A 226794-nucleotide genomic window follows, 5' to 3' on the forward strand; every position below is an offset into this window, starting at 1 on the left:
TGGCGCAAGCCGGCAACGCCGGCTTCGAGGAAACGGCGTCGCCACAACATGATGGTGGGCGCGGTTGTGCGCAATTGCAGGGCGATTTCCTTACTGGGAACGCCTTCGGCGGTCATGAGGATGATGCGGGCGCGCAGCGCCTGCTTTTGTGGTGTCGAGCCGCGGCGAACCCAGGTTGTCAATTCTTGGAGATCGGCCTCGGAGAGTGAAAGGGTCATTGGTCGTCGCATGTAAACAATGACCTAATAAGTAAAGATTTGTTCCGCCCTATGCACTAGCAGAGGCGCACCGGCACTGTCATTGGCATGACATGGTCCATCAGATAGCGCTTGTATTGGTCTGGCCGGCTTTCTATCCTGACATTTCGTGACTGTCGGCGCGCTGCGCGCATCAGGCAGGCAAGACCTTCGCGGTCTCAAGACAATATCAGGAGGATCCATGCGCCCCCTTTCCGCCACCGTTCTGCACGTTCTGGCGCTGGCCTGCGGCACGACGGGCCTGCTGCTGCTCGCCAGCGGCCCGCTGGCTTGGCTGCTGGCACTGGCCTGCGCCGGCACCGGCGTCGCCGCCCTGCTGTTCGACCGCCGCCCCGCCGCTGCCCCTGAGCTGAGCTTCGCTCCACCGCCCGAACAGGCGCCAGCGGCGCAGGCCGATCTGCTCGTCAGCAAGGTGCTGCCCTTGTGGGACCACAATGTCACGCTGGCCCGCCAGCAAACCGAACAGGCCGCCGACGATCTGGTCACCCGTTTCGGCAACATCATGGCGCAGCTGAAAATGGCGCTGAGCGGCGACCAGCTGGGCTCCAACCAGGTCATCGACGTGATTGCCGGCAGCGAGCAGCAGCTGCAGCAAATCCTCACCACCCTTGAACAGGCCGCGCAGGAACGCCAGCACTTCCAGCAGGAAATCGCCAGCCTGGCCTCGTTCACCGAAGAACTGAAACGCATGGCCAGCGATGTGGCGCACATTGCCGGGCAGACCAATCTGCTGGCGCTGAATGCTGCCATCGAAGCCGCACGTGCCGGCGAGGCCGGGCGCGGCTTTGCCGTCGTGGCCGATGAGGTGCGCAAGCTCTCGACGCTGTCGGGCGAAACCGGCAAGCACATCAGCGCCAAGGTCGAGTCGGTCAATGGCGCCATGCAATCCATGCTGGAGCTGACGCGCAACTATTCCGCGCGCGACCAGCAGACCATCGATGAAACCGGCAGCACGATACGTTCGGTGATCGCCGCCATCGAGCAGGCGGCCGAAACGCTGGGCCGGGACATGGAAGAACTGGTGAGCACCAATCAGTCCATCGAGCGCGACATCAGCGAAGTGATGGTCAACCTGCAATTCCAGGATCGGGTCAGCCAGATCCTCTCGCACATCAGCACCGACATGCAGCGCCTGGGTGATGTGGCCAGCCGTCAGCAGCTGGCGCAACAGAATCCGCAGGAATGGGCCGACCAGCTCAGCAAGAGCTACACCACCCTGGAGCAGCACATCACCGACCGCAGCAAGAGCGCGCTGCCGGCGGAATCCACCATCACCTTCTTCTGATCTGCCGACACGGGGACAACACATGAGCAAAACCATTCTGATCGTTGACGACTCCTCCAGCCTGCGCACCGTCGTCGGCCTCGCGCTCAAGGGCGCCGGCTATGACGTCATCGAGGGTTGCGACGGCAAGGACGCACTGAGCAAGCTCGACGGCCGCAAGATTCATCTGGTGATTTCCGATGTCAACATGCCGAACATGGACGGGATCACCTTCGTCAAGCAGATGAAAACCCTGCCTGCCTACAAATTCACCCCGGTGATCATGCTGACGACCGAAGCGGGCGAAGCCAAGAAGAACGAGGGCAAGGATGCCGGTGTGAAAGCCTGGGTGGTCAAGCCCTTCCAGCCGCAGCAGATGCTGATGGCCGTGCAAAAGCTCGTGTTACCTTGAGACGGCGCAGCAAACCCTTGCCGCTGATCTTTTGAACCTCTGCACCTTGCCAAGCCGGAGCCGCCATGAGCCCCCTGCCGCTGGATAGCGAACAGACGATCTACCAGGTCGCCACCACCCACGAGCAACTGTCGGCCGCCCTGCTCGCCGGGCAGCCGCTGGTGCTGGATTTGTCGACCATCGAGGAATGCGATACGTCCTTCGTGCAGCTGCTGCTGTGGCTGCAGGCCAAGTGCCGGGAAAAGCAGCAGCCGCTGGCGCTGGGCGACCCCTCCCCCCGGCTGGCGGCGCTGCTGGCGCAACTGGGGCTTGCCGATGCCCTGACCTTCGGCCGCGCGGAGTAATGCCATGAATCTCGACCAAGCCATGCAGGCCTTTTTCGACGAGGCCTTCGAACTGCTGCAGCAGATGGAAGCCATCCTGCTGGATGCCGAAAGCACGCAATCCGACCCCGAACTGCTCAACGCGCTGTTTCGTACCATTCATACCATCAAGGGTTCGGCCGGGCTGTTCGCACTGGATGACATCGTCGGCTTTACCCACCAGGTCGAGAACGTGCTCGACCGCCTGCGCGGCGGCGAACTGGCACTGACCGAGACACTGACCAGTCTGCTGCTGCGCTGCCACGATCATGTCAAGGCCATGCTGCAGGCGCTGGCGAGCCATGGCACCGCGCCGGATGCCACCCTTGGCCACGCCCTGCTGGCCGAGCTGGCGGGGCTGTCCGGCCAGGCCGGTGCAGCGACGCCCGGCGAGCCCTCTGCGGAAGCCACCGCTGCGGCGGCTCATCAGGACTGGCTGCTGTATCTGGGCTTCGGGCCCGATGTGCTGCGCCATGGTCTCGACCCGGCCAGCTTTCTGAGTTATCTCGCCACGCTGGGCCACATCGAGCAGGTCATCCCGCTCTACTCCGGACTGAACGCCGTCAGCGATTACGATCCGGAACAGAACTACCTGCAGCTGGCGCTGCGCTTTGCCGGCCATTGCGACCTCGCCACGCTGCACGATGTCTTTGAATTTGCCCGTGAAGACAGCCATATCCTCATCGCCCCCCTGGCCGACGCCGCGCGGCAACTGGCCGATGCCGGCGGCGCGCTGCCCGAAGCCGAACTGCAGCAGGCCCGCCAGAGCTGGCTGGCGCTGGGGATGATGGAAGGTGGCAAAGTAGCGCATGCCGCAGACCAGGGGATGGCTGCGAAAATCGAAACAGTTGCCGGAACGCCGCCGCCGGGCACCGGCGACCCGGCCGCCAGTCCCGTTGCCGCAAGCAAAAAGGTGAAAGCCAATGAGCGCGCAGGCGAAAGCCGCTTTCTGCGGGTCGAGGCCGAAAAGCTCGACAATCTGATCAATCTGATCGGCGAGCTGGTCATCGCCGGCGCGGCCGGCAATCTGCTGGCACAGCAAACCGGCAGTACCGCCCTGCAGGAATGGAACCAGGGTGTCAGCGGGCTGATCGAACAGATCCGCACCGGCGCACTATCCATGCGCATGGTGCAGGTAGGCGAGATTTTCAATCGCTTCCCGCGCGTGGTGCGCGATGTGTCCAAAGAATTGGGCAAGGAGATCGAGCTGAAGATTTCCGGCGCCGATGCCGAACTGGACAAAACCATGGTCGAAAAGCTTGGTGACCCGCTGATGCATATCGTGCGCAATGCGATGGATCACGGCATTGAAGGCACCGAGCTGCGCCGGCTGCGCGGCAAGCCGGCGCAAGGCACGGTGCGGCTCAATGCCTACCACGAGTCCGGCAGCATCGTGATCGAAATCAGTGACGACGGCGGCGGACTGAATCGGGAGAAAATCCTGAAGAAAGCCATAGACCGCAGCCTGATTGCGCCGGATGCCCAGCTGGCGGATCAGGAAATCTACGCACTGATTTTCGAGCCGGGCTTTTCCACGGCCGATCAGATTACCAACATTTCCGGACGCGGCGTCGGCATGGACGTAGTGCGGCGTAGCATCGAAGCCTTGCGCGGCATCATCAGCATCGATTCGGAGCTGGAGGTCGGCACGGTATTCCGCATCCGCCTGCCACTGACCCTGGCAATCATTGATGGCTTCATGGTTCAGGCAGGCGACGCCATCTTCATAGTACCGCTGGAAAGCATTGTCGAGTGCGTCGAATTGCCCGAAGAGCAAAGCGGCAACAACAGTTGCGATCACCTCAATCTGCGCAACGAACTGCTGCCCCTGCTGCGTCTGGCCACGTTTTTCGAGCTGCCACACCCCACCCCGCCACGGCAGAACGTTGTCATCCTGCAACTGGGTGATCGCAAGGCCGGGCTGGTAGTAGACCGCTTGCTCGGCGAATTCCAGACCGTCATCAAACCACTGGGCAGCATGTTCCGCAGTCTGAAACCGATCGGCGGATCGACCATTCTTGGCAATGGCCAGGTGGCGCTGATTCTGGACGTCAATGAACTCGTCACCCATGTCATCAACCGCGACGCCGTCAAATACAGCCTGGCGGCGGATCAGGCTCATTTGGGCAGCGCCCAGGCCAAGCCACAGCACATGCGCCAGTAATTCAACCTTCCGCCTGAATCTGCAAGCACATAACAGCAACAACAAGGAGCATCACGATGAGCGCACTGCTAAGCGGTTTGAAAACCAAGTTTGTTTTTCTCGCGATTCTGGTCGCCGCCATCGTCAGCCTGATGGGCTGGCGTGGTTATGAAAACGTCAAGCAGATCGAAACGCAGGCGAAGGCGAATGCTGAAAAAAGCCTGAAGATCGCCTCCGGCATCAGCGACTTGCAAAGCGCCAACTCGGACTTCAAAACCCAGGTTCAGGAATGGAAAAACATCCTGCTGCGCGGCGACACACCAGAAGATTATGAAAAATACCTTAAAGCCTTCAAAAAAGGGCAGGACACGGTACAAAACGATCTGAAAGAGGTCAGGAAGCACTTTGCCGAGCTGGGGGTGGCGACCGCTGATATCGACCAGTTGCTCAAGGAGCATGAACGACTGTACGGCCAGTATCTGGCCGCGCTCAAACTCTTCGAGGAGAAAAAACCGAATGCCGGCAAGCTGGTCGACAAGGCCGTGCGCGGCCTGGATCGCGCAACCGCACAAGGCATGGAGAAACTGGCCGAATCATTGCAAAAGCAGGCCACCGAAATGGTACGGGCCGATGAAAAAGCCATGGAAACGCGCATCGCCGACAGCGCCAATACCGTGATCCTGCTCGGGGCAGGCGCAGTTGCCGTGCTGATGGCACTGCTCTTCATGGTGGCCTTCAGCGTGCTGCGCCAGCTCGGCGGAGAACCGCAACGGGTAATGCTCGTCATGAATCAGCTGGCCGCTGGCAACCTTGCAGTTTCGCTGCCAGTCCGCGCCAGTGACCGCAGCAGCCTGGCGTTCGCCATCAACGTCTTGATCGAAAAGCTCAAGAGCATCATTGCTGATGTGAAAGTCAATGCCGACAACCTGTCGGGCGCGGCGCAGCAGTTGTCCTCAACCTCGCAAAATCTCTCGCAAATGGCGAGTGAATCAGCCGCCAGCATCGAAGAAACCTGTGCCTCCATTGAAGAAATGAGTTCTTCGATCAACCAGACCAACGATAACGCCAAGGTTACCGAAACCATTGCCGCGAAAGCCATGCGCGAAGCCAGCGAGGGCGGCAGCGCGGTGAGTGAAACGGTCAAGGCAATGCGCCAGATCGCCGAAAAGATCCGCATTATCGATGACATCGCCTACAAGACCAATTTGCTGGCGCTCAATGCCGCCATCGAAGCGGCCCGCGCCGGCGAGCATGGCAAGGGCTTTGCAGTGGTGGCTGCCGAAGTGCGCAAACTGGCCGAACGCAGCCAGATCGCCGCACAGGAAATCACCGGCGTAGCAACCAGCAGCGTTGCTCTGGCAGAACGCGCAGGCAGCCTGCTGGAAGAAATCGTGCGCTCCAGCACCAAAACCGCCGATCTGGTGCAGGAAATCGCCGCAGCTTCGAATGAACAGGCCAGCGGCGTCAACCAGATCAATAGCGCCGTGCAACAGATCAACAGTTCGACGCAGCAAAATGCCTCCAGCAGTGAAGAGCTGGCAGGTACGGCCGAGGAAGTTAGCGGCCAGGCTGCGGCTTTGCAGGACATCATGGGCTTTTTCACCCTGGGACAGGACTCACAGCGTGATAGCGAAACCGCCCGCTTCCCCCTGCCTGCCGCAAGCAAGAAGCACAACCGCGCCGTACCCGCCGCGCCGGATGAGCATGATTTCGTGCGCTTCTGAAAGGAGAAACCATGACAGCCCTGACCTTGCAGCGCAGCCAGCATGGCCGGTCTGCGGCAACCGACGAGCATGAACCCGATGCAGGGCAGTTTCTTACCTTCCAGCTGGGTAACGAGACCTTTGCCATCGACATTCTGTGCATCCGGGAGATTCTGGAATATGAGTATCTGACCGAAGTGCCGCTGATGCCGGACTTCATTCGCGGCGTAATGAATCTGCGCGGCGCAGTCGTGCCGGTAATCGACTTGGCGCTGCGCTTTCACCGCCCGCGTACCGAACTGGGAAGGCGCAGCTGTGTCGTCATTATCGAGGTGCACGATGAGGACGAAGACCGCCTGCAACTGATCGGCATTCTGGTGGATGCAGTAAATGAAGTACTCGCCATCAATTCGGCCGACATCGAGGCTGCGCCGCAATTTGGCAGCAAACTGCGCACGGATTTCATTGCAGGCATGGCGCGTCTTGATCAGCGTTTCATCGTGCTGCTGAACGTGCCCAGAGTACTGTCCATTGAAGAAATCACCCTGCTTTCGCGCCTGGATGAGGGTGGCGACAGCATTGCGGCAGGCGGTTGCGATGATGGAATTGAGTGACGCAGCCTTTCGGCGCTTCAGCACCTGGATGCGCGAGCAAGCCGGCATTCATCTGCCGGCCGAGAAAAAGCCGCTGCTGCAACAGCGGCTGCTCAAACGCCTGCGCGCGCGCCAGCTCACCAGTTATGAAGCTTACTTTCAGCTGCTGTTACAACCCGCCGAACAAGCGGAACGGGTGCTGGCCGTTGATCTGCTGACCACCCATGAAACCTATTTTTTCCGCGAACCCGAACATTTCAACTGGCTGCGGCGCTATCTGCAGCAGCACCCGCCCAGCCAGGCGCTGCGAATCTGGAGCGCAGCCTGCTCCAGTGGCGAAGAGGTCTGGAGCCTGGCCATGCTGCTGGCGGATGAGCGCGGCCTAGCGTCTGACTGGCACATCACCGGCAGCGACATCAGCCAGCCAATGCTGGAGCGCGCCCGTGCGGCGCATTACCCGATGCAGCGCATCGACAGCATCCCCCCCGCCTACCTGCAGCAATGGTGTCTCAAGGGCGTGGGGACGCAGGATGGCACATTGCTGATCGATCCCGTTCTGCGTCCCAAAACCACATTCACGCATGTCAATCTGGCGCAGGATCTGCCACACATGCACGCTTTTCATATTGTATTTCTGCGCAATGTGCTGATTTATTTTGATCAGGCCGGCAAAGCAGCCATTTTGCAGCGCATTCTGCACCGCTTAGCCCCGCAGGGTTACCTGGTTGTGTCGCACTCGGAAAGTCTGCAAGGCCTGAACGTCAATTTGCGCTCGATCCAACCGGGCGTCTATCGCAAGAGCGAGTAATCGCGCCCGGGCATTTTGCTCTTCTGCATTCCTTGGACGGGGCGAGCGCTGGGCTTACTCGCCAGAAAACCGCATTAATCTGGTTGAACTTGCCCGAATGTCTGGGCAGCAGACAGGAAGACCTTCGCATGATCAAGGTTCTTGTAGTTGATGATTCCGCCGTGATTCGCCAAGTCGTGACCGACATTCTGGGTGCGGCCCCCGGCATCAAGGTGATCGCCACCGCCAGCGACCCGCTATACGCGCGCGCGCGCATGGACAAAGAGTGGCCGGATGTCATTGTGCTGGATGTGGAAATGCCGCGCATGGATGGCATTAGTTTTCTGAGGCAGCTAATGGGTGAGCGGCCCACACCAGTCGTCATCTTGTCCACACTGACCACCAAGGGTTCGGCCACCGCGATTGAAGCGTTGCGGGCCGGAGCGGTACAGGTGCTTGCCAAGCCATCGCTGGCAGTCAAACAGCAGTTGCAAGATGAATCAGCCTCGCTGGTGCAGGCGGTGCGGGCTGCGGCGGGAGCACGAGTCGGGCTGCTAAAGCCTCCAGCAAGCGCAAGTCAGGCAGGCGCGGCAATCGCGCCTGGCCCGCAGTCCGAGGCCTTGCTGAACTCTCGCCCCAAATTGTCCGCCGATGCCGTGATCGCCCCCCCCGCACTCGGCGCCATGATCCAGACCACCGAGCGCATCGTGCTGATCGGTACATCGACCGGCGGTACACAGGCGCTGGAGTTGATCCTCACCCAACTGAGCCGCACCTGCCCGCCCATCGCCATAGTGCAACACATGCCCGAAGCCTTTACCGCTTCATTCGCCAGGCGCTTGAACGAGTTGTGCCAGATTGAAGTCCGAGAAGCCGCATCGGGTGACCGCTTGCGCAGCGGTCTGGCACTCATCGCACCGGGAGGCAAGCATTTGATGATCAAGCGCAGCGGCGCGCAATACCTGGCCGACGTCGTCGACGGCCCACTGGTCAGCCGCCACCGCCCCTCGGTGGATGTGCTGTTCCGCTCCGGCGCGAAATTCGCCGGCCGCAATGCGGTCGGCATCATCCTGACCGGCATGGGCGATGATGGCGCGCGCGGGCTCAAGGAAATGCACGATGCCGGCGCGCGCACCTATGCCCAGGACGAGGACAGCTGCGTGGTGTTCGGCATGCCGAAGGAAGCCATCAAGCTGGGCGCCGCCGACGAAGTCGTCAGCCTCGCGCGCGTGCCGCAGCTCATCGAACAGGTCGGCAGGGGCTGAACATGCTGCCCGAACACCTGCGCTACCCGGTCTACATCGTTGACGACTCGGCGGTGCAGCGCAACCACGCCGCCAATCTGTGTCGCGAGCTGGGCATGACGCAGATCACACAGGCCCATGATGGGCTGGAAGCACTGCTGGCCTTGAAAAACGGGCAGGTCACGGCCGACTTGATGCTGCTTGACCTGGAAATGCCGGGACTGGATGGTATCGCCCTGCTGCAGGAATTACAGCGCCTGAAGCTGGCACTGCGCGTTATCGTCATGAGCACCCGTGAAGCATCGCTGCTTGCAACGCTCGAACACTTGCACCAGGATGCCGGCGTGAAGGTGCTGGCTGCGCTGCAAAAACCAATCAACGTGGAGCAATTGCGCGCAGCACTGCTAACGCAGGACAGTCCTCCCGCCAGCACCACCGCCTTACCGGCGTTTGCTCCTGCCGAACTGGAGACTGCGTTTGGCAGGAATGAAATCCAATTGCTGTATCGGCCCTGCATTCGGCTCGGCAGCGGACTGATTCAAAGCGTCATCGTTACGCCTTGCTGGCAGCATGACCAGTTTGGCCAGCTCTGCAGTGAGGAACTGCTGCAGCACATCCCACCACGGCTTGATGATGAAACTCTGTACCGGCAACTGCTTGATGACGCCTTGCTCCGCGCACAACACTGGCTTCAGCGCGGCCTTAAGCTCTCCGTGCAAGTCAGCCTTCCGCACCGTTTGCTTGAACAGCGCATGTCCGCCAAACTGCTTGAGCAGCGCCTGCTGCAATTCGGCCTGCAGCCCGGAATGCTGGTCATCAAGATTGCAGACTGGGATGGTGCGCGTGACAGCGCAAGCATCGCGGCCAACCTGGGGCAATTGCGGCTGATGGGTTTCGGCATCGCCATTGCCGACCGCGGCAACGGCTTTGCCTGGCTGGAACAGCTGGGCAGCATTCCCTTCAACGAATTCCATCTGGACGCCGGCTTTGTACAGCGCGCCAGCGAGCGCGAACTGACACGCATCATTCTGGAAAGCATGATTCAACTGGCCCACCGGCTTGAACTGAAAACGGTGGCGCCGGGGCTGGACAAGGCGGAAACCTGGCAGCTGCTGCAGGGACTGGGCTGCGACTTCGCCACCGGGCCGCTGATCAGCGGCCTGCTCGGCGGTGAGGATGTGATTGGCTGGATCAGGGAAAACAGCGAACGCTTGCGGCAGCAGGCCAGGCAGGCGCTGCCGGCGCATCCGGGCACATGAGGGGTGTCGCGGAAGTCCGGCTTTCAGCGGGAATCCAGCGCCGGGCAGAACCGGCAGGCCGGCCTTGCAAGCGCTGACCGATAAACCTGCATCGGGGTATCAGGCCGCAGCCCTTTCACAAAAAGGGCCGCATTGCCATACCCGGATGAGTAGATCGGGTTTTTCTTCAGTGGCGGCTCGCCGCAATATAGGCATTGCGGTGATAGTTGGCGCTGCTGATGCCCATCGGGCTGCGGAAGGTCACCTGAATCTGGCGACCTGTCGTCTGGATGGCGATGACTTCAAAACGGACAGTCTGGCCATCCAGGTGTTGGGCGAAGCAGTCGCCCGGCTGTAAATCGCGAATGATCAATTGGTTTACCTGTTAAACGAACTTCAGCGGCGACGCGGCGTAAACGCCCCGCCACCCACCGGAGCAGTGGCGTAACGGAAAGTGATCCGCCCCTTGCTCAGGTCATAGGGCGACATTTCCACTTTCACTTTGTCGCCTTCCAGCACGCGAATCCGGTTGGTCTTCATCTTGCCCGAAGCGTAGGCGAGGATTTCCACGCCATTGTCCAGGGTTACGCGGAAACGCGACTCCGGCAGAACTTCGTTGACGGTACCTTCAAATTCAATGCCTTCTTCTTTGGCCATGGTGGTTCTCCGCTGGCGCTGCCGGCCACACGGCGACAGCGCAGAATTGAAATAAATTGCGCAACCTGGCCGAGCCGCCGGAAAACACCGGCGCAAAACGGGCAAGGAACGCAGCAAGGCCTGCGCGACAGCAACTCTGGATCAGGGGAAGGCCAGATGGCGACAAGCTCAATGGCAACAAGAGGGGCGCTTCCGGATGCACACGAAAGGCGGGCCACAGGGGCTGGCGGGCTTGCAAACTGTATGTTCAGGCTCGGCCAGCTTTGCTTACTCTGCTGACCAGAAGCCGCACTATACCCGAAACCGCGATGGTGTCAGCAACATTTTTTTGCCTTCCCGACCAGCGGATGCGGCGCGGCACCGGTTTCGGTCACGAATTGCGCCTGCCGCAGGCAATGAAGACAGCAACTGCGGGCGGACAGGCTGACCACCGCTGCGCAGCAGTTTACAATGGGCGTTTGCTGCGGCCAGGCCGCAGTTGCCGGGCAATTGCCCATCCCGATTTCACTGGAGTAGCGTCATGAGCCGTACCATTCACTGCGTCAAGCTGGGCCGCGAAGCCGAAGGCCTGGATTTTCCGCCCCTGCCGGGCGAACTGGGCAAAAAGCTGTTCGACAGTGTTTCCAAGGAAGCCTGGCAGGCCTGGGTCAAGCACCAGACCATGCTGATCAATGAAAACCGCCTGAATCTGGCCGACCCGCGTGCGCGCCAGTACCTGCAGCAACAGCTGGAGAATTACTTCTTCGGCGCCGGCGCCGATGCCGTGGCCGGCTATGTGCCGCCACAAGGCTGATTTGTAACACGCCGGTGGCATGATACAGCGCCCCGCAGCGGGCCCGGGCGGACTGGTTGAGAAACCGGTCCGCCCATGGCCGCACCAGCCCATCGATTAATGCAGGATGACGAGAAGAGCGATGCCAATGACTTACAAACCCGCCGACAACCAGTTGATGCTCAACCGCGAGCTGGGTCTGCTCGAATTCAACCGCCGGGTGCTGGCGCAGGCCGAAGACGACAGCAATCCGCTGCTGGAGCGCCTCAAGTTCATCTGCATCGTGTCGAGCAACCTCGACGAATTCTTCGAAGTGCGCGTGGCCTGGCTGAAGGAAAGCATGCGCCACAACCCGACCCGGCTGTTGCCCGAAGGCATGACCACGCCGCAGGTGCTCGATCTGGTCGCGCGCGAGGCGCACGATCTGGTCGAACGCCAGTACCGGCTGCTGCGCGAGGTGATCTTCCCGGCGCTGGCCGCCGAGGGCATCCATTTCTTCCGCCGCAGCGTCTGGAACGATGCGCAGCGCGAATGGGTGCGCGATTTCTTCTTCCGCGAGCTGATGCCCATCCTCACGCCGATCGGACTCGACCCTTCGCACCCTTTCCCGCGTCTGCTGAACAAATCGCTGAACTTCATCGTCGAGCTGGAAGGCCGTGATGCGTTTGGCCGCAATTCCGGCATCGCCATCGTGCAGGCGCCGCGCGTACTGCCGCGCTTCGTGAAAATGCCCAAGGAAGTCAGCGGTGTCGACAATGGCTTCGTGTTCCTGTCGTCCATCCTGCACGCGCACGTCGATGAGCTCTTCATGGGCATGAACGCGCTGGGCTGCTACCAGTTCCGCCTGACGCGCGACTCCGATCTGTCGGTCGATGACGACGAGGTGAAAGACCTGCGTGCGGCACTGGAAGGCGAACTGTCGCAACGCCCCTTTGGCGACGCGGTGCGCCTGGAAGTCGCCGACAATTGCCCGAAACACCTGCAGGATTTCCTGCGCGAGCAGTTCGGCCTGGATGACTCGGACATTTACCGCGTCAACGGCCCGGTCAATCTGGTGCGTCTGATGCAGGTGCCCGACCAGGTCGACCGCCCCGACCTGAAATTTCCACCCTTCTTCCCCGGCCTGCCGCCGGAGCTGAAAAAGCAGACCGACCTGTTTGCCGCCATCCGTCACGGCGATGTGCTGCTGCATCACCCCTACCAGAGCTTCACGCCGGTGGTGGACCTGCTGCTGCAGGCCGCGCGCGACCCGCATGTGGTGGCCATCAAGATGACCGTGTATCGCACCGGCAGCGAATCAGCGCTGATGGATGCGCTGCAGGAAGCTGCCGCGCGCGGCAAGGAAGTGACAGTGGTGGTCGAGCTGATGGCGCGCTTTGACGAAGAAGCCAACATCAACTGGGCCGCCAAGCTCGAGCGCGCCGGCGCGCACGTCGTCTATGGCGTCTACGGCTACAAGACGCACGCCAAGATGCTGCTGATCGTGCGCCGCGAGGAAGGCCGCCTGCGCCGCTATGCGCATGTGGGCACCGGCAACTATCATCCGCGCACCGCCAAGCTCTACACCGACTTCGGGCTCATGACAATCGACGAGGACATCACCAACGATGTCAACGACGTGTTCATGCAGCTCACCGGCCTGGGCCAGGCGGGCGATCATCAGGCGCTTTGGCAGGCCCCGTTCACGCTGCAGCCGAATCTGGTGCGCGCCATCGAGCAGGAAATCGAGCACGCCAAGGCCGGCCGCAAGGCCGTGATCATCGCCAAGATGAATGCCCTGCTGGAGCCGTCGATCATTGATCGCCTGTATGAGGCCTCCAGCGCCGGCGTGACCATCCACCTGATCGTGCGTGGCGTCTGCGCCTTGCGCCCGGGCCTGCCCGGCATCTCGGAAAACATCAAGGTGCGCTCCATCATCGGCCGCTTCCTGGAGCACCATCGCATATTTTACTTCTTCAACGATGGCGCCGAAGACGTCTACCTGTCCAGCGCCGACTGGATGGGCCGCAATCTGTTCCGCCGCATCGAAATCGCCTTCCCGGTGAAAAATGCCAAGATCAAGCGCCGCGTGATCCGCGAATCGCTGCGCCCCTTCCTGGTCGACAACACGCAGGCCTGGGAAATGCTCAGCGATGGCCGCTATCGCCGCAAGGCCGTGCGCGGCAGCAAGGCCCGCAGCGCCCAGCAGATGATGCTGGCCGAGCTGGGCTCGCAGATGATTCCGGTATGAGCGACACGGGCGATATGGACCTGATTCTCTGGCGACACGCCGAAGCCGAAGACGCGGCAGTGACCGACCTTGCCCGGGCGCTCACGCCCAAGGGCAAAAAGCAGGCCGCGCGCATGGCGAAATGGCTGAAAACCCAGCTTGCCGGCCGCGAGGCCGACATCAGCGTGCTGGCCAGCCAGGCACGGCGCAGTCAGGAAACCGCCGCGGCGCTGCCCTGGCCGGTGCGCATCGACGAGCGCCTGAATCCCGACTTCAGCTCGGCCGCACGCATTCTGGAAGTCAGCGGCTGGCCACAGGCAGCGGGCAAGGTCGTCATCATTGCCGGCCACCAGCCCATGCTGGGGCGCGCCGCCAGTCTGCTGCTGTGCGGTGTCGAGCAGGAAACCAGCGTGAAGAAGGCCGGCGTCTGGTGGCTGCAGCGCCGCGAACGCGACGGCAAGATCGACTTCCTGCTGCGCGCCATGATCACCCCCGAGCTGCTTGCCGGCATGGAAGAGTAATATCCATCATACAGCAACAGGTATCGACCTGTAGCCATTCAAGTAAAAAGGCCATGGACATATACCCATGGCCTTTTTGCTGCCTGCCAGAGCACCCGCAAGACATCGAAGACATCAGTAATGCGGCGGAATCTCTTGCTGGCTGGCCGCGCGCGGGCCCAGTTCCAGCTGCGAAATATGCCCCTGCATTTCCGCGAACAATTGCTGCAGGCGCGCCAGCTGCATCTGCTGCTGGGCCACCGTGTTGTTCAGCGATTCGAGCAGCTCGTCCTGCAGGGCCAGCCGGATTTCCAGCTCGGTGATGCGCTCTTCCATACATTCCTCCGGATTCACTTGTCCTGATCTGCTCGCAAGGATACCGTGTTCGCACGGGCAAACCCGAAAAACAACACGCATTCCGCCTCCAGCGAGGACGGAAGGGAGAAGGAGCAATGCGACAACAACCATGGTGGCTGGCCACGCTCGCCGCGCTATGCGCAGGCAGTGCCTGCGCGGCGGTCGACTCCGTCAGCATCACGCCCTGGCGCGGCAATGCCAGGGGCGCGCACACGATCGCGCACGACGATTACTGCAGCGCCAATACCAGCGGCATCGACAAGCACGCGCTGCCGATCCTGGAGGCACGCGGGCTGAAGGCCGCGCTCGGCGTCATCGCCAAGGAGTGCAAACCGGCCGACTGGGTAAGGCTGAAAGCGCTGATCGACAAAGGCCATGAGCCCTTCAATCACACGCTGACCCACAGCGGCGAGCTGGAAGCCGGCTCGCTGGCCCCGATCAAGGGCTGGGATGCCCAGCGCGAAATCCTCGATGCACACGCGCTGATGAAAGCGCAGACCGGCTACACCTTCACCTTCATCGGCTACCCCTTCGACCTCGCCACGCCAGACACGCGCAAGCTGGTCAAAGCGCTTCCCGACTACCTTGGCGCGCGCGCGGCCAAGCACATCTATGACGGCAGCGTTGCCGGCCTCAATGGCAGTGATGACGACCCCTGGTTTGTGCGCTGGGACGGCTACTGGCGCGATGGCAAATGGTCACTGTACAAGCCCGGCGCCGCCGGCAGCATCCTGATACAGCACGCCGACGCAGCACTGCAAAGCGGTCGCTGGAGTTTTCGCACCATGCACGGCGTGGCCGACAGCAGCTGGGAAGCCGTACCGCTGGCCGAATACACCGCCTACGCCGACTACCTGAAGCAGCAGGTCGACGCCGGCAAACTGTGGGTCGCCACGCCGACGGAAATCAACCGCTATCGTGCTACCCGCATGTATTGCCCTGCAAGCCTTGCGGGCAAAGCGATACGCTTCGATACCTCGGCGCCCGACTGCAAGCGCCATGCCAGCAGCGTGACACTGGCGCTCACCGCCAGCAGCACGCCCAGGGTCAGCCAGAACGGCAAGGCGCTGGTGGTGAAGGCGGCGGGCGAGCAGCGCTGGCTGGTCGACGCCAACCCGCTCGACGGCGCGCTGACGCTCGACTGAAGCGCCACGACCTGCCGCCAGCGCCCATCCCGCAAGGGAGCAATGCTCCCTTGCGCCCCCCCAGCTCCGCCGATTGGGCTTTGCTTCCCCGCGCATGATTGATTACCATGGGCGCCGGGCTGCCAGGACGCCCGCCTCGCGAAAGCGCCAGCACCTGCGATTGCCCCGCAAGCCCCCGCTTGCATACCCTCCGTGACCCAGAGCGAGACTGGTCACCCTTTTTGGAGCCGGTATGCTGCCTGACCTTCCCTCGCCCTTCGAACCTCCTGCGGTGCAGTTTTTCCTGCGCCAGGCCCGCCGCCTGCAGCGCGCCGCCAGATCCGCGTCACCTTCCACCGCCTTGCCCGTGCTGCGCCGCCTGATCAAGGCGGGCGCCATCGGCGAAACCGCGCTCACCGTGCTGTTCCGCAACCGCGAGCAACTGCAGCGCAAGCATTTCCTGCGCATGCTGGCGCTCGAAAAGGGCTTCGCCAGCTGGGAGGCATTCCGCCCGGCGCTGGCGCAGATGAACGCAACCGAGCTGGCCGCACAGCAGTTTCTCGCTAGCGGCGCCGCGCAGCTGAAACTGTGGTTCCCCACCACCGCGGCCGCACAGCAATACGCCTGCGAACACGGGGGCCTTGTCATCAGCGCCGGCACACAAGCTGTCGTCATTCCCGACTGAAGCACTGCCTGCGGCAAGGAACACCCATGACCCTCCATTTCATCTCCGGCCCGCAAGGCGCCGGCAAATCGACGTATGCGCTGCAACTCGTCCAGGCCAGGCACGGCCTGTATTTCTCGATCGACGCCTGGATGCAGGCGTTGTATGGCGCGGACCTGCCACAGCCACTGGACCCGGCCTGGATCATGGTGCGCGTGCAACGCTGTGAAAACCTCATCTGGTCACTGGCGCGCCACCATGTCCAGCTGGGCGGAACCGCGGTGCTCGACCTCGGCCTGCAGAAACAGGCCGATCGTTTGCACTTTCAGCAACTGGCCGACGCAAGCGGCTTGCCGGTGCAATGGCATTTTGTCGATGCGCCGCTGGCCACGCGCCGCCAGCGCGTGATGGCCCGGAATACCGGCCACAGCGAAACCTTTGCCTTTGTGGTGACCGCGCCGATGTTCGATTACATGGAAAAGCAGTTCGAAAGGCCAACGGCCGACGAACTGGCGCACGCCATCCGGATTGCGAACTGAGGCACTCGGGCGCGACGTGCCAACCCTGCACAAATGACCAAGCAGGGCTGCTGCCGCAAAAGCCGATTCCCGCACTAAGCCAGCACGGCGCCGTGCACGGAAAAAACCCCGCCATTGCGGCGGGGTTCTGGATTGCGCGGCCAGCGCCATCAGGCGTTCACGCGATAACGGGCAACGTCATTGCGCAGGCGGTCAGCCAGTTGATCAAGATCGTGCGCAGTCCGGGCAACGGTGCCGGTACTGCGCGAATTGTCGTCGACCATCTGCACGATGTGCTCGACCCGGTTCGCCAGCATCTGACTGGCCGCCGATTGTTCGCGCAGCGAATTGTTCAGCTCTTCGATCATGTGCACCACCGCTCCAGCGCTGCCCGTAATGGTGTTGATGGCATCACCGGCATGCTGGGTGACCTGCATTCCCGCTTCCACGCTATCGACTGAGCGGCGCATCTGCGCAGCCATGTTTTTGGCGTTTTGCTGAATGCTGCTGATCATGCTCGCAATTTCCTGCGCCGACTGGCCGGTTTTTTCCGCGAGTTTGCGCACCTCATCGGCAACCACGGCAAAACCGCGCCCTTGTTCACCGGCTCGCGCAGCCTCGATGGCGGCATTCAGCGCGAGCAGGTTGGTTTGATCGGCAACATCCTTGATCACCGCAGTAATTCCGGAAATGCGGTCGGAAGACGCGTCGAGTTCCTCCGCCGATTGTGCAGCCAGCTGGATGGCATCCGCGATATTGCGGATATCGGCCACCATGGTATTGATCTGGCGTGAGCCTTCTTCGGCAGCATGTCCGGATTCGATCGAGCGGTTGCGGGCATCATCACTCAAACAGGAAATATGGGTGATGCTGGTGGAAATCTGCTCAAGGGCCGCAGCCATGGAGGTGCTTTCATCGGCTTGCTGTTCGGATCCGCGCCTCACCTGCTCGGATGCCAGTGACAACTGTTGCGCCGACGTTTTCAGTTCCAATGCTTGCTGCTGCAGCGCTTGCATCGTGCCGGCCAGTGTACCGATCAGCCGATTGCACGCCACAGCCATGGCGCCGATTTCGTCCTTGCCCTGATAACGGATGCGATGACTGAGGTCATTGTCGCGGTCGATTCGCGTGATGTCCTCGCTCATGCTCTGGATGGGGCGGATGATTGAACGGGCAATCAGCCAGGCCGAGATAGCCGCAATCAAGATGGCAAGCGCGCTCAATACCCAGAGCTGTTTGACGATCAGGCTGGATTCCGCCTCCAGCTCCTCCGCGCGCGTCTGCGTGCGCGCAGCAGACTGCTTGGCGATTTCGTTGACCGTTGCATTCAGCTCATAGATGGGTTTCTTGAAGGGCTTGAGTGCCTCATCGGCCTGGAATGCCGTGGCAATCGTGCCGGCCTGAATCTGCTGGTAAATGCTCTCCAGTGCCTCGCGGTAGATTTTGACCTGTGCCGGCATCTGATCGGCTTTGCCGGCCAGTTCCCTATCCAGGGGCAGTTGCCTGAAGCCGCCAACGGCTTCATCCAGTCTGGTCAGTATTTCATCAAGCTCGGCCTTATTGGCCGGCGGGTTATCATCCGTCGTGCTGCCAATCGAAATGAACAGGCTTTTTTCCTTTTGCCGCGCCCGCGTCAGCGCATAACGGATACCCTGTGCCGCATCGCCGATGACCACTTCCGTAGCGAGAATATGCCGGGTGTTGTCACGCAGGCTGTTGACACTAAACAGGCCCACCCCGGCAATACCGAGGAGAAAGAACAAGAGCAGCGAAAACCCGGCAATCAGCCGGGCAGAAATGGTTCCAGTCATGATGTGTTACTCCCCTAGCAAAGGCCCCAAGCAGCACGGGCAATCGTCTCAACCCGGGGGCATAGTCAGAGCCTAGCATAGCCTTGTTATACCGGGGAATGCGCGGTGTCAGTATATCGGAAAGCCTGTTCGTGACAGTCGTTGCGGTTACAGAAAAATGACATTCAACAAACCCGGATGGACACACAGCAATGCTTGCTTCTGTGGCCGGCGTCTTCAAAGTGCCGGCGCAACTTCAGGCATACTGCCGCCATCCTCCTTCAGGCCATCCACATGCACATCTGGGTCGACGCCGACGCCTGCCCGCGCGTCATCAAGGACATTCTCTTTCGCGCGGCGGAGCGCACCGCCACGCCGCTGACGCTGGTCGCCAACCAGTTGCTCGGTGTGCCGCCGTCGCACTACATCCGCGCGCTGCAGGTCGAAAAGGGCTTTGACGTTGCCGATGCCGAAATCGTGCGCCGCGTGACAGCCGGCGATCTGGTCATCAGTGCCGACATTCCGCTGGCAGCGCTGGTGATCGAAAAGGGCGCGCGCGTGCTTGATCCGCGCGGCGAGCTGCTGACGCTCGCCAATGTGCGCGAGCGGCTGTCGATGCGCGATTTCATGCAGGGCCTGCGTGACGCCGGGGTGGAAACCGGCGGCCCGGCTGGATTTTCGGCGGCGGACAGCCGCAATTTTGCCGCCGCGCTCGATCGCATTCTGGCGCGCAAACCGGCCTCCTGAGCGCGCAGCCGCCGCCCATTCATCGCAGCGGTGTTTGTTCGGCGCAACAAAATCGCCACATCATCGTCATGCAGCATTCAAGCGCCAGACTGGGGCCAATCGAAGCCAGACGGGCAGTGTCGCCCGCGGCCAGCAAGGAGCGCTCCATGTATGCCAGCAAGGACCGACTGGTCATATTTGATGCCGATGGCACGCTGATCGACGCTTTTGACGCCATCGCCACCACGTTTGCCGCGCACGGCATGGACATCGGCGATCTCGACCGCTTCCAGAAACGCCGGCACCTGTTCAAATACCTGGGCGGACTGAAGGAGTTTCCCAAGAATCTGGTGCGCCAGAGTACGGCGCAACAGCGCCGCGCGCTGCTGGGTACGCTGACGGAGGTCTATCGCGAGTCCGCCAAGCTCTATCCGGGCATCGTCGAACTGATCGGCCGGTTGCAAGCCACACCGGGGCTGCGCATCGGCATGGTCACGCGCAACATCACCGAAGAACCACTGCACACGCTGTCCGCCCTGTTTGCCCGCCACGGGCTTGATCTCGCGCGCTTTGATTTTCTGGCCTGCGTGCCGCTGAAAGCCGAAAAAACCGCGCACTTTCGCCAGGCACGCGAGCAGCTGGGCATCAACCCGGCGCGCGCCTTTGCCTGCGGCGACGAGCACAAGGATTATCTGGCCAGCCTGCTGGCAGGGTTTTATCCGCTGATCGTGTCTTACGGCTTCGAAGATTACCGGCGTCTGACCGGCAAATTCGGTGTCCCGGATGAGGTGATTTCGCGCAGCCCCGGCGAGTTGTGCGCGCGACTCGTACATGCCCTGGATCTGCCCGAATAGGCGCGCCTTCCGGCTCGCCGATTTGACCGGGGCTGCGAGGGGGCGTATGGTTGCGCCCCCTTCCGTTTTCCCGGCGCGCCCATGACCAGCTCCCTGTTGACCGCCTGCGGCATCGATTTCGGCACGTCCAACTCCACCGCCGCCATTCACGACGGCCGGCGCGCGCGGCTCTTGCCGCTGGAAGACGGCAAGGCCACGCTGCCTTCGGCCATCTTTTTCAATCTGGATGAAGACAGCCACAGCTTTGGCCGCGCGGCGATGGCCGAATATCTGGAAGGCTACGAAGGGCGACTGATGCGCTCGATGAAAAGCCTCTTGGGCAGCTCGCTGATGGATGCCGGCACCGAAATCGGCGGCCGCTATCTGTCCTTTCGCGAGCTGCTGGGGCGCTTCATCGGTGAAATCAAGCTGCGCGCGGAAGATGCGACGCAGCAGACGCTGCAGCAAGTGGTGCTGGGCCGGCCCGTGCGTTTTGTCGATGACGACGATGCCGCCGACCGCCAGGCCGAAACCACGCTGGGCGACATCGCCCGCCAGTGCGGCTTTCGCGACATCAGTTTCCAGTACGAACCGCTGGCCGCCGCGCACGACTACGAGCAGGACATCGGCCGTGAAGAGCTGGTGCTGGTCATCGACATCGGCGGCGGCACCTCGGATTTTTCGCTGGTCCGCCTCTCGCCCGAACGCCGCGGCAAGGCCGACCGCAATGCCGACCTGCTGGGCCATGGCGGCGTACACATCGGCGGCACCGACTTCGACCGCCAGCTGTCGCTGGCCGCGCTGATGCCGGAACTGGGCCTGGGCGCCGCACTCAAGGACGGCAAGCCCTTCCCGAGCAGTGTGTTCTTCCAGCTGGCCACCTGGCACACCATTCACCTCGCCTACACGCGCAAGGCCTGGAGCGAGCTGCAGGGCATGGCGCGCAACATCGCCGACCACCGCCGCTACGACCGCCTGGCGCGCGTCGTGCAGCAGCAGCGTGCCCATGAACTGGCGCTGGCCGTCGAACAGGCGAAAATCGCGCTGTCGGCGGACGACCGGATCCGCATCGGGCTGGATGCGCTGGAGAACGGTTTCAGTCTGGACATCCTGCGCTGCACGCTGGACGAGGCCATCGCCCAGGACATCGCCCGCATCGGCGCCACGGCCCAGGCCACCCTGCGCCAGGCCGGCGTGGAGGCCGGGCAGCTCGACACGCTGTTCTTCACCGGCGGCGCCTCCGCCGTGCCCGCGCTGCGCCAGTCGCTCGCCGCCCTCTTCCCGCAGGCGCGGGCCGTCGAGGGTGACGCCTATGGCAGTGTCGGCAGCGGACTCGCGGTCACTGCACGCCAGCGCTACGGCAACTGAAGATCGGCAGCATACCTGCCTGACTCCTACGCGCGGGTTCTGCCGCACAGTCCATTGGCATCTCGCAGGCAGGCAAGGCTCAGTCAGCGGATTGTTTTGGCCAGTTCGGCTGCCACAGCAAGGAAATTGGCGATCAGCATCGTCCCGCACCTTTCCCGCAGGCAGATGACATGCACATGGGTATGCATCTGCATGCCCGTTATCGCCAATGGGACCAGCCTTGCATCAGGTACAAAGGCCGTCTCGGCAACCACCCCCAGCCCCAGCCCTTGTGCTACCGCTTCCCGCACCGCCTCGCGGCTACCCATTTCAACCGAGCAGCGAATTTTGACGCCAGCAGCAATGAGGCCGGATTCAAAAATCTGTCGGGTACGCGACCCGTCTTCGCGCAGTACAAATTCCTGGCCTTCCAGATCGCTCAGCTGCAAGGCAGCTCTGTTTTGCCGCCTTGCCAGTGCATGCTCGACCGGCGCAAAAACCAGCAGCTTCTGCTGACGGTAAGGCAGGCAGTGAACCCGCTCATCATTGACCTCATGCAGGACCACACCCAGGTCGTCCTTGCAGTCCAATTGCCTGGCAAGCACCTGGCGTGAATCACCCTGCGACATCCTGATCTGAACAGCCGGATTGCGCTGGCGGAAGTGCTTGATGATCGACGTCACATTGTATGGGCCCACGGCGCCAATGCGCAGAATGCCCTCATAGCCACTGCGGGCGCTCATCAGCAGAGTGGCAGCCTGCTCTTCGCCACGGTAGATACGATGCGTAATCTCGTGCAGCAGTCGGCCAAAGCCGGTCAGTTCAATACGCCGGCCATGGCGATGAAACAGCTCCACCCCGAAGTTTTCCTCAAGGCTGGCGATATGCGCGGAGATGGTGGGTTGCCGGATGCCAAGAAGGCGGGCAGCCGCTGACATGCTGCCACAGCGTGCAGCCGCATCAAAAGCCCGCAACTCGGCGGAGGAGGAGAGATTCATAGGCATGGCCTATATGCTGATCGCTGGTGATGACGCCTTTGTTAATGGCCTCGTCACCGCGGATCCCGATACTCAATGCACATTAGCGCGAAGGGGCTCCGATGGATTCGCTACAGCCTGCATCCACCTTGGATGCACAAATTGAACCGGTACTGCGCACCGATGCGCTGGAAGTGCTTTATCCCTGTGGAACAAGGGCGCTGCACCCCAGCTCGTGCGCCTTTGCCGATGGTGAATTCACGGTCTTGTTGGGCGCTTCGGGAGCAGGCAAGTCGACATTGCTGCGCTCACTCAATGGCCTGGTGAAGCCCAGTGCCGGTCGGGTACTGAGCCGCAGCAGCGGTAATATCGCCGAGCCCGGCAATCTGCATCGACACCTGCAGCACACCGGCATGGTGTTTCAGCAGCATCATCTGATTGGCCGCCTATCGGTACTCGCCAATGTACTGATAGGACGACTGGGCTACCACAATGCGCTGCGCACGCTGCTGCCCTGGTCCCGTGACGAGAAAGAACTGGCACTCGCTGCCATTGAACGGGTTGGCCTGATTGATCACGCCCTCAAGCGGGCCGATCAGCTGTCCGGTGGCCAGCAGCAGCGTGTCGGCATGGCACGGGCACTGGTGCAGAAGCCACGCATTCTGCTGGCAGACGAACCCATCGCCAGCCTCGACCCCGCCACGGCAGAACGGCTGCTGTCCCTGATGCACGGCATCTGCAAGAGCGATGGCTTGACTGCGATAGTCAGCCTGCACCAGGTCGATTTTGCCCGCCAGTTCGCTGACCGGATCATTGGCCTGGCCGCCGGCAAGATCGTTTTCGACGGCACCCCGCCCCAACTCACCGCTGACGTCGTCGAGCGCCTGTACGACGCCCCATCGCTGCAGCAGCGTAGCACGCACACACCCGCAAACCATCCCGCCAATTGCAAACCGAAGGAGCCCTGCCATGAAGCGCCGTAATTTCCTTACCGCCCTCGCCACGCTTGCCGCCACTGCGTTCACTGTCCCGCTAATTGCCAGCGCTGAAGGGCGTGACCCGGCCAAGCTGCGGGTTGCCCTGCTGCCCGATGAGAATGCCAGCACGCTGATTCAGAACGCTCAGCCACTCAAGGCCTACCTGGAAAACAGGCTCAAAAAGGACATCGAGCTGGTGGTCACCACGGATTACTCGTCGATGATCGAAGCCATGCGCTTCGGCCGTATCGAAGTTGCCTACTTCGGGCCGTTTTCCTATGTGCTGGCCAAATCGCGCGCCCCGGAAATCGAAGCATTTGCCGTCGGCGTGGAAAAAGGGGCCGCGACTTACAACTCGATCCTGATTGCCAATGCCGCAGGCCCGGTCAAGACCGTTGCCGACATCCGTGGCAAGCCTTTTGCTTTTGGTGACCAGGCTTCAACTTCCAGTCATCTGGTGCCGCGCGCCCATCTGCTGAAAAAGGGCCTCGAAGGTGACAAGGATTACAAGGTCGTGCATCTGGGCACGCATGACGCCATTGCCCGCGCCGTGCAGGCCGGCCAGGTTCCTGCTGGAGCCCTGTCCGAACAGATCTATCGCAGCCTGATCGAGCGCAAGGTGATTGATCCGAACAAGCTGATCCAGCTCGAGCTGACTGCACCGATCCCGAACTACCCGCTGACCATGCAGGGCAATTTGTCGCCTCAGTTGAAACAGGCCATTCGCAGCGCCTTCCTGGAGCTCAAGGACAAGGAGGTTCTCAAATCCTTCCGTGTGGAAGCGTTCGCACCGACCAACGACAAGGCCTATGACGTGCTGCGTGATACCGCGACGATTCTGAAACTTGATCTCGGGAAAATGAAATGAGCGAGGAGACCTCCCGATATGACGCCATTCTCGACATTGCCCGTCGGGAGTCATGGCGCCATGTGCAACTGGTGGGAGTCATCGTCACCGTCTGCCTGATCGCCCTGCTGATTGTCGGTTTTTTTGACCCGACCCGCTTCCTGGAGGGGGCGCCCGCCATTGCCCAGCTGGTATCCGAAATGGTGCCGCCTGATTTCACGCGCTGGCAGCACTGGCTGCGCCCCTTGCTGGACACCCTGGCCATGTCGGTTGCCGGTACAGCGCTAGCAATGCTGCTGTCGCTCCCACTGGCGCTGCTGGCTGCACCGAATACGGCACCGAACTGGATGATCAGCCGGTTGGTGCGGACGGTGCTTGCGGCACTGCGCTCGGTACCCGAGATCATTCTCGGCATTCTCTTTGTGGCTGCGGTCGGTTTCGGTGCGCTGCCCGGCGTGCTGGCGCTAGCCCTGCATTCGGTGGGCATGGTTGCGAAGTTTTATGCCGAAGCCATTGAGCATGTCGACCCCAAACCCCTGGAAGCGGCCAAGGCGGCCGGCGCCACACGCTTGCAGACCATCAGCCATGCCGTGCTGCCCCAGGTGCTGCCCCAGCTTGCCGACATCACGATTTATCGCTGGGAATATCACTTCCGCGCCTCTGCAGTGCTGGGCATTGTGGGGGCCGGCGGTATCGGCTTCGAACTGATGGCGGCCCTGCGCCTAATCAAGTACGACGAAGTTGCCGCCATCCTGCTCACCATCCTCGCCTGCGTGGTTGTCGTTGATGGCCTTGGCGCAGCCCTGAGAAAGAAACTGAAATGAACACTCTCCCCAAACACCCGAACATCGTCGTCACCAATCCGATTCATCCCGAAGTACTGGCACGCCTTGAGGCTGTCGGGCGGGTCACAATCAATCGCGCGAGCGAACCCTGGACACCGGAGGAACTGCATGCGCGCATGGCGGATGCCCATGCCATGATGGGCTTCATGACCGATTGCGTTGATGCCTTGCTGCTTGCCCATGCCCGGCAGCTGCGCATCATCGCCTGCGCACTCAAGGGTTTCGACAATTACGATATCGATGCCTGTACGAGGGCGGGCGTCTGGGTCAGTATTGTTCCGGACCTGCTGACTGCGCCGACTGCCGAACTCGCACTGGGCCTGGCCATCGCACTGGCCCGGAATATCCGCCCGGGTGACACGCTGGTGCGCAGCGGGCAATTCAAGGGCTGGAGGCCGTGCTTGTATGGTACGGGTCTGGCTGGTGCCACGGTTGCGGTGCTCGGCCTGGGGCAGGTTGGCCAGGCCATCATTCACCGTCTGGCAGGCTTTGGATGTGCACGCATCGTCGGTGTTGATCCTGCAAATGCCATGGCAGAAGTCGATGTGCTGCCGCTTACGGAAGCGCTGGCACAGGCGGATTTCATTTTTCTGGCTGCGCCCCTCACGGCAAGCTCATTGCGGCTGATCAATGCCGAGACCTTGCGCCACTGTCGTCCCGGCACGTTCATGATCAATGTCGGACGGGGCTCGGTGGTTGATGAAGACGCGCTTGCCGATGCACTCGAGCAGGGTGTGCTGGCCGGCTACGCGGCGGATGTCTTTGCCTGCGAGGACTGGGGGCTGACCGGACGCCCGCTGCAGGTGTGCGAACGCTTGCGCCTGTCCGACAAGACGCTGCTGACACCGCATCTGGGTTCTGCCGTTCATGCGGTGCGCCTGGCCATCGAGCACCGGGCGGCCGACAACCTCATCGCCGCACTGCAGGGAAAGACGCCGCCGGATGCCGTGAATCAGCCTGAGATTGCCTTGCCAGAGCACGTGCTGAGATGACTCGGTGCCTAACAGGTCCGGATCACGCGGCGTTCCGATCATCAGCGAGCGCTGCTGAAGATTCACCGCGGCTGAGGCCTGTTGGCCACGTTGTTGAGGATTCTGTGATCTGCAAGGTTTTCAGCAGTCATTGTTCAAAGGGTATATTGTTGCAGCCTTTACATCAAAAGGGCTTCAGCAATATACCTTTTGAAATTTAAAAAGCTTGCCTTGCTCGATCCGCTTTGGCGAAGATGCGGCTTTCCATCTTCCCGCTCAGCTCATGGCCTTCGGACTGTTTCTTGCCTTTGACCCTCCCTTCATCACCCCCGGCCCGCGCGCGGACAGCCAGTTGCTGGCGGCGCTGGCCATGCTCGAAGACATCTGCAGCGAATGGGGCGTGCGCCCGCTGAGCAGCTATCTGGACCAGGGTGGCCGCCCGGAGGGCCAGCCGCGCAGCGACTGGCATGCCATCGAGACTGGCCTGCAGACCATGGCCACGCTCGCCCACCATCCGGTGTGTGCGGAGGGCGAGCTGCAGGCCGAGTTGCTGGTCTGGCTCAGGCAACTGGAATACGCCCGGGAACAGGGCATCGCCGCCTTCCGCATCGAGGCAGGGCACGGCCCGGACTGAACGGCGCGACTTGGGCCAGCAGGCCGATGTCGATTACAGTAAAAGCCATGACCACCACGGAGCATGGCCATGCCCAGCCTGCGTTCGCTCTCGCTGCAAGCCAAACTGCAGCTTGCCTTTCTGCTGGTTTCGCTGCTGACGGTCAGCGTCTTCACCGCACAGGCCCTCTTCACCGCCCGCGCCCAGGCGCTGGCCACCATCGATGCACGACTCGAGAGCGCCGCGCGCAGCTTCGTGCTGCTGCTGGGAACGACCTATCACGACAGCCTGCCGCCACGCGAACAGGCCGACCTGGCGCAGAAACGCGCCGAAGCCATCCGGCTGACGCGCGCCACCGAGTTTCTGGATGTCGCCTACCTGTACAGCTATGTCGTGCGTGACGGCAAGGTGTTCTACACGCAGGCTTCGCTGTCACCCGAGCAGGAAAGGGCTGGCGATGTCGAGTTTTACCTGAAGCCCAGCGACACGCCGGAAAACGACCCGAATGTCCTGAAGGCCGTGCAGGCCGGGCAGGCGGTCTTTTCCGAAACCGAGAACGAACAGTACGGCCACCTGCGCTCCATCATCCTGCCGCTCAGGAACAGCCGGGGTGAATACTATGTGAGCTGTGCGGATGTGAATGCCGATCTGGTGGCCCGCGAGGTACGCCATGCCATGCTGATGGCGCTGCCGACCGGCGTGCTGCTCCTGCTGGTGTCGGTCGGCGTCTCGCTGCTGCTCGGCCGCCTGATCGCCAGGCCGCTGCAGCGTCTGCGCGACATGATGCAGGCGCTGACCACCGGCAGCGGCGATCTGACCGTGCGCCTGGACGTCGCGTCACGCGACGAGATCGGCGACATCGCCGGCCATTTCAACACCTTCATGGCCCAGCTGCGGGCGATGTTCCTGCGCGTGCGCGACGACATCGTCAAGCTCACGAGCGGCGTGCGGCAACTGGGCGAAATGACCGAGCAGCTGGCAACCGACGCGCGCCAGCAGGCCGGCACCGCAGCGCGCACGGCGGCAACCATCCAGCAGCTGACCGCCAGCATCGGCCTGATCGCCGACAACACGCAGGAAGCCGGCCAGAATGCCGCAGCCACCAGTCGCCTCTCCGAAAGCAGCGCCACCGTGGTCAGCGCGGTGGCACGCGAGGTGAAGCAGGCGGCCGGTTCGGTCACCGGACTGTCGGACGTGCTACAGCAGCTGGACGAAAGTTCGCAGCAGATCAGTTCGATTGCCCGCGTGATCAAGGATATTGCCGAGCAGACCAATCTGCTGGCGCTGAACGCCGCCATCGAGGCGGCGCGCGCGGGCGAACAGGGCCGCGGCTTTGCCGTGGTTGCCGACGAGGTGCGCAAGCTCGCCGAACGCACCGGCGCGGCGACGGTGGAAATCGCCGGCATGACCGGCGGCATGCGCACGCTGTCGGCAAACGCCCTGGCACACATGGCGGACACCCACCAGTCAGTAACGCAAAGCGTTGCACAGGCCGAAGAGGCCGCCGCGCAGATTCTCGCGATGGGCGAGCAGATCGGCGCAGTGGTGCAGCGCGTGCGCGATATTGCCCATGCCACCGGTGAACAGTCCGCCGCCACCGGCGAGATCGCCCATGCGGCCGAGAGCATCAGCGCGATGGCGCAGGATGGCGACCGTTCGGTGCAAACGGCAAGGCAGGTGGCCGACGAGCTGGGCCAGCTGGCCGCCAGCCTGCAGGACATGGTCGGCCGCTTCCGGCTGTGAACATACACCCAACCCCATGACCTGCCAGGCCATGCATTCATTGGGTCCCAAGGCCATGCCCCTGCGCAATTTCGGCAGAGGGGTGGCACTCCACCGCCAGTCCGACCCTCAGCCGGCCACCAGCTGCGCGCTGGTTTCTTCCAGGCGGTTGACCAGCATGCGCAGGAAACGGTGTTCGAAGCGGTATTGCAGCGCCGGCGGCGCGGTTTCCACCGAACGGCGGCGGATCTTGACCACCAGTGAGGGCTGCGTGGTGACCACGGTGGCGCGGCGCAGCGGTTTTTCCGGCGTGATGTAGGCCATCTCGCCCATGCACTCGCCGGGCTGCAGCCGCGCCAGTTCGGTCTGCCCGCTGTAGACCGCCGCTTCGCCGTCGAGCAGCACCGAGAACGAGCTGCCCGGGCGCCCCTCCTTCATCAGCGCGCGGCCGGCGTCGATGCGGTGCCAGGTCGCCAGGCGCAGCACCTGCCAGATTTCCGGATCGGTGAATTCGCTGAAAAAGGGATTGCGGCGCAGGGCGAGGAATTTCTCGCGGTCGGAAAGCTCCTGCTTGGGCGGGCTGACGGTCTGGTCAATCGCCGAGAGGTGATCGGCAAAGGCCTGCCAGGACGGAAAGCGCGCATCCGGATCCTTCTGCAGCGCGATTTCCAGCAGCACCTCCAGTGCCAGCGGCAGATCGGGGCGGCGGCTGCGCAAGGGCGCGTGCACGGCGTGACTGATCTGGTAGAGCGTGCCCATGACGTTGTCGGCCTGGAAGGGCCGTGTACCGGTCAGCAGCTCGTAGAGCACGACGCCCAGCGAGAACATGTCGGCGCGGCTGTCGACCGCGTCACCGGCAAGCATTTCCGGCGCCATGTAATAGGGCGTGCCGACCAGGCCGGTCAGCGCGGTGTGTTCAGCACCGGCAATGTCGCTGGCGCCGAAATCGGTGATCTTGATGTCGCCGTTCTTGCCCAGCAGCAGATTGTCGGGCTTGAGGTCGCGGTGCACGAGGCCGTGCTGCTCGGCGTAGCGCATCGCCAGACAGCACTGGAAGCCGATCTGCAGCACGCGCTCCAGCGGCAGCAGGCTGCCGGCGCGACAATGTGCCGACAGCGGCTGGCCGGCGATGTATTCCATCACCACATAGGCCTGCGTCTCGTTCTGCACCGCGTCGAGCGTGCTGACAATATTGGGATGGTGCAGCTCGCGCACCAGCCGCGCCTCGTTGAGGAACATGTGCCGCACGCGGCGCGCGGTTTCGGCGTCGCTGAGCAGGTCGGCGCGAAACACCTTTACCGCCACCTCGGTGCGCAGGAAGGGATCCCAGGCCAGATAGACATCGGCGGTGGCGCCGCCGCCCAGTCGCTGGCGTATCTGGTATTTGCCGATCTGCATGGCCTGTCCCACCCCGTGCTGTCATGAGGCGTCCATCATAACAAGGCGACGGGGCAGGACTGAACGGCTATCGTTATGAGCCAGCTCACACCAGCTTACAAATCAACAGGTATATGCAAGAAACCCATTCATATAAAAGGCTTCAGGCATATACATAAGCATGTATCAAGTGTCTTGCGCAGCAGCAAACGCCAGTGCGTGCATGCCCAGCACGCCAAACGTCACGCTGTCATGCCAGACCTCGACGCCGGCCTGCACGCCCGCCGCGCCGCGCGCCACCAGCAGTGGCAGAAAGTGTTCGATGGACGGGTGCGCGCGCCGCGCATGCGGCGCCTGCTGCAGCCAGTCGGCAAGCCGCCCCGGCAGCGGCTCGGCGCTGGCGGCGATCACCCAGTCGTTGAATTCGCGCACATAGCCTTCGGCCGGGTCGGCCATGCCGTGGCTGAACACCTCGCGCAGATTGTGCGTGCTGCTGCCGGACGCCAGCAACAGCACATCGTCGGGCAGCACGCGCCCCAGCGCGGCGCCCAGCGCCAGATGTCCGGCACTGTCGAGCCCGGCGGACAGCGCCAGCGTCACCACCGGCACATCGGCCGCGGGCCAGGCCAGCTTCAGCGGCACCCAGGCGCCATGATCGAGCCGCCCGTCCTCTTCCAGCTGCGCCGCAAACCCCTGCTCGCGCAAGCCCCGGGCCAGCGCGGCCGCCAGCGCCGGGTCACCGGGCGGCCGGTAGTGTTCGCGGTACAGCGCGTCGGGAAAGCCGCCGAAATCATGCCACTCCTGCCAGCTGGCGCTGGCGCCCAGCGTCACCGGGTCGCGGACATGGTGCGCGGACACGACGACGATGGCGCGCGGGCGCGGCAGGCGCTGCGGCAGGGCCTGCAGAAACGCCCGCGCCGGGACATCGTCGTGCAAGAGCGTGGGGGCGCCATGACTGACAAAGAGCGCTTTCATGCCAACTCCTTCGATTTTTTGCAATTGATGAAGCAATGCTAATCAATATCCAGGCGCTGCTGGTTGCAAAAGACGCAGGAAACAATTCAGTTATTTCGAACAAACCAGGCGCTGTTGAGGTTTGATTATTTTTTCCTGATTATGTCTTTCATTCAGGAAGCAAGGTTTTCAGCGCCTGCGGCGCGGTATTTCCATGCCGGGGGTGCCCGGCGGCACGTCGGGGGGCTTGTCTTGCCAAGCCCCCCGACACCCCCAAGGCGCGCCCGGTCAGCCGCCCCGCTGCGCGGGGTACCTTGCGATGCTCGTTTTTCCGGGGCCCCGGGACAACTCGGGCTGCGCCCTCAAACACGTCCCGCGCCTGATCCCGGAAAACCTGCGCTTCTCAGCGGCTTTCAGGGCAAAGCGTACTAATCAACGCCTTTGTTGCTCAGGCTTCCTGAAGCAGAGACATAATCAGGTTTTTTTTTGCCGGGATGCTTTGTCGCCAATGTTCGTCAATCCTCGTATTGACTTGCGCTTGGCTTCGCGCAGGCTACGTTGGCGGGCTGCGTAAAAACCAGTCAAACCGCAACAGAGCCTAGACTGGCAGCGCCCGGCCGGCCCGCCCATAATGGGATGGTTGCCAAACGGGAGCCGCGCATGATCAAGGTAATGGTGGTCGACGATTCGGCCGTGGTCCGGCAGGTGGTGAGCGAATGCCTGCGCCCGGCCAGTGACCTGCGCGTGATCGGCAGCGCTCCCGATCCCATCCAGGCGCGCGAGCTGATGAACCGCAACTGGCCCGATGTCGTCATTCTCGATATCGACATGCCGCGCATGGACGGCATCACCTTTCTCAAGCAGCTGATGGCCGAGCGGCCGACCGCCGTCATCATTCTGTCCTCGCTGACCCAGCAGGGCTCGCTGAAAGCCATCGAGGCACTGCGCGCCGGCGCGGTGCATGTGCTGGCGAAAAGCACGCTGGGCGACCCGCAGCGCCAGTTGGCCCAGGACGTGAGCAACCTCGCCAGCCTGGTGCGCGAGGCGGCCAAGGCCAGACTGAAGCCCATCCGCGCCGCCAGCAGCCCGGTCGCGCCACTGGACCGGCCGGTGCTCGCCGCCGATGTCATCCTGCCGCCGCCCACCGCCAACGCCCGTGTCGCCGCCAGCGAGCGCATCGTGCTGATCGGCGCGTCGACCGGCGGCACGCAGGCGCTGGAAGCCATCCTGACGCGGCTCACCGCCCGTTGCCCGGCCATCGCCATCGTCCAGCACATGCCGGAAAACCTCACCGCGTCGCTGGCGCGCCGGCTGGATCAGCTCTGCCAGATCAGCGTCAAGGAAGCCGCGCACGGCGACCGCCTGCGCGCCGGGCAGGCGCTGATCTCACCCGGTGGCAAGCACCTGATCATCAAGCGTCAGGGCAATGCCTATCTGGCCGATGTGGTCAGCGGGCCGGCGGTCAGCCGGCACTGCCCGTCGGTGGACGTGCTGTTCCGCTCGGGCGCGCGCAGCGCCGGGCGCAACGCCACCGGCCTGCTGCTGACCGGCATCGGCGACGATGGCGCCAAGGGGCTGAAGGAAATGCGCGAGGCCGGCGCGCATACGGTCGCGCAGGATGCCGCCAGCTGCGTGGTGTTCGGCATGCCCAAGGAAGCGATCCGCATCGACGCCGCCGTGGAAATCCTGCCGCTGGATGCCATGGCCCGCGTGATCGAAGCGCAGTTGCGCTGAGGGGTGAGCAGGCCATCCACACGCATCATTCTGGCGACAACTCTGCTTCGCCGGAACAGCAACACCCAGGGCCCGCCTTTATACCCACACCCCCATAAGGCTACAGCCAAATCTCGAAAATGGCTGCAACCCAATACCTCAATCAAGCCCGCATTGCATCGGCCTGGATGGCGGTCAGTGCGATGGTGAAGACGATGTCGTCGACCAGCGCGCCGCGCGACAGATCGTTCACCGGCTTGCGCAGGCCCTGCAGCATGGGGCCAACGCTGACCACGTTGGCGCTGCGCTGCACCGCCTTGTAGGTGGTGTTGCCGGTGTTCAGATCCGGGAAGACAAACACGGTGGCCTGGCCGGCGACCGGACTGTTCGGCGCCTTCTGCGCGGCGACGTCCTTCACCGACGCGGCGTCGTACTGCAGCGGGCCGTCGATCAGCAGGTCGGGGCGGCGGCTTTTCGCCAGCGTGGTGGCCTCGCGCACCTTTTCCACCTCGGCCCCGGCGCCCGACTGGCCGGTGGAATAACTGATCATCGCTACCTTGGGCTCGACACCGAAGGCGCGCGCGCTGTCGGCGCTTTGCAGCGCGATGTCGGCCAGTTCGGTCGCCGACGGGCTGGGATTGATGGCGCAATCGCCATACACCAGCACCTGGTCGGGCATCAGCATGAAAAACACCGAGGACACGATCGACTGGCCGGGGGCGGTCTTGATGAGCTGCAGCGCCGGGCGCACGGTATTGGCCGTGGTATGCACGGCGCCGGAAACCAGGCCGTCGACGCGGTCGGTCGCCAGCATCATCGTGCCCAGCACCACCGTGTCGGAGAGCTGGTCACGCGCCTGCCCGGCAGTCAGGCCCTTGCTCTTGCGCAGTTCGACCATGGGGGCGACATAGTCCTCGCGGATGGCGTCCGGGTCGAGGATTTCCAGCGCCGGCGGCAGGGTGACACCCTGCGCGGCGGCCACCGCCTCGATGGCCTCGCGCTTGCCCAGCAGCACGCACTGGGCGATGCCCTTTTCCTGGCAGATGACGGCGGCACGCACGGTGCGCGGCTCGTCGCCTTCCGGCAGCACGATGCGCTTTTTCGCCGCGCGGGCCTTCTGGATCAACTGGTAGCGGAAGGCCGGCGGTGACAGGTGGGTGGTGGCCGGCATGCGCACGCTGGCGTTCAGCGCTTCCACGCTGAGCTGCTCGGCGATGGTGTCGATCACCGAGTTCATGCGCTCGTGGTCATCCGCCGGCACGGCGGACGGCAGGCGGCTGACATTGAGCGCGGTGTGAAAGCTGTCGGTATCGACGCGCAGCACCGGCAAGCCGGTCTCGAAGGCCTTGCGCGTGAGGTTGAACACGCGCTTGTCGGCCACGCTGTCATGCGTGAGCAAGAGGCCGGCAAGCTGCACGCCATTGCTGGCTGCCAGCGCGGTGGCCAGCATGATGTCATCGCGATCACCCGAGCTGATGATCAGCGCGCCGGGCTGCAGGCGCTCGATGACTTCGGCAACCGAGCGGCCGGCGACCACCGTTTCGCGCATGCGCCGGCGCGAGATTTCGCCCTTGTTGATGATTTCGGCGTCCAGATGGCGCGCGACATCGAGCGTGCGCGGCGCCAGCAGTTCGGGCTTGAAGCGCACCACACCCCAGACCGGAATGTCCAGCTCGCTGCGCGCCTTTTCCTCGTCGAATTCGGCACAGGCCTTGTTGAAAATCACCCCGGCGATCGTGCAGCCTTCCTGGCGCAACTCGCTGGCCGCCACCTTGACTTCATTGATCGAGCCGGACAGTTCGGAGCTGGCCACCAGGATCATGTCGGCATGCAGCGAACGCGCAATGTCGGCATTGAGCCGCGCGGTAAACGGGTGGCTGGCATCCAGGTGCAGGCCTTCGACCACCAGCACGTCCACGCGCAGGCCGCTCTCATCGGTACCCGCCTGCATGCACAGGCTGACGATATCTTCGAGCAGTTCGTCATTCTGATCGGCCGTCACGCGCGTCATGACTTCCTTGGTGGTCAGCGCGGCGGGGCTGTCAATCTGGCAAATGCGCTTGGCAAACAGCTGGGAGCGGTCATTGTCGGTGTAATCCTGGGCAACCGGCTTCACGAAGCCGACGCGCAGACCCTGGCGTTGCAGCGCGCGCACGACACCAAGGGAGACCGAAGTGAGGCCGACTTCCTGCCGGGTGGGGGTAATCAAGAGCATTTGCATGGCGGTTTATCCTGGGCAGCCTCGTGAGCCGCACGATAACAATGATGGGGCGATGATAGTCCTCTAGCCCGCTGCGGACGAAGACCCATTCACACTACGTAACAATATTTCCTTGATTTTTACCGTGTATTGTTCCAGCGCAGACTTGCTGCAGAAAAAAACGCCCCGGGCCGGCCGCCGCGTGCGGGCTCGGCCAGGACGTTCTATATTGACCAGCAAACTGTCCGGATACGCAGCAGCAGGCAGCCACAAGGGAAGGTCGATGGGAAACACGCGCGCTTGGCATACGGTAAGCAGGAATATCGCCGCCGGTCTGCTGGCCGGTTTGCTGGCCACGGCGGCACAGGCAGCACAAACCCTGCGGGTGCTGGCCTGGCCAGGTTATGCCGAACCGGAGCAGGTCCAGCTGTTCGAGAAAAAATACGGTGTCAGCGTCAGCGTGTCCTATGTCAGCTCGGACGACGAACTCTGGCAGCGCGCCAGTCGCAACGATGGCGAGAATTTCGACGTGCTCGCCGTCAATACCGCCGAATTGCAGCGCCTGATCGACCGGCAGCTGGTCATGCCGATTCGCGTCGCCAATATCCCCAACCTGAAAAAGCAGCTGCCGCGTTACCGGAATATCGCCGCACTGAATCGCGACGGCAAACGCTACGCGGTCCCGTATACACACGGCGAGATGGGTCTGATCTACAACCGCAAGCTGGTCAAGACGCCGCCCGCCTCGATTGCCGAACTGTGGAACCCGAAATACAAGGGCAAGGTGCTGGCCTTTGACGGCAGCGCCCACAACTTCAGCATCGCCGCCCAGGAAATGGGCCTGGCCGACCCCTTCAACCTCAACCGCCAGGACATGATGCGCGCGGTCAACCGGCTGATCGCGCTGCGCCGCAACGTCTACACCTTTTACAAAACACCGGAAGAGGCCGCCGACCTGTTCCGCGAAACGCCGATTGCCCTGGTTTACGCCAATTACGGCGAACAGCAGGTGGCGCTGCTGAAAAAGGCCGGCGCCGACATTGGCTATGTTGTTCCCAAGGAAGGCGCGCTGGCCTGGCTGGATTGCTGGGCCATCCTGCGCGGCGCGAAAGACCCGGCGCTGGCCGAAGCCTGGATCAATTTCACGCTGGACCGGGAGATGAGCGAACAGCTGATCAGCGGCCAGGGGCTGGCCAACACGCTGCAGGAATCCGGCAGCGTAGAGCCCAGCGACAAGCTGATCTGGCTGGAGCCGGTCGAAGATCCCGGTGAGCGCGCCCTGCTCTGGAGCCGCATCCTGTCCGGGCACCGCAAGCCGCACTGATTTCGCGGCCTTGCCCATCGGTGCACGCACGGCGCAGCAACGCCCGAGGCTGGCCAGCCTGCATCGTCAGCGGGTGTGGCAAAGCACCACCAGCACATCATGCTGACAGCATGACCTGCAGATACTTCGTATATAGTCGTGCAAGATTGCCATCAGTCTTACGCACTACTATTCATCTGCAAGGACCTTCCCATGAGCCAACACGATCCCTCCTTCAACAACCCGTATGCGGCATCGCAGGTTTCGCTGGAACAGCACCGCGAACTGGACAGCAACTTCATCCCCGATGGCCAGCATGTCGGCGCGGGTTCCGCGACTCGCTGGTTTGGGCTGGGCTGGGATATGTTCAAGCAGGCACCAGGGCCTTGGGTCCTGATCACCATTACCTACTTCGCCATCATGCTGCTGCTGGGCGTGGTGTCGATGATTCCCATCCTTGGCATGTTCACCAGCCTGATCCAGTACCTCGGCATGCCGGTATTGCTGGGGGGCATCTTTCTGGGTTGCCATGCGCTCGACCAGGGTGATGAGCTGACGGTAGGCCATTTGTTTGCCGGCTTTCAGGACAAGCTGGGTCAGCTGATCGTCATCGGCGCACTCTTTCTCGGTCTGATAATCGCACTCGGCATTCTTGTCGCGATCATCGTCTTTGTTGGCATCGGGACCGCCGGGCTCGGCGGCATGATGGGAGGCGATGATGCGGCCATGCTGACCGCCCTGGCTGGCATGGGCGGCATCTTCATCATCCTGATGCTGATCTTTGTGCCCTTGATTCTGCTGGTAAGCATGGTGTTCTACATCGCCCCGGCGCTGGTGGTATTGCAAGGCCTCAGCGGTCTGGATGCGCTGAAATCGGCATGGCGCGGCTGGACCAAGAATCTGGGCGCGCTGCTGGTCTATATGCTGCTCAGCATTTTGCTTGCAATTGTTGCCATGATCCCTTGTGGTCTTGGCTTCCTGATCGCCATTCCCATGTATTTCATTGCGCTCTATGCCGCCTACCGCGACATCTTCCTGGCCTATTAACCCGGCTTGCGATACTGATGCCGCAGTGCAACAAATCGGTTGACGCCACGCAAAAACACCGGGCATGATGAAAACATGAACGCTGCAACCCTCCTCCATTCCGCCAAAGCCATTATTGCGATTCGCCGAGCACCGGCGAAGCGTGGCGCGTTGCCGGAAAAAACGCGGGGAGTGGTGGCTTAGCAAAGCAGTCCAGATTTCCTCCCGGTTTTTTCAGACAACGGGCCACGGTTAACACCGTGGCCCGTTTGTTTTTTCTCCCGCCAGCACAAGGAAACGCAGCATGACGACCAGCCAGATCCAGACCCGCCATCACCTGATGAACACCGCGCACCGCCCGGCGCAGATTTTCATTCGTGGCGAAGGCGCCTGGCTGATCGATGCCGACGAACGTCGTTATCTCGACTGGATGCAGGGCTGGGCGGTCAATGCGCTGGGGCATGCGCCCGCGGCGGTGGCGGCCGCGCTGGCCAGCCAGGCGGCGACGCTGCTCACCCCCAGTCCGGCGCTGCACAATGCGCCGGCGCTGCGGCTGGCCGAGAAGCTCTGTGCGCTGAGCGTCTTCGACCAGGTGTTCTTCGCCAATTCCGGCGCCGAGGCCAATGAGGGCGCGATCAAGCTGGCGCGCAAATGGGGGCGCATCCACAAGAATGGCGCCTTCCAGATCATCACTTTTGGCCGGGCCTTTCACGGCCGCACGCTGGCCGCCATGGCCGCCAGCGGCAAACCGGGCTGGGATGCGCTGTTTCCGCCGGTGATGCCGGGCTTTGCCCGTGCGGAATTCAACAATCTGGCCTCGGTGACCAGGCTGATCGGCCCGCAAACCGTTGCCATCATGCTGGAGCCGGTACAGGGCGAGGCCGGCGTGATCCCGGCCAGTGCCGACTTCATGCAGGGCCTGCGCGCGCTGTGCGACCGGCACGGCCTGCTGCTGATCGTCGACGAGGTGCAGACCGGCTGCGGACGCACCGGACCGCTGTTCGCCTACGAGCAATACGGCATCCGCCCGGACATCATGGTACTGGGCAAGGGGCTGGGGGGCGGCGTGCCGATCTCGGCGCTGCTTGCCACCGACGCGGTCAGCTGTTTCGAGCCGGGCGACCAGGGCGGCACCTATTGCGGCAACCCGCTGGTGTGCGCGGCCGGGCTGGCGGTGCTCGACACGCTGACAGCGCCCGGTTTTCTCGAACACAGCCGGGCACGTGGCGCGCAGCTGGCCGATGGCCTGCGCCGCATCGCGCACGAGCACGGGCTGGGCGAGGTACGCGGCAGCGGCATGCTGTGGGCGCTGGTGCTTGATCGCGCCCAGGCACCACTGATCGCCACTGCGGCGATGGATGCGGGCCTGCTCGTCAACGCGCCCAACCCGCAATGCCTGCGCTTCATGCCGCCACTCAACAGCAGCGCAGCCGAAATCGCGCACGGCCTGCAGGTACTGGCCGAAGTCATGACTACCTTCCGGAGGACACACACATGCTGATTCGCACCTATCAAGCCACCGATCTGGCCGCCGTGCTGGCAGTCTGGGAAGACTGCCACCTGCTGCGCAGCTGGAGCAATCCGGAATACGACATCGCCGTAAAGCTGGCCTTCCAGCCCGAGCTGCTGCTGGTCGCCGCATGCGACGGCCGGGTGGTCGGCACGGTGATGGCCGGTTATGAGGGCCATCGCGGCTGGATCAATTACCTGGGCGTGCTGCCGGCCTATCGCCGGCGCGGCATCGCGAGCGCGCTGATGGCCGAAGCGGAACGCCGGCTGCTGCGCCTGGGCGCACCGAAGATCAATCTGCAAATCCGTCGCGACAATCTGGACGTACAGGTGTTCTACGCCAGCCAGGGCTATAGCGATGATGAAGTCATCGGCTGGGGCAAGCGGCTTGCTCCGGAGCAGCGACAGGGTATGAGTGCATAGCCTTTCATTTAAAAAGGCTACAGGCTAATACCCATCATTAGTATGGCAGAATGCCTTGCAACGGTGCGCGACCGGCCAGCTTGGCGGGTCGCCACCGGGAAGGCTGGCGCGCATTCGGCAAATACGGGTAAAGACCGATTTGCTATACCGGTTGAAGCCCGTGCACAATCGCTTGCCCGCCTTTTCGGCGCGCTGCCCAAGCCGGGCAACACCGTCAGCCACAGGCCCCCGGAACCGCAGGGCAAGGATGCGCCGCATGCTGGATTTCGCCACCGTCACGCTGGAAGACCTGCCGCTTGCCTGTCAGCAGCTGGAAGAGCAGTTCCTGTTCGACATCAATATCGCGCTGCAGCACAGCACCTTGCTCGTCGAGCGCTGCCGTGCGCTGGGCGCGACCAGCATGGCCCGGCCCTGGCTGCTGCATGCACGGATGCAATGGGGCGCCGGCCAGTACGGGCTGGCGCTGAAAACCAGCGACATCGCCGGTCAGGCCATCCGCCAGGAGCAGGCCACCGACTTGCTGGCCGACTATCACCTGCTGCGCGGCCTGATCCAGATGAGCCTCAAGCGCAATGGCCTGGCCGCCGAGGAATACGCCACCGCCATTGAAATTGCGCTGAACCAGGGGCAGATCAGCATCGCCATCGAGGCCTTCATCAGCATTTCGCAATCCTATGGGCTGATCGGCATGGACGAGGAAGCCGAACACCTGCTCGAACTGGGCCACCGGCTGGCCGTGTCGATCAACGACCACAAGCAGATCGGCAAGAGCGCCATCTTTCTGGCCGGCAACCTGATCAACCGGCAACGCTATGCCGAGGCGTTGCGCCTCTTGCAGCAAGCCGAACCCAGCATCCTGCGCCACGGCGATACCACCTGGATCGTCGAATGCGGCAATTACATGGGCGTGTGTTACCTGCAGCTGCAGCAGCGCGAAACCGCCGGCATCTTTTTCGAAAGCATGCTGGCCATGGCCAAGGCCATGAATGCGCTGTGGGGCATGGCCATCACCTCGATCAATTACGCGCGTTATCTGCTCGACGAAAACCAGCCGGACGCAGCGCTGCGCGTGCTGGCCAGCGCGCGCGAAAGCGGCAAGCAGTTCGATATGGGCTTTCTGCAGCGCGAATCGCTGCAGCTGCTCAGCCGGGCGTGCAAGCAGCGCGGCGATTACGGCCAGGCGCTGCAGCACCTGCGCGACTACGAACAGCTGATGCTCTCGCTGGTGCAGGTCGGCACCGCGCAGGATGGCAGCCACAGCCCGCTGCAGCGACAAAGGCTGGAGCGCATCCGCCGGCGGATCAGCGACGTGATGCGCGAATTCGAATACATGTTCAATCTGTTCGCCCCCGGCGAAGCCAGCGTGCGCGGCCAGCAGTTGCGCAACCGCTGCCTGCGCGCGCCGGCCACGCAACAGCTGGTGCGGCTGAGCCTGTACGCCGATCCGCGCAGCCCGGAGCTGGCCGAGCAGAAGATCAGCGGCATCCTGCGACTGACGCTGGCGCTGGACGACCTCTGGCTGCGGCTCGGCCAGGGCAGCTACCTCATCTATCCCGGCCGGGCCGCCACCGGCGCGGTCGGGCAGCTTTGCCGGGAACTCGAGGCGGCACTGAACCGTTTTCCCTGGAGCTGGCACCTGCTGGCTGAGCCCGAAGCCTGCGCCACACCGATCAGCCCGGCCGCCGCGCTGGAGTTATTGCAGGAGATGCGTGGTGCCTACCTGCACTGAAGCCGCCACCGACTATCCCGCCCTGCTCGCCCGCATCGAGCAGGCGCGCGACAGCGAGCAGTTTCCGCCCCCGGGCGTCTCGCTGCCGGAGCTGGTCAGCGCCATGCAGCGCCTGCGCCATCCGGATACCGGCCGGGCGCGCCTGCTGCACGGGATTCATCTGAACAACCGCGCCCAGTATCTCGAAGCCAGCCGCGAGCTCAAGCGGGCCTGCCACGCACTGAGCCTCAACCAGGATCACGACGGCCTGGTCCAGGCGCGGATGTGGCTGGCGGCCAGCCTGCTGCAGCGCGGCATGCTGCGTGACGCCATCCGCCAGGCCGTTGGCGCCATCGAGCTGGCCATCGACCTCGCCAACTACGAAATCGCCATCGAAAGCTATCTGTGTGCCGGGCAGATTTTCCTCGCCCACGGCACCGCCACGGAAAGCGAAACCCTCTATGGCACCGGGCTGGAACTGGCCAACTGGGTCAACCACACCCGGCTGATCGCCAAGAGCAGCGTGCTGCTGGCCGATGTACAGCTCAAGGCCGGCAAAGCGGCGCAGGCCGAGCGCATCCTGCTGCAGGCCGATGCGGCCATCGTGCGGCATGGCAACAACACCTGGCGCGTCGAACAGCTGTGCTTTCTTGCCCGCTGTGCCGCCCTGCAAGGTGGCGAGCCCGAACGCTGCCGGGCGCTGTTTGACGCGGCGGGCGACCTGGCCCGCGAGCGCAAGCGCAACTGGGGGCTGGCCATCACCATGCTGCACCATGCCGAATTCTGCCTGCAGCAGGGCGATGCCCCCGCCGCGCTGGCGAAGCTGGGCGCGGCCGAGCCCTTTTGCTGGGAGCTGGGCGATACGCTGGCCTCGTCGTATTGCGAATGCCACTACCGCATCCGCCGCAGCCTGGGCCAGCCTGACGAAGCGCTGGGCTGGCTCAAGCGCTACGAAGCCGCCATGCTGCGCCAGCTTGCCGACCAGACCCCGCAGCTGCAGCGCATGAGCCAGCGCCAGCAGCAGGCCATCAGCAATCGCCTGCTGCGCCTGCGCATCCAGCTGGAAAAACACGTCGGCTGGCTGGAAGCCAGCGCCCATCACCGCCAGAAACGCCAGCTGCTTGCCCAGCTGCAACAGGCCCGTGCGGGCCAGCAGGTGCTGGAACTGGAATGCCGCCCGGTACCGCCTCCCCATGTACGCGACACGCTGTGTCACCTGATCGACAATCATTGTTCAGCCCGCGATCAGTGGCTAGAGTATGGCGAACGACGTTTCCTCATCCTGCCCGGGCGCCAGGATGCGGCACTTGAAGCATTCTGCCAGGCCATGCTGGACGCCCTCACCCACTACCGCTGGGAGCGGCACGGCCTGACCAACCCCGAATTCCGCCTGTTGCGCCGGCATGACCTTGATCGGGTCGCCCGGCAGCTGGCCACGGAGATCGCCCATGAATGAGCTGGCAGCCGGATTGCTGCAAGGGCTGGACAAGCTGCTGCATGGCGAGGCGCGCGAATACCCGCAGGCGCTGGTGCTGGCGGAACAGCTCGAGAACGCCGCCGACACGCGCGAGCTCAAGGCGCGCGCGCTCTACCACCAAGGCGAAGCATTGGAGAACATGGGGCGCTTCCAGGAAGCGGAAGAGCGCCTGAATCGCGCGATGACGCTGGCCGAACGCGCCCGCGACAACGCCACGCAGCTGCTGATCGCCGATGTGCTGGGCAAGGTGAATTACACGCTGGGGCAGACCAATGCCGCCTTGCGCTGCTGGAGCCGCGGACTCGAACTGGCGCTGGATGAAGGCTCGCTGGCGGCCTACATCAATTTTTATGTCGGCATCGGCGGCATCTACATGCTCTACGGCATGCACGAGGAATCGCTGCACCATCACCTGAGCGCGCTGGAGTACTCGCAGGAACTCGACGACCCGCGCCTGCGCCTGAAGCTGCACATCTGGCTGGCCAGCGACTACAACCAGCTGGGCCGGCACGCGGAAGCGCTGCAGCAGCTCGGCCACAGCCGCGAGATCGCCGCCGGGCTGCCGGCCGGCAGCGAACGTACCGAAATCGGGCTGCACAGCGGCAATGCCTGGTGGGGACTGCGCAATCTGGAACATGCCGCCCAGTCCTACCAGGACACCATCCTGCTGGCGCACCGCTACAGCAGCATGTGGTGCCTGAGCCCCTGTCTTTTGGGGCTGGCGCGCATCCGCCGCGAACAGGGGCAAAGCGATGTCGCGCTGAAACTGGCGCGCGAGGCGCTGCAGGCCGCCGAGCAGAACGCCGCCCCTTTCCAGGAACAGCAAAGCCTGGCGCTGCTGTCGAGCATCGAAGAGGAACTCGGTCTGGGCGAGGATGCGCTGGCGCATTATGAAGCGCATACCGAACTGAACCTGCGCATGGCGCGCGACCGCAATCTCAACCAGCTCGAAAGCAGCACGCTGCGCAAGATCCGGCGCATGGAAACACGCATGCAGCTGCTGAAAACCGAGCAGGAGCGGCAAAAACTGCAGGAAGAAAGCATACGCCAGCAGGCGGCGCACCTGGCCGAGAAGCAGTCGCTGCTGGCCATCAACCAGGCCAAGAGCGACTTTCTGGCAATGATCAGCCATGAGATCCGCACACCGCTGACCGGCGTGATCGGCATGCTGCGTCTGGCGCTCAAGCAGCCCGAGCTGGCCGCCACCACGCGCGGCCAGCTCGATACCGGGCTGGAAAGCGCCGAGCTGCTGCTCGACATCATCAACGACATCCTCGACACCTCGAAAATCGAAGCCGGCAAGCTGGTGCTTGAAGACATCCCCTTCGACCTGCACCGGCTGATCGGCCAGGTCACCGGCCTGCTGCACGGCCGCGCCCGCGGCAAGGGTCTGGATTTCCGTGTCGAAATCCGCCACCTGCCGCAGCAAACCTATCTGGGCGACCCGACCCGGCTGCGGCAGATTCTCTTCAACCTGATCGGCAACGCCATCAAATTCACCGATCAGGGGCATGTCACGCTGACCGTCTGGTACGAAGCGCCGCTGCTGAAATTCACCGTTGCCGACAGCGGCATCGGCATGGATGCCGATACACGCTCGCGCCTGTTCCGCAAATTCGAGCAGGCCGACTCCTCGACCACGCGCCGCTTTGGCGGCACGGGCCTGGGCCTGGCGATCTGCCACGGCCTGGTGCAGCTGATGCAGGGCGGCATTGCCGTGACCAGCGCGCCGGGCGAAGGCACCACCTTCCGCGTCGATATTCCGCTGGCCATCATCGATACCGCACCGGACGAAGCGCAGCATGGCGAAGCGCCACAGCAGCTCAGCCACCAGCTGAAGGTGCTGTATGCCGAAGATGTGCCCACCAACCAGCAGCTGGTGCAGGCCCTGCTCAATGAAATGGGCATGGACATCGTGCTGGTGGACGATGGCCAGCAGGCGCTCGAGGCGCTGGCGCGCGAAGACTACGATGTGGCGCTGATGGACTGGCGCATGCCGGTGATGGACGGCATGACCGCCATCCGCCACCTGCGCCGCGGCGGCCTGCCCGACGTGCGCGTGCGTGACCCCGACCTGTACGTGATCGCACTGACGGCCAATGCCTCGGAACGCGAACAGGAAGCCGGCGCACACGCCGGGCTGAACGAATACCTGCTCAAACCCATCGACCCGCAGGCATTGCAAAGCGCGCTGCAGCGCGCCATCCGCTACCAGCTGGCCCGCGGCAAGACACTGCCGCCGCTGATCCGGCATTCACCGGCGCTGACCGGCAAGAGCGAGCAGGCGCCCTGGCTGATGCATCTGGCCGATGCCGGCGTCGACATCGCCGCCGCCCTGCCCCGGCTGAATTTCAACAATGCGCGCCTGAACAACTGGCTGCGGCAATTCTTCCGCGAGCAGCAGGCGCTGATGGACCGGCTGGCCGCCGGCGAGCCGCCCGGCCAGCCCCTGCTGGAACGCGTGCACGCCATGCGCGGCGTTGCCGGCACGCTGGGCCTCAACGAGCTCTTCCACCTCGCCACCGGGCTTGAGCAGGCGCTGCGCCGGCAGGATGCCGACATCGACTATCACCCGCTGCTGGCCGCCTTTGCCGGCCTGCGCGAACGCGTGCTGGCGGCCCTGCCCGACAGCAGCCCGGCGGCCCGGCCACCGGCGCGCGGCCGGCAGCTGCAGCGTTTGCCGGACGCGCTGGCCGACGAGGTGGCGGCGCTGCAGCAGGCGCTGGACAACAACAGCCTGCGCGCCCGGCGTCTGCTGGAAACGCTGCTGCTGCACGCCCCCGAAACACGCAACCTGCTTGCGCCACTCGACCAGGCGCTGGCCCGGCTTGACTACCCGGCCGCCCGCGCCGCCCTGGCCGCACTGACCAGCCCCGAGGAGAACCGGCCATGAACCCTGCCGGCAGCTATATCCTGGTCGTTGATGACCAGATGCAGAACATCGAATTGCTCGACAGCCTGCTGGGCGAGGAATTCGAAATCCGTTTTGCGCTCGACGGTGAAGCCGGGCTGCGGCTGGTGCAGCAGCAGGCCCCCGAGCTGATCCTGCTCGACGTGCTGATGCCCGGCATGGATGGTTACACCCTGTGCGCCCTGCTGAAGGACAACCCGGTTACGCGCGACATTCCGGTGATCTTTCTCACCGCGCTGGCCTCGCCCGAGGAGGAAACGCGGGGGCTGGACGCGGGCGCCGCCGACTACATCACCAAACCCTTCACTCCGGCCGTGGTGCGCGCGCGCGTGCGCAACCACATCGAACTGAAGCGCGCGCGCGACATCCTGCTGAGCCTCTCGCAAACCGATGGCCTGACCGGGCTGGCCAACCGCCGCTTCCTCTTCGACCGGCTGGCCAGCCTGCTGCCGCAGCCGGAAGCCGCCAGCCACAGCCTGGGGCTGATTCTTGCCGACGTCGACGATTTCAAGCGCTACAACGACCAGTTCGGCCATCCCGCCGGAGACCTCTGCCTGCAGCGCGTGGCCGGCGTACTGCGCGCGGCGCTGCGTGGCCAGGGCGACCTCGCGGCGCGCTATGGCGGCGAGGAATTCTGCTGCCTGCTGCCCGACGCCACGCTGGACACGACACTGGCCATTGCCGAACGCATCCGCCACGACATCGAGGCGCTGGCCATGCCGCATTGTCAGCAGGCCCATCACCCGGTGGTCACGCTCAGCCTGGGCGCCACCTTCAAGCCGGCAGGCCGGAATCAGTCGCTCGACGAGCTGCTGAGCCAGGCCGACCAGGCCCTGTATCAGGCCAAGGCCGCCGGCCGCAACCGCGTTTCGGCAGCACTCGGCCCGCAATAAGCCTGCGACCGACATCGAGGCTATCGTGCGCCAGGTATTTGCAGGACCATGGGAATCACCGGCATTCATCATGGGTATATCGTTACAGCCATTCAGGAGCAATGGCTACAGCGACATACCCAATCGACCAACCTGATTATGTCTCTCTTTCAGAAACCCTTTTTTCGTCATGCCCGCGAAGGCGGGCATCCAGAGCAAAGCTTGATTTCACACGCTCATCTGGATTCCCGCGTACGCGGGAATGACGATTCTGAAGCAGAGACATAATCAGGTTGATTAATCACCTGATTGACCACTTCGGCTGCTGCTGCGCCAGCACGAGGCCGGGTACGCACAGGTTTGCGCTAGGCCCTCTGGCCGTGTGCCAGCAGTACTCCGGCACGTGCCGCCCGGCGCGGCCATCAATCCGGGCCGGGGACATGCTCCGGGCACCGACCCGGCTCGGCCAGCCCGGCAAGGATGGGGCAGTCCGGACGCTGGTCACCCGCGCAGCTGCCCACCAGTGCGGCCAGCGCCGCCCGCATGGCCTGCAGGCTGGCGATGCGCTCATCCAGCTCGGCCATGTGGCTGGCCGCCAGCCGTTTGACATCGGCACTGCTGCGCTCCTGGTCCTGCCACAGCGACAGCAGCGTGCGGATCTGCTCCAGCGAAAACCCGAGCACGCGCGCCTGGCGGATGAAGCGCAAGGCATGCAGGTCACGCTCGGCATACAATCGGTAGCCCGCTGCCGAACGCGCGCCGGGACGGATCAGACCCAAACCTTCGTAATGCCGGATCATCTTGGCCGAAACGCCGCTCGCGGCAGCGGCCTGCCCGATATTCATCATGCCCTTTCCTCCCTTGCGCCGGCAGCGGCGCGCCAGCGGCGCAGCAGCAATGCATTGCCCACCACGCTGACGCTGGATAGCGCCATCGCGCCACCGGCCACCATGGGATTGAGCAGGCCCAGGGCCGCCAGCGGTATGCCGACCAGATTGAAAATGAAGGCCCAGAACAGATTCTGGCGGATTTTGCGGTAAGTATGGCGCGAAATGTCGAGCGCGGCGGCAACCAGCCGCGGATCGCTGCGCAACAGTGTCAGCCCGGCAGCCTGCATGGCCACATCGGTTCCCGAGCCCATCGCGATGCCGACATCGGCGGCAGCCAGCGCCGGGGCATCGTTGATGCCGTCACCGACCATCGCCACCACACGGCCATCGGCGCGCAATTCGGCCATGGCGGCGGCCTTGCCGTCGGGCAGCACGCCGGCGACGATGCGCTGCAGGCCCAGCTCGCGGCCGATGCGTTCAGCGGCCCCCTGGCTGTCGCCGGACAGCATCACCGTGGCCACACCCAGCTCATGCAGACGCGCCACCGCGGCGCGTGCACCGGGACGGGCCTCATCGCCAAAGCACAAGAGGCCAAGCAGACGCCGGCTGTCCGCTTCCGCCAGCCAGGCCAGGCTTTGTCCGGCGGCATGCGCGGCGGCCTCCTGCTGCTGCAGCGCAGCCAGGGCAATGCCGTGTTCCTGCATCAGGCGGGTATTGCCCAGCAGGTAGCGGACGCCGGCAACGTCGCCCTGCATGCCCCGGCCCGGCAAGGCGCGTACTGCGGCGGCCGCGCTGACCGGCAGACCGGCTGCGCTGGCCGCAACGGTCACCGCATGGGCCAGGGGATGGGTACTGCCGCGCTGCAGCGCGGCGGCCAGCGCCAGCACGGCGCCGGTATCGCCACCGAGCGCATGGCTGGCCTGCAGGCGGGGCTTGCCGGCCGTCAACGTACCGGTCTTGTCAAAGGCGACGACGCGCACGCGATGCGCCAGCTCCAGCGCTTCGGCGTCCTTGATCAGGATGCCCTGGCGCGCGGCGACGCCGGTTCCCGCCATGATCGCCGCCGGTGTGGCCAGGCCCAGCGCGCACGGGCAGGCAATCACCAGCACGGCCACGGCGTTGAGAATGGCGGTCTCGATATCGCCCGTCCACCACCACCAGCCCGCCAGCGTCAGCAGGGCAATCAGCAGCACCACCGGGACAAATACGGCGCTGATGCGATCCACCAGCCGCTGCACCGGCGCCTTGGCCGCCTGGGCGGCCTCGACCATGCGGATCATGCGCGCCAGCATGCTTTCGGCGGCCACCGCGCTGGCCGTGACCAGCAACAGCCCATCCAGATTGAGGGCGCCGGCACTGACGCGCGCCCCCGGCCCCCTGCTCACCGGCAGGCTCTCACCACTGAGCAGGGCCTCATCGAGCTGGCTTTCGCCTTCGCTGATCACGCCATCGACCGGCACCTGCTCGCCGGGACGCACCACCAGCAGATCGCCCGGCTGCACGGCCTCGACGGCGAGGTCGGTGTCCACCCCGGCGCGGCGCACGCGCGCCGAACCCGGGCGCAACGCCTGCAGGGCGCGAATCGCCGCGCTGGTCTGGCGGCGGGCTCGCGCTTCCAGCCATTTGCCCAGCAGCACCAGCGTGATCACTACCGCCGAGGTCTCAAAATACAGGTGCGCACCGGCATGTCCGGCATGCAGCCACCACTGGTAGAGCGACAGGCCATAGGCGGCCGAGGTGCCCAGCGCCACCAGCTGATCCATATTCCCCGCACCGGCCAGCAGGGCCCGCCAGCCGGCGCGGTAAAAGCGTGCGCCAAGCCAGAACTGCACCGGCGTTGCCAGCAGGAACTGCCAGAGGGCCGGCATTGACCAGTGCTCGCCCCAGAACGCCGCCAGCATCGGCACGACCAGCGGCAGGGTCAGCAGTGCGGCCAGCACCACCGGCCAGCCCTCGCGCGCTTCCCGGGATACAGCGGCCGTCTGCTCTGCCGGGCTGGCCCGATAACCGGCTGCGGCCACGGCAGCGACCAGGGTTTCCACCGCCACTGGCGGCAACACCTCCACCGTCGCCACTTCCGCAGCGAGATTGACACTGGCCGACACCACGCCATCCACGCCGTGCAAGGCCTTCTCGATCCGGCCGGCACAGCTGGCGCAGCTCATGCCGCCAATCGCCAGCCGGACCGAGCGGGTGCGCAGCGCATAGCCTGCCCGGGTGACGGCATCGGCCAGGCTTGCCGCCGGCAGGCCGGCATCGACCTCCAGCGTGGCCGTCTCGCTGGCCAGATTGACGCTGACCGCGCGCACGCCGGCCAGACGGCCCAGCGCACTTTCGATACGGGATACGCAACTGGCGCAACTCATGCCGCTGATGCCGAACTGGATGCGCCCGGTGGCGGCGGAAGAAACAAGCGGACCGTTCATGGTATCGACTCCTGTCTGGGTGAGGGTGATGCCAGCATCGGCCTTGCCACAATGGGAAGGTCAAGCGGCAGGGCCGCCGTTTTCCCACCATCCGTCCGCCAGACATGACAACGCCCCTGCACGCAGGGGCGTTGGTGGTGCGCGCCGGGCGCTCAGCTGCGCGGCCGGGCGGGATAGCCGATTGCGGCCAGCGTGGCGCAGACACCAGGCTCTGTTGATGTTTGATTACTTTTTACGCAGCCCCGCCAGCTTGCCGGGGCGCGAAACCAAGCGCAAGCAAGTACGGGTACTTGCGAGCATTGGTGACAAAGCATCCGGCAAGAATGGCGGGGCTGCCCGAAGGGCGATGGGCTCTTTTGCCTCATTGCGGCGTTATTCGCCGCTGACAGTACCGGTACTGCGGCGCGGCGAATGCCTTGCACTGAGGCAAAATAGCCCATCGCGTAAAAATCAATCAAACATCAACAGAGCCTAGCCTCTGTTTCAGCAGTCTCCACGGTCAACAGCCGGGCCGCGCGATCCAGAGCGATGCGGGCATCGGTATCCAGCTCCAGCAGTGCGCGGCGGATCTTGCCTTCGCAGCTGGCGCAGCCAATATTGGCGACTTCGAGGGTGTACATGGTGCTCTCCTGAAAATAACGGTCAACAGCGACCGTGAGCCCAGCATCGACCTTGCCACCGTGGCAAGGTCAAGCCCCCTCGGATGCCGCGCCGCCGCGCGCCATGACACTGGGAGGCACACCGAAGTGCTGGCGAAAACGCCGTGAGAAGCTGGCCAGCTCGCAATAGCCGACCCGTGTCGCCACCGCATGCACCGGATGGCCGTCCTGCAAGAGTTCGCGCGCGCGCTGCATGCGCAAGCCAAACACCAGCTGGCCGGGCGCCTGCCCCAGATGCAGACGGCACAGGCGATGCAGATGGGCCGGCGTGATGTGCAGTTTGGCGGCAAGGCGCTCATTGCTCCAGTCATCGGCGGGCTCGCGCAGCACGGCATTGAGCAGCAGCTGCAGCTCATGCAGCCGCCCGTCCTGCGGCTGATGGTCAGCCAGCGCCCGCTTGAGCTGCTGCCCGAGCAGATCCAGCGCGGGAATCATCAGAGCGCCGGGCTGGCCGGCATTGGCCAGGCTGGCCTCGCGCTGGAACAGCGACACGGCATCCCACAGGACGTGGCCTTGCGCCGACTCGCCCACCCAGCACGACGGCTGATCGAGAAAGGCCCAGCGCGCATCGTCGCAAAGCAGAAACCACACATGCGGCATCACCGCCGCGCCGCTGCGCCGAAAGCCGCGCCGCCCGCCGCGCGGCAGCACCCCGAACTGGCCCGGACCCACCCGCCAGCGCTGCTCGCCCTCAAACAGCTCGGCCTCGCCATCCAGGACAAAGAGCAGTACATGAAAGGGTGCATCGATGCGCTCGACCTCGCACAGGCCATCGGGGGCACCAATGCCGCACATATAGAGGCCACGCGCGCGCATCGGCGGGCAGGACGCGTCATGAAACACATGCGCCCCGACCAGCCGGCCGACCGGTTTGTCCTCAAGTTCAAAGCGTTCGTAATAGATCGTCGCCATGGCGGTGCGGCACGTGATGATTGGACAAATTGCCAACAAGAATCCGACATTCCACTGGGCATGACAAGGGTATAGATTGTCTTCGCACTGTCTCTGTTCGTAGGTTCTGTTGACGTTTTGTTTGCGCTGCCCGTTTGTGCTGTTTTTGGCCTGAAACAAGGCGCGAAGCCCGATGCATGGCATTCCATGTGAGGGCTTTGCAACGCAGGGTCAGGCCAAAAACAGCCAAACCCGGCGGGCTGGGCGCTTTTTGTGCCGACTCTGCGTTGTTGCATCGCTGACATAACCGGTTATGCGGCGCTCGCAACGCCTTGATTCGGCACAAAAAGCGCGCCAGCGGGAACGCAAACAAAACGTCAACAGAACCTCATACGGCACACTTGGGCAACACCGAAGGATGCACGCAGCCACAAACAGGGTATATGCACACAACCTAATATATAAGCAGGCCGCAAGCGCATACCCCTACCATTGGTAGTGGAGGTGCAGCAAGGTCAGCACAGAAAATACGGCCACGCCCGCAATATGCAGGGCGAATCCGGCCAAGGCCCGGCACAGGGTCGCAAACCAGATGGATGGATGGAAACGAACATGGCAGAACACAGGCAGCAAGGGCACGCTCCCCCCGACCGGCGCCACCAGGCCAAAGTCTGGCGCGGCGCCGGGCACCTGGCCGGCGCGCTGGCCCTCCTGCTGGCACAGGGACTGGCATTCGCAGCAGACTGGCAGTCCGGCAACACTTACAACCGCGGCGATGTGGTCAGTCACCAGGGGCAGGGCTGGCAAGCCCAATGGTGGAGCAAGGGTGATACCCCCGGTGGCGCCAGCGGCGCCTGGCTGAAGGTGCAGACCGCCGGCGAGCAGGGCTGGCAAACCGGCCAGGCCTATCAGGGTGGTGCGAAGGTCAGTCACAATGGCCAGCACTATCAGGCCCGCTGGTGGACACTGGGCGAGGAGCCCGGCAAGCGCGAGGTCTGGGCGCGGCTCGGCCCCGGGCACAAGGTGGTCGGGTATTACATTTCCTGGGGGCAGTACAAAACCTTTGGCAATTACGATCCGCTGAAGATCCGCGGCCACCTCTATACCCATATCAACTACGCCTTTGCCGGCGTCGACGCCAGCGGCCGGGTCCACCTGTCCGACGAAGGCGCATGGGATGGCAGCCGGGGCTGGGGCGACCGCGCCAATTTCGCCAAACTGCCCGAGTTGCGAAAGCAGTATCCGCACCTGAAGCTGCTGATCGCCATCGGTGGTGGCGGCAAGGGCTCGAAGCATTTCTCCAGCGCCGCACGCTCACCCGAAAGCCGCCAGCACTTTGCCGACAGCGCGGTGGCCTTCATGCGCCAGTGGGGCTTTGACGGGCTGGACATCGATTGGGAATTCCCCACCTTCGCGGTGCATGCCGAGAACGAATGGTCAGCGGACGACATCAATAACTTCCCGCTGCTGTTCAAGACGCTGCGCACCACGCTGGATGCCGCCAGCAAGGCCGATGGCAAGCAGTATCTGCTGACGATGGCTTCGGAAGCCAACCCGGCCAATCTGGTGAAATACGACTGGAAAACGGTCGCCACCAGCGTGGACTGGATCAACGTCATGAGCTACCAGTACGCCGGGCCATGGTCACTGGAATCCGGCCACATCGCGCCGCTGTACGCCGACCCGCTTTCGGGCAAACCGACCAGGTACAACGCCGACGGCACCATCCAGACCTATCTGCAGCAGGGCGTGCCGCGCGAGAAGCTGATCATGGGGCTGGAGTACAACGGCCATATCTGGACCGGTTGTCCTTCGGAAAACCAGGGCCGCTATGTGCGCTGTACCGGCATCGGCAAGAGCACCTGGGACTACCCGACCGAGGGCGCGCTCGATTACCAGGACATCAAGCACAACTACGTGAACAAGCATGGCTATGTTCGCTACTGGTCTGATGCCGCCAAGATGCCCTGGTTGTTCAACCCGGACAGCGGCAGCTTCATCGCCTATGAAGACCCGGCGTCGATCGGCGAGAAACTGCAGTACCTCAAGCAAAACCGGCTGGCTGGCGCAATGGTCTGGGAAGTCACGGCTGACCGCGAGGACGATCTGGCCAGACAGGTGGCCGGGGCACTGCTGGGCCAATGAATCCGCCCGCAAGCGGTTCCCGGCCACACCATCACAGGACGCATTCACATGAAAACCGTATACACCGTACTGGCCATGACGCTGGCCGCTCTGTCCGCCGGCGCGCTCGCCGACGACGCCATGGCGCAACTCAGCCTCAATTGCAGCAACAACCCCAAGGCGCTCAAGCATGCGCTGGAACGCAAGGCACGCGATGCGGACAAGGTGCGCTTTGTCATCAGCGGCGAATGCCATGGTCCGCTGACCATCGAGCGCAGCGGTGTTGAAATCATCGGGGACAACCGTCAGCCCGCCACGCTGCGCGTGCTGCAGGCCGCAGGTGAAAGCGCAGCAATTCTCGTGCAATCAGCCAGTGTGAAACTGGGCAATTTCACGATTGCGGTTCCGGCCGGCATGGGCGCGGTCAAGGCCCAGGCGAATGCCACGGTGAGCATCGACCGCATCACCACCAACGCACAAAGCGACTGGAGTGCTCCGCGCGCCCAGTATGTCGTTACCGACAGCAGCAGCCTGTTCCTGGCCAACCAGACCGGCGCCGACGTGCTGGTGATTGGTGCCTCGTCGGCCGATTTTGCAGCCGGCAATAGCGGCGTGGTGCTGGACGTGCGCGATACCTCGGCGGCGAAATCCAGCGGCAGCGGCAACCATTTCCAGCGCGTGCAGCTGTCGGCCAGCGGCTATCTGCTGGCTGACAACAAGGCACGCATCGATGCGCTGGCGATCTGGGGCAAGTCTGCCGCCGAAATCACCCGCGAAAGCGCGGTCGGCCAGCTGGACATGGGCGGGCAAACCCTGTTTGCCGCCTATGGCAATTCCTCGGTTTCCGGCCCCTACGGCATTTACGGCAATGTGGTGCTGGAGCTGAGCGACTCGACGGCCACCTGCTGGAAGGCGCTGGACAAGCCGCATTCGATCTTTGTCGGCAACAACGCCAGGGTGAATGGCACCGTCTACCCGGGCTGGACCTGGGCCGGCCAGGACGGCAACGCCACCGATTGCTCTGCTAGCCGCTAACAGGCTGGTGAACACAGCTTGTGGCCCGTTTTTTTTCGGCTATGTACCAAAACCGTGTTGTGGTCTTGAATTCGTCATTCCGGCGCAGGCCGGAATCCAGTGGTTCCGGTTAAAAATGCAGTCTGGATACCGGCTTTCGCCGGTATGACGAAGTGGTTTCTCATGCTTCTGTGACACAACATGGTTCTGGGACAGAACTTTTTTACGGCGAAGCCGTAAAAAACGCATGATAACCAGAAAGCAAGGCATTGATTTTCAAGGAAGTGATCCGCACCGGGCTTTGTCCGGTGCTTGCTGCCGGCCAAAAATCCGACTTTTTCAATCCCCAGCCAAAGGCGAGGTCGAAGGCGGGCGTACTCCAGGCCCGCCTTCGTTTTTTCTCATCCCTTTGTTGCACTGGGCGCAAGGCGGCCTGAACGCCCTGCAGCCGCTCTCTGCACTTCGCTGGGCGACACACCAAAGTGCTGGCGAAAACGGCGCGAAAAACTGCCCGCCTCCTGATAGCCGATCGCCTGCGCCACACTGGCCACCGTGCGGCCTTCGCGCAAGCCGTCGCGTGCCAGCTCCATGCGCCGGGCAAACACCAGCTGGCCGGGCGCCAGCCCATAGCATTGCCGGCAGATCCGGTGCAGGTGCGCGGCGGTGATGTGCAGTTCGTGGCTGATCCGCTCGATGCTCCAGTCTTCCGCCGGCCGGCGCGCCACTTCGGCCAGCAGCGCATGCAAGGCAGCCGCCCAGCCGCTGCGGGCCTGGCGCATGCCCAGCGCGCGCTCGAGCTGCTGGCTGAGCAGGTCCAGCGCCGGCAGCATCAGCGCGTCGGCGGCGCCGGCATTGTGCCGCTGTGCCTCGCGCTGAAAGGTTGAAACGGCATCCCACAGCAGCGGCCCGTCCTCCGAAGCCGTCGTCCACGGCGTGCTGCGGGCGAGAAAATCCCAGCGCGGGTCGTCGCGCAGCAGGAACCAGACATGCGGCAGCGCCGCGTCGCCAACGCGCCGGAAGCCGCGCTGCCCGCCGCGCGGCAACACCCCGAGCTCGCCAGGCTGCACACGCCAGGTCTGCTCCCCCTCGAACAGCTCGGCGGTGCCGCCCAGTACGAAAACCAGCACATGAAACGGTGCATCGATGCGTTCGATTTCGCAAAGACCCGCCGGCGCGGCGATGCCGCACATGAAAATGCCGCGCGAACGCATCGGCGGGCACGAGGCCTTGTGATAGACGTGCGCGCCGACCAGGCGGCCACCTTCCTCGATGTCAAAGCGCTCGTAGTAAATCGTCGCCAAGGGTGAAATCCATGAGATTTTTGAACAGGCGGGACGGGAGAATCTGCCATTCCGCAGTGATGAACAAGTGTATTAAATTGTCCCGGTTCTTTCTTTTCCGGTAATGCTCATGCTGATTCGTGCCGAACAACTCAATCGCGTTTACCGCAGTCCCCTGTCGGGCCAGAGCTGGGGTGAACGCTTTGCCCGCCTGCTGCGCCCGGTATGGAGCGAAACGCATTCGGTACGCGACGTGAGTTTCGGCATCGCGCGCGGCGAATGCGTGGCGCTGGTCGGGCCGAACGGCGCGGGCAAGTCGACCACCATCAAGATGCTCACCGGCATTCTCGCACCCAGCTCAGGCAGTGTATCGGTCGCTGGCTTCGACCCGCAAAGGGATAGGCGCGCATACGTCAAGCACATTGGCGTGGTCTTCGGCCAGCGCAGCCAGCTGTGGTGGGATTTGCCGGTGCAGGACTCGTTCCGCATCCTGCAGGCGCTGTTTGCGGTTCCGGAAGCCACTTACCAGCAGCAATTGAGCCTGTTCCGCCGCGAGGGCGGGCTGGATGAATTCTGGCTGCGCCCGGTGCGCACGCTGAGCCTCGGCCAGCGCATGCTGTGCGAAATCGCCGCCAGTTTTCTGCATGCACCGGAAGTCGTGTTTCTGGACGAGCCAACGATTGGCCTCGATCTGGAAATGAAGGCGCGCATGCGCGAGCTGATCCGCCAGATCAACCGCGATGCCGGAACGACGGTGCTGATCACCTCGCACGACGTTGGCGACATCGAAAAACTCAGCCAGCGCCTCTTGCTGATCGACCACGGCCAGCTCAAGTTCGACGGTAGCCTCGCGCACTTTCGCCAGAGCGCCGGTGACGGCCACTGGTGGGCGGCAAAACTGGGCGGCGACCGCGACGCCGCACAGGCACTGCTGGCCGGTCATCCGGCCGGGCTGGCGGTGCGCCACAACGGCGACTGGCTGGAAGTGGTGCGCGACGAGCGCCTGCCGCTGCCCGAACTGCTGCAGCTGCTCGCCCCGTTTGCCATTCACGACATCAAGCCGGTCGAGCAAAGCCTGGAAGATCTGCTGCACGGCTTCTATCTGGCCGGCAAGGTCGGCGCGCGGGAGGCCGCATGAGCATGCTGCGCGCCTGCTATCAGTTGGCGCTGGCCAATGGCCGCGTCACCGCCACCGACCGCAAGGGCCGGCTGATCATCTGCGTCGGCTATCTGCTGGGCATGTGGCTGCTGTACTGGCTGTGGCGCGGGCTGTATCTGAACGACCCGAGCCGCGCCGGGCTGGATTTCGCCACCGCGCTGACGCACGTCGCCACCGCGCAGACACTGTTTGCCATCATCACCACGCCGGCTGACTGGCGGCTGGCGCGCGAGATTCGTTCCGGCGAAGTCGCCAGCCAGCTCACTCAGCCGATGAATCTGGCGCTGCGCCACGGCGCGATGGCGCTGGGGGCGGTGGCGGCCAAGGCGCTGTACATGCTGCCGGCGTTTGCGCTGTTTCTGTGGTGGGCGGGGCTGAATCTGGCGCCGTCCAGCTGGCCGCTGGCGCTGGCGTCGCTGGCCTGCAGCTTTGTGCTGCTGTTCTGCCTTGCCTTTATCGTCGGCCTGGCCGGCTTTCTGGCGACCGACCTGTGGGGCATCATTGCCAGCAAGGACGCGGTGGTGCAGTTTCTGGGCGGCGCGCTGATCCCGCTGGCCTTCTTTCCGCCAACGGCTCAAACACTGCTACACGTGCTGCCCTTCGCGCACTTCTTCAATACCCCAGTCGCCTACCTCACCGGCCAGCTGCACGGGCCGGAATCGCTGCTCATTCAAGCGTGCTGGGCGCTGGCCTTCATGCTGTTTGCCCATCTGGCCAGCCTGCAGGTACAGCGCAAGCTGGTGGTGTTCGGAGCCTGATGATGAACGATGTCGAATTCTCCTTTGACCTGGAATTTTGCTTTGACTTGGCACGGGTCGACTGGGAGCGCGTCACCGGCTGGCTGGCCGGCAGCTACTGGTCGCCGGGCATCACGCGCGCCCATGTCGAGCAGGGCGCGCAGGCCTCGACCGTCGTCATCGCCGCGTTTCTCGGCGGCGAGCAGGTCGGCTACGCACGCGTGCTCAGCGACACGGTGCGTTTTGCCTATCTGGCGGACGTGTATGTCGCCGAAGCGCAGCGTGGGCAGGGGCTTGCACGGCACATGATTGCCGCGCTGCTGGCGCATCCGCGCATCGCCGGCGTGGCGCACTGCTACCTGCTCACCGGCACGCCGGCGGTCTACCACTCGCTGGGCTTTGCCACCTATCCCGCACCCGACCGCTTCATGGTGCGCAGCAACCCCGATGCACTCGACTTCACCAAGGAGCCTTGAGGTATTGCCTCACAGGTCAACACTGAAAAAGGCTGGCGCCTTATACACTCAGGAGTAATGCAATGAGCCACAATCCCTTCCTCGGCACCTGGCAGCTGCGCAGCGGCGAATTCGGCGAGCACGGCCAGCCGGTCACCGCCTATGACATGACGCGACTGGCATCTCGCAAGGTGATCTCGCAGCAGGGCTTCAGCTTCCTCACGCTGCAGGACGGCAAGTTCTACTCCGCCGCCAGCGGCAGCTACCGCTTCGATGACGCCGACTACGTCGAAACCCCGGCCATGACCACCTGGCCAGTGCCGGAAGGCCAGCAATACACCTTCCGCTACGAATTCATCGACGGCCTCTGGCACAACAAGCGTTCTGAGAACGGCGTGCAGGTCGAGCATGAGATCTGGGAAAAGGTGGCGGACTGAGCATGACTGCCTTTCTCACCGCCTGGTGGCGCATGGCCGTGGCCGACTGCAAGGTCAAGCTGGAAAACCGCGCCGATTTCGGCCTGATCATCGCCGGGATGTTCTTCACCTCAGCAGCCAGCGGGGCGACGCTGTACCTGATGCTGGGGCAAGGCGGCAGCATTGCCGGTTATTCGCGCTACGAGCTGCTGTTCATGCAGGGCTTCATGTTTCTCGCCTATGTGTTCGAGAGCAGCTGCTGCAATGCGATGTACATGCTGGAAACCTGGCTGAAGAACGGCAACTTCATCCGCTATTACCTGCGGCCGGTGCACCCGCTGCAGATGCTGGTGCTGGAACGCTTCCACCCGCAGGGCGTGGTGGTGGCGGCGACCGGGCTTTCCTTCTGCGGCTTTGCGCTGGCCAATCTACCGGGCGTTTTCGATGTCGCCTTCGTGCTGCAAATGGCGCTATTGCTGCCCCTGGCGGCCATCGTCCTGAACGCGATCAACCAGATGGCGATTGCCAGCAGCTTCTTTCTCGGCGAGTACTTCCCGGTGTTTCACACCGTGGGCAAGCTGACCGACATGTCGCGCTACCCCTTCGAACTGTTCCCGCGCATCGCGCGTGGCGCCTTCATGCTGCTGCCGCTGGCCGGCATCGTCTGGTGGCCGTGTCAGGTGCTGCTGAAAGGCCAGCCGCTGCTGCCGGTGCTGGGGGTGATGACGCTGATCGCCGGCGGCAGCGTGCTGCTCTTGATGTGGCTGTGGCGGGCGGGGATGCGGCGCTATGCGGGGGCAGGCGGTTAGCAGGTATCGACTCATGGCCTTTCATTTTGAAAGGCCATACGCTTATACACTGCAATGTATCTGTCTGCGATGCAGCGAAAATGCGCCAGGCACTCCGGCCGCAGCATGATGAATGCTGCCGCACTTAAAACAGAACAATAGAAAGCATGGAAACAGTAAGTGGTAAGCAAATGGCGATCTGATTAGAATGCCAGCTCTCCTCCTGCCAGCCCGATTACCCATGCCGAGTGACCCGAATACCCTTGCCGTTCCCTTGTCCAGTCGCTGTCTGGCAGGGAGTGGTGAGCTGCTGGCTTCCATGCTCTGCGGCGTAGCGCTTTTGTACATGCTCGAATCACATTCGGCCCAGGCGCTATGGCTGCTGCTGGCGCCAGCCTTGCTGTGGAACAGCATCAGCCTCTGCCTGCGCGGACAATTGCTGCTGCCGGGCTTGCTGGGCTGGGCCTGGCAGCAACAGCAAGGCGTGCCCGTGCGCGGCTGGCAGCAACTGTTGCGCTGGATGCTGCTGACCGGGTTCAGTCCTGCACTCGCGATCTTGCTGATCGACCAGTTAGGCTTCACCGGCTTAGGCGTGCTGGCCTTGCTGTGGCAAGCCGCACTGCTCTGTTTTCGCCCCCTGCCATGCCCGCTGCGCTGGCAGCTGGTCTATCTCTCTGCCACCCCGCGCCGGATCGGGCTGGGCCAGAAGCTGCTGGTCGGCGTGCTGCTGCCTGTGGCTTTGCTACTCCTGCTGACTCAGGCCTACCCAATTTTCCGGCAACAAAGCAACCAGCAGCTTGCCAGCTGGGCCCATATGCAAACCACGGAGCACAGCCTGCCCAGACTGGCTCAGTACCGGAGCAAGAACGGCCACTGGCCCGCCAATCTGGCCCAAGCCGGGCTGGGCAGCGAGATCACAAGGCCAGGCGTGCTCGGCTCCGACGTCGTCCGCCTGCACTGGCAGCCGCAAACACCCCAGCTGACCCTGCACTTCACCGGTGATCTGCAGCGCTTTCGGCTGGTTTATCGCGCCTACGACGATGGCGACGCGATCATTTGGAAATGCCAGCAGCAGCAGGATCGCAGCCGGGCTTATCCCCTGCTGAAACCGGACTGTTTTCCACCTCGCTGGGACTAGCCAGAGCGATCACAGGTTGCCAGTACACCGCGCTTACCGCAGTGCACTGGCAAGCCTGCCTGATCAGGCCGCGAGCGCCGCTGCCGTGATGCGCCGCGCCAGCTCCGACTTCCTCTCCTCCAGAAAACGCACTAGCTGCTCCGCATAATCGCTCGCCACGGCGGCGGCCACCGATTCGCGCGCGGCCAGCGCTTGCGCCCAGGCGCGGATCCTGGCGAATTCCGGCGGGATCGCATAAACGCCCAGTCGTTCGAACACGCTGAAATAGCGGAAAACCGGGCCGAAGGCGGCGTCGACCAGCGAGAATGCCGCGCCGGCAAAGTAAGGCCCGTCGCCGAGCGCTTGTTCGAGCCTGGCGAGACGCTGGTCCAGATCGCTGGCCGCGGCCTGCAGGGCGGCCTCGTCCGGTGCGCTGTAATAGGCGGCGATGGCATTGAGCAGGGCCGACGAATACTCGATCCAGCCGCGATGCTGCGCACGCCGCAGCGGGTCGGCCGGATGCAGCGCGTCCTCCGTCGTTTCCTCGAGGTATTCGCAGATCACCGCCGATTCGAACAGCGGCTCGTCGCCGACCAGCAGCACCGGCGTCTTGCCCAGCGGCGAGACGGCAAGAAACCAGTCCGGCTTGTTGGCGAGATCGATGTCGCGGCGCGTGTAGGCGACGCCTTTTTCTTCGAGAGCGATGACGGCGCGCTGCACGAAGGGGCACAGGCGGTGGCTGATCAGGGTGAGGTTGGTGTTCATGATGGTCTCCTGTTTGCTGGCGACGAAACGGTCAGGCGGGCACGAAACGCGAGCTGCGGCGCAGGGCCAGCGCCCCGTCGCCGGCCAGCCACAGCACGATCAGGCTGATGCTGAGAAACACCGGGTACTCCCAGCCGCCACCGGGGCTGGTGTGCACCCAGGCATTGCCCAGATGCGCGACGGCGGCGCCGAGCATGACCGGCAGCAGCATCAGCGCGGCCTGCCGCGCATAAACCCCGAGCAGCAGGGCAATGCCGCCGAGCAGCTCCAGTGCGAATACCGGGTAGGCCAGCCAGCCTGGCAGGCCGACGTTGGCGAAATACTGCGCCGTTCCCGGCAGGGTAAACACCAGCAGCTTCAGCAGTGCGTGGGCGATCCACATGATGCCGAGGCTGGCGCGCAACAGGGTCAGCCCCCAGGACTGGCCGGGCGAGAGGGGCGTGGCGGACATCGGAAATTCCTGGCTTGAGTGATTGGAGCGGCCAGTCTATTCTTGCGATCACGCAACAAAAATGCGCACGAAGGCAAATCATGATTGCAGAACTGCAATACAAACTGGGGGCAAGCGAGCTTGAGCTGATTCTGGCGCTGGTGCGTACCGGCAAGCTGGCCGATGCGGGCGAACGCCTCGGCGTCGATGCATCCACCGTGTTTCGCAGCCTGCAGCGCATCGAGCGCGGACTGGGCCAGGCCCTGTTCGCGCGCAGCCGGCGCGGCTATCAGCCCGGCGAACTGGCGCTGGCGCTCGCCGCCCAGGCCGAACAGATCGAGGCCGCGCTCGATACGGCCAGGCTGGCGCTGCGCCAGCAACCCGGCCAGGTGGCCGGCAGCGTGCGCATCACCAGCACCGACACCATCCTGCATGCGCTGATCGCACCGGCGCTGGCCGCCCTGCGCCGCGAACATCCGCTGCTGGAATTCGACCTGCACACCGGCAACGAGCTGGCGAGCCTGACGCGCCGCGACGCCGATCTGGCCGTACGCGCCACGCGCTCGCCGCCACCGCACCTGATCGGCCGCCGCCTGGGTGTCATCCGCGCCGCGCTGTACGCCGCACGCGACAGCCGCTGGCAGGCCGACGCGCTGGCGCAGGCCGACTGGATCGCGCCCGACGAGGCACTGCCCGAGCATCCGTCGGTGCTGTGGCGCAAGAAGCATTACCCGAAGCTGCACCCGGCCTACCGCGTCAGCAGCATCCAGAGCGTGCTGGAGCTGGTCGTTCGCGACCTGGGCGTGGGCGTGCTGCCGCAATTCCTGGCCGACGCGCATCCGGGCCTGCAGCGGCTGAGCGAGGAACTGCCGGAATGCCGCACCGAGCTGTGGCTGCTCACCCATCCCGAGGCGCGCCACCTGCGCCGCATCAACACCGTCTACCAGCATCTGGCCGACACGGTGCGCCTGCCGGAATGAACGCCAGGACAGGCCAGTACTGTGCCAATCCAGAAGACAGCGCCAATCATCAAGGGTATAGACCGCGAAGCCAACGTCTTGAATGCCTGCAGCGTCATATATGGCACCGTATCCAGTCTGTATGGCCGGCCAGATGCCGGCACACCGGCTGGCGCCACCGCACGGCGGAATTGTAAGCAAACGCCCGATCAATTCTGACAAGCGCGGTGCCGCGCTCTACACTGCAACAATCCCTTCACGACACTGCCGCCATGACGCCCGATTCCGCGCCCGCTGTCTGGCTGCCCCGCCTGCTGTTCTGGGGCTGGCTGTTGTATGCACTCGCCCTGCTGCTGCTGCTGAACTGGCAAGCTGTGCAGCGCTTCGGGCTGCGCCTGTGCGGTGCGTGAAGCGCCTCCCCGTTTTCCCTCATTGCCGGAGCAAGCCATGAGCGCATCCATCATGTCCATCCAGCAGCGCGTCGGCCTGCTGCGCGGTGCGGCCGACCAGGTGCTGATCATTGCACTGTGGATCCTGCTGCTGCTGAGTACCGGGCTGGCCGGCTGGTACGGCAGCTGGCTGGAGCTGGTGCTGGTCGGGCTGCCGGCCGCTCTGGTGCCAACGCTGTTGCAGCGCATGTCGCCGCCCGGTGCACTGACGACGCGGCTGGCCGTCGCGGTGTCTCTGATGATGTTTGCGGCGCTGATGATCCACCAGGCGCGCGGGATGCTGGAATTCCATTTCGCGATCTTCTGCTTTCTGGCTTTCCTGCTGTACTACCGCGACTGGAAACCGATTGTGCTGGCGGCCGCGGTGATTGCCGTGCATCACGTCAGCTTCTACTTTTTGCAGCTCAACCAGCTGCCGGTGTTTGCCTACCCGTCCACCGGCAATTTCTGGATCGTGCTGATCCACGCCGCCTTTGTCGTCGCCGAAACGGGCGTGCTGGTGCTGTTCGCACGGCGCATGCGCAACGAGAGCATCGAAGCGGCGGCGGTGGCGATGCTGGCGGAAACCATCGGCAAGGGCGATCTGGCCACCCGCATCGAGTTGCCCAATGAAGAACACAGCCCGCTCTTCGATGCGGTGGTCGAGATGCAGCAGTCGCTGGCAACCCTGATTGGCACCGTCGCACGCGAGACGACGGCAATTCGCGCACGCTGCGGCGAGTTGTCCAGCCTGTCGCAAACGGTGAAACAGCACTCCGCGCGCCAGAGCCGCACGGCGGTGCAGATGGCCGAGCGTGCGCAGGGCCTGGTGCAAAGCGTGGCAGTCAGCAGCGACAATGCCCAGCATGCCGACCGGATCACCACGGCCACCGAACACATGGCCAGCGAAGGCCAGCAGGAAATCCAGGCCACGATGGCCGAAATGGCGGCGATGTCTGCCGTCATCGGTGACACGGTGACGCGCATTGAAGCACTGGGTGCGGCCACCGACAAGGTAGCCGGCATCGTCAGCGTGATCCAGGGCATCGCCGCGCAAACCAATCTGCTGGCGCTCAATGCCGCCATTGAGGCCGCGCGCGCGGGCGAGCAGGGACGCGGCTTCGCCGTGGTCGCCGACGAGGTTCGGCAACTGGCCGAACGCACGGGCCAGGCGACGACGGAAATCCAGGGGGTGATCCAGGGCATCCAGGACAGCAAGGCAATGGCCGTAGCCAGCATGGGCAGCATGGTGGACTCGGTGGAGCGCGGCGTCACGCTGGCCGGCCAGGCCGGCGCGGCGGTCAATACCATTGCCGGCTCGGCGCAGGAAGCCGTCAGCGTGGTTTCGAGCATTGCCAACGGTCTGGCCAGCGAGGCCGATGCGGCGCAGGACATCGGCACGCAAGTGGGTGATGTGGCCGCTGCAGCGCGCGAGAACGACGAACTGGTCGGCCGTGTGGCCAGCCTGGCGCTGGACATTGAAAGCACCGTCGACCGCATCCAGCAGGGCATAGGCCGGCTGCGGGTCTGAGCGGAACAACACCGTCACTGCCCGGCAAGCAACAGCCGCCCGGGTGTGCCGGCCCGATGCGGCCTTGCTTGCGCTAAGCGGCCACGGCAAAGAAGGCGCTGGGCGTCGCGCCAAACTGGCGGCGGAACATCGCGGTAAAGGCGCTGGGGCTGGCGTAGCCGGCGTCGAGCGCCACGTCGAGCACGCGGCGGCCGGCGGCGAGCTGCTGCAGCGCGAACAGCAGCCGCGCCTGGCGCCGCCATTCGCCAAAGCTCATTCCGGTCGCCTTCTGAAAACGCCGCTGCAGCGTGCGGGTGTCGATGCCCAGCCGCGCGGCCCAGTCCGCCGTCGTGCGCGCATCGTCGGGCGCGGCGCGCAGCGCCTCGCACAGCGGTCGCAGCAGCGGGTCGTCGGGAACGGGCAGCGCCAGCGGCACGGTAGGCAGCACCTGCAATTCATCCAGCAGCACATGGATCAGCCGCTCGGCCCGGCTGCCCGGCGCGTGCGGTGGCTGCAGCTGCACGGCGACGAGCAGCAGCTCGCGCAATAGCGGCGTCACCGCCAGCACCGCGCATTCGCCCGGCATCGCCTGCACCGCGTCGGAACGCACATAGACGCTGCGCACCTGCACGCGGCTGAGCATGTGCACCTCGTGCCACTCGCCCGGCGGAATCCAGATCGCGCGGCTCGGCGGCGCCACCCACTGGCCGGCGGGGGTTTCCACCTTCATCACGCCCTCGATGGCAAACAGCAGCTGCGCCACCGGATGCGTGTGGCGAATGGTCGCGGTGCCGGCCGGGTAGGTTTCCGACTTGCCGATCAGGAGACCATCGGCCATGGCCGGGGGCGGACCAATGTCGGCAATCGGCGCCATGGGGGAATTCTGGGCTTGGCTCATGCCGCTTTCTCGATAGTTGACGCCACAATCCGGCAAGACAGGCATGAGCATACCATTTAGCCTGTGTTCACAAGCGATATGTCCCTGCGCAGGCCCGCTTCCTTTTCCCGTTCATTGCACGGAGCACCGCCATCATGAGCAGCAACAGCGCCACCCTGCCAGCGGCATCCGGTCGCGGCGACACCCGCTACCGGGTGCTGACGGCTATCAGCCTCGCCCACTTTCTCAACGACATGATGCAGTCGCTGATCCTGGCGCTGTATCCCATCCTGAAGGGCAATTACCACCTGAGCTTTGCCGAAATCGGCCTGCTGACCTTCACCTACCAGTGCACGGCCTCGCTGCAGCAGCCGCTGGTGGGCCTGGTGACCGACCGCAGGCCGATGCCGCGTGCGCTGCCGCTCGCCATGGGGGCAACGCTGCTGGGCCTCTTGCTGCTGTCGCAGGCGACGACACTGCCGCTGCTGCTGCTGGCCGCCGCGCTGGTGGGCACCGGCTCGGCCATCTTTCACCCGGAATCGTCGCGCGTGGCGCGCCTGGCCTCGGGCGGGCGCCACGGCTTCGCGCAGTCGCTGTTCCAGCTCGGCGGCAATGGCGGCACGGCGGCCGGGCCGCTGCTCGCGGCGCTGATCATCCTGCCCGGGGGCCAGCACAGCGTGGCCTGGTTCGCGCTGGCGGCGCTGCTGGCCATCGTCGTGCTCTGGCAGGTCGGCAACTGGTATCGCGCCCACCTGGCCGCGCCGGCGCCGCGCTCGGCACGCCCGAGCACACCACCGCTGTCGCCGGCCAACACCCGGCTCGCGCTGGCCGTGCTGATCGGCCTGGTGATCGGCAAGTACACCTATCTGGCCAGCCTGCACAGCTACTTCACCTTCTACCTGATGCAGCATTTTGCGCTCGACGCGCGCAATGCGCAGCTCTACCTGTTCGGCTTCCTGTTCGCCGTGGCAGCCGGAACGCTGCTGGGCGGGCCGCTGGGCGACCGCATCGGCCGGCGCAGCGTGATCTGGCTGTCCGTACTGGGCGCCATTCCCTTCGCGCTGCTGCTGCCCCATGCGGGGCTCACCGGCACACTGCTGCTGAGCATGGCGGTCGGCTTCATCCTGTCGTCGGCGTTCTCGGCAATTCTGGTTTTCGCGCAGGAGCTGGTGCCGGGCAAGGTCGGCACGATTTCGGGGCTGTTCTTCGGGCTGGCCTTTGGCATCGCCGGGCTGGCGGCCGCGCTGCTGGGCTGGCTGGCCGACCGCTGGGGCATCGTCGGCATTTACCAGCTGTGCGCCTGGCTGCCGCTTAGCGGGCTGATCGCGCTGGCGCTGCCGGATACGCGCCACCGGTGAAGCGCACTCAACGCCCGGCGTCTGCAGCCTGCTGCGCCTGTTCGTGCAGCAAGGCTGCAAAACGCGCGGGCGACAGCGGGCGGGAGTAGAGAAAACCCTGCACATACTCGCAGGCCACAGCCTGCAGGATCGCTGCCTGCTCCGGCGTTTCCACGCCTTCGGCGACCACCTGCAGGCCCAGCTTGTGCGCCATGACGACGATGGCCTCGCACAGGGCATGGTCCTTGTTGTTCTGGGCGATCTGGCGCAGGAAGGATTGGTCGATCTTCAGATAGTCCAGCTCGTAATTCTTCAAATAGGAAAGCGCCGAGTAACCGGTACCGAAATCGTCCAGTGCAATGGCCAGGCCCTGCGCGTGATAGCGCTGCAGGGCCTGCTGCACATCACTGTCGGCATCCAGCAGCAGGCCTTCGGTGATTTCCAGCACCAGCGCCCCGGCCCCGAGCCCGGCGGCGGCGATCTGCGCCAGCCAGCGCTCATGGTTGCGCGGGTCGCGAAAATGCACGGCGGAGACATTGATGCTGATCTGCAGCTGCGGCAGCAGCTCGTGCCGCCAGCGGGCAAGGTCGCTGAGTACCTGGCCCAGCACCCAGTCGCTGATGCGGCCGATCAGCCCGCATTCCTCGGCAATCGGAATAAAGGCTGCCGGGCTGATGCTGCCATGCTCGGGGTGCTGCCAGCGCAGCAGCGCTTCGGCCTTGTGCACGTGCCCGCTGGCCAGATCGACGATGGGCTGGTATTCCAGACAGAACTGCTCGCGCTCGAGCGCTTCGTGCAGGCCGCTGGAAATGCGCAGCCGGGTTTCGGCGGCCTTTTGCATGAAGGGTGCGTAGAAACAGTAACTGTTGCGGCCGGAATGCTTGGCGCCGTACATGGCCTGGTCGGCATTGCGCAGCAGCGCATCCACCTCCATGCCATCGGTCGGGGCCATGGCGATGCCGATGCTGCCGGTCACATAACAGGTCATGCGCGCCAGTGTGACGGGCTCGGCCAGCCGCGCGAGAATGGTGCGCGCCACCTGGTCCACATCGCCCAGCGCGGCGATGTCGCCCAGCACGATGCAGAATTCGTCGCCGCCCAGCCGCGCCACGGTATCGCTGGCGCGCACGCAGCCCTGCAGGCGCACGGCAATGGTCATGAGCAGCTGATCGCCATTGCCGTGACCCAGCGTGTCATTGATGGTCTTGAAGTGGTCGAGGTCGATCAGCAGCACGGCGACCATCTTGCGCCGGCGCAGGGCCTGCGCCAGTTCGTACTCCAGCCGGTCATGCAGCATGCGCCGGTTGCACAGGCTGGTCAGCGGATCATGTTTGGCAAGAAAATCAAGCTGCTCCTGCACGGCAACGACGGCGCTGATGTCGGAAAACACCAGCACATGATTGCTGAGCTGCCCATCGGGATTCTGCACGGCGCTGATGCTTTCCCAGACATTGATCAGCGACTGGTTCTTGTGGCGGTAGCAGACATTCCCCTGCCATTGCTCGCGGCCCTGCTTTTGCAGCTGCTCGATGAATTGCGGGCTGTGCGGCTGCTGGTAGAGCACATCGACCGTGGGCCAGCTTTCGGCCTCCTCGGCCGTATAGCCGGTGAGCTGGGTGAACGCCGGATTCACCGATACGACGCGGCGCGCCGCGTCGAGTATGGCAATGCCTTCGGCGGTCGACTCGAACACGGTAACGGCCTGGCGCAGGCGCTCTTCGGTCAGCCGCCGTTCGGTGATGTCCTGCATCACGCCGATGATGCGATCGCAGCTGCCGCCATTCTCGAAGCGCTTGCCGTGGGCCTCCATCCAGCGCTGCTGCGTGTCCTGGCCACGCACGCGAAAGACGACATTGAAGCTGCCGCCCTCGACGCGGGTCTGCTCGATCGCGCGGGCGACGTCATCGACATCACGCTCGTCAACCAGCGCCAGAAAGCGCCGGATGGGCTCGCTCAGCGGAGACACCAGGCTGGCGGCATGCCCGTCGTTCAGCGGATAGACCTGCAGCTGGTCGATTTCGACGCGCCACTCCCACACTTCCAGTTGCGCCGCCTGCATGGCCTTGCAGAAACGCTCGACCTGCTCGTCGGCCTGGCGCTGGATATTGAAGCGCACCATGGCCATCTGCAGCGTGGCGTGCAGCTCGCGCGGCGATACCGGCTTGACCAGATAGCCGTAGGGCAAGGCCTCTTCGGCACGCTGCAGCGTGGCGTCTTCGGCATAGGCGCTCAGAAAGATGATGGGGATTTTCAGCTGCTGGTGAATGGTGCGCGCGGCCTCGACGCCATCCATCGCGCCTTCGAGGTGGATGTCCATCAGCACCAGATCGGGCATGGTGCTGGCCGCCGTGTCGATGGCCTGCTGGCCGCTGGGCACGACGGCGCACACGGTATAGCCCAGCGCCTGCAGCTGCAGCTTCAGGTCCATGGCGATGATGCGTTCGTCTTCGACGATCAGGACGCGGATGTTCTGCATGGTCATTCTCCGGCGCCATAAATCGGAAAACGGGCTTCGACATGCACGCCGGGCCGGTTGTCGCTGAGCGTGAGCTCGGCACCCATCTGCTCCGCGAGCAGCGGCAGCAATTGCAGTCCCAGTGATTTCGCCCCGCCCGACAGATCGGGCCGCAGACCCACGCCGTGGTCGGCGACCACCAGGCTGGCATGGGTGTCGTCCAGCAGGGTCAGCGTGATCCAGATCGTGCCGTCCGAATCCGGATAGGCGTGCTTGAAGGCATTGGTCAGCAGTTCGTTGATCAAGAGGCCGCAGGGCGTGGCGCGCTGCAGCTCGATGCAGACGAGACCCACCGGCGCATCGAGCTCGAAATGGATATTGCGCGCCAGCGAGCCGTAGCTGCTCAGCAGCAGCTGGCTGAAGCGCTGCAGGTATTCGCCCAGATCGACCTTGGAAAAATCGTGGCGCTCGTAGAGCAGCTGGTGAATCAGCGCCATCGAGCGGACACGCGCCTGGCTGTCCTGCAGCACGTGGCGCGTGCTTTCCTCTTCGACGAAATGCGTCTGCATGTTCAGGAGGCTGATGATGACCTGCAGATTGTTTTTCACCCGGTGGTGCACTTCGTTGAGCAGCGTGGTCTTTTCCTGCAGCGCCATCTCCAGCTGGTGCTGGGCCTGCTTGCGCGAGGTGATGTCGACGATGCCGGCGAGCACCATGGGACCTTCTTCCGTATCGATGGGATTCAGGCCGATTTCGATGGGAAATTCGCTGCCATCCTTTCTGAGCCCGAAGAGGTCACGCCCGACGCCCATGGGTCGCGCCTCCGGGTGGTGCAGGAAGTTCTGCCGCAGGGCGCCATGCTGCTGGCGAAAACGCTCGGGCACCAGCCTTTCCATGGGCAGTCCCAGCAGTTCGTCGGGCCGATAGCCAAACAGCGATTCGGCCAGCCGGTTGAACAGCGTGATGGCCCCTCTGGCGTTCACCATGATCATCGCGTTCGGCGCTTCCTGCACCACCTGGTGAAAACGCTCTTCCAGCCGCTTGCGCGTGCTGATGTCGCGCGTGACCTTGGCATAGCCGCGCAGCTCGCCGGCCTCGTCACGCAAGGGGGTCAGCACGATGTCGGCCAGAAAGCGGCTGCCATCCTTGCGGATGCGCCAGTCTTCACAGGCAAAGCGGCCGGCGGCACGGGCCATCGCCAGCTCCTGCATGGCGCGGGCCTGTGCATCGCCATCCGGCGGGTAGAACAGCGAAAAATGCCGGCCAATGATTTCGTCGGCACTGTAGCCCTTGAGCCGCTCCGCGCCACCATTCCAGCTGCACACGCAGCCTTCCGGATCGAGCATGTAGATCGCGTAGTCTTCCACGCAATTCACCAGCAGGCGAAAGCAGACCTCGCTTTCACTGATGCCGGGCAGCGCGGCAGTGGCGGCAGGCGGCATGGCGATCTCCGGCAGGCATCCCGGCCACAGGCGTGGCCGGAAGGAATGATTTCAACTGACTTTCGGGTGATTGTCTGCAGACACAATCAATAAGCAGAGTCATTTGCACTTAAGTGAAGAATGCCGCAAGAAACAACCATATTATTGGCAGGGTTTTTCCTCGCAGGCCGCGCCTTGCTGCCAGAAATCACCTTGCATGCCCTGCCCATGGCGGGAACACATCGCCTGCCCGTCTTATCGAGGAATCAAGCCGTATACATGGCAAAGTAATAGCCAGCAAGCAATTCAGCACAATGGTTGCAAGGCTATACCCTGCATCATGCTGCTCGGTCATGCCGATGGGGTGAGCGCGGTTTCACGTGGAACGGCCAGCTGCCGCCCGGCAGGAGCGGCCATTCATCGGTCGCCGGTCGTCGCCCGCGCCAGCCAGCCCAGCGCAAGCTGCCGGCTGGCACGCACATTGGCATCAATCACCGGCAGGGACTGTCCCCCGACACATTCCAGATAGCAGGGGCCGGCAAAACCGTGCTGCACCAGATCGCCCAGCACGCGCGGAAAATCGACCAGCCCTTCGCCCGGCGTGATCATGACATCCGGCCCGGCCGCCGTGAGCGTGCAATCCTTGATGATGGCGCTGCTGCAATACGGCGCCAGCTGCGCCGCGCACGTCTCGGGGCGGATGGCGCCCTGGCTGTAATAGAGGAAATTGCCGGGATCAAAGCACAGGCTGAAAGCCGGATGCGCGATGGCCGCGTGCAGCGCGAGCAAGTCAGCAGGCCCCAGGGCAATGCCGCCATGCGGCTTGAGGGTGATGCCGATACCGGCCTGTGCCGCATGCGGCAGCACCGCCTGCATCAGCACGATGTAGTCGGCGCGCAGTGCCGGCTCGTCACAACCGCAGTCAAGCAGCCAGCGCACGCCCAGGGCCGCCGCCACATCGATGAGCCGGCAGTAGTCGCTGATGGCTGCCGGCAAGCCGGCCTCCGGATGCCAGCCCCCCAGCAGCATGGAGGGGCGCAAACCGGCATCGGCGGCCACCGCGCGCACCTGCGCGACTTCCGACTGCGTGCTGCCGGAATGCAGCACAATCGCGTCCGGCCCGCCGGGCCGGGCGCTGTAATACACCGCCAGCTCACTGATCCCGGCTGCGGCAATGGCGGCACAGGCGGCGGGAAACGCCAGCTGCTGATATGGCCGCGTCGTACAGCCCAGAATGCCAGTCATCTGCCCCCTCCTGCGTCCTGACTTTCACCGTTATAGCCGGCCCGGGCGCAGAAACTTTTCCTGGCTGGCGGTTTTGCTCATCAGCCCGGGCAAAACAGTACCTGATTATGTCTCTGCTTCAGAATCGTCATTCCCGCGTACGCGGGAATCCAGATGACGGTGTGAAATCAAGCGTTGCTCTGGATGCCCGCCTTCGCGGGCATGACGAAAAAAGGGTTTCTGCAGGAGAGACACAATCAGGAAACAGTAAGAATATGGACAGCACTTCAAGGGCAAGGCACACTGCCAGCACCGTTCCCAGCCACCACGCCGAGCATGCCGCGCCGTCTGCTTCCGCTCCTGTTTGCCCCTTTGCTGCTGTCGCCAGCCGCGCACGCCACCGCACTGGCCGAATGTCTCGGTTACGAGGCTGGGGCGCGACTGATAACGGTGAACGCCGATGATCTGGGCATGCACCCGGATCTTGATCGCGCCGCGCTGGCGCTGCTCGATGCGCGGCAGATCCAGTCGGTATCCATCATGCCACCCGCCCCCAATTTCGCGGCAACGGCGCGGGCCCTGGCCGAACGCAAGCAGGCCGTCGGCGTCCATCTGACGCTGACCAACGAGTGGCAGGCCGCACAGGGCTGGGGCGGCGTGCTGCCGGCAAGCGCAGTGCCTTCGCTGTACAACGCACAAGGCCGGCTGTGGGCAACGACCGAGGAAGTCGGCAAGCACGCGAAGCTGGATGACGTGAAACAGGAAATCCGTGCGCAAATCGCCAGGGTCAAGGCCGCCGGGCTGCGCATCAGCCATCTCGACGCGCACATGCTGTTCTGGGCGGCACGCCCGGATCTGCTGGACTTCTACTTCAGCCTGCCCCGGGAAACCGGCTACCCGGTGATCACGCAAATCCACCGCGAAGCGCTGGCCGGGCAGCAGAAGATCACGGCGCAATTGCAGCGTGAGGGTGTGCTGACGCCGGATACCTATTCGATGCATTACAACCCGGCGCAGCGCGTGCGCGGCGAGCCCTATCCGGGCTATGCACGCCTGCTGGCCGAGCTGCCGGCAGGGCTGAACCACATTGCCATCCACCCGGCCGAGCACAGCCCTGCCGCCGAGCGGGCAATTGCCGACCTCACGCTGCGCCTGTCCGATTACGATGCATGGCGCAACCCGGCCATACAGGAACTGCTCCGCAAGGAGAAGCTGCAGCCGGTCGATCTGCAAGGGCTGCAGGCGCTGCAAGACAAGGCCAAGACCGGCGCGCTGCCCTGCCTGACGCGCCCGTGAAGGCTGGCGCCCGCTTTTCCCTGCGGGGCCGGGATTGAGATCGCGGGCGTTCGCCCCCATGCTGGTGTTTCCCTCCCCGAACGCCGGTGCCGCATGCCCATCACGATCCGCCCCATTACCGCCACCGACTGGCCCGCTGTCTGGCCCATCCTGCAGCAGACCTTTGCCAGCGGCGACAGCTATCCCTTCCCGCCTGACAGCAGCGAAGCAGACATTCGCCATGCCTGGCTGGATGTGCCGCAACAAACCTTTGTCGCCTGCGCTGAAGACGGCGCGATTGTCGGCACGTATTACATCAAGCCCAACCAGACCGGCCTTGGCAGCCATGTCTGCAACTGCGGCTATGTGGTGGCGCCGGCGGCCAGCGGGCGCGGCATTGCCACGACGATGTGCGTGCATTCGCAGGCGACGGCGCTGGCGTTGGGCTTTCGCGCGATGCAGTTCAATCTGGTCGTCGCGACCAACACCCGCGCGGTGCGACTGTGGCGGCATCTGGGTTTCGAGCAGGTCGGCGTACTGCCCGGCGCCTTCCGCCATGCGCGACTGGGTTATGTCGACGCACTGGTACTGTTCAAAACCCTTAGCCCCCAAGAAGTCAAGGTATAGGCCTACACGCTTTTATCAAAAAGGGCTGCAGCCCTATACCATCAAAGTCATGACATTCAGTGGCCCGCCTCCGGCCACAAAAAACCCCGCCGCAGCGGGGTTTTTTTCAGGGCAGCAATGCCAATCAGGCGGCAACCTTGGCCTGCGCACGGCGATGCGCAACGGCGTCGGCCAGCTCGTTCAGCAGTTTTTCGGTGTCGTCCCAGCCGATGCAGGCGTCGGTGATGGACTGGCCGTAGCACAGCTCCTTGCCGGCGCCATCGTCCTGACGACCTTCGACCAGATGGCTTTCGACCATCACACCGAAGATGGCGTCGTTGCCATCGCGCAGCTGGGCGGAAATGTCGCTGCAGACTTCCATCTGGCGGCGGAAATCCTTGCGGCTGTTGGCGTGGCTGAAGTCGACCATGATTTTCTGCGGCAGACCGGCGGCGGCCAGGTCGGCAGCGGCGGCGCGCACGTGGTTGGCGTCGTAGTTCGGCTCCTTGCCGCCACGCAGGATGATGTGGCAATCCTTGTTGCCGCCGGTGGCGACAATCGCGGAGTGGCCGTATTTGGTTACCGACAGGAAATGGTGCGGCTGGCCGGCGGACTTGATCGCATCGATGGCGATCTTCAGGTTGCCGTCGGTGCCGTTCTTGAAACCGACCGGGCAGGACAGGCCGGACGACAGCTCGCGGTGCACCTGCGATTCGGTCGTGCGCGCGCCGATGGCGCCCCAGCTCATCAGGTCCGCCACGTATTGCGGGGTGATCATGTCGAGGAATTCACCAGCAGTGGGCAGGCCCATGCTGTTCAGATCGACCAGCAGCTTGCGCGCGATGCGCAGGCCGTCGTTGATCGCGAAGCTGCCGTTCAGGTACGGGTCGTTGATCAGGCCCTTCCAGCCAACCGTGGTACGCGGCTTTTCGAAATACACGCGCATCACGATTTCGAGGCGGTCTTTCAGCTTCTCGCGCAAGGGCAGCAGGCGCTCGCCATATTCCAGCGCGGATTTCACATCGTGGATCGAACAGGGGCCGATGATGACCAGCAGGCGGTCGTCGTCGCCGGCCAGAATGTTGTGGATGGCATTGCGGGCATTGAAGACGGTGGTGGAGCCCAGCTCGCTGACCGGAAACTTCTCGATCACGGCCACGGGCGGGAGAAGTTCCTTGATTTCGCGGATGCGTACGTCGTCGGTCTGGTAGTGCATGCTGGTCTCTCTGCGGCTGGGTGCCGGGTACGGGTTAATGCCAATCGCGCCAACCCGGCAAGCTTGTTCTTCAAAGCAACGAGATTAGCGTTTTCGGCCTGAGCCGTCCAGTTTGCACGGGCAATCGGTGTGATAGGCCATCTTGATCGGCGCAGCCGCCGCGATCAGCGCCGGCAATCGGCGCAGGCGCCCTTGATGGTGATTTCGATCTGCTCGGCAACAAAGCCGCTGGGCAGCACCACCGGCAGCTCGGTGCTGATCTGATCCAGACAGTAGAAACGGCCGCAGTGCTGGCAGTGGAAATGGGCGTGATGATGGGGCGTGCTGTGAGCGGCGGCGAAACGCCAGACACGGTCATCACCGGCCAGCTTGTGTGCGAGGCCGGCATCGGTGAGCCAGTCAAGCACGCGGTAGACGGTGACGCGGTCGACCCCCTCGCCCAGCGCGGCCAGCACGTCGAGGTGCGACAGCGGGTGGGGCGTGGCAAGCAGGATGGCCAGCACATTGACGCGCATGGCGGTGGTGCGGCCGGCAACGGCGGCAACGAGGCGATGCGCCTCTTCCTGCCGGTCCGGCACGGATTGCGGCATCGGAATGCCTTAGTCGGCGAACTGCTTTTTCAGGCGTTCGCGGCGTTCCTGGGCTTCCAGCGACAGCGAGGCGGTCGGGCGGGCCAAGAGGCGCGCCAGCCCGATGGGCTCGCCGGTGTCCTCGCAGAAGCCATACTCGCCGGAGTCGATCTTGCGCACGGTGGAGTCGATCTTCTGCAGCAGTTTGCGCTCGCGGTCACGCGTGCGCAGCTCGAGGGCATACTCTTCTTCGAGGGTGGCGCGGTCGGCCGGGTCGGGAGTGGCTTCCTGCTCCTGCAGGTGCTGGCTGGTCTGCGTGGCATTGGCCAGCAGCTCGGCTTTCATCTGCAGCAGGCGTTCACGGAAGAACTCCAGATGATCGGCGTTCATGTAATCGTCTTCGGGGCCGTTCCAGGAGAGGATATCTTGTTCCGTCAGTTTGGCCATGGATCGTTCTCGCGCGTGAAAAGCTTGGAAATCGCCGGCATTCCTTACACGGTCTGCCAAGCTCTAAATGGGCAGGGAGCTTAATCAAGTCGCCACCCGATTGCAATAAGGGTAAACAGGACTTTTGCCATTTGTCGGACTTATACCACGGCCTGACTACAAGCGGTCAGCCGGTCTTGGCCGGCGTGCCAGCTGTGCTACACTCGCCCGTTATTCTGGCGGATTGGCAAGACGGGGTATGGATCGCTCGCAACGTATCATGGTGGCTGCAGTGCTGCTTTCTGCAGTGGTGCATGCGTTGCCGGTGCTAGGCATCGAGATGCTGCGCGGTCTGGGCCTGGAGGGCCGCAAGCGCCCCAAGGCCACCGAATCGCTGGAAGTCGTGCTGGTCAACCAGCGCACCGATACCGCCCCGGCCAAGGCCGAAGTGCTCGCCCAGAGCAATCTCGACGGTGGCGGCAATACCGACGCCAAGCATCGCGCCACCTCGCCGCTGCCGGCCAAGGACGCCCCACCGGCCACCGAGCTCGAGCAAAAGCAGCAGGAGCAGAAACAGCTTGAGCAAAAGGCCGCCGAGCTGATGCGGCGGATCAAATCCGAACACCACGCTCCCGCCCAGGACAACAAGACACAACAGGCGCAGCCGGAAGGCAGCGGTATCGATCAGGAAACGCTGAAGCAGCAGGCGCGCGACCTTGCCGGCATGGCCGCGCAGATCGACAAGAATTACAACGCCTACCAGCAAAAGCCGCGCAAGGCCTTTGTCGGCGTGCGCGCCCAGCAGACCAGCGTCGCCATGTATGTCGACAACTGGCGCCAGAAGATCGAGCGCGTCGGTACGCTGACCTACCCGACCGACAGCCGCGGCCAGAAGCTGGCCGGCACGCTGCGCATCACGGTGGAAATCGCCGCCGACGGCAGCATCGCGTCCTCCAGCGTCGAAAAGTCTTCCGGCAATCCGGAGCTGGATGCGCAGGCACTGCGCATTCTGAAGCTGTCTTCGCCCTTCCCGCCGCTGCCGCCCGATATCAAGGCGACCGATTCGTCCGGCATGCCCGCGCAGTACCTGGTCATCACCCGCACCTGGACCTTCGCCAAGGGCGGCGGCTTCGATACGCAATGAGGGCAGGGCCTGTCCCGGCAGCAGCCAGCGCCCTTGTTCTGGACACGCAATCGTGACCCCCGCCCCGCCCACCCGCATCCTCGGCATCGACCCCGGCTCGCGCATCACCGGTTTTGGCGTCATCGACGTCGCCGGCAGCCAGCAGGTGTATGTCGCTTCCGGCTGCATCCGCACGCAGGGCGGCAGCCTGCCCGAACGCGTGAAAATCCTGCTCGACGGCATACGCCAGGTCGTTGACACCTATCGCCCCGACATCGCCGCGGTGGAAATCGTCTTCGTCAACGTCAACCCGCAATCGACGCTGATGCTGGGGCAGGCGCGCGGCGCCGTCGTCGCCGGCCTGGTCGCGGCCAGTTTGCCGGTGGCGGAATACACCGCGCTGCAGGTCAAGCAGGCGGTGGTCGGCAACGGCCACGCCGACAAGGACCAGGTCGCGCACATGGTGCAGCGCCTGCTGCGCCTCACCGGCCGCCCGCAGGCCGATGCCGCCGATGCGCTGGGCGTGGCGCTGACGCATGCGCAGCACAGCGGCGGTGCCGCCAGGCAATTGGCCGGCCACCGGCAGCTGAGCATGAAGCGCGGCCGCATGGCCTGATCGCGCCGCCGTTTGCCGGGCGCTGTCAGCATCGCGGCCGAAAACGGCTAGGCTGCAGCCATCCACAGGAGAAATCCGCGATGCGCCTGCTTCCTTCCTGCCTCGCCCTGCTGTGCTGGCTGCCGGCTCTGGCTGCCGATCCGCTTGCCCTGGCAACCCACGGCCGCCATACGCCGCCGTTTTATGAAATCGGCAGCGACGGCAAGGCACGCGGCGCCTGTCCGGAATTGCTGCAGGCCATGAGCGATGCCAGACCGGGCCTGGTGTTCACTGGCACCGAAACGCTGATGTCACTGAGCCTGATCGAGAAAGCACTGGCCCAGCGCCGCATTGATGTGGTGTGCAGCCTCGGGCGTACCGCCCAGCGCGAGGCCATCGCCGACTTCCTCATTCCCGTCTGGCAAACACAGCACAAGGTCATGGTGCGCCGCGACGATCCGGTCAGCATCGCCAGCCTTGAGGAGCTGGCAGCCCATTCGCGCGAGCAGCCGGTCATCGTCAAGCGCAGCAGCGTGTACGCCGATCGCCTGCGCCTGGCCGGCGTGCTCATCGACGACAGCAGCAGCGACAACGACGGCATGCTGCGCAAGCTGCTCGGCCAGCGCGGGCGTTTCATTTACACCGACCAGCAGCAGCTGGCCGTGCTGCAGCGCGAGCCGGGCATGGCGGAGCGGCTGCGCATTCTGCCCGCCCGCCTGCACAGCGAAACACTCTATCTGGTGGTCGACAAGGCCCTGCCGGCGACGGCGCGGCAAACACTGCAAGGTGCTTTCGAGGCAGTGCGCGCTTCGGGCAGACTCCGGGCCATCCAGCTGAAATACGCCCTGGACCCTGGTGACAAGCAGGACGAATAATGCAGGGTATATGCCATGAACTCAAAAAGGCGTTGATCTGCAAGAAAATACCAGTCACCGTATACAACACGAGCCGGCTTGCCGCAGCAAGCTGACGCGTCGCGGGCCGCGTCAGCTTATACTGACGGAATGATTTCCGGAGCGCCGCTCATGCGTTGTGCCAGTTTCGTGCTGCTTTGTCTTGCCCTCACCAGCGTGGCGCACGCCGAAAACTGGACGCTGCGCACCGCCGCCCGCGATACCCCGCCTTATTACTCGCTCGATGCCCAGCACCAGGCACATGGCGCCTGCCCGGAGCTGCTGAGCGCGCTGGAGCGCAAGCTGCCGGGCCTGAATGTCATCGGCAAGGAACGGCCGCTGTCGCTGGCGCTGCATGATGTCGAGCTGCAGCAAGGCAGCCTGGACATACTTTGCGGGGTTGGCGCCACCGATGCGCGCCGGGCCGCCGCCGACCTGCTGCATCCGCTGTGGGAAAGCCGGCACCGGCTGCTGGTGCGCAAGGACGATCCGGGCAACGTGAGCAGTCTCGAAGAGCTGCGCACGGCAGCCAGTGCCAGCCCGGTGCTGGCGCGCCGCATGTCCACCTTTGCCGACAAGCTGAAAAGCCAGGGCATCGCCGTCGATGACAACAGCAACGAGAACGAGGTCATGCTGCGCAAGCTGCTCGCCCAGCGCGGGCGCTATCTTTATGGCGATGAATTGCTGCTGCAGGCGCTGATCCGGCAAGACGGGCTCGACAGGCGGCTGCGCATGCTGCCCACGGTATTCCACCGGCAAGCGCTGTATTTCCTCGCCGCCAAGCGGCTGGATGCCAGCAAGCGGCAACAGCTGCAAACGGCTTTGCAGACCATGGAGCAGGACGGCACACTGCCGGCCATCCGCAAGAAATACGGGCTGGCCGGGATCAGCCCGCAGTAAATCAACCATTGATCCGGCCCTTTGATGTTTCATGCGCAGGAGCGAGCTTGCTGGCGATAAGCAACGCTTCGCGAGCAAGCTCGCTCCTGCGAAAATTCAAACCTCGGAAGGCCGGATCAATAAGCGCCGGATTTCCAGCTGATCTCAAGCACCAGGCCTAGCCCGGTACCCATCATCGTCAGCAGCACGTTTTACGTTCATGCCGTTTTCCCGGCTTCGCCTTGAAAATGACGTATCAACGCAGGCGCAGCGCCCAGGCTTGCAGCGCCTGCAACTGCTGCACGATCAAGCCCTGGATTTTCTCGTCCACCAGCTCGCCCGACTCGCTGAAACTGGCGCTGAAGGCATTGGCAAATACTTCCGGACGGTTCAGCGGATGCAGGTCAAGGAAAACGCAAGTCTGCCGCAGATGATATTGCGCACGCGAAGTCCCCATGCCGCCACCGGCGCCCATGATGGCCACGGCCTTGCCGGCCAGCGGACTTTCCGCCTCGCGCGACGCCCAGTCCAGCGCATTCTTCAGCGCCGGCGCCATCGAGTAGTTGTATTCCGGGCAGGCAATCACCAGTGCATCGGCACCGCGCAACTGCTCGACCAGCCGCTGCACCGCCGCCGGCTTCTCGGTGATGTCGCCGTTGTAGAAGGGCAGATCGCCGATCTCGGCAACTTCGAACAGTACGCCTTCGGGCACATGGCTGCCGGCATAGCGCAGCAGACCGGCATTGCGGGACGCCTTGCGCAGACTGCCGCACAGGCCGACGAATTTCAGGGGCTTGCTCATGGATACACCTCCGTTAAGGCCACGCGCAGGGGTGGCGGGTGCAGCCATTATGGTCGAGAGACAAGCCACCTGCCTTGCAATGAAGTGAACGACTTCTGCGGAAATTCTGCACAAACCGCTGTGCAGGCAGCCTGGCACAAACACCCGTTCTAGCTGCTTGTGCCCCGCCCCAGCATCGCCTGCACATCGCGCACCAGCTGCAGCGAGGCTTCGATTTCGTCCTTGCGGATCGCGACGCTTTCCACATTGCAGCCTATGGGTATCAGCTTGGATGCCGCGTAATCAATCAGCTCTGCGAAGATACTGCGGCAGGCATGCAGTGAATCGCCAAGAATGTCGACCGAGTGGCTGAGGTCGTTTTCCAGCCATTTCGGGATGCTGATCCCCAGCCATTTCATGAATTGCAGCGTTTTCACCGAGCCACACGGCGTGATGGTGAAAATGATCGGCACCATGTCGATGCCATGCTCGCGGCAGTGGTAGTAGTAATCCGAGAGGAAGGTTTTGGCCGCCTCGACGTTGTACACGCACTGGGTAATGAAATAGCTGCAGCCCTGCGCCATCTTGGCGGCAACGCGCAGATGCTCGTCCTGCTTCACCAGATGCCGCTCGGGGATGGCGACGCCGCCCAGCAGCAGATCGGGATTGAATTGCTGGCGCAGCGCGTAGGCGTCGTTCATGGTCAGCGTCACGCGCTGCTGGCGCGAGGCGGCGCCGACAAACACCGCCAGCCCCTGCTGCTGTTCCTCCAGATAAGCGGTGAAGCTCGCGGGCGAGTATTTGGCGGTACAGCGATAGCTAATCTTCGGCAGCTCAAGACTGGCGAGGTGTTCAGCCGCATACCTTACAGGGTCGAGCGTTTCGATAAACGGAAACGGTCGTGCTTCGCTGGTGCGGTCGGCCTCGTCCTGGATGTCGTAGAGCACCAGTCCGTCAACGCCAAGGCTGCGGATGCGCTCGACCTGCGTCGCGGCGATCTCGGCGATTTTTTCCGGCGTGTTCTGCGCCTTGGGCGGGGTGATGCCGTACAGCACGATGCCATTAGTTCGTTGGCGGATCAGGTCTTGCAGCATGGTTTTCTCAAAACGTTGAACCACAGAGGCACAGAGGGGCACTGAGAAAATCTGTTCTCACGTCCTGATTAGGTAGCCAGCTCAGCAACTCGTCATACCGGCGTCCCACGTTTTTCCTCTGTGTGCTCTGTGCCTCTGTGGTGGATGGCTTTTAACTGAGCTTTTGCAGAACGGCTTTCGCCGCCGCCACGGTCGCGGCGATGTCGGCATCGCTATGCGCGGCAGACACAAAGCCCGCCTCGAAGGCCGACGGCGCCAGGTACACGCCTTCGCCGAGCATGGCGTGGAAGAAGGCGTTGAAACGCGCGCGGTCGCTGGCCATCACATCGGCATACGATTGCGGCGCAGTGGCGCTCATGTACACACCGAACATGCCACCGACGCTGTGCGCGGTAAACGCCGTATTCAGCTCCTGGCCGACTGCGTTGAAGCCGGCCGCCAGTTGCGCGGTGCGCGCCGTCAGTGCGTCGAAAAAGCCCGGCTGGCGGATCAGGTTCAGCGTGGTCAGACCTGCAGCGACGGCCAGCGGGTTGCCCGACAGCGTGCCGGCCTGATACACCGGCCCGAGTGGCGCGAGCTTGGCCATGATGTCGGCCCGGCCGCCGAAGGCCGCCAGCGGCATGCCGCCGCCGACCACCTTGCCCAGACAAGTCAGGTCGGGGGTAATGCCGTGCAGCCCCTGCGCGCAGCCGAGGCCAACGCGAAACCCGGTCATCACTTCGTCGTAGATCAGCACCGCGCCGTGGTCTTGCGTGAGTTTGCGCATCGCGGCGACAAACTCGGGCGTTGCCGGCACGAGGTTCATATTGCCGGCCACCGGCTCGACGATCAGCGCGGCAATCTGGCTGCCCTGCTCGGCAAACAGCGCTTCCAGCGCGGCGACGTCGTTGTACGGCAGCACGAGGGTGTCGGCCGCCACGGCGGCCGGCACACCGGCGGAGGACGGATTGCCGAAGGTCAAGAGACCGGAGCCAGCCTTCACCAGCAGGCTGTCGGCGTGGCCGTGGTAGCAGCCTTCGAACTTCACCAGCTTGTCACGGCCGGTGTAGCCACGCGCCAGACGGATCGCGCTCATGGTCGCCTCGGTGCCGCTGGACACGAGACGAACCTGTTCAATCGATGGCAGCAGCTCGCACAAGAGGTCGGCGAGATCGATTTCGGCGGCGGTCGGCGCGCCGAAGCTCATGCCGTTGCGCGCGGCCTTTTCCACTGCCTCGATCACCTGCGGGTGGCAGTGGCCGAGAATCAGCGGGCCCCAGGAGCCGACGTAATCGATGTAGCGCTGGCCGTCCGCATCCCACACGTAAGCCCCTTCGCCCTTGGCGAAAAAGCGCGGCGTGCCGCCCACCGAGCCGAAGGCCCGCACCGGCGAATTCACGCCGCCGGGAATATGGCGCTGCGCGGCAGCAAACAGTTCTTCGTTACGTGACATGTGCAACTCCTGAAAATCTCAACGCAGAGGCGCAAAGACGCAGAGAAAAAAATCCGGTTTCCTGGAAAGCACCTTGCTGGATGAGCCAGAACGGCCTTCCCAAACCGATCGCATTTCTCTGCGCCTCTGCGCCTCTGCGTTGGGTGTTAAATGAAACTCACCACTGCGAGTAAGGCTTCAAGGTCAGCTGGCTATTGTAATAGCGCTTGTCGCCGGTGACCTCTGCCCCCAGCCAGCCCGGCTGCGGCACCGGGGCATCGACGCTGGGCAATTCGATTTCGGCAACGATCAGCCCGGCATTCTCGCCATGGAATTCGTCGATTTCCCAGACCAGACCATTGCCAGCGTCAAGCAGATGGCGGGTTTTGTCGAGCACGCTGGGGCACAGCGCCAGCATCGCTTCGGCGTCAGCCAGTGGCACAGAGTATTCGAATTCGGCGCGGCTCATGCCATCGAGGCTGGCGCCCTTGATGGTCAGAAAACCGCCATCGCCCTTGATGCGCACGCGCACGGTGCGGCCCGGCTCGGTGCTTAGATAGCCCTGCGCGATGCGCGTGGACTGGGTGACATCTGCCCGCCAGGCGTCGCTGGCCAGCAGGTATTTGCGTTCGATTTCGGTTGCCATGCTGTCTCGAGTGAGCAAACGAGTTCGCGCAAGGCGCAAAGCCGAAGACAGTACCCAGAGTACGGCAAGGCGAAGCAACGCAGCGCGGGAACGTTTGCTTTACTGATTTTCGTCGCGCCAAAGAAAACGGCGCACCAGGGCTGCATTTTACCCGTGTGCGCCGCGCCGTGCGGGGATTTGCTAGGCGGAAAGGACGGTATCACCACCAGAATTGTCACCGCTGTCAGAGGCATCCTGCGACTTTACAGGCAGGCTTATCTACTATGAGCCAACCTCAACTCAGATTGAAGAACTTCAACATCAAAACCACTTTCAAGCTCAACAATAAATTTAGGCTCCGGCAATAGCTCAAGCACCATGACCAATGAACCCAATTTACCGGCATGTACACCATTGACTATCAAAACATAGTCATTGTGCTCGAACTCAAGACCCTCGATGGGGTCATGGTTCAAAAATGCTTGCATGAAGTCCGTTTGCATCACTGTTCTATCAAACGCGAGAGTTAGAGTTGAGTGACCGAAAATTCGCAAATCTGTACTAGCACTCAGAACGGCTTCACCACCACCAGTATCGTCACCGCAATCAGGATCAACACCGGCACTTCGTTGAAGAAGCGGTACCAGACATGGCTGCGGGTGTTTTTGTCGGCGGCAAAGTCGCGGTAAATCTTCCAGCACCAGCCGTGATACGCGGCGAGCAGCGCCACCAGCAAGAGCTTGGCGTGCATCCAGCGCCAGCCTTCGCCCATGTAAAAGCCGTAAAAGCCCCACATCCAGATGCCGCTCGCCAGCGCCAGCACGCCGATCGGCGTCATGAAGCGGTAGAGCTTACGCTCCATCAGCTTCAGGCGCGCGATCTCGGCAGGCTCGCTCGCCATCGCGTGATTGACGAAGAGCCGCGGCAGGTAGAACAGGCCGGCAAACCAGCTGACGACCATGATGATGTGCAAGGCTTTTACCCACGGCATTTATTTGGCCTTTTTCTTGCTCTTGGTGGTGGCTTTCTGCGGCGCCGGCTTGCTCTTGTTCTGGGCAATCGCGGCTTCGTAGAGCGGCTGCACCTTGGCGATCTGCGCGGTCAGGTCGGCAATGCGCGACTCGGCCGACGGGTGGGTGGAGGTGAATTCCGGCGGCTGGCTGCCGGTGGCCTGCTGCATCTTGCGCCAGACATTCACGGCAGCTTCCGGCTTGTAGCCGGCGCGCGCGGCCAGCTCGACCCCGATGCGGTCAGCCTCGGCTTCGTGCTCGCGGCTGTTGGGCAGAGTCCAGAAATACTTGGTGCCTTCCTGCGCCAGGCCGATGGCATTGTCGTACTTGCCGCCAGTCAGAATCGAGGTGGTCTGGAACAGCAGGTTCTGGGTGGCGGCGTCCGATGCGCGTTCGCGGCTGTGTTCGCGCAGCGCGTGGGCCATTTCGTGGCCCATGATGGCAGCGATTTCGTCATCGGTGAGTTTCAGCGTATCGATGATGCCGGTGTAGAACATGATCTTGCCGCCAGCCGCACACCACGCGTTCAGCTCCTTGCTGGTCATGAGGTTGACTTCCCACTTCCAGTTCTGGATGTCGTCGCGGAACACCTTGGTTTGCGGGATCAGGCGATTGGCAATCGCGCGGATGCGCGCCGTCTGCTTGGCATCACGGTTCAGAATGCCGCGCGCCTGCGCATCGGCAAGAATCTGCTGGTAGGTCTGGTTGGCCTGCGCTTCGACTTCGGCGCTGCTGACCAGCATGCTCATGTTTTGTGAGCGCTCGGCGCCCACCGCACCACCCTTGGTGGTCTTGACGGACTGGCAGCCGCTCAGGGCAAGGCCGCACAGGACGGCGAGCAATACTTTATTGATTTTCATGGTTTGTTTTCATCCGATAAGGGGTAAAGCTGACGCGGATTTTAAGTGATAATCCGCGTCCGGACCATTTCAGATTTCCACCATCTCGAAATCGTCCTTGCGCGCGCCACAGTCCGGACAGGTCCAGTTCGGCGGCACGTCATCCCAGCGGGTACCCGGCACGATGCCGTCTTCGGGGCGACCGGCTTCCTCGTCATAGATGAAGCCACAAATCAGGCACATATACTTCTTCATACGTTTCCCCTTGCAATGTGCGATACCATGCAATTTTACCCCAACCTTCCAGCCCAGCCATGAATCCTACACCCCCCGTGGTGCTTGTCTTCACAGCCAACGACCCGTCCGGCGGCGCCGGCGTGGTGGCCGATGTGCTGACGCTGTCGTCACTTGGCTGCCACGTGCTGCCGGTCATTACCGCCATCACCGTACAGGACACCAATGGCGTGCAGGAGTTTCACGCCATCGACCCGGAACAGGTCGAGGAACAGGCACGCTTCATCCTGGAAGACATCCGCATCGATGCCATCAAGGTCGGCATGGTCGGCAGTGTGGAAAACCTCACCGTCATCGCCGAAATCGCCGCCGATTATCCCGAAGTGCCGCTGGTGCTGGATGCCCAGCTGATGGTGCAGGACCAGGACGACATGGAGTCCGAAGAAATCGCTGCGGCAATGCGCGACCTGCTGCTGCCGCACTCGACCATCTGCACGCCGGACGTGCGCTCGGCGCGCATGCTGGCGAGCGACGATCCGGATGAACAAACCGAGCTGCCGCTGGATGTCGCCGCGCAGCGCCTGATTTCCCTTGGCTGCGAATTCGTGCTGATCACCGGCTCGCAGGATACGTCGAGCAAGACCGGCAACAGCCTCTACAGCAGCCTGGGGCGCATGCGCAATGACAGCTGGACTCGCCTGCCCGGCCGTTTTCACGGCGCCGGCGCCACGCTGTCTGCGGCGCTGGTCGGCGCGCTCGCCAATGGCGCCGACATCAATGTCGCCGTACAGGAAGCCCAGGAATACACGCAGCAAACCCTCACGCACGCCTACCGCCCCGGCATGGGCCTGCTGGTCCCCGACCGGCTGTTCTGGGCACGTCCGCCCGAAGACGAAGCAGACACCGCCGCCAAGCCGCAGTGAGTTTCACGTGAAACAGCAAATCCTGCTGCTGAATGCCGGCGAGACCCCATTGCGCCAGCGCCTCCTGCAGGCGCTGCAGCCCGCGCTGCCCCAGCTGCTGGTGTTTTCCACCGACCTGCTGGCCGGCACGGGCAATGCTGACGCCGCCTGCCGGCAACGCGCCATGCATTACTGCCTGCCTGCCCTGCTGCAGGCCGGCATGCAGGTGCTGGTCGTGCATGATTGGCTAACGCGCGCGGCCAAGCGGGAAGTGCTGACCGAACTGGCCGGCTACGATGTCCTGCTGTTCGGCCTCTGTCAGGACGACGATGCACCGGAGCTGCATGCCGGGTGGACGTATGACGGGGAATGGCGGCTGACCGCCGGGAGTGATTTGCCGCAGCTTGCCGCCCAGATGGTGCAATTCTTGCCGCAGGCCAGTGGCAGCGCGGCCTGGAGCAGCCTGCAGGAACTGAGCATCTAGCCTATTGATCCACCCCTCTGATGATTTGACTCGTAGGAGCGAACTTGTTCGCGATCAGCAAGGCTTCGCGAGCAAGCTCGCTCCTACGGAAATTCAAACTTCTGAAGTCCGGATCAAGAGTGTCACGAGCCGCTCGCTAAATTCGCCGCCATGCCTTGCCAGATAGGGCCTTGAGCTGCCCCGCACCTGGAGCCAAGTGCACCAGGCACACATCAATTAACAGGGTATTGCCATGCAACCCAATTGGTTAAAAGGCTGCAATCAGATACCCCCGCCACCACAATCCGGATTATCTTTGTTGTCATTGCCCGCCGCCTGCAGCAAGGCTTCGCGTGCATCTTCGATCATGTCCAGCGAAGCCGAACTGGCCAGCTCGCGTTCGCCCTGCGGGCCAACGACATACAGGCCATAGCGAATCTGCTGGGGATGATGGGTCGTAACCCAGACCGGGTGAATGGCATAACGCATGATGGTTCTCCCGCGTACTGCATGAAGGGGTCTTCGTACCGGAAGAAGCAATCATTGAGCCAGAGCGACGAACGGTCGGCTTGCACCAGGCTCTGTTGCTGTTTGATTGTTTTTACGCAGCCGCCCAGCGTAGCCTGCGCGAAACTCCGCTACAGCAAGTACCAGTACTTGCGAGCCTGGGTGACAAAGTCTCTGGCAGGCGTGGCGGGGCTGCCCTGCGGGCGATAGGCAGCCGCGTGTCACACCTGCCCGACACGCCGCTGCGTGCCGGGCAGTACGGCTGCAAGCCGATCAGAAACCGGGGAACTTGAAGCCGGCGTTGATGGGCTTGCCCTTGCGCGCGCGCTTGCCGATATAGGGCGCCATTTCGTTGGCATCCAGCACCCACTCGACCGGCTTGCCTGCACGCCCCGTGCCATTGAGTTTCAGCGAATCACCAGCGCTGATGGTGATGGCGGCCAGGCTGTCCTTGTCGTCCAGCGCCATGGTGATCACGCCACGCCCGCCGCCTGCCAGCTGCTTGAACTCGGCATAGGGGAAGAGATGCAGCTTGCCGCCGGCAGAAAGACAGGCCACGACGGAAGTTTCACGTGGAACAAAACGGCTGACCTTCAGCAGCATTTCCCCCGTTTCCAGCGAAATGAAGCTCTTGCCGGCCTTCTGCCGGCTGAGCAGGTTTTCAAACTGGCAGGCGAAGCCATAGCCGGCGCTGTTGGCAATCACCAGCCAGTCCTGCGCCGCTGCGGTGAGCATCTGCATGATGCGTGTCTTGGCGGCCAGCTCGACCAGCGTTGTCACCGGTACGCCGTCGCCGCGTCCGCCCGGGATGACCGAGGCCGCCACCGTATAGACGCGCCCGTCGCTGCCGAACAGCGCCAGATTGTCCACCGTGCGGCATTCCAGCGCTGCCAGCAGCGCATCGCCATCCTTGAAGCTGAGATTCTGCAGATCGAGCCCGTGACCCTGGCGTGCGCGCAGCCAGCCCTTCTCGGACAGGATGATCGTGACCGGCTCATCGACCACGGCCACTTCCAGCGTGGCTTTTTCGGCTTCTTCGATCAGCGTGCGGCGCGGATCGGCAAACTTTTTGCGATCGGCTTCGATTTCCTTGATGACCTGGCGCTGCATGCTCTGCGGATTGGACAGCAGCTCTTCGAGCTCGTCCTTCTCGGTTTTGAGCGCGGCCAGTTCCTGCTCGATCTTGATGCCTTCCAGACGCGCCAGCTGACGCAGGCGGATTTCGAGAATATCCTCGGCCTGCCGCTCGGACAGCCGGAAAGCCGCCATCAATGCGGTCTTGGGTTCGTCCGCTTCGCGGATGATGCGGATCACCTCGTCGATATTCAGGAAGACGATCATCCGCCCTTCCAGAATATGAATGCGGTCGTTCACCTGCCCGAGCCGGTGTTCGCAACGGCGCGTCACCGTCACAAAACGGAAATCGATCCATTCTTCCAGAATGGTCTTCAGGTTCTTCTGCGCCGGGCGGCCATCGCGGCCGATCATCACCAGATTGAGCGACAGGCTGGTTTCCAGACTGGTATGCGCCAGCAGCACATTCATCAGCTCATCGGGATTCTGCCGCGAGGATTTCGGCTCCAGCACCAGTCGCACCGCAAAATCCTTGCCGGATTCGTCGCGCACGCGATCGAGCATCGACAGGATCAGCTGCTTGGTCTGGGTCTGCTCCTGGGTCAGCGCCTTCTTGCCCTTCTTGATCTTGGGATTGGTCAACTCCTCGATTTCTTCCAGTACCTTCTGCGTCGAAGTGCCGTGTGGCAGCTCGGTGACGATCAGCTGCCACTGGCCGCGCGCCAGGTCTTCCTTTTCCCAGCGGGCGCGCACCTTCAGGCTGCCGCGACCGGTTTCATAGGCCGCCTGCAGATCTCGCGCCGGTGAAATGATCTGGCCTCCGCCGGGCAGATCGGGGCCGGGAATGTAGCCCAGCAGATCGGCGACCGCGAGCTGCGGCTTGCGAATCAGCGCTACCGCGGCTTCTGCGACCTCGCCCAGGTTATGCGAAGGAATCTCGGTGGCCATGCCGACGGCAATCCCCGAGGCACCATTGAGCAGCAGCATGGGCAGCCGCGCCGGCAGCAGCTCGGGTTCTTCGAACGCCCCATCGTAGTTGGGGATGAAATCGGTTGTGCCCTTGTCGAGTTCGCCGAGCAGCAGCTCGGCGATGGGCGTCAGGCGTGCTTCCGTGTAGCGGTAGGCCGCAGCGCCGTCGCCATCACGCGAACCAAAATTGCCGTGGCCATCGATCAGCGGGTAGCGCAGCGAGAAATCCTGCGCGATGCGCACCAGCGCGTCATAGGCCGACTGGTCACCATGCGGATGATATTTACCCAGCACATCCCCGACGATGCGCGCCGATTTGATCGGCTTGGCCGTGGCGGTCAGGCCCAGCTCGTGCATGGTGTAGAGAATGCGGCGCTGCACCGGCTTCTGCCCGTCCTCGACCTGCGGCAAGGCGCGGCTTTTCACCACGCTCATTGCGTATTCGAGGTAGCTTTTTTCGGCATACAGGCCAAGCTGGACGGATTCGCCATCGTCGACGGCCAGCTGCGAGGTCTGGGCCGACACGAACTTGCCCCCGCCCCCCGCTGCCGGTACGACGTCCTGTTCTTCTGCCCGGGTAATCAGATCGTCAGACATAGCGCTCTTTCAATGGAGGAATTGCGCGCATTGTAAAAGACGGGCCGGCAAAAACCTATCTGATTAACCAGACTCTTCTGCAAAACCCGAATCCACCACAGAGGCACAGAGAGCACAGAGAAAAGCGGGAGCACGTCATCGGCATTTCTAAGGGTTTCGTGACTATGTCTTTCCTTCAGGAAGCAAGATTTTCAGGGCCTTTGTACTCAGACCTCCTGAAGTCAAGATGAAAGCAGGAAGCCTTTTCCACCTCAGAGACACAGAGGATACAAACCCCTGAGAAGTGCCCTCCCGCTTTTCTCTGTGCTCTCTGTGCCTCTGTGGTGGATTCGGTTTTTACTGGCAAATCTTGCTAATCTGGCAGTTCATGCTGTTTTACTGTTTCACGTGAAACACAGATCGCGGGCCATGTCCTGCAGCGCCTCTTCCGGCTCGCCGGCGTAGCTGATGCCCGCCAGGGACTCCCAGAGCATGAGATTCAGCGGTGCGCCGAAATCTTCCACATACAGGCCATCCGGCGCCACCGGCGGCTGGCCGGCCACGCCCGGGATGCGTTGCGTCATCACCTGCCCCGGCGTGCAATCGGGCAGCCAGCCCCATACCGGCTTGCCCAGGGCATGGGCAAATCCCACCTCCCAGGCCGTGCCGGAATCCGGCTCGCAGGCGCTGCGAAAGGCGCGCAGATCGGCAAACACCGCATCGGCATCGCGGATCAACTGGCAATTGATGCGGTAAATCCAGCCACGCAGTGCAATGGCGTCAAGGCCCGGCGGGGCGGCCTGATCGAGCGGATAGAGACCTTCCATGCCGGCCTGATCGCAGGCCACGATGAGCCGCCTCCCCCACCCCGCCGGGTCGGGGAAAAACACGCCGGGGCCAGCCAGATAAATGCGTTGTTTGCGCGCCATTGCCTTTGCCTTTTCACAAGATGGAAATTCAGTAAATGGTTATACTCCTTGGCTTACGCCTGAACCGCTAGGAGTCGTCATGTTCGGAAATGGTAAACGGATTGCTGAGCTGGAAGCACGCATCCGCAAACTGGAAGATGAAAAACAACAGCTCGGCCAGCAGAACAATCAGCTGCAGAATCAGGTGCGCCAGCTGGAGGGCGAGCTGTCGCGCAGTCGCGCCGATAGCCAGGCCAGCCTGAACGTGCAGTCGGCCGTGCGCGATTTCGGCGAGCAGTTCAGCAATGCACTGGCGGGCCTCGGCGAGCTGGTGGGCAAATTCAAGGAAGAGCGCCGCTGCGCCGCCGCAGTGACCCGCGTGTCCAGCGACAACAGCCAGACCATCACCAATATCGCCGACAATCTGCAATCGCTGTCGCAAACCGCCGCGCAATCGGTTTCACAGGTTGACCGGCTGGATACGCAATCGGAACAGATCAGCGGCATCGTGCAGCTGATCAAGGAAATCGCCGACCAGACCAATCTGCTGGCGCTCAATGCCGCCATCGAGGCCGCGCGCGCCGGCGAGCAGGGTCGCGGCTTTGCCGTCGTGGCCGACGAGGTGCGCAAGCTGGCCGAGCGCACCAGCTCGGCAACCAAGGACATCAGCAATCTGGTCGGGGCGATTCGCAGCGAAACGCAGGCGGTCAAGGGCGATATGGAGCTGCTGGCGCAGCAGACGCTGGAATACAGCGAAAAGGGCAATACCGCCGCCAGCGATATGGGCTTGCTGATCGAAGTCTCGCAGGAGATGGAAGAACTCATCAGCAACAACGCCGGCATGGGCGAGCACGAGCTGCAGCGCTTCGAAGCCTTGCGGCAACGCCTGCACCAGCTGTCCTGATCCGCATTCATGCCAACAAAAAAGCCTGCTGCATGCAGGCTTTTTTGTTGGGTATTGCCCTGCTGCCAAACACGCTGAAGGGCTGCAGAGCCATACCCTTAAAGGTCGGCTTCCACCTCGTTGCCGCGCGCTTCCAGCCAGGCGCGCCGGCTGCTGGCCTCGCCCTTGCCCATCAGCATGTGCATCAGCTCGCGGGTGTTTTCCGATACATCGTCCGGCACGCCCACGCGCAGCACGCGGCGGGTGTCGGGGTTCATGGTGGTGTCGAACAATTGCTCGGCGTTCATCTCGCCCAGACCCTTGAAGCGGGAAATGCTCCACGCGCCTTCGCGCACCTTCTCGGCGCGCAGCTTGTCGAGAATCGCCGTCAGCTCGCCCTCGTCGAGTGCATAGAACTTGCGCGGCGGCTTGTTCTTGCCGCTGCCGGCCACGTCGACGCGATACAGCGGCGGCTGCGCCACATACACATGGCCGGCGGCAACCAGCCCCGGGAAATGGCGGTAGAACAGCGTCAGCAACAGCACCTGGATGTGCGAGCCATCCACGTCCGCATCGGACATGATGATGATCTTGCCGTAGCGCAGGCCGCTGAGGTCGGCCGTGTCGCCCGGCCGGTGCGGGTCGACGCCGATGGCCACCGCGATGTCGTGCACCTCGTTGTTGGCAAAAATCTGGTCCTTGTCGACTTCCCAGGTGTTCAGCACCTTGCCGCGCAGCGGCAGGATCGCCTGGAAATCTTTATCCCTACCCAATTTCGCCGAACCGCCCGCCGAATCGCCCTCGACGAGGAACAGCTCGCAGCGCGCACTCTCCTCGCTTGCGCAATCGGTGAGCTTGCCCGGCAGCACGGCGACGCCGCCGGATTTCTTCTTCTCGACCTTCTGCGCGGACTTCTGCCGCGCCTGCGCCGCCTTGATCGCCAGCTCGGCCAGCTTCTTGCCCAGTTCGACGTGCTCGTTCAGCCACAGCTCGAAGGGCGACTTCACCATCTGCGAACACAGCTTCAGGCCGTCGCGGCTGGTGAGCTTGTCCTTGGTCTGGCCCTGGAATTGCGGATCAAGCACCTTGGCCGACAGCACAAAGGTACAGCGGCTGAACAGATCTTCCGGCAGCAGCTTCACGCCCTTGGGCAAGAGGCTGTGGAATTCGATAAAGGTCTTCACCGCCTGGAACACGCCGTCGCGCAGGCCCGATTCGTGCGTGCCGCCGGCCGGCGTCGGAATCAGGTTCACATACGACTCGCGGCTGACCAGGCCGTCTTCGGTCCAGGTCAGCGCCCAGGCGCAGCCTTCGCCTGGCGAGAACGTGTCATCCTCGCCCTCAATGTATTTCTGCCCCTGGAAAATCGGGATCAGCATGGTGTAGCCGGCGACCTGCTCGTTCAGATAGCCGGTCAGGCCATCAGGGTAGCACCAGCTTTTCTGCTGGAATTCGCCGCTGGCGAGCTCCACGTTCAGGTTCACCACCAAGCCGGGCAACAGCACCGCCTTGGATTTCAGCAGATGTTCCAGCTCGGATTGCGGGATATTCGGCGAATCAAAATACTGCGCATCGGGCGCAACAAACACCGTCGTGCCGGTGTCCTTCTTCGCCACCTTGCCGGTCACCAGCAGCGGCTCGATCACCTCGCCGCCGGAGAACACGAGACGATTGATTTCGCCGTCGCGCTTCACCTCGACTTCGAGGCGCGTTGCCAGCGCGTTGGTCACCGACACACCTACGCCGTGCAGACCACCGGAAAACGCGTAGGCGCCGCCGGATTTCTTGTCGAACTTGCCGCCGGCGTGCAACTGGGTAAACACCACCTGCACGGTGGGCACGCCCTCTTCCGGGTGGATGCCGACCGGAATGCCGCGGCCGTTATCCGAAACGCGCATGGTCTGGTTGCGGTACAGCGTGACATCGATCTGCGTGGCATGACCACCCAGCGCCTCATCGGCGGCGTTGTCGATCACTTCCTGGCAGATGTGCAGCGGATTGTCGGTGCGGGTATACATGCCGGGCCGGTGCCGGACCGGGTCCAGACCCTTGAGCACCTTGACCGAGGATTCGTCGTACTGGGTTTTCGCAACCATGGCGTTTCACGTGGAACATCAGATGCCGCGCAGTCTAGCAGATGGGCCGGCAGCCGGCAGCGTCACGAACATCCCTCGACCAGCTCGATAGCATCGCTGCCGCCGTGCATCGCTGTAACCTTGCCGCCGGTGATTTCATAGCGCACGCCACGGCCATCCTTGCGCCACCAGGTCAGGTACACGTCATGCACGCCGTCGCCATAGGCGTGCAGGCTGCGCTGCGGCGGCGTGGCGTAGGCGCGCAGCACGACCGCTTCGCTGTCGCCGATGCGGATGCCGTGATCGCTGCGCATCGGCCCTTCGTCACCGTAATTGCTCACGCGCACCACGCGGTTTTTCTGCAGCATGATGGCCAGCGCCACCGGGCCGCGCGCCGGCTGCACGTGGTAGCAATCGGCATTGCGTCCCTCGCCGCCGACAAGCAGCGGCACGCCCAGCGCGCGGGCCGCCTGGCGCTCGCTCATGCCTATCCTGAGCTTGCCAAAGCCGTCCGGGCCGATCACCGGCTCGCTTGCCACGGCCGCGCCGGCCAGCAGGCATCCCGCCAGAATCATCCGCATCGCACACTCCCCGGGCTATGAACTGACTGCAGTATGGGCCAGCCGGCGCGCGTTTACCCCGGCCGGCGATCTGGCAGAAAATGATTGGTTATTGGCATTTCTGCCATAAGCAGCTTCTGCCACACTGCAGCAACACCACCACAAGGCGCATGCCATGACCATCCCGCTTCCCGCCTCCGTGCGCGTTCTGGCGCTGTGCCAGGCGCTCTACACCGTCGGCATCTCGATCCAGCTGACACTCACCGGGCTCGCCGGCCTGCAGCTGGCCAGCGACAAGGCCTGGGCGACGCTGCCCTTTTCGCTGATCATCCTCACCGCCGCGATCACCACGCTGTTCGCCGCGCACTGGCTGCAGCGCGTGGGCCGGCGCAGCGGTTTCCTGATTGGCGCGACGCTGGGCGCAGTGGGCGGTGCGCTGGCCTTTGTCGCCATGCAGCGGCAGAGCTTTGGCCTGCTCTGTGCGGCGGCGTTGTTCACCGGCGGCTTCCAGGCCTTCGCGCAGTATTACCGGCTGGCCGCCGCCGACAGCGTCGGCGCGGACGCCAAGGGCCGCGCGATCGCCACCGTGCTCACCGGCGGCGTGCTCGCCGCGCTGTTCGGGCCGTGGCTGGCGAAAAGCGCCCAGGGCTGGCTGCCCGGCGTGCTGTTCGGCGGTGCCTACCTGCTGGCCAGTGCGATGGGTATAGCCACAGCAGCATTGATCTACTTTGGCTACAGGACAACACCCATGACTGTATCCGAGGCGCAGGATCACGCCCCTGCCCGCCCGCTGCGCGAGATCGTCGGCCAGCCGGTATTCCTGGCCGCGCTGGCCAACAGCGCCATCGCCTATGTACTGATGGCCGGGCTGATGACGGCAACGCCGCTGGCCATGGTTGCCTGCGGCTTCACGCTGGCCGACGGCGCCGGCGTGATCCAGTGGCATATGCTCGGCATGTTCGCCCCGGCGCTGGCTGCAGGCTGGCTGGTGCAAAGGCTGGGTGCGCCGGTGCTGGCGCTGCTGGGCAGCGCGCTGCTTTTCGCCGCCGCGCTGCTCGCCAGCCAGTCGAGCAGCCTGCCGGCGTTCTATGTGGCGCTGCTGCTGCTCGGCGTGGGCTGGAATTTCATGTTCGTCGCCGGATCGACACTGCTGGCGCTGAGCTACCGCCCCAGCGAGCGCGGCAAGACGCAGGCGAGCAGCGAATTCGGCACCAGCCTGCTCGCCGCCGCCGCCTCGCTGGCCGCCGCGCCGCTGCTGCAGGCACTGGGCTGGGAAAGGCTCAATGCCGTCGCGCCCTGGCTGCTGCTGTTGCCGGTGGCGCTGACGCTCAATCACCTGTGGCGGTTGCGCGCGCGGGAGGTGGCCCTTGGCTGAGCCGCGCCGCATCGTCTTCCTGCTTTACGAGCAGGTGAACGTGCTCGACGTCGCCGGGCCGCTGGAAGTGTTTTCCCAGCCCAACCGCAACGGTTTCGCGCCGTTCGCCACGCCCTACGACATCGTGCTCGCCTCGCTCGCCGGCGGGCCGGTCGCCACCTCGGCCGGCGCGGTGTTCATGACCGTGGCGCTGGCGGACGTCGCCCGCCCCATCGACACACTGATCGTCCCCGGCGGGCAGCCCAGCGCACCGGCGCTCACCCCCGTGCTGCAGGCGCTGGCCGGCAGCGTGCGCCGGCTGTGCAGCGTGTGCACCGGCGCGCTGATCCTCGCCGAAGCCGGCCTGCTCGCCGGCCGCCGCGCCACCACGCACTGGGATTACACCGCCCGGCTGGCCGCGCTGGGCGGGCGGATCGACGTCGTTCCCGACGCGCTGTATGTGCGCGACGGCGCCGTCTGGACCGCCGCCGGCATCAGCGCCGGCATCGACCTGGCGCTGGCGCTGGTCGAGGACGACTTCGGCCACGCGGTGGCGATGCGCATCGCGCGGCAGATGGTGGTGTTTCTCAAGCGCCCAGGCGGGCAATCGCAATTCAGCCAGCCGCTGGCGATCCAGAGCCGCGACGCGCGCTTTGCCGGCCTGCACGCCTGGATCAGGGCCAATCTGCACCGCAGGCTGGACGTCGGCACGCTGGCCGCACAGATGGCGATGAGCCCGCGCAGCTTCGCCCGGCATTACCTGGCCGCCACCGGCCAGACGCCGGCGCGGGCGATTGCCGCGCTGCGGCTCGAAGCCGCCGGCAGCCAGCTGCTCGCCGGCGACAGCCTGAAGCGGATCGCCCAGCAGTGCGGCTTCGGCGACGAGCAGGCACTGCGCCGCGCCTTCCTGCGCGAATACGGCGTCACGCCGCAGGATTACCGGCAGCGGTTTGGGTAGATAAGTCCGGCCCCATCTTCATCATGGCGGCGCCTGATCAGCAAGATCCAAATCAACCACAGAGACACAGAGAGCACAGAGAAAGACGGGAGCAGATCATAGGCATTTCTCAGGGTTTTGCTTCCTCTGTGTCTCTGTGTCTCTGTGTCTCTGTGGTTCAATGGGTTTTTTTGCTGAGAAGGGTTTCCAATCGGGTGGCGGCGTGCTTTTCCATGCCGACTACATATTGCACGGCGACGCCAGCGGCGGCGTGGTCGCCGGTACCGTGTCGCGGTAGGCGACGCCCGACTTCCTGAGCGCGGCCACCTCGGCGAGCACCGCGTCGTGGTCGAGGATGCGGCCCTGCGCATGCCAGGCCCAGTCGATGTCCTGTTCCCACACGCGCAACGCATTGCCGGGCTGGATGCCCTCGCGGGTGAACCAGAGGTTGAAATTCAGCGACATCGGCACGCGCGGGTAGACCTTGCCGTCGTGCGTGCCGAGCAGCTCGCGGTCGAGGTAGTAATCGATCTTGCCGTCGGCCACCTGGATCAGCAGCACATGCCAGCCGGCGAGCGAGCCGGGGCGGCGCGCGAACTGGTTGTAGGCCTTCCACGGGTAGAGGCGCACCGTTTCCCACGAGGTGTTGAAGTGCGTAGCCCCGTGCGCGCCCCAGCCGCCGTTGGGCAGGTATTCGTGGTCCAGCTCGCTGTAGTTCGGGTCGAGGTCCTTCTCCAGCGGGCTGATCGTGTAGAAGGTCTGCACGACCTCGTCGCCGTTCGGGCCGCTGACCGGCGCATCGGTGAAGCGCACGCGCGCGGCGTAGGTGCCGGCCAGGTATTTGCGCGCGTGGCACAGCTGCGACTGGCGCGTTCCCGCCGCCGTGCCGTCGGTTTGCGATGTCATGCGCAGCAGGCGGTTGCCGGATGCGTCCGGGTCGTCGTGCAGGCTGAACGAGACCTCGCCCCAGCCGGCGTTTTCCACGCCGGGCCAGCCGCGCGCGCTGCGGATGATCCAGCCGTGCGGCGCGAGTTCGCCGGTCTTGGCATAACTGAAGTCGTCGAACAGCACGCCGCCGCCCGTCCCGGTTTTCACCTGCGGCGGCGCATCGCCCTGGCAGGCGGCGAGCACAAGCAGCGGAATGACGAGCAGGCAGCGTGGCATGGCGGTTCTCCCGGTAGCGGATAAAGTCAGCATGGCCGCAGACGCAGACCGGGATTTGTCAGGGCTTGCGGATTTGCTGAAGCAGCACATACCCGGCAATGGGTACCGGCGAAGCCTTTTATTTGCATAGGCTACAAGGCAATACCTTATGTTATTGCTGACGACACGAACCGCATCAGCCTGAGCGGGTGCTGGCGCCAGCCGGACTCGGGCCGCCGTGACTTGCCAGCCGGGCTGGCGTATCGCACGCCCTGTTGCTGCAGCGCCGCAGCGGCCCGGGTGGCGACGGACAGGACGATGGCGCGGCGCTACACTGACTATCTCCGACAGTTCTGCACACACGCGATGACCATCACCTGCCCGAAATGCCGTTACCAGCGCCAGGCGACCGACAGCGCTCCCGACTGGCAATGCCCGTCCTGCGGCGTTGCCTACGCAAAAGTCGGCGCAGCACCCGCGCCCACACCGGCCGCGCGCCCCCAGTCTGCGCACACGGCCAGCACGGCAAGCGCGGAGTTGCCCGAAGGCCTGATGGTTTACAACGACGAGCAGGCGCGGCACGTCCGCCGGCAGGAGCGCAGAATTTCACCGCGCAAGTTTGCCGTACTGTTCATGGGCGGCTTTGCGCTGATCGCCAGCCTGACACTGGTTTACTACAAGCAGAAATGGCGCGCCGAGCGCGAAGCGGAATTCGGCCAGACGCAGGCTGTGGCGCCAGCCGGCGAAGGCAGGCAGGGCAACTTTGTCACCACCGCTGAAGAGTTGAAACAGGATCGCCAGCTCGCCGCCGAGGCGCGCGCACTGCTGGATCGCGGCCAGACCGCAAAAGCGCGCACGCTGCTGGAAGCCCGGGCGGGTGGCAAGGACGGCTACTTCAACGAGTCGCGGCTGGTGCTGGCGCACATGTATCTGGATGGCGAAGGCGTGCCGGTCAATCGCGAACGCGCGCTGGAAATCCTCACCGCAGCGGCGGGACGCGGTTCAACGGCGGCGGCCAATGAAATCGGCTTCATTTACGAATTCGCCACCGACCTGCCCCGCCACATGCAGCGGGCACTGTCCTGGTACGATCAGACGGCGCAACGCGGCAGCTGCTTCGGCCAATACAGCATCGGCGTGATCTACGCCAGCGCCGACAGCTCGCCTGAGCTGCGCGACAGCGGCTTTGCCTATGCCAACAAATCCACCGCCTATGCCTACCTGAAAATGGCCGCCGCAGGTTACGAAGAAAACGCCCGGGTCAACCGCAGCGAGCTGCACTGCCGCGACGAAGTCAGCCTCAATCTGGGCGAAGGCAGCGGCAGCACGCCGGCCACCATCCACCGCGTGCGCAGCGCGGCCTACGCGCGGGCCGATCTCGACAGCCTGACCAGCGCGCTGCCGGCCGACGAGGTGAGAAAGGGCGAGGAGATGTTCGACTACTGGCACAGCGCCCGCAAAACACCGCTGCAAATCCGGCGTGCCGAATGAGGTGCAGGGATGGATGTTTCACATGAAACATCCAGGCATCGGCGCAGGCATCGTCCCGGCCAAGCGCAGAGCAAGCGCATGATCGCAGCTGGAGCAGTTGTCAGGCACTGCAATGGATAAGGATGTATCGCCACGCAGCCTTTTATTCAAAAGGGCTGCCAGTCAATACCCATGGACTATGGTGCAGTTGCCAGCTGCTGCTGCAACTGCCGCTGCATCGCCGCGTACTGGCCATTGGCACGCAGCGTCGCCAGGCCCTTGTCGAGCAGCTCGGCGTAACGGCGCGAGGACGGATGCTGCGGTGCGAACCCGACATAGAACTGCGCGACATTCACCTGGCCGACCTCATGCACTTGCGTGAGGAAGTCGCGATTGGAAAAAAGCAGCAAGCGCGCCGGATGCGCATTGATGATGGCGAAGTCGACACGTCCGGCCAGCAGCTTGCGCAACTGCTGCTCGTCGGTGCGCGCGTAATCCTTCACCAGCCCCGGCTGGTTCAGCAGGCTGGACGGATAGGTGTAATCACGCGTCAGCGCCACACGCCGTCCGGCCAGATCGTCAGCCGTCAAGCGGCGCTTGTACGGTGTCCGCGCAAAGATGGCCAGCGGCTCTTCAAGCAGCGGCGTGGCATGCCAGTGAAACTGCTGCGCGTTGTAGCCGGTTTTCTCGATATTGAAACAGGCCAGCGCCTGATTGGCCTGCACCTCGCGCAGACAGCGCGTGAACGGCACCGCGCGAAACTGCACGGTGATGCCCTGGCTGGCAAAGGCCGCACGCACCACATCCACGGCAAAGCCCTGCGGCGCGCCGTTTTTGCGATCAAGACTGGAAAACGGCGCCCAGTCGTCCTCGGCATTGATGATGATGGTTTCCGCCTGCGCACAGGTGCTGACCAGCACCATCAGCAAGGTAAACAGCCATTGCGCCATGAATATGCGCCTCCTGCATCAGCGGATTTCATTTATACCAGCTCTGGCCACCCCCTTGTAAGGGATGACGACGATCAGCGGATTACCGGCGATATGCCGTCTTTATTGCAGTTCAGCCGATTGTGGCCGCAATCGGCAATGCGGATCGGCAACCCAAGGGACATCTCGTCGCGAGGCATTGCCAGGCCGGATGTGGTAGCCGTCGGCCTGCCATGACACGCTGCCGTGCAGCACCGGACTGCGCCAGTGCTCACGACAGCGCTGCAGGTCAAAGGCCGTCAGCCATTGCGTGCTGCCGGAATAGTTCACCACCAGCAGATAGCGTGAATTGGCCAGCGCCAGCGGGCCGCGAAACAGATCGCTGTCGATCACGCAGCTTCCTGCGCGGATCGGGCCAAGCCAGGACGGATTGTCGGCATCGTGATCCGCCCCCTCTAGCCGCAGCGCACCGGCGACGGTCGATACCTCCGGCGCAGTGGCTGAGACGGGTTCAAGTGTGCAGCCTGCGTGCAGCGGTGCAGACAGGCCCAGCACACCAGCCAGAACGGGCCACAGCCATTGCGGCCATTTGGGAGAATGAGAGAAATTCGGCATGCCATGATGATGCACCATCGCCAGTGCCAGGGCAAACTGGCTGCACCTACATGTATAGCGATGCAGCCTTTCATCTGCCTCGATGGTGGAGGCATACCTGCAAGCCTTTCTGCCGCCATGAGTACGGCCTCGCTCCTTGCCGGGATGCTTGCGGCAGCAATGCCGGTATGGCGCGCCCGCCGTGTTTCACGGTGAAACATGAATCCCGAATGGCGTAAATGCGGCCATTGCACGCGCGGGCATTTAGCGGGACGGAGATTCGATACGCTCTTCGTATTCGCCCAGCTTGGCCATCACCTGCCGGTTGGCCCGGTATTTTGATTTCAGGCGGGCCAGTTTTTTGTCCGTTCCCGTGCAGAGTTGCTGCAGTTGTTCGGCGAGAAACTTGCCGCGCTCCGCATCGTAGGCCTCTTCACCGCGAAAGTGATCACAACCGTCGCGCTGCTCGATGAATTGCGCGACATCCTTCGGGTAGCTGTCTGTCGCCACGGTGCCACTAGCCATGGCCGCAGACAGCAGAATGAATACACAGGTCTGCATAACACCTCGCTCGCTGATTGCAGGAAAGCGCCGGCATGGCGCGCCGATCGCCTGCCGGCTTTCCATTATTGGCCAGTAAATAGGCAATGTATGGGCAAGGTTTCATGTGAAACAACAACGCCACCTCGACGGGTGGCGTTGTTGTTTTCAGATGGCGTAAAGACTTACTGCCACACCACCAGCGCGTAGTTCTTCTTGCCGCGCTTGAGCATCGTGTAGCGGCCGAACAGGCGCTCGGTGTCCGCAAACACGTGTTCCAGGCTGTCGACCTTGGCGCCGTTCACCGTTACCGCGCCACTCTGGATGAAGGTGCGCGCCTCGCTCTTGGATTTGGCGAGGCCAGCAGCGGCCAGCGCGTCGATCAGGCCGGCCACGTCGCGGCCAAGCTGCACGCTCGGCATGCCGTCCTGCGCCAGCTGTTCGAAGTCGTTTTCGGTCAGTGCCGCCAGCGATTCGCTGAACAGGTGCTTGGAAATGCGCTGTGCCGCTTCCACTGCCGCTTCGCCGTGCACGGTGCGGGTGACGTTTTCCGCCAGGATGCGCTGCGCTTCCGGCTTGGTGCCGCTGGCCTTGTCGGCCGCTTCGATCGCGTCGATCTCGGCCGGCGACAGGAAGGAGAAGTACTTCAGGAACTTGTACACGTCGGCATCCGCCGTGTTCAGCCAGAACTGGTAGAAGGCGTAGGGCGAGGTCTTTTTCGCATCCAGCCAGATGGTGCCGGTCTCGGTCTTGCCGAATTTGGTGCCGTCGGATTTGGTCACCAGCGGCAGCGTCAAACCGAAGACGTGGGTCTGGTTGAGCCGCCGGGTGAGGTCGGTGCCGGCGGTGATGTTGCCCCACTGGTCCGAGCCGCCGATCTGCAGCTTGCAGCCGTGGCGGCGGTTCAGCTCGGTGAAGTCGTAGCCCTGCAGCAGGCTGTAGGAAAATTCGGTGTAGGAAATGCCCTGGTCTTCGCGGGCAATGCGCTGCTGCACGGCTTCCTTCTTGATCATGGCATTGACCGAGAAATACTTGCCGATGTCGCGCAGGAATTCCAGCGCGCCCATGCCGCCGAACCAGTCGTAGTTATTGGCCATGATGGCGGCGTTGTCGCCGTCAAAACTCAGGAAGGGCGACACCTGCGCGCGGATCTTGTCAACCCAGCTGGCGATCACGTCCGGCGTGTTCAGCTTGCGCTCGGTCGCCTTGAAGCTCGGGTCGCCGATCATGCCGGTGGCGCCGCCCACCAGCGCAATCGGCTTGTGGCCGGCCAGCTGGAAGCGCTTGAGCACCAGAATCGGCACCAGCGAACCGATGTGCAGGCTGTCGGCGGTCGGGTCGAAGCCGCAATACAGCGTCACACTTTCCTTGGCCAGCAATTCGTCAAGCGCGGCAAGGTCGGTGGTCTGCGCGATCAGGCCGCGATCGTGCAGATCCTGGATCAGGGTGGACTGGTGCATGAAGCTTCTCCGGGTTGGGGCGAGCGGGAAGGATTTTCCCGACAGGAAAACCGCTGATTTTACGGTGCGCAGGCCCACTTCGCCAAACCCCGGAGCAGGGACGCTCTGCGCGCGCAGTGTGCATTTCGTCACTTGCCCTGCACGTGCCGGTTCTCCGGCGGGCAAATCCTGTTTACTGTTATGTGATCACCCATGTGCTCCCGTTGGCCTTGCCTGGCACGCGAACGGGAACTGGACCAGACCGCCTCCGCCATGACCAGCCCGGCCCGCATTACCGCCCTGCAGCGCCCCTACTTCCTGCTCTTGCTGAGCATGGCACTGGTGCTGTCTGCCGCCGTGGCGCTGCTCAATGTGCAGCTGCGCGGCAAGCTGCATGCCGACCAGCTGGCGACACTGAAGCTGGCCGCCATCCAGACGGAAAAAATGCTGGAACAAAAGGTCGAGCTGGCCACCTATCACGTCGCGGCCATGCAGCAGACCGTGAATCGCGCACTTGCCCAGCCGCAGCTGGCCGATCCGGGTTTGCTGCAGCGCCTGCCGGGCGTGCTGCCGGCGGACAGCGTATTCGAAAGCCTGCCGGCCGGGCTTGCCGGCCAGCTCGGCAGCTTTTATGTGCGGCGGGATTTCTGGCCGCAAAACCGCCCGGCCCTGGCTGCCGCGCTGCCGCAGGCCGAACGCCAGCGCCTGGCGGCCAGCCTTGCCATTCTGCCAGTTGCCGCGCACGCCCACCGCAGCCATCGCGATCTGCAATGGAGCTATTACTACGACGCCGCCGGCCGCTACAGCCTGCTCTACCCCGGGCTGAGCCGCAAGGAGGTGCTGGGCGCCACCGACAGCCGCGACATGGACAGCGCGCTGGGCATCATCTTCGATGCCGGCGGTACGCTGCCGGTGCAGCTGGCCGGCCCGCAGCGCAATCCGCTGCGCCAGAAGCAATGGACCACCCCCTATATGGACAGTGGCGGCAAGGGCATGATGGTGTCGCTGCTGGCTCCGGTGTATCGGGGCGGCGAATACATCGGAGCGGTCGGCGCCGACCTCACCCTGTCCATGCTCGACCGCGCGCTGCAGGATTCCGCCACACCGCTGCTGAACACCCTGATCATCGACAATTCCGGCCAGGTCATCGCCGACAGCCAGGGCGCGCTGCAGGGACGCAGCCATGCCCTGCAGGCTGCCGAGCGGCTCGACCACTGGCTGGCCATCAAGGCCTTGCCGCAGCAGGGCGGCTTTACCCGCATCGGCGAGCGCTACTGGCTCAGCCTGCCGATCGCCGGCACGCCGTGGGAGCTGCTCGGTCATGTCGAAGACCGCGAGCTCACTGCCGCGACCAGCGCCGTGCTCGACAATTATCTGCGACTGTCACTGCTGGTGATGGGCATGCTGATCCTGCTGGTATGGCTGCTGCACCGCTACTACACCCGTCCCGCGCTGCAGCTGGCCGACTATGTGTTTGCCGTGAACGAGCAGGCCGGCAGCGACATGCCGCCGGTACCGGCACGATGGACGCCCTGGTTCCGGCAGGTGGCGCAAACGGCCGAAGAGCGCGCCAGCTATCTGGCGCGCATGCAGGAACACGCCGAGCAGCTGGAAGAGCGCGTCGCCGAACGCACGCACTCGCTGCAATCGGTCAACGCCGAGCTGGCCCGGGCGCTGCAGGAGCTGGGCAATACGCAGGAACGCATGGTCGAAGGCCGCAAGATGGCGGCGCTGGGCCGGCTGACATCCGGCATGGCCCATGAGCTCAACACGCCGCTCGGCGTCGTGCTCACGGCGGTCAGCAGCCTGCTGGAAGATCAATCCCGACTGAGCACCGCGCTGGCCGACAACCGCATCGGCAAGGCCGCCGTGCTGCGCGAACTGGAACAAAGCCAGGAAACGAACACGCTGATCCTGCGCAATGTGCAGCGCGCCATCGGCCTGATCCAGAACCTGCGCCAGCTGGGCCAGGCCCAGGACAACGAGCTGCCGCAGCGCGTGCGGCTGGCTGGCCTGCTGGCCGAACTGGCACAGGCCTACCGCGCCCGCTTCGATGCGGCGGGGCACCGTCTGCAGATCCAGTGCCCGCCAGACCTCGAGCTGCTCACCTACCAGCATGTGCTCAGCCAGACACTGGGCCTGCTGCTCGACAATGCGCTGCTGCACGGCCTGCGCGAGCGTGCGGATGGCCTGGTCGACATCACCGTGCGCAGCGACGGCAGCGAAGTCGTCATCACGCTGGCCGACAATGGCCGCGGCCTCGACGGGCCCGGACTGCAGCGTCTCTTCGACCCCTTCTACACCAGCCAGTTCGGCCAGCACCACGGGCTTGGCACCTTCATGGCCTACAGCTTTGTCACCGGCCTGCTGCAAGGCCGCATCCAGCCCGCCAGCCAGCCCGGCGCCGGGCTGAGCTATCACATCGAGCTGCCGCTGACGCTGTCACTGTAAAACCGGCAATACACCAACCCCCATTGCCACACAAGCCATCGACAGCGAAGGCTGCATCCACATACCCAAGGATTGCACGGGATGTTTGCTCAGCCCGGCACGCACAGCCACTGGCCCTCCCCCGCTTACTCCAGCCCGCGCCGGTAACGGATCGCCTCGGCAATGTGGCCGCTGGCGATCGCCGTGTCGCCGGCCAGATCGGCGATGGTGCGCGCCACGCGCAGGATGCGGTGATAGGCGCGGGCGGAGAGCTGCAGGCGCTGCATCGCGCCAGCCAGCAGGGTGCGCGCCTCGTCGCCCAGCCCGCAATGGGCGTCGAGCACATTGACCGCCAGCGCGGCATTGCTGCTCCCCTGGCGCTGCTGCTGCAGGGCAAGGGCGCGCGCCACCCGGTCGGCGACCTCGGCGCTTGCTTCACCGGCGCCGGCGGCGCTGAGCGTGGCCTGGGGCACGGCGGGCACCTCGACCACCATGTCGATGCGATCCAGCAGCGGCCCGGAAATCCGTCCGCGATAGCGGGCAATCTGCTCCGGCGTGCAGCGGCAGGCCTTGTGCGGGTGGCCCTGATAGCCGCAGGGGCAGGGATTCATGGCGGCAATCAGCTGGAAGCGCGCCGGAAACTCGGCCTGCCGGCCGGCACGCGAAATATGGATGCGGCCATTTTCCAGCGGCTCGCGCAGCACTTCCAGCACCTTGCGGTCGAATTCGGGCAGTTCGTCCAGAAAGAGCACGCCATGATGCGCCAGCGAAATCTCGCCCGGCTGCGGCACGCTGCCGCCACCGACCAGTGCCACGCTGCTGGCAGTGTGGTGCGGCGCACGAAAGGGCCGGGCGCCAAACTGCTCGGGGCGCAGGCCGCTGCTGCCCAGCGATTGCAGGGCGGCGCTTTCCAGCGCTTCGGGCAGCGCCAGCCGGGGCAACAGGCCGGGCAGGCGCTGGGCCAGCATGGATTTGCCGGTACCCGGCGGGCCGATCAGCAGCAGGGAATGCCCGCCGGCCGCCGCCACTTCCAGCGCCCGCTTGGCAGCCTGCTGGCCCTTGACGTCGGCCAGATCCGGATAAGAGGGTATTGCCTCAGAGCCCTTTCTGGGAAAAGGCTCAATACTGGATACCCCACCAAGATGCCGGCAGACATCCAGCACATGCCCGGCCGGAAAGACCGTGGATTCGGGCACCAGCGCCGCTTCATCGGCATTGGCAGCGGAAATGAACAGGCTGCGCCCGTGCTGACGGGCCGCGACACTGAGCGCCAGCGCACCGCGTACCGGCCGCAATTCGCCGGTCAGCGCCAGCTCGCCGGCAAATTCGTAGGCGTCCAGCCCGGCCAGCGGCAACTGGCCACTGGCGGCCAGAATGCCGATGGCGATGGGCAGGTCAAAATGGCCCGCGGCCTTGGGCAGATCGGCCGGCGCCAGATTGATGGTGATGCGGCGCGCCGGAAACTCGAAACCCGCCACCGTCAGCGCCGCACGCACCCGGTCACGCGCTTCGCGCACTTCGGCTTCCGGCAGGCCTACAATGGTGCAGGCAGGCAGGCCATTGGCCAGATGCACTTCAACACTGACCGGCGCGGCATGCCAGCCCGAGAGGCCACGGGATTGCACCACAGCAAGAGACATCCGCTACTCCGGCCAGCCAAGAAAATATCAATGTAAGCCATAAGCCATTAAAGGGTAAGCATGAATGAGCGCATCCCGGCGCAATTGCCGGATTTCAGCAATCTGGGGGTGGTCTTGCGCGCGCTGGTGCTGGTGCACCTGGGCGCCATGCTCGGCGTCCTGGCCAGCATCGAACGCTGGAGCGAATGGCACAGCCAGCTCGCCACCGCGCTGCTGTGGGTCGAGCCGGTGCTGCTGCCCATGCTGGGTCTGCTGGCGCTGCTGCAACCGCGCCTGCAGCAGCTCAGCTATCGCACTGGCGTGCTGCTGGTGCTGGCGCTGGTGATGCTGCTGGTATTCCTGATTCACCGTGCCCTGCTCGGGCTGGGCGCGGACATGCCCAGCCTCTTTCTGCGCTACGAATTGCTGGCGGTATGCAGCACGCTGCTGCTGCTCGGTTATTTCCGCCTGTGGCTGCGCGCGCTGTCGCCGCGGCTTTCCGAAGCGCGGCTCGCGGCGCTGCAGGCGCGCATCCGGCCGCACTTCTTTTTCAACAGCCTCAACGCCGTGCTGTCGCTGATCCGCAGCGACCCGAAAAAGGCCGAAGTGCTGCTGATCAACCTTTCCGACCTGTTCCGCGTCGCCATGGGCAATCAGGAGCGCCTCTCCACGCTGGAGCGCGAGGTGGAGCTGGCGCGCGGCTATCTGGACATCGAAAAAGTGCGGCTCGGCGAACGCCTGCAGGTCGAGTGGCACATTGCCAACATGCCGGGCAAGGCGCAGATCCCGCCACTGATCCTGCAGCCACTTCTCGAAAACGCCGTCTATCATGGTATCGAGCCCAGGGTGGAAGCGGGCGTGGTGCAGATCAACGTGTTCCGCGTAAAAAACGACGTGCACATCGACATCCGCAACCCCGTCTTCCCCGGCGGCCGCCCCGTGCATCGCGGCAACGGCATGGCGCTGGACAATGTCAGCGAACGCCTGCTGCTGTATTTCGATGCCGAGGCCAGCCTGAGCACAAAAGCGAACACCGACTATTATCAAGTACATATCGTGTTGCCCTACCAGGAGTCACCTGATGAGCAATCCGCTGCGCATCTTTCTCGTCGATGACGAGCTGCCGGCACTGAACCGACTGCAGGATATTCTGGCCGACTGCCAGCATGAATTTCCGCATGTCGTGGTGGGTACCGCCACCAATGGCATGACCACGCTGAGCCAGCTGGTCGAACACCCTGCCGATGTCATCATTCTCGACATCCAGATGCCGCAAATGAGCGGCATCGAGGTGGCCCGCAAGCTGCTGGAACTGCCCCACCCGCCGGCGGTGATCTTTGCCACGGCCTTCGAAGACTACGGCGTGGCCGCCTTTGACGTGCGGGCCGTCGATTACCTGCTCAAGCCCATCCGCCACGACCGGCTGCTGGTTGCCCTGCACCGGGTTCTTGACCTGCAGCAACCCCGCGCCAGCGGAATCAGGCAGGATGCCGACGAGCACGGGCGCACGCATTTCACCGTCAGCGAACGCGGCCGCGTGCATCTGGTGCCGGTCGCCGACGCCTGCTACCTGAAAGCCGAGCAGAAATACATCACGCTGCGCACCCGCGAGCGCGAGTACCTGCTGGAAGACTCGCTGACCCGGCTGGAAGAAGAATTTGCCGACCGCTTCGTGCGCATCCACCGCAACTGCCTCGTGGCGCGGGAAGCCGTGGCCGGATTCGAGCGCGTACCGGGCGGGGGTGAAAGCCACTGGGTCGTGCTGCTGCGCGACCTGCCCGAGCGGCTGGCCGTCAGCCGTCGCCAACAACATGTGATCAAGGAATTCCGTGCCCACTTCCATGATGGATAACTTCACGATCAACACGCCATCGCTGCTGTTTCCCGCCATTTCCCTGCTGATGCTCGCCTACACCAACCGCTTTCTCGCGCTGTCGAGCATCATCCGCCAGCTCTACGATCACCAGCGCAACGAGCCGCACGACAAGATCCTTCTGCAGCTGGGCAATCTGCGCAAACGCGTGTGGCTGATCCGCTACATGCAGGCCTTTGGCGTTTCCAGCCTCTTGCTGTGCATCGTCTCGATGATTGTCACCGCCGCCGACCGCATCCTGCTGGCCGAGTGGATGTTCATCGCCAGCCTGGTGCTGATGATAGGCTCGCTGATCCTCTGCCTGATCGAAGTCATGCTGTCGGACAAGGCGCTCAATGTGCTGCTCTCCGACATCGAACTGGATCACCGCGAGCAATAATCCTCCCGGCCACGCCCACCCCGCCTGCCGCCACTTCCGGACCGCCATGACCGAACTGATCGCCTACCTCGCGCCACAGAACGTGCTGCCCGCCCTTGCCGAAAGCCTGCAGGGGCTCACCGGCAATGCCAGTCATCTGGCGCTGGTCGCGGCCGAGCAAAGCCAGTGGCAGGTAAGGCACGTCGTGCTGGCTGCGCCCGCCCAGAAACTGGTCTTTCCCTTCGCCAGCCGCTGGCTGATTGCCACGCTGGCCGGCCAGGACACCACGGCGCCCTTCATCCACGAGCAAACGCTGGTCGTCGCCAGCAGCGGCCAGTGCGACAACCATGCCGCACTGGCCCGGCTGGCCGGGCTGCCCGCGCAGTGCTCGCTGGCCAGCCTGCTGGCCGCACTGCTGCAGGCCCAGCAGCAACGCGGCCTGTCACTGAGCCAGGCCATGCAGCGCGTCAATCCGCTGCTGCAGGGCCGGCTCGCCTACATCTGCCATACCCGGCAGCAACCGCAGCATGCCTTTGCCAGCAGCCTGGGCGAGCCGCTCTTTGTCGGCCTGGAAAGCGGCCTGCGCCAGCTGTGCTGCAGCAATGAGCGGCTGATCCGCCAGCGCACCACGCAATATCATGCCCTGGCGCACAATGAGGTCGTGCGCTTCGGCCTGGATGCACCCCTGCTGTTTGGCGCCGATGGCCAGGCGCAATCACTGCCAATGACACCAACGCGGCTCAGCGGCACCCCGCACCACATGCTGGAAGAAATCCTGGCTCAGCCCGATGCACTGGCCGGCCAGGTCAGCGATTTTCTGGGCGGCCAGCTCATTCCCGCCGATCTTGAACGGCAACTGGCTGGCATCCGCCAGATCACGCTGGTCGCCAGCGGCTCCAGCCACCATGCCGCGCTCACCGGCAGCTACTGGCTCGAAGCACTGGCCGGACTGCGCGTGCAGATCGCACTGGCCAGCGAATACCGCGAACGCCCGGTGCTCAGCGAGACCGGTGAACTGGTGCTGGCCATTTCGCAATCGGGCGAAACGGCCGATACCCTGCTGGCGCTGCAGCACGCGCGCCAGCGCGGCGATGCCTTGACGGTCGCCTTGTGCAACGCGCCCGGCAGCAGCCTGGCCGCCCTCGCCCATTTCACCCTGCTCACGCACAGCGGCGAAGAACATTCGGTGACCGCGACCAAATCGTTTACCGCGCAACTGCTGCTGCTGTATCAGCTGGCGCTGGCCATGGCGCGGGCGCGGGGCAAGATCGACGCCGAAGCCTGGGAGGCCGCACAGGGCGAAATGCAGCAATTGCCGATTACCGTCAGGGCCGTCCTGGCGCATGACCGCGAACTGCGGCGCTGGGCCAGCGCGCTGCACAGTCAGGCCAATGTCTTCATGCTCGGCAGCCACGCCGTCTACCCGATTGCGCAGGAAGGCGCGTTCAAGTTGCAGGAAGTGGCCTACCAGCATGCGGTCGCCTACGCCACCGGCGAGCTCAAGCACGGCCCGGTCACGCTGCTCGGCGACACCCTGCCCATCGTGCTGTGCCTGCCATGGAATACGCAGGCCGAACGCACGCTGCTGGGCCTGCAGGAAATCCGCGCCGGTCGCGGCGAGCTTTACATCCTGTCCGACGGCATCCTCGCCAGCACCGACCGCCAGCATGTCATCCACATGCCCGGTGGCCTGAGCGCGCTGACCCCCATCATTTACGCGGTGGCGCTGCAATTGCTGGCCTATCACTGTGCCGTACTGCGCGGCAACGCCATCGATGCCCCCCGGCATCTGGCCAAGGCACAGGCCCTCGGTTAGCCGAATCAGCAGGGCTGTCCGGCTGAACCGCCGTCAACCCGCGCGGGCGGGCCGCCGGCTGCAGCACCATATTCATCGCCGTGGCTCGCCAGGTTCTGGACGGTCACGATTGATCGGGCTCGCCCGCCTTTTCCTGCAGCCGCCGGGCGATCCGCGCGCGGGCGGCGGCGTCCAGCCTGGTCTGGGTTTCGTCCGGGTTGCCGGTCTCGCCAGTTTGCTGCAGCAGGCGCTGCAATTGCTCCAGCTGCGCCTTGTGCCGGCGGCAGTGGCTGCACATCAGCATGTGCAGGCCGATCTGCAAGCGGCGATAGCGCCCGAGCGGCACTTCGGCCGCCAGCGTCAGATCGCGGGTCACCTCACGACAGCCTGCCATCCCGGCCTCCCTCGCTCAGACACACACGCAGCGTCTGCCGCGCACGAAACAGCAGCTGGTAAAGATTCGCGCAGCTGATGCCAAGGCTGCGACAAACCGACTCGGCCGGCTCGTCATTGAGTTCGCGCAGCCAGAACAGCTGCGCCATGCGCCTTGGCAGCCTGGCAAGGCAGGCGTCGATCAGCGCGCGCAGCTGCTTGTTGTCCAGCTCGCGCGACGGATCGCGCCAGTCCACCGGCGCATGAGCCCAGTGGCCATTCTCGGCAAAGAGATCGTCCTCGCCGACGCTGTTTGTCAGCTCGGCCTCGTCGGGCGCCTGCTGCCAGCGCTGCTGCTCGCGCAGCACGTCGATGATCTTGAATTTCAGGATGCCGGTAAGCCAGGTGCGCACGCTGGACTGGCCGGCGAAACGCTCGGCGCCTTCCAGCGCGGCCAGCAGCGTGTTCTGCACGGCTTCTTCTGCCAGATGCGGGTCGCGCAGGCGGCGCAGCGCGAAGGCGTACAGCATGTCGCCGTGCTCATCCAGCCATTGCAGTGCGGGTTTGCTCATCGCTTTCCTTGTGGGGAGTGCGTTTCCGGTAGCCCAGCCAGCCCTCCAGTGACCAGCGGCCAACGCCATGCAGCACAAGATAGCCCAGCAGCACGCCCCACAGGTAGTGATCTTTCAACTCCAGCAGCTCCAGCGCCGGATAGGAGACAGCGGCCACCGCATTCACCACGAACAGCCCCGCCGCGGCAAAACGCCCCGGCCAGCCCAGCACCAGCAGTACCGGGAGCACGATTTCCCCCGCCGTACCCATCACGGCGGCAACGTCGGGCGGCAGCAGCGGCATCCGGTATTCCTCGGTAAACAGCAGGATTGTGGTATCCCAATCGCGCAGCTTGGTCAGGCCAGAAAGGAAAAACACCTTGGCCACATACAGCCGCGCCAGCAGTGCGGCCAGCGGCTGCAGCACTACCATCCCCCGCTCGAACTGGCGATACGCCACCGGCAGCATGTTGATCAGCTTCATGACAATTCTCCGTTTACGGTTTGCAGCCCGCAAACCGCAGCGCTGGCGAACAGCCAGCCCAGCCACTCGCCCACCGGCGCGCGGTCATCCACGGCCAGCGCGGCCTCCAGTGCCGCCAGCACCGATTCGCCCTGCTGCAGCGCACGGTACAAGGCAAAGCGCGCCGGCGGAATCTGCTGCCATTCGGCGCGCAGCACCAGCAGCGCCTGCCCGCCAGCGTTGATGTCCGCCGCCGCGCCGCCCTGATGCATCGCCAGCAGGTCGGCAAGCGGCCAGTGCGCGGATTGCGCCAGTTGCAGCGCCGGGTGCAGCGTGACGGTCAGGGTTTCCAGTGCAGCGGGGCTTAATTCGGCCAGCGCGGCAGCCGGTACGGCTTCGGCATCGTCGGCCAGAAAGGCCAGCCAGCACGCCCAGTCCAGCCGCGCCACGTCGGCCAGATAGGGCAAGTCACCTGCCGGGGCAAAGCCGGCAATGAAATCAGGAAAATCCGCGCCCAGGGCGTGCAGATTGGCGGACGTGGCCGGCGTGGCATCGACATACACGCGCGCCATCGCCGCAAAGAAATCTTCGCCCACCAGCGCCTCTACCGTGGCAAAGGTATTGCCCAGCGCCGCCACGCGATTGATGCGGCAGTTGGCGCGGTAGTGACGCATGCGTTCCGCGTGCAGCAGGCCGGCTGGCGCGGCGCTCTCGTTATCCAGCAGTGCGGCAAAGGCCGTGATGGCGGTGGCGTAGCTCATGCCGTTACCTCCAGGGTATTGCTCTCAAGCCTTTTCACATGAAGGGCCAGCTGCAGATACTCCTGATACAACTCGGCAAACTCGCCCAGATTGCTGTCGCGCTCCAGCAGCACCGGCCGTGGCCCCCATTGGCGCAGCGCCGCATCCAGCAGCGCCAGCACCTCGACCGACACGGCCGCGCCGTGCGTATCCACCGCCGTGCCGTCGAACCATTCGAAGCCGGCAACGTGGATTTCCGCCACGGCCGCCGCAGGCAGCGCGGCGATTTCTCGCAAGGGATCAACGCCGAGATTGAGCGCGTTGACGTAAAAATTGTTCAGATCGACCAGCAGGCCGCAGCCGGTGCGCCGGTGCAGCTCGGCCATCAGATCGCCCTCGCCGATCACCTCGTTGGCAAAACCGACATAGGCCGAGACGTTCTCGATCAGCAGCGGGCGCTGCAGCACGTCCTGCACCTGCGCAATGCGGTCGGCCAGATGCGCAATCACGCCATCGACGCGCGGCACCAGCTCGCGCAATTGCGCCAGATGCCGCGCATCCAGCTCGCCCACCCGCCCCAGCCCCAAACCCACGCCATGCAGGCTGAGCGGGTAATCACGGCGGATCGCCAGCAGGCTCGCCAGCGGCGCACCACCACCAAAGTAGTTTTCGCTGTGGACTTCCCACCACGCCACATCCGGGCGGCTGGCCAGCACGGCCTCGACATGCGGCGCGCGCAGTCCCAGGCCGGTTACGGCGGGAAAACGATTCACATCCATTGATACCCCCACTGGAATTGGTCTGCAGCCTAATTACTGAAAAGGCTGCAGGCCTATACCCTGATTACATAGCCTTGAGGGTGCCCTTCATGTCCAGGCAGGTGCCCTTGGCCACGTACTTCCATTCCTTCGGATCATTGTCCTTGGCGGCCTGGCCGGCGCAGGCATGGCCATTGGCCTTGCAATCGTTCTGGCCGGCCTTGGCCACGCCGAAACATTTTTCCTTCTCGGCAGCGGCAGCCGTGGTGCTCACACCGGCAGCCAGTACGGATGCCAGCGCAACGCTCAGCAGGGCAGTCTTGTTCATGGTGTTCTCCAGATCGTTAGGTAGTGTCGAGGATGAGTCCTCTGAAGCTTGGTCGCGTGCATGGCGGATTTCTGACAGGAAGCCCTCCAAAAAAAATCCACATTACCGCTGGCGCTGGCGACACCAGGAGAGAGCACCGCCACTGCCAAGCCTGCTACGCACTGCATTGACGTTCTGCCTAAAGGCTTTTAAGCTGCAAAGCTTACACAAAGCTTTTGTTGCTTGCGTATTTCAACTGCGCTAACCATACCGCACCCAAAAAGCAGGCTCCTCATTACAAGGCAAACGCATGTCCAAACTACTGAGCGGTAATGACGTGACCAAAAAACTGGAAAAGTGGCTACTCATGGTTGCGCTTGGCCATATCGCGGTTGGAGTAGCACTCCCGTTTGTGGCGTTTTCCAGTGGGTTTGACTTCTACGCAGAAAAACTGCGCATGTCATTCTGGTCCGGCGCACTCATCCCCCCCGAGGCAGAAGCATTTCAACGCTGGATTGTGGCGCTATTCGGCCCTACCGTCGCAAGCTGGGGCGTTCTGATGACTTGCCTGGTGCGCGCCGGCATGCGCCAGGCTGATCCCTGGCCCTGGAATGCCCTTCTTCTTTCGCTACTGGCATGGGCTCCGGCAGATATAGCGATCTCGCTCATGCGCGACTTTTGGCTACACGTCATTGTTGATCTGCTGGTCGTCGTCGCCATCGCCATACCTGCGCTTGTGCTGCGCGCTCAAAAAACCGCCTGAACACGCCCTACAATCAATCCAATTGCACAAGGAACGCTCATGGATATCGTCATTTATCTTCTGATCTTTCAAGGCTTGCTGGGTGGGTTTGATGTTTTCTGGAACCACGAGTGGAAAGAAAAACTACCCTCAACGCCAACGGCAGCACTTGAACAAAAAATCCATGGTGTCCGCGAGCTGCTTTACGCCGTGATTTTTCTCGGTTTGGCGTGGTTTTCCTGGAATGGCGTCTGGGCATGGGTACTATTCGTCGTCATTGCAATCGAAATCCTATTGACCGCCTGGGATTTCGTAGAGGAAGACAAGACAAGAAGGCTGAGTCCGGGCGAACGGGTCACGCATCTGGTGCTGAGCATGTCGGGCGGCGCGTATGTAGCACTGCAGATTCCAGTCTTGCTGGCATGGTCTCGGCTGCCCTCCGGATTGGACAGGGTGGATTACGGCCTTCAATCCTGGATTTTGAGCATCTTGGGCGCTGGTGTATTGGCTTGGGGCGTAAGAGATCTCTGGAGCGGCATAGCCCTATCCCGCGCAGCGAAATCCATGCCCCGCACCTCCACCAGACCTTGCCCGGAGATCACTTCCGCAGCAAGTTAATCCCCGGCATGCCCACATAGCCATCCAGCGCTTCGATGCGCGCCAGCCAGCGGCATACGGCCGGGTAATCCGTGAGCACCACCTGCCCTTCGGGGCTCAGCGCGAGGTAGGGATAGAGCGCGATGTCGGCAATGCTGAGCGCCGCGCCGGCCAGCCAGTCCGCGCGGCTCAACCGGGTTTCCAGCACCGCCAGCAGCTGCGCGGTGATCGCCTCGGCGTCGGCCTGCGGCACCGGGCGGCCCCATTTGTGCAGCAGGCGCAGCGCATTGGGCCCGCGCGTAACCTCGTTGGCGGCGGTGGCGAGCCAGGCAACCACCTCGGCCAGCGCCGCCGGTTCGTCAGGCAGCCAGTGGCTATTCGTCCCGCCGTAGCGGCGCGCCAGATAGACCAGAATCGCCTGGCTGTCGCGAATCACCACGTCGCCATCGACCAGCACCGGCACCTGGCCCAGCGGGTTCAGCGCGAGGAATTCCGCCGACTTGTGCTCCTTCGCCGCGCCGTTCACCGCGATGCTTTCATAGGGCAGGCCCAGCAGCGACAACAGCAGGCGCACCTTGTGGCAATTGCCCGATAGTGCAAATTCGTACAGTTTGATCATCGTCGTTCTCCCGGCCCGGCGGGCCATTTCCGTTCCTGATCAGGTAGCCAGCTCAGCAACTCGTCATACCGGCGAAAGCCGGTATCCAGAGCGCAGCTTGAACAAGCATTGCCGCTGGATTCCCGCTTTCGCGGGAATAACGAATTGTTCTTTGCTGAGATATCTACCTAAGCAGGTCTCTGTTTACAGATCCAGCTCCAGCCGCGGCGAGCGGGCGCGCGACACACAGATGCACATCAGCCCGGCGCGTTCGCGCTCGTTGCGGTTCAGCGCGTTGTCGCGATGCTCGACCTCGCCGGCCAGCACCTTCACCGCGCAGGTGCCGCAATTGCCCACCCCGCAATCGGACAGGGTATCGACACCGGCCGCCTGCACCGCTGCCAGCACACTCTGGTCAGCGGCAACGGGAATGATGCGCTGTGAACGGCGCAGCACCACCTCGAATGCCGTGTTTTCGCCGCCGGCCGGCGCGGCAAAGCGCTCGGAATGAATCCGCCCGGCATCGATGCCAATGTGTTCGGCAGTATCACGCACCGCGTCAATCAGGCCATTGGGTCCGCACACATACACCCCTTGGGTATCTGTGTTGGCTGCCAGCAGCGCGGCCAGATCCAGCCTTTGCCCTTCCTCGCTGAAATAGCAGTGCAGCTGCTCGCCCAGCTCGCGGCGCAGGCGGTCACCGTAGGCCATTTCGCGGCGGTTGCGCGCGGCGTAATGCAGCTCGAAATCCTGGCCACGCGCCTTCAGCGTCTGCGCCATCGCCTTCAGCGGCGTGATGCCGATGCCGCCGGCAATCAGCAGCACCGGCGCCCTGCCCGCCCCACGGTCTGCTTCACTGCCAGCCTCACGATCTGCCAGGGCGAAATCGTTCTGCGGCAGTGCGCAGTTCAATGTCATCCCCAACCGATAGTGCTCGTGCACAAAGCGCGAGCCGCCCTCGCCGTCGTCATGGCGCAGCACGGCGATTTCATAGATGTCGCGCCGTGCCGGGTTGGAGGCAATCGAATAATGCCGCAGCGCCGGCTGGCCATCGGCCAGCCGCACCGGCACTTTCAGATGCGCGCCGGCACTCACCACCGGCAGATCCAGCCCGTCGGGGTGGCGCAATTCAATGGCGCGCACGCGCGGCGTCAGCTGGCGGATGCCACTGATTACCAGCGCCAGTTCACCCTCGCCCAGCGCGTCCGGCGTGGCAGACATGGCCGCCGGCGCAGCGCTGCGTGCGCGCAAGTCGGCCAGCTCAGCCTGCAGCGGCGCCATCAGTTGCTCGATGTCGGCGTCGGTATAGCGCGGCGTAATGTGCTGCGGGCAGTTCCAGTCCCAGGCCTCGACGGTGATCACCATCGCCCGCTCGATGCGCGCGCGGTAGGCCGGGCTTTCCAGTGCGGCGATCAGCGCCGGATCATCGATCTCGTGCACGATGCGCACCCGCCCCCAGAGTTTCAGCCGGCGGCGGTTGGGGTAATCCATCAGGATGATGGAAATCTTGTCGTTGGCATTCAGATTGCCGACCGACAGGTATTGCACATTGCCGCGAAAATCGGCAAAGCCCAGCGTGTGCTCGTCCAGCACCTTCAGAAACCCGGCCGGCCCGCCGCGATGCTGCACATACGGCCAGCCGTCTTCGTTGACCGTGGCCATGTAGAAACTGTCACGCGCGGCGATGAACTCGGCCTCACGCGGCGTGATTTCGCTGCGGCTGTCCTCGGCCAGCTCGAAGCCCTGATTGCTCTCGCGGCTGTGGTATCGCGACTGCGCAGCCTTGACGCTGTCGGTAAAGGTAATGGCGGCAAAGGCGCGCGGCATGGCATGTCTCCTGCAAATCCGGCGCCGCAACAGGCAGCACCAGCGATCAACTGCCGCCAGTGTGCGCCCTGCAGCGAATAAACAGAATCGCCATGCTGATCAATAAATTGTTTCTCGTGTCGCAATAATCAGGCTTATGGAACAACTGCGTGCGGGGTAAGAGAAAGTCCTGAGTACGCACGCAATACCACTCGGCAGGGCTGGGTAAAACCAGCGGAGTAAAACGCATTGCCACTCAGGTGCCACCACCTGTATCGCAACAGCCAGCGCCGAGCAGGGTTTCGGGCTGTGCGGCTAATGCTCTTTCGCACATTGCAAGATGGCATTTTCCGGAGTTAGGTTGAACATCGCCAAGCTTGCAACTGTACTCTGCCAAAATATTGCCCGACTTGAATGGTGGGGTCCTCGATACTTGAAGTAAGTTCGACACATTTTTCTGCATCAGGCAACCACAATAGGCAGCAGATTAGTGAACTACATGCTGTGCACCCGGAGGTAACGCCAGACCGCTTTTTCCACTTCCACGGCCAGGAATTTCAGCAGGCCCAGCAGCAGGATCATGCCCCAGGAGGCCCAGTCGAGCGCTTCGGTAAGAAAGAGCGCCTGCAACGGCGGCGCGTAGGTAAACAACAGCTGGAAAACCACCAGGATGCCGCTGACCCACAGGGCCACCGGATTGCCCAGCAGCGTTTCGGCGGTGAACGCCGAGCGCGTGAAGTGCCGGACATTGAAAAGGTAGACCAGCTCGCCGATCACCAGCATGTTCACCGCGGCCGTGCGGGCAGTATTCAGGCTGCTGCCGCGCGCCAGCTCCCATTCGAAAATGCCGAAGGACACGACGATCATCAGCAGGCTGACATACACGATGCGCAAGGCCAGCGCGGGGGTGATCAGCGGCTGGCTGGGCGGGCGCGGCCTGTGCATCATGATGCCGTGCTCGGCCGGCTCGAAGGCCAGCGCCATGGCCAGCGTGACCGCCGTGATCATGTTGATCCACAGGATTTGCCCGGCGGTCACCGGCAGCGCCAGCCCGGCCAGCACCGCCAGCAGGATGACGCCGGCTTCACCGACATTGGTGGGCAGGATGAACAGCAGCGATTTCTTGATGTTGTCATAGACCACCCGTCCCTCGCGCACGGCGCGGGCAATGGTGGCGAAATTGTCGTCGGTAAGCACCAGATCGGATGCTTCGCGCGCGGCGTCGGTGCCCTTGTGCCCCATGGCGACGCCGATGTCGGCGGCCTTGAGCGCCGGCGCGTCGTTGACGCCATCACCGGTCATCGCCACCAGCTCGCCCTGCGCCTGCAGCGCGGCAATCAGGCGCAGCTTGTGTTCGGGGCTGGCGCGGGCGATCACGTCGGTGGCAGCGGCGGCCCGCTGCAGCGCGGGTTCATCCATGGCGGCGATCATTTCGCCGCTCAGGGTCGGCCCGGCGTGCAGGCCGAGGCGGATGCCGATGGCTGCAGCGGTGACCGCGTGGTCGCCGGTAATCATCTTCACGCGAATGCCGGCACGCTGGCATTCGGCGACGGCGGCGATGGCCTCTTCGCGGGGCGGGTCGATCATGCCGACCAGGCCCAGCAGGGTGAATTGCGGACGGATATCGTCCTGGGCAAGCACCACCCGGTCGGCCGGCAGCGTGCAGTGCGCCAGTGCCAGCACCCGCTCGCCTGCCGCCGCCGCCCCTTCGACGCGCAACTGCCAGGCCGCATGATCGAGCGCTCGCCCGTCCAGTTCCTGCACGCACAATGCCAGTACCGCTTCGGGTGCGCCCTTGAGCAAGAGCAGGCTGCACGCCTGTTCGTGATCGCGATGCAGCGTCGCCATGTAACGTTGCTGTGCGGCAAAGGGAATGGCATCGCTGCGCGGGTAGCGCGCCTGCAGCAGTGCGGGCTCCAGCCCGGCCTTGCGGGCCAGCGTCAGCAGCGCCCCCTCGGTCGGATCACCCTGCAACTGCCAGCCCAGGCCGGCCTCATGCTGCAGCTGGGCGTCGTTGCACAACAGGGCGCAACGCGCCAGCGCGGCAATGCCAGCATGCTCGAGCGGATCAAGCACCTGGCCGGCCCGCCGCAAGCCACCTTCAGGCGCGTAGCCCACGCCGCTGACAAGAATGTCCTCGCCAGGCAGCAGCAGCCGTACGGCGGTCATTTCATTGCGGGTCAGCGTACCGGTTTTGTCGGAGCAGATCACCGTCACCGAGCCCAGCGTTTCCACGGCGGACAAACGGCGGATGATGGCCCGCTTGCGTGCCATCACCCGCGTGCCGATGGCCAGCACGATGGTCACGACAGCCGGCAGGCCTTCCGGAATGGCGGCCACCGCCAGTCCGACCACGGCAAGGAAGATGTCGAGCAGCGGCATCTGGCGCCAGATGTAGCCATAGACGAAGGTGAGAACCGACACCGCCAGAATCCAGAAGGTGATGGCGCGGGCAAACTGGTCGAGCCGGCGGGTCAGCGGCGTGGCGAGTGTCTGCACCTCGCTGACCATGGCGCCAATGCGGCCGATTTCGGTCGCGGCGCCGCTGCCCACCACCACACCCAGTCCCTGACCGAATGCAACGATGGTGCCCGAATAGGCCAGGCAGCTGCGATCACCCAGCGCGGCATTGGCCGGTACCGCATGCAGGTGTTTTTCCACCGGCAGGGATTCGCCGGTCAGCGCCGCCTCGCCGATACTCAGGGTTTTCACCCGCAGCAGCCGCAAGTCGGCCGGCACCCGGTCGCCCGACTCCAGCAATACCAGATCGCCCGGCACCAGCAGGGCGGCATCGATCTGCCGGCGTTCGCCATCGCGCAGCACCGTGGCCTGCTGTGCCAGCAGCGTGCGCACCGCATCCAGCGCCCGCTCAGCCTTGCCTTCCTGGATGAATCCGATCACCGCGTTGATCAGCACCACGCCAAAGATCACGCCGGCGTCGACATAGTCCTGCAGGAGCAGCGTCATGACGCCCGCCACCAGCAGCACATAGATCAGCGGATTGTGGAACTGCAGCAAGAAGCGCCGCCATGCCGGATTGTGTGGCGCGGCGGGCAGGGTATTCGGCCCGTGCTGCGCCAGCCGGCGCTGCGCCTCGGCACTGCTCAGTCCCGAGTGTTCGTCACTCGCCAGGATGGCCAGCACCTGCTCGCCCGCCAGCGCATGCCAGTCATGGGCATTGCCCCTGTCCTGCTCACTGGCTACACCGTTGGCTGCTGTCATCCCATCCTCCGCATGGCGGCGGGCCGCCGGCGCGGCGACCCTGCCCTTGCAGTTTAGGACGAAGCGCTGCACATCCTGCGCTGGGCCGGCGGCAAGGCCGATTTGCGGCTGGCTTACAGCCAATACTTACGTGCAGCCTTGACAGCTCCGCCGTTTTCCCCGACTGTAACCGGCCTCGCTGCAAATATTGCAGCCTGTAACAGGAGACGCCCGTGCTACGCATCGGACTCATCGGCTTTGGCAAAGCCGGCAGGGCCGTGGCCGAGGTACTTCAGGAACACCCGGATCTGGATCTGGCCTGGATTGCCCGCCGCTCGCCCCCTCGCCCCACCGATCCCCTTCCCCATCTGCAGCAAAGCTGCACCAGCCAGACGGATTACGCGCACTTGTTCGATTGCCAGCCGGTCGATGCGCTGATCGATTTCTCCAGCCCGGACAGCATTGCCCTTTATGGCAGTGCCGCCGCCGCGCGCGGCATCGCCATCGTTTCGGCCAATTCGGCGCACAGCGACGCCCAGCTGGCGCTGGCCCGCGAACTGGGCCGCAGCACCCGCGTGCTGTGCAGTCCCAACATCACCCTGGGCATCAATTTCCTGCTGATCGCCGCCAAGGCGCTGAAAAAGATCGCGCCCTGGGTCGACATTGCCATCGTCGAAGAACATTTTCGCACCAAGCACGAAGTCTCCGGCACCGCCAGACGGCTGGCGCATGCACTGGACGTGGACGAAGCCAGCATCACCTCGCTGCGACTGGGCGGCGTGGTTGGCCATCATGAGGTGGTGTTCGGTTTTCCGCACCAGACCGTACGTCTGGTGCACGACTCGATCAGCCGCCATGCCTTTGGCACCGGCGCGGTCTTCGCCCTGCAGCGCCTGCTCACGCAAGCCCCCGGCTTTTACCAGCTGGAGCAGCTGATGCTGCAGCATGTGCTGGCCGAACTGGCGGATGAGCAGCCAGCCTGATATACCCAACACGGCATACCTCTCTGCAAGCCGATGACTACATTGGCTGCAGTGACCATCGACGGCCGCGCCGGCCATGACCTGCTGCAGCTGCAAGGGCAAAGCAGCGATTACCACCTGGGCAAAAACGGCAACGCACTGGAAATCACCCGCTACAGCGATGGGGCGATGTTCAGCCTGCAGAATGCCGAAATGCTGGCCTTTGACAGCCAGCAGACCGTGGTACTGGCGCGCAACGGCATTGAAGCTGTAGTGCTGAGCTGGCTGCCTAAACAGGTCAATCAGATACTGGGCCCGCAACGTTGGCGGCTCCTTTGGGCAAGGCATTCTCTTGCGCAGGCCTGACTTGGCTGTCGTGAATGCTGTCGACCTTCCTGCATCAATTTCTGCAATGCTGTTGGCATATCAGCATCAGATGATGAATGGCCAGAGCTAAAGTCATAGTGCTTTGCTATTCTGGCATTTCGCCCATGCATCCGACGGTTTAGCCCTGCCATGATCCGCACCCCGCATACCTGGTGGCTGACCGGCCTGCCCTGCGCCGGCAAGACCACACTGGCCAACGCGCTGGCGGAACGCTTGCGCGCCCAGGGCCAGGCAGTCTGCGTGCTGGATGGCGATGTGCTGCGCGCTGGCGTGGCCAGTGATCTGGGCTTCAGCCCGGCCGATCGTGAAGAACAGGCCCGCCGTACCGCCGAGATGGCCCGGCTGATCAACCGCAACGGCATTCACGCCATTGTCGCGCTGGTTTCGCCCACCCGCTCCGGCCGAGCGCTGGCACGCGACATCATCGGTACGGCCCGGTTCAGCGAGGTCTACCTCGCCACACCATTGGCGGTCTGCCGCCAGCGCGATGTGAAGGGCTGGTATGCCAGAGCCGAAATCGACCCCGCGCTCGCGCTGACCGGCGTTTCCGCCCCGTATGAAGCCCCTCAGCGGCCAGAACTGACCATTGACACCAGTATTACAAACATTGAACTTGCTCTTGCTCAAATACTGAGCAATACGCAAAATCAAGTTATGCTTGATCCATGTCAAACCATTGCCACTCAAAACCCATGATGTCACCGCGCTTTCACTTCATCAGCGGCCTGCCGCGCTCCGGCTCGACGCTGCTTTCGGCCATCCTGCGACAGAATCCGCGCTTTCATGCCGGCATTTCCAGTCCGGTTGGCCCGCTGGTGCGCACCATGATCAACCAGCTGGGAGCCGGTAGCGAATTCAGCAGCGTGGTGACCCCGGAGCAGCGGCAGCGGCTGGTGCGTGGCGTGTTCGACAATTATTACGCCGATCAGGCCGACAAGGCCGTCATTTTCGACACCAATCGCATGTGGTGTGCCCACCTGCCCTTGCTGAAAGACCAGTTTCCCGAGGCCAAAATCATTGCCTGCGTGCGCAATGTCGCCTGGATCATGGACAGTATCGAGCGGCTGTATCGCGCCAATCCCTACGAAATCACGCGGCTTTTCAACGATGATGCCGAGCGCAATACCGTGCAGAGCCGGGTAGATACCCTGGCGCTGAACAACCGGCTGGTCGGTTATGCCTGGAGCGCGCTGAAGGAAGCCTTTTATGGCGAGCATGCCGACCGCATGCTGCTGCTCGATTACGAACTTCTCGCGCAAATGCCGGAAAAAGTCATACCGCTGATTTACCAGTTTCTGGGTGAGCCGCCGTTTGAACATGATTTTGGCCGGCTGGAATTCGATACCCCCGAATTTGATAGCGGTCTTGGCCTGCACGGGCTGCACAAGGTAAGGCCCAAAGTGGAATTGCAGGCCCGGCAGACCATCCTGCCGCCGGACCTGTTTGCCCGCTACGCCCAGCTGTCGTTCTGGGAAGACCTGAGCAATAGCCGCTGTCATGCCATCACGCCCGGCAGCCAAGCAAAATAAGCATGGGTATATCCGTATAACCCAATGCCAAATTGAGTAATTCAGCAATACCACATGCTGTATATAAAACTGGAGATCGCACGATGACCACGCTCATGACATCAGACGGTACGGCAAGTACCAATCCCGCACCGCAGCACATCCTGGTCATTGACGCGCGCGTTGCCGACAAGGAACAGCTGATTGCCGCAGCCGAACCGGGTACCGCCATTCTGGTGCTCGATGAGCACAGCGACGGCTTTGCCCAGATCGCCGCCGCGCTGCAGGGCATGCAGGACATTCCCGCCATCAGCCTGGTGGCGCACGGCTGGGAAGGCGATCTCTGGCTGGGCAGCAGCTATGTCGATCAGGCGGCCTTGGCCAATCATAGTGCCGAGCTGGCGGCCATCGGTGAGGCACTGACTCCGGATGGTGACCTGCTGGTGTATTCCTGCAGCCTGGGCGCCGGGGAACAAGGCGAGGCTTTCGTGCAGCAACTGGCGGCGCTTACCGGCGCCGATGTTGCCGCCTCCGATGATCGCACCGGCGCAGGCCACGATCTCGAACTGGAAATTACCAGCGGCCAGATCGAGGCCGGCCTGGTTTTTACCCCGGAAAAACTGGCCGATTACCAGCACACACTGGCAACCCTCACCGTCAACAGCAATGCCGACAGTGGTGCGGGTACCCTGCGCAATCTTATCGCCAGCTCAACCTCGGGTGACACCATCACCTTCAATGCCGGCATGACGGTGGGTTTGTCGAGCGGGCAGTTGCTCATCAACAAGAACCTGACGATTGATGGCGATCTGGACAACAACGGCACGGCGGATGTGACGCTGGATGCCAACTACACCAGCCGAGTACTGGAGATTAGTAGCGGCACGGTAACCCTGGATGGTCTGGTCATTACCCATGGCACCTTGTCCGGCCAAGGTGGCAACGGCGGCATTAGCGCGACAGATGGTGCAGATGCGCTCGGCGCGGGCATCCGTAATGCCGGCTCCTTGACCATAAAAAATACGACAATTACCGCCAATGGTGCAGCTGGCGGTGGAGGAGGCGGTGGTGTCGCTGGCGCCAATGTTGGCGGCGGTGGCGGCGGTGGTGGTCCTTTGCATAATGGCGGCTCAACCGGTATCGGCGGAACAGGCGGATTGGCCGGTTCGGGATCCGGAACTTATGCGGGGGTTGCCGGTAGCAGTGGCGCAGGTGGTAGAGGGGGTGGCTATAGCGCAACTGTTATGGGAGGGCGAGGCGGAACGTCAACCGGGGGTGCCGGCGGTACCGGTACATTTAATTATTCAGATGGTGGCGCAGGCGCCACTGCCACTAGCGGCGCGCTGTCTATTGGCGGCGGCGGCGGCGGCTCCGGCTGGGATGCAGTTGGTAAAAATGGGGGTGATGCCGTCGGTGGCATTTACAATGCCAGCAGCGGCATCATCACCGTAATTGGCACATCAATCATCAGCAATAATGTCGGCGCTGGCGGCGGCGGTGGCGGTGGCAGTGGTAGCGGAAGCAACGATGAAAACGGTGGTGATGGCGGTCTCGGTATTGGTGGAGTCTATAACAAAGGTACCTTCAACATTACCAGTGCCAACTTCGCCGCCATGTCCGGCAACACGGGGAGTAGTGGTGCGGGTGGATTGGAGGGCGGCGCTGGAGTAACAGGTAACAGCCCGACTGCAGCCAACAACATCCATAACATTGGCACACTGGACACCAACTACATACCACCTGCACCAACCGTAACCAACATCAGTTCCAGCAAGAGCAACGGCAGCTATACGGTTGGTGAGGTCATCACCATCCAGATCACCTTCAGCGAGGCCGTCACCGTCACCGGTACGCCCCAACTGACGCTGGAAACCGGCAGCACCGACCGCACCATCAACTACACCGGCGGCAGCGGCACAACCGAGCTCACCTTCAGCTATACCGTGCTGGCCGGCGACACCAGCAGCGATCTGGATTACACCAGCACAAGCGCGCTGGCCCTCAACAGCGGCACCATCACCGCCACGTCCGGCGGCGCGGTGGCTACGCTGACGCTGCCCACCCCCGGTGCAGCCGGTTCGCTTGGCGCCAACAAGGCGCTGATCATCGACACCACGGCGCCCAATGCCCCCAGTACCCCGGACATGACTTCCGGCACCGATTCCGGCAGCTCGGGTACCGACAACATCACCAGTGACACCACGCCTACGTTCACCGGGACGGCGGAAGCCGGCAGCACAGTGAAGCTGTATGACGGCGTAACTGAAATCGGCTCAGGTGTGGCTACGGGTGGCAACTGGAGCATCACCAGCTTGGCGCTCAGCGAGGGCAGCCATACCGTGACCGCCAAGGCCACCGATGCGGCCGGCAATGAAAGTACGGTCTCCAGCGGGCTCGCCATCACCATCGATGCCACCGCACCAACCAGCCTGGCGCTCAGCGGCAACAGCATCACTGCCGGCAGCACGGGCGTGAACGCCGCAATCGGCACATTGTCGGCAACGGATAGCCAGAGCATCAGCTATGCGCTGGCAACCGGGAATGGCACCAACGACGCCGACAACGGCAGCTTCAACATCAGCGGCACCAGCCTGCGCAGCAGCGCCACACTGACTGCCGGCACTTACAAGGTGTATCTCAGCGCAACCGATACCGCCGGCAACGTCAGCTACATCGCCGAGACCATTACGGTCACCCCCGCGCCATCCATAACCAATGTCAGCGCCTCGACCGCCGATGGCAGCTACAAGGCCGGCGACACCATCAGCATCCAGATCACCTTCAGCGAAGCCGTCACCGTCACCGGCACACCGCAACTGACGCTGGAAACCGGCGCTAACGACCGCACCATCAACTACGGCAGCGGCAGCGGCACGACCACGCTCACCTTCACCTACACCGTGCAGGCCGGCGACACCAGCAGCGATCTGGACTACCTCAGCACGGCAGCGCTGGCGCTCAATGGCGGCACGATCAACGCCACATCGGGCGGTACGGCAGCGACGCTGACTTTGCCAGCACCGGGAGCCACCAACTCGCTCGGCGCCAATCAAGCGCTGGTCATTGACACGACCGCCCCCGCTGTCAGTTCGGTCAACGTACCGGCAGATGCCACCTACCTCACTGGGCAAAATCTCGACTTTACCGTCAACTTCAACGAGGCGGTCACCGTCGATACTGCCGGCGGCACACCACGCATTGCCCTGACCCTTGATACGGGCGGCACCGTGTATGCCGACTACCTGAGCGGCAGCGGTTCCTCGGCACTGGTGTTCCGCTACACCGTGGCCAGCGGCAATCTGGACAGCAATGGCATTACCGTCGGCGCATTGTCCGCCAATAGCGGCACGCTCAAGGATGCCGCAGGCAACGACGCCACGCTGTCGCTCAACAGCGTGGGCTCGACCGCCGGCGTACTGATCGACGCCGTCGCGCCAACCGCCACGCTGGTGATCACCGATAACGATCTGCGCGTCGGGGAAACCTCGCTACTGACCATTACCTTCTCCGAAGCGATCAGCAACTTTGACAATGCCGATCTGTCCGTACCCAACGGCCAGCTCGATAGCGTCAGCAGCAAGGACGGCGTCACCTGGACGGCCACCTTTACCCCGGATACGCCGCTGAACGACGCCAACAATGTGATCACGCTGAACCTGGCAAGCGTGAAGGATGCGGCCGGCAATGCCGGCAGCGGAACGCAGGATTCCAACAACTTCGCGATCAACACCTTCGCGCCGCCAACCACCACCGTCAGCGGCATCACGCTCTCGGCCGATACCGGCGTTTCAGCGAGCGATTTCATCACCAATACCGCCAGCCAGACCATCAGTGGCACGCTCAGCAGCAAGCTGGCGGCCGGGGAAGCGGTCTGGGTCAATCAGGGCAGCGGCTGGATCGCAGCCACCAGCGCGGTTGGCAGTGACAGCTGGACTCAAACGCGCTCATTGCTCTCCGGCAGCAATACCCTGCAGGTCAAGGTGGTTGGTAACGGTGGCGATGGCCCCGTCAAGAGCCAGGCTTATACCGTTGACACCACCGCGCCCAGTACCGCCACGCTGACGCTCTCCGACTCCACTCTCAGCGTTGGCGAGACCGCAATGCTGACCGTGACGTTTGCCGAGAAGGTTTATGGCGTTGAAGCTGCTGATTTCACCGTGGAGAACGGCAAACTTGGCACGCTCGGCAGCACGAACGGCGGCCTGACCTGGACGGGTACCTTCACCCCGACAGCGGAGATCAGCGACAGCAGCAATGTCATTACGCTGAATCTGGCCGGCGTCAGCGATCTGGCCGGCAATGCTGGCAGCGGTTCGGCGGCGTCGGCCAATTACTCCATCAATACGGAAACGCCACCGCCGCCGCCACCGCCACCGCCGCCGCCACCGCCACCACCACCGCCACCGCCGCCGCCGCCGCCGCCGCCGCCAACGGATGATCAAGACGGCATTGATGGTACGGAGGAGGAGCAAGTACCTGTACTGCCCGGAACAGGTGGGCTCAGCGTGCTTGGTGACGGCAACGGTGACGGGCTGGCTGATAACAAGCAGGGCAATGTGGCTTCGCTGGGCATCCTGCATACCAGCACAGCACAAAGTAATCCGGGTAATGCCGAGCAAGTTTTTGTGACACTGGTTTCGGATTCAAGCGAAGGCAAAACCGGAGGCAGTGCCACTGCGGCCCTTTCGGACATCCGGCAGCTGGACAAACCGGCCGCTGCACCAGCCGATCTGGCGATGCCGCTGGGCCTGCTGAGCTTCAAGGCGGCAGTGGGCAGCAATGGCGCCAGCGAAACATTCAGTCTGTATGTGGACGGCACCCTGCCCGTCAATGGCTACTGGAAGCAGAACCAGCAAGGCGAATGGGTCAATCTGGCCAGCAGTGCATATGGCGGCCGGGTGGTCAGCGAAGGCGGCAAGACACGGCTGGACTTCGTACTGACCGATGGCGGCGAATTTGATGATGATGGCAAGGCGGATGGCATCATCACCGACCCCGGTGCGGTCGGCCTGCGCCAGCAACCGCCGTCAGCAGACAGCGATAACGACCAGTTCCCGGACGCCCTGGAAGCAGGCAATGGCCTGGCGGTGGGCGTCAAGGACAATGACGTGTTTGCCAGCAGCAAATTCTTCGTGATGCAGCTGTACCGCGATCTGCTGTTCCGCGAAGCGGAACCCGCTGGGCTGGCCTACTGGCAGGACCAGCTGGATCGCGGGGTATTGACCCGGGCCGAAACGGCAGCGATCTTCCTGGACTCGCCAGAGTTCCAGCAGGCAGCGGGGGGCATCAGCCGCCTGTATCTGGGTGCGCTGGAGCGCCTGCCGGACGATGCGGGGCTGAATGCCTGGATGACGCAGGCACTGAAAGGCAGCACGCTGCCACAGATTGCGGATCAACTGGTGGCGACGGCGGAATTCCAGGGCCTGTATGGCGGACTGGGCAACCGGCAGTATGTCGAGCGGCTGTATCAGAGCGTGCTGGAACGGACGGCCGATGCGGCCGGGCTGGATTACTGGGCCGGCCAGCTGGATCAGGGCGTGAGCCGCGGTACGGTGCTGCTGGGCTTGAGCGAGTCGGCAGAACACCAGGCCCGACAGGATGATGCCGTAACGGTCGCGCTGAACTACATCGGCCTGCTGGGCCGGACACCGGAACAGGCGGGGTTTGACTACTGGCTTGGGCAACTGGCGGACGGCGTACCGGAAATGCAGGTGATCGGTGCGTTCATGGGAACGGAGGAATATCACGACCGCTTCCTGCCCTGAAGGGGCTGAGGCGGTGAGCTGAAGAGCAGCAGGCTGGGTAGCATCCCGGCCTGCTTTTTTATGAACTGAGTGGGTTTATCGTGACGAACATGCCTGACTTCGACTGGACCGCCGGCTACGTGGCCGACATCGACTACACCTATGGCTATTACCCGGAACTCAATCCCCTGCGGGTCAAGCTGGCGTTTCTGCAGGCCGGGCTGGTTTGCCCGGAGTTTGGCCAGGCTTGCGAGCTGGGTTTTGGCCAGGGCGTCAGCACCAATATTCATGCCGCTGCAGCGGTACAACACTGGTACGGCACCGATTTCAACCCGGCCCAGGCCAGCCACGCGCAGGAACTGGCAGCCAGCAGCGGCGCGGCCATTGACCTGCACGATGACGCCTTTGCCGACTTTGCCCGGCGCAGCGACCTGCCGGATTTCGATTTCATCGGCCTGCACGGCATCTGGAGCTGGGTCTCGGATGACAACCGGCGCGTGCTGGTCGACTTCATCCGCCGCAAGCTGAAAGTGGGCGGTGTGCTCTACATCAGCTACAACACGCAGCCCGGCTGGGCCGCCTTTGCTCCGATGCGCCACCTGTTCAATGCCTATGCCGATACGCTGGCAGCACCGGGCCAGGGTCTGGTGGATCGGGTCAACGGCGCGCTGGCCTTCAGCCAGCAATTGCTCGATTGCAATCCCGCCTTCGCACGCGCCAACCCGCAGATTGCCGAGCGCCTCAAGCGTCTTGGCGGGCAAAACCGCAACTATCTCGCGCATGAATTCTTCAATCGCGACTGGCAACCCATGCACTTCGCCGACATGGCGGGCTGGCTGCAGCAGGCCAAGCTGAGCTTTGCCTGCCAGGCTGGCTATCTGGACAACATCATTCCGGCCAATTTCACGCAGGAGCAGCAGGCGCTGCTCAACGGCATTCCGGACCCGGTGTTTCGCGAAACCATCCGCGATTTCCTGCTCAACCAGCAGTTCCGCCGCGATTACTGGATCAAGGGCGCACGCAAGCTCTCGCCACTGGCGCGTCAGGAGGCCTTGCGCAGCCTGCGCGTTGTTCTGCAGATCGCCCGTGCCAATGTCTCGCTGACCGTCCGCTCGGCGCTGGGCGAGGCAACGATGAACGCGGCGATTTATGACCCGGTGCTTGATCTGCTGGCCGATCTGCGCGCGCACAGCCTGGCGGAGCTGGAGCAGGCGCTCGCCGGACGCGGCATCACGCTGGAGCAGATCATTGAAACCGTGCTGATTCTGGCCAGCAACGGGCAGCTGGGGCCGGCGCAGGACGAGGCCGCGATCAGCCGGGCTGCGCCCGCCAGCCACAAGCTGAACCGCTATCTGCTGAACAAGGCCAGGCTGGGCAGCGAAATCCAGCATCTGGCCAGCCCGGTCACCGGTGGCGGCGTGCCCGTCGATCTGCCGCAGCAACTCTTCCTGCTGGCCCGGCAGGAAGGCCTGAACACGCCGGAACAGTGGGGCGAGCAGGCCGGCGAGATCCTGCAGGCGCTGGGCCGCCATATCGTCAAGGATGGCCAGCCGCTGAAGGATGCGGCGCAAAGCCGGGCCGAACTGCTCAGGCAGGCACAGGTGTTCGCCGAACAGCGTCTGCCGGTACTGCAGGCGCTGCAGGTCATCTGATGCGTGCGGCATTTGCGCAGGGCGACTACCGCAGCGCCGCCATGCAGGCGGCGCAAGTGCTGGCCCTGCAGCCGGACGACGCCGAAGCCTGGCTGCTGCTGGGCCTGTGCTGGCAGCAGCAGGGCCGGCCCGAACCCGCCATGCATGCCCTGCGCTACTGCCTGCGCCTGCAGGCGGACAATAGCGAGGCCCGCTACAGCCTCGCCATCCTGCTCTGGCAAGGCGGCGAGCTGGCCGCAGCGCTGCAGGAATGCCATGCACTGCTGGAGCGGCACGCCGCGCATGCCCCCACGCTCAGCCTCAGCGGCATCCTGCATGTCAGCCTGGGCGATGCAGAGGCGGCGCGCGCCGCGTTCAGCAGCGCGCTGGCCAGTGATCCGGCCCAGATCGCCGCGCACGAAGGCCTGGGCACGCTGCAGATGCAAAGTGGCGAATTGCCCGGCGCGCGCCACCATTTGCGCGAGGCCTTGCGCCTGCGACTGGGCAGCCCACCCGTCGCCCGGCCCCGCCCGCCAAGCAGCGGCTACGACCAGGCCAGCCACGAACGCCTGCTCTGGCAAACGCTGGCCCTGCTGGCCACAGCGGGAGTACATGCCTTTCCCTTTGCCGGCACCTTGCTCGGCCTGGAGCGCGAAGGCCGGCTGCTGCCCTTTGACAAGGATCTGGATGTCGCGCTGCCCTATAGCGAAATGGCCACGGCCTGCGCCTGCCTGCTGCAAAACGGCTGGCAGGAAGAAAGCAATCCCATGCGCCTGCTCAATCCGCGCAGCTTTCGCCACGCCGCCAGCGGCCTGATCCTCGATCTGTGCGGCATCGCACAGGAGGGCGACATGCTGATCGGTGGCTTCTGGCAAGCGGGCACGCCCTGGGAATGGCAGCGCATCGCCGAGTACCCCGCCCCGCTGCAACTGCAGCAACAGCTCCGCCCGGAAGGCAGCGTATGGGCTTTGAACCAGCCACAGCAATGGCTTGTAGCCCTATACGGTGACTGGCAAACACCGGATCCCAACTTTGATACCGTCATCGCCGCCTACAATCTGCGCGGCTTTGCCCTGCTCACCGAGTGCTTCGCCCTGGATCGCATCAACCATTACTGGCGCAGCGGCCAGCTGCACAAGGCGACCGCGCTGCTCGAACACTGCCTGCGCCGCCTGCCCGAGGACGCCTTGCTGCGGCAGGCGCAACAGCAGCTGCACAGCGCGCTGGCCCGCTCGCAACAGCCCGCGCAAGGCAGCGGCGCATGACGGTGCGCCGGGTGCTCGCCGTCGGCGTTTTCGACCTGTTTCACATCGGGCATCTGCGCTATCTGCACTACGCCAGCGAGCAGGGCGAAGTGCTCAACGTCGGCGTGGTTCGCGATCGCGACGTGCTGGCCAGCAAGCACAAGCTGCCCGTCATTCCCGAAGCGCAAAGACTGGCAATCGTCGCCGCACTGCGCTGCGTCGATGCCGCAGCGCTTGCGCCCTGCTCCACCGCAGATTGTCTCGGCGCCGCCAGCTGGATTCGCGACTGGGGCTGCGAGCTCGTGGTCGTCGGCGGCAACTGGCAAGGCAGCCCGCGCTGGCAAACGCTGGAGCCGCTGCTGACACAGGCCGGCATCGCCGTCAGCTACGCCCCGCACACCCCGGGCATCTCCAGCAGCAGCATCGTGCAACGCTGCCAGGACACATTGTGAGTCGCAAGCCGCAGCGCCCGATATACATGCATACCCATACCAACAGGACCTTTTCAAAATAATGTTTGCAAGCATATACCCACGGATTACACAAGCCACCCGCTACTGGTTGCTCGGCGCGCTGACCGGCCTCCTGCTCGCCGGCGTGGCGCAAGGCGCGCCGCTCGTCTACGAACGGCAGGGCGTGCGTTTCAACCACCCGCAAGACTGGACAGTCAGTGAGGAAACCGGCCACGACGGGCAAAGGGTGATCTTTGCCGAAAGCCCCGGCGAGGCACTGGTGATCGTCATCGTCCGGCCCCGGGAGCAAGCGCCGGCACTGGCGCAATTTGCGCGCCAATTCTCGGCCGAGGCCGCCAGCAGCACGCCCATGGCCAAATCCAGGACGCGGGCCTTCAGCCCCGTCGGCAAGGCAGCGCTGCGCGAGGAATTCGACATCAGCCTGTAAGGTTCTGTTGATGTTTTGTTTACGCTGCCCGTTTGTGCTGTTTTTGGCCTGAAACAAGGCGCGAAGCCCGACGCATAGTCGTTCTATGCAAGGGCTTTGCAACGCCGTATCAGGCCAAAAACAGCCAAACCCGGAGGGCTGGGGCGCTTTTTGCGCCGACTCTGCGTTGTTGCTTCGCTGACATAACCCGTTATGCGGCGCTCGCAACGCCTTGATTCGGCGCAAAAAGCGCGCCAGCGGGAACGCAAACAAAACATCAACAGAACCTAAGCGTCAAGGTGCCGCACCAGCGCGAATACCGCATGCTCAACGGCGAAAAGCGCGTGGCCTACCTGATCGCCCAAAGCGCCAGCGAAGACCTCGACAGCGTGCGTGACGGCTTTGCACTGGTGCTCGACAGCTTCAGCCTGCGCTGATTGCCAGCCATCCACAGGAGCACAGCATGAAAATCCATGGTTATGCGGATCAGGGCCTGCCCGCTGAAGACATCGTTCCGGCCGAACTGGCGGAAATCACGCTGGTCGCCACACCCGAGGAATTGCGCCGCATCGCCCGCTTTCTCGAGCACTGCGCACAAGGCATGGAAAGCCGCGGCAAGGCGTGGCAACACGAACACCTGTCCGACAGGGACCGCTCTTTCGAAGGCGCAGCGCACTTTGTTGTCTGGAATCCGGCAGCCACGCTGTAATGCCCGCACGACATGCCGGGAAAACACCGCTGCGTCGCGGCTTGCACACAGTTGGTAAGCGGAATGGCCAGCAGTACTGCGAGGCAGGCTGCCGCCATGAAGCACACAGCTCAACCTATACCCACCATGCCATCTGCCCAGAACGCAATCCCATGAATGGCTACAGATTTATACCCTAGCCATTGTTGTTATTATTATTGTTGTTGTTATTGTTGTTGTTGCTGTTCCTGCCCTTCTCGCGCGCGGTCGCCGCCGCGCTGATTCCCAGTCCCGCCGCGCCCAGCATCACCAGCTGGCCATTCCTGGCGAATGCCGCGCCATCGAGCCGGGATATCTTTCTGCCGTCGGTCCAGATCACCTGCGTCCTGGTTGCCTCGGGCGTGAGGAAATACTTTTTCTGCACCCCGGCGTGATAACAGCTCAGCTGCTGCGCGTGAAACACCACATAGTCCTTTTTCGGCTGCCCCTGCTGCAGGTAGTCGACCAGTTGGGCTTCGATCGCGGTACGCGCCGGCCCGTCGGGCAGGCCGCAGGCATTGAGGAACTGCTCGAGCGTGAAGGCGGTTTTTTCAAGCGTCGCGGTCGCCATCGTTGGCCTCCGGCAGGTAGTAAAACTCGAAATTCGGAAAGGGCAGATTGAGCGCCTGGATGTGATAAAAGGCGTTGTTCTTCTGCTTCTGGTAGTGATAATCACGCAAATAGCCGGTCGTCACGAAGCAATTGTTCAGTACACCGCGCATGAACAATCCAGCGTGCAGCGCCAGCAAGGGCGCCAGATCGACGGTGCGCCAGCCCTCACCCAAGGCGGAAGGCACAGTGATCAGCCGGCGGAACAGCTGGTAGCTGAACAGATGCTCCTGCTTCGTGCGCTGCTCGTCGCCGTAGACCACCGGCGTATCGCGCAGCAGCTGCAGGTAGAGCGTGTTGCGCACCGGCTCGTCGCAGGCCGCGTCCCACACCGCCTCGTTGATGTGCAGGCGCAGCGTGTCGCCAGCCGCGAGCGTGTAACAGGTGGACGCGCTTTTCAGCAGCTGCGACGCCAGCGGCACGATGTCATCGTCAATCTGCAGTGCGAACATCTGCGGCGAAAACAGCGCATTCAATCGATCATCAGCGGCGATCAGCTGCGATAGTGCGTTTTTGTCGTCGTGCAGGTCGCGCGGCAGCAGCACCTCGTTCACCGGAGCAGCCGGCAGCGGCGCGGTGATCGCGCTGGCCGGATGGTTGGTCGCTTGATACCAGCGCGCGTAGTCCTGTTGTTCGGCCGGCGTTTCAAGCGGGTACAACGCCGGTGCGGCAGAGTACATGGTCTGCTGCAGCGTACAGGTGTAGGACTTGCCGCTGCGGTTGTGGAATTTCACCACCGCACAGCCGGTATTGCAGCGCGACAGGTGGCCACACCCCTGGCAATCGCTGGCAAAGCCCTGCTCCTCGTGGATCGCGCGGATTTTCGCCGCGCCATTGGCCAGCACCTCGTGCACCGGGTCGCTCAGCAGGTTGCCATAACGAAACTCCGGCAGGCCCTGGCCGCGCACGCAGGAATACACCTCACCATCGCCCTGCAGCAGATAAAACTTCTCGCCGCAGTTGACCGCATTGGTGCAGTAGCTGGGGGTGAATTCGTCAAACCAGTGGCGGCGCAGCCCTTCTTCCAGCTCGGTACCGGTGAATTCGCGCTGCAGCAGCTCGAACAGCGCCACCTGCTCGGCTTCGCTGGCCGGGGTGAGGATCTGTTCGCCCTGATGCGCGCGGTTCAGCTGCGAGGGAAAGGCGAACATCAGATTGAGCTGGTTCATGTCGAAGCCCAGCTCGCGGTGGATATGCCAGATGTCGGCAACCAGCGCGTCAGGCCGCGCCAGGTGCTCGCGGCTCAGCGTCGCCGAGATTTTCTTCGCGTGCGGATACTTCGCCAGCAGGCGCAGATTGGCGTGCGTGCGCGCCAGCCAGTCTGCGCCACCACGCGTCACGCGATACTGGCCGTGCAGCGCCAGCGGCAGGTCGATGCTGGCGCTCACCGACACCTTGTGGCGATCGAACAAGTCGCAGAGCTGGTGGAAATTGTAGAGATTGGTCTTGATGTGCGGCGCCGACTTGCGGTGGCCATTGGCCTGCAGCACGTCGAAGTGCTTGAGGTAATGCGCACGGATTGTCGTGAACAGGCCATCGAGCACCGCCGGCGGCATCGTCGTTGCCTCACCGCCGTGCAGCGACACATTGAAGGCTAGCACATTCACCTCGTCCAGCCGCTGCAGCGCAGTCTGCAGGGTGTTCACCGCGCGCGCGGCGTCGCTTTTCAGGCTGGCGGTGGTCGTCTGCTCGCCCAGATAGCAGTAGCGGCAGCCCAGGTTGCAGTTCAGCGTGGGCACATAGAGCAGATGGATCAGGCGCGGGCTGGCGTTCATCGGCCATCCCGCGGGCGAATCTCGGCGGCCGGCGCGGCGGCGCGAACGTGTTCGATCAGCCGCTCGGCCACGCGCGCGAACTTGTCGGCCTGATGCCTGGCGATCTTGTCGGCCTTGCGCGCATTGCTGGGGAAGCGCCCGGCTTCCAGCACGAACACCTTGCCGTCCAGATGCGTGAGCGACAAACGACGTTCCTCGCACAGCGCACGGCTGACATTGGCGAAATAGACAATCTCAGTACCCGATATAAGGTATCTGCTGGAAACCAATAACTTGCCTGAGTTGCGGGCGGATACCCACCAAGCGGCCCCAACCGGCAGCACGCCGACCGGCCCCAGGCCCAGCAGCCAGCCGCCAATCACGGCAGCGGCGGCAAGCAAGCAGCCCGGCCAGCCCCAGCCAGGCAAGACGCTTTGTCTGGGGCTTTGGTATTTCCACTCTGCAAGGGCCATGGCGGTCTCTCCATGCTTTGTTGCCGTACTTTGCAACGGGGAAAAGGCAAGGTCAAACCCGGCTCAACAGCATGTCCGATCAGGCCCAGTGCCGCGCCGCCCATTCGCGCCTTGCGGCTTCGTCGTGGAAGGTCCACGCCAGAATGCGGCTGCTTTTCTGGCCCTGCGCCATGTCGATCACGCGCACATCCACCGCCGGCGTGGCGCGCAAGGCCTGTTTCAGTCCCGGCAGGTTTTCGCTGCGTGCGACCAGCGTGGTGAACCACTGGCACTGGCGGGCAAACTGGCGGCTTTCCGCAATCATGCGGCGGATGAAGGCAGCCTCGCCACCGGGGCACCACAGCTCGCGGGCCTGACCGGCGAAGTTGAGCACCGGCTTGGTCGTGGCCGCCTTGCCCAGGTTGCGCCCGGCCTTGGCCAAATTGTTCCACTTTCGCGCACTGCCCGCCGCAGCTTCCTCAGCCGAGCGGTGAAACGGCGGATTGCACAGCGTGAAATCGAAGCGTTCACCGCGGCGGATGATGTGGCGGAAGATCGCCTGCGGGTCGCGCTGCAAACGGCAATCCAGCCCGCCGGACAGCACCGGGTTGCCGGCGAAAATCTTCGCGGCATTGTCCAGCGCCGGGGCATCGATGTCGGCGCCGGCAAATTGCCAACCAAACAGTGCGCGCCCCAGCATCGGGTAGATGGCATTGGCGCCAACGCCGACATCCAGCCCGCGCAGCGCCTCGCCCTGCGGCAGCGTACCGGCAAAGTCGCCAGCCAGCAGATCGGCAAGGTGGCACAGGTAATCGGCGCGTCCCGGAATCGGCGGGCACAGATAGCCTGGCGGGATGTCCCAGCGCGCGATGCCGTAGTGCAGCGCCAGCAGCGCGCGATTGAGCGTTTTCACGGCGTGCGCATTGGCGAAATCGATGGTCGGCTCGCCGAGCGGATTGCGCTTCACGAAGCGTGCGAGCTCGGGAACGGCCTGCGTGAGCGCGGCGAAATCGTAGCGGCCCTGGTGGGGGTTGCGCGGGTGCAGGCCGGGCTTGCCGGCGGGAGAAAGAGTGCTCATGGCGGTAAAAACAGGAACAAGCCCGCCACTTTGCCAGAAGACGGGCCAGCCAAGGGGCTTATTGCAGCGCCGCTCGGCCGGTCAGCCCTCGCCCTGCGCCGGATACTGCTCATCCGTTTTCGCGGCAAGCTCGAAATCGATGCGGTGCAGGCCACGGATCTTGTGCGTCCACCAGCTCACCGTCAGCTTGCCCCACTCCAGCAACAGCGCCGGATGGTGGCCATGCGCTTCGGCCAGGCGGGCAACCCGGTCGAGCATGGCCCAGGCCTGGGCGAAATCGGCAAACTGGTATTCGCGCTGCAGCTGCAGCACGCCATCGACACTGACTGGCGTCCAGTCGGGAATGGCGCGAATCAGCTCGGCGAGTTCTCCATCGCTGACCTGCGGCGCGCCAGCGCGGCAGGCTTCACAGCGGGCGGCAAATGTATCGTTCATCCTGTTCTCCAGAGTGTCGGCAAGCCGGCCCTTGGGCAGCCGCGGCACGGCAAGGCGCAGTCGATCGAGCTTGCCGGAATCCAGCCGATTGCCCGGACGATTTGGCCGGCGTTCATGCGCCCTGCTGCTGCGATAGGCTGATTTCATTGCTTGCCGTTGAATAATTATCAAAGGTATAGCCAGCAAAGCCATTACTGAAAAGGGCTGGAAAGTAATACCCTTATGTTGATACTGCCATGCCAGACCTGCTGGCCCGCATCAGTCCACCTGATTGGAAACCCTGTTCAGCAAACAACAAAACCTATTGAACCACAGAGACACAGAGCGCACAGAGGACGCTAAACCCAGAGAAATGCCTCTGACTTGCTCCCGCTTTTCTCTGTCTTCTTTTGTGTCTCTGTGCTTGATTTGGGTTTTGCAGAAAAGTCCTAATCAGGTCAGGCCAACACCTTGCCAAGCAAGGCGCGCACTTCGGGCGGCAGCGGCGGCAGGGTTTCCGCGCGCGGATGCACGCGGTATTTGCCCTGATTGCCGAGCTTGGCTTCGCTGGCGTAAACCCAGGCCTGGACAACACGGTCGCCGCGCGCAGCCTGCGTGGGCCAGCTTCCGCTAAAGGTGCTCACCAGGCCGGGTGCGGGATCAAAGGCCAGCGGATAGATGTGCGTGGCGCCGCTTTGCATCCGGGTGACCAGCTGGATGGTGAAATCGCTGTCCGGCCAGAACCAGTTGGCCTCATTGCGAATCGGGCAGCCGCACATCATCGTCACCATCGCAGTGCAACTGAGCTGGGCCGATTGCCAGTCCGCCACCACATCGCTGATGCACAAACCGGCAATTTCGATGACCAGGCCTTGCGGATGCTGCGGCGACAGGCCGATGTCCACCCCCGGCAGCAGGGTAATGTCGGTCTGTACCAGCCTGGCCTGACCGGGGTGCTTCAATGGCCCGAAAACCAGCAGGCGAAAATCGGTGGGTTCACTGATCCGGGCGTGCAGCAGCACATCGACGGTCTGGCCGTCACTGGCAAAGGGCATGCTGCGGCTGACCGGTGCCATCAGGTCGCCAGGCCCGGCGCTCTCGGCCGTGGGCGCGCTGGCCAGCGCATGGGCCACGATGCGGCCGCTGCGCGGATCCTGCAAGGCAATCAGGGCGCTGTGATTGGCGGCGTTGGCCGCGTCATGGCCCAGATACTTGCCGCCACGCGCGGCAGGGCGCACCAGCACGCCGGTGCGGATTCCGGCGCGATTGCCCGCATCCTTGCGCTCGCCGGCGCTGGCAAGCACCGGCAGACTGCCGGCCGTGATCGCCAGACTTGTCGCCGCTCTGGCCGTAATGCCCGCTCCCAGCCCCTTGAGGAAATTCCGCCTGTCCATGTCACTCTCCCTGGCCCGTGATGTCATTCATTCAGGCACTGTAGACCAGCATGGTCGCCTGCACCGCAGGTGAAAGGAGCAACAGCTCAGCGATAGCGCGTCGGGTCCGGCACGCCAGCCTGGGCAAAACCGGCTGCACGCAGGCGGCAGGCGTCGCATTTGCCGCAGGCGAGGCCCTCTTCGCTGGCCTGGTAGCAGGTGACGGTAAGACCGTAATCCACCCCAAGGGCGAGGCCGGCCTGGATGATTTCAGCCTTGGTGAGCCGGATCAGCGGCGTGTGAATGGCGATCGACGCGCCTTCCACGCCCACCTTGGTTGCCAGCCGCGCCATGGCCTGGAAGGCCGAAATGTATTCGGGACGGCAATCCGGGTAGCCGGAATAATCCACCGCGTTCACGCCGATATAGATGTCGCTGCCGCCCAGCACCTCGGTCCAGGCCAGCGCATAGGACAGCAGAATGGTGTTGCGTGCCGGCACATAGGTGACCGGAATCTCGTTTTCCTGCACACCGCCTTCCGGCACATCAATGTTCGCATCGGTCAGCGCCGAGCCACCAAAGGCGGCGAGGTCGATCTTCACCACGCGGTGCTCGACGGCGCCCAGCGCGGCGGCGACGCGCCGTGCGGCGGCCAGCTCGGCGTTGTGGCGCTGGCCATAGTCGAAAGACATCGCATAGGGCGCAAAACCGTCGCGCCTGGCCATCGCCAGGCAGGTGGCGGAATCAAGGCCGCCGGAAAGCAGGACAACTGCGGGTCGGGTCATGGAAATTCCTTCTGCACGCCTTCTGCGCAGCGATTGCGGCGGCGTGGACAAAAGCGAATTCTAGCCCGCTTATTGCAACAGGCCTAATGTTGAAAAAGTCGGTTTTCCGGCAGCATCAAGCACAGGGCAAAGCCAGGTGCAAACGGCCTCTTGAAAAATCAATGGTTTACAATTTGCTTTCTGATTGGGTAGCCAGCTCAGCAACTCGTCATACCGGCGTCCCAGGGGGATTCCCTATGGTCAAAGCCAGTATGCAGAGCGCCGCTTGCACAAGCATTGCAGCTGGATTCCCGCTTTCGCGGGAATGACGAATTGTACTTTGCTGAGGTAGCTACCTAATCAGGATTTGCTTTTCATGCATTTTTCCCGGCTTTGCCGGAAAAAACGAGAAGCAGGGTGTTTTCAACACCCTGCTGATTGGCAAGCTTCATGCCGCTTGCCGGGCCTGCGCGCGCCACTGCCGCGTGCTCACGCCAAACTGGCGGCGAAAGGCCTTGCAAAAACCGCTTTGCGACTGATAACCATTGGCCAGGGCAATATCGACGACCTTGCGCCGGGGTTCGCCGCGCAGCTGGCTGGCCGCGCGTTCGAGCCGGCGGCGCTGCACATACAGATAGGGGCTGGTGCCCAGTGCAGCGGTAAACAGGCGCTGGAAATGGAATTGCGAAAAATGCGCCAGCTCGGCCAGTTCGGCCAGCTCGAGCGGCGCATCCAGATTGGCGTCGATATGGGCCAGCACACGGGCCAGACGGCCGGGATGATGGGGAAGCAGCGAGAATGTTGTAGTCATGGCAAGCCTTCCGGACCTGAACACGGCGGCATTCTAGGCAGGCGTGCATCCCGAGGCTTTGCAGGGCGGTAAGCAGCTGTGAAAAAGTGTAAAAAGCCAGCCGGACCGGCCCGCGGCGCGGCTTGACGCGCTGCACGGCAAAGCCCACTCTGCCTGCCATTGGGCAAGGAGAAACGGCGCGATGAACCGCATTCTGATTGTTGAAGACGACCGCAAGCTGGCCGCGCTGACGGCCGAATTCCTGCTGCAGCATGCCTTTGCCGTCAGCACGCTGGCGCGCGGCGATGTGGTGCAGGGCTGGCTGGAGAAAAACCCGGTCGATCTGGTCATCCTTGACCTGATGCTGCCCGGACGCGACGGCTTTGACGTGTGCAAGCAGATCCGCCGCGACAGCGATGTGCCCATCCTGATGCTGACGGCGCGCGGCGACAGCATCGACCAGATCGTCGGCCTGGAAAACGGCGCCGATGATTATGTGGTGAAACCGGTCGAGCCACGCCTGCTGCTGGCGCGCATCAAGGCGCTGCTGCGCCGCAACCACAAGGAAAACCGCGAACAGCGCGACGTGATCGCGCTGGCGCAGCTGAACATCCAGCGCTCGACACGCAGCGCCAGTATCGGCGCAACAGCGCTGAACCTGACCTCCAGCGAATTCGAGCTGCTATGGCTGCTGTGCGAGCGTGCCGGCGAGGTGGTCAGCCGCGACGACATCCTGCTGCATCTGCGCGGCATCGATTTCGACGGTTTCGACCGCTCGGCCGATGTCACCATTTCCCGGCTGCGTCGCAAGCTGGGCGACGCCGCCTGCCCGGCACACCGCATCAAGACGGTGTGGAGCAAGGGTTATCTGCTGACCACGGCTGTGGAGCCCAACTGATGTGGCGCCTGTTTTTCCGGCAGTTTTTCCTGCTGCTCGCCTTTCTGATCGCACTGGTTTACGCCTGGGGAGAAGTATCCTCCGTGGTGCTCAATCCCTATTTCCAGAATCATGCGAATACGCTTTACAGCGGCCCGATGCAGACGCTGACGCGGCTGCTGGAGCCAGCCGGCATGGCAAACAGCGATGCGGAAGTGCGCAAGAACATGCTGCTGTTGCAGAACGAGTTCGGGGCATTTCCAATCCGGCTTTACCAGCTGGAAGAATTGCCCGCCGAGGCCCGGCCGGTGCTGCGTGCGGGCCAGGTCTGGTTCAATCCCGACAGCGAGCATTTTTACCGCCGCATCGGCCAGCGCGAGCTGGTGCTGAGCCTCGAGCCGCCGGACCCGCCGGACATGACGCTGATCAACATCCTCTTTGTGTTTTGCGTGCTTGCCACGCTGGCGCCGTGCTATCTGCTGGCGGTGGTGCGGCCCTTCTGGCGCGACCTGCAGAAATTGCGGCACGCCGCCGGCGAGCTGGGCGCGGGCCGGCTCGACACGCGGGTGGAACTCAAGCCCAAGTCCAGCCTGTATGCCCTTTCCAGCCGGCTCAACGAGATGGCCGAACGCATTGAAGCACTGATGCGTGGCCAGAACGAGCTGCTCAATGCCGTGGCGCATGAATTGCGCACGCCGCTGGCGCGCACGCGCTTCGCCGTCACGCTGCAGGCCGATGCCGACCCCGAGCGCCAGGCCAGCCTGCGCCAGAGCGCGCTGGACGATCTGGAGGAAATGGAAACACTGATCCGCGAGCTGCTTGGCTATGGCCGGCTGGACGCACGCAGCGGTCCGCCGCAACGCGAGCCGATTCCGGCAGCCATCTGGCTTGCCGAGCTGGCCCAGGGCTCGGCGCAGCCGCATCCGGTGGCGCTTGCGCTGTCCGCAGCGCCCGCAACGCTCGCCGCCGACCCGACGCTGCTGGAGCACGCGCTGGCCAATCTGCTGCGCAATGCCCAGCGCCATGCCCACAGCCGCATCACGCTGGGTTGCGAACGCGGCGCTGCGGAAACGCTGCTCTATGTCGAAGACGATGGCCCTGGCGTGCCGCCCGCCGAGCGCGAGCGCATCTTCGAGCCCTTCGTGCGGCTTGATGACAGCCGCAGCCGCGATACCGGCGGCATCGGCCTTGGCCTGGCCATCGTCAAGCGTATTGTCGAGCGCCATGGCGGCACGGTTCAGGCCGAGGATGCCCAGCTTGCCAGGCAGGGCGTGCGTTTCACGATCCGCCTGCCGGCCTGAACAGCCGTACCGGCGTCGTGTTTGTGCAACAGCCGGTTTTACAGATTTTCACAACTGCACACAGTTTTGCGATTCATGACATTGGTCTGACTCCTAAAGTCGGCAGCGTCGTCCCGCCACGGGATTCCGTCGCCCTCCAAGGAGCATCATGCGCACTACCCTGCTTAGCCCCCTTCTCCTGCTCGCCCTCAGCGGCCACGGCCTGGCCGCCGAAACATTGACCAGTACCGAGTGGTGGAAGGACACCATTCGTCTTGATGCGCTCGGCCAGCTGTGGGACGAGACCACCGATGGCAAGAACTGGCAGGTATCCACCGCCGTCGGGGCCGTGGTCGGCCCGAATTATTCCGGTGGCGGCAAGCTGGAATTCGGCCCGCTGGTCGATGTGACCGTGGTGCACAAAAGCGGCTTCACGCTGGGCAGCGGCCGCGGCATCGGCTACCTGCGCCAGCTGGACGACTGGGAGCTGTTTGCCAATATCTCGGCCAGCGGCAGCCGCGAGGAAAAAGACGGCAAGGATGGCGACAAGAATCGCCTGCAAGGCATGGGCAAGATCAGCAGCGGCGCGCAATTCGGCCTGTCGGTGGCCCACGAGTTCGGACCGGTGGGCATGGAGCTGGCCTGGACCACGGGTCTCGCGGAAAAAAACCGCGGCAACACGCTGATTCTGTCGGCCAGCCTGCCGGTGTACCAGAGCGAAATGCTGCAACTGTCGGTCAACGGCAATCTGGTAGGCGGCGACAGCAAGTACCTGCAGCGCTGGTACGGTGTGGATGCGCTGCAGTCGCAAAACAGCGGCCACCGCCAGTATCGTCCGGGCGCCGGCCTGCACGAAGGCAGCGTGGGTCTGGCGCTGGCCATGCCGGTGGGCAAGCAGCTGAACTGGATCACTGCCGTCAACTACACGCAATTGCTGGGTGACGCCGCCGACAGCCCGCTGGTCGAGAAAAAGGGTTCGGTCAGCGCCAGCAGCGGTCTGCAATACCAGTGGTGAATCCGGCCATGCAGCGCGACGAAATCATCGGCCGGCTGACGCCGGCGCCACGCCGCCAATCCGGCATGCTGCGCTGGCTGGCCGGCTGGCTGCACCGGTGGGAGCTGGCTGCCAGCTGTGCGGAAATGGTATCACTGCTGCAATGCCGGCCCGGCGCACGCATCCTGCTGCTGGGCGAATTGCAGGCAGAACTGGGGCATTTGCTGGCGCAGAAATGCGGCCAGCATGGCCGCATTTACCAGGGCAGCGCCAATCTGGCGCCGGATGAAGACCGCAGCTTTGACCTGATCGTCTGCTTCGGGGGCTGGCGCCAGCGCCAGGATCCGGCCTGGCTGATCCGCAGCCTGCAGCGCCGCCTGCGCCCCGGCGGCATGCTGGCCTGGGGCGACCGGCTGGCGCACCGGGGACCGGCCCCTTCGTGGCTGGCCGGCCTGCTGCCCTGGCTGGATGCGGGGTTTCGCCAGCCACCGCCGCGCATACCCGAACACGCCAGCCAGGCACGCTGGTACGCCATCGCCGGGCAGCGCGCCTATCTGGTTACACTGCCCGCCCCAGGCTCTGTTGATGTCTGATTGATTTTGAGCGACCGCAGAACCGTGAACCTGACAGTGTGTTGAAAAAGTCGGTTCTTTGGCCGACATCAAGCACCGGGCAAAGCCCGGCGCAAATCACCACCTGTAAAATCAAGAACTTATTTTTTGTTTTTCATACATTTTTTACGGCGAGGCCGTAAAAAACGGGCCACAGGCTGTTTTTCAACAGCCTGCTAACACCTGATTATGTCTTTTCTTCAGGAAGCAAGGTTTTCAGCGCCTGCGGCGCGATGTTTTGATGCCGGATGTGCCCGGCGGCACGTCAGGGGGCTCTATTGCACCCCACAAAGTCTGCGACTTTGCGGGGACCCCGCGCTTGCCAAGCCCTCCGACACCCCCAAGGCGCGCCCGGTGCCAGCAAGCCGGCATCGCGCGGCGCTAGGCGGCAAAGCCGCCAAGCTCTGCGGTGACAGCCGCCCCGCTCCGCGGGGTGCCTTGCGATGTGCCCCGCAGGAAATCCCCTTGGGGGACTCGTTTTTCCGGGGACGCGGGACAACTTGGGCTTCGCCCCCAGACACGTCCCGCGTCTGATCCTCCCCCTGCGGGGAAACCTGCGCTTCTCAGCGGTTTTCAGAGCAGAACCTACTAATCAACGGTTGTGTTGCTCAAGCTTCCTGAAAGAAAAACATAATCAGGAATTAACATAGGGTATACAGCCACAGCCCATCATTAAAAATGGCTACAGGCTTATACCCCCTGTCTTTCTCCCCAGAGGATTTTGTGCAGCTGCACCTGCATGCGCACCGGCAGGCGGTCAGCCAGCACCCAGGCGGCCAGCTCCTGCGGCGGCAGCGTTTCCCAGACCGGCGAAAACAGCACCGGTGCACGTTCGTAGAGTTTCTTCTCCAGAACCAGCGCGCGCGCCCATTCGTAATCAGCGCGATCAACCAGCACGAACTTGATCTCGTCATGCTCGTTGACCTCGTCGAGGTTGGCCCAGTGCATGTTCTGCATTTCCTGCGATCCCGGCGTTTTCACGTCGAGAATGCGCGACACGCGCGCATCGACACAGGCAATCGGCTCGCCGCCGCCGGTTTCGACGCTGACCGAGTAGCCGGCGTCGCACAAGCGCTTGAACAAGAGGTGCACGCCCTTCTGCACCAGCGGCTCACCGCCGGTAATACACACCGTCTTGCAGTCAAATGCGGCGATTTTCGCCATGATGTCGTCAAGATGCAGGGTTTCACCACCAGTGAATGCGTAGGCGCTGTCGCAATACGTACAGCGCATCGGACAACCGGTGAGGCGCACAAAGACGGTGGGCAGGCCCATGCGGCTGGTCTCGCCCTGCAGCGAGTGGAAAATTTCGGTAATGCGCAAGGTTTCACGCATGATGGTCTCCTTGCCGGAAAACAGTCCGGGGGATGAAAAACAAGGCTATGCCGCAAAGCCGTGCTGCGGCCTTCCATTCGTCATTCCGGTGAAGGCCGGAATCCAGTGACTTGAATTGATGCTGCAGTCTGGATAGCGGCTTGCGCCGGTATGACAAAGTGGCTCTTACACGGCCATGTGGCACAACCAACACGTGCAACACGTTTCTGAGACAAGCCAAAAACAAACCTGATTCTCAAGATTATCCGGCAAAAACTGACACCCATTCAGCACAGGGGAAAAACACCGCTACAGAAACAAGCCCGGAATGAGGGCTGAAAATCTGTCTGTGAATTGCTCTGTGACTCTGTGTCTCTGTGGTGGATCTGGAATTTGCTGACGAATCTTACTGATCAGGAAAATAAAACGGCGCCGGAACAGCAGTCCGGCGCCGCGACAAATTCTAGTCTTTTCAGTGGCTTGCGTCGAGGCTTGCCGCTCAGTTCACCGCCGTCAGCGCCTTTTTGGCGGTTTCGGCAGCCGGGGTCTGCGGGAATCGCTCAAGGATCTCGACCAGATATTTGCGCGAGGATTTCTTGTCGCCGGTCGCCGCCGCAACCGAAGCCAGGCCCAGCAGGGCATCCGGCGCATTGGCGGCTTCGGGATTATTGGCCACCGCGCCAAAGGCTGCGTTGGCCGCCTTGTAATTCTTGCTGCCGGCATAGCTCACACCCTGCCAGTACTGGGCGCTGCTGGCGAGCTTGCTGTCGGGAAAATCCGTGCGGAACTTGTCAAAGCTGGCGATGGCTTCCTTGTGCTTGCCGCCCTTGACCAGCGCCACGGCACTGTCGAACACCTGCTGCTCGCTCAGCACCGGCGCGCTCGGCGGCGGCGCCGTTTCCAGCGTGCGCACGCGGTTGTCGAGGTCGACATAGAGGTCTTTCTGCCGCTTGCCGGCTTCGTCCTGGTTGAACTGCAGCACTTCGATCTGCCCGCGCAGCTGGGCGATCTCTTCACGCTGCTGGTCGATCTGGCGCACCAGATCAAGCACGCGCTTGTTGCCGGCCTCCAGCATCTGCAGACGCTGCTGGTTGTCCTTTTGCAGTTGCTCGACCTTCTTGGTCAGGTCATTGACCTGCTGGCGGGCCACTTCATCATCGAACAAACCGGCATGCACGATGCCGGCAGCGCCCATCAGGCATACGGAAACAAGCAACTTACGCATGAGCACATCCTCGAACTCGGCAAGAAAACAGGCCTTCCCGGGCCTGTCAGACGGCAAGACAATACGGAAACGCCAGGCGCTGGGCAAGCACGGTTTTGCTTTTGCGCCCAGCAATGCGCACCGGGCTTTGCCCGGTGCCTGCTGTCAGTGGCTAAATCGGCGTCCGGAAGTCACTGTTATTTCGGCATTTCGCCCTGATAGACGATTTCCGCACGGCGGTTGCGGGCCCAGGCTTCTTCGGTATCGCCGATTTCAATCGGTTTTTCCTCGCCAAAGCTGACGGACTCGATCTGGCTGTCCGGCACGCCCAGCGCGTTCATCAGCTTGCGCACGGCGTCGGCACGCTTCTGGCCGAGCGCCAGATTGTATTCGGCGGTACCGCGGTTATCGGTATTGCCCTGCAGGATGACCTTGGCATCCTTGTTGGCAAGCAGGTACTTGGAATGCGCTTCGATCAGCTCGTTGTAGTTCTGGCTGACGACAAAGGAGTCGTAATCGAAGTAGACACGGCGGGTCGAAAGAATGTTGCTCGGGTCGGTCAGCGGGCTGTAGCTCTTGCCGGAAGTGCCGGAAACATCAACCGGCTTCACTTCCGTACCGCTGCCCTGGCTGGTGCTGGCATCCTTGCCAGCGTTGCCGTTGGCCACCGGTGCCGGAGTACTTGCGCAAGCGCTCAGCAGCGCGGCCAGAATCAGACTCAGTCCAATTTTTTTCATGTTGCACACTCCTCGTGGTTTGTCATTTGCTGCAAAAACAGAAAAAAGAGCCGCGAAATGGGGACAAGTTCCCGAAATTGCGGATCATGACACTTGCCAGCCCCTGAAGGAAATCCCTCTCGGCGCACAGCTGCACACCTGCTGAAGCACGGAGCAGCAGTGCAGGATGCGGCGGGATAGCCTGGCGACATGCCGCTTGTCCTGCTTTGCGCCCTCTCTTCCTGCTGCGGATCTGGCTGAAAAACTTGCCGATCGGTGTCGATCGGCGAAGGGCTGATCGGCTGAGGCTGATCGGCTAACACTTGCCCGCATGACTCAGGGCAGCATCGGGCCCCAGGCCGGCTGGCGCACATCACCATTTTGCGACTTCAGGCGCTGCTTGATGCGGCCATCGGCGGATACCACCGCCAGCGAACCGCGCGCGCCGGTTTCGTAGAGAATCATCTGGCTGTTCGGAGCAAAACTCGGCGAATCATCCAGCCCGGAATCGGTAAGCGTCATGCTCTGGCGCGTGGCGAGGTTCATGACAGCCACGCGATAGCCGCCGTCGCGGGTGATGTAGGTCATGCTCTGGCCATCGGGCGAGAACTTCGCGCCGGCATTGTATGGCGCATTGAAGGTCACGCGCTCGACATTGCTGCCATCGCGGTTCATGCGGTAAATCTGCGGGCTGCCGCCGCGATCCGAGGTGAAATAGATGCGGCCATCGGGACCAAAGGCAGGTTCGGTGTTGATTTCGCCACTGGTGGTCAGCCGGCGTGCTTCGCTGCCATCGGTATTGACCAGGTAAATGTGGCTGCCGCCATCCTTGGTGAGCACCACAGCCAGCTGACGGCCATCCCGCGACCAGGCCGGCGCCGAATTGCTGCCCTTGAAATTGGCCGCCTGCCAGCGCTTGCCGGTGACCAGTTCGTGCACGTAAACCACCGGTTTCTGCAGCTCGAAGGATACATAAGCCAGCTTGCCACCATCGGGCGACCATTTTGGCGACATGATGGGCAGCTTGGATGTCAGCACGCTTTGCGAACCATAGCCGTCGGCGTCGGCAATCTGCAGTTCATAACGGTTCGGCGCGGTTTTCAGCACATAGGCGATGCGCGAGGCGAAGGCGCCCTTCTTGCCGGTCAGCTTTTCATAAACCTGGTCGGCAATCTGATGCGCCATGCGGCGGGCAAGCCCGACCGAGCCGCGTTTCTCGATCACCAGGATTTCCTTTTTCGCGGCCAGATCAACCAGCGAGGCGCGAATCACCAGTTCGTTGCCATTGAGTTCGGTGCGCCCCACCAGCGCCGTCTGCGCACCACGCTGCAGCAGCAGGCCATGATTGATGTCGGCAGCGGCATAGGGCTGCGGCGCCAGATCAGCCGCAGCAATAACCTTGAAAAGTCCGGAGAGGTTCAGGTCATTGGCAATGACCGGACTGGTCGGTTGCTTCAGGCCCGCTTCGTTCTGGAAGGGCACGATGGCAATCGGCAATTGCTGACTGCCCACGCCAACCACTTCGACCGTCATGTCGGCACGCGCAAGGCCGCCGAGCAGCAGGCTGGTCAGCACAAAAGCGAATAACTGTTTCAAGCCACGCATGGATCACGTTCTCCTTGGCAGGTTGTTGGTCTGCAGCCTGCATCGCTTCTTGCCGCGAGCAGCGAAAAAATGCCTGAAAACCAGAAAATCAGCGAATTGGCATTGCTTGGGCAATGCCTTGGAGCAATACCGCTCAGTTTTTCGGGCGGAATTTCCACTCGATGCCATTGAATTCGCTGAATGACGCACCACCCGGCGGTTTCGGGAAGGGTGCACTGCGACGAATGGCGTCTTCGACAGCCTTGTCCCACTGCGCATCACCGCTGGCACGCAGCAGGCTGATGTCGCGAATCTCCCCGCTGGGGAAGAGCAGGATGCGGTAAACGACTTCCGGATTGGCCTTGTCATTGCTGTAGACAATCCGCGAACGGATCTGGTTGCCGATCTGGTCCGTGTAGCCCTTGCCGATGCCGCTGCCAGTACCCGTACCGGTATTGCCCTGCGCCTTTGGATTGGTGCCGGTTCCACCAGGTTTACCCCCTGGTTGTGCCTTGACGGTGCTGTCGCTCTTGGCCAGATTGTCGGTTGAGAGGATGCTGGCCAGATCGCCGTCGTCCTGCTTCGGTTTCGGTTTGGGCGACGGCTTCGCTGCCGGAGTCGGTTTGACCGGAACAGCCGTCGGCCTGGGCGTCGCCTTCACCGGAGTCGGCGTAGCGGTGGGCCTGGGTGTTGGAGTCGGGGTCGCGCTGGGTTTGGGCTTCGGTGTCGGCTTGACCTTCTCGCCGATGTCGGCCGGTTTTTCCTCGACCTTCGGTTCAGGCTTGATTTTCACCGGCTTGACGATTTCCGGCTCGATCACGCGTTCCGGGACCGGCGCCGGCGGTGGACCCCCCCACAACTCGACCTGCATGGGCTTGGGTTGCTGGGTTTTCCACTGCACGGAAAGCAGCAAGCCCAGCGCTAGCAAGACATGCATGGCCAGCGCCAGCGCCAGCGAGAGGCCCTTGCGTTCTTCACGATCAAGCAGGCCGTGACGGTGCATCTGCATTGCTTATCGGGCCTGAACCTGCAAGCCGATGCGTGCGATGTCGGCCTGCTTCAGAGCATCCATCACCTGCATCACCTGTTCGTAGCGTACGGCCTTGTTGGCGGAAATCACCACCGGGCGCGCGTTTTCACCACTGCCGGCCAGGTTTTTGACCGCGCTGACCAGCGCAGCCGCATCGGCGTGCGCTTCGGGAGTCTGTTCCTGCCTGTCGCGCAGCTGCAGGCCGCCGTTCTTGTCGATCAGCACATAGAGCGCCGGCTGCCTGCTTTCCGGGCTGGCGACCTTGCCCACGCTGGGCAGCTCGATCGTGCTTTGCTGCATCATCGGCGCGGCGACCATGAAGATCACCAGCAGCACCAGCATCACGTCGATATAGGGCACCACATTGATTTCGCTTTTCGCGCGACGGGGACGGCGGCTGCGCATGCTTGCTCCTTAGCGAACGCTCTGCCGTTGCAGGATGTTGCTGAATTCTTCGATGAAGGTGTCGAAACGGTTGGCCAGGCGATCAACGTCGGCGGCAAAGCGGTTGTACGCAACGACAGCCGGAATGGCGGCAAACAGGCCGATCGCGGTGGCCACCAGCGCTTCGGCGATGTGCGGTGCAACGGTCGCCAGCGTGGCGGCGCCGACATTACCGAGGCCCTTGAAGGCGTACATGATGCCCCAGACAGTGCCGAACAGGCCGATATAGGGCGAAACCGAACCCACGGAAGCCAGGAAGGAGGTGTGCTTGTCGAGGTGATCGAGCTCGCGCTGGCACGATGCGCGCATTGCACGGCGCGCGCCTTCCATCACGTCGGACAATTCCATGCCGGCCTTCTGGCGCAGCTTGAGGAATTCGGCGAAACCGGCCTCGAAGATGTTCTCCATGCCCACACCGTGTTCGCGGCGCACCTGCTCATAGAGCGCGGCCAGGTCCGAGCCGCCCCAGAAGCGCTCCTCGAACAGCTCGCTTTTCTTTTTCGCGCTGGCGATCGTGAAATGCTTGCTGAAAATATGCCACCAGGACAGGAAAGACAGCACAAGCAGGATCACCATCACGGCCTGGACGACAAAACTGGCCTGCAAAACCAGCGAAATGATGGACATGTCTTCGACAGGGGCGTTCATGACGCGTGTTTCTCCAGGAAAATCGGTTCAGGCTGCGGTGCAACAGTGCCCGGCATTGTCGCTGCTTTATGCGGCATTTGTCATTGTTTGGATGTCACAGCTTGTCAGCGCTTGCCCTCAGCGCGAAGCATCGGGCGCCGGCAGGCCGAAATGCTGATAGGCCGACAGCGTCGCCATGCGCCCGCGCGGCGTACGCTGCAGCAGACCCTGCTGGATCAGGTAAGGTTCCAGCACATCCTCGATGGTATCCGCCGCCTCGCCGATGGCGGCCGCGACATTGTCGAGCCCGACCGGCCCGCCGCCGAATTTCTCGATGACGGCCGACAGGAGCTTGCGGTCCATCACATCCAGGCCGGCATGGTCGACGTCGAGCATCTGCAGCGCGAGGTCCGCCACTTCGCGGGTGACCATCCCGTCATGCTTGACCTCGGCATAGTCGCGAACGCGGCGCAGCAGGCGGTTGGCGATGCGCGGCGTGCCGCGTGAGCGGCGCGCCACCTCATACGCCCCCTCGGTATCCATCTTTACACCCAATAAATCCGAGGATCGCACGACGATACGTGCCAATTCTTCTGCAGTGTAAAACTCCAGCCGCGCGACAATGCCGAAGCGGTCGCGTAGCGGATTTGTGAGCATTCCGGCGCGCGTGGTGGCGCCAACCAGCGTGAACGGTGGCAGATCAAGCTTGACCGAACGCGCCGCCGGCCCTTCGCCGATCATGATGTCGAGCTGGAAGTCTTCCAGTGCGGGGTAGAGGATTTCCTCGACGACGGGGCTCAGCCGGTGGATTTCGTCGATGAACAGCACGTCGTGCGGTTCGAGATTGGTGAGGATGGCGGCCAGATCGCCGGCGCGTTCCAGTACCGGGCCGGAAGTCTGCCGCAGGTTCACGCCCAGCTCGCGGGCGATGATGTGCGCCAGCGTGGTCTTGCCCAGGCCCGGCGGGCCGAATAGCAGCACGTGATCGAGCGCCTCGCCGCGCTTTTTCGCCGCTTCGATGAAGATTTCCAGCTGCCCGCGCGCTTTCAGCTGCCCGACATACTCGTCCAGCAGCTTGGGACGCAGTGCGCGTTCCAGTTGTTCTTCCTGCTGTGACAGCGTCTTGGCCGTCACCATGCGTTCGCTGGGCGGCAATGCGGAAAGGGAATCGGTTTCGATCATTGGCCGGACCGGGCGGAAAAAGAACGATCGTACACCATTTTCCGCCATCAGCCGCGCAGCGCGGCATGCTGTGCGGACACCCGGCGTCGATAGCAGTCATAAACGGCGCAACTCAATGCGGCTGCGAGCGCATAAGCCGCCAGCACATCACTGAAATAATGCACGCCAAGCACCAGCCGGCCCAAACCGGACAACAAAATCCAGCTGGCGGCCAGCACCAGCCAGCCAATACGCAGCCGGGGATAATGCCGCGTCAAGAGGCACGCCAGCAAAAAACCCAGCGTGAAGGCACTCATGCCGTGGCCACTGGGGAACGATGATCCCGATGCTGCCAGCAAGTGTTCCAGTTCCGGGCGAGGGCGGTTTACCAGCTGCTTGGTCACCCAGTTGCTGATGCCGCACAGCAGCATGCCAGCGAGCAAGGCTTGCGCTGCCGCACTGTCCTTTTTGCGGTAAAACCAGCTGGCAAACAGCGTGACCAGCAGCAGTGAACCCAGCGGGCTGCCAAGCACGGCCAGCAGCTGGCTGATGCTTACCAGCAGGCTATTGCCGCCATACAGTGCCATGCCGATCAGCGCATCAAGGCTGGCCAGCGCGGGATACCCCTGCAGCAGAAGCATGAAGAGGCCAAGAAAAACAGCACTGAGAACGGGTAGAGACATGGACAGGAGCGCCACAGGCAAATTGCGGAAGAGATCGTCAGCTTACTGTGGCTTCAGCAGCACTCGTGCAAACGGCTTCCGTGTTTTCTTTACAGATTAACGCTTCAGAAAAAGATAGGAACAGATAATAGAGGTGCCCAGCAGCTGTGGATAAGCCGGAATCAGCCATGAAAAACAGTGGCTTGCCTCAGGAGCAACATCCGGTAAAACGCGTGACGAGGCTGTGCAGGCAATGCCGGAAAAAATGCCGGAGGTGTTTTGTCTGCCGGTTATCCACACTCAAGCCGGTGCTTTGCCTGCCCTTGCTGTGGATTACCTGGCCAGCGCCTTCAAGGCCAGACGGATGCCGCTGCTGACATCGCAGTCGGCCGGCAGTGTTTTCAGCGCGCTGCTGGCTTCCTTTTCGTTGTATCCCAGTGCCAGCAAGGCCTGCAGCACATCGTCCCGCTCCTGCTCCTTGCTGTCTGGTTTGCCGGCGGCATCGAATAGCGGCCCGGCACTGACGAGTTTGCCCAGTTTTCCGCGCAACTCCAGCACCAGACGTTCAGCCGTTTTCTTGCCAATGCCGGGAATCTTCGCCAGCCGCACCACATCCTCGCTGGCCAGCGCCTGGGCAAATTCCTCGCTGTTCATGCCGGACAGGATGGCCAGAGCGATTTTCGGGCCGACCCCAGTGATCTTGATCAGCTCGCGAAAGGTGTCGCGCTCCTGGCGTGTGGCAAAACCATAAAGCTGGTGGGCGTCTTCGCGAATGGCCAGATGGGTGTACAGCGTGCATTGCTCGCCGGCATGCGGCAGCACATAGAAGGTGCTCATCGGCACATCGAGTTCATAGCCGGCACCATTGACGTCCAGCAGGACATGCGGCGGCTGCTTTTCGGCAATCAGGCCGGTGAGGCGACCAATCATGGCAAATTCCAGGGCGGGAAAGCCGGCAGTATAGCGATTGCCTGCCGCACCACGGAATGTGTACGGGCCGCTGGCGGCACCGGTTTTTCATCCTGCAAGCCGGCGATGTGTCGATTGACGCTGCCCTTTTTTAGTACATATGCAGGTATATGCCTGCAACCCTTTCTACAAATTGGCTGCAAGCCTATACCCAATAGCATGCATCACTAGATGCGTAGCGCCTTGCCGATGCGGTTTTCCAGTTCCTGCATGTCCGGTGTACCCACGTATTTCTGCAGGATCTTGCCTTCCTTGTCGATGAGGAAGGTGGTGGGAGTCAGGCTGACGCCGCCAAATGCTTCTGCTGCGGAGCCGCTGACATCGTGGCTGATCAGAAATGGCAGTTGCGCACGTGCCTGATAGGTGTCGATGAATTCGCGCTGATCGTAGCTCATGGCAATCGCCACGGTCTGGTAACCCTGTGCCGCGTATTTGTTCTGGATGCGCGTCAGGTCCGGCATTTCCGCCATGCAGCCACTGCAGCTGGTGGCCCAGAAATTGACCAGCACGACCTTGCCACGCAAGTCCTGCAAGGCCAGCTGGCGCTGGTCGAGCAGTGTCAGCTGCAAGGCGGGCGCAGGTGATTGCCGGTTCAGCAGCAACAAGGCAGCCATGCTGGCTGTGATGGCAAGCAGTGCCAGAACAAGAAACAGGCGCTGTTTCATGGGACGACTCCGTAACAAGGTGGGCAGTGTACTGCAGCTGCGGGCTTCAGATTGCCTGCGCCGATGAATGTTCCGCTTATCTACACAGTTGGATAAGAAAGGATAGGAACAGATAATAGAGGCGGAGCTGTCCTGTGGATAAGCCTGATTCGCCTTTTTTTTCATGCACTTGCGTACGAACAAGCTGTGGGGTTAAGTTGCCTTCTGCCTGTGGATAGTTTGGCAGTCGTTTTTCCTCTGCCGTCGTGCCGCCGGTTTTCCACATGCCCACCGGCATTTCTCCACAAGCCAAGTGATTGATTTGATTTGCAGTTTGTGAACAAGCTGTATAATCCGCCGTTTTGCAGGGGAGCTAGATGGCAATTCAATGGTTTCCCGGGCACATGCACGCGGCCCGGAAGAAAGTGGCGGAAACCCTGGCCAGGGTGGACATGGTCATCGAAGTGGTGGATGCCCGCCTGCCGCACTCCAGCTGCAATCCGATGATCAACAAGCTGCGCAGTTTCCGGCAGCGGCCGTCGCTGGTCATCATCAACAAGACCGATATGGCCGATCCGCAGCTCAACCAGGCCTGGCTGAACTGGTTTCGCCAGCAGCCGCAAACCAATGCCATGCTGCTGGGCGAGGAAAGTCGCGGTTCGGCAGGCAGCAGGATTGCCGAAATGTGCCGGCAGATTGTTCCCAACCGCACCGGGGCCGAAAAACCGATCCGGGCGCTGATCCTTGGCATTCCCAATGTGGGCAAGTCGACACTGATGAATGCGCTGATGAAGCGCCGCATCGCCAATGTCGCCGACACGCCGGGTGTTACCAAGAGCCAGCAGCGCGTCGAACTGGCCGATGGCACCATCCTGTACGACACGCCGGGCCTCTTGTGGCCCAAGCTGGAAAGCGAGCTGACCGGCTATCGGCTGGCACTGGGTGGCTCGATCGGCCGCAATGCCTACGACGAGGTCGACGTGGCCTGGTTTGCGCTGGAAACCCTGCGCGAGCGTTACCCCGATGTGCTGCTCCAGCGCTACAAGCTGAAAACGCTGGAAGGTGAAGTTGAAGACGTCTTCAACGCCATTGCCCGTCAGCGCGGCGCGGTCATGAGTGGCGGGCGCATCGATGAGCAGAAGGCTGCGGAAATCATCATCACCGATTTTCGCAGCGGCAATCTGGGTCGCCTGACTCTGGAACGTCCCGACGAATTCACCGGCCTGCCGACGATGAGCCAGAAGCTGGCCGATCTGGATGTCGAGCCGGCTGAGGACGAGGAAGACTGAACCTTGCCTGCCACAGCAGGGGATGGCGGCCGTCTGCCTGCCGGCAAAATGGCATACAATCCAGAACGGTCCACCCGAAACGGAAAGTCTCATGGAAGCTGAACTTGCCAGCCTGGAAGAAAAAGTGATCCAGCTTGTGCGGCTCACCAGTGGTCTGCGTACCGAAAACCGCACGCTGCGCCAGCAGGTGCTGGCCCTGCAGGAAGAGAACGCGCGGCTTGCCGACAAGGTCGAGGGCAGCAAACAGCGCGTTGCCGCCATCCTTGCCAAACTGCCGGAGCACAGCGATGAGTGAACAGACCATCAAGCAGCTGGATGTCAGCATCATGGGGCGCGAATTCCGTGTTGCCTGCCCGGCCAATGAGGAGCAAACCTTGCTGCAGGCTGTCCATCTTCTGGACCAGCGCATGCATGAGATTCGCAATGCTGGAAAGGTCATCGGCATCGAGAAAATCGCCATCATGGCGGCGCTCAACCTGACCCACGAATACCTGCATACACGTGTCGGTGACGGTTTTGACATCGGTACGATTCAGCGTAGAATCCGGGACATGAATTCAACGATTGATGCCGTACTGGGTGAACAGCAGCAGCTGTTCTGAGCGGCAGCGATCCACGGTTCGCTTTCCTGCGGTGTTCGAGACGGCTCATATTCTTAGAACCGATTCACATACCCCGGTTGCCAGCCATTTACTGCCTGTTGTGCGCATTCCTCTGTCGAATGCACCTGATGGCACAGGCCGGCGACCCCTTGAACCTGAGGGTTCAAGATGCGAGTCGAAACGGCACTCGCGGGAAAGCCCTTCCTTCCCTGCATCCCCTTCCGGCGCTTGGCGCTGAAAACACCCGATGCATAGCACATCCCCCAAGCATGAACTGCGCAAGCTGGCCCGCTCGCGGCGAGCGGCCATCTCGCCTAAACAGCGGCTGGATGCGGCGCTGGCACTGATTCGTCATGCGCGCTCAGGACGGATGCTGCGTCCGGGCCGCAAGATTGCCGCCTATGTGCCGCACGGCAGCGAATTTCCGGTCTGGCCCCTGGTTCTGAAAGCACTGCAGGCCGGCTGCCGGATTTATCTGCCGGTGGTGCCGGCCAGCGGACGCCGATTGGCATTCTGTCGTTTTGACCAACACACGGTCTGGCGCTCCGGCGCTTATGGCATTCCCGAACCGCATCATCCCGAAACCTGCGCTGCGCGCGACCTGGATCTGGTGCTGGTGCCGCTGCTGGCGTTTGATGCGCAGCTTTATCGCATGGGACAAGGCGGTGGCTATTACGACACGACCTTTGCCTTTCGCCGGCAGCGTCGCCACTGGCGCAAGCCGCGCCTTGTTGGCGTCGGCTTTGAATGCCAGCGTTTTGAGCACTTGCCGACCGATCACTGGGACATGCGACTCGACGCCATACTGACCGAAGCCGGTTGGCAATACCCGGATTCCCTCATCCGCCCTTGAAGACGGAAACTGATTTTTCGCAAGAAAGCACAGCCAGTGCATGGGCAAAATGGTTTGCAGGCAGCCCGGTCACTTGGGAAAAGGCCTGAGTGACGATGCCTGTGGCTTGTAGCACCATGCATGCCGCAATTGACCAAATCCGCTTGGTTGCCGCAAGATTTCATTCCGATTACCGTTTCGAGGCCAGCACAATGACAGCACTTTCTTCCCCGGTTACGATTGTCAATGCAACCGGTTTGCATGCCCGCCCGGCCGCCAATCTTGTCAATGTGGCCAAGCAATACCAGTCTGACATCAAGCTGGTATTCAAGGGTGTTGAAGCCAATGCCAAATCGGTGGTCGGTGTAATGGGTCTTGATGTGTCTAAGGGTGACCAGATTCAGGTCAAGGCCAGCGGCAGCGATGAAGACGCGGCAATGAAAGCGGTTGCGGCCGCCATCGCCGGAGGGTGTGGCGAGAAATAATTCCCGGGATTCCGATATTGAAAAGGGGTGGCGTCAAGCCACCCCTTTTTGCTGATGGCCGGGAAATGTTGCAAAACCTTGCGACCATCCCGCTGCCAAACCCTTGAGCGATTTTTGCTTTATGCCGGAATGGGTGATTTTCCGTAAACAAGTACCCAATCCGGCCAGAAAAAATTACTGTGTAGTAAGTACGCCCGGCACTACACTGGTAGGCAGAAAATCCATGACGACGGCAAGCGGCCGCGTACATGGAAACCGGATACACAAGTCGATTCTCCAGAAAATCCAGATCACGCAATGATGAGGTTGTCCATGGCCAGTCCTTCTTCCCAACTTGAGCTGCTCGCCCCCTTGTCCGGGGTCATGTTCCCGATCGAGATGGTTCCCGATCCGGTCTTTGCCCAGAAAATGGTCGGTGACGGCATTTCCATCGATCCGACATCCAGCGTGCTCTGTGCACCGCTGACCGGCAAGGTCACCCAGCTGCATTCCTCGAAGCACGCCATCACCATCACGGCGGCCAACGGGCTGGAAGTGCTGATGCACATCGGCCTTGATACCGTGATGCTCAAGGGCCAGGGTTTTCATGCCAGGGTGAAGGAAGGCGATATCGTCGACGCCGGCCAGGCGCTGATCGAATTCGATATGGACCCGGTTGCCACCAAGGCGCGCAGCCTTTTGACGCAGATCGTCATCACCAATGGCGAGCTGGTCGCCAAGTACATGCCGGCGACCGGTCTGGTCACCGCCGGCAAGACGGTAGCGCTGACCGTGCAACTGGCCGAGGGCGTGGAAAATGTCAGCCTTGCCAGCGCGGGTGGTGAAGCATGGTCCGACCCGGTGCGCATTCCCAACCCGACCGGTCTGCACGCCCGCCCGGCTGCCGTGTTGTCCAATGCCGCCAAAACCCACAAGTCCGACGTCAAGCTGGTGCGCCAGGGCGAGGAAGCCAATGCCAAGTCGGTCGTTGCCATCATGGGTCTGGAAGTGAAGAACGGCGATGAAATCCGCGTGCGCGCAACCGGCCCTGATGCCCAGGATGCCGTCAATGCCCTGGTCGAGCTGCTGCGCTCCGGTTGCGGCGAGGACGTCGGTGTCGTTACCGACGCCAAGCACAAGCCCGCGCCGCTCGATACGATCAAGCCGGCCAAGCCGCAACCCAAGTCGGAAAATCCCGATGTCCTGACTGGTGTTTCCGCTTCGCCGGGTCTGGCGGTGGGCCAGGTATTCCAGATCAAGCTGGAGGAAATCCAGGTTGAAGAACACGCGGACAACCAGCAGCTTGAGCGTCGCCGCCTGGATGATGCGCTGAAGGAGGCGCATTCCCAGCTCGAAGCACTCAAGAGCGAGATTTCCGATGCCTCGAAGGCCGAAATCTTTGCTGCTCACCAGGAGCTGCTGCAGGATCCGGATCTGCTTGATATCGCGATTGCCGCGATCAGCAATGGCAAGAGTGCCGGTTACGCCTGGCGCGAGGCCTTCACCCGCCATGCCGAGCTGCTGTCGAAGCTGAAAAACGAAGTGCTCGCCGGGCGTGCCAACGATTTGCGCGATGTCGGCCGCCGTGTGCTGCGCCTGATTACCGGTACCAAGGAAGCCGAATTGCAGGTGCCCAACAATGCCATCCTGATCGCCGAAGAGCTTACTCCTTCGGATACCGCCAGCATGGACCGCACCAGGGTACTGGGTTTCTGCACCACCGGTGGCGGTGCGACCAGCCATGTGGCCATTCTGGCGCGCTCGCTGGGCATTCCGGCCATCTGCGGCATCGATGAAAATGTGCTGGGGCTGGCCAATGGCACCCCGGTCATTCTGGACGGCAGCAAGGGCACCTTGCGCAAGAACCCGAGTGATGCCGAGATCGCCGACATCGTCGAGCGCCAGGCCAGGCTGGCCAGCAAGCGTGCCGAGGAAATGGCCGCCGCCTTCCAGCCGGCTGTAACCAGCGACGGTCATCATGTCGAAGTGGTCGCCAATATCGGTGGCCTGGACGACGCTCAGGAATCGGTAAAGCTGGGTGGCGAGGGTGTGGGGCTCCTGCGCAGCGAATTCCTCTATCTGGAACGCACCGATGCGCCCAGCGAAGATGAGCAAACCCGCATCTATGGCGATATTGCCCGCGCACTGGGCAGCGAGCGCACGCTGGTGGTGCGCACGCTCGATGTCGGTGGCGACAAGCCGCTGCCCTATCTGCCCATGCCGGTGGAAGAAAACCCCTTCCTCGGCGTGCGCGGCGTGCGCCTGTGCCTGGAAGAGCCGGAAATCCTGCACACGCAGGTGCGCGCCATCCTGCGCGCCGCCGGCGACGTGAAGCTGGCGATCATGTTCCCGATGATCACCAGTCTGGAAGAAGTGCGTGAAGTGAAGCGCGTCGTGGCAGCCGAAAAGCTCGCGCTGGGCATCAGTAGCGAAGTGCAGGTCGGCATCATGGTCGAGGTACCGGCAACCGCCGTGATGGCCGAACAGTTTGCCCGCGAGGTCGATTTCTTCTCGATCGGCACCAATGATCTGACCCAGTACACGCTGGCGATGGACCGTGGCCATCCAAAACTGGCCAAGCAGGCCGATGCCATGCATCCGGGTGTACTGAACCTGATCAACATGACCGTCAAGGGTGCGCATGCGCATGGCAAGTGGGTTGGCGTGTGCGGCGGCATCGCTTCCGATCCGCTGGCCGTACCATTGCTGCTGGGCATGGGGGTCGATGAGCTGTCGGTTTCGGTGCCGACCATTCCGTCGATCAAGGCGCTGGTGCGCAAATTGTCGAAGTCCGAGTGCGAAAAACTGGCCGGCGAAGTGCTGCAACTGGGCACGGCCAGCGCTGTGCGTCAGCGTCTGTCGCAGTTTCTTGACTGAAGCCGGTTTGCGCATGTGCAGAAAAGCCCGTCATCGACGGGCTTTTTTGTTGGGAAACTTACTGGGAAGCAAGCTAGGATGACAAGCGGAAGATGCAATTCAGGCCGGCGTGCTCAGAAATCATGGGTTTGATCTGGATCAAGTCGTAAGGTCATTACCTTGCGGTGATGTCCGAATTGTCAGCGATGGTGATGAGCGGAGAATCGACCAGGCAAAATTTCGAGGATCCCGTCCTGAGCCAGGGTGCCAAAGCAGCCCCGGTGCCAGGCGAACAGGAGTCAGTCATCATGTTCAAGCATGCATTTGCAGTTCTGCAGAAGATCGGCAAGGCGCTGATGCTCCCGGTAGCAGTGTTGCCGGTTGCCGGCCTCTTGCTGGGTATTGGCGCATCCAACTTTTCCTTCATTCCGGCCGTGGTCTCGCAGATCATGGCGCAGGGTGGCGGGGCGATTTTCGGTCACCTGCCGCTGATCTTCGCCATCGGTGTGGCGCTGGGCCTGACCGAAAACGACGGTGTCGCCGGCATCGCGGCCACCGTCGGTTTTGTGGTGATGGTAGCAACGATGGGCGTGATGGCCGCGGCGCTGGGTGTTGAGCCCGCCACCGTCATGGGCATGAAGTCGATGGAAACCGGCGTGTTCGGCGGCATCATCATCGGCGCCGTGGCGGCGACGCTGTTCAACAAGTACTACCGCATCGAGCTGCCGCCGTATCTGGGCTTCTTTGCCGGCAAGCGCTTCGTGCCGATCGTGACCGGCATTGCCGCGATTTTTGTCGGCATCATCCTGTCCTTCATCTGGCCGCCGGTGCAGAACGCAATCAACAGCTTCTCGCACTGGGCTGCCGTTTCCGACCCGCGCACGGCGGCGACCGTTTACGGTTTCGTCGAGCGGATGCTGATTCCCTTCGGTCTGCACCACATCTGGAACGTGCCGTTTTTCTTTGAAATGGGCAGCTTCACCAATGCCGCAGGCGAAGTGGTCAAGGGTGACATCAACCGCTTCTTTGCCGGTGATGCCACCGCGGGCATCCTGTCGGGCGCCTTCCTGTTCAAGATGTTCGGCCTGCCGGCCGCCGCGATCGCCATCTGGCATTCGGCCAAGCCGGAAAACCGCGTGAAGGTCGGCGGCATGATGGTGTCGGCCGCGCTGACCTCGTTCCTGACCGGCATTACCGAGCCGATCGAGTTCGCCTTCCTGTTCGTGGCACCGGTGCTGTATGTCATCCATGCCGTGCTGGCCGCGTCCACGCAGTTCGTCGCCAACACGCTCGACATGCACATGGGTTTCACCTTCTCGCAGGGCGGCATCGACTTCCTGCTGTTCAACGCCTTTGGCAGCAACGCCAAGCACTGGGCCTATGTGCTGATCCTCGGCCCGATCTATGCGGCGATCTATTACAGCGTGTTCCGCTTCGCCATCGTCAAGCTCAACCTGAAAACTCCGGGCCGCGAGGACGACGAAGGCGCCGCCGTTGCCGTGAGTTCCGGCAGCGACAAGATGGGCAAGGCGCGCGATCTGGTCACCGCGTTTGGCGGCGCCGCCAACATCAAGAGCCTGGATGCCTGCATCACCCGTCTGCGCATCAGCGTGGGCGACATTGCCAAGGTTGACCAGCCGCGCCTGAAGGCACTCGGTGCTGCCGGCGTGATGATTGTCGGCAACAATGCCCAGGCGATTTTCGGTACCCAGTCGGAAAACCTGAAAACCGACATGCAGGAATACCTGAAGTCTGGCGGCAGTGCGCCAGCCGCACCGGCGAGTGCCGCAGCCGGCGTGGACAAGCTGGCGCTGATCGCCGCGCTGGGTGGCAAGGCCAACATCCTCAATGCCGAAGTGGTGGCGGGCACCCGTGTGCGTGTGGCTCTCGCTGACGGCGCCGGCCTGAACGAGGCCGCGCTCAAGTCACAGGGCGTGGAAGCCGTGGTGTCGCAGGGCAGCAATGTCTTCCATCTGATTGCTGGCAGCCAGGCCGAACAGCTGGCCGGTGCCTTGCATTGATTTTGGAAGGGTATTGCCCTACAGCCTAATAATAACATTGGCTTTACCGTTATACCCCTGATAACAATACCCCCGTACATCGGGGGTATTGTTTTTGGGCGAGCCGAAACGCAGCTTGTCGGCATGACGAACGGCAAGCGTGATTGGCAATAGTACACAGTCATTGCACGCACGATTGCTGATAATCGCGGCTTTTCGACAATCAATCCGCAGCATTCAGCGAGGATGGCCCCTGTTCTTGGTCAGCCACGCCAACGCTGTGGCAGCCAGGATGAACTATCGCATCGCACTCTTTGGCCTTTCCATACTGCTGCTGGCCCTGCTGCAGGCGTGTACGAGCCGTCTGCAGGCTGCAGCACATCCTGTCGTGGCTTCCGCCGCGCCCCCGCTGGCCAGCACCCCTGCTCCCGCCATCCCGGCGGCCAGCAGTCCGGCCATCGTGCTGACACCGCGCGAGCGCGACCTGCTGGTGCTCAATGCCTACAACGAGGCACGCGGCGATCCGGAAATCGCCATCCGCGCGGTGCTGGCAGTGACGATGGCGCGGGTCGAATCGGCCTGCTTCCCCGACACGGTCAGCGAGGTGATCTACCAGCCCAGGCAGTTTTCATGGACGCACATTCGCGGCACGGCGCGCAGCCTGGCCACCGCGCGCGCCCGCGAACCCGAGGCGCTGGAACGCGTCGAGGAAATCGTCGACCGCTACATCGCCGATGGCGCACCAGCCGGCGAAAACCTGCTCTATCACGCCCGATCAGTGCGCCCGGTCTGGGCGGCGTCACGCCAGCTGCAGCGCAGCGGCGTGATCGGCAGCCATGTGTTCTACGAGCACAGGCTTTGCTGAGACAGCAGCCTGATCAGGCAAGCTGATGTGTTAAGCCGCAGGGGAAAGCTCACTCTTCAAAAGGGCGGATCAAGAAGCCCTGCCGTTGCCCTGATGCAGACTCAACCCAGCATCGCCGCCTGTTCGGGCGCCGCGAACCAGTCACGCAGGAAATCGACAAGCGCCAGCAGCTTGGCCGGTTGCGGCTGGCGCTGCGGGTAGAGCAGGTAGAGCTGCATGCCCTGCAGCCGGCAATCGGGCAGCAGGCGGATCAGCCGGCCGGCGGCGACGTCGGCGCTGGCCAGGTAGGCCGGCAGCCGTGCGATGCCGCCGCCGTGCAGCGCCAGATTGCGGATCAGGTAATAGTCGTTGCTGCTGATCGGCGATTGCACGTCGATGCTGCTCAGCAGGCCGTCGCGATTCAATAGCCAGCGTGTGGACTGGGCGAAGCGGCTGTTGGCGATGCACGGCAGCCTCGCCAGCTGTTCCGGGCTGGTGACGGGCGGATGGCCGGCCAGAAAGCCCGGGCTGGCGACCAGCCAGTCGTGCATTTCCGCCAGCGGCCGGCTGATCAGGTGCTCGGGCGGCGGCAGGTTGGCGCGGATCGCCAGATCGAAGCCCTCGGCCTCCAGGTCGCGCAGCGTCGCGCCAAGGTCGAGCTCTACCTCGATTCCCGGAAACCGTTCGCGAAACGCCAGCAGCGCCTCGGCCATGAACACGCCGCCAAAGCTGTTCGGCGCGGTGATGCGCAGCTTGCCGCCGATCTCCTCGCGCATGGCGGCCAGCGCCTGGCGCGCCGCATCGACGCGCGCCAGCCAGTCCCGGCAGTGCTGCAGATAGAGCTTGCCCGCCTCGGTGAGGTCGAGCCGGCGCGTCGTGCGGTACAGCAGCTGCGTGGCGAGCCGCAGCTCGAGCTGGCGCACCTGCTTGCTGAGCAAGGCCTTGGACACGCCCAGCTGCTCGGCCGCGCGCGTGAAGCTGCGCTGCTCGGCCACGCTGGCGAAGGCCATCGCCCATTGCAGCTCTTGGGCCTGCTGGCCGGGTGTCATTGTTTCCATTGGTTTGACAAAGAAGTGAAAGTTGCCGGATTTATCGGCCCAGCGTGCCGGTTTAAGCTGTGAACGTCAACAAAGCAAACACAAGGAGCACAGCATGGACATTCTTCTCATCGGCGCCAACGGCACCATTGGCAAGGCAGTCGCCACCGAACTCGGCCAGCGTCACCGCGTCATCAGCGCCGGGGGCAACAGCGGCGACGAACACGTCGACCTCACCGACCTGGCCAGCGTCGAGGCGCTGTTTGCCCGCGTCGGCCCCGTCGACGCTGTCGCCATCGCCGCAGGCAACCTGCATTTCGGCCCGCTCGCCGAATTCACTCCCGAGCAGTACGCGATCGGCTTGAACGACAAGCTGATGGGCCAGGTGAATGTGGTGCTCGCCGGCCAGAAGGTGCTGCGCGACGGCGGCAGCTTCACGCTGATCAGCGGCGTGCTCAGCGACGATCCGATCACCTATGGCAGCAGCGCCAGCATGGTCAACGCCGCGCTGGAAGGCTTCGCGCGCAGCGCGGCCATCGAGCTGCCGCGCGGCCTGCGCATCAATGTCGTCAGCCCGACCGTGCTGACCGAATCGCTGGAAGGCTACGGCCCCTATTTCCGCGGCTTCGAATCCGTCCCCGCCGCCCGCGTGGCGCTGGCCTACAGCAAGAGCGTGGAAGGCGCGCAGACCGGGCAGGTGTATCGCGTGCTGTAATCGCACAAAGGGTATATGGCCATAGCCATTTTTCATAAAAGGCTGCAGGCAGATACCCAACGGAAAAACCCCGGCCATGAGCCGGGGTTTCGGTATTGGTGCAAGGCATCTCGGACTCAGCCTTGCGTGAGTCATCCACAAGGGATGGCGGCACAATACCGCAGCATTGTGACACCTTCTTGACACGCTTCAGTCATCCGGAAGCGTTGGCAAGGCCTTGAGCAGCGCCGTGTAGCGTTCCAGATCAAAGCCGCGATCCTCGCTCATCATCGCCTCGATTTCGTCGACCAGCACGACGGCCATCAGCTCGACGGCTTCCTCGCGCGGGATCTGGCCCAGCAGCAGGCGGTTGAGCGTCTGGCGGGTGATGGGCGGTTCGCTGTCGCGGATCTGGTTTTCGATGACGGCGAGGATTTCTTCGGGGGCGACTTCGCGTGCTTTCATGCTTGTCCTTGGGTATGGGACTGCAGTCATTTGCCAGAAACGGCTGCAGGCAAGTACATCATCAGGTATTTGGGTGGTCGAGCTTGCCGACCTGCGCTTTCATCCGCCACAGCAGCAGCATGCCGGGCAGGCCCATCAGCATCGACACCTCGAAGAAATGCTGCCAGCCGATTTCGGCGACCAGGTAGCCTGAACTTGGGCCGACGTAGATGCGCCCGACCGCGGCGAGCGCGGACAGCAAGGCATAGTGCGTCGCGCTGGCTTCGCGGCGGCACAGCGCCATCAAGAGCGCGACCAGCGCGGCGGTGCCCATGCCGCCGGCGAAATTGTCGATGGTCATCGCCAGTGCGAGCAGGATGTCGACGCCGCCGTCCCAGGCGGTCAGCGACTTGCCGTTCATGAACACGCGCAGCGCCTCGGGCGACAGCGGCAGCTGCAGGCTGCCCAGCGCGTCCTGGCCGTGGATGGCGAGCAGCCAGAAGCCGAGGTTGGAAACGATCTGCAGGATGCCGAACACCAGCAGCGATTTGTAGAGCCGCCAGCGCAGCATCAGCAGGCCGCCGAAAATGCCGCCGACGATGGTGGCGACCATGCCGACCACTTTGTTGACGACGCCGATCTCGGCCATGCTGAAGCCGATGCCCTTTTGCAGGAAGGTCACCGACAGCACACCGGCAAAGGCGTCGCAGAGCTTGTAGAGGATGATCAGCAGCAGAAAGGCCCAGGCGTATTCGCGGCGGAAATACTGCTGCATCGGCGTGAGCAGCAGCTCGAAGCGCGCCAGTTTCGCCGCCTTCATCGCAAACGGCACGGCGAGTGCCAGCTCCAGCAGCACGAACAGCAGGCCGATCCAGTTGTTCTTGCTGTCCGGCGTGAAATCGGGCCAGCCGGCAAGCAGCCCCAGCAGCAGCAGGCCCTGCTGCGCGATGACGTAGCCCAGCCAGGCGCCGGCGAGCATGGCGATGAAACCGGCGAGCGCGCGCCAGTGCGCGAACAGCTGCGCGGCGACCAGCCAGGTTGTCGCAATCGCCGCGCTCAAGGCCGCGAGCACGCCCCAGCCCTGGCCCAGACGCGGCACCACCAGCCACAGCGCGGCGGCGGCGGCGCCCAGAATCAGCAGCAGCGACAGGGCAAAGCGCAGGAACTCGCCGCTGTGGTGATCGGGCAGATAGGGCAGGCGCGGCGCGAGCAGTTGGGTGAGCACGGCAATGGCCGCCATCAGCGCGCCGAGCCAGGCGCAGGTCGGCCCCCAGCCGATCACTTCGGCGAGCAGGAAGGCCAGCCCGCCCGAGGTGAGCATGGCGATGCGATAGCCGGTGACGCCCAGCGCGGCGATCAGGCCGCGGTCGTCGTCATTGCTGACATCGACCTTGTAGGCGTCGACGACCACATCCTGCGAGGCCGAGAAAAACGCCACGCCGACCGCGCACAGCGCAAAGAGCCCGATGTGCCCCGCCGGCGTGACGCCGGCCATGAACAGCAAGAGTGCGGCAAGCGCGACTTGCGTGATCAACAGCCAGCCCTTGCGCCGCCCCAGCAGCGGCGGCTCGAAGCGGTCCATCAGCGGCGCCCACAGGAATTTGTAGGTGTAGGGCAGGCCGACCAGCGCAAGCAGGCCGATGGTCTTGATGTCGACGCCGTCGGCGGTCAGCCACGACTGCATGGCCTGGCCGGTGAGCGCCAGCGGCAGGCCGGACGCGAAGCCGAGCAGCAGGATGGTGAGCATGCGCCGGCTTTTCAGCACGGCAAGGGAGGTGGACAGCCAGGAAGTGGGCACGGCGCGGCTCGACAGGCGGGGGTGTTAGAAGGGGTAGTCGTAATCGGTGATCAGCGGCGCGTGGTCGGAGAACTTCACGTCCTTGTAGATGCTGGCCGAAGTCGCGGTGGCGGCGAGCGCCGGCGTGGCGATCTGGTAATCGATGCGCCAGCCCACGTCCTTGGCATAAGCCTGGCCGCGGTTGCTCCACCAGGTGTAGCCGGGCGCGTCCGGGTAGAGCGTGCGCCAGGTGTCGACAAAGCCGAGTTCGCCGAACACCTTGCCGATCCACGCGCGTTCCTCGGGCAGAAAGCCCGAGTTTTTCAGATTGCCCTTCCAGTTCTTCAGGTCGATTTCCCTGTGCGCGATATTCCAGTCGCCCATCAGGAGGATGTCGCGCCCGGATTGCTCAAGCGCCAGCAGATGCGGCTCGAACACGTCGAGAAAGCGGAACTTGGCCTGCTGGCGTTCATCCGAGCTGGAGCCCGAAGGCAGATAAACCGAAATGACGCTGAGCTTGCCAAAGCGCAGCTCGATATAGCGTCCTTCCAGATCGAATTCCTCGACGCCCAGGCCGATGATGACCTCGTCGGGCGCGCGCTTGCTGTAAATGCCGACGCCGCTATAGCCCTTCTTTTCGGCATAGTGGAAAAAGCCGGTGTAGCCGTGCGGCGCGCGCATCAGTTCGGACAGGTCAGCTTCCTGCGCCTTCAGTTCCTGCAGCGCAACCACGTCGGCACCGGTGGTGGCCAGCCAGTCGAAAAAGCCCTTGTTTGCCGCGGAACGAATACCGTTCAGATTCGCACTGATGGCGCGCACGTCCTACCCCTTTTGCAGAAATGCTATCCTGTAAAACTTGCTTTCCATTTGTGTACAGGATTTGTTGACGATGTCCGACTTCCGCCGCGACTTTATCGAATTTGCCGTTGCCCAGAACGTGCTGTGTTTTGGCGAGTTTATCACCAAAGCAGGCCGTACTTCCCCGTACTTCTTCAATGCCGGCCTGTTCAGCGACGGGGCTTCGGTGGGCGAACTGGCGCGCTTTTACGCGCAGGCCGCGCTGGCTTCGAAGGTGAAATTCGACGTGCTGTTCGGGCCGGCCTACAAGGGCATCGTGCTGGCGGCCGCGACCGCGGTGAAGCTGGCCGAGGCCGGCACCAATGTGCCTTTCGTGTACAACCGCAAGGAAGCCAAGGATCACGGCGAGGGCGGCGTGCTGGTCGGCGCACCGCTGAAGGGGCGCGTGCTGATCATCGACGACGTGATTTCGGCCGGCACCAGCGTGCGCGAGTCGGTAAACCTGATCCGCAATGCCGGCGCCGAACCGGCCGGCGTGCTGATCGCGCTGGATCGCATGGAGCGCGGCCAGGGCAGCTTGAGCGCCGTGCAGGAGGTCGAGCAGCAATTCGGCATTCCGGTGATTCCGATTGCTACACTGAATGATTTGCTGGGCTATCTTGCTGACAAGAACGGCATGGCTGACAATCTGGCCAAAGTCGCGGCTTACCGCGAGCAATATGGCATCAGCCAGCCCTGAAACTACGGAGTTGCACCGCATGACCCGGCTGCTTAGCGTACTGATCCTGATTTCTGTTGCGTCGATTGCACACGCCAAACTCTATCGCTGGGTCGATGAAAAGGGCCAGGTGCAGTACAGCGACAAGCCCCCCGTCACGGGCCAGACGGCAGCCGAAATGGACAGCAGCGGGCGCGTGCGCAAGACACCGTCCGAAACGCGCACGCTCAGCAAGGAAGAGCAGGCGCAGCTGGCCGAGGAAAAGCGCCGGCAGATCGAGCAGGAGCGCCGCGACCGCGCGCTCTTGCAGACCTATTCCAAACCGGAAGAACTCGATGCGCGCCGTGACCTGCAGATCGAATCGGTGCAGGCCGGCATCACCAGCAACCAGTTGCGCAAGCAGACGGTGGCCGAGCGCCTGAAGAAACTGCAGGGCCAGGTCGAGACGCTGGAAAAGCGCAAACGGCCCGTGCCGGATGATCTGAAGGCCGAAATCGAGCTGACCCGCAAGGAAATGGCCGATATCGACCGCAATATCGCCAAGCAGCAGCAGGACATCGAAGACATCCGCAAGCGCAGCGAGGCGGACAAGCAGCGCTGGCGCGAGCTGAAGCAGCAGCAGGACAAGCCGCGCTGATCCGGCCCTTGCTGCAGACCTCGGTCGTCTGGATCACAGAATGCATCTGATTCTAGAAAAGAAAGCCTTCCCGGCAGGCATGCAAGCCCTGAGGAATACCGAGCTTTGCTCCTGCGTGCTCTCGGCTTGATTCGGGTTTTGCCGGGCGGCTTTGCCATTCACGAGCTTGCAAGCGTTTGATGCTGCGCAGTGCCGGTACAGCTTGCAGCCGGCACACTGCACAGGCCTTGTGTGCGGGTTTCACCTCTCTTGACTTTGCCCTGTCGCTTGGCAAACTTCCACCCCAAACACCATCTGACCCGGCGGAGACAGTAGAAAATGAGCGAGCAGCAGCCCAGCAAGACAGTGCGTGCGGTATTGGGTATCGATATTGGCGGCACCGGCATCAAGGGAGCACCGGTCAATGTGGATACCGGCGAACTGCTGGCCGAGCGTCACCGCATCGATACGCCGCAGCCGGCCACGCCGGAAGCCGTAGGCAGGGTGGTCAAGCAGCTGGTCGATCATTTCCAGTGGCAGGGCCCCATCGGCTGCACCTTTCCGGCCATCGTCCACAATGGCATGACGCTGTCGGCGGCGAATGTCGATCAGAGCTGGATCAATGCCGAGGCCGAAGCCATCCTCGCCGCCGCCACCGGCCTGAAACTCAAGCTGCTCAATGACGCCGACGCCGCCGGCCTGGCCGAAGTCACCTTTGGCGCCGCGCACGGCAAGAAGGGCAAGATCATCGTCATCACGCTGGGCACCGGCATCGGCAGCGCACTGATCGTCGATGGCAAGCTGATCAGCAATACCGAATTCGGCCACCTGATCTTCCCGCAGGACACCATCGCCGAGAAATACTGTTCGGCCAAGGTCAAGGAAGACCTCGACCTGAAGTGGAAGGACTACAACCCGCGCCTGAACGCCTATCTGCAACACCTGCAGCTGCTCTTTTCGCCCGACCTCGTCATCATTGGCGGCGGCATCAGCAAGAAGGCCGACAAATTCATTCCGGAAATGCAGGGCCTGCGCTTCGAGCTGGTCGCAGCCGAGCTGAAGAACGAGGCCGGGATTGTCGGTGCGGCGCTGGAAGCGGCTGCCACATTTGGTGTTTGATAGGGTATATCCCTGAAGCCTTTGCGCTTGTTGGGCTGTAGGTTAATGGGTTGGACAGTATTTCGATGGCAACGGGCTGACCGCGCAAGCGTGCAGCCCATTGGCTTTTCCGTGTGCCGCTTGCCGGACAGCCCGGCCTTGCTGGTCAGTGGCGTGGCGCAAGTGCCTGTTTTCGCGTAGAATATTTGCCCTTTGCTGATCATCGAGCGCCTTCTTTATGCACTATCCCACCCGCTATGACGTCATTGTGGTCGGCGGCGGCCACGCCGGCACCGAAGCCGCGCTGGCGGCCGCGCGCATGGGGCGCAAGACGCTCTTGCTGACGCACAATATCGAAACGCTGGGGCAGATGAGCTGCAACCCGTCCATCGGCGGCATCGGCAAGGGCCATCTGGTGCGCGAGGTTGACGCGCTCGGCGGTGCGATGGCGCTGGCCACCGACATGAGCGGCATCCAGTTCAAGACGCTGAACGCCAGCAAGGGCCCGGCGGTGCGCGCCACGCGCGCGCAGGCCGACCGCGTGCGCTACAAGGCGGCGATCCGCCACATGCTGGAGAACCAGGAAAACCTCGACATTTTCCAGCAGGAAGTCAGCGACCTGCTGCTCGACGGCGAGCGCGTTACCGGCGCCGTTACGCAGATCGGCATCCGCTTCGAGGCCAGCGCCGTGGTGCTGACCGCCGGCACCTTCCTGGGCGGCAAGATCCACGTCGGCCTGGAAAACCACGTCGGCGGACGCGCCGGCGACCCGGCGTCGATCACGCTGTCGCAACGCCTGCGCGAACTGCAGCTGCCGGTAGGGCGCCTGAAAACCGGCACGCCGCCGCGCATCGACGGCAGAACGATCAATTTCGCCGTGCTCGAATGCCAGCCCGGCGACACGCCCGAGCCGGTGTTTTCCGCTCGTGGTAACCGCAGCATGCACCCGCGCCAGCTGCCGTGCTGGATCGCGCACACCAACACGCAAACGCACGACATCCTGCGCAGCGGCTTTGACCGCAGCCCGATGTTCACCGGCAAGATCGAGGGCGTCGGCCCGCGCTACTGCCCGTCGGTCGAGGACAAGATCAACCGCTTTGCCGACAAGGACAGCCACCAGGTCTTCCTCGAACCCGAGGGCCTGGATACGCACGAATACTATCCGGGCGGTTTTTCGACCAGCCTGCCCTTCGATATCCAGTATGCCGCGCTGCGCTCGATGGCCGGGCTGGAAAACGCACGCATCCTGCGCCCCGGCTATGCGATCGAATACGATTACTTCGACCCGCGCGCACTGAAAGCCAGCTTCGAAACCAAGGCGATCAAGGGGCTGTTTTTTGCCGGCCAGATCAACGGCACCACCGGTTACGAGGAAGCGGCCGCGCAAGGCTTGTTCGCCGGCATGAACGCGGCGCTGTACGCGCGCGACGAGGCGCCGTGGACCCCGGGTCGCGACGAGGCCTATCTGGGCGTGCTGGTCGACGACCTGACCACGCTGGGCGTGACCGAGCCCTACCGCATGTTCACCAGCCGCGCCGAATTCCGCCTGCAGTTGCGCGAGGACAACGCCGACCTGCGCCTCACCGAGCACGGCCGCAGGCTGGGCCTCGTCGGCGATGCGCAGTGGGAGATGTTCTGCCGCAAGCGCGACGCGGTGGAAGCCGAACTGCAAAGGCTGAAAACCACGTGGGTGAACCCGCGCATTCTGGACGCCGCGGATGCCGAGCGCGTGCTGGGTCGCGCGATCGAGCGCGAGTACAACCTTGCGGACCTGCTGCGCCGCCCCGAGGTGAGCTACGCCAGCCTGATGACGCTGGCGTGCGCGCAGCCCAGCGATGGCGAAGCGCTGGTGAACGATGAACTCGTCGCCGAGCAGGTGGAGATCCAGGTCAAATACCAGGGCTATATCGACCGCCAGCAGAGCGAGGTTGCGGCGCGCGCCGACGTCGAGCATTTCCGCCTGCCCGACGATTTTGATTACGGCCAGGTGGTCGGGCTGTCGAAGGAAGTCCAGCAAAAGCTCAATGCACACCGTCCGGAAACGCTGGGGCAGGCCAGCCGCATTTCCGGCATCACGCCGGCGGCGATTGCGCTGCTGGTTGTGCACATCAAGAAGCGCCAGCTCGGCGAACAGGTAGCCTGAAGCAAATCAATAGGCCGTATATTCATGCAGCCATGAATTTGCCTTGCTTGCAGTTTTATACACGGCACTGTATTCAGGCCGGTTTGACAATGAATGGTGATCCGCAATGACTGCACTTGCCCAACAGCTGGCCGCCGGCCTGTCCGCCCTGTCGCTGGAGCTTGACGCCAACCAGCAGCAAAAGCTGCTCGACTACGTTGCCCTGCTGGGCAAATGGAACAAGACCTACAGCCTGACGGCCATCCGCGAGCCCGAGCGCATGGTGACGCACCATCTGCTCGATTCGCTGGCCCCGCTAATGGTAATGGGGTATACGTCCACGCGCATTCTGGATGTTGGCTCGGGCTTTGGTACCCCCGGTATTCCCTGGGCGATTGCCCGGCCGGACTGGCAATTGACGCTGCTCGATTCCAATCACAAGAAAACCACTTTCCTGCGCCAGGCCGTCATGGAACTGCAACTGCACAATGTCACGGTGGTGACGGACCGGGTGGAGCAGTATCATCCGGAAGCACCCTTCGCCTGCATCACTTCGCGCGCCTTTGCCGAGCTGAAGGATTTCGTGCAGTGGACCAGCCACCTGCTGGCCGCGGGCGGACAGTGGGCAGCGCTGAAGGGCGTGTACCCGCACGAGGAAATCGCCCATCTGCCGGCTGGTGTCACCGTCCTGCAGGTGGATGCGCTCACGGTACCCGGACTGGATGCCGAGCGGCATCTGGTCAAGCTGCAGCAACAGTAATATTAAACAGGTTCAAACGATGAAAATTCTGGCGATTGCCAATCAGAAGGGCGGGGTGGGCAAAACCACCACCACGGTCAATCTGGCTGCCAGCCTTGCCCATCTGGACAAGCGCGTGCTGCTGGTCGACCTCGACCCGCAGGGCAATGCCACCATGGGCAGCGGCATCGACAAGGCCAGGCTCAAGAACACGGTGTACACGCTGCTGATCGGGGAGTCGGATGTCGCCGCTACGGTGCTGAAATCCGAAACCGGCGGCTTCGATGTGCTGCCGACCAATCGCGAGCTGGCTGGCGCCGAGGTCGAACTGGTCGATGCCGATGCGCGCGAGTCACGCCTCAAGGCTGCGCTGGAGCAGGTGGCCGGGCAGTATGATTTCGTGATTCTGGATTGCCCGCCAGCCTTGAACCTGCTGACGCTGAACGCGCTGGTCGCCGCCGATTCGGTGATGATCCCGATGCAGTGCGAGTACTACGCGCTGGAAGGCTTGTCCGATCTGGTCGGGACGCTCAAGCGCATCAAGCAGAATCTGAATCGCAAGATTGAAATCGAGGGCTTGCTGCGCACCATGTTCGACCCGCGCTCGACGCTGTCGCAGCAGGTGTCCGACCAGCTGGTCAAGCACTTCACCAGCAAGCTTTATCACACGGTGATTCCGCGCAATATCCGTCTGGCGGAGGCCCCCAGTTACGGCCGGCCGATTCTGGCTTACGACAAGTCGTCCAAGGGCGCGCAAGCCTACCTGCAATTGGCCGAAGAGCTGCTGGCAAGGCATAATCCGCAGCATTCGGCACAAGCGGTTTAAGATCAGATGGTCAGCAAGAAATTCAAGGGACTCGGGCGCGGGCTTGATGCGCTGATGGGTGACAGTGCGCCGGCAGAAACACTGCAGACACTGCCTGTCAGCGCCTTCGTGCCGGGCAAGTATCAGCCGCGCAGTCAGTTCGATCCCGCAGCGCTGCAGGAGCTGGCCGACTCGATCCGCGCCCAGGGTCTGATGCAGCCGGTGCTGGTGCGCCCGCTCGGTGACGAGCGCTTCGAGATCATCGCCGGTGAACGTCGCTGGCGCGCGGCGCAACTGGCCGGTCTGGATGAAATCGCCGCACTGGTGCGCGAAATCCCCGATGAAGCGGCATTGGCGATGGCGCTGATCGAAAACATCCAGCGCGAAAACCTCAATGCGCTGGAAGAAGCCAGCGGCATTCAGCGCCTGATCGACGAATTCGGCATGACGCACGAAAGTGCGGCCGATGCGGTGGGCAAGTCGCGCAGTGCGGTCAGCAATCTCTTGCGCCTCTTGCAATTGTCCGAGCCGGTGCGCGACCTGCTGATGCAGGGGCAGCTCGATATGGGGCATGCCCGCGCCTTGCTGCCGCTGGATACGCTGGCGCAAGTCGAGGCCGCCAGAACGGTGGTGCTCAAGGGATTGTCGGTGCGCGAAACCGAAGCGCTGGTCAAGCGCCTGCTCGACGCGCCACGGGATAAACCGCAGAAGAAGCCCGACCCCGATGTCGCGCGTCTGTGCGAGATGCTGTCGGAAAAAATCGGCGCCAAGGTCACGCTGGCGCCCGGCCGCAAGGGCTCGGGCCGTCTGACCATCGAATACGGCAGCCTTGATCAGCTGGATGCCCTGATCGCCAAATTCTGACGGATTTTCATCAGGGTTTTACCTTATTCTTTCATGTAATTTTCTGTAACATCCGAAACGCTGCGCCAAACTGGTGCAATGCTGCTGGCAAGTAAAAAAAGCGTGTTCCGTCAATGTGCAAAATTGACGTAACTCAAGCGAGCTCCGTATAATCGCCGGGTTTTGCTGGTGGTGGCACATGGTCAAGAAAGCGCAGGTTTACGGGGTTATCCGTCTGCAAGCATGGATTACCGCGGCGCTGACCCTCGGTCTGCTGCTGATCGGCAAACATGCGGCCATGTCCGGTTTCGTCGGCGGGGCCATCGCGCTGGCGGGCAGCCTGCTCTATGCCCGGATCGCCTTCCGGGTGCAATTCGCACCGCCAGCCGCACTATTAAGAATGCATTTTGCAGCAGAAATGGCAAAGCTCGGCATGACGCTACTTGCTTTTGCTGCACTGTTTGTTTTTTTCCGGCAGGTTGCCGCGCTCTGGGTGTTCGCAGGATACCTGGCAGCTGCCAGCGCCTACTGGTTCGGGCTTTTGTTTAAATTAGACGGTAAGAAATAAAAATGGCAGCTTCTTCGAACGGACCTACCGCTACCGAGTATATCCAGCACCACTTGACTCATGCTGGTGCACAATCGGGTTTTCACCTGGATACCTTCTGGGTTGCCCTGATTCTCGGTTTTGTTTTCCTCGCTGTTTTCGGCTATGCCGCACGCAAGGCCACCTCCGGTGTGCCGGGCAAGCTGCAGAATTTCGTCGAGCTGATCGTCGAAATGGTCGACAACCAGATCAAGGATGCCTTTCACGCCAAGAGCAAGGTCATCGGCCCGCTGTCGCTGACCATCTTTGTCTGGGTGTTCCTGATGAACTCCATGGACTTCTTGCCGGTTGACCTGCTGCCGCTGATTGCCCAGCACATCGGCGCCGCGCTGGGTCATGATCCGCACCATGTCTATCTGCGCGTTGTCCCGACTGCGGACGCCAACCAGACCTTCGGCATGTCGCTGACCGTGGTGCTGTTCATCATCGGTTTCTCGATCAAGGCCAAGGGCCTGTTTGGCTGGATCAAGGAGCTCTTCACCGCGCCTTTCCATGCCGACGGCTTCATGAAGATCATTCTGGCTCCGGTCAACTTCGCCTTCCAGCTGATCGAACTGGCTGCCAAGCCGATTTCGCTGGCGCTGCGTCTGTTCGGCAACATGTATGCCGGCGAACTGATCTTCATCCTGATCGCCCTGCTGCCGTTCTGGATCCAGTGGGTGCTGGGTGCGCCGTGGGCCATCTTCCACATTCTGGTCGTCACGCTGCAGGCCTTCGTGTTCATGATGCTGACCATCGTGTACCTGAGCCTGGCGGTCGAAGACCACTAAGCCGCAAAGAATTCTGTAAAGAATCGAGCCTGGCTGGCCTGGCCAGCCGGGCACGTGTAATCCCAACCTCGTTTTACTTCAACCTCAACTATCCTCTTTAGGAGATTTTTAAATGGCTGTTGCTGAAATCGCTTCCGTACAAAGCTTTACCGTTATCGCTGCCGCGATCATCATCGGTCTGGCCGCCATCGGTACCGCTCTGGGCTTTGCAATCCTCGGTGGCAAGTTCCTCGAGTCCTCCGCTCGCCAGCCGGAAATGATCCCGGTTCTGCAAACCAAGCTGTTCATTATCGCCGGTCTGCTGGACGCGATCTCCATGATCGGTGTTGGTGTTGCCATGCTGTACACCTTCAACAACCCGTTCCTGAACGCTGTTGTAGCTGCCGCTGCCAACTAATCATCCGATCAGCCTTTAAAGGAGGATTTTCAGCGTGAATATCAATTTGTCCTTGCTGGGTCAGATGATCACTTTCGGGATCCTGATCTGGTTCACGATGAAATTTGTCTGGCCTCCGCTGACCCAGATGATGGAAGAGCGCGCCAAGCGCATCGCTGACGGTCTGGCTGCTGCCGATCGCGCCAAGCAGGATCTGGCCAATGCCGAAAAGGCATCGGCCGACAAGCTGCGCGAAGCCAAGCAGCAAGCTGCCGAGATCATCGCCCAAGCAGAAAAACGTGCTGCCCAGCTGGTTGAAGAAGCCAAGGTTGCCGCCAAGTCCGAAGGCGAACGCCTTCTGGCCGGCGCCCAGGCCGAAGTTGACCAGCAGGTGCATCAGGCCAAGGAGACGCTGCGTCAGCAGGTCGCCGAACTGGCTCTGGCAGGTGCGGAAAAGATTCTGCGTAGCGAAGTCGACGCAAACAAGCACAGCCAATTGTTGGCATCTATCAAAGCGGAACTGTAAGACAGTCATGGCAGAACTCATCACCGTCGCAAGACCCTATGCCGAGGCTGTCTTTCGTCTGGCGAAGTCAAACGGCACGTTGACCCAGTGGTCCGACGTGCTCGGCTCGCTCGCGCTCATTGCGCAGAACGAGCAGATGCTGGACGTGGTGGCCAATCCCAAGTATTCCGCTACTCAGGCACAAACCCTGCTGACGGAGATTCTGGGTAGTGCGGCGACTGCGGAAGTGAACAACTTCCTCGCCGTACTGCTGGAAAACCGTCGTTTCGCCGTTTTGCCGGCGATCACCGAACTGTTTGAGACCTACAAGGCTGCCGATGCGGGCGAAGTTGAAGCCAGCATTGAAACCGCCTTTGCACTGTCCGACAGCGAGCTCACCGAGCTGACTGCCGTTCTGAAGCAACAACTCAAGCGCTCGGTTACTGCCCGCGTGAGTATCAATCCGGAACTGATCGGCGGCGTCAAGGTGACGGTCGGCGATCTGGTGATTGATGCCTCGGTTAGCGGCAAGCTGGCAGAATTGGCGACAAGCCTGAAGAGCTAGGAGATTTTTAATGCAACTCAATCCGTCCGAAATCAGTGAACTGATTAAAGCTCGGATCCAGAATCTGTCGGAAGGCGCACAGTCCAGCACCACTGGTACCGTAGTCTCCGTAACCGACGGTATCGTTCGCGTACACGGCCTGTCCGATGTCATGCAGGGCGAAATGCTGGAATTCCCGGGCAACACCTTTGGTCTGGCGCTCAACCTCGAGCGTGATTCCGTCGGTGCCGTAGTACTGGGTGAATACAAGCACATCGTCGAAGGCGACGTTGTGAAGTGTACCGGCCGCATTCTGGAAGTACCGGTTGGTCGCGAACTGGTTGGCCGCGTGGTGAACGCCCTGGGCCAGCCGATCGACGGCAAGGGTCCGCTGGGTACCAGCAAGACCAGCCCGATCGAAAAGATCGCTCCGGGTGTAATTGCCCGTCAATCCGTATCCCAGCCGCTGCAAACCGGTATCAAGTCCATCGACACCATGGTGCCGATCGGTCGTGGCCAGCGTGAGCTGATCATTGGTGACCGTCAGACCGGCAAGACTGCCGTTGCGCTGGACGCGATCATCAACCAGAAGGGTACTGGTGTTACGTGTATCTACGTTGCGATCGGCCAGAAGGCTTCGTCGATTGCCAACGTCGTACGCAAGCTGGAAGAGCATGGCGCCATGGGTCATACCATCGTTGTTGCTGCTTCCGCTTCCGAGTCCGCTGCGCTGCAATACATCGCTGCCTACTCCGGTTGCACCATGGGCGAATTCTTCCGTGACAACGGTGAAGATGCCCTGATCGTTTACGATGACCTGTCCAAGCAAGCCGTTGCTTACCGTCAGATCTCCCTGTTGCTGCGCCGCCCGCCGGGCCGTGAAGCATTCCCGGGCGATGTATTCTATCTCCACTCCCGTCTGCTGGAACGCGCTGCGCGCATCAACGACGTGGAAGTCGAGAAGCTGACCAATGGCGCCGTGAAGGGCAAGACTGGCTCGCTGACCGCCCTGCCGATCATCGAAACCCAGGCTGGTGACGTTTCGGCCTTCGTTCCGACCAACGTGATCTCGATTACCGACGGCCAGATCTTCCTGGAAACCGATCTGTTCAACGCCGGTATCCGTCCGGCCATGAACGCCGGTATCTCGGTATCGCGCGTCGGCGGTGCAGCCCAGACCAAGATCATCAAGAAGCTCGGTGGCGGTGTGCGTCTGGCCCTGGCCCAGTATCGTGAACTGGCTGCGTTCGCGCAGTTCGCTTCCGATCTGGACGAAGCCACCCGCAAGCAGCTCGAGCGCGGCAAGCTGGTGACCGAGTTGATGAAGCAGGCCCAGTACAGCCCGCTGAAGGTTTCCGAACTCGGCGTGACCCTGTTGCTGATCAACAAGGGTTCCTACGACGATGTTCCGGTCGACAAGGCTCTGGCCTTTGAAGCTGCCTTCCTGTCCAACCTCAAGGCCAACCATGCAGATCTGCTGGCCCGTGTTGACGCGAAGGGCGAACTGTCTGGCGAAGATGAAGCTGCCATCATGAAGGCGGTGGAAAGCTTCAAGTCCAGCGCTGCCTACTGATCGACGTTGAAACGAGGATCAGAACATGGCAAGCGGTAAGGAAATTCGCACCAAGATCAAAAGCGTAAAAAACACGCAGAAGATCACCCGCGCCATGGAAATGGTTGCCACGTCGAAAATGCGCAAGTCTCAGGAACGTATGCGGGCAGCCCGCCCTTACGGTGAAAAAATCCGTAATGTGGCTGCCCACCTGAGCGTGGCGCTGGTCGACTATGTGCACCCCTTCCTGCAGAAGCGCGATACCGTCAAGAAGGCCGGTATCATTGTGGTTTCGTCCGACAAGGGCCTGTGTGGTGGCTTGAACACCAACATGCTGCGTCTGGCCGTGAACCGCATGAAAGATCTCGACCAGAAAGGTATCGGTTGTGCGGTGACTGCGATCGGTAGCAAGGGTCTGGGTTTCATGAACCGTAGCCGTGCGAATGTGATTTCGCGCGTGATCGGTCTGGGTGACACCCCGCACCTCGAGCAACTGATCGGCCCGATCAAGGTGATGGTGGATGCTTATGTCGCCGGTGAAGTGGACGAAGTGCATATCGTCTACACCAAGTTCATCAATACGATGAAGCAGGAACCGGTGATCGAGCAGCTGCTGCCGCTGTCGGGCGAGTCCTTCGGCCAGCCGGAACATGGCTACAACTGGGAATACCTGTACGAGCCGGATGCCAAGACCGTCATTGACGATCTGATGAACCGCTATCTGGAAGCCTTGGTTTACCAGGCCGTAGCGGAAAACATGGCGTCCGAGAACGCAGCCCGGATGGTGGCAATGAAGGCCGCAACCGATAACGCTGACAAGGTGATCGGCAACCTGCAACTGCTGTACAACAAGACCCGTCAAGCTGCGATTACGAAGGAACTGTCCGAAATCGTAGCCGGTGCTGCAGCGGTTTGATGGTTAGCCAACCCGAATTGATGAGAATTTAGGAAACGACGATGAGCCAAGGTAAAATCGTGCAAATCATCGGCCCGGTAGTCGACGTGGAATTCCCGCGTGACTCCCTGCCCAAGGTGTATGACGCACTCAAGCTCGTTGACCAGGATCTGACGCTGGAAGTCCAGCAGCAGCTTGGCGACGGCGTAGTGCGTTCCATTGCCATGGGTACGACCGATGGTCTGAAGCGCGGCATGAGCGTGGGCAATACCGGCAACCCGATTTCGGTGCCGGTTGGTAATGCCACGCTGGGCCGCATCATGGACGTGCTGGGTAACCCGATCGACGAAGCCGGTCCGGTTAACGCAGAAACTGTTCGCGCCATTCACCAACCCGCCCCGAAGTTCGATGAGCTGAACCAGACCATCGATCTGCTGGAAACCGGCATCAAGGTTATTGACCTGATTTGTCCGTTTGCCAAGGGTGGCAAGGTTGGTCTGTTCGGTGGTGCCGGTGTCGGCAAGACCGTAAACATGATGGAACTGATCAACAACATCGCGAAGGCCCACTCCGGTCTGTCCGTATTCGCGGGTGTTGGTGAGCGTACCCGTGAAGGTAACGACTTCTACCACGAAATGAAGGACTCCAACGTTCTTGATAAAGTGGCGATGGTTTACGGCCAGATGAACGAGCCGCCGGGCAACCGTCTGCGCGTGGCCCTGACCGGTCTGTCGATCGCGGAACACTTCCGTGACGAAGGTCGTGACATCCTGTTCTTCGTGGACAACATCTACCGTTACACCCTGGCCGGTACCGAAGTATCCGCGCTGCTGGGTCGTATGCCGTCCGCCGTAGGCTATCAGCCGACGCTGGCGGAAGAAATGGGTGCCCTGCAAGAGCGTATTACTTCCACCAAGACCGGTTCCATTACGTCCATCCAGGCCGTATACGTACCGGCGGATGACTTGACCGATCCGTCGCCGGCGACCACCTTCGCCCACTTGGACGCGACCGTGGTACTGTCCCGTGACATCGCCGCGCTGGGTATCTACCCGGCCGTTGATCCGCTGGACTCCACTTCCCGTCAGCTGGATCCGCAAGTCGTTGGTGAAGAGCACTACTACGTTGCCCGTGGCGTGCAATCCACCCTGCAGAAGTACAAGGAACTCCAGGACATCATCGCGATTCTGGGTATGGACGAACTGTCGGCCGAAGACAAGCTGACCGTCGCCCGCGCTCGCAAGATCCAGCGTTTCCTGTCCCAGCCGTTCCACGTTGCTGAAGTCTTTACCGGTTCCCCGGGCAAGTATGTGCCGCTCAAGGAAACCCTGAAGGGCTTCAAGGGCATTCTCAACGGCGATTACGACCACCTCCCCGAACAAGCCTTCTACATGGTTGGCGGCATCGAGGAAGCAATCGAAAAAGCCAAGACCTTGCAATAAGGGGGTAGGCCATGGCGATGACCATGCATGTGGACGTTGTGAGCGCCGAAGAGCTGATCTTCTCCGGCACCGCCGAGTTCATCTCGGCGCCGGCCGACAAGGGCGAGATCGGCATCCTGCCGCGCCACGCACCGTTGCTCACCCGTATCCGCCCCGGTGCACTGCGCATCAAGCGAGCCGAGAACACCGGCGAAGAGGATGTCATTCTCTTCGTTTCCGGCGGCCTGCTGGAAGTGCAGCCGCACGTGGTGACCGTACTGGCCGACACCGCGATTCGCGGTGCCGACATTGACGAAGCCAAGGCCATCGAGGCCAAGCGCAAGGCAGAAGAAGCGCTGAAGAACCACTCCGGTTCGATGGAATTCGCAATGGCGCAGGCCGAGCTGATCGAAGCAGTCGCCAAGCTGGGTGTGCTGTCGAAGATGAAGCATCGCGGTCACTGAGCGGAAGCCAGCAAGTCCAAGTAGCAAGAACGGGCAGCCACCAGGCTGCCCGTTTGCTTTTGCCGGTGGGTATTCCCGGCAAGCCAAAGTGGCGCAAGGGTTGCCGGCGTATGGCTGTGCACGTATAGCAAGCATTTCATGATTGTTCTGCCCGCGCGCGCATTGCAGGGCAGCTTCCGGAGAGCATCACATGGGTGAGATCGTGCCGTTTCGCAAGCGGACCCAGCACAAGTCCGCTGCACCGGCCAGACCGGTTGTGCCGGCGCCGGACCTGCCGGAATCCGGCCTGCGCAGCCGCCGCGTGCGCCGCCTACTGTGTGGCCTCGTGCTGGCCGCCTTGCTGCTGCCGTTTCTGCTGAATCTGCTGGGCTGAGAGCCCCCCGCTGCCGGCTCAGGAAGGCCTCTTCTGGCGATTGCTTGCGGCGTGTGCATTGACGGCGTAGCCGGGCGGCGTGATTTCCTGCAACACGGTGTCGCCCCCCGAAACCACTGCGCCCCCTTTGTTGCTCTGGGGAAACAGCCGGTGGGCGTGAATATGACCGGCAGTAGTCCGTCGGAATGTCCCTTACGGACTGCACGGCGGAGCGCAATTCAGGATATGATTCAGCCTTTACATTATGGCGCTCGTGCGACTTCCTGGCCGTGCAGTGCAAGCAGATAGCCTGAATGAAGTGTGTTGATGATTTTCGTCTGAAATTTGGCGACAAGGAATATGTGCCGATCATGATCGGCGGCATGGGTGTGGATATTTCAACGGCCGATCTGGCGCTGGAAGCCTGCCGGCTCGGCGGCATCGGGCATATTTCCGACGCCATGATCAAGACGGTCACCGACCGCCGCTATCAGACGAAATACGTCAAGGAAAAGCTGGCCAAGTACAAGTTCAACGTGAACAACGCCGACAAGTCCGTCGTGCAGTTCGACCTTGAACAGCTGGCCGACGCGCAGCGCATGCATGTGCTGAAAACCATGGAGCGCAAGCAGGGCGCCGGCATGGTGTTCATCAATGTCATGGAAAAGCTGACGATGAACTCGCCCAAGGACACGCTGCGCGTGCGCCTGCATGCCGCGCTGGATGCCGGCATCGATGGCATCACGCTGGCGGCGGGCCTGCATCTGGGCTCCTTTGCGCTGATGGAAGATCACCCGCGCTTTCGTGATGCCAAGCTCGGCATCATCGTGTCCTCGGTACGCGCGCTGCAGCTGTTCCTGAAAAAGTCGGCCCGCACCGGCCGTCTGCCCGACTATGTGGTGGTGGAAGGCCCGCTGGCCGGCGGCCACCTCGGCTTTGGCATGGACTGGGACAAGTACGATCTCGAAACCATCGTCAGGGAAGTGCTGGAGTGGCTGCAGGCGGAAAACCTGGCCATCCCGGTGATTCCGGCCGGCGGCATCTTCACCGGCAGCGATGCCGTCAAATACCTGGAAATGGGCTGTGGCGCCGTGCAGGTGGCAACCCGCTTCACCGTCACCCGTGAATGCGGGCTGCCGGACAAGGTCAAGCAGGAATACTTCAAGGCCAGCGAAGACCAGATCGAAGTCAACGAGATTTCCCCGACCGGCTACCCGATGCGCATGATCAAGAGCAGCCCGGCCATCGGCTCCGGCCTCAAGCCCAATTGCGAGGCCTATGGTTATCTGCTCGACGCCAAGGGCAACTGCTCCTATGTCAGCGCCTACAACAAGGTGCTCGATGACAATCCCGGCGTGAAGAAAATCTCCGAGATTCATGTCTACGAGAAGACCTGCCTGTGCACGCACATGCGCAACTTCGACTGCTGGACCTGCGGTCATTACACCTATCGCCTGAAGGACACGACCAATGTCCTGGCGGATGGCAGCTACCAGTTGCTGACCGCCGAGCATGTGTTCAAGGATTATCAGTACAGCCGCGACAACAGCATCAGCCTGCCGCCCCTGCCGCAAGAGCAGTAAGCGCCAGCTCCGCTAAGCCCGCCATCCGGCGGGCTTTGTCATTCCGGGTCCTGATGGGCAAGCGGCAAAGGGTCAGGGCCGTTGTTTCCGTGCCCCGCGCGAACTTGCTGCGGGCGCAGGCGGGAAGCCGGCCAGGCGCCTTGCATGCTGTATGCCTGGCTGCGCGGGCATGACGGTCCGGCGTCTTGCCAGTCAGGTGCGGGTTGGCGCCGGCACGCGCTTTCCGTCTGACGTGCTGCAGGTTTTCCCCGCTTGGCCTGCTGTTCACGCTGCGGCATGCTGAGCGTTTGCCTAGGTTCTGTTGACGTTTTGTTTGCGCTGCCCGTTTGTGCTGTTTTTGGCCTGAAACAAGGCGCGAAGCCCGCCGCATAGTCGTTCTATGCAAGGGCTTTGCAACGCAGGGTCAGGCCAAAAACAGCCAAATCCGGAGGACTGGGCGCTTTTTGCGCCGACTCCGCGTTGTTGCTTCGCTGACATAACTCGTTATGCGGCGCTCGCAACACCTTGATTCGGCGCAAAAATCACTCCAGCGGGAACGCAAACAAAACGTCAACAGAACCTGGAGGCTGCGGTGATGACCGAAACCCTGCTGCTGCTGGTGCCGCTGGCCTTTGTTGCCGGCCTGATCGATGCCGCCGCCGGCGGTGGCGGGCTGGTGCAATTGCCCGCCCTCTTTGCCGCATTGCCGCGTGAATTGCCGGCGCTGCTGCTGGGCAGCAACAAATTTGCCTCCATCTGGGGTACGGCATCGGCGTGCTGGTCGTATGTGCGCCGTATCCGCATTCCCTGGCGACTGGTGTTGCCCGCGGCACTGTGCGCCTTTGCCGGCAGCTTTCTGGGGGCGCGTGTGGTGCACTGGCTGCCGGCCGACTGGGTGCGCCCGCTGGTGATCGGCCTGCTCTTGCTGATGCTGGTCTACACCTGGCTGCGCCCGGCATTTGGCGCCGCCGATGCCGACCGCCCGCTAAGCCGGCGCGATGTGCTCACCGGCATGGTGCTGGGTGGTGCAATCGGCTTCTACGACGGCATTTTCGGGCCAGGAACCGGCACCTTTCTGGTCTTCCTGTTCGTGCGTTGTTTCCACTTTGATTTCCTGCGCGCCACCGCTTGCGCCAAGGTGGTGAATCTCGCCACCAATGCGGCGGCGCTGGCTTTTTTCATTCCGGCCAAGCTGGTGCTCTTCAGCGTTGCCATTCCCATGGCGCTGGCCAATGTGGCCGGCGCGCAATGCGGCACCTGGCTGGCGCTGCGGGGTGGCAACCGCTGGATCCGGCAACTTTTCCTCGTACTGGCCCTGCTGCTGCTGACGCGGCTGGTCTGGCTGCAGTGGGCCTGACCAGACGTCCGCGATACACGATGCCGCTTGCCGGTTGGCGTGCCCGCGGCGCGCGGGCATGATGATGACTTCCTGCCAGGCCGGATGAACCATGCCCGCTTTTCCTTCCTATTCCTCACTTACCGCAGCCGCGCTGCACGAGCTGCTCGCGCTGGGTGCGGACGATGGCCTGAGCTGGCCGGATGGCCAGTTTGCCACCCGTCACACGATTTACCCGGATGTCCTGATTATTGACCCTGGGTATGCTGATCAGCGCGAATACAAGATTTGGCTGGAGAGCAATACAGTGAAGGGTATTTGTGCATTGCCCGACGAGGCCGAGGCGGGCGGGCAAAGCTATTACCTGCTGGATGAGGAAGATGAGGCGCTGCTGAGCGCGGCCCTGCAGCGCATGGCCGCCAGCCTGCTGCCCGCCTGCCGGCCGGGCTACAGCGAGCTGCTGGCCTTTCTGGGCCACTGCATTGGTGAGGAGCAGGCTGCACGGCTGTTTGATGCGCGCATCGGCAGCTTTCCCGCCGATGTCCGCCTGCGCTGGGCGCTGCTGGCCGACGTGCTCGACGAAGCGGGGCAGCTGACCAGCTTCGAGTGGCAGGCCTGGCACGATGAAGGCGTGGCCCTGCTCAATACCCTGCCGATTGTCGCCGCGCGCGACATCCACATCCCCGAACCCGATGGCCGCGCCCGCCGCGCCGTGCTGGATGCCGACGATCCCCGTGCCGCCATGTTCGATTACTTCCGCCTCTATCTGGACGAGGCCGAGCTGATGCTGGTGGCGCTGGGCAGCGAGCTGGCCGATTTCCAGACCTTTGTCGTGCTGCCGCTGGACGACTATCGCGCCGCCCGTGCGCTGGCGCAATGCAGTAGCCTGGGGCTGGCCGCGCAGTGGTAGCGGCACCGTTTATCCGAATATCATGAAAATCTAATGAACGGTATTAATCCCTGAAAAAAGAGTGTGTTAGCATTACTTACGGTCGCGCTGTAAGCACAAGCCAGCCCGATCCGCTCTTTGCCAACACCGACGGGGTACGCCATGACTGCAGCCAACTGGACCAATCAGCAGGTGATTGATCAGCTCAATTCTGGCGAGAAATGGACCGGCTCCACCATCACCTATGCCTTCCCCACGCTGGCTTCGGGCATGTTTTCGCAGGGCGAGGCGACCGGATTCAAGGCGGCAACGGCCAGCCAGCAAGTCTGGCTGAAGCTGGCGCTGCAAAGCTGGGATGAACTGATTCCGCAGAGCTTTGCGCAAGTCAGCAGCGGCTCGAACATCGAGCTCGCCTATACCACCACCAATATCAGCTACGCCCACGCCTACCATCCCACCATCGGCAGCGTGTGGTTCAATGCCGGCCACACATCGCTGACCAGCACCACGGTCGGTTCCTACGGCTACATGGCCGCCATGCACGAGATCGGTCATGCCATGGGGCTGGAGCACATGGGCAACTACAACGGCGGCGGCAGCTGGACACCGTCGTCCTACCAGGATTCGGCCGTCTTTTCGATCATGTCCTACTTCGGCCCGCAGGGGGCTGCGCCACTGTACAGCGCCGAGGTCATGCAGGCCGACTGGACGGCCGCCAACGGCGTCACCTATTCGGCGCAAACGCCGATGCTGCACGACATCATGGCCATCCAGGCCATGTATGGCGTCTCGACCACCACGCGGCTGGGCGACACCGTTTACGGCTTTGGCAGCAATGTCAGCGGCACGGCGCGCGAAATCTACGACTTCAGCTTCAACCAGAACCCCATCCTGACGATCTTCGACTCGGGCGGCACCGACACGCTCAACCTCGCCGGCTGGAGCAGCAATTCGACCGTCTACCTGCAAAGCGGCAAGTATTCCTCGTGCAACAACATGAGCAACAACATCGCCATCGCCTACGGTTGCGTGATCGAGAACGCCACAACCGGCAATGGCAATGACTTCCTGCAGGGCAACGACGTGGCCAACCGCCTGGAAGCCGGCGGCGGCAACGACAGGCTGGAAGGTGGTGGCGGCAATGACTGGCTCTATGGCGGCGCTGGCATCGATACCGCGCTGGTGACCGGCTACTACGCGCAATACTCCTTCACCTATGATCCGGAAACCCAGGGTTTCTCGATGCAGGGCGGCAATACCGGGCTGGATTGGCTCTTCGGTTTTGAATACGTGCAATTTGGCGACGCACTGAAAACCGTGCAGGATCTGCTGGCCAGCAGTGGCAGTGGTTCGTCGGGCAGTACCGACACGTTTGCACCGACACTGCTGAGCTCCTCGCCGGCCGACAATGGCAGCGATGTTGCGGTCGGCAGCAATATCGTGCTGACCTTCAGCGAGGCCGTCGTTGCCGGCAACGGGCTGATTCGCGTGCACAAGGCCGATGGCAGCGTGGCAATGAGCATTGCCGCCAATGACGCCAGCCAGGTTGCCATCAGCGGCAGCACGGTGACCATCAATCCGGCCAATGACCTGCTGGGTGGCCAGTCCTACTACGTCACCGTCGAGCAGGGCGCGCTGCGTGACCTCAGCGGCAACGGTTTTGCCGGCATTGCCGATGCCGCGACGCTGAATTTCAGCACCAAGAGCACGACCACCACCGTCTCCAGTGTTGATGATTACGCCAACAGCACCGCCACGACCGGCGTGGTGCTGGTCAATGGCGCGGCCAGCAGCGGCGCGATCAACTACACCGACGATGTCGATGTCTTCAAGGTAGCGCTGACTGCCGGCAAGACCTATGTCTTCGACCTGCAGCGCAGTGGCGACGCCGGTTTGAGCAATCCCTACCTTGAGCTTTACAGCCCCTATCTGAGCTTTGTCGCCTACAACGACGATGGCGGCGGCAATGGCAATGCACGCATCACCGTCAAGGTCAGCCTCACCGGCAACTACTATCTGGCTGCCTGGGATGCCGGCGCCGGCACCGGCCACTACACGCTGAAAGCCGCGCTGGCCGACCTCGTCGCCCCGACGCTGACGCTCGCCAGCCCGAACAATGGCCGCACCGATGTCGCGACCAACAGCAACATCACGCTGACCTTCAGCGAGGCAATCAAGGCCGGCAGTGGCCAGATCCAGATATTCAAGCTGTCCGGCGAACTGGTGCACAGCATCAATATCAGCGACAGCAGTCAGGTCAGCATCAGCGGCAGCACGCTGACGATCAATCCGGTGCAGGATCTGGACGCCAGCACCGTCTATTACGTCAAGATGGCCAGTGGCGTGGTGAAAGACCTGGCCGGCAACAACTACGCCGGGCTCAATACCACGACCGCGCTGAAATTCACTACCGGCCTGAAAACCATCGAAGGCACGGCTGGTGACGATACGCTGAACGGCGGCGCGCAGAACGAGAAGCTGCTGGGCCAGAACGGCAATGACACGCTGGATGGCGGCGCCGGCGCCGATGTACTGATTGGCGGCAGCGGCCATGACCGCTACTTTGTCGACAATATTGGCGACAAGGTGCAGGAAACCAGCAGCGTTGCCGGCGAAATCGACAGCGTCTTCAGCTCGGTCAACTTCACGCTGGGCGCCAATCTGGAAAACCTCACACTGCTTGGCAGCGCCAGCCTCAGCGGCACCGGCAATGCCCTGGCCAATACGCTCACCGGCAATGCGGGCAACAATATCCTGAATGGCGGAAACGGCAACGACGTGCTGGACGGTGGCGCTGGCGCCGATACCCTTAACGGCGGTTATGGCGCCGACACCTACCATGTCGACCACGTGCTGGACAGGATCGTCGAGATCGGGACCGACATCGACACCGTCCATGCCAGTGTCGATTACACGCTGGCCGCCGGGGTGGAGCGTTTGCTGCTGACCGGCAGCGCCGCACTGACCGGCCGCGGCAATACGCTCAACAATGTCCTGCAGGGCAATGACGGCAACAACATCCTGATTGGCGGCGGCGGCGCCGACCAGCTGCAGGGCGGGCTGGGGGCCGATGCCTTTGTCTTCCTGGCCTATGCCGAACTCGGCCTTGGCAGCCGGCGCGATGTCATCCTCGACTTCAATGCCGCCGAAGGCGACCGCATCGACCTTTCGGCGCTTGATGCCGTGCCGGCCACCACGACCGTCAATAATGCCTTCACCTTTATCGGCGGCAATGCCTTCAGCGGCAACGCCACCGGCCAGGTGCGCTTTGCCGACGGCGTGCTGCAGATCAGCAACGACGCCGATCTGGCCGCCGAGTACGAAATCCAGCTGCTGGGCGTGACCACGCTGGATGTCAGCGCACTCTTGCTGTAAGCCTGTACCCTCCCGCACGCAGGGCTTGCCCGCCATCCGGCGCGCAAGCCCTTTTCTATGGTAAAAACGACGGATTGTTTGCCTGGACGAGCGCGCATGAACTACTGGCTGATGAAATCGGAACCGGATGACGTGGGCATCGCCGATCTGGCCCGGCTGGGCGAGGTGGGCTGGTACGGCGTGCGCAACTACCAGGCGCGCAACTTCATGCGCGACGCGATGCAGATCGGCGACGGCGTGCTGTTCTACCATTCCAGCTGCGCCGAGCCCGGCGTGGCGGGGCTGGCCGAGGTCTGCCGGCTGGCCTACCCGGACCCGACGCAGTTCGACCCCGCGAGCAAGTATTTCGACGCCAAATCGACGCTTGATGCGCCGCGCTGGCAGCAGGTCGACGTGCGCTTTGTCGCGCGCACGCGCCTGCTGGGGCTGGAGGAGATGCGCCGCTACCCCGAGCTGGCCGACATGCAGGTGCTCAAGCGCGGCAATCGCCTGTCGATCACGCCGGTGACGCCGGCCGAGTGGTCGTTCATCCGCGAGCTGCTGGCATGCTGACGCTGATCCTCGCCTGCCTGGCTGTCGGCGGCGTCGCCGGTGTGCTGGCCGGCCTCTTGGGCGTCGGCGGCGGGCTGGTCATCGTGCCGGCGCTGCTGCTGGTGCTGCCGCTGGCCGGTGTGCCGGCCAGCCATATCCAGCACGTGGCGCTGGGCACCTCGCTGGCAACCATCATGTTTACCGGCGCGGCCAGCATGCTCGCGCATCACCGCCGCGGCAGCGTGCGCTGGTCCGTGGTGCGCGGCATCGCGCCCGGCATCGTCGTCGGCACCTTCGCCGGTGCGCAGCTGGCCGGGCGGATGTCCGGCGCGCTGCTGCAATGGATCTTTGTGCTGTTCGCCTATCTGGTCGCCTGGCAGATGCTGGCGCAGCGCCAGACCGGCCCAGCGCGGAGCTTGCCCGGCACGGCGGGGCTGGGCGCGGCCGGCGGCGTGATCGGCGTCGCGTCGAGCTGGGTCGGCATCGGCGGCGGCTCGCTGTCGGTGCCTTTCCTGAGCTGGTGCGGCGTGCCGCTGCGCGAGGCGATCGGCAGCTCGGCGGCGATCGGCGTGGTGATCGCGCTGGCCGGTTCGGTCGGCTATGTGATCAGTGGCATGGGTATTGCCGGCTTGCCCAATTACAGCATGGGCTTCATTTATATACCCGCCTTTGTCTTGATCGTGCTGGCCAGCATGCCGCTGACTCGCGTCGGCGCCGCGCTGGCGCACCGCCTGCCGGTGGTCACCCTGAAAAAACTGTTCGCCGGGCTGCTGATCGTGTTGGCGAGCAAAATGCTGTATGGCCTACTGTAAACACCTTCTCGCCCTGCTGGCCTTTCTGCTGCTCGCGCCGCTGGCCCTGGCCAGCGGTGACGCCGGCGCGGCAAACCCCGCCCCCAGCCAGGATTGCCGCGACGCGCTGCAAGCCTTGCAGCAACACATCAATCACCACCAGGGCCAGCTCAGCGCCGCCGAGCTCGACGTCTCGCCGCAGGGCGACCGCGTGCGGCTGGCCTGCGACGGCAGCCCGCAGGCCTACCAGCGCAGCCTCGCGCACATCATCCGCCCCCTGCTGCCCACCCCGGCCGCAGTCAGCGCCCCGCTGGACGACACGCCCTGGTATGGGCCGGATGGCCCGCTGGAAACCGCCGTGGTCTTGCTGGGGATCGCGGCAATCATCGCCGGCTACCACTGGGATGGCGTGATCGTCGTGCATTGAGGCGGCAAATCGGCTACCTTGACACGCTACCCGCTGACGCGGGGTGATCATGAACCTAGGCTCTGTTGAGGTTTGATTAGTTTTTACGCAGCCCCGCCAGCTTGCCGGGGTGCGAAACAGCGCTACAGCAAGTACGAGTACTTGCGAGCATTGGTGACAAAGCCTCCGGCAAGAATGGCGGGGCTGCCCTGCGGGCGATGGGCTCTTTTGCCTCATTGCGGCGTTATTCGCCGCTGACAGTACTGGTACTGCGGCGCACCGAATGCCTTGCACTGAGGCAAAAGAGCCCATCGCGTAAAAATTAATCAAACCTCAACAGAGCCTAGGGAGGGCTGCCCGTGCTGCGACTGCTGACCATCGCCTGTCTTGCGCTGCTGCTGGCGCAGCACCTTGCACGCGCCGAACCCGCCATCGTTCAGGTACAAAGCAGCAGCGAGCGCGGCCACGTGCTGCTCAAGGCCAGCTTTCGTGCCGCCGTGCCGCGCGGCCTGGCCTTTGCCGTGCTGACCGATTTTGACCACATGGCCGAATTTGTTCCCAATCTGCGCAGCAGCCGCGTACTGGCCCGCCAGGGCAATGTGTTCAGCATCGCCCAGCAGGGCGAGTACCGTTATGGCCTGCTGTCGTTCAGCTTCGACTCGCAGCGGCGCATCGAACTGCACGGACTGGACAGCATCGCCGCGCAGGCGCTCGACACCGCGAACGGCCAGTACCGCAGTCTGACCCGGCTCAGCGACGATGCCGGGCAGACACTGGTGCAGTTCCAGGCCGACTGGGTGCCGGCCAATGGCCTCTTGGCCAGCATTGCCGAATCCTATCTGCGCGAGCAGGTCGAGCAGCAGTTTCGCGCCATGCTCGGCGAAATGGGCAACCGCGCCGCGCGCATGCCCAAGAGCGCGTCCGCTGCAGCCTACGCCAACAGGGTTGACTGAGGCCGCAGCCTTTCCGTGATCTCCCGGCATGCCTTGTGCATATTCACACATTTCGTAATTGAGTTACTTTGTGTGAAGAGTAATATATGTAGCAATACTACATCAACAGCACAAGGAGACCATCATGCTGAAGCTGCTTTCATCGCTTGTCGACGCCGTTTCCGGCCGCCAGTACCTGATTCCCGTCAACGCCCGCGTCAACCGCAGCGCCGGCCTCACTTCCGCCGAGAAGATCGACGGCCGCGTGCTGAAGATCGACGGCGATCTCGCGCAAGTCTGCTGGCCCAGGGGCGAAAAAACCCGCGAATACCTCGGCGATCTGGTCGTCATCGCCGAATAAGCGCTGCGCCACCTGCCCGGCCGTTGCACGCGAGGCGCCGGGCGCCGCCACGAATGGCCTACGCTGTAGCGTGAGCCACCACTTGCGCGCTGTCCTTAGGACGAGCGCAGCCGCACGGGAATCGCACCATGAGCAAACTGCACCGTATCGTGATCGTCGGCGGCGGCGCCGGCGGACTGGAACTGGCAACGCGGCTGGGCCGCACGCTCGGCAGCGGCAAGCGCGCCGAAATCGTGCTGGTCGACGGCTCGCCGACGCACATCTGGAAACCGCTGCTGCACGAGGTGGCCACCGGCGCGCTCAATACCGGCGAGGACGAGGTCAATTATTTCGGCCACGCCTGGCGCAATGGCTACCGCTTTGAATTCGGCTGGATGGCGGGTCTCGATCGCGAGCGCAAGGCGATCCATATCGCCCCGGTGCTGGCCGCTGACGGCAGCGAACTGGCCGCCGCGCGCGAAATCACTTACGACACCGTCGTGCTGGCGCTGGGCGCGATCGCCAACGATTTCGGCACGCCGGGTGCGCAAGCGCACTGCATGTTCCTCAACACGCCGGATGACGCCGAACGGCTGCGCCGCCGCATCCTTGACCTGAGCTTCGCGGTGTCATCGGGCGGCAACCCGGTGCAGAAGCTGGCCATCGGCATCGTCGGCGCCGGCCCCACCGGCGTCGAGCTGGCCGCCGAGATCGACCACACCATCCGCGAAATGCACAACCTCGGCGCCAGTCTCAGCCCCGCGCAGCTGGAAATCACCATCATCGAGGGCGCGCCGCGCATCCTGTCGGGCGCACCCGAATCGCTGTCCGAGTACGCCACCGCCGCGCTGGCCGAGCGCGGCATTCTGGTCGCCTGCAACAGCCGCGTCGCCGCAGTGACGGAGGACGGCTTCGAGCTGGCCGACGGACGCCGCATCCATGCCGACATCCGCGTGTGGGCCGCCGGCGTGAAGGCCGCCGACTGGCTGACCACGCTGGGGCTGGCCACCAACCGTCTGAACCAGATCGAGGTGACCACCACGCTGCAGACGCTGACCGACCCGAACGTGTTCGCGATTGGCGACTGCGCCGCCGCGCCCAATGGCGAGGGCGGCCCGGCGCTGCCGGCGACCGCGCAGGTCGCCCACCAGCAGGCCAGCTGGCTGGCCGGCGCGCTGAACGACCGCCTGGCCGGGCGCGAGGTGAAGCCCTTCGTCTTCAAGCCGCAGGGCATCATGGTGTCGCTGGGCAAGCACACGGCGGTCGGCAGCCTCGCGGCCATCGTCGGTCCGCAGCGCAATTACTATGTGGAAGGGCGCGGCGCCAAGCTGATCTACGCCTCGCTCTACCGCCTGCACCAGGCCGCCGTGCACGGCTGGATCCTCGCCGGTCTCCTGTGGATAGGCGACAAGCTGCGCCGCGTCGCCAGGCCGACGCTGAAGCTGCACTGAGCATTCAGGCAGACACGAACAAGTGCGATTCGCTACAGACTGTTGACAAACAGTCGGGACCCCATATTGTTGCTGGTGTTTCGCAACTGATTTGAGGCCACTTGGCGATGAAGAGCAAAATTGCAGAAGACTTGGAAATCCTCGGATTGAATTCTGTAGTTTCTGAATCAATAGCAGATGACATCCTGAATAAAGATGCTCGTTCACTTTTGCATGAAATGTTGATTTCTGGGCTATGGAAACTTGTTATTGATGAAACAAAGCCTGAGCTGCTTGCGAAAATAGGCGGCGCCACAGTACGCAGGTTGCTGGATAGTGGCCACGATGTGGAGGATTTGGTTGATGTCGTTCGCGAAACTCAGGTAGATATGCTCTATAACATGGCCCAGCTTATTGATTGGCCAACAGAGCATGTGAGTATTTCTGAACAGTTGGAAACGGAGATTAATGTCCGTTTTACGAAAATGGGTGGGGCGTCATTGCCAATTTATGGCTTGCATGGCGATGTAATGACGAGAGACCCATCAGGAAGGTCTGGTGAACCACGTTCCCTTGATGTTCGAAGGCTGCAGAAATTTTCCGATGATAAGAGGGATCAACTTTTGAGATTGGTTCAGGCGGGGAAACTGTCTGAAGCAGCTTTGCTGTGGAAAAAGCAATGGGGTGGAAATCTGAAAGATTGTCTGAAATCCGTTCAGTCGTTGAAGGGCTTTCTTAAATAAGTCTGAGTTTGATGTGGGTGGTTAATTATTTGGATTTTTGAATTTCCTGTTCAGCTCCCTGTGGGAGAACCAATCCATTTCTGCATACGTTAGTTCAAATTTGATTACATAACAGGCCGCGTCGTGTGCCGTGCATTTTCCTCTGCATTGCCCTCGACAGCATAGCGTGCATCGATCCACCAACTTCGCCTGAACCGGCCGTCGGACAATCCAGCCTGGAGGGGTATTGCTCTGTGGCCATTTTAAATAAATGGGTTTGGGCCGATACCCATCAGTTCACATAAAACATCACGCTGACGAACTGGCAGACGCTGCCCGCCAGCACGAACAGGTGCCAGATGCCGTGGCCGTGGCGGATGCGTTCGTCGTTGATGAAGAAGTAGATGCCGGCGCTGTAGATCACGCCGCCGGCGACCAGCCAGGCCAGGCCTGGCGTGGCCAGCCCGGCTACCAGCGGGCCGGCGGCAAACACGATCAGCCAGCCCATCGCCACATAGATCAGCATCGAGAACAGCCGCGTGCGCCGGCCGATCAGCAGCTCCTGCACGATGCCGATCACCGCCAGCGCCCAGTTGATGCCGAACAGCGTCCAGCCCCAGGGGCCGCGCAGCGTCACCAGTGTGAACGGCGTGTAGCTGCCGGCGATCAGCAGGTAGATCGCGCAGTGATCGAGTCGCTGGAACACCGCCTTGGCGCGCCCCGACAGCGCGTGGTACAGCGTCGAGGTGAGGTAGAGCAGCAGGAGCGTGCTGCCATAGATGCTGAAACTCACCACCTGCCACGCGTCGCCGTTCAGGCTGGCGAACACGACGAGCAGCGTCAGGCCCGCGGTGGCGAGCAGGGCGCCGATCAGGTGGCTGAGGGTGTTGAAGCGTTCGCCGTGCTGCATGCGGCCTCCGGGGTAATCTTCGCTTATCTTGCGCGTATTGCGTGGCAAGCGCACGCTACTATTCACGCCGATGCTGCGCTGCAGGAAGACAAGCGCCTCAAGAGCCACTACAGTGTGCCGATAATAAGGTAAATACCTGATTATCAAGCATTAACTCCATGATTCTGACAAGTTTATTTCGCTTTGGCCTTGCCACGCCTGCCGAGGCTGTCAAGCAAACGCAGGCTGCAGGCGGACAGGGCGCGCAGCCGGCCGCTGGCTTGCCATCACGTCGCCATGCTGCCCGTGCCAGCAGCTGGGACGGGCAGGAACGCCGCCTGGGTCACGACCGCCGCCAGCTGCAGCGCCGCCGGGAACAGGCCGATGCATTGCTCGATACCCGCGCCGGGCTCGACCGCCGCCAGCAGGGCCGCCGCGCCAGCGACCTGCCGGAACTGAGCGGTTTCCTGCTCAAGGCGTGAATGGCCTTTTCGATTGGCAAGGCTTTGCAAGCCAAACCCGCATTCACCACAGAGACACAGAGAGCACAGAGGAGGCAAAACCCTCAGCAATTCAGGGGTTTTCTCCCGTTTTTCTCTGTGTCTCTGTGGTTCAAAGGCTTTCCTGATTAGGCTGCCAGCTCAGCAACTCGTCATGCCGGCGTCCCACGGGGATTCCCTGCGGTCAAGGCCGGCATCCGGAGCGACGCTCGAACAGGCATTGCAGCTGGATTCCGGCTTTCGCCGGAATGACGAACTGTACTTTGCTGAGGTAGCTACCTAATCGGGAAAGATTTTGATGTTTGCCGGGCAGCCTTGCCGATCAGTTGAAAAAAACGCAGCAGACGGTCGTCTGCTGCGCAAGGAGGTCAGGGTGATCGCCCTGCGGGCCGGGGAGACGGCCCCTTCCGGGGCCGAGTGCAGCCCCGAAATCGCTGGCGGTGCGCCCGCCCCTGGTCGGGTCGGGCGCGAGCCTTGTCAGTTTTGCCAGAGCGCCGGCACCACGGCCGGCGTCCAGCCGCCACCCGCCGGCGGCGTGTGCGCGATGCTGCAGCGATAGGTCTTGCCCTGGTAGCTCACGCAGGCGTTCACCGCGTAGGCCACGCCTTCCTGCCAGGCCGGACAAGCCGGCGTCGTGGTCGGCGTTGAGGTCGGCGTCGCGGTGGCGACCGGAGTCGGTGTGGCAGTAGGCGTCGCGGTCGGCGTGACGGTCGGAGTCGCAGTGGCCGTCGGTGTAGCCGTAATTGCCCCACCGCAGGCGCCGACGTCCTTCCAGACGCCCCATTCGCCGGTTTTGCCGGGGATTTCGTTGCCTTCGGCCCACCATTTCGCTTCGTAATTGCGGCCGTTCAGGCTGACCTTGCTGCCGCCGGCGTAGCTGCGCGCGCTCCAGCCCGCGTAACAGCCGCTACCCGGAGTCGGGGTGGCGGTCGGTGTCGCGCTTGGCGTCGGGGTGACCGTTGGCGTCGGTGTCGCGGTGGGTCTGGCGGTCGGCGTTGGTGTCGGAGTGGGGCTGGCCGTCGGTGTTGCCGTCGGAGTCGGCGTCGCGCCGGTCGGCAGCGTGCCGTTCGGGATGTAGCTGAAGCCGCTGAGCACAACCTCGACTTCCTTGCCGTCGCTGGGTGCGCGGCCCTGGAATTGCCAGAGGTTGATCAGGAACTGCTGCGGCGATTGCGACAGACACTGGCTGGTGATGCCGGAGCTGCAGCTGAAGCGTGTATTGCCGACGCTGCTGCCAGCCGGGTCGCTGGGCATGAAGCGCCAGTCGGCCAGCACGCGACCGCTGGCGCCGGCATCCACGCGGCCGGCGAGCGACTGGTAATCGACGCGGTCGGCCTGCCAGGCAAAACGGTGCGTGCTGATGCCCGATGGCTCGCTGAAGGTGAAGCCGTGCCAGCTGTTGGCCGCGCCGCTGACGGTTGGCCACACCGTGTAATTGCCGAACGGCGCGTTATCCAGCCCCCAGCGCGCGAATTCGATGTCGATCTCGTGCGTGGCATCGGCGCCGACGTCGCTGCTTGGGTAGGTGAAAAAGCCGAATACCACGTTCTTGTCGAACAGCTCGGGCCGTGCCTCGATCTGGAACTGGTACAGGCCGAAATGCGTGCGCGCCGGATTGAGCAGCCGCACCTCGGCCGATGACCAGACGCCGTTGCGGTTGGCGATCTTCAGGTGCAGCTTGCCGTCGGCGTCGACCCAGACATTGCGCTCGTCCCAGTTGTTCGGGCCCGGCCCGCCACCGCCGCTGCGCACATCCCACTGATAACCGGCCCAGCTGATGACAGCGGCCTGCGCCTGACCGATGAGCAGCGCCAGTGGCAGCGCGAACAGCAGCGCTTTCCTTGTTTTCACATCTTGCATTTTGCTTCCTCCGGATGATCTTTTCCTTTTCTTGCGCTTCGTGTTGCAGCGAAACGCCCGAGTAAGCTAAGCCATTGACATGCCGTGGTAAATGTCGGAATGTGGGCTGCGAATTGTTCAAATCCATCACGACTCGGGCAAGGCTGTGGCAACCATCTATTACGAATACTTTGATGTCGCGCCGGCCTCCGAACAGCTCAGCGTCGGCGGGCGGGTGTTCTACTTCAACTATCTGCCGGCGCTGCGCGAGCAGGGCGTGCTGATGGCGGGCGTGTCGCGGCTGCGCGAGCATCACCATGTCGAGCGCATCGAGGCGCCGTTCCATGTGCTGCTGTTCAGTCTGGAGGGGCAGGGTGAGATCATTGACGGCGAGGACATCCTGCCCTGCGGTCCCGGCCAGTTGCTGCTGTTGCCGGCACGCGGTCGGCGCGGCTTTCGCCTCAACGGCGGGGAGTGGCGGCTGGCGTGGTTCCTGCTCGAAAACACCGAGCAATGGGCCTTTCTCAACGGCCCGGCCACGCGCCGGCTGGATACCGCCACGGCCGAGAGCCTCTATCATGCGATCGCCGCACTGCATCACGAAGCCAATCTGCCACGCGGTGGCCTGACCGGTGGCGGCGTGCGGCAGGTGCTCGACCTGCTGCAGCGCGAGCTGGCGCCGCTGAACGCCAGCCAGCAACCCGATCTGCAGCGCGAATTGCACGCCCTGCTGGCCGACATTCACGCCAATCCCACCCGGCCATGGACGGTGGCGCTGCTGGCCGCCCAGCTGGGGGTCAGCGTCGCGACGCTCTCCAGGCTGTGCCAGCGCCACTACCACGCCAGCCCGCAGCAGCTGATCATCAACGAGCGCATGGCGCGCGCGCGCGAGCTGCTGCTGGCGGGCCAGGGCAATGTCGCCGATGTTGCCGAAGCCACGGGCTATCTGGAGGTCGCCAGCTTCTGCCGGCGCTTTGCGCGGCATTTCGGCGTGCCGCCAGGCCGGCTGCTCAGGGGTATGCGCAGCTGAATCATTTGGGGGCTTGGCTGTAGGAATACACAGGGTTGGGTATGTGGCCGGGTGTGCACGACGGGCATGCCGCAGCCTGCTGTCACGCTTCTGTCATCATCTCCGGCCTAGCATGGGCAGGCTATCCGGAGACCGCCGCATGCCGCGCCTGCTTGCCCTGTTTGCCCTGCTGTTCCTGTCCGCCTTGCTGCGGGCCGCCGAGCCTTCGCCCGTGCAGGTCGAGGTGCGCGAAGACGGCGGACAATTGCTGATCGAAGCCCGCTACCAGCCCCCGGTTGCCCCGGCGCTGGCGCATGCGGTGCTGACCGATTACGAGGCGATGCCGGCCTTTGTACCCGGGCTCGCCAGCAGCCGGATTGTCGGGCGCGAAGGCAATGTGCTGCGCGTCAGCCAGCAGGGACGTTACCGTTTCGGCCTCCTGAGCCTGGCCGCGGAATCGCTGATCCGCGTCGAATTGCGCGGCCTGGAGGAAATCGTCTGTCAGTCGCTGGCGGCCAGCCAGGGCGAGTTTCGCAGCACCACGCGCCTGCAGGGACAGGGCGAGGCGACGCGCATCGTGTTCCAGGCCGTCTGGCAACCGGGCAACGGCCTGCTGGCCAGCCTGGGCGCCGGCGCCGTGCGCGAGCAGATCCGCGCGCAGCTGGCGGGCATGCAGCAGGAAATGCTGCGCCGTGCCCGTCTGGACGGCATGGCCGCTGCCGCAGGTAAATAAGTCACGAAATCAGCCACTTGCGGAACCGCTCGCCCTGACAGCGAGTCGGTTCCCATTTGCCCGCGAGGAAAGCCCATGCCGCACAGCCCCTTGAAACTGCGCCCGCTGGAGCGCGAAGACCTGCGTTTCGTCCACGAGCTCGACAACAACGAATCGGTGATGCACTACTGGTTCGAAGAGCCCTACGAAGCCTTTGTCGAGCTGTGCGACCTCTACGACAAGCACATCCACGACCAGAGCGAACGCCGTTTCGTGCTCGAATGCGAGCACCAGCGTGCGGGGCTGGTCGAGCTGGTGGAGATCAACCACATCCACCGCCGCGCCGAGTTCCAGATCATCATCGCGCCGGAATTCCAGGGCAAGGGCTATGCCTCGATCGCCACCGCGCTGGCGCAGGATTACGCCTTCACCACGCTCAACCTCTACAAGCTGTCGCTGATCGTTGATTGCGAGAATGCTCCGGCCATCCACATCTACAAGAAGCTGGGTTTTCAGGAAGAGGGCATCCTGCGGCACGAGTTTTTCGTCAACGGCGAATACCGCGACGTGATCCGCATGTGCATCTTCCAGCCCGATTACCTGGCGCGACGCAAGGCCGGCTGAAACGCTTGGCCCCATGACAACAGACCGGCCGCATAAGGCCCGGCGCACAGGGAGAACACCATGCAGGCCATCCAGAACATCAGCCTCGTTTCGCTGCTCGATACGCTCTTCAGCCTCAGCACGGCCTTCGTGCTGGGCGGGCTGATCGGCTACGAGCGGCAATACCGCCAGCGCACCGCCGGCCTGCGCACCAATGTGCTCGTTGCCGTCGGCGCGGCGGTGTTTGTCGACATTGCCAACCGCCTGGGCGGCGGCGACGGCGCGATCCGCGTGATTGCCTATGTAGTGTCCGGCGTCGGCTTTCTTGGCGCCGGCGTGATCATGCGCGGCGAGGGCAATGTGCGCGGGCTGAACACCGCTGCCACGCTGTGGGGCTCGGCGGCGGTCGGCGCGGCGGCCGGTTCCGATCTGATCGTCGAGGCTCTGCTGGCGACGCTGTTCGTGCTGGCGGCCAACACGCTGTTGCGCCCCATCGTCAACCGCATGAACCGCGAGCCGCTCGACAGCGCCGCCGTCGAAGTCACCAACACCGTGCACCTGATCGTGCCGCGCGAGCACCAGAAAACCGCCCGTGCGTTGCTGGAAGCCGAACTCGACGCCAGCAACTACCCCGCCGCCGATCTCGACATCCGCCCCTACGGCGAGCACGAGGTGGAAATCGAAGCCACGCTGGCCGCCACCTCGGTCGAAGGCCCGGAGCTGGATGCATTGGTGCAGCGCCTCGGCGGCTCCGCGCTGGTCAGCCAGGCATACTGGAACCCGAGCACGGAAGAGTAGGGTATAACCACACAGCCATTTATGGTGTATGGCCGTGTTGTCATACCATGGCTAGTATTGTTGTGGCAGCGCGTATTCCAGCTGCAGGTCGCAGGGCTCCTTCTCGACCAGATCGGCGCGCGGCTCGGCGGCGGGTACCCAGCCGGTCGCAAAGTAGAAGGCGGCCGATTCGCGCGACGAGTGTGCCGAGGCGTAGAGATGGCTGGCGCCCCATTCGCGCGCCTGGTCGACCGCCGCCGCCAGCAGGCGCCGCCCCAGCCCCTGCCCGCGCCAGGGCAGGCTGACGTGCAGCTGCATCAGCTGCACATACTGCTGCCGGCTGCCGAAGCGCGGGCGGCACAGCGCCGCGAAGGCCTGTACGCCACTTTCGCTTCGCAGCAGCCACACCGCGCCGCCCTCGATCAGGCAGGGACGGAAATCGGACGCGACAATGTCGGCCAGCGTGGCGTCATCCCAGTCTTCGGTAAATGTCACGGGCTGCAGCCGCCAGTCCGCATGCTCGCCGCGCCAGGCCTCAGTCACCGGCTGGTGGCGGACAAAACCGGCGAGCAGTTGCGGGTGCAGGCCGGCGAGGGTTAGGGATTCGAGCTTGAGCATGCTGGCGGTGTGGGTAGGGTTGCCGGGCATTATCCGGGCACAGCTGGCGGGCAGTTTGGCGTGGCTTGCGATCCACCTGATTGCCAATACACGATTCAAGCATCAGCGGGCTACTCTGAACAAGCTCCGTCAATTTCGCCTGCATCATGACCGATCCCTTCGACCTCCAGCGCTTCATCACCGCACAGGCAGGCTGCTATGCCGACGCGCTGGCCGAGCTGCGCGCCGGCAGCAAGCGTTCGCACTGGATGTGGTTCGTCTTTCCGCAACTGGCCGGCCTGGGGCGCAGCGCGACAGCGCGGTTCTATGCGCTTTCGGGGCGGGACGAGGCGCTGGCGTATCTGGCCCACCCCATCCTGGGGGCGCGGCTGAACGAATGCACGCAGGCAGTGCTGGCGCTGCCCGCCCCGGATCTGCGTTTGCTGTTCGGCAGGCCGGACGATCTGAAATTCGTGTCAGCAATGACGCTGTTTGCCGCTGTCAGCCCGCCCGGGTCGCCATTCGCGGCGGCCTTGCTGCACTGCGGGGCGGCGCCCGACGCGCGCACGCTGGCCTTGCTGGCGGTGTGAGCCGCGCCTGCGCGCTCAACCCTGCCTGAGATCCAGTTCCTCCCACAGCGGCAGCGTGTAGGGGCGCCGGGGAGGTGCGGGCTTGCTGGCGGCGGGGGCATCGGCAAAGCGCACGCCGACGCCGAGCAGGCGCACCGGTTTGGCGCCGCGCTGCCAGGCCTGTTCCAGCAGTTTTGCAAAGAGCGCCATGTCGGCGTGGCTGGCGCTGCATTCCATCGTCGTTTGCGTGAAATCATGGAACTTGATTTTCACGAAGGCTTTGTTGGGTTGGGTATCAAGCTGTTGCCTTTGCAGACGCTGGCTCAGGTCGGCATACAGGGTGGGGGTTTGGGCAAGGCAGGCGGCGAGGTCGGGCAGGTCTTTCGGGTAGGTGTGCTCGACCGACAGTGATTTGCGCTGCCATTCGGTTTCCACCGGGCGTTCGTCGATGCCGCGGCACTGGCGATACAGCGAGCGCCCCAGCCGGCCGAATTGCGTATCGAGCTCGGCCAGTGTCCAGCGTTGCGCGTCACCGCACGTCACCAGGCCGTGGCGCGCCAGCCGCGCGGCGGTGACCTTGCCGATGCCCCACAGCTTGCCGATGGGCAGCGCCGGCATGAAGGCGTCGATCTCGGCAGGGATGATGACGAACTGGCCGTCGGGCTTGTGCCAGTCGCTGGCGATTTTTGCCAATAATTTGTTCGGCGCGATGCCGGCGCTGGCGGTGATGCCGACTTCCGCGCGGATGCGTGCGCGGATTTCCTCCGCCATTCTGGTGGCGCTGCCCTGGCAGTGCGGCAGGCCGCTGACATCCAGATAGGCTTCGTCCAGCGACAGCGGCTCGATCAGCGTGGTGTAGTCGCGCAGGATGGCGTGCACGCGCCGCGAGGCGTCCTTGTAGCGGGCGAAGTCATGCGGCAGCAGCACCAGATCGGGGCACTGGCGCAGCGCCCAGCTGGTGGGCATGGCCGAGTGGATGCCGAAGCGGCGCGCGACATAATTGCAGGTGGAAATCACGCCGCGCTGGCCGGGCGAACCGCCAATCGCAATCGGCAGCTCGCGCAGCTCGGGGCGGTCGCGCATTTCCACGGCGGCGTAGAAGCAGTCGCAGTCGATGTGGATGATCTTGCGCTGGGGAGACATGGTCACGGCTCGGACGGGCAGAATGATATTGTACGATCGTTCTATTATTTGGTCATTCCCGGGGTGATGCATGCACGCAAAGCAACAACAGCGTTTTCTGATGCATAAGTGTTAACCCTGATGCGGTAGACTGCAGGCTGCGGTGTGCGCCAGAGCTGGATTTTGGCTGGCACCGCAAAAGCAAGCAGATCGTGAACGGCCCGTTGTGCGCACCCGTCCCGATGCCGGCAAAGACCAGGCAGGGCGGGACACCGGTAAAAGCCGCAATTGCTTCATCCTTGCCGGCCACCCCTTGCGGGTGGCTTTTTTGTGTGCGACTGCCGCTGGTAGCGCAGGGCTTGCTCGCGGTCGCCGGTGGTGTAAAGTATTCGCTTACGCGTCTGGCGGAGAGCACCATGCGAGCCTTGCTGACCTATCTGCGTGCCAAGCTGCCGTCCCGTGAGCAGCTGCGCAACAACCGTTTCCTGCGCTGGCTGGGGCCGGGGCTGTTTTGTCCGGGGCTGTGGTGTTTCCGCCGCCGTACCGTGGCGCTGGGCGTGGCCATCGGCGTGTTTTTCGGCATGCTGGTGCCGGTGGGGCAAAGCCCGCTGGCGGCGGCCTGCGCCCTGCTGTTGCGCGCCAATCTGCCGGTCGCCATTACCAGCACGCTCGTCAGCAATCCGCTGACCTACGCCCCCATCTATTATCTGGCCCACCAGCTGGGCATCACGCTGGCGCCGGGTCTGGAGCAGGTCAGCCTGCCGGCCATCGGCGGCCTGGGCTGGCTGGACAGCGTGCTGGCGCTGGGTTTGCCGCTGCTGCTGGGGCTGGCGGTGTTTGCCGTGGTGCTCAGCCCGCTGAGCTATCTGCTGACGCTGCAGCTGTGGGTATGGCAAACGCGCTGGCGTCGTCGCCACCGTCATCTGCGCCACGCCGCCGGCTGAGTGTTCGCGCCGGATTTGCCTCAGTAACCGCCGCCGCCGATCCGCTGTTCCTGGGCAAAGGGCGGGCGGCGGTTTTGCAATGCTTCGAGCATGATCAGCTCGGCGTCGGTGTGGTTGATGACGTCCTTGGTCGGCACGATGATCTTGCCGTCGATCCAGTAGGGCTGGTCGTGGTAGACGGTGCTGTATTCGATGGCCTTGCGCGGATCGGCCGTCGGCGCGAGCACCACATGGCCGTAGCACAGGCAGAAATAGCTGCGCTGGCCGTGCGCTTCCAGATAGCAGCCGGTGCCGCGGATGCCCAGCGTCACCGCCTGCGTGCTGATGGTTTTCGGCCCCGGCCCGAATACCGACAGCATCTTGCCGCTGTGCAGCTTGATGAACTGCTCGGCGGCGGCCACGCCCAGCGTCACCTTGCTGTTGGCGCGCAGCAGATAGGCGTCGCGATCCAGCGTGAACACCGCCTCGCCGTCGGCGCCGGTGCTGACCTCGTCGCCCCAGCTGACCAGTTGCCCCACCACGGCGGCTTTGCCGTTGATGCGCACCGTGCCCTTGACCTTCTGCAGCCCCGGCTTGGGCAGGAAAAACGCGCCGGCGACCGCGCGGTTGCCGACGATCAGCAGGCTGCCGGCCAGCCATTGCAGCAGTGTGCGGCGGGAAAGGGCTTTGCTCATGGGGTGCCTCCTATGGCCGTCAAGCCTTTTTCCAGCAAGGCTTTGCGGTAGATACCATACAGTTTTCGTTCCGGCGCCTGGCTTTCCAGCGCTTCGAGCAGCGCCAGCGCGGCGTTGCGGCTGCCGCTGGCGAGCGCGTGTTGCAGCTCGTCCCAGCCTAGCTGTTCTTCCGCGCTCAGCCAGGGCGCTGCGGGGTCGAGCGGCAGGCACAGGCCGACGGGCTGCTGCCGCCCCTTGACCTGCACGGTGTCGATGGCAAGGCAGCGGATGGCCGGCGTGACGGCCTGCGCCAGTTCGCTGCTGACCAGCAGCGGCACGTCGTAATGGCGCGTCTGCGCCTCCAGCCTTGCGGCGACGTTCACCGCGTCGCCCATCACCGTATAGGCGCGGCGAAAGCGCGAACCCATATTGCCCACGCGCATTTCGCCGCAATGCAGGCCGATCCCCATCGCCAGCTGTGGCCAGCCGCGTGCGGCGAAGTCGCGATTGAGCAGCGCCATGCGCCGCTGCATCGCCAGCGCGGCGGCGACCGCATGGCGCGCATGCTCGGCGTCGGGCAAGGGCGCGCCCCAGAAGGCCATCACCGCGTCGCCGATGTATTTGTCGATGGTGCCCTGGTGCGCGTGGATTTCCTCGGTCATGGCGGTGAGGTAGGCGTTGACCAGCTCGGCCAGCGCGTCCGGCGGCAGCGCCTCGGCCACGGCGGTGAAGTTGCGCAGGTCGGCGAAGAGCACGGTCAGCTCGCGGTTTTCCGCCTTCATGTCGAACTGCTCCGGGTCGGCCTGCATGCGCGCGACCAGCTCGGGCGGCACGTATTCGCCGAACAGCTTCATCAGCTGCCGGCGCTGCCGGCCTTCCAGCCAGCGCGCGGCAACCACGAACCACAGATAGGGCAGCGCGATGGCCAAAAGCGGCGCGACCAGCGGCAGCAGCAGGCGCTGGCCGAACCACGCCCAGCCCACAGCGAGCAGCAGCAGCGCCAGCGCGCCGCCGGCCCAGGCCTGGCTGGCGGCAAAGCCGGCGGCAGGCAGCCGCCAGATCATCAGTGCGCCCAGCAGCAGCGTCGCCAGCGCGCCAAACAGCGGCGCCCAGGCCGGCTCCTGCGGCAGCGTGTCGGTGAGCAGCCCCAGCAGCGTGGCGGCCTGCGCCTCGACGCCGGGAAACAGCGGCGACACCGGCGTGGCGCGGATGTCCTGCAGGCCCGGCGCGGTCGCGCCGATCAGCACGATTCTGTCTTTAAGGGTATTGGCTGGCAGCCTTTTTTCAATAATGGCTGCAGCCGAATAGGTGGGCAGGGTATTGGGCGGGCCATAGAAGGGAATGCGGATGCGGCCGTGTGCGTCGGTGGCAATGCGTCGCCCGTCCAGCAGCACGCCGTCGAGCCGGCCGCTGTCGCCCAGCCAGGCGGGGCTGATCGTGTCGCGGCTGGCGAGTCGCGCGGCGAGGCTGGCGTACAGCGCCTCATCGAGCCGGATCAACAAGGGCAGTCGCCGCACGATGCCGTCGTCGTCGATCTCCGGGTTGAGGAAGCCGGCCCTGGGCAGGCCGCCGGCCAGCGCGGCGTGCGTGCCGCCGTAGCCCTGCGCGGTGACGAACCAGGCCAGCTGCGCGGGCGGGCCGCGCCAGTCCGGCTGCGGCAGCGCGCCGCTGCGGGCCGCATCCGGCGTGAAATAGTAACCGGCGACCACGTCCAGCCGGCGCGCGCGCTCGGCAAAGGCGGCGTCGGGCGCCAGCGCATCCCGCCATTCGCTGGCCAGCGCCGTGCAGTCGGCCGCGGGCAGGCGCTGGCACAGTGCATCCCAGCGGTCCTGCAACGGATTGTGCTCGGTTTCGGCCAGCACGATGTCGAGCCCGCTGCGCGCCACGCCGTAATGACCGTCAAGCGTATCGAGCAGGGTGGCGAGCGTCGCGCGCGGCCAGGGCCAGCGGCCGACGCTGGCGAGGCTGGCTTCGTCGATGGCGATGACGGCGACGCGGTCGGCCGGCAGCTGCCCGGTGGCGGTGGCGCGGATGCGCGCGTCCTCGCTCCAGCGCTCCAGCTGCGTGACGGGCGCCAGCGCCAGCCAGCCCAGCGCATGCAGCACCAGCACGGCAAGCAGCGCACAAACCAGCAGACGGCTCAGCGAAAGGGGGGGCAGGCGCATGGCGGACACGGCGGGGAAGGATGCCTGCAGTGAAGGCCAGTCCCCGGCCGATTGCAAGGCCGGCCGAATCACGCTTCCGGCTGGATAAAAGCCGCGCTTTGGCGCAAGCTGGCACCGCCATGACTCTGACACATACCGTATGAATGCCCCCGACCGCGTGCACTACCAGAAACGCCTGCAGCGCGTGCTTGGCCATATCGAAGCCCATCTGGCCGAGCCGCTGGACCTGGCACGGCTGGCGGCGGTGGCCCATTTCTCGCCGTTTCATTTCCAGCGCATTTTCAGCGCACTGATGGGCGAAAGCCCGCAGGACTACATCCGGCGCCTGCGGCTGGAACGCGCCGCCAACCAGTTGCTGGTCAACAAGCGTCGCAGCGTGCTTGATGTCGCGCTGTGCAACGGCTTTGAAACCCAGCACGGCTTTGCCAAGGCCTTTCGCAAGCATTTCGGCCGTTCGGCCACGCAATGGCGCTCCGATCGCGATGTCTGGCACTGGAATGGCTATCGCTGGGCCTGGCAGGAGGAGCGCAATCCCGGACAAATCCCCGGCAATTTCAGACATATGTATCAGATCGACGGCCCCTATGCTGCCGAACGGATTGCCGCACTGCGTGAATTGCAGCAGGGTGAGCGACCGAAATGCATTGTCGGGCTGCAGATTTGCCAGTTGCCCAGTTATCACGCGGCCGTGTTTCGCCGCATGGGGCACGAGCTGGAACAGCCGCTGGCGCACTGGCGCGAGGTGCTGGATTGGGCCGAGCTGCAGGGCATACCGCTGGCTGGAGGGATGGGGCTGTGCATCTGTCACGACAACATCCACATCACGCCCGAGCGCATGTTGCGCCTGGATACCGGCATGGTATTGCCGGCGGATTACCCGCCGGACGGCGTGACGAGCCGGGTGGATACCGAGGCGGGCCGTTATCTGGTGCTGCAGTTTCACGGGCGGATTTTCGAGGAAACGGTGGCGCTGGCCTGGTTGTGGGGACACTGGTTCGATGCCAATCCCTACGAACCCGATGACCGGCCGGCGCTGTACCGGGTGCCCTATCAGCCGCTGGATCTGGCACCGGACGCGCGCTATCGCTTCGACATCTGCATTCCGGTGCGTTTCCTGTAAGAACCCAGCAACTACGCCGTCGCGGCCACTTTGATGAGTCATTAAGGGGGCTGGAATGCTGACACGTTTTGATTATCTGATGCTGCTGAGCACCGGGCTGGCGCTGCTCGCATTGCTGTTCACGCAGGCGGGCGGCTCGCGCAGCCAGGCATCGTCCGGGGCGTCCGTGCCCGCGTCCGCGCCGCACTACCTGCCGCCGGCACCGTGCGTGCGCCTGGCCTATCTGCCCGGTTTTTCTGCCTGCAGTACCGAGTTGGCACAAGAGCGCGTTTCATGTCGCCTGGATGCCACGTCCGGCCATCTGAAAAGCGGCGGGTGCTGGTCGGCGCAGGCGTAAACTGGCATTGTCGGCCCCGGTTGTGCCGACAAGAGAGTGCGTGATGATGCGAATGCTGACGGCCAGTGTGCTGGCCTGCCTGTGTGGCATGGTGCATGCCAGTGATCTGACGCTGATGGTGGGTGACAATCCGCCGTTCAATTCCTTTCGGGGCAGTCGCCCGGAAGGCGTTGCCGTGCAGATTGTCGACATGATGTTGCAGCGGGCCAATCTGTCGGTAAGCTACATCGGCTACCCGTGGGCGCGCGCCTTCAATCTGGCGCAAAGCGAAAAAAACCACTGCGTCTTTACGCTGGGCCGCATCCCGGAGCGGGAGCCGCTGTTCGAATGGATCGGCCCGATTTCCGTCAACCAGTGGGTCTTTTTCGGCCTGCGCGAGCGGCGGCTGGCGCTGAAAAGCCTGGACGATGCACGGCAGTTTACGGTGACCGGCCAGCGCAAGGATGCCAAGGCGATGTGGCTGGAGTCGCAGGGCTTCAGCATCGATTACGCCACCACGGAAAGCCAGTCGTTGAAAAAAGTACAGGCTGGTCGGGTCGACCTTTATCCGGCCGGGCTGTACAGCCTGCCCGAACTGGCGGAAAAAGCCGAGGTCGACCCGGCCTTGTTCGAGCCCTTGCTGGTCTTCAACCGGGTCGACAATTACCTGGGCTGCAGCAAATCGACCAACCCCGAAGTGCTCAAGCGTTTGCGGGCAGCGCTGGCCAGCATGAAGGCCGACAAGAGTTTCGAGCGCATCACCGCACGTGGTCTGGCTGACTTCAGTGATCCCCGTCATTAGGCTTTCTTCAGCTGACTAGCCTTATTGCCGGGCCTGTCACCGTAGTAGTGTTGGCTGCAAGAACACATTGCCAATGAGTCGCCATGACCCGAATAATCCCCGGTCTGCTGTTGTCCCTCGTCCTGGGGACATCGTATTCCAGCGACCTGACCATGCTGATCGGCGACAATCCGCCGTTCAACTCCTTTCGCGAAAGCCGTCCCGAGGGATTGGCGGTGCAGATTGTCGATGTGATGCTGCAGCGCTCCGGCCTGTCGGTCAGGTATGCCGAATACCCGTGGAGCCGCGCACAGAAGCTGGCACAAACCGAGCCAGGGCATTGCGTATATACGCTCAGCCGTTTGCCAGAGCGTGAAAATGCCTACGAATGGATCGGCCCGATTGCCGTCAATCCCTGGACTTTTTTTGCGCTGCGCGAACGCCGGATCAAGCTGAAGGGGCTGGATGATGCGCGTCAGTACACGATTGCCGGCCAGCGCAACGATGGCAAGGCGATCTGGCTGGAGTCACAGGGCTTTGTCCTTGATTACGCGGCGAAGGAAAGCCAGGGCTTGAAAAAGGTGGCCAGTGGGCGTCTCGATCTCTTTCCGGGGGGGGCTTTACAGCCTGCCGGAGCTGGCCGCGCAAGCCGAAGTCGACCCCGCCCGCTTCGAACCCCTGCTGATGTTTCACCGCATCGAGTATTACATTGCCTGCAACAAAAATACCGCCCCCGAAAAGCTGCAGCGCTTGCGGCAGGCGCTGTCCGGCATGAAGGCCGACAAGAGTTTCGAGCGCCTCACTGCACGCGGTATGGCCGGGTTGGCCGAACCCGTGCGCGGAAAACGCTAAGCCGCATTGTGGTTCCGCCGGGCACGTGGCGCCGAGGCCTCAGGGCTTGAGTGCGTCGAGCCGCGCCAGCCATTCTGCAGGCACGGCCTTGCTGCACATGATGTAGCGCTGCTCTCCCTGTGGCATGTCGTGTAGCTGCAGCGTTGCAAGCTGCCCGCCTGCCTCGCCGGCCTGCTCGATCAGGCTGCTGGCTTCTTCGGGGGCCAGCAGCAGGTAATCGGCGCGACGCGCCTGAATCATCTTCAGCATCTGCTGGTTTTCAACGCCCACCGCCTGGCGCAAGGGCTGGTAGCGCGCAATCAGGGCATCCAGCGCGCCGTAGGAATACGCTTTTTTCACCAGCAGCGTGATGTCGCGCCGTGCCAGCAGGGCGGGCAGACTGAGCGCTTTTCTGACCGCCAGGTTGTCGCTGCGGCTGAGCACCACCAGCGGTGCATCGCGGTAAATGGCCTTGCTGAAGCGGGCAAATCCTTCGCGTTCCGGATTCTTGAACCAGCCCACACCGCAATCCAGTCCTTGCCCGGACTGGATCAGCGCCAGTTGCCGGGCCGGCGGTGTTTCCGCCAGTTCAAATCGGATGCCCGCCTTGTGCAGCAGGCGCTCGCTTGCTTGACCGACCAGCCCGGCCAGATGGACATCCTGGCGCCACTGATAGGGGGGGCGGTGGTGATAATGCAGGGTTAGTATGTCGTCGGCGGCGATGGCCGGCAGGCAGCACAGCGCCGCGAGCAGGGAGAAAATCCAGCGCATTTCGATATCCAGCTGTCAAAGCTGATTAGATTTTAGTCAATCCTGTTTCAGATTGCGGTGCAATGATCGCGGGTGTCTGCCAGTGGCGACGCTGCTGCGCGCGTATGGCTTAAGATGGCCGACTGCCCGGCCGCACGATGGGCCCCTTCCTGTATGACCCGATCCGGAACACGCGATGCTCAGTAGTACTTTCATGTTTGCAGCCGGTGACTATGACGCCGATTTTTATGAACTCGACGCCCGCATCGCCAGCATGGCGCGGGCCATTCCCGGTTATCTGGGGGAAGAAAGCTGGGAAAACCCGCAGACCGGCCAGATCGCCAATGTCTATTACTGGGAAAACGAAGCGGCGCTGCAACAGCTGATGCAGCACCCCGACCATCTGGCTGCCAAGCGCGAACAGGCGCGCTGGCTCAATGGTTATCAGGTCGTGATTGCCGAGGTGAAGGGCGTGTATGGCGATGGCCGGCTGGCGCATCCGCTGGCGGCACTGGCGAACAAGCGCAGGCAATGACAAGCACGGCACCGGCCTTGCCGCTATGGTCGGCACCCCACAGACGACACCGCCCGGCCTGGCCGCTGGCGCAGAAGACCGATCATGTTCAAGAAAATCGAATGCGTATGCATCCACACCCGCAATATTGACCAGTCGCTGGCGTTTTATGCCTCGGTCGGCCTGCAGAAACACTGGGAAATCGAGCGTGCGCTCGACAATGGCCGGAGCTGGCGGCTGATCGGGCTGAAATTTCCGCAAAACGCCGGCTCCGAGCTGGTGCTGAGCAATCACCCCGATAATGCCTTCACCGAAATCGAAATTCTGGTCGACGACGTGCGGCAGGCCCACGCCGAGCTGAGTGGCAAGCCGGGAGTGACATGGATCAGGGAGCCCTTCGCGACCGAGTCCGGCCACGTCGCGGTGATGCAGGCGCCGGACGGGAATGTGTTTGTGCTGGTGGGCAGGTGAGGCCCCGGTTCAACGGGATGGCGGATCAAGGACACGGGCAAACGGGAAGTTGACGATATATGTCAGACAGTGGGAGTATTCACCTCATTTTCCATTTCGCAAGCGATGGCCATGCAACGCATCGAACTCGAATTGTTTGCCGATTATTTCCAGTTTTATTTGCAGGATGAAGACTGCCAGAACGACCTCTCCGAGGCGTGGACCGCTGAGGCCGTACGCGATCTGCTTGCTGTTGCACCGGGGATTGTCGGCGTCGGCACCATGCGCAATATGGATGTGCCGGTCGCCATCGATCTGCGCGAGGGGGAGCCCGACATCCAGTTCGGTGACTGGGACCATATCAGTGAATTTTCGATCGACGTGCCCAGCGGCAAGCTGGTTGTCGCTGGCTGCTCGGACTATTTCCCAAAGGCGACCCGAATCCCGCTGGAGCCTGGTTCGTATCAGGGGCGCGTACTTTGCCAAGGACTAGCCACGCTGAGCGAGGATGGGCTTGAGGGCCAGGATCATTACACCGTGCAGCTCTGGCCTGGCACAGCGCGTCCGGGCCGCGTCATCAAGGCATGGCAGCAGGGCTGATTCAGCGTGCTGCCTGAGGACCTGTGCCCTGCTCTTAGATAGGAAGTGATTGCAATGGGTATAAGGCTGGAGCCTTTTAAAGCAAAAGGCTTTGGCCATATCACCATATAGGTATATGGTCAGGGCGTTCCCAGCAGTACATCATTGGCGTGCCGGGTCTGGCTGAGCAGGAATTCCGCCGTGCCGACCTTGCGGTAGCCGTGCGCCAGGTAGAAGGCGCTCGCACGCGTATTGCGGGAATTGACCGTCAGCCACAGGGGGCTGGCGGCCAGCTGGCGCGCGGCGTTTTCGGCGGCGCGCAGCAGCGCCCGGCCAAGGCCCTGGCGGTGGCAGTGTTCCTGCACGTACAGCGTTTCCAGCTCGGCGCGCGCCGCGTCGGCGTCCGGGCAGCGCTGGCCGAAGGCGACGACGGCGAAACCGAGCAGATTGCCGCCCCGTTCGGCGACGAGGACGCTTTTGCCAGGATCAGTGAGCAGCGCCGCGTAGCGGGCGGGCGTGAAGGCGTCGAGCACGTAATCGGCGATTTCCGCGGAAATGCCTGCATCGGCATAGGTGTGCAGCCAGACCTGGCTGGCGAGCACGGCCAGCCGGGCTGCGTCACCGGCTTGACCGTGACGCACGACGACACCCGTCATGGCCTACTTCACCCCATACACCTGCCACAGCACCAGTGCCCACATCGCGAACAGGTTGACGAGGCAGACAAGCTGGGCGGCGCTGCCGAGGTCCTTGGCGCGTTTGGCCAGGGCGTGGTGTTCCAGCGAGGTGTGGTCCACCGCCGCTTCCACGGCGGAGTTCAGCAGCTCGACGATCACGCTGGCGACGTGGCTGCCGATCAGCACGGCCGTGCCCCAGCCGGGCAGCGGCAGCGCCAGCGCGGCGATGACGCCGACGATGGCCAGCAGCGAGACCTGGCGAAAGGCCGCCTCGTTGTCCCAGCCGGCCTTCAGGCCGTCCAGCGAGTAACCCAGTGCATTCAATACACGACGTATGCCTGTCTTGCCTTTGAAGGGGCTTTCTTTCACGCGGATACTCCAGTTGGTATGGTGGAATTCGGCTCGAAAACGCTGGCGTAGATGGTGTAATTGGTCAGCATCAGCACCGGAAAGACCACGAGCAGGCCCAGTAGCCAGGGCAGGCTGCCGATGACGATCAGTCCCAGGCCCAGCACGCCCATGGCGCACAGTGGCAGCAGGTTGCGCCAGAAGGCCAGCAGCGACAGCTTCATCGCCTCGCCGGGGCGCAGGCCCTGCAGCAGCACCAGCTGCGGGGCGAAAAAATAGCTGCTGTACACCAGCAGCAGGCTGGCGAAAATGGTGAGCGCCAGCGGCCAGTAGGCGAGCAGCTCGGGGATTTGCTCGGGGCTGGTCTTCGGGTCGTTCAGTTTCGCCAGCAGCTCGGCGGGCAGCGTGGCCTCGACGAGCTGGGTCAGCAGCAGCATCACCACGGTCATCAGCACGAAGTAGTAAAGCCCGACGCGGATCAGTGGCACGGGCTGATGCCGCAGCCCGGCGAACAGGTCGGCGATCTGCGGTGTGCGTCCGGTGTTCTGCTGCTCGCGCGCGGCGGCGACAAAGCTGGCCAGCAGCCCCGGCATGAGCACGGCGCTGACAATGGCGCCGAGCACCGGAATCAGCATGACGATCAGCGTCATGACGATCAGCAGTGACGACAGCGCCAGCCAGGCCAGCGGCGCGCCGCGAAACAGCGCAAAGGCGGCGGCCAGCCACTGCCAGCAGTCGATGACGCGGCGGCGGCGCGGTTCGAGCTGGTTGTCGATGATGAGGTCGGTCTGGTCCATGGGCGTCGCGGAAAAAGTGGGCAGGGGGCAATCGTAGCAGCGACGGCGCTTTCCGTGTCAGCCGGGCAGTATCGGCCGGCAGTGTGAAACGGCCGTGAAGGCCTTCGCCAATGCGTGGCGCCGTTCACTCACGCAAGAAACATCGAAAACCATTTACCACAGAGGCACAGAGGAAAAGACAAGGTTCTGTCCCTGCACCATGCTGTGTCACAGAAGCATGGGCAACCACTTCGTCATACCGGCGTCCCACTGGGATTCCCTGCGGTCAAAGCCGGTATCCAGACTGAATCGTTAACCGGAACCACTGGATTGCGGCCTGTGCCGGAATGACGAATTCAAGACCACAGCACGGTTCCTGATTATGTCTCTGCTGCAGAATCGTCATTCGCGCGTACGCGGGAATGACGATGACGGTGTGAAATCAAGCGTTGCTCTGGATGCCCGCCTTCGCGGGCATGACGAAAAAAGGGTTTCTGAAAGAGAGGCACATAATCAGGACACGGTTTTGGCTCATAGCCAAAGACAAATCCGGAGCAAGGCCGTTCGCTGATGTCCATGGAACGGCGGCGGTTTCTGTGCCTCCGAGTCTCTGTGGTGGGTTTGGGTCTTGGCTTCAGCGTCTTGCTTGCCGGCAGGTCTTGCTATCGGCAAGGCCTTGTGTGGCTGTGTTCATGACGTCGGGTGCGCTACACTCACGGAACTTTTCCGGGAATGGGCAACTCTGCCGTTTCATGATGCTGCGCCGTCTTGTGCTGATCCTGCTGATGTGTGTCCTGCCGCTGCAAGCGTTTGCCGCGGCGGCGATGATGCATTGCCAGCCGCAGGCCGCGTCCTGCGCCGACGGCGCTTGCGCGGGAGCCGCGCACGACCATGCCGCCGGCACGGCCGCGCATGCGCACGACGATGACCTCGGCGGCCATGCGCAGGCCGCGCCGGATGCCGATCACTCCGCCCAGGCCGCCGCGCCGGATCATGACCCGTCCGACCGTGCGCCGGCCGGCAAGCTCGCCGGCTGCAGCGACTGCGGCCACTGCGCCGTGTGCTCGCCGGCGCTGTCGCCGCTGAGCGTGCACGTTCCGCCTCCCGCCGATCCCCGTTTTGCCCTGCCGCTCGCCGCCCTGGCGCCGGTGGGCGAATACGCGCCGCTGCTGCGCCCGCCCCGCCTGGGCTGATCTCCCCGCGTCCAAGCCTGCCTGCCGTTCCAGACGGCGCGGCCGCTTGCCGACGCCCGCCCCGGCAGCGCCACGAGCGATGGCGCGCCGGCCCGCCGCCCCGTGCGGCACGGGTGGCCCCTGCGCCACCCCGCTGGAGATCTCTTACCATGACCAGAATGCACCATCCCGGCCGCTGGCTGGGTGGCCTGCTGCTGTGGCCCTTGCTGGCCATCGCACAGGCCGCCGCCGCGCCGCCGGACTACCCGCCGCCCGCCTGGCTGGGCGACGCACCGCGTCTTGCCACCGAGCTGGCCGCGCCGCCGCTGACCTTCGATCGCGTCACGCGCATCGCGCTGCTGTCCGCCCCCGGACTGTGGGATGCCTATCGCGCGCACGGCATCAGTCCGGCACAACTCGCGCGCCTGCCGCACTGGCGGGACGCCGCGCCGCTGTCCGTGCGCCGCGACGTCCTCGGGCTCGACGCCGCACCGCTCGCCCGCGCTCAGCTCACCGAGGCCGTGCTGGCCCAGGTTGCCGCGGCCCGTCTGGACTGGCTGCGGCTGGCGCTGGCCGACCAGCAGCTGGCGCTGTGCCGGCAGCAGCAGCAGGCGGCGCAGGCCGCGCTGACGCTGATGCAGGCGCAGTATCGCGCCGGCAACGCCGCCGAGGACAAGCTCTTGCCGGTGCAACTGGCCGCCCGCCGCGCCGACGCGGATGTGCTCGACTGCCGCGCCAGCGCCGCTGCCGCCCGCCGCGATCTGGCGCAGCGGCTCGGCCTGCCGCCGGGCAGCGCGCTTGCGGCCGCGCCGTTGCCGGAACTGCCGGCGATCCTGCCGGCGCAGGACGCCATCGCCGCCCTTGCCGCGCAAAGCCCGGCTGCGCGGCTGCGCGCGCAGGCGCTCGCCACCGAGGCGAAACTGCTGCCGGCGCGCGGCGCCACGCGCGGCGTCAGTCTGCCCCTGCTGCACGGTTTCGACGCCGAAGCCATGCCGCCGGTCAGCGGCGAGCAGCTTGCCGCCTGGCGGGCCGAACAGGAGGCCGATGCGCAGCTTGCCGCCGAATACGCCGGGCTGACGCTGGCCAGACAGCGGTATGCGCTGCTGGCCGAGCAATTGCCGGATGCCCGGCGCTATACCCGGGTGATGCTGACGCACTACAACGGCATGCTCGGCAGCGTGTACGAGCTGATCGCCGCGCGCGCCGCCGAGTTCGCGCTGCAGCGCGAGCTGCTCGAACAGCAGGCCGCCTTCTGGCAGCACTGGCTGGCGCTCGACGCGCGTCTGGCCGGCGCGCTGGAGAGTGATTTCCCGCAGTCCGCACCGTCTTCCCCCGTCGCCACGCCGGCGGCCACGCACAAGGAGCACGACCATGCAGCGCCGTGATTTTCTCGGGGTCAGCGCTGGCGCGCTGGCCAGTCTTGGTCTTGCAGGTATTGCCACGCAAGCCAATGCCAGCAAAGGCTCTGGCGATACACCCGTGGCGGTAAAGGGTGGGCGCACGCCGGTGACGACGCTGAATACCCGTACGCTGGGTTTTCGCATGAACAATGGCGTGAAGGAATACCACCTGATCGCCGAAGCCATCGAACAGGAAGTCGCCCCCGGCATGACGGCGCTGTTCTGGGGCTATAACGGCAGCAGCCCGGGGCCGACCATCGAGGCCATCGAGGGTGATCGCGTGCGCATTTTCGTCAGCAACAAGCTGCCCGAGCACACCACCATCCACTGGCACGGCATCCTGCTGCCGGCCGGCATGGACGGCGTGGGCGGGCTGACGCAGCCGCAGATCAAGCCGGGCGAAACCTATGTCTACGAGTTCACCCTCGGCAAATCCGGCACCTTCATGTACCACCCGCACGCTGACGAAATGGTGCAGATGGCGCAGGGCATGATGGGCATGTTCATCGTGCATCCGAAAAACCCTGCCGAGCGCCGTGTCGACCGCGATTACGCCTTCATGCTGGCCAGCTACAAGATCGACCCCGGCACGCGCCGGCCCGATCCGGCGGAAATGCTCGATTTCAACCTGTGGACCTTCAACAGCCGCACCTTCCCGGCGATTGCGCCGCTGGTGGCGCGCACCGGCGAACGGGTGCGCATCCGCGTGGCCAACCTGACAATGACCAATCACCCGGTGCATGTGCACGGCGTCGATTTCCGCGTCACCGGCACCGACGGCGGCTGGATTCCCGAGGCCGGGCAATGGCCAGAAGTGACGACCGATGTCGCGGTCGGGCAGATCCGCGTGATCGAGTTCGTCGCCAAGGCGCCGGGCGACTGGGCGCTGCACTGTCACAAATCGCACCACACCATGGGGCCGATGGGGCATGGCGTGCCCAATATGCTCGGTGTCGACCAGGCCGCCGCCACGCAGCAGATCGAGGCGCTGCTGCCCGGTCAGCACTATATGGAAATGGGCACGAACGGCATGGCCGAAATGCAGGACATGGCGGCCATGGCGGCGATGATGCCGCTGCCGCCCAACACCCTGCCGATGATGACCGGTGAAGGGCCGTTCGGGCCGATTGAAATGGGCGGCATGTTCACGCTGCTCAAGGTGCGCGATGAGCTGCAGCCGGGCGATTACAGCGACCCCGGCTGGTACGAACACCCACCGGGTACCGTCGCCAGACCGGCAGACAGCAAGGCCTTCAGCGGCATACCCATCTGAACATCATTCACGACAACGATACTGAAACACAGAGAAATACCAGGGCCGGAGCAACAGGCAGAATGATCACAAGCCCATGCTTTTCGCTGTGCCTCTGTGGTTCAAGACTTTTTGAATAAGGAAACATCATGAAAACCACCCTGATCATCACATCCTTCCTGCTGGCGCTGTCCGCGCCCGTCGCTTTTGCCGCCGGTGCCGGCGATCACGACCATGGCAGCATGCATGGCGCGGCCTACAGCTTTGGCGAGCCGGGCAAGGCCGCCGAGGTCACGCGCACCATCAAGGTTGGCATGGGCGATGACATGAAATTCGTGTTCGACCCGCCCATCGGCAGCATCAAGCGTGGCGAGACCATCCGTTTCGAGGTCAGCAACGCCGGCAAGCAGGTGCACGAATTCTCGGTGGGCGACGCCGCCAGCCAGCGCGCGCACGCCGCGATGATGAAGAAAATGCCCGACATGAAGCACGACGCCGACCCGAGCGCGGTGACGCTGGAGCCGGGCAAAAGCGGCAGCGTGATCTGGAAGTTCAGCAAGGCCCCGCAGGGCGACATCGTGTTCGCCTGCCAGAAGCCGGGCCACTACGAGGCCGGGATGGTGCACAAGGCCAAGCTGAAATAAGAAAGTTTCGCTGTCGTGTGAAAGAACGCCCCTGCCCTTGCAGCAGCCGAGAAGCGCAGCGGCCAACAGGGTTTCGCGGGTGAGATGTTTGAGCCCGCAGGGCGAGTTTCGAACCCGCGCTGTTGGTCGCGAGCATCGCAGGGAACCCCGCGTAGCGGGGCTGCGGTCACCGCACAGCTTGGCGGCTTGCCGCCTAGCGGCGCGCGATGCAGAGCTAGGGCGCGCCTTGGGGGTGTCGGGGGGCTTGGCAAGACAAGCCCCCTGACGTGCCGCCGGCACACCGGCACTTAACACCGCGCCGCAGGCGCTGAAAAATCATCCTTTCCGAAGCAGATACAGTAATCAACACCAGAATACCCACAAACCCATAACGATACAGCCATCACTTGCAAAGGCCTTCCAACCCATACCCAAGGATATGATCATGAAAAACCGCATCCTGGCCGTACTGGCCACACTTGTTTCCGCCTCCGTGCTCGCCGCCCCGGCGGGGACGATGTACAAGGACCCGAACTGCGGCTGCTGCGGCGAGCACGCCAAGCACCTGCGCGCGGCCGGTTACAGCATCAAGGAAGAAGGGCGCAGCGACATGCCGGCGATCAAGCAGAAATACGGCACCGACAAGGCGGCCAGCTGCCACACGCTGGTGATCGGCGGCTACGCCGTCGAAGGCCACGTTCCCGCCGCCGCCATCGCCAAATTGCTGAAGGAAAAACCGGCCGCCAAGGGCATCGCGGTGCCCGGCATGCCGGCCAATTCGCCGGGAATGGGCGAGTACAAGCCCGGGACGATAGACGTCGTGCTGATCGCCAGGGACGGCAGCGTGAAGCCCTACGGGCGCTTCTGAGCGGCAAGTCGGCAAGGCCGGGCAAATGCCGGCGCGGCGGATGTTTTATAAAGTCCGTTTCCCCTGGCGAGGACCTGTGCCATGCAAGACCCCCGTATCGTGCATTCCCCAGCGCGGCTGTTGCATGGCCGCAATCTGCAGACCAGCATGCGCGACGGCCGCAGCCAGATTGAGGTGCCTGCTGCCTGGCAGCGCGTGCTGGGCGAGCGCCTGCTGGAGAACCTGCCCAAGCGCCGCGAGCCGCAGCGGCTGAGCGTGGCCTATGGCGCGGTGTGGGATTTCCGCCCGGACGACCTGTCGTTCAACTACCTGATGGGCGTCGAGGTGCTGCCGGGCAGCGCGCCGCAGCCCGGCATCAGCGCGCTGCTGCTGCCCGAGGGCGAGTACGCGGTGTTCTGCTCGCGGGTGGCGCGCAGCGAGGCGGAGTTTCATGCCGTCATCGGCGAATGCTGGGCGTTCGCGCTCGACGACTGGCTGCCGCGCAGCGGCCGCCGCCAGCGCCATGCGCCGTCGTTCGAATACTACGACGAGCGCGCCGAGCCCGCGCTGGCCGAACGCGTGATCGAACTGTGGCTGCCGCTGGCGGCGGCGTAGCCCGCACCGCGCCTGCTGGCGCCGCGCGTCGTGCAGCTTGCGGATAGGGCTGGCGCATACATGAGTATGTATGTAGCTGCAGCCATTTCAGAATTTGGCCTGTGGATTTATACCTGCCTGTTGGTTCATTTGCTGTGCATGCCGGCCATCGTCGTGCTGCGTCATCGCCGCTGGCTGCCGGCTATAGTCAGCTTCCCTTTTTGCCTTTTCCGGAGGCGTGCGATGAACGTGTATATCGACGGTTTCCTGCTGCCGCTGCCCTCAGCCAGCCTCGCAGCCTATCGAGCGACCGCCGGGCTGGCGGGCGAGGTGTGGATGAGTCATGGCGCGCTGGCTTACTGGGAATGCCTGGCGGACGATCTGGACGTTGAAGGGGTGCGCTCGTTCCGGGTTGCCGCCGATTGCACGGCGGACGAGACGGTGGTGTTTTCCTGGATCGTGTTCGCGTCCAGAGCCGACCGCGACCGCATCAATGCCGCCGTGCTGGCCGATCCGCGCATGCAGCCGCTGATGCAGGTTGAGGCCATGCCCTTCGATTGCGGGCGCATGGCCTATGGCGGTTTCACGCCACTGGTGGTCATGGAACAGGGAAATCTCAACAGAATCTAGCTAGCCTGCTCAGCAACTCGTCATGCCGGCGGAGGCCGGCATCCAGTGCGCCGCACGAACAGGCATTGCAACTGGATTCCGGCTTTCGCCGGAATGACGAATCGTACTTGGCTGAGTTACCCAATCAAATCAGGAAACAGCAAGAGTCTAGCGCCACAGGCTCAGCATCGGCTCGGTGCTGACCGCCCTCAGGATGTCGGTTTTCGAGACAAAGCCCACCAGCTTTTCCGCGCCATCGACAATCGGCACGCCGTCCAGCTGTTCGCTCAGCAGCAGTTCGGTGAGATGGCGCAGGTCGGTGTCGGGCTCGGCGGTGATGACCGGGGTGCGCATCACGCTGGCGACCGGGCGCAGCAGGGCGCCGCGCAGCGTGTCGCCATCGACGATGAGCAGGCGCAAGAGATCACGGTCGCTGACGAGGCCGACCAGCCGCGAGCCATCAACGACCGGGCACTGGTGGATGTGATGCTCATGCAGCAGGGTCCAGGCATTGGCCACCGTTTCACCAGACGCGACGGTGATCACCGGGCTGCTCATCACCTCGCGGCACTGGTGCACCGGGCCGCGCTCGCGTTCCGGGTGGCTGGCGTACTGGCTGACCGCGCGGCGACCGCTCAGCGGCAGCGCCGAGGTGATGGCCGATTCTTCGTTCTGCACGCCGATGGGCGACACGCGCCGGCTGGCGGCCAGCTCGCTCACGCCGCCCAGCTGATCGCGCGAGCCGCGAAACACCCGCCCGGTAATGCCATAGACCGAAAACATGCCTGCTCCCGACAATCAAACCCTGCTGCTGCGACGATAGGCCAGTTGCCGCCTGCCGGCCAGCGTGGTGCAGCGGCTGTTGCTTGCGGCTGACATCGCCCTGTCGCGCCATCCTGGGGCAGGGCATAATCGTGTTCATCCCTTCCTCCGCCGCCCGCCATGAGCAACGACCTTCCTCCTCCTGATCCGGCCACGCTGGTCACGCTGGCGCGCTTTGACAGCCTGCCCGAGGCGGCCATCCTGCGCGGCTTGCTGGAAAGCAGCGACATTCCGGTGCGCCTGTCCGACGCCTATACCGTGCAGGGCAATCCGCTGCTGGCGGGGGCAATCGGCGGCCTGCGCGTTGAGGTGCCCGCCGGGCGGCTGGCCGAGGCACGGCAGGTGCTGAGCGCCTGGCAGGCGGGGCAGCTGGCACTGGACGAGCCCGATAGCGAGCCCGCCCGCCCGCCTTGCGAGCCCATGCCCAGGCTGTGGCAGCCGGACTGGGCTGCCGTGCTGGCCGTGCCGCTGGGTCCCTGGTTTGCCATGCTGTTGCACTATCTGAACTGGCGCAGTCTTGGCAATGTCGTGCAGGCGCGCCGGGAGCTGCACTGGCTGAGCGGCATGCTGCTGGCTACCGCCGCAGCAGTCGCCTACGCCTGGTGGGGACCGGGCGAGGTGGTCGCCTTGCTGGCGATGGCCATGCTGCTGTCCTTGCCGGTGCTGCTGTTCTGGTATCTGGCGCGTGGCCGCGCGCAAAGCCGCCTGCTCTTGCCCTGGCCCTATCCACGCCGGCCCATGTGGCTTGCCTTTGTGCTTGGCGGGCTGTTGACCGCCACGTTCTGGTTCGCGGTCGAGCTGGCCTTTCGCCTGGGGGTGCCGGTGGATGAGCGGGTGGCAGCGCTGGTGCACAGTGCCGGCAAGCTGCCGCAACAGGTGGACGAGCTCACCACGCGCATTGCCGTGCGCGCCGAGGGGCCAGTGCTGGCGGAAGTCCTGCAGGTCAGCGGTATCGAGCCCGACGCCGCCATGCTGGATGCGGCCTTCCGCGCCGATCTCTGGCGCAGTTGCCGCGATGGCCAGATTGCCGCCCTGCTGGCGCGCGGCATGATCATTGATGTGCGTTTTGTCGATCCTGCCGGCCAGCCGCTGGGCGGTTACCGGATACGCGGCGAGGATTGCCAGTCGGCGCGCTGAGCGGTCGAATGCACGGACTGCTTGATCATGCAGGAGCTTGTCATGCTTTCACTGGGCTTGCTGTATTGCCTTGCCTTGCTCGTTCTCACGGTGGCATCGGTCGTCGTGCTGAAACGCCGCCACTGCCTTTCTATTGCGGTGAAAGGTGCCTTTGGCTGCGTGGGCGTGCTGCTGGCCGCGTCCTTTATCTATGGCTTGTTCAACCGCTTCGGTTTCTGGCACGCCGTCAGCCCGCCCGGCATCGACTCAGGCATCGGCTACGCCATACTTGCCTGCATTAGCGCAGGACCGCCGGTGTTTATCGCGGGCGGCTGGCTCGCTGTCGCCGGCGCACATGCCATGAGAAACAAAAAAGCACGGAGCGAGTGAGGGCCTGCACGCCGACAGCACGACTGGTCGTCACCATGACAAAAGGGGCCCTGCTGGGCCCCTTTTGTCATGGCTTGGTGCGCCGCTCAGTGGACGCAGGCTTCCGACTGGCGCGCGATCATCAGCTCTTCATTGGTCGGCACGACATACACGGCCACCTTGCTGTCGTCGCTGGAAATGCGGCGCGGCTCGCCCGAACGCACGGCATTGGCCGCCGGGTCGAGGATGACGCCCAGCCAGGCCAGCTGCGCGCAGACTTCGGCGCGCGTCTCGGTGTCGTTCTCGCCGATGCCGGCGGTGAACACCAGCGCATCGATGCCCTGCAGTGCGGCGGCCAGCGAGCCGGTTTCGCGCGCAATGCGCGAAACGAAGTAATCCGTTGCCAGTTTGGCGCGGGCTTCCTTGCTGGAACGCAGGTCGCGCATGTCGCTGGAGATGCCCGACAGGCCCAAGAGGCCCGACTGCTTGTACAGCAGCGTTTCGATCTGCTTGGCATCCATCTTCAGGTGGTTGAGCAGATGCAGCACCACGCCGGCATCGATCGAGCCGGTACGTGTGCCCATCGGCAGGCCTTCCAGCGCGGTGAAACCCATGGTCGAGGCAATGCCCTTGCACTCGAGCAGTGCGGCCATCGACGAGCCGTTGCCCAGGTGGGCGACGACGGTGCGGCCGTTGGCCGCGCGCGCGTCGATCTGCGGCAGCACGCTGGCGATGTATTCGTAGGACAGGCCATGGAAGCCATAGCGGCGAATGCCTTCCTGCTGGCTGAATTCATACGGCAGTGCGTAGAGCTGGTTCAGCTCGGGCTGGTTGGCGTGAAATGCGGTATCGAAGCAGGCCACCTGCGGTACATCGGGCAAGAGGCCCTGCAGGATCTTGATCGGCGTGATGTTGTGCGGCTCGTGCAGCGGAGCGAGCGGGATCAGCTTTTCCAGCTCGGTAATCACGGCGGCATCGATGCGCACCGGTTTGGAGAATTTCACGCCGCCATGCACGACGCGATGGCCGATCACGGCAATCTTGCGGCCATTGATCACGCCATTGAGCCAGGCCAGCATGTGGCGCAGCGCCTCGTCATGATTCTTGGCGGTGCCGGGAATGGCATCGGCCACCAGCTTGTTGTCGGCCGCGTCCTTGGCGGTGAATTTCGGCTCGACATAAATGCCATCGGCCAGACCCTTGTACAGCAGCACGGGGTCGGCGCCGGCGCCGGCCTCGAACAGCGAAAACTTGATGCTGCTGGAGCCGGCGTTGATGACAAGAACGAGTTCGTTGGTGGCGGTCATGGGATTATTTGCTCCGTTGGTGATGGGCCACCAGCGCCATGACGGCGCAGGAAGCCAGGCGAACCTTGGCGTCGTCGGCGCGCGAGGTCAGTACGATGGGCACGCGTGCGCCCAGTACGATCCCGGCGGAGTCGGCGCCCGCGAAATAGGACATCTGCTTGGCCAGCATATTGCCGGCCTCGATGTCGGGAACCACCAGGATGTCGGCCTGGCCGGCAACCGGGGAAATGATCTTCTTGGTCTTGGCGGCCGTCATCGAGATGGCGTTGTCGAATGCCAGCGGGCCGTCGAGCACGCCGCCGGTGATCTGGCCGCGGTCGGCCATCTTGCACAGCAGCGCCGCATCCAGCGTGGACGGCATTTTCGATGACACGGTTTCCATGGCCGACAAAATGGCGACCTTGGGCATGGTATTGCCCAGCACATGCGACAGATTGATCGCGTTCTGCGTAATGTCGATCTTGTCTTCCAGCGTCGGCGCAATATTGATCGCCGCATCGGTCACGAGCAGCGGCCGATCGTAGGCCGGCACATCCATCACGAAGATGTGCGACACGCGGCGGCCGGCGCGCAGGCCCGTTCCCGAGGCCATCACCGCACGCATCATTTCGTCGGTGTGCAGCGAGCCCTTCATCAGCGCCTCGGCTTCACCGCTGCGCGCCAGCTCGACGGCCTTCTCGGCGGCGGCGACGCTGTGCTCGGTGTGCACGATGCGGTAAGGGCTGATATCGATCAGCTCGCGCTCGGCAACCGCGCGGATCTTGGCCTCGGGGCCGACAAGTATCGGCGTGATCAGCCCGGCTTCGGCGGCGTCGACAGCGCCCAGCAGCGATTCACGGTCGCAGGGATGGATGATGGCGGTCGGAATCGGCGACAGGCCGGCAGCCTTGGCCTGCAGTTCGGCAAACACATGATGCTGGCGCAGCGTCAGCTGCGGCGGCTCGCTGCGCACTGACACACGCTTTTCCAGCGGGGCAATCACCACGATGGGGCCGCTCATCAGCATCTCGCCGTGCTGATTGGTGCAGTGGCCGTCCATGACCACTTCCATCGTGGCCGGGCGTTTTTCCTGCACGATCAGTTCGATGTTCAGCACATCGCCTTCCTCGATCCAGCCATGCGATTTCAGGCCGTGACTGGAGAGGATGGAGCCATTGCCGGGAAAGAAATTGACGGTGGACGAGGTCAGCGCGATAAAGCCGCCGATGGCCGGCACGCGCTCGCGTCCCTCTTCCTCGCGCTGGCCGCCCAGCATGGCGAACAGGGCGAAATCGTTGGCGGTGACGGCGTGCGTGCGCTGATAGCGCATGCCCGGCGCGATGTCGTCAAACAGCACGTTTTCAATGTTCTCGATGGCCATGTCGTCCCCTGGCGCCCGCGCGCGCGTTGCCGGCGCCGGAAATGGTTGAATGATGCAGGCATCATAGCAGCGCCATGTTGCACTGCAATACGGGCCTTCCGGCGGCCGACGGCGCATGCGCTTGCGGGCATGTCCGGTATGATAAGGGCTTGGCCAGCGCGCGACTTGGCGAATATCAAATCTGCCAGACTGTGAACATTACCGATGACGGAAACCTACACCACGCACCTGATCTGTGCCCCCGAGCTGGACGAGCCCGCCCTGGTGCTGGCCATCGGCCCGCAAAACGGCCATGCGGTCGACGCCGACGCCTTGCTGGTGCGCCTGCTGGCCAGCGGCGAAGAGCTGCACATCACCGCACCGGACGCCGGCCAGGTCGGCGCCATCATGGTCAGTGTCGGTGACAGTGTGGTCAGCGGCGATCTGCTGCTGCTGATGGAAATCCGCGAAGCGCCGACCCAGCTCTATCCCCTGCAAACCGAAGAGGCCGCTTACGCGCCAGTCTGCCAGCAGGCCTGGCCGGCGCCCGCTGCCGGCGCCGACGAGTTCGTCGTCACCCGCGCGGCGGCGCGGCTGGCCGCCCGGCTGGGCATTGATCTGGCCGAGGTGGCGCAAGCGTGCTCGCGCGTCGATGAGGAGCAGGTCTTCGCCTATG

General features: G+C 63.3%; 227 protein-coding genes, 1 other RNA gene and 1 pseudogene (1 of these 229 only partly in view). 142 read left to right on the plus strand and 87 right to left on the minus strand.

The genetic code is table 11. The features are described from left to right. Positions 1-218, minus strand: a 218-nt coding sequence (locus tag C515_RS18715; RefSeq protein ID WP_028456337.1) for a helix-turn-helix domain-containing protein, incomplete at its 3' end; no start/stop codon positions are given. Between the two features lie 220 nt (positions 219-438). Here C515_RS18715 and C515_RS24445 point away from each other — a divergent pair. From C515_RS24445 to C515_RS0100050, 9 genes are all read left to right on the plus strand, one after another. Beyond that, positions 439-1542 (plus strand): methyl-accepting chemotaxis protein, encoded by a 1104-nt coding sequence (locus C515_RS24445; protein ID WP_051304452.1) that lies wholly within the window; start codon positions 439-441, stop codon positions 1540-1542. Between the two features lie 22 nt (positions 1543-1564). Continuing rightward, entirely contained in the window at positions 1565-1933 is a 369-nt protein-coding gene (locus C515_RS0100015) for a response regulator (protein WP_028453846.1), read from the plus strand. Positions 1934-1998: 65 nt separating this feature from the next. Next, complete coding sequence (locus C515_RS0100020; protein WP_028453847.1) at positions 1999-2277, plus strand: STAS domain-containing protein; 279 nt, start codon at positions 1999-2001, stop codon at positions 2275-2277. Between the two features lie 4 nt (positions 2278-2281). Further along, positions 2282-4459, plus strand: a complete 2178-nt coding sequence (locus C515_RS18725; RefSeq protein WP_051304453.1) for a chemotaxis protein CheA — start codon at positions 2282-2284, stop codon at positions 4457-4459. A 56-nt stretch (positions 4460-4515) separates the two neighbouring features. Further along, positions 4516-6162 (plus strand): methyl-accepting chemotaxis protein, encoded by a 1647-nt coding sequence (locus C515_RS23925; RefSeq protein ID WP_043647554.1) that lies wholly within the window; start codon positions 4516-4518, stop codon positions 6160-6162. An 11-nt stretch (positions 6163-6173) separates the two neighbouring features. Next, positions 6174-6755, plus strand: a complete 582-nt coding sequence (locus C515_RS18730) for a chemotaxis protein CheW (RefSeq protein ID WP_081686655.1) — start codon at positions 6174-6176, stop codon at positions 6753-6755. Beyond that, positions 6739-7542 carry a CheR family methyltransferase gene (locus C515_RS0100040; protein ID WP_043647556.1) on the plus strand — a complete coding sequence of 268 codons (804 nt, stop codon included), beginning with the start codon at positions 6739-6741 and terminating at the stop codon, positions 7540-7542. Before C515_RS18730 ends, C515_RS0100040 begins: the two co-directional genes overlap by 17 nt. A 128-nt stretch (positions 7543-7670) precedes the next feature. Next, a complete protein-coding gene (locus C515_RS0100045; RefSeq protein WP_028453850.1) occupies positions 7671-8786 on the plus strand; it encodes a protein-glutamate methylesterase/protein-glutamine glutaminase in 1116 nt (371 codons plus the stop codon). A 2-nt stretch (positions 8787-8788) separates the two neighbouring features. Continuing rightward, positions 8789-10024, plus strand: coding sequence for an EAL domain-containing response regulator (locus C515_RS0100050; protein WP_028453851.1), 1236 nt, complete (start codon positions 8789-8791; stop codon positions 10022-10024). A gap of 166 nt (positions 10025-10190) precedes the next feature. Here C515_RS0100050 and C515_RS0100055 read toward each other — a convergent pair whose 3' ends face one another. Beyond that, positions 10191-10376 carry a hypothetical protein gene (locus C515_RS0100055; protein ID WP_028453852.1) on the minus strand — a complete coding sequence of 62 codons (186 nt, stop codon included), beginning with the start codon at positions 10374-10376 and terminating at the stop codon, positions 10191-10193. 23 nt (positions 10377-10399) lie between these two features. Further along, complete coding sequence (gene infA, locus C515_RS0100060; protein WP_028453853.1) at positions 10400-10660, minus strand: translation initiation factor IF-1; 261 nt, start codon at positions 10658-10660, stop codon at positions 10400-10402. Between the two features lie 520 nt (positions 10661-11180). Here infA and C515_RS0100065 point away from each other — a divergent pair. The 3 genes from C515_RS0100065 (at position 11181) to C515_RS0100075 (ending at position 14162) form a co-directional block, all read left to right on the plus strand. Continuing rightward, on the plus strand, positions 11181-11453 hold the full coding sequence (locus C515_RS0100065; RefSeq protein ID WP_028453854.1) for an oxidative damage protection protein: 273 nt from the start codon (positions 11181-11183) through the stop codon (positions 11451-11453). 127 nt (positions 11454-11580) lie between these two features. Beyond that, positions 11581-13662, plus strand: coding sequence for a polyphosphate kinase 1 (ppk1, locus tag C515_RS0100070; protein ID WP_028453855.1), 2082 nt, complete (start codon positions 11581-11583; stop codon positions 13660-13662). Further along, positions 13659-14162, plus strand: a complete 504-nt coding sequence (locus C515_RS0100075; protein ID WP_245574965.1) for a SixA phosphatase family protein — start codon at positions 13659-13661, stop codon at positions 14160-14162. The genes ppk1 and C515_RS0100075 overlap by 4 nt, the downstream gene beginning before the upstream one ends. Before the next feature lie 114 nt (positions 14163-14276). Here C515_RS0100075 and C515_RS0100080 read toward each other — a convergent pair whose 3' ends face one another. After that, entirely contained in the window at positions 14277-14477 is a 201-nt protein-coding gene (locus tag C515_RS0100080; protein WP_028453857.1) for a SlyX family protein, read from the minus strand. 116 nt (positions 14478-14593) lie between these two features. Between C515_RS0100080 and C515_RS0100085 the strand changes: the two genes are divergently transcribed. The 3 genes from C515_RS0100085 (at position 14594) to C515_RS0100095 (ending at position 16825) form a co-directional block, all read left to right on the plus strand. Further along, a complete protein-coding gene (locus C515_RS0100085) occupies positions 14594-15643 on the plus strand; it encodes a polysaccharide deacetylase family protein (RefSeq protein ID WP_028453858.1) in 1050 nt (349 codons plus the stop codon). 232 nt (positions 15644-15875) lie between these two features. Then, a complete protein-coding gene (locus C515_RS0100090) occupies positions 15876-16307 on the plus strand; it encodes a hypothetical protein (RefSeq protein ID WP_028453859.1) in 432 nt (143 codons plus the stop codon). Between the two features lie 26 nt (positions 16308-16333). Beyond that, a complete protein-coding gene (locus tag C515_RS0100095; protein WP_043647558.1) occupies positions 16334-16825 on the plus strand; it encodes a P-loop nucleotide/nucleoside kinase family protein in 492 nt (163 codons plus the stop codon). A gap of 149 nt (positions 16826-16974) precedes the next feature. On the opposite strand, the gene C515_RS18735 is transcribed toward C515_RS0100095, so the two are convergent. After that, a complete protein-coding gene (locus C515_RS18735) occupies positions 16975-18615 on the minus strand; it encodes a methyl-accepting chemotaxis protein (RefSeq protein WP_051304455.1) in 1641 nt (546 codons plus the stop codon). Between the two features lie 273 nt (positions 18616-18888). Here C515_RS18735 and C515_RS0100105 point away from each other — a divergent pair, with 273 nt between their 5' ends. The 3 genes from C515_RS0100105 to C515_RS0100115 all read left to right on the plus strand — a co-directional run bounded on the left by C515_RS0100105 (position 18889) and on the right by C515_RS0100115 (position 21521). Next, positions 18889-19341, plus strand: coding sequence for a YaiI/YqxD family protein (locus tag C515_RS0100105; RefSeq protein WP_028453861.1), 453 nt, complete (start codon positions 18889-18891; stop codon positions 19339-19341). A gap of 146 nt (positions 19342-19487) precedes the next feature. After that, positions 19488-20174: an HAD family hydrolase gene (locus C515_RS0100110; RefSeq protein ID WP_028453862.1), complete on the plus strand. Its 687-nt coding sequence runs from the start codon at positions 19488-19490 to the stop codon at positions 20172-20174. A gap of 81 nt (positions 20175-20255) precedes the next feature. Beyond that, positions 20256-21521 (plus strand): Hsp70 family protein, encoded by a 1266-nt coding sequence (locus tag C515_RS0100115; protein ID WP_028453863.1) that lies wholly within the window; start codon positions 20256-20258, stop codon positions 21519-21521. 83 nt (positions 21522-21604) lie between these two features. Here the strand turns inward: C515_RS0100115 and C515_RS0100120 are convergent, their stop codons facing one another. After that, positions 21605-22504, minus strand: coding sequence for a LysR substrate-binding domain-containing protein (locus C515_RS0100120; protein ID WP_211233948.1), 900 nt, complete (start codon positions 22502-22504; stop codon positions 21605-21607). Positions 22505-22626: 122 nt separating this feature from the next. On the opposite strand from C515_RS0100120, the gene phnC reads away from it, so the two are divergent. From phnC to C515_RS22045, 6 genes are all read left to right on the plus strand, one after another. Beyond that, positions 22627-23460, plus strand: a complete 834-nt coding sequence (gene phnC / locus C515_RS18740; protein ID WP_444541985.1) for a phosphonate ABC transporter ATP-binding protein — start codon at positions 22627-22629, stop codon at positions 23458-23460. Then, on the plus strand, positions 23447-24322 hold the full coding sequence (phnD, locus tag C515_RS0100130) for a phosphate/phosphite/phosphonate ABC transporter substrate-binding protein (protein WP_028453865.1): 876 nt from the start codon (positions 23447-23449) through the stop codon (positions 24320-24322). Before phnC ends, phnD begins: the two co-directional genes overlap by 14 nt. Continuing rightward, on the plus strand, positions 24319-25125 hold the full coding sequence (phnE, locus tag C515_RS0100135; RefSeq protein WP_028453866.1) for a phosphonate ABC transporter, permease protein PhnE: 807 nt from the start codon (positions 24319-24321) through the stop codon (positions 25123-25125). The genes phnD and phnE overlap by 4 nt, the downstream gene beginning before the upstream one ends. Beyond that, entirely contained in the window at positions 25122-26138 is a 1017-nt protein-coding gene (locus C515_RS0100140) for an NAD(P)-dependent oxidoreductase (protein WP_028453867.1), read from the plus strand. Before phnE ends, C515_RS0100140 begins: the two co-directional genes overlap by 4 nt. A 262-nt stretch (positions 26139-26400) precedes the next feature. After that, positions 26401-26751 (plus strand): hypothetical protein, encoded by a 351-nt coding sequence (locus C515_RS0100145; RefSeq protein ID WP_028453868.1) that lies wholly within the window; start codon positions 26401-26403, stop codon positions 26749-26751. A gap of 69 nt (positions 26752-26820) precedes the next feature. Continuing rightward, positions 26821-28473, plus strand: a complete 1653-nt coding sequence (locus C515_RS22045) for a methyl-accepting chemotaxis protein (protein ID WP_051304457.1) — start codon at positions 26821-26823, stop codon at positions 28471-28473. A 108-nt stretch (positions 28474-28581) separates the two neighbouring features. On the opposite strand, the gene C515_RS0100155 is transcribed toward C515_RS22045, so the two are convergent. Both C515_RS0100155 and C515_RS0100160 read right to left on the minus strand, forming a co-directional pair. Next, positions 28582-29850 (minus strand): protein kinase domain-containing protein, encoded by a 1269-nt coding sequence (locus C515_RS0100155; protein WP_043647560.1) that lies wholly within the window; start codon positions 29848-29850, stop codon positions 28582-28584. Between the two features lie 165 nt (positions 29851-30015). Further along, positions 30016-30804: a dioxygenase family protein gene (locus tag C515_RS0100160; RefSeq protein WP_043647562.1), complete on the minus strand. Its 789-nt coding sequence runs from the start codon at positions 30802-30804 to the stop codon at positions 30016-30018. A 639-nt stretch (positions 30805-31443) separates the two neighbouring features. Between C515_RS0100160 and C515_RS0100165 the strand changes: the two genes are divergently transcribed. Next, positions 31444-32517, plus strand: coding sequence for a protein-glutamate methylesterase/protein-glutamine glutaminase (locus tag C515_RS0100165; protein ID WP_211233949.1), 1074 nt, complete (start codon positions 31444-31446; stop codon positions 32515-32517). 142 nt (positions 32518-32659) lie between these two features. Here the strand turns inward: C515_RS0100165 and pta are convergent, their stop codons facing one another. Next, positions 32660-34717, minus strand: coding sequence for a phosphate acetyltransferase (gene pta, locus C515_RS0100170; protein WP_028453872.1), 2058 nt, complete (start codon positions 34715-34717; stop codon positions 32660-32662). A 262-nt stretch (positions 34718-34979) separates the two neighbouring features. Between pta and C515_RS0100175 the strand changes: the two genes are divergently transcribed. The 8 genes from C515_RS0100175 to C515_RS0100210 all read left to right on the plus strand — a co-directional run bounded on the left by C515_RS0100175 (position 34980) and on the right by C515_RS0100210 (position 45946). After that, positions 34980-36020 (plus strand): extracellular solute-binding protein, encoded by a 1041-nt coding sequence (locus C515_RS0100175; RefSeq protein WP_051304459.1) that lies wholly within the window; start codon positions 34980-34982, stop codon positions 36018-36020. Positions 36021-36212: 192 nt separating this feature from the next. Continuing rightward, positions 36213-37046: a BPSS1780 family membrane protein gene (locus tag C515_RS0100180; protein ID WP_028453874.1), complete on the plus strand. Its 834-nt coding sequence runs from the start codon at positions 36213-36215 to the stop codon at positions 37044-37046. A 283-nt stretch (positions 37047-37329) separates the two neighbouring features. Beyond that, positions 37330-38526, plus strand: coding sequence for an acetylornithine transaminase (locus C515_RS0100185; RefSeq protein WP_028453875.1), 1197 nt, complete (start codon positions 37330-37332; stop codon positions 38524-38526). Continuing rightward, positions 38520-38957: a GNAT family acetyltransferase gene (locus tag C515_RS0100190; protein WP_028453876.1), complete on the plus strand. Its 438-nt coding sequence runs from the start codon at positions 38520-38522 to the stop codon at positions 38955-38957. The genes C515_RS0100185 and C515_RS0100190 overlap by 7 nt, the downstream gene beginning before the upstream one ends. Before the next feature lie 256 nt (positions 38958-39213). After that, positions 39214-40686, plus strand: a complete 1473-nt coding sequence (locus C515_RS0100195; protein WP_028453877.1) for a type 1 periplasmic-binding domain-containing protein — start codon at positions 39214-39216, stop codon at positions 40684-40686. Continuing rightward, positions 40670-42121 carry an ATP-binding protein gene (locus C515_RS0100200; RefSeq protein ID WP_028453878.1) on the plus strand — a complete coding sequence of 484 codons (1452 nt, stop codon included), beginning with the start codon at positions 40670-40672 and terminating at the stop codon, positions 42119-42121. Before C515_RS0100195 ends, C515_RS0100200 begins: the two co-directional genes overlap by 17 nt. Beyond that, complete coding sequence (locus tag C515_RS22050; protein WP_051304460.1) at positions 42114-45035, plus strand: ATP-binding protein; 2922 nt, start codon at positions 42114-42116, stop codon at positions 45033-45035. The genes C515_RS0100200 and C515_RS22050 overlap by 8 nt, the downstream gene beginning before the upstream one ends. Then, positions 45032-45946: a diguanylate cyclase domain-containing protein gene (locus tag C515_RS0100210; RefSeq protein WP_028453879.1), complete on the plus strand. Its 915-nt coding sequence runs from the start codon at positions 45032-45034 to the stop codon at positions 45944-45946. The genes C515_RS22050 and C515_RS0100210 overlap by 4 nt, the downstream gene beginning before the upstream one ends. A 401-nt stretch (positions 45947-46347) precedes the next feature. On the opposite strand, the gene cueR is transcribed toward C515_RS0100210, so the two are convergent. Continuing rightward, positions 46348-46773, minus strand: coding sequence for a Cu(I)-responsive transcriptional regulator (cueR, locus tag C515_RS0100215; RefSeq protein ID WP_373277241.1), 426 nt, complete (start codon positions 46771-46773; stop codon positions 46348-46350). Further along, positions 46770-49181, minus strand: a complete 2412-nt coding sequence (locus C515_RS0100220; protein WP_028453881.1) for a heavy metal translocating P-type ATPase — start codon at positions 49179-49181, stop codon at positions 46770-46772. Before C515_RS0100220 ends, cueR begins: the two co-directional genes overlap by 4 nt. Positions 49182-49398: 217 nt before the next feature. Between C515_RS0100220 and C515_RS23360 the strand changes: the two genes are divergently transcribed. Further along, on the plus strand, positions 49399-49656 hold the full coding sequence (locus tag C515_RS23360; protein WP_144290269.1) for a hypothetical protein: 258 nt from the start codon (positions 49399-49401) through the stop codon (positions 49654-49656). Here the strand turns inward: C515_RS23360 and C515_RS22855 are convergent. Then, entirely contained in the window at positions 49643-49801 is a 159-nt protein-coding gene (locus tag C515_RS22855; protein ID WP_081686658.1) for a heavy-metal-associated domain-containing protein, read from the minus strand. The two genes, C515_RS23360 and C515_RS22855, sit on opposite strands and share 14 nt — an antisense overlap. Before the next feature lie 69 nt (positions 49802-49870). Further along, complete coding sequence (locus tag C515_RS22055; RefSeq protein WP_028453882.1) at positions 49871-50752, minus strand: helix-turn-helix transcriptional regulator; 882 nt, start codon at positions 50750-50752, stop codon at positions 49871-49873. A gap of 591 nt (positions 50753-51343) precedes the next feature. Here C515_RS22055 and C515_RS22060 point away from each other — a divergent pair. After that, a complete protein-coding gene (locus C515_RS22060; RefSeq protein ID WP_051304461.1) occupies positions 51344-52876 on the plus strand; it encodes a glycosyl hydrolase family 18 protein in 1533 nt (510 codons plus the stop codon). Between the two features lie 48 nt (positions 52877-52924). Continuing rightward, positions 52925-53890: a hypothetical protein gene (locus C515_RS18765; protein WP_051304462.1), complete on the plus strand. Its 966-nt coding sequence runs from the start codon at positions 52925-52927 to the stop codon at positions 53888-53890. A gap of 380 nt (positions 53891-54270) precedes the next feature. On the opposite strand, the gene C515_RS0100245 is transcribed toward C515_RS18765, so the two are convergent. Then, on the minus strand, positions 54271-55170 hold the full coding sequence (locus tag C515_RS0100245) for a helix-turn-helix transcriptional regulator (RefSeq protein ID WP_028453883.1): 900 nt from the start codon (positions 55168-55170) through the stop codon (positions 54271-54273). 109 nt (positions 55171-55279) lie between these two features. Here C515_RS0100245 and C515_RS18770 point away from each other — a divergent pair, with 109 nt between their 5' ends. The 6 genes from C515_RS18770 (at position 55280) to C515_RS0100275 (ending at position 59842) form a co-directional block, all read left to right on the plus strand. After that, on the plus strand, positions 55280-56287 hold the full coding sequence (locus tag C515_RS18770; protein WP_051304463.1) for an ABC transporter ATP-binding protein: 1008 nt from the start codon (positions 55280-55282) through the stop codon (positions 56285-56287). Continuing rightward, positions 56284-57066, plus strand: a complete 783-nt coding sequence (locus C515_RS0100255; protein ID WP_028453884.1) for an ABC transporter permease — start codon at positions 56284-56286, stop codon at positions 57064-57066. Before C515_RS18770 ends, C515_RS0100255 begins: the two co-directional genes overlap by 4 nt. Beyond that, positions 57066-57521 (plus strand): GNAT family N-acetyltransferase, encoded by a 456-nt coding sequence (locus C515_RS0100260; RefSeq protein WP_051304464.1) that lies wholly within the window; start codon positions 57066-57068, stop codon positions 57519-57521. Before C515_RS0100255 ends, C515_RS0100260 begins: the two co-directional genes overlap by 1 nt. Before the next feature lie 62 nt (positions 57522-57583). After that, the gene (locus C515_RS0100265) at positions 57584-57937 is read left to right on the plus strand and encodes a hypothetical protein (protein WP_028453886.1); all 354 of its coding nucleotides are present in this window, start codon (positions 57584-57586) and stop codon (positions 57935-57937) included. 2 nt (positions 57938-57939) lie between these two features. Then, positions 57940-58725 (plus strand): ABC-2 family transporter protein, encoded by a 786-nt coding sequence (locus tag C515_RS0100270; protein ID WP_028453887.1) that lies wholly within the window; start codon positions 57940-57942, stop codon positions 58723-58725. A gap of 220 nt (positions 58726-58945) precedes the next feature. Next, positions 58946-59842 carry a hypothetical protein gene (locus C515_RS0100275; RefSeq protein WP_144290272.1) on the plus strand — a complete coding sequence of 299 codons (897 nt, stop codon included), beginning with the start codon at positions 58946-58948 and terminating at the stop codon, positions 59840-59842. 63 nt (positions 59843-59905) lie between these two features. Here C515_RS0100275 and C515_RS0100280 read toward each other — a convergent pair whose 3' ends face one another. Both C515_RS0100280 and C515_RS0100285 read right to left on the minus strand, forming a co-directional pair. After that, positions 59906-60586, minus strand: a complete 681-nt coding sequence (locus C515_RS0100280; RefSeq protein WP_028453889.1) for a glutathione S-transferase family protein — start codon at positions 60584-60586, stop codon at positions 59906-59908. Positions 60587-60617: 31 nt separating this feature from the next. Continuing rightward, a complete protein-coding gene (locus C515_RS0100285; RefSeq protein WP_028453890.1) occupies positions 60618-61037 on the minus strand; it encodes a DoxX family protein in 420 nt (139 codons plus the stop codon). 80 nt (positions 61038-61117) lie between these two features. Between C515_RS0100285 and C515_RS0100290 the strand changes: the two genes are divergently transcribed. From C515_RS0100290 to C515_RS18775, 3 genes are all read left to right on the plus strand, one after another. Then, a complete protein-coding gene (locus C515_RS0100290; protein WP_028453891.1) occupies positions 61118-61996 on the plus strand; it encodes a LysR family transcriptional regulator in 879 nt (292 codons plus the stop codon). A 251-nt stretch (positions 61997-62247) separates the two neighbouring features. Beyond that, entirely contained in the window at positions 62248-62385 is a 138-nt protein-coding gene (locus C515_RS23930; protein WP_158380752.1) for a hypothetical protein, read from the plus strand. A gap of 37 nt (positions 62386-62422) precedes the next feature. Beyond that, on the plus strand, positions 62423-63934 hold the full coding sequence (locus C515_RS18775) for a methyl-accepting chemotaxis protein (RefSeq protein ID WP_051304465.1): 1512 nt from the start codon (positions 62423-62425) through the stop codon (positions 63932-63934). Between the two features lie 73 nt (positions 63935-64007). Here C515_RS18775 and C515_RS0100305 read toward each other — a convergent pair whose 3' ends face one another. After that, positions 64008-64811, minus strand: a complete 804-nt coding sequence (locus C515_RS0100305; RefSeq protein WP_245574966.1) for an AraC family transcriptional regulator — start codon at positions 64809-64811, stop codon at positions 64008-64010. 134 nt (positions 64812-64945) lie between these two features. Here C515_RS0100305 and C515_RS0100310 point away from each other — a divergent pair, with 134 nt between their 5' ends. After that, positions 64946-66148, plus strand: coding sequence for an MFS transporter (locus tag C515_RS0100310; protein WP_028453893.1), 1203 nt, complete (start codon positions 64946-64948; stop codon positions 66146-66148). Positions 66149-66155: 7 nt separating this feature from the next. Here C515_RS0100310 and C515_RS0100315 read toward each other — a convergent pair whose 3' ends face one another. The 3 genes from C515_RS0100315 to C515_RS22065 all read right to left on the minus strand — a co-directional run bounded on the left by C515_RS0100315 (position 66156) and on the right by C515_RS22065 (position 71248). Next, complete coding sequence (locus C515_RS0100315) at positions 66156-68603, minus strand: two-component system response regulator (protein ID WP_028453894.1); 2448 nt, start codon at positions 68601-68603, stop codon at positions 66156-66158. Positions 68604-68605: 2 nt separating this feature from the next. Next, a complete protein-coding gene (locus C515_RS18780) occupies positions 68606-70024 on the minus strand; it encodes a sensor histidine kinase (RefSeq protein ID WP_081686662.1) in 1419 nt (472 codons plus the stop codon). A gap of 396 nt (positions 70025-70420) precedes the next feature. Further along, positions 70421-71248, minus strand: coding sequence for a sugar phosphate isomerase/epimerase family protein (locus C515_RS22065; RefSeq protein ID WP_028453895.1), 828 nt, complete (start codon positions 71246-71248; stop codon positions 70421-70423). Positions 71249-71563: 315 nt separating this feature from the next. Here C515_RS22065 and C515_RS18795 point away from each other — a divergent pair, with 315 nt between their 5' ends. Together C515_RS18795 and C515_RS0100335 are read left to right on the plus strand one after the other, a co-directional pair. Beyond that, positions 71564-72523 carry a polysaccharide deacetylase family protein gene (locus C515_RS18795; protein ID WP_051304466.1) on the plus strand — a complete coding sequence of 320 codons (960 nt, stop codon included), beginning with the start codon at positions 71564-71566 and terminating at the stop codon, positions 72521-72523. A 93-nt stretch (positions 72524-72616) separates the two neighbouring features. Then, positions 72617-73129 (plus strand): GNAT family N-acetyltransferase, encoded by a 513-nt coding sequence (locus C515_RS0100335; protein WP_028453896.1) that lies wholly within the window; start codon positions 72617-72619, stop codon positions 73127-73129. 124 nt (positions 73130-73253) lie between these two features. On the opposite strand, the gene aroG is transcribed toward C515_RS0100335, so the two are convergent. From aroG to dksA, 3 genes are all read right to left on the minus strand, one after another. Further along, on the minus strand, positions 73254-74324 hold the full coding sequence (aroG, locus tag C515_RS0100340; protein WP_028453897.1) for a 3-deoxy-7-phosphoheptulonate synthase AroG: 1071 nt from the start codon (positions 74322-74324) through the stop codon (positions 73254-73256). A gap of 164 nt (positions 74325-74488) precedes the next feature. After that, positions 74489-74914: a Fur family transcriptional regulator gene (locus C515_RS0100345; RefSeq protein WP_028453898.1), complete on the minus strand. Its 426-nt coding sequence runs from the start codon at positions 74912-74914 to the stop codon at positions 74489-74491. A gap of 9 nt (positions 74915-74923) precedes the next feature. Continuing rightward, a complete protein-coding gene (gene dksA / locus C515_RS0100350; protein ID WP_028453899.1) occupies positions 74924-75340 on the minus strand; it encodes an RNA polymerase-binding protein DksA in 417 nt (138 codons plus the stop codon). Between the two features lie 238 nt (positions 75341-75578). Between dksA and C515_RS0100355 the strand changes: the two genes are divergently transcribed. The 4 genes from C515_RS0100355 (at position 75579) to C515_RS0100370 (ending at position 78830) form a co-directional block, all read left to right on the plus strand. Beyond that, the gene (locus C515_RS0100355; RefSeq protein WP_081686664.1) at positions 75579-76463 is read left to right on the plus strand and encodes an energy transducer TonB; all 885 of its coding nucleotides are present in this window, start codon (positions 75579-75581) and stop codon (positions 76461-76463) included. Positions 76464-76515: 52 nt separating this feature from the next. Further along, on the plus strand, positions 76516-77058 hold the full coding sequence (gene ruvC, locus C515_RS0100360; protein WP_043647571.1) for a crossover junction endodeoxyribonuclease RuvC: 543 nt from the start codon (positions 76516-76518) through the stop codon (positions 77056-77058). Between the two features lie 80 nt (positions 77059-77138). Continuing rightward, positions 77139-77912, plus strand: coding sequence for a substrate-binding periplasmic protein (locus C515_RS0100365; protein ID WP_028453902.1), 774 nt, complete (start codon positions 77139-77141; stop codon positions 77910-77912). A 150-nt stretch (positions 77913-78062) separates the two neighbouring features. Further along, complete coding sequence (locus C515_RS0100370; RefSeq protein WP_028453903.1) at positions 78063-78830, plus strand: substrate-binding periplasmic protein; 768 nt, start codon at positions 78063-78065, stop codon at positions 78828-78830. A gap of 235 nt (positions 78831-79065) precedes the next feature. Here the strand turns inward: C515_RS0100370 and C515_RS0100375 are convergent, their stop codons facing one another. From C515_RS0100375 to C515_RS0100410, 8 genes are all read right to left on the minus strand, one after another. Continuing rightward, the gene (locus C515_RS0100375; RefSeq protein WP_043647573.1) at positions 79066-79611 is read right to left on the minus strand and encodes an NADPH-dependent FMN reductase; all 546 of its coding nucleotides are present in this window, start codon (positions 79609-79611) and stop codon (positions 79066-79068) included. Between the two features lie 149 nt (positions 79612-79760). Beyond that, complete coding sequence (locus C515_RS0100380) at positions 79761-80684, minus strand: methylenetetrahydrofolate reductase (protein WP_028453905.1); 924 nt, start codon at positions 80682-80684, stop codon at positions 79761-79763. 151 nt (positions 80685-80835) lie between these two features. Next, the gene (hemL, locus tag C515_RS0100385) at positions 80836-82116 is read right to left on the minus strand and encodes a glutamate-1-semialdehyde 2,1-aminomutase (RefSeq protein ID WP_028453906.1); all 1281 of its coding nucleotides are present in this window, start codon (positions 82114-82116) and stop codon (positions 80836-80838) included. Between the two features lie 157 nt (positions 82117-82273). Then, positions 82274-82741, minus strand: a complete 468-nt coding sequence (locus tag C515_RS0100390) for a CYTH domain-containing protein (protein ID WP_028453907.1) — start codon at positions 82739-82741, stop codon at positions 82274-82276. A 254-nt stretch (positions 82742-82995) separates the two neighbouring features. Then, on the minus strand, positions 82996-83223 hold the full coding sequence (locus C515_RS0100395) for a hypothetical protein (protein WP_028453908.1): 228 nt from the start codon (positions 83221-83223) through the stop codon (positions 82996-82998). Positions 83224-83288: 65 nt separating this feature from the next. Beyond that, positions 83289-83711 (minus strand): CopD family protein, encoded by a 423-nt coding sequence (locus C515_RS0100400; RefSeq protein WP_028453909.1) that lies wholly within the window; start codon positions 83709-83711, stop codon positions 83289-83291. Then, complete coding sequence (locus C515_RS0100405; RefSeq protein WP_043647576.1) at positions 83712-84590, minus strand: M48 family metallopeptidase; 879 nt, start codon at positions 84588-84590, stop codon at positions 83712-83714. Positions 84591-84659: 69 nt separating this feature from the next. After that, on the minus strand, positions 84660-84824 hold the full coding sequence (locus tag C515_RS0100410; RefSeq protein ID WP_028451696.1) for a rubredoxin: 165 nt from the start codon (positions 84822-84824) through the stop codon (positions 84660-84662). 59 nt (positions 84825-84883) lie between these two features. Here C515_RS0100410 and thiD point away from each other — a divergent pair, with 59 nt between their 5' ends. Continuing rightward, positions 84884-85726 carry a bifunctional hydroxymethylpyrimidine kinase/phosphomethylpyrimidine kinase gene (thiD, locus tag C515_RS0100415; RefSeq protein WP_028453911.1) on the plus strand — a complete coding sequence of 281 codons (843 nt, stop codon included), beginning with the start codon at positions 84884-84886 and terminating at the stop codon, positions 85724-85726. 7 nt (positions 85727-85733) lie between these two features. Further along, positions 85734-86189, plus strand: coding sequence for a hypothetical protein (locus tag C515_RS0100420; protein ID WP_028453912.1), 456 nt, complete (start codon positions 85734-85736; stop codon positions 86187-86189). 261 nt (positions 86190-86450) lie between these two features. On the opposite strand, the gene C515_RS0100425 is transcribed toward C515_RS0100420, so the two are convergent. The 3 genes from C515_RS0100425 to C515_RS0100435 all read right to left on the minus strand — a co-directional run bounded on the left by C515_RS0100425 (position 86451) and on the right by C515_RS0100435 (position 90223). Next, on the minus strand, positions 86451-86657 hold the full coding sequence (locus C515_RS0100425; RefSeq protein WP_028453913.1) for a hypothetical protein: 207 nt from the start codon (positions 86655-86657) through the stop codon (positions 86451-86453). A gap of 291 nt (positions 86658-86948) precedes the next feature. After that, on the minus strand, positions 86949-89315 hold the full coding sequence (parC, locus tag C515_RS0100430) for a DNA topoisomerase IV subunit A (protein WP_081686666.1): 2367 nt from the start codon (positions 89313-89315) through the stop codon (positions 86949-86951). A 383-nt stretch (positions 89316-89698) separates the two neighbouring features. Continuing rightward, entirely contained in the window at positions 89699-90223 is a 525-nt protein-coding gene (locus C515_RS0100435; RefSeq protein ID WP_028453915.1) for a nucleoside 2-deoxyribosyltransferase, read from the minus strand. 475 nt (positions 90224-90698) lie between these two features. On the opposite strand from C515_RS0100435, the pseudogene C515_RS24880 reads away from it, so the two are divergent. Then, positions 90699-91106: pseudogene (locus C515_RS24880) on the plus strand (methyl-accepting chemotaxis protein); the annotation flags it as partial. 98 nt (positions 91107-91204) lie between these two features. Here C515_RS24880 and parE read toward each other — a convergent pair. Beyond that, the gene (gene parE / locus C515_RS0100445; RefSeq protein WP_028453916.1) at positions 91205-93181 is read right to left on the minus strand and encodes a DNA topoisomerase IV subunit B; all 1977 of its coding nucleotides are present in this window, start codon (positions 93179-93181) and stop codon (positions 91205-91207) included. 62 nt (positions 93182-93243) lie between these two features. Next, positions 93244-93741: a hypothetical protein gene (locus C515_RS22070; RefSeq protein WP_144290274.1), complete on the minus strand. Its 498-nt coding sequence runs from the start codon at positions 93739-93741 to the stop codon at positions 93244-93246. A gap of 154 nt (positions 93742-93895) precedes the next feature. Here C515_RS22070 and C515_RS18810 point away from each other — a divergent pair, with 154 nt between their 5' ends. After that, positions 93896-95095 carry an MFS transporter gene (locus tag C515_RS18810; protein WP_051304470.1) on the plus strand — a complete coding sequence of 400 codons (1200 nt, stop codon included), beginning with the start codon at positions 93896-93898 and terminating at the stop codon, positions 95093-95095. Further along, positions 95088-96032: a GlxA family transcriptional regulator gene (locus C515_RS0100460; RefSeq protein ID WP_028453917.1), complete on the plus strand. Its 945-nt coding sequence runs from the start codon at positions 95088-95090 to the stop codon at positions 96030-96032. The genes C515_RS18810 and C515_RS0100460 overlap by 8 nt, the downstream gene beginning before the upstream one ends. A 219-nt stretch (positions 96033-96251) precedes the next feature. Here C515_RS0100460 and C515_RS18815 read toward each other — a convergent pair whose 3' ends face one another. Beyond that, a complete protein-coding gene (locus tag C515_RS18815) occupies positions 96252-97175 on the minus strand; it encodes a glycoside hydrolase family 16 protein (protein ID WP_051304471.1) in 924 nt (307 codons plus the stop codon). A 345-nt stretch (positions 97176-97520) separates the two neighbouring features. On the opposite strand from C515_RS18815, the gene C515_RS0100470 reads away from it, so the two are divergent. After that, complete coding sequence (locus C515_RS0100470) at positions 97521-98645, plus strand: tetratricopeptide repeat protein (protein ID WP_028453918.1); 1125 nt, start codon at positions 97521-97523, stop codon at positions 98643-98645. A gap of 176 nt (positions 98646-98821) precedes the next feature. Here the strand turns inward: C515_RS0100470 and C515_RS0100475 are convergent, their stop codons facing one another. From C515_RS0100475 to tyrS, 4 genes are all read right to left on the minus strand, one after another. Further along, entirely contained in the window at positions 98822-99574 is a 753-nt protein-coding gene (locus tag C515_RS0100475; RefSeq protein ID WP_028453919.1) for a substrate-binding periplasmic protein, read from the minus strand. Positions 99575-99676: 102 nt separating this feature from the next. After that, entirely contained in the window at positions 99677-100168 is a 492-nt protein-coding gene (locus C515_RS0100480) for a hypothetical protein (protein ID WP_144290276.1), read from the minus strand. A gap of 243 nt (positions 100169-100411) precedes the next feature. Further along, complete coding sequence (locus C515_RS18820; protein WP_144290277.1) at positions 100412-100672, minus strand: hypothetical protein; 261 nt, start codon at positions 100670-100672, stop codon at positions 100412-100414. Between the two features lie 200 nt (positions 100673-100872). After that, a complete protein-coding gene (gene tyrS, locus C515_RS0100490; RefSeq protein WP_028453921.1) occupies positions 100873-102147 on the minus strand; it encodes a tyrosine--tRNA ligase in 1275 nt (424 codons plus the stop codon). 252 nt (positions 102148-102399) lie between these two features. On the opposite strand from tyrS, the gene C515_RS0100495 reads away from it, so the two are divergent. Then, on the plus strand, positions 102400-104577 hold the full coding sequence (locus C515_RS0100495) for an ATP-binding protein (protein WP_028453922.1): 2178 nt from the start codon (positions 102400-102402) through the stop codon (positions 104575-104577). Between the two features lie 125 nt (positions 104578-104702). Here the strand turns inward: C515_RS0100495 and C515_RS0100500 are convergent, their stop codons facing one another. Next, positions 104703-106196, minus strand: a complete 1494-nt coding sequence (locus tag C515_RS0100500) for a YifB family Mg chelatase-like AAA ATPase (protein ID WP_028453923.1) — start codon at positions 106194-106196, stop codon at positions 104703-104705. A gap of 60 nt (positions 106197-106256) precedes the next feature. Between C515_RS0100500 and C515_RS18825 the strand changes: the two genes are divergently transcribed. Genes C515_RS18825 through C515_RS22075 form a run of 4 tightly spaced genes read left to right on the plus strand, consistent with a single transcriptional unit; the run spans position 106257 to position 110222 of the window. After that, positions 106257-107291, plus strand: a complete 1035-nt coding sequence (locus tag C515_RS18825) for a sensor histidine kinase (protein ID WP_043647579.1) — start codon at positions 106257-106259, stop codon at positions 107289-107291. After that, positions 107257-108027 carry a LytR/AlgR family response regulator transcription factor gene (locus tag C515_RS0100510; protein WP_028453924.1) on the plus strand — a complete coding sequence of 257 codons (771 nt, stop codon included), beginning with the start codon at positions 107257-107259 and terminating at the stop codon, positions 108025-108027. Before C515_RS18825 ends, C515_RS0100510 begins: the two co-directional genes overlap by 35 nt. After that, complete coding sequence (locus C515_RS0100515; RefSeq protein ID WP_245574967.1) at positions 108005-108427, plus strand: DUF2721 domain-containing protein; 423 nt, start codon at positions 108005-108007, stop codon at positions 108425-108427. Before C515_RS0100510 ends, C515_RS0100515 begins: the two co-directional genes overlap by 23 nt. Before the next feature lie 46 nt (positions 108428-108473). After that, positions 108474-110222: an SIS domain-containing protein gene (locus C515_RS22075; protein WP_051304473.1), complete on the plus strand. Its 1749-nt coding sequence runs from the start codon at positions 108474-108476 to the stop codon at positions 110220-110222. A 103-nt stretch (positions 110223-110325) separates the two neighbouring features. Here the strand turns inward: C515_RS22075 and C515_RS0100525 are convergent, their stop codons facing one another. The 6 genes from C515_RS0100525 to C515_RS0100550 form a co-directional block, all read right to left on the minus strand. Further along, complete coding sequence (locus C515_RS0100525) at positions 110326-110595, minus strand: hypothetical protein (protein ID WP_028453926.1); 270 nt, start codon at positions 110593-110595, stop codon at positions 110326-110328. Next, the gene (locus C515_RS0100530; protein ID WP_028453927.1) at positions 110579-111145 is read right to left on the minus strand and encodes a sigma-70 family RNA polymerase sigma factor; all 567 of its coding nucleotides are present in this window, start codon (positions 111143-111145) and stop codon (positions 110579-110581) included. Before C515_RS0100530 ends, C515_RS0100525 begins: the two co-directional genes overlap by 17 nt. Beyond that, positions 111114-111608: a DoxX family protein gene (locus tag C515_RS18835; RefSeq protein ID WP_051304474.1), complete on the minus strand. Its 495-nt coding sequence runs from the start codon at positions 111606-111608 to the stop codon at positions 111114-111116. The genes C515_RS0100530 and C515_RS18835 overlap by 32 nt, the downstream gene beginning before the upstream one ends. Beyond that, positions 111605-112348: an HvfC/BufC N-terminal domain-containing protein gene (locus C515_RS18840; RefSeq protein ID WP_051304475.1), complete on the minus strand. Its 744-nt coding sequence runs from the start codon at positions 112346-112348 to the stop codon at positions 111605-111607. The genes C515_RS18835 and C515_RS18840 overlap by 4 nt, the downstream gene beginning before the upstream one ends. Continuing rightward, a complete protein-coding gene (locus tag C515_RS0100545) occupies positions 112345-113106 on the minus strand; it encodes an MbnB/TglH/ChrH family RiPP precursor modification enzyme (RefSeq protein WP_028453928.1) in 762 nt (253 codons plus the stop codon). Before C515_RS0100545 ends, C515_RS18840 begins: the two co-directional genes overlap by 4 nt. Positions 113107-113170: 64 nt before the next feature. Further along, positions 113171-113413: a BufA1 family periplasmic bufferin-type metallophore gene (locus C515_RS0100550; protein WP_028453929.1), complete on the minus strand. Its 243-nt coding sequence runs from the start codon at positions 113411-113413 to the stop codon at positions 113171-113173. 289 nt (positions 113414-113702) lie between these two features. On the opposite strand from C515_RS0100550, the gene C515_RS18845 reads away from it, so the two are divergent. Next, positions 113703-114155: a hypothetical protein gene (locus C515_RS18845; protein WP_051304476.1), complete on the plus strand. Its 453-nt coding sequence runs from the start codon at positions 113703-113705 to the stop codon at positions 114153-114155. Between the two features lie 39 nt (positions 114156-114194). Continuing rightward, a complete protein-coding gene (locus C515_RS18850; RefSeq protein WP_211233950.1) occupies positions 114195-114752 on the plus strand; it encodes a hypothetical protein in 558 nt (185 codons plus the stop codon). Here C515_RS18850 and C515_RS0100565 read toward each other — a convergent pair. From C515_RS0100565 to C515_RS18855, 3 genes are all read right to left on the minus strand, one after another. Continuing rightward, entirely contained in the window at positions 114733-115350 is a 618-nt protein-coding gene (locus C515_RS0100565; protein WP_028453930.1) for a glutathione S-transferase family protein, read from the minus strand. The two genes, C515_RS18850 and C515_RS0100565, sit on opposite strands and share 20 nt — an antisense overlap. 183 nt (positions 115351-115533) lie before the next feature. Next, on the minus strand, positions 115534-117156 hold the full coding sequence (locus tag C515_RS22860) for a 2Fe-2S iron-sulfur cluster-binding protein (RefSeq protein WP_028453931.1): 1623 nt from the start codon (positions 117154-117156) through the stop codon (positions 115534-115536). A 474-nt stretch (positions 117157-117630) separates the two neighbouring features. Then, positions 117631-120357: a cation-transporting P-type ATPase gene (locus C515_RS18855; RefSeq protein ID WP_051304529.1), complete on the minus strand. Its 2727-nt coding sequence runs from the start codon at positions 120355-120357 to the stop codon at positions 117631-117633. Positions 120358-120569: 212 nt separating this feature from the next. On the opposite strand from C515_RS18855, the gene C515_RS18860 reads away from it, so the two are divergent. The 11 genes from C515_RS18860 to C515_RS0100630 all read left to right on the plus strand — a co-directional run bounded on the left by C515_RS18860 (position 120570) and on the right by C515_RS0100630 (position 133400). Beyond that, positions 120570-121319: a 4-hydroxy-tetrahydrodipicolinate reductase gene (locus C515_RS18860; RefSeq protein WP_043647583.1), complete on the plus strand. Its 750-nt coding sequence runs from the start codon at positions 120570-120572 to the stop codon at positions 121317-121319. 33 nt (positions 121320-121352) lie between these two features. Beyond that, the gene (locus tag C515_RS0100585; protein ID WP_144290278.1) at positions 121353-121664 is read left to right on the plus strand and encodes a hypothetical protein; all 312 of its coding nucleotides are present in this window, start codon (positions 121353-121355) and stop codon (positions 121662-121664) included. Between the two features lie 150 nt (positions 121665-121814). Beyond that, positions 121815-122381 (plus strand): adenylyl-sulfate kinase, encoded by a 567-nt coding sequence (gene cysC / locus C515_RS18865; protein ID WP_043647585.1) that lies wholly within the window; start codon positions 121815-121817, stop codon positions 122379-122381. Continuing rightward, on the plus strand, positions 122378-123214 hold the full coding sequence (locus C515_RS0100595; RefSeq protein ID WP_028453933.1) for a sulfotransferase family protein: 837 nt from the start codon (positions 122378-122380) through the stop codon (positions 123212-123214). The genes cysC and C515_RS0100595 overlap by 4 nt, the downstream gene beginning before the upstream one ends. 83 nt (positions 123215-123297) lie before the next feature. Further along, the gene (locus C515_RS22085; RefSeq protein ID WP_051304477.1) at positions 123298-128958 is read left to right on the plus strand and encodes an Ig-like domain-containing protein; all 5661 of its coding nucleotides are present in this window, start codon (positions 123298-123300) and stop codon (positions 128956-128958) included. 89 nt (positions 128959-129047) lie between these two features. After that, complete coding sequence (locus tag C515_RS0100605) at positions 129048-130589, plus strand: methyltransferase regulatory domain-containing protein (protein ID WP_043647587.1); 1542 nt, start codon at positions 129048-129050, stop codon at positions 130587-130589. Next, the gene (locus C515_RS22090) at positions 130589-131833 is read left to right on the plus strand and encodes a tetratricopeptide repeat protein (RefSeq protein WP_051304478.1); all 1245 of its coding nucleotides are present in this window, start codon (positions 130589-130591) and stop codon (positions 131831-131833) included. The genes C515_RS0100605 and C515_RS22090 overlap by 1 nt, the downstream gene beginning before the upstream one ends. Continuing rightward, complete coding sequence (locus tag C515_RS0100615) at positions 131830-132264, plus strand: FAD synthase family protein (RefSeq protein WP_028453935.1); 435 nt, start codon at positions 131830-131832, stop codon at positions 132262-132264. Before C515_RS22090 ends, C515_RS0100615 begins: the two co-directional genes overlap by 4 nt. Positions 132265-132325: 61 nt before the next feature. After that, the gene (locus C515_RS0100620; protein ID WP_144290279.1) at positions 132326-132712 is read left to right on the plus strand and encodes a hypothetical protein; all 387 of its coding nucleotides are present in this window, start codon (positions 132326-132328) and stop codon (positions 132710-132712) included. A 278-nt stretch (positions 132713-132990) separates the two neighbouring features. After that, entirely contained in the window at positions 132991-133128 is a 138-nt protein-coding gene (locus tag C515_RS23935) for a hypothetical protein (RefSeq protein WP_158380754.1), read from the plus strand. Between the two features lie 26 nt (positions 133129-133154). Next, on the plus strand, positions 133155-133400 hold the full coding sequence (locus C515_RS0100630; RefSeq protein WP_028453937.1) for an Imm32 family immunity protein: 246 nt from the start codon (positions 133155-133157) through the stop codon (positions 133398-133400). Between the two features lie 175 nt (positions 133401-133575). On the opposite strand, the gene C515_RS0100635 is transcribed toward C515_RS0100630, so the two are convergent. The 8 genes from C515_RS0100635 to C515_RS0100670 form a co-directional block, all read right to left on the minus strand. Next, complete coding sequence (locus tag C515_RS0100635; protein WP_028453938.1) at positions 133576-133989, minus strand: hypothetical protein; 414 nt, start codon at positions 133987-133989, stop codon at positions 133576-133578. Beyond that, positions 133970-135802, minus strand: a complete 1833-nt coding sequence (locus C515_RS0100640; protein WP_043647589.1) for a radical SAM/SPASM domain-containing protein — start codon at positions 135800-135802, stop codon at positions 133970-133972. The genes C515_RS0100635 and C515_RS0100640 overlap by 20 nt, the downstream gene beginning before the upstream one ends. Further along, a complete protein-coding gene (locus tag C515_RS0100645) occupies positions 135799-136254 on the minus strand; it encodes a hypothetical protein (RefSeq protein WP_043647591.1) in 456 nt (151 codons plus the stop codon). Before C515_RS0100645 ends, C515_RS0100640 begins: the two co-directional genes overlap by 4 nt. A 79-nt stretch (positions 136255-136333) precedes the next feature. Continuing rightward, positions 136334-137311 (minus strand): 23S rRNA (adenine(1618)-N(6))-methyltransferase RlmF, encoded by a 978-nt coding sequence (gene rlmF / locus C515_RS0100650; RefSeq protein ID WP_028453941.1) that lies wholly within the window; start codon positions 137309-137311, stop codon positions 136334-136336. A gap of 81 nt (positions 137312-137392) precedes the next feature. After that, positions 137393-137746 carry a 4a-hydroxytetrahydrobiopterin dehydratase gene (locus C515_RS0100655; RefSeq protein WP_028453942.1) on the minus strand — a complete coding sequence of 118 codons (354 nt, stop codon included), beginning with the start codon at positions 137744-137746 and terminating at the stop codon, positions 137393-137395. 437 nt (positions 137747-138183) lie between these two features. Next, on the minus strand, positions 138184-139119 hold the full coding sequence (locus tag C515_RS0100660) for a hypothetical protein (protein WP_028453943.1): 936 nt from the start codon (positions 139117-139119) through the stop codon (positions 138184-138186). Between the two features lie 86 nt (positions 139120-139205). Then, positions 139206-139883, minus strand: coding sequence for a 7-cyano-7-deazaguanine synthase QueC (gene queC / locus C515_RS0100665; RefSeq protein ID WP_028453944.1), 678 nt, complete (start codon positions 139881-139883; stop codon positions 139206-139208). 427 nt (positions 139884-140310) lie between these two features. Continuing rightward, positions 140311-140673 (minus strand): helix-turn-helix domain-containing protein, encoded by a 363-nt coding sequence (locus C515_RS0100670; protein ID WP_028453945.1) that lies wholly within the window; start codon positions 140671-140673, stop codon positions 140311-140313. Positions 140674-140854: 181 nt separating this feature from the next. Here C515_RS0100670 and C515_RS0100675 point away from each other — a divergent pair, with 181 nt between their 5' ends. The 4 genes from C515_RS0100675 (at position 140855) to C515_RS0100690 (ending at position 144396) form a co-directional block, all read left to right on the plus strand. Continuing rightward, positions 140855-141550 carry a response regulator transcription factor gene (locus C515_RS0100675; RefSeq protein ID WP_028453946.1) on the plus strand — a complete coding sequence of 232 codons (696 nt, stop codon included), beginning with the start codon at positions 140855-140857 and terminating at the stop codon, positions 141548-141550. Then, entirely contained in the window at positions 141550-142830 is a 1281-nt protein-coding gene (locus C515_RS18880) for an ATP-binding protein (protein WP_051304479.1), read from the plus strand. Before C515_RS0100675 ends, C515_RS18880 begins: the two co-directional genes overlap by 1 nt. A 148-nt stretch (positions 142831-142978) precedes the next feature. Beyond that, complete coding sequence (locus C515_RS0100685) at positions 142979-143824, plus strand: MipA/OmpV family protein (protein WP_028453947.1); 846 nt, start codon at positions 142979-142981, stop codon at positions 143822-143824. Positions 143825-143832: 8 nt separating this feature from the next. Further along, positions 143833-144396 carry a class I SAM-dependent methyltransferase gene (locus C515_RS0100690; RefSeq protein ID WP_144290280.1) on the plus strand — a complete coding sequence of 188 codons (564 nt, stop codon included), beginning with the start codon at positions 143833-143835 and terminating at the stop codon, positions 144394-144396. Positions 144397-145104: 708 nt separating this feature from the next. Here C515_RS0100690 and queE read toward each other — a convergent pair. From queE to C515_RS0100745, 11 genes are all read right to left on the minus strand, one after another. Then, the gene (gene queE / locus C515_RS0100695; protein ID WP_043647593.1) at positions 145105-145749 is read right to left on the minus strand and encodes a 7-carboxy-7-deazaguanine synthase QueE; all 645 of its coding nucleotides are present in this window, start codon (positions 145747-145749) and stop codon (positions 145105-145107) included. A gap of 478 nt (positions 145750-146227) precedes the next feature. After that, complete coding sequence (gene ybgF / locus C515_RS18885) at positions 146228-146953, minus strand: tol-pal system protein YbgF (protein WP_081686670.1); 726 nt, start codon at positions 146951-146953, stop codon at positions 146228-146230. Positions 146954-147129: 176 nt separating this feature from the next. Further along, positions 147130-147669, minus strand: a complete 540-nt coding sequence (gene pal / locus C515_RS0100705) for a peptidoglycan-associated lipoprotein Pal (protein WP_028453950.1) — start codon at positions 147667-147669, stop codon at positions 147130-147132. Positions 147670-147984: 315 nt separating this feature from the next. Next, positions 147985-149253: a Tol-Pal system beta propeller repeat protein TolB gene (gene tolB, locus C515_RS0100710; RefSeq protein ID WP_028453951.1), complete on the minus strand. Its 1269-nt coding sequence runs from the start codon at positions 149251-149253 to the stop codon at positions 147985-147987. Between the two features lie 133 nt (positions 149254-149386). Next, a complete protein-coding gene (locus C515_RS23940; RefSeq protein ID WP_158380755.1) occupies positions 149387-150241 on the minus strand; it encodes an energy transducer TonB in 855 nt (284 codons plus the stop codon). Positions 150242-150244: 3 nt separating this feature from the next. Continuing rightward, a complete protein-coding gene (tolR, locus tag C515_RS0100720; protein ID WP_028453953.1) occupies positions 150245-150667 on the minus strand; it encodes a protein TolR in 423 nt (140 codons plus the stop codon). Between the two features lie 9 nt (positions 150668-150676). Then, complete coding sequence (tolQ, locus tag C515_RS0100725) at positions 150677-151354, minus strand: protein TolQ (RefSeq protein ID WP_028453954.1); 678 nt, start codon at positions 151352-151354, stop codon at positions 150677-150679. Positions 151355-151471: 117 nt separating this feature from the next. Then, positions 151472-152515, minus strand: a complete 1044-nt coding sequence (ruvB, locus tag C515_RS0100730) for a Holliday junction branch migration DNA helicase RuvB (RefSeq protein WP_028453955.1) — start codon at positions 152513-152515, stop codon at positions 151472-151474. 47 nt (positions 152516-152562) lie between these two features. Next, positions 152563-153177, minus strand: coding sequence for a phosphatase PAP2 family protein (locus C515_RS18890; protein WP_144290283.1), 615 nt, complete (start codon positions 153175-153177; stop codon positions 152563-152565). A gap of 312 nt (positions 153178-153489) precedes the next feature. Then, positions 153490-154086, minus strand: a complete 597-nt coding sequence (ruvA, locus tag C515_RS0100740; RefSeq protein ID WP_028453956.1) for a Holliday junction branch migration protein RuvA — start codon at positions 154084-154086, stop codon at positions 153490-153492. Between the two features lie 206 nt (positions 154087-154292). Further along, positions 154293-154790, minus strand: coding sequence for a peroxiredoxin family protein (locus C515_RS0100745; protein ID WP_144290284.1), 498 nt, complete (start codon positions 154788-154790; stop codon positions 154293-154295). 356 nt (positions 154791-155146) lie between these two features. Here C515_RS0100745 and ylqF point away from each other — a divergent pair, with 356 nt between their 5' ends. The 9 genes from ylqF (at position 155147) to C515_RS18900 (ending at position 163677) form a co-directional block, all read left to right on the plus strand. Beyond that, the gene (gene ylqF, locus C515_RS18895; protein WP_051304482.1) at positions 155147-156058 is read left to right on the plus strand and encodes a ribosome biogenesis GTPase YlqF; all 912 of its coding nucleotides are present in this window, start codon (positions 155147-155149) and stop codon (positions 156056-156058) included. 91 nt (positions 156059-156149) lie between these two features. Then, the gene (locus C515_RS0100755) at positions 156150-156353 is read left to right on the plus strand and encodes a hypothetical protein (RefSeq protein WP_028453958.1); all 204 of its coding nucleotides are present in this window, start codon (positions 156150-156152) and stop codon (positions 156351-156353) included. After that, a complete protein-coding gene (locus tag C515_RS0100760) occupies positions 156346-156660 on the plus strand; it encodes a cell division protein ZapA (RefSeq protein WP_028453959.1) in 315 nt (104 codons plus the stop codon). The genes C515_RS0100755 and C515_RS0100760 overlap by 8 nt, the downstream gene beginning before the upstream one ends. A gap of 20 nt (positions 156661-156680) precedes the next feature. Continuing rightward, positions 156681-156860: non-coding RNA, 6S RNA (gene ssrS / locus C515_RS22865), on the plus strand. A 47-nt stretch (positions 156861-156907) separates the two neighbouring features. Continuing rightward, positions 156908-157513 (plus strand): 5-formyltetrahydrofolate cyclo-ligase, encoded by a 606-nt coding sequence (locus C515_RS0100765; RefSeq protein WP_028453960.1) that lies wholly within the window; start codon positions 156908-156910, stop codon positions 157511-157513. A 116-nt stretch (positions 157514-157629) separates the two neighbouring features. Continuing rightward, positions 157630-157977, plus strand: coding sequence for an HPr family phosphocarrier protein (locus tag C515_RS0100770; protein WP_158380756.1), 348 nt, complete (start codon positions 157630-157632; stop codon positions 157975-157977). Positions 157978-158289: 312 nt separating this feature from the next. Beyond that, positions 158290-160833 (plus strand): phosphoenolpyruvate--protein phosphotransferase, encoded by a 2544-nt coding sequence (ptsP, locus tag C515_RS0100775; protein WP_028453962.1) that lies wholly within the window; start codon positions 158290-158292, stop codon positions 160831-160833. A gap of 287 nt (positions 160834-161120) precedes the next feature. Beyond that, on the plus strand, positions 161121-162833 hold the full coding sequence (gene ptsG, locus C515_RS0100780; protein WP_028453963.1) for a PTS glucose transporter subunit IIBC: 1713 nt from the start codon (positions 161121-161123) through the stop codon (positions 162831-162833). Positions 162834-163104: 271 nt separating this feature from the next. Then, the gene (locus C515_RS18900; protein ID WP_043647595.1) at positions 163105-163677 is read left to right on the plus strand and encodes a cell wall hydrolase; all 573 of its coding nucleotides are present in this window, start codon (positions 163105-163107) and stop codon (positions 163675-163677) included. 101 nt (positions 163678-163778) lie between these two features. On the opposite strand, the gene C515_RS0100790 is transcribed toward C515_RS18900, so the two are convergent. Next, positions 163779-164705: a LysR family transcriptional regulator gene (locus C515_RS0100790; protein ID WP_211233951.1), complete on the minus strand. Its 927-nt coding sequence runs from the start codon at positions 164703-164705 to the stop codon at positions 163779-163781. A gap of 103 nt (positions 164706-164808) precedes the next feature. On the opposite strand from C515_RS0100790, the gene C515_RS0100795 reads away from it, so the two are divergent. Beyond that, positions 164809-165408, plus strand: a complete 600-nt coding sequence (locus C515_RS0100795; protein ID WP_028453965.1) for a short chain dehydrogenase — start codon at positions 164809-164811, stop codon at positions 165406-165408. A gap of 189 nt (positions 165409-165597) precedes the next feature. Here the strand turns inward: C515_RS0100795 and C515_RS0100800 are convergent, their stop codons facing one another. The 3 genes from C515_RS0100800 to C515_RS0100810 form a co-directional block, all read right to left on the minus strand. Beyond that, a complete protein-coding gene (locus C515_RS0100800; protein ID WP_028453966.1) occupies positions 165598-165852 on the minus strand; it encodes a hypothetical protein in 255 nt (84 codons plus the stop codon). Between the two features lie 61 nt (positions 165853-165913). Then, positions 165914-167629 carry an AmpG family muropeptide MFS transporter gene (locus C515_RS0100805; RefSeq protein WP_028453967.1) on the minus strand — a complete coding sequence of 572 codons (1716 nt, stop codon included), beginning with the start codon at positions 167627-167629 and terminating at the stop codon, positions 165914-165916. 24 nt (positions 167630-167653) lie between these two features. Next, positions 167654-168427 carry an exodeoxyribonuclease III gene (locus C515_RS0100810; RefSeq protein WP_028453968.1) on the minus strand — a complete coding sequence of 258 codons (774 nt, stop codon included), beginning with the start codon at positions 168425-168427 and terminating at the stop codon, positions 167654-167656. Between the two features lie 70 nt (positions 168428-168497). Here C515_RS0100810 and pyrE point away from each other — a divergent pair, with 70 nt between their 5' ends. The 28 genes from pyrE to C515_RS23375 all read left to right on the plus strand — a co-directional run bounded on the left by pyrE (position 168498) and on the right by C515_RS23375 (position 195168). Next, positions 168498-169145 (plus strand): orotate phosphoribosyltransferase, encoded by a 648-nt coding sequence (pyrE, locus tag C515_RS0100815; RefSeq protein WP_028453969.1) that lies wholly within the window; start codon positions 168498-168500, stop codon positions 169143-169145. A gap of 19 nt (positions 169146-169164) precedes the next feature. Continuing rightward, positions 169165-169761 (plus strand): DUF4124 domain-containing protein, encoded by a 597-nt coding sequence (locus tag C515_RS22095; protein WP_051304485.1) that lies wholly within the window; start codon positions 169165-169167, stop codon positions 169759-169761. 318 nt (positions 169762-170079) lie between these two features. Then, positions 170080-170859 (plus strand): polyphosphate--glucose phosphotransferase, encoded by a 780-nt coding sequence (gene ppgK, locus C515_RS0100825; RefSeq protein WP_051304486.1) that lies wholly within the window; start codon positions 170080-170082, stop codon positions 170857-170859. A gap of 217 nt (positions 170860-171076) precedes the next feature. Continuing rightward, complete coding sequence (mnmG, locus tag C515_RS0100830; RefSeq protein WP_028453971.1) at positions 171077-172981, plus strand: tRNA uridine-5-carboxymethylaminomethyl(34) synthesis enzyme MnmG; 1905 nt, start codon at positions 171077-171079, stop codon at positions 172979-172981. Between the two features lie 106 nt (positions 172982-173087). Then, the gene (rsmG, locus tag C515_RS0100835; RefSeq protein ID WP_028453972.1) at positions 173088-173720 is read left to right on the plus strand and encodes a 16S rRNA (guanine(527)-N(7))-methyltransferase RsmG; all 633 of its coding nucleotides are present in this window, start codon (positions 173088-173090) and stop codon (positions 173718-173720) included. A 19-nt stretch (positions 173721-173739) separates the two neighbouring features. Then, positions 173740-174525, plus strand: a complete 786-nt coding sequence (locus tag C515_RS0100840) for a ParA family protein (protein WP_043647597.1) — start codon at positions 173740-173742, stop codon at positions 174523-174525. Between the two features lie 6 nt (positions 174526-174531). Beyond that, positions 174532-175368: a ParB/RepB/Spo0J family partition protein gene (locus C515_RS0100845; protein WP_028453974.1), complete on the plus strand. Its 837-nt coding sequence runs from the start codon at positions 174532-174534 to the stop codon at positions 175366-175368. A 178-nt stretch (positions 175369-175546) separates the two neighbouring features. Beyond that, complete coding sequence (locus C515_RS0100850; protein WP_028453975.1) at positions 175547-175915, plus strand: ATP synthase subunit I; 369 nt, start codon at positions 175547-175549, stop codon at positions 175913-175915. 2 nt (positions 175916-175917) lie between these two features. Further along, complete coding sequence (atpB, locus tag C515_RS0100855; RefSeq protein WP_028453976.1) at positions 175918-176724, plus strand: F0F1 ATP synthase subunit A; 807 nt, start codon at positions 175918-175920, stop codon at positions 176722-176724. Between the two features lie 112 nt (positions 176725-176836). Further along, positions 176837-177121 (plus strand): F0F1 ATP synthase subunit C, encoded by a 285-nt coding sequence (gene atpE / locus C515_RS0100860; protein WP_028453977.1) that lies wholly within the window; start codon positions 176837-176839, stop codon positions 177119-177121. A 34-nt stretch (positions 177122-177155) separates the two neighbouring features. After that, positions 177156-177626, plus strand: a complete 471-nt coding sequence (locus C515_RS0100865) for a F0F1 ATP synthase subunit B (RefSeq protein ID WP_028453978.1) — start codon at positions 177156-177158, stop codon at positions 177624-177626. Positions 177627-177633: 7 nt separating this feature from the next. Then, on the plus strand, positions 177634-178170 hold the full coding sequence (locus C515_RS0100870; RefSeq protein ID WP_028453979.1) for a F0F1 ATP synthase subunit delta: 537 nt from the start codon (positions 177634-177636) through the stop codon (positions 178168-178170). A 10-nt stretch (positions 178171-178180) separates the two neighbouring features. Continuing rightward, positions 178181-179722: a F0F1 ATP synthase subunit alpha gene (gene atpA, locus C515_RS0100875; RefSeq protein WP_028453980.1), complete on the plus strand. Its 1542-nt coding sequence runs from the start codon at positions 178181-178183 to the stop codon at positions 179720-179722. A 25-nt stretch (positions 179723-179747) separates the two neighbouring features. Further along, complete coding sequence (atpG, locus tag C515_RS0100880; protein ID WP_028453981.1) at positions 179748-180617, plus strand: F0F1 ATP synthase subunit gamma; 870 nt, start codon at positions 179748-179750, stop codon at positions 180615-180617. Positions 180618-180658: 41 nt separating this feature from the next. Further along, complete coding sequence (atpD, locus tag C515_RS0100885) at positions 180659-182038, plus strand: F0F1 ATP synthase subunit beta (protein ID WP_028453982.1); 1380 nt, start codon at positions 180659-180661, stop codon at positions 182036-182038. Positions 182039-182049: 11 nt separating this feature from the next. After that, on the plus strand, positions 182050-182481 hold the full coding sequence (locus C515_RS0100890; protein ID WP_028453983.1) for a F0F1 ATP synthase subunit epsilon: 432 nt from the start codon (positions 182050-182052) through the stop codon (positions 182479-182481). Between the two features lie 190 nt (positions 182482-182671). Next, positions 182672-182854 (plus strand): hypothetical protein, encoded by a 183-nt coding sequence (locus C515_RS0100895; protein ID WP_028453984.1) that lies wholly within the window; start codon positions 182672-182674, stop codon positions 182852-182854. Between the two features lie 293 nt (positions 182855-183147). Next, on the plus strand, positions 183148-184416 hold the full coding sequence (locus tag C515_RS0100900) for a nitronate monooxygenase (protein ID WP_028453985.1): 1269 nt from the start codon (positions 183148-183150) through the stop codon (positions 184414-184416). A 574-nt stretch (positions 184417-184990) separates the two neighbouring features. Continuing rightward, positions 184991-185752: a sulfite exporter TauE/SafE family protein gene (locus tag C515_RS0100905; protein ID WP_028453986.1), complete on the plus strand. Its 762-nt coding sequence runs from the start codon at positions 184991-184993 to the stop codon at positions 185750-185752. Between the two features lie 91 nt (positions 185753-185843). Beyond that, positions 185844-186641, plus strand: coding sequence for a DUF6630 family protein (locus C515_RS0100910; RefSeq protein ID WP_028453987.1), 798 nt, complete (start codon positions 185844-185846; stop codon positions 186639-186641). 141 nt (positions 186642-186782) lie between these two features. Next, positions 186783-189995 carry an Ig-like domain-containing protein gene (locus C515_RS0100915; protein ID WP_028453988.1) on the plus strand — a complete coding sequence of 1071 codons (3213 nt, stop codon included), beginning with the start codon at positions 186783-186785 and terminating at the stop codon, positions 189993-189995. Positions 189996-190091: 96 nt separating this feature from the next. Further along, complete coding sequence (locus C515_RS0100920; protein WP_028453989.1) at positions 190092-190547, plus strand: EVE domain-containing protein; 456 nt, start codon at positions 190092-190094, stop codon at positions 190545-190547. Next, positions 190541-191338 carry a sulfite exporter TauE/SafE family protein gene (locus C515_RS0100925; protein WP_028453990.1) on the plus strand — a complete coding sequence of 266 codons (798 nt, stop codon included), beginning with the start codon at positions 190541-190543 and terminating at the stop codon, positions 191336-191338. Before C515_RS0100920 ends, C515_RS0100925 begins: the two co-directional genes overlap by 7 nt. Continuing rightward, the gene (locus tag C515_RS0100930) at positions 191325-191744 is read left to right on the plus strand and encodes a hypothetical protein (protein ID WP_028453991.1); all 420 of its coding nucleotides are present in this window, start codon (positions 191325-191327) and stop codon (positions 191742-191744) included. The genes C515_RS0100925 and C515_RS0100930 overlap by 14 nt, the downstream gene beginning before the upstream one ends. A 338-nt stretch (positions 191745-192082) precedes the next feature. Next, a complete protein-coding gene (locus C515_RS22100) occupies positions 192083-192676 on the plus strand; it encodes an SRPBCC family protein (protein ID WP_051304487.1) in 594 nt (197 codons plus the stop codon). Positions 192677-192800: 124 nt separating this feature from the next. Continuing rightward, a complete protein-coding gene (locus C515_RS0100940; RefSeq protein ID WP_028453992.1) occupies positions 192801-193016 on the plus strand; it encodes a hypothetical protein in 216 nt (71 codons plus the stop codon). Between the two features lie 128 nt (positions 193017-193144). Next, positions 193145-194446: an NAD(P)/FAD-dependent oxidoreductase gene (locus C515_RS0100945; protein WP_028453993.1), complete on the plus strand. Its 1302-nt coding sequence runs from the start codon at positions 193145-193147 to the stop codon at positions 194444-194446. Positions 194447-194553: 107 nt separating this feature from the next. Then, positions 194554-195168: a hypothetical protein gene (locus tag C515_RS23375; protein ID WP_144290287.1), complete on the plus strand. Its 615-nt coding sequence runs from the start codon at positions 194554-194556 to the stop codon at positions 195166-195168. 271 nt (positions 195169-195439) lie between these two features. Here the strand turns inward: C515_RS23375 and trhA are convergent, their stop codons facing one another. Then, a complete protein-coding gene (gene trhA / locus C515_RS0100955; RefSeq protein ID WP_028453995.1) occupies positions 195440-196057 on the minus strand; it encodes a PAQR family membrane homeostasis protein TrhA in 618 nt (205 codons plus the stop codon). 158 nt (positions 196058-196215) lie between these two features. On the opposite strand from trhA, the gene C515_RS0100960 reads away from it, so the two are divergent. Next, positions 196216-196518 (plus strand): hypothetical protein, encoded by a 303-nt coding sequence (locus tag C515_RS0100960; RefSeq protein ID WP_028453996.1) that lies wholly within the window; start codon positions 196216-196218, stop codon positions 196516-196518. Between the two features lie 495 nt (positions 196519-197013). On the opposite strand, the gene C515_RS24245 is transcribed toward C515_RS0100960, so the two are convergent. Next, a complete protein-coding gene (locus C515_RS24245; RefSeq protein WP_051304488.1) occupies positions 197014-198396 on the minus strand; it encodes a carbohydrate-binding protein in 1383 nt (460 codons plus the stop codon). Positions 198397-198541: 145 nt separating this feature from the next. On the opposite strand from C515_RS24245, the gene C515_RS0100970 reads away from it, so the two are divergent. From C515_RS0100970 to C515_RS0100985, 4 genes are all read left to right on the plus strand, one after another. Next, the gene (locus C515_RS0100970) at positions 198542-199405 is read left to right on the plus strand and encodes a helix-turn-helix transcriptional regulator (protein ID WP_158380757.1); all 864 of its coding nucleotides are present in this window, start codon (positions 198542-198544) and stop codon (positions 199403-199405) included. A gap of 139 nt (positions 199406-199544) precedes the next feature. Further along, on the plus strand, positions 199545-200117 hold the full coding sequence (locus C515_RS0100975; RefSeq protein ID WP_028453998.1) for an SRPBCC family protein: 573 nt from the start codon (positions 199545-199547) through the stop codon (positions 200115-200117). Between the two features lie 75 nt (positions 200118-200192). Beyond that, on the plus strand, positions 200193-200720 hold the full coding sequence (speG, locus tag C515_RS0100980; RefSeq protein WP_028453999.1) for a spermidine N1-acetyltransferase: 528 nt from the start codon (positions 200193-200195) through the stop codon (positions 200718-200720). Between the two features lie 60 nt (positions 200721-200780). Continuing rightward, positions 200781-201497 (plus strand): MgtC/SapB family protein, encoded by a 717-nt coding sequence (locus C515_RS0100985; RefSeq protein ID WP_028454000.1) that lies wholly within the window; start codon positions 200781-200783, stop codon positions 201495-201497. A 51-nt stretch (positions 201498-201548) separates the two neighbouring features. Here C515_RS0100985 and C515_RS18920 read toward each other — a convergent pair whose 3' ends face one another. Continuing rightward, a complete protein-coding gene (locus C515_RS18920) occupies positions 201549-202124 on the minus strand; it encodes a GNAT family N-acetyltransferase (RefSeq protein WP_051304489.1) in 576 nt (191 codons plus the stop codon). A gap of 116 nt (positions 202125-202240) precedes the next feature. On the opposite strand from C515_RS18920, the gene C515_RS0100995 reads away from it, so the two are divergent. After that, positions 202241-202663, plus strand: coding sequence for a DUF1810 domain-containing protein (locus tag C515_RS0100995; protein ID WP_028454001.1), 423 nt, complete (start codon positions 202241-202243; stop codon positions 202661-202663). A gap of 15 nt (positions 202664-202678) precedes the next feature. Here C515_RS0100995 and dinB read toward each other — a convergent pair whose 3' ends face one another. After that, positions 202679-203785, minus strand: coding sequence for a DNA polymerase IV (dinB, locus tag C515_RS0101000; RefSeq protein ID WP_028454002.1), 1107 nt, complete (start codon positions 203783-203785; stop codon positions 202679-202681). 395 nt (positions 203786-204180) lie between these two features. On the opposite strand from dinB, the gene C515_RS0101005 reads away from it, so the two are divergent. Further along, on the plus strand, positions 204181-204708 hold the full coding sequence (locus C515_RS0101005; protein ID WP_028454003.1) for a DUF2062 domain-containing protein: 528 nt from the start codon (positions 204181-204183) through the stop codon (positions 204706-204708). A 20-nt stretch (positions 204709-204728) separates the two neighbouring features. On the opposite strand, the gene C515_RS18925 is transcribed toward C515_RS0101005, so the two are convergent. Together C515_RS18925 and C515_RS18930 are read right to left on the minus strand one after the other, a co-directional pair. Beyond that, positions 204729-205382 carry a FecR family protein gene (locus tag C515_RS18925; protein WP_051304490.1) on the minus strand — a complete coding sequence of 218 codons (654 nt, stop codon included), beginning with the start codon at positions 205380-205382 and terminating at the stop codon, positions 204729-204731. Further along, on the minus strand, positions 205379-207526 hold the full coding sequence (locus C515_RS18930; protein WP_043647600.1) for a CHASE2 domain-containing protein: 2148 nt from the start codon (positions 207524-207526) through the stop codon (positions 205379-205381). The genes C515_RS18925 and C515_RS18930 overlap by 4 nt, the downstream gene beginning before the upstream one ends. A gap of 139 nt (positions 207527-207665) precedes the next feature. On the opposite strand from C515_RS18930, the gene C515_RS22110 reads away from it, so the two are divergent. From C515_RS22110 to C515_RS23380, 4 genes are all read left to right on the plus strand, one after another. Next, positions 207666-208646: an AraC family transcriptional regulator gene (locus tag C515_RS22110; RefSeq protein WP_028454004.1), complete on the plus strand. Its 981-nt coding sequence runs from the start codon at positions 207666-207668 to the stop codon at positions 208644-208646. 55 nt (positions 208647-208701) lie between these two features. Further along, entirely contained in the window at positions 208702-208983 is a 282-nt protein-coding gene (locus tag C515_RS0101025; RefSeq protein WP_028454005.1) for a hypothetical protein, read from the plus strand. A gap of 43 nt (positions 208984-209026) precedes the next feature. Then, a complete protein-coding gene (locus C515_RS22115) occupies positions 209027-209764 on the plus strand; it encodes a substrate-binding periplasmic protein (RefSeq protein ID WP_081686674.1) in 738 nt (245 codons plus the stop codon). Positions 209765-209847: 83 nt separating this feature from the next. Further along, complete coding sequence (locus tag C515_RS23380; RefSeq protein ID WP_144290289.1) at positions 209848-210645, plus strand: substrate-binding periplasmic protein; 798 nt, start codon at positions 209848-209850, stop codon at positions 210643-210645. Here the strand turns inward: C515_RS23380 and C515_RS0101040 are convergent. Beyond that, positions 210635-211345 carry a substrate-binding periplasmic protein gene (locus C515_RS0101040; RefSeq protein ID WP_043647602.1) on the minus strand — a complete coding sequence of 237 codons (711 nt, stop codon included), beginning with the start codon at positions 211343-211345 and terminating at the stop codon, positions 210635-210637. The genes C515_RS23380 and C515_RS0101040 overlap by 11 nt on opposite strands. A 175-nt stretch (positions 211346-211520) precedes the next feature. On the opposite strand from C515_RS0101040, the gene C515_RS0101045 reads away from it, so the two are divergent. The 3 genes from C515_RS0101045 (at position 211521) to C515_RS18945 (ending at position 212888) form a co-directional block, all read left to right on the plus strand. Continuing rightward, the gene (locus C515_RS0101045) at positions 211521-211859 is read left to right on the plus strand and encodes an antibiotic biosynthesis monooxygenase family protein (protein WP_028454008.1); all 339 of its coding nucleotides are present in this window, start codon (positions 211521-211523) and stop codon (positions 211857-211859) included. 84 nt (positions 211860-211943) lie between these two features. Continuing rightward, on the plus strand, positions 211944-212309 hold the full coding sequence (locus C515_RS0101050) for a VOC family protein (protein WP_028454009.1): 366 nt from the start codon (positions 211944-211946) through the stop codon (positions 212307-212309). Between the two features lie 111 nt (positions 212310-212420). Next, complete coding sequence (locus C515_RS18945) at positions 212421-212888, plus strand: hypothetical protein (protein ID WP_051304531.1); 468 nt, start codon at positions 212421-212423, stop codon at positions 212886-212888. A gap of 119 nt (positions 212889-213007) precedes the next feature. On the opposite strand, the gene C515_RS0101060 is transcribed toward C515_RS18945, so the two are convergent. The 3 genes from C515_RS0101060 to C515_RS0101070 are packed head-to-tail and all read right to left on the minus strand — an operon-like array spanning position 213008 to position 214689. Further along, complete coding sequence (locus tag C515_RS0101060) at positions 213008-213523, minus strand: GNAT family N-acetyltransferase (RefSeq protein WP_028454010.1); 516 nt, start codon at positions 213521-213523, stop codon at positions 213008-213010. A 3-nt stretch (positions 213524-213526) separates the two neighbouring features. Continuing rightward, complete coding sequence (locus C515_RS0101065; RefSeq protein WP_028454011.1) at positions 213527-213919, minus strand: diacylglycerol kinase; 393 nt, start codon at positions 213917-213919, stop codon at positions 213527-213529. Further along, positions 213910-214689, minus strand: a complete 780-nt coding sequence (locus tag C515_RS0101070; RefSeq protein WP_028454012.1) for a BPSS1780 family membrane protein — start codon at positions 214687-214689, stop codon at positions 213910-213912. The genes C515_RS0101065 and C515_RS0101070 overlap by 10 nt, the downstream gene beginning before the upstream one ends. 731 nt (positions 214690-215420) lie before the next feature. Between C515_RS0101070 and C515_RS0101075 the strand changes: the two genes are divergently transcribed. The 7 genes from C515_RS0101075 (at position 215421) to C515_RS0101105 (ending at position 221186) form a co-directional block, all read left to right on the plus strand. Then, positions 215421-215861 carry a hypothetical protein gene (locus C515_RS0101075; protein ID WP_028454013.1) on the plus strand — a complete coding sequence of 147 codons (441 nt, stop codon included), beginning with the start codon at positions 215421-215423 and terminating at the stop codon, positions 215859-215861. A 149-nt stretch (positions 215862-216010) separates the two neighbouring features. Next, positions 216011-217225, plus strand: coding sequence for a TolC family protein (locus C515_RS0101080; RefSeq protein ID WP_144290290.1), 1215 nt, complete (start codon positions 216011-216013; stop codon positions 217223-217225). Then, positions 217212-218513, plus strand: a complete 1302-nt coding sequence (locus tag C515_RS0101085; protein ID WP_028454015.1) for a multicopper oxidase family protein — start codon at positions 217212-217214, stop codon at positions 218511-218513. The genes C515_RS0101080 and C515_RS0101085 overlap by 14 nt, the downstream gene beginning before the upstream one ends. A gap of 128 nt (positions 218514-218641) precedes the next feature. Further along, positions 218642-219136, plus strand: coding sequence for a cupredoxin domain-containing protein (locus C515_RS0101090; protein ID WP_028454016.1), 495 nt, complete (start codon positions 218642-218644; stop codon positions 219134-219136). A gap of 424 nt (positions 219137-219560) precedes the next feature. Next, on the plus strand, positions 219561-219983 hold the full coding sequence (locus tag C515_RS0101095; RefSeq protein ID WP_043647711.1) for a DUF411 domain-containing protein: 423 nt from the start codon (positions 219561-219563) through the stop codon (positions 219981-219983). An 81-nt stretch (positions 219984-220064) separates the two neighbouring features. Further along, entirely contained in the window at positions 220065-220577 is a 513-nt protein-coding gene (locus C515_RS0101100) for a GyrI-like domain-containing protein (RefSeq protein ID WP_081686675.1), read from the plus strand. Between the two features lie 222 nt (positions 220578-220799). Next, positions 220800-221186, plus strand: a complete 387-nt coding sequence (locus tag C515_RS0101105) for a DUF1428 domain-containing protein (RefSeq protein WP_028454019.1) — start codon at positions 220800-220802, stop codon at positions 221184-221186. A 147-nt stretch (positions 221187-221333) separates the two neighbouring features. Here the strand turns inward: C515_RS0101105 and C515_RS0101110 are convergent, their stop codons facing one another. Continuing rightward, positions 221334-221948, minus strand: coding sequence for a CBS domain-containing protein (locus C515_RS0101110; RefSeq protein ID WP_028454020.1), 615 nt, complete (start codon positions 221946-221948; stop codon positions 221334-221336). Between the two features lie 159 nt (positions 221949-222107). Between C515_RS0101110 and C515_RS18950 the strand changes: the two genes are divergently transcribed. Beyond that, positions 222108-223124, plus strand: coding sequence for a putative signal transducing protein (locus C515_RS18950; RefSeq protein ID WP_043647604.1), 1017 nt, complete (start codon positions 222108-222110; stop codon positions 223122-223124). A 42-nt stretch (positions 223125-223166) separates the two neighbouring features. Beyond that, complete coding sequence (locus C515_RS18955; RefSeq protein WP_043647606.1) at positions 223167-223493, plus strand: hypothetical protein; 327 nt, start codon at positions 223167-223169, stop codon at positions 223491-223493. A gap of 86 nt (positions 223494-223579) precedes the next feature. Here the strand turns inward: C515_RS18955 and C515_RS0101125 are convergent, their stop codons facing one another. Both C515_RS0101125 and C515_RS0101130 read right to left on the minus strand, forming a co-directional pair. Continuing rightward, positions 223580-224779: an acetate/propionate family kinase gene (locus C515_RS0101125; protein ID WP_028454021.1), complete on the minus strand. Its 1200-nt coding sequence runs from the start codon at positions 224777-224779 to the stop codon at positions 223580-223582. 4 nt (positions 224780-224783) lie between these two features. Beyond that, entirely contained in the window at positions 224784-226139 is a 1356-nt protein-coding gene (locus C515_RS0101130) for a bifunctional enoyl-CoA hydratase/phosphate acetyltransferase (RefSeq protein WP_028454022.1), read from the minus strand. Between the two features lie 204 nt (positions 226140-226343). On the opposite strand from C515_RS0101130, the gene C515_RS0101135 reads away from it, so the two are divergent. Next, positions 226344-226794, plus strand: the 5' portion of a protein-coding gene (locus C515_RS0101135) for a biotin/lipoyl-containing protein (RefSeq protein WP_028454023.1). Its footprint extends 23 nt past the window's final position; 451 of the gene's 474 nt are visible here — the first part of the coding sequence; its start codon is at positions 226344-226346; the stop codon falls past the right edge of the window.

Source organism: Chitinilyticum litopenaei DSM 21440 (assembly GCF_000428145.1).
Lineage (GTDB): Bacteria > Pseudomonadota > Gammaproteobacteria > Burkholderiales > Chitinibacteraceae > Chitinilyticum > Chitinilyticum litopenaei.

Coding starts and splice junctions, on each gene's coding strand:
- C515_RS0100270 (WP_028453887.1), top strand. CDS start 57,940: ATGACTGCCTTTCTCACCGCCTGGTGGCGCATGGCCGTGGCCGACTGC.
- C515_RS0100660 (WP_028453943.1), bottom strand. CDS start 139,119: ATGGACAGGCGGAATTTCCTCAAGGGGCTGGGAGCGGGCATTACGGCC.
- C515_RS0100365 (WP_028453902.1), top strand. CDS start 77,139: ATGCGCCTGCTTCCTTCCTGCCTCGCCCTGCTGTGCTGGCTGCCGGCT.
- C515_RS23930 (WP_158380752.1), top strand. CDS start 62,248: ATGACGCCCGATTCCGCGCCCGCTGTCTGGCTGCCCCGCCTGCTGTTC.
- mnmG (WP_028453971.1), top strand. CDS start 171,077: ATGCACTATCCCACCCGCTATGACGTCATTGTGGTCGGCGGCGGCCAC.
- C515_RS18850 (WP_211233950.1), top strand. CDS start 114,195: ATGGATATCGTCATTTATCTTCTGATCTTTCAAGGCTTGCTGGGTGGG.
- C515_RS0100790 (WP_211233951.1), bottom strand. CDS start 164,705: ATGACACCCGGCCAGCAGGCCCAAGAGCTGCAATGGGCGATGGCCTTC.
- C515_RS22050 (WP_051304460.1), top strand. CDS start 42,114: ATGAATGAGCTGGCAGCCGGATTGCTGCAAGGGCTGGACAAGCTGCTG.
- C515_RS23925 (WP_043647554.1), top strand. CDS start 4,516: ATGAGCGCACTGCTAAGCGGTTTGAAAACCAAGTTTGTTTTTCTCGCG.
- C515_RS0100400 (WP_028453909.1), bottom strand. CDS start 83,711: ATGCCGTGGGTAAAAGCCTTGCACATCATCATGGTCGTCAGCTGGTTT.
- C515_RS0100265 (WP_028453886.1), top strand. CDS start 57,584: ATGAGCCACAATCCCTTCCTCGGCACCTGGCAGCTGCGCAGCGGCGAA.
- C515_RS0100285 (WP_028453890.1), bottom strand. CDS start 61,037: ATGTCCGCCACGCCCCTCTCGCCCGGCCAGTCCTGGGGGCTGACCCTG.
- C515_RS0100120 (WP_211233948.1), bottom strand. CDS start 22,504: ATGCCTATGAATCTCTCCTCCTCCGCCGAGTTGCGGGCTTTTGATGCG.
- C515_RS18725 (WP_051304453.1), top strand. CDS start 2,282: ATGAATCTCGACCAAGCCATGCAGGCCTTTTTCGACGAGGCCTTCGAA.
- cueR (WP_373277241.1), bottom strand. CDS start 46,773: ATGATGAATATCGGGCAGGCCGCTGCCGCGAGCGGCGTTTCGGCCAAG.
- C515_RS22060 (WP_051304461.1), top strand. CDS start 51,344: ATGGCAGAACACAGGCAGCAAGGGCACGCTCCCCCCGACCGGCGCCAC.
- C515_RS0100085 (WP_028453858.1), top strand. CDS start 14,594: ATGCGACAACAACCATGGTGGCTGGCCACGCTCGCCGCGCTATGCGCA.
- C515_RS18810 (WP_051304470.1), top strand. CDS start 93,896: ATGACCATCCCGCTTCCCGCCTCCGTGCGCGTTCTGGCGCTGTGCCAG.
- C515_RS0100500 (WP_028453923.1), bottom strand. CDS start 106,196: ATGTCTCTTGCTGTGGTGCAATCCCGTGGCCTCTCGGGCTGGCATGCC.
- ppk1 (WP_028453855.1), top strand. CDS start 11,581: ATGACTTACAAACCCGCCGACAACCAGTTGATGCTCAACCGCGAGCTG.
- hemL (WP_028453906.1), bottom strand. CDS start 82,116: ATGTCACGTAACGAAGAACTGTTTGCTGCCGCGCAGCGCCATATTCCC.
- atpA (WP_028453980.1), top strand. CDS start 178,181: ATGCAACTCAATCCGTCCGAAATCAGTGAACTGATTAAAGCTCGGATC.
- C515_RS0100185 (WP_028453875.1), top strand. CDS start 37,330: ATGACGACCAGCCAGATCCAGACCCGCCATCACCTGATGAACACCGCG.
- queC (WP_028453944.1), bottom strand. CDS start 139,883: ATGACCCGACCCGCAGTTGTCCTGCTTTCCGGCGGCCTTGATTCCGCC.
- C515_RS0100115 (WP_028453863.1), top strand. CDS start 20,256: ATGACCAGCTCCCTGTTGACCGCCTGCGGCATCGATTTCGGCACGTCC.
- C515_RS18845 (WP_051304476.1), top strand. CDS start 113,703: ATGTCCAAACTACTGAGCGGTAATGACGTGACCAAAAAACTGGAAAAG.
- C515_RS0100925 (WP_028453990.1), top strand. CDS start 190,541: ATGCTGACGCTGATCCTCGCCTGCCTGGCTGTCGGCGGCGTCGCCGGT.
- ruvB (WP_028453955.1), bottom strand. CDS start 152,515: ATGATCGAAACCGATTCCCTTTCCGCATTGCCGCCCAGCGAACGCATG.
- C515_RS0100045 (WP_028453850.1), top strand. CDS start 7,671: ATGATCAAGGTTCTTGTAGTTGATGATTCCGCCGTGATTCGCCAAGTC.
- C515_RS0100745 (WP_144290284.1), bottom strand. CDS start 154,790: ATGAAACAGCGCCTGTTTCTTGTTCTGGCACTGCTTGCCATCACAGCC.
- C515_RS0100565 (WP_028453930.1), bottom strand. CDS start 115,350: ATGATCAAACTGTACGAATTTGCACTATCGGGCAATTGCCACAAGGTG.
- C515_RS0100920 (WP_028453989.1), top strand. CDS start 190,092: ATGAACTACTGGCTGATGAAATCGGAACCGGATGACGTGGGCATCGCC.
- C515_RS0101095 (WP_043647711.1), top strand. CDS start 219,561: ATGAAAAACCGCATCCTGGCCGTACTGGCCACACTTGTTTCCGCCTCC.
- parC (WP_081686666.1), bottom strand. CDS start 89,315: ATGTCTGACGATCTGATTACCCGGGCAGAAGAACAGGACGTCGTACCG.
- C515_RS23375 (WP_144290287.1), top strand. CDS start 194,554: ATGAAGAGCAAAATTGCAGAAGACTTGGAAATCCTCGGATTGAATTCT.
- C515_RS22860 (WP_028453931.1), bottom strand. CDS start 117,156: ATGCCGCGCGCCTTTGCCGCCATTACCTTTACCGACAGCGTCAAGGCT.
- dksA (WP_028453899.1), bottom strand. CDS start 75,340: ATGGCCAAACTGACGGAACAAGATATCCTCTCCTGGAACGGCCCCGAA.
- C515_RS0100475 (WP_028453919.1), bottom strand. CDS start 99,574: ATGGCGCAATGGCTGTTTACCTTGCTGATGGTGCTGGTCAGCACCTGT.
- pal (WP_028453950.1), bottom strand. CDS start 147,669: ATGAAAAAAATTGGACTGAGTCTGATTCTGGCCGCGCTGCTGAGCGCT.
- C515_RS0100260 (WP_051304464.1), top strand. CDS start 57,066: ATGATGAACGATGTCGAATTCTCCTTTGACCTGGAATTTTGCTTTGAC.
- C515_RS0100895 (WP_028453984.1), top strand. CDS start 182,672: ATGGGTGAGATCGTGCCGTTTCGCAAGCGGACCCAGCACAAGTCCGCT.
- C515_RS0100305 (WP_245574966.1), bottom strand. CDS start 64,811: ATGAGCCAAGCCCAGAATTCCCCCATGGCGCCGATTGCCGACATTGGT.
- C515_RS0101050 (WP_028454009.1), top strand. CDS start 211,944: ATGTTCAAGAAAATCGAATGCGTATGCATCCACACCCGCAATATTGAC.
- C515_RS18855 (WP_051304529.1), bottom strand. CDS start 120,357: ATGACAGCAGCCAACGGTGTAGCCAGTGAGCAGGACAGGGGCAATGCC.
- C515_RS0100155 (WP_043647560.1), bottom strand. CDS start 29,850: ATGCAGATCGGCAAATACCAGATACGCCAGCGACTGGGCGGCGGCGCC.
- C515_RS0100180 (WP_028453874.1), top strand. CDS start 36,213: ATGAGCCAACACGATCCCTCCTTCAACAACCCGTATGCGGCATCGCAG.
- C515_RS0100800 (WP_028453966.1), bottom strand. CDS start 165,852: ATGAAAGCACGCGAAGTCGCCCCCGAAGAAATCCTCGCCGTCATCGAA.
- C515_RS18765 (WP_051304462.1), top strand. CDS start 52,925: ATGAAAACCGTATACACCGTACTGGCCATGACGCTGGCCGCTCTGTCC.
- C515_RS18945 (WP_051304531.1), top strand. CDS start 212,421: ATGCAACGCATCGAACTCGAATTGTTTGCCGATTATTTCCAGTTTTAT.
- C515_RS22045 (WP_051304457.1), top strand. CDS start 26,821: ATGCCCAGCCTGCGTTCGCTCTCGCTGCAAGCCAAACTGCAGCTTGCC.
- C515_RS0100755 (WP_028453958.1), top strand. CDS start 156,150: ATGGAAGCTGAACTTGCCAGCCTGGAAGAAAAAGTGATCCAGCTTGTG.
- dinB (WP_028454002.1), bottom strand. CDS start 203,785: ATGTCTCCCCAGCGCAAGATCATCCACATCGACTGCGACTGCTTCTAC.
- C515_RS0100630 (WP_028453937.1), top strand. CDS start 133,155: ATGAAAATCCATGGTTATGCGGATCAGGGCCTGCCCGCTGAAGACATC.
- C515_RS0101070 (WP_028454012.1), bottom strand. CDS start 214,689: ATGGACCAGACCGACCTCATCATCGACAACCAGCTCGAACCGCGCCGC.
- C515_RS18880 (WP_051304479.1), top strand. CDS start 141,550: ATGTGGCGCCTGTTTTTCCGGCAGTTTTTCCTGCTGCTCGCCTTTCTG.
- C515_RS0100760 (WP_028453959.1), top strand. CDS start 156,346: ATGAGTGAACAGACCATCAAGCAGCTGGATGTCAGCATCATGGGGCGC.
- C515_RS0100410 (WP_028451696.1), bottom strand. CDS start 84,824: ATGAAGAAGTATATGTGCCTGATTTGTGGCTTCATCTATGACGAGGAA.
- C515_RS0100675 (WP_028453946.1), top strand. CDS start 140,855: ATGAACCGCATTCTGATTGTTGAAGACGACCGCAAGCTGGCCGCGCTG.
- ruvA (WP_028453956.1), bottom strand. CDS start 154,086: ATGATTGGTCGCCTCACCGGCCTGATTGCCGAAAAGCAGCCGCCGCAT.
- C515_RS0100615 (WP_028453935.1), top strand. CDS start 131,830: ATGACGGTGCGCCGGGTGCTCGCCGTCGGCGTTTTCGACCTGTTTCAC.
- rlmF (WP_028453941.1), bottom strand. CDS start 137,311: ATGAGCACTCTTTCTCCCGCCGGCAAGCCCGGCCTGCACCCGCGCAAC.
- C515_RS18770 (WP_051304463.1), top strand. CDS start 55,280: ATGCTGATTCGTGCCGAACAACTCAATCGCGTTTACCGCAGTCCCCTG.
- C515_RS18775 (WP_051304465.1), top strand. CDS start 62,423: ATGAGCGCATCCATCATGTCCATCCAGCAGCGCGTCGGCCTGCTGCGC.
- C515_RS0101040 (WP_043647602.1), bottom strand. CDS start 211,345: ATGCGCTGGATTTTCTCCCTGCTCGCGGCGCTGTGCTGCCTGCCGGCC.
- rsmG (WP_028453972.1), top strand. CDS start 173,088: ATGACTGCACTTGCCCAACAGCTGGCCGCCGGCCTGTCCGCCCTGTCG.
- C515_RS18955 (WP_043647606.1), top strand. CDS start 223,167: ATGCTTTCACTGGGCTTGCTGTATTGCCTTGCCTTGCTCGTTCTCACG.
- phnE (WP_028453866.1), top strand. CDS start 24,319: ATGAGCGAGGAGACCTCCCGATATGACGCCATTCTCGACATTGCCCGT.
- C515_RS0100165 (WP_211233949.1), top strand. CDS start 31,444: ATGATCAAGGTAATGGTGGTCGACGATTCGGCCGTGGTCCGGCAGGTG.
- C515_RS23380 (WP_144290289.1), top strand. CDS start 209,848: ATGACCCGAATAATCCCCGGTCTGCTGTTGTCCCTCGTCCTGGGGACA.
- C515_RS0100900 (WP_028453985.1), top strand. CDS start 183,148: ATGAAGTGTGTTGATGATTTTCGTCTGAAATTTGGCGACAAGGAATAT.
- C515_RS0100275 (WP_144290272.1), top strand. CDS start 58,946: ATGCCGAGTGACCCGAATACCCTTGCCGTTCCCTTGTCCAGTCGCTGT.
- C515_RS18795 (WP_051304466.1), top strand. CDS start 71,564: ATGCCGCGCCGTCTGCTTCCGCTCCTGTTTGCCCCTTTGCTGCTGTCG.
- C515_RS0101130 (WP_028454022.1), bottom strand. CDS start 226,139: ATGGCCATCGAGAACATTGAAAACGTGCTGTTTGACGACATCGCGCCG.
- ybgF (WP_081686670.1), bottom strand. CDS start 146,953: ATGCGTAAGTTGCTTGTTTCCGTATGCCTGATGGGCGCTGCCGGCATC.
- C515_RS0100220 (WP_028453881.1), bottom strand. CDS start 49,181: ATGAACGGTCCGCTTGTTTCTTCCGCCGCCACCGGGCGCATCCAGTTC.
- C515_RS0100620 (WP_144290279.1), top strand. CDS start 132,326: ATGTTTGCAAGCATATACCCACGGATTACACAAGCCACCCGCTACTGG.
- C515_RS0100985 (WP_028454000.1), top strand. CDS start 200,781: ATGCAGGCCATCCAGAACATCAGCCTCGTTTCGCTGCTCGATACGCTC.
- C515_RS0100160 (WP_043647562.1), bottom strand. CDS start 30,804: ATGAAAGCGCTCTTTGTCAGTCATGGCGCCCCCACGCTCTTGCACGAC.
- C515_RS18825 (WP_043647579.1), top strand. CDS start 106,257: ATGAATGAGCGCATCCCGGCGCAATTGCCGGATTTCAGCAATCTGGGG.
- C515_RS0100435 (WP_028453915.1), bottom strand. CDS start 90,223: ATGGCGCGCAAACAACGCATTTATCTGGCTGGCCCCGGCGTGTTTTTC.
- C515_RS0100040 (WP_043647556.1), top strand. CDS start 6,739: ATGATGGAATTGAGTGACGCAGCCTTTCGGCGCTTCAGCACCTGGATG.
- C515_RS0100890 (WP_028453983.1), top strand. CDS start 182,050: ATGGCGATGACCATGCATGTGGACGTTGTGAGCGCCGAAGAGCTGATC.
- C515_RS0100870 (WP_028453979.1), top strand. CDS start 177,634: ATGGCAGAACTCATCACCGTCGCAAGACCCTATGCCGAGGCTGTCTTT.
- C515_RS22055 (WP_028453882.1), bottom strand. CDS start 50,752: ATGGCGACGATCTATTACGAACGCTTTGAACTTGAGGACAAACCGGTC.
- speG (WP_028453999.1), top strand. CDS start 200,193: ATGCCGCACAGCCCCTTGAAACTGCGCCCGCTGGAGCGCGAAGACCTG.
- C515_RS0100945 (WP_028453993.1), top strand. CDS start 193,145: ATGAGCAAACTGCACCGTATCGTGATCGTCGGCGGCGGCGCCGGCGGA.
- C515_RS0101090 (WP_028454016.1), top strand. CDS start 218,642: ATGAAAACCACCCTGATCATCACATCCTTCCTGCTGGCGCTGTCCGCG.
- C515_RS0100375 (WP_043647573.1), bottom strand. CDS start 79,611: ATGAGCAAGCCCCTGAAATTCGTCGGCCTGTGCGGCAGTCTGCGCAAG.
- C515_RS0100080 (WP_028453857.1), bottom strand. CDS start 14,477: ATGGAAGAGCGCATCACCGAGCTGGAAATCCGGCTGGCCCTGCAGGAC.
- C515_RS0100015 (WP_028453846.1), top strand. CDS start 1,565: ATGAGCAAAACCATTCTGATCGTTGACGACTCCTCCAGCCTGCGCACC.
- C515_RS0100635 (WP_028453938.1), bottom strand. CDS start 133,989: ATGGCGACCGCGACGCTTGAAAAAACCGCCTTCACGCTCGAGCAGTTC.
- C515_RS0100850 (WP_028453975.1), top strand. CDS start 175,547: ATGGTCAAGAAAGCGCAGGTTTACGGGGTTATCCGTCTGCAAGCATGG.
- C515_RS0100315 (WP_028453894.1), bottom strand. CDS start 68,603: ATGCAGAACATCCGCGTCCTGATCGTCGAAGACGAACGCATCATCGCC.
- aroG (WP_028453897.1), bottom strand. CDS start 74,324: ATGCACTACCAGACCGACGACGTACGCATCCGCGAAATCAAGGAACTT.
- C515_RS0100425 (WP_028453913.1), bottom strand. CDS start 86,657: ATGCGTTATGCCATTCACCCGGTCTGGGTTACGACCCATCATCCCCAG.
- infA (WP_028453853.1), bottom strand. CDS start 10,660: ATGGCCAAAGAAGAAGGCATTGAATTTGAAGGTACCGTCAACGAAGTT.
- phnD (WP_028453865.1), top strand. CDS start 23,447: ATGAAGCGCCGTAATTTCCTTACCGCCCTCGCCACGCTTGCCGCCACT.
- C515_RS0100765 (WP_028453960.1), top strand. CDS start 156,908: ATGCATAGCACATCCCCCAAGCATGAACTGCGCAAGCTGGCCCGCTCG.
- C515_RS0100655 (WP_028453942.1), bottom strand. CDS start 137,746: ATGAACGATACATTTGCCGCCCGCTGTGAAGCCTGCCGCGCTGGCGCG.
- C515_RS0100910 (WP_028453987.1), top strand. CDS start 185,844: ATGCCCGCTTTTCCTTCCTATTCCTCACTTACCGCAGCCGCGCTGCAC.
- C515_RS0100645 (WP_043647591.1), bottom strand. CDS start 136,254: ATGGCCCTTGCAGAGTGGAAATACCAAAGCCCCAGACAAAGCGTCTTG.
- C515_RS23360 (WP_144290269.1), top strand. CDS start 49,399: ATGTTTGATTACTTTTTACGCAGCCCCGCCAGCTTGCCGGGGCGCGAA.
- C515_RS0100905 (WP_028453986.1), top strand. CDS start 184,991: ATGACCGAAACCCTGCTGCTGCTGGTGCCGCTGGCCTTTGTTGCCGGC.
- C515_RS0100145 (WP_028453868.1), top strand. CDS start 26,401: ATGGCCTTCGGACTGTTTCTTGCCTTTGACCCTCCCTTCATCACCCCC.
- C515_RS0100795 (WP_028453965.1), top strand. CDS start 164,809: ATGGACATTCTTCTCATCGGCGCCAACGGCACCATTGGCAAGGCAGTC.
- C515_RS0100640 (WP_043647589.1), bottom strand. CDS start 135,802: ATGAACGCCAGCCCGCGCCTGATCCATCTGCTCTATGTGCCCACGCTG.
- C515_RS0100585 (WP_144290278.1), top strand. CDS start 121,353: ATGACTACATTGGCTGCAGTGACCATCGACGGCCGCGCCGGCCATGAC.
- C515_RS0100075 (WP_245574965.1), top strand. CDS start 13,659: ATGAGCGACACGGGCGATATGGACCTGATTCTCTGGCGACACGCCGAA.
- C515_RS0100995 (WP_028454001.1), top strand. CDS start 202,241: ATGACCGATCCCTTCGACCTCCAGCGCTTCATCACCGCACAGGCAGGC.
- tyrS (WP_028453921.1), bottom strand. CDS start 102,147: ATGCACCAGTCCACCCTGATCCAGGATCTGCACGATCGCGGCCTGATC.
- C515_RS18840 (WP_051304475.1), bottom strand. CDS start 112,348: ATGAGCTACGCCACCGCCATCACGGCCTTTGCCGCACTGCTGGATAAC.
- C515_RS0100975 (WP_028453998.1), top strand. CDS start 199,545: ATGCCGCGCCTGCTTGCCCTGTTTGCCCTGCTGTTCCTGTCCGCCTTG.
- C515_RS0101080 (WP_144290290.1), top strand. CDS start 216,011: ATGACCAGAATGCACCATCCCGGCCGCTGGCTGGGTGGCCTGCTGCTG.
- C515_RS24245 (WP_051304488.1), bottom strand. CDS start 198,396: ATGCAAGATGTGAAAACAAGGAAAGCGCTGCTGTTCGCGCTGCCACTG.
- C515_RS0100960 (WP_028453996.1), top strand. CDS start 196,216: ATGATTCTGACAAGTTTATTTCGCTTTGGCCTTGCCACGCCTGCCGAG.
- C515_RS0100380 (WP_028453905.1), bottom strand. CDS start 80,684: ATGCTGCAAGACCTGATCCGCCAACGAACTAATGGCATCGTGCTGTAC.
- queE (WP_043647593.1), bottom strand. CDS start 145,749: ATGCGTGAAACCTTGCGCATTACCGAAATTTTCCACTCGCTGCAGGGC.
- tolQ (WP_028453954.1), bottom strand. CDS start 151,354: ATGAACGCCCCTGTCGAAGACATGTCCATCATTTCGCTGGTTTTGCAG.
- C515_RS0101025 (WP_028454005.1), top strand. CDS start 208,702: ATGCTGACACGTTTTGATTATCTGATGCTGCTGAGCACCGGGCTGGCG.
- C515_RS0100915 (WP_028453988.1), top strand. CDS start 186,783: ATGACTGCAGCCAACTGGACCAATCAGCAGGTGATTGATCAGCTCAAT.
- C515_RS0100550 (WP_028453929.1), bottom strand. CDS start 113,413: ATGAACAAGACTGCCCTGCTGAGCGTTGCGCTGGCATCCGTACTGGCT.
- C515_RS0100595 (WP_028453933.1), top strand. CDS start 122,378: ATGATGTCACCGCGCTTTCACTTCATCAGCGGCCTGCCGCGCTCCGGC.
- ptsP (WP_028453962.1), top strand. CDS start 158,290: ATGGCCAGTCCTTCTTCCCAACTTGAGCTGCTCGCCCCCTTGTCCGGG.
- C515_RS0100495 (WP_028453922.1), top strand. CDS start 102,400: ATGACCAGCCCGGCCCGCATTACCGCCCTGCAGCGCCCCTACTTCCTG.
- C515_RS22110 (WP_028454004.1), top strand. CDS start 207,666: ATGAATGCCCCCGACCGCGTGCACTACCAGAAACGCCTGCAGCGCGTG.
- C515_RS0100190 (WP_028453876.1), top strand. CDS start 38,520: ATGCTGATTCGCACCTATCAAGCCACCGATCTGGCCGCCGTGCTGGCA.
- C515_RS18780 (WP_081686662.1), bottom strand. CDS start 70,024: ATGCCGCCTGCCGCCACTGCCGCGCTGCCCGGCATCAGTGAAAGCGAG.
- C515_RS0100310 (WP_028453893.1), top strand. CDS start 64,946: ATGAGCAGCAACAGCGCCACCCTGCCAGCGGCATCCGGTCGCGGCGAC.
- C515_RS0100050 (WP_028453851.1), top strand. CDS start 8,789: ATGCTGCCCGAACACCTGCGCTACCCGGTCTACATCGTTGACGACTCG.
- atpD (WP_028453982.1), top strand. CDS start 180,659: ATGAGCCAAGGTAAAATCGTGCAAATCATCGGCCCGGTAGTCGACGTG.
- C515_RS0100095 (WP_043647558.1), top strand. CDS start 16,334: ATGACCCTCCATTTCATCTCCGGCCCGCAAGGCGCCGGCAAATCGACG.
- C515_RS0100335 (WP_028453896.1), top strand. CDS start 72,617: ATGCCCATCACGATCCGCCCCATTACCGCCACCGACTGGCCCGCTGTC.
- C515_RS22070 (WP_144290274.1), bottom strand. CDS start 93,741: ATGCGGATGATTCTGGCGGGATGCCTGCTGGCCGGCGCGGCCGTGGCA.
- C515_RS0100065 (WP_028453854.1), top strand. CDS start 11,181: ATGAGCCGTACCATTCACTGCGTCAAGCTGGGCCGCGAAGCCGAAGGC.
- C515_RS0101060 (WP_028454010.1), bottom strand. CDS start 213,523: ATGACGGGTGTCGTCGTGCGTCACGGTCAAGCCGGTGACGCAGCCCGG.
- C515_RS0100845 (WP_028453974.1), top strand. CDS start 174,532: ATGGTCAGCAAGAAATTCAAGGGACTCGGGCGCGGGCTTGATGCGCTG.
- C515_RS18735 (WP_051304455.1), bottom strand. CDS start 18,615: ATGACTGGAACCATTTCTGCCCGGCTGATTGCCGGGTTTTCGCTGCTC.
- trhA (WP_028453995.1), bottom strand. CDS start 196,057: ATGCAGCACGGCGAACGCTTCAACACCCTCAGCCACCTGATCGGCGCC.
- atpE (WP_028453977.1), top strand. CDS start 176,837: ATGGCTGTTGCTGAAATCGCTTCCGTACAAAGCTTTACCGTTATCGCT.
- C515_RS0100370 (WP_028453903.1), top strand. CDS start 78,063: ATGCGTTGTGCCAGTTTCGTGCTGCTTTGTCTTGCCCTCACCAGCGTG.
- C515_RS18930 (WP_043647600.1), bottom strand. CDS start 207,526: ATGCGCCTGCCCCCCCTTTCGCTGAGCCGTCTGCTGGTTTGTGCGCTG.
- C515_RS0100525 (WP_028453926.1), bottom strand. CDS start 110,595: ATGGCAGGCTGTCGTGAGGTGACCCGCGATCTGACGCTGGCGGCCGAA.
- C515_RS0100685 (WP_028453947.1), top strand. CDS start 142,979: ATGCGCACTACCCTGCTTAGCCCCCTTCTCCTGCTCGCCCTCAGCGGC.
- C515_RS0100280 (WP_028453889.1), bottom strand. CDS start 60,586: ATGAACACCAACCTCACCCTGATCAGCCACCGCCTGTGCCCCTTCGTG.
- C515_RS0100110 (WP_028453862.1), top strand. CDS start 19,488: ATGTATGCCAGCAAGGACCGACTGGTCATATTTGATGCCGATGGCACG.
- C515_RS0101005 (WP_028454003.1), top strand. CDS start 204,181: ATGCGAGCCTTGCTGACCTATCTGCGTGCCAAGCTGCCGTCCCGTGAG.
- C515_RS18900 (WP_043647595.1), top strand. CDS start 163,105: ATGAACTATCGCATCGCACTCTTTGGCCTTTCCATACTGCTGCTGGCC.
- C515_RS0101110 (WP_028454020.1), bottom strand. CDS start 221,948: ATGTTTTCGGTCTATGGCATTACCGGGCGGGTGTTTCGCGGCTCGCGC.
- C515_RS0100770 (WP_158380756.1), top strand. CDS start 157,630: ATGCATGCCGCAATTGACCAAATCCGCTTGGTTGCCGCAAGATTTCAT.
- C515_RS23940 (WP_158380755.1), bottom strand. CDS start 150,241: ATGCAGATGCACCGTCACGGCCTGCTTGATCGTGAAGAACGCAAGGGC.
- atpG (WP_028453981.1), top strand. CDS start 179,748: ATGGCAAGCGGTAAGGAAATTCGCACCAAGATCAAAAGCGTAAAAAAC.
- C515_RS0100210 (WP_028453879.1), top strand. CDS start 45,032: ATGAACCCTGCCGGCAGCTATATCCTGGTCGTTGATGACCAGATGCAG.
- C515_RS0100090 (WP_028453859.1), top strand. CDS start 15,876: ATGCTGCCTGACCTTCCCTCGCCCTTCGAACCTCCTGCGGTGCAGTTT.
- C515_RS18730 (WP_081686655.1), top strand. CDS start 6,174: ATGACAGCCCTGACCTTGCAGCGCAGCCAGCATGGCCGGTCTGCGGCA.
- C515_RS18950 (WP_043647604.1), top strand. CDS start 222,108: ATGAGCAACGACCTTCCTCCTCCTGATCCGGCCACGCTGGTCACGCTG.
- C515_RS0100255 (WP_028453884.1), top strand. CDS start 56,284: ATGAGCATGCTGCGCGCCTGCTATCAGTTGGCGCTGGCCAATGGCCGC.
- C515_RS0100670 (WP_028453945.1), bottom strand. CDS start 140,673: ATGACTACAACATTCTCGCTGCTTCCCCATCATCCCGGCCGTCTGGCC.
- C515_RS0100195 (WP_028453877.1), top strand. CDS start 39,214: ATGCTGGATTTCGCCACCGTCACGCTGGAAGACCTGCCGCTTGCCTGT.
- C515_RS0101105 (WP_028454019.1), top strand. CDS start 220,800: ATGAACGTGTATATCGACGGTTTCCTGCTGCCGCTGCCCTCAGCCAGC.
- C515_RS0100470 (WP_028453918.1), top strand. CDS start 97,521: ATGACCATCACCTGCCCGAAATGCCGTTACCAGCGCCAGGCGACCGAC.
- C515_RS0100840 (WP_043647597.1), top strand. CDS start 173,740: ATGAAAATTCTGGCGATTGCCAATCAGAAGGGCGGGGTGGGCAAAACC.
- C515_RS18815 (WP_051304471.1), bottom strand. CDS start 97,175: ATGCCACGCTGCCTGCTCGTCATTCCGCTGCTTGTGCTCGCCGCCTGC.
- C515_RS0100690 (WP_144290280.1), top strand. CDS start 143,833: ATGCAGCGCGACGAAATCATCGGCCGGCTGACGCCGGCGCCACGCCGC.
- C515_RS0100510 (WP_028453924.1), top strand. CDS start 107,257: ATGAGCAATCCGCTGCGCATCTTTCTCGTCGATGACGAGCTGCCGGCA.
- C515_RS0101100 (WP_081686675.1), top strand. CDS start 220,065: ATGCAAGACCCCCGTATCGTGCATTCCCCAGCGCGGCTGTTGCATGGC.
- ppgK (WP_051304486.1), top strand. CDS start 170,080: ATGAGCGAGCAGCAGCCCAGCAAGACAGTGCGTGCGGTATTGGGTATC.
- ylqF (WP_051304482.1), top strand. CDS start 155,147: ATGGCAATTCAATGGTTTCCCGGGCACATGCACGCGGCCCGGAAGAAA.
- C515_RS0101125 (WP_028454021.1), bottom strand. CDS start 224,779: ATGACCGCCACCAACGAACTCGTTCTTGTCATCAACGCCGGCTCCAGC.
- C515_RS0100290 (WP_028453891.1), top strand. CDS start 61,118: ATGATTGCAGAACTGCAATACAAACTGGGGGCAAGCGAGCTTGAGCTG.
- C515_RS0101075 (WP_028454013.1), top strand. CDS start 215,421: ATGATGCTGCGCCGTCTTGTGCTGATCCTGCTGATGTGTGTCCTGCCG.
- C515_RS0100930 (WP_028453991.1), top strand. CDS start 191,325: ATGGCCTACTGTAAACACCTTCTCGCCCTGCTGGCCTTTCTGCTGCTC.
- C515_RS22115 (WP_081686674.1), top strand. CDS start 209,027: ATGATGCGAATGCTGACGGCCAGTGTGCTGGCCTGCCTGTGTGGCATG.
- C515_RS0100605 (WP_043647587.1), top strand. CDS start 129,048: ATGCCTGACTTCGACTGGACCGCCGGCTACGTGGCCGACATCGACTAC.
- tolR (WP_028453953.1), bottom strand. CDS start 150,667: ATGCGCAGCCGCCGTCCCCGTCGCGCGAAAAGCGAAATCAATGTGGTG.
- pyrE (WP_028453969.1), top strand. CDS start 168,498: ATGTCCGACTTCCGCCGCGACTTTATCGAATTTGCCGTTGCCCAGAAC.
- C515_RS0100355 (WP_081686664.1), top strand. CDS start 75,579: ATGGATCGCTCGCAACGTATCATGGTGGCTGCAGTGCTGCTTTCTGCA.
- thiD (WP_028453911.1), top strand. CDS start 84,884: ATGAATCCTACACCCCCCGTGGTGCTTGTCTTCACAGCCAACGACCCG.
- C515_RS0100405 (WP_043647576.1), bottom strand. CDS start 84,590: ATGAAAATCAATAAAGTATTGCTCGCCGTCCTGTGCGGCCTTGCCCTG.
- C515_RS18820 (WP_144290277.1), bottom strand. CDS start 100,672: ATGGCTAGTGGCACCGTGGCGACAGACAGCTACCCGAAGGATGTCGCG.
- C515_RS0100530 (WP_028453927.1), bottom strand. CDS start 111,145: ATGAGCAAACCCGCACTGCAATGGCTGGATGAGCACGGCGACATGCTG.
- C515_RS18925 (WP_051304490.1), bottom strand. CDS start 205,382: ATGAGCAAAGCCCTTTCCCGCCGCACACTGCTGCAATGGCTGGCCGGC.
- C515_RS0100105 (WP_028453861.1), top strand. CDS start 18,889: ATGCACATCTGGGTCGACGCCGACGCCTGCCCGCGCGTCATCAAGGAC.
- C515_RS22085 (WP_051304477.1), top strand. CDS start 123,298: ATGACCACGCTCATGACATCAGACGGTACGGCAAGTACCAATCCCGCA.
- C515_RS18835 (WP_051304474.1), bottom strand. CDS start 111,608: ATGAAGCTGATCAACATGCTGCCGGTGGCGTATCGCCAGTTCGAGCGG.
- atpB (WP_028453976.1), top strand. CDS start 175,918: ATGGCAGCTTCTTCGAACGGACCTACCGCTACCGAGTATATCCAGCAC.
- C515_RS0101085 (WP_028454015.1), top strand. CDS start 217,212: ATGCAGCGCCGTGATTTTCTCGGGGTCAGCGCTGGCGCGCTGGCCAGT.
- C515_RS18920 (WP_051304489.1), bottom strand. CDS start 202,124: ATGCCCGGCAACCCTACCCACACCGCCAGCATGCTCAAGCTCGAATCC.
- C515_RS0100545 (WP_028453928.1), bottom strand. CDS start 113,106: ATGGATGTGAATCGTTTTCCCGCCGTAACCGGCCTGGGACTGCGCGCG.
- C515_RS0100395 (WP_028453908.1), bottom strand. CDS start 83,223: ATGCAAACGGACTTCATGCAAGCATTTTTGAACCATGACCCCATCGAG.
- C515_RS0100390 (WP_028453907.1), bottom strand. CDS start 82,741: ATGGCAACCGAAATCGAACGCAAATACCTGCTGGCCAGCGACGCCTGG.
- C515_RS0100940 (WP_028453992.1), top strand. CDS start 192,801: ATGCTGAAGCTGCTTTCATCGCTTGTCGACGCCGTTTCCGGCCGCCAG.
- C515_RS22855 (WP_081686658.1), bottom strand. CDS start 49,801: ATGTACACCCTCGAAGTCGCCAATATTGGCTGCGCCAGCTGCGAAGGC.
- C515_RS0101045 (WP_028454008.1), top strand. CDS start 211,521: ATGCTCAGTAGTACTTTCATGTTTGCAGCCGGTGACTATGACGCCGAT.
- C515_RS0100020 (WP_028453847.1), top strand. CDS start 1,999: ATGAGCCCCCTGCCGCTGGATAGCGAACAGACGATCTACCAGGTCGCC.
- C515_RS0100480 (WP_144290276.1), bottom strand. CDS start 100,168: ATGCCGAATTTCTCTCATTCTCCCAAATGGCCGCAATGGCTGTGGCCC.
- parE (WP_028453916.1), bottom strand. CDS start 93,181: ATGGTTGCGAAAACCCAGTACGACGAATCCTCGGTCAAGGTGCTCAAG.
- pta (WP_028453872.1), bottom strand. CDS start 34,717: ATGCAAATGCTCTTGATTACCCCCACCCGGCAGGAAGTCGGCCTCACT.
- C515_RS22090 (WP_051304478.1), top strand. CDS start 130,589: ATGCGTGCGGCATTTGCGCAGGGCGACTACCGCAGCGCCGCCATGCAG.
- C515_RS0100175 (WP_051304459.1), top strand. CDS start 34,980: ATGGGAAACACGCGCGCTTGGCATACGGTAAGCAGGAATATCGCCGCC.
- C515_RS22075 (WP_051304473.1), top strand. CDS start 108,474: ATGACCGAACTGATCGCCTACCTCGCGCCACAGAACGTGCTGCCCGCC.
- tolB (WP_028453951.1), bottom strand. CDS start 149,253: ATGCGTGGCTTGAAACAGTTATTCGCTTTTGTGCTGACCAGCCTGCTG.
- C515_RS0100140 (WP_028453867.1), top strand. CDS start 25,122: ATGAACACTCTCCCCAAACACCCGAACATCGTCGTCACCAATCCGATT.
- cysC (WP_043647585.1), top strand. CDS start 121,815: ATGATCCGCACCCCGCATACCTGGTGGCTGACCGGCCTGCCCTGCGCC.
- ptsG (WP_028453963.1), top strand. CDS start 161,121: ATGTTCAAGCATGCATTTGCAGTTCTGCAGAAGATCGGCAAGGCGCTG.
- C515_RS22065 (WP_028453895.1), bottom strand. CDS start 71,248: ATGACTGGCATTCTGGGCTGTACGACGCGGCCATATCAGCAGCTGGCG.
- C515_RS18890 (WP_144290283.1), bottom strand. CDS start 153,177: ATGTCTCTACCCGTTCTCAGTGCTGTTTTTCTTGGCCTCTTCATGCTT.
- C515_RS24445 (WP_051304452.1), top strand. CDS start 439: ATGCGCCCCCTTTCCGCCACCGTTCTGCACGTTCTGGCGCTGGCCTGC.
- C515_RS22095 (WP_051304485.1), top strand. CDS start 169,165: ATGACCCGGCTGCTTAGCGTACTGATCCTGATTTCTGTTGCGTCGATT.
- C515_RS0100345 (WP_028453898.1), bottom strand. CDS start 74,914: ATGCCGCAATCCGTGCCGGACCGGCAGGAAGAGGCGCATCGCCTCGTT.